This is a genomic window from Halobacteriovorax sp. JY17, from assembly GCF_002753895.1.
Classification (GTDB): Bacteria; Bdellovibrionota; Bacteriovoracia; order Bacteriovoracales; family Bacteriovoracaceae; genus Halobacteriovorax.
Genome location: NZ_NJER01000002.1, coordinates 692,056 through 861,144 on the forward strand (window position 1 = coordinate 692,056; position 169,089 = coordinate 861,144).

The 169,089-nt window shown below is 36.2% G+C and carries 183 protein-coding genes, 1 tRNA gene and 1 other RNA gene (1 of these 185 only partly in view); 103 read left to right on the forward strand and 82 right to left on the reverse strand.

The window, feature by feature from the left end; genetic code table 11:
- On the reverse strand, window positions 1-249 hold the 5' portion of the coding sequence (locus CES88_RS11480) for a hypothetical protein (RefSeq protein WP_290734466.1). Its footprint begins 51 nt before the window's first position; the window shows 249 of its 300 coding nt (coding positions 1-249); it begins with the start codon at window positions 247-249; its stop codon lies off the left edge, out of view.
- Between the two features lie 75 nt (window positions 250-324).
- Here CES88_RS11480 and CES88_RS11485 point away from each other — a divergent pair, with 75 nt between their 5' ends.
- The 6 genes from CES88_RS11485 to udk all read left to right on the forward strand — a co-directional run bounded on the left by CES88_RS11485 (window position 325) and on the right by udk (window position 6,134).
- On the forward strand, window positions 325-666 hold the full coding sequence (locus CES88_RS11485; RefSeq protein ID WP_290734468.1) for a hypothetical protein: 342 nt from the start codon (window positions 325-327) through the stop codon (window positions 664-666).
- 233 nt (window positions 667-899) lie between these two features.
- Window positions 900-2,378, forward strand: a complete 1,479-nt coding sequence (locus CES88_RS11490) for an aldehyde dehydrogenase family protein (RefSeq protein WP_290734470.1) — start codon at window positions 900-902, stop codon at window positions 2,376-2,378.
- A gap of 22 nt (window positions 2,379-2,400) precedes the next feature.
- Window positions 2,401-3,663 (forward strand): GTP cyclohydrolase II, encoded by a 1,263-nt coding sequence (locus CES88_RS11495; protein WP_290734472.1) that lies wholly within the window; start codon window positions 2,401-2,403, stop codon window positions 3,661-3,663.
- 13 nt (window positions 3,664-3,676) lie between these two features.
- Window positions 3,677-4,876, forward strand: coding sequence for a URC4/urg3 family protein (locus CES88_RS11500; protein ID WP_290734474.1), 1,200 nt, complete (start codon window positions 3,677-3,679; stop codon window positions 4,874-4,876).
- A gap of 11 nt (window positions 4,877-4,887) precedes the next feature.
- Entirely contained in the window at window positions 4,888-5,517 is a 630-nt protein-coding gene (gene upp, locus CES88_RS11505; RefSeq protein WP_290734476.1) for a uracil phosphoribosyltransferase, read from the forward strand.
- Window positions 5,518-5,525: 8 nt separating this feature from the next.
- Entirely contained in the window at window positions 5,526-6,134 is a 609-nt protein-coding gene (udk, locus tag CES88_RS11510) for a uridine kinase (RefSeq protein WP_290734478.1), read from the forward strand.
- A 6-nt stretch (window positions 6,135-6,140) separates the two neighbouring features.
- Here udk and CES88_RS11515 read toward each other — a convergent pair whose 3' ends face one another.
- From CES88_RS11515 to coaBC, 5 genes are all read right to left on the reverse strand, one after another.
- Window positions 6,141-6,500, reverse strand: a complete 360-nt coding sequence (locus CES88_RS11515) for a hypothetical protein (RefSeq protein WP_290734479.1) — start codon at window positions 6,498-6,500, stop codon at window positions 6,141-6,143.
- A gap of 87 nt (window positions 6,501-6,587) precedes the next feature.
- Window positions 6,588-7,076: a hypothetical protein gene (locus tag CES88_RS11520; RefSeq protein ID WP_290734481.1), complete on the reverse strand. Its 489-nt coding sequence runs from the start codon at window positions 7,074-7,076 to the stop codon at window positions 6,588-6,590.
- 5 nt (window positions 7,077-7,081) lie between these two features.
- Window positions 7,082-8,410 (reverse strand): GTPase HflX, encoded by a 1,329-nt coding sequence (gene hflX, locus CES88_RS11525; protein ID WP_290734482.1) that lies wholly within the window; start codon window positions 8,408-8,410, stop codon window positions 7,082-7,084.
- Window positions 8,400-9,263 carry a pantoate--beta-alanine ligase gene (gene panC, locus CES88_RS11530; RefSeq protein ID WP_290734483.1) on the reverse strand — a complete coding sequence of 288 codons (864 nt, stop codon included), beginning with the start codon at window positions 9,261-9,263 and terminating at the stop codon, window positions 8,400-8,402. The genes hflX and panC overlap by 11 nt, the downstream gene beginning before the upstream one ends.
- The gene (gene coaBC, locus CES88_RS11535; RefSeq protein WP_290734485.1) at window positions 9,260-10,492 is read right to left on the reverse strand and encodes a bifunctional phosphopantothenoylcysteine decarboxylase/phosphopantothenate--cysteine ligase CoaBC; all 1,233 of its coding nucleotides are present in this window, start codon (window positions 10,490-10,492) and stop codon (window positions 9,260-9,262) included. The genes panC and coaBC overlap by 4 nt, the downstream gene beginning before the upstream one ends.
- 149 nt (window positions 10,493-10,641) lie before the next feature.
- Here coaBC and CES88_RS11540 point away from each other — a divergent pair, with 149 nt between their 5' ends.
- Complete coding sequence (locus CES88_RS11540; protein WP_290734487.1) at window positions 10,642-10,866, forward strand: hypothetical protein; 225 nt, start codon at window positions 10,642-10,644, stop codon at window positions 10,864-10,866.
- An 8-nt stretch (window positions 10,867-10,874) separates the two neighbouring features.
- Here the strand turns inward: CES88_RS11540 and CES88_RS11545 are convergent, their stop codons facing one another.
- Genes CES88_RS11545 through CES88_RS11560 form a run of 4 tightly spaced genes read right to left on the reverse strand, consistent with a single transcriptional unit; the run spans window position 10,875 to window position 14,143 of the window.
- The gene (locus tag CES88_RS11545) at window positions 10,875-11,699 is read right to left on the reverse strand and encodes a class I SAM-dependent methyltransferase (RefSeq protein WP_290734489.1); all 825 of its coding nucleotides are present in this window, start codon (window positions 11,697-11,699) and stop codon (window positions 10,875-10,877) included.
- Window positions 11,696-12,409, reverse strand: a complete 714-nt coding sequence (locus CES88_RS11550; protein WP_290734491.1) for a type III pantothenate kinase — start codon at window positions 12,407-12,409, stop codon at window positions 11,696-11,698. The genes CES88_RS11545 and CES88_RS11550 overlap by 4 nt, the downstream gene beginning before the upstream one ends.
- Window positions 12,387-13,193: a 3-methyl-2-oxobutanoate hydroxymethyltransferase gene (gene panB / locus CES88_RS11555; protein ID WP_290734493.1), complete on the reverse strand. Its 807-nt coding sequence runs from the start codon at window positions 13,191-13,193 to the stop codon at window positions 12,387-12,389. The genes CES88_RS11550 and panB overlap by 23 nt, the downstream gene beginning before the upstream one ends.
- Before the next feature lie 8 nt (window positions 13,194-13,201).
- A complete protein-coding gene (locus tag CES88_RS11560) occupies window positions 13,202-14,143 on the reverse strand; it encodes a hypothetical protein (RefSeq protein WP_290734495.1) in 942 nt (313 codons plus the stop codon).
- Between the two features lie 40 nt (window positions 14,144-14,183).
- Here CES88_RS11560 and CES88_RS11565 point away from each other — a divergent pair, with 40 nt between their 5' ends.
- The 5 genes from CES88_RS11565 to CES88_RS11585 all read left to right on the forward strand — a co-directional run bounded on the left by CES88_RS11565 (window position 14,184) and on the right by CES88_RS11585 (window position 17,942).
- Window positions 14,184-15,026: an aminotransferase class IV gene (locus CES88_RS11565; protein WP_290734496.1), complete on the forward strand. Its 843-nt coding sequence runs from the start codon at window positions 14,184-14,186 to the stop codon at window positions 15,024-15,026.
- Complete coding sequence (gene yacG / locus CES88_RS11570; RefSeq protein WP_290734498.1) at window positions 15,001-15,243, forward strand: DNA gyrase inhibitor YacG; 243 nt, start codon at window positions 15,001-15,003, stop codon at window positions 15,241-15,243. The genes CES88_RS11565 and yacG overlap by 26 nt, the downstream gene beginning before the upstream one ends.
- Entirely contained in the window at window positions 15,227-16,084 is an 858-nt protein-coding gene (locus CES88_RS11575) for an inositol monophosphatase family protein (RefSeq protein WP_290734500.1), read from the forward strand. The genes yacG and CES88_RS11575 overlap by 17 nt, the downstream gene beginning before the upstream one ends.
- 98 nt (window positions 16,085-16,182) lie before the next feature.
- Window positions 16,183-17,148: a hypothetical protein gene (locus CES88_RS11580; RefSeq protein ID WP_290734502.1), complete on the forward strand. Its 966-nt coding sequence runs from the start codon at window positions 16,183-16,185 to the stop codon at window positions 17,146-17,148.
- 17 nt (window positions 17,149-17,165) lie between these two features.
- The gene (locus CES88_RS11585; RefSeq protein ID WP_290734504.1) at window positions 17,166-17,942 is read left to right on the forward strand and encodes a HEAT repeat domain-containing protein; all 777 of its coding nucleotides are present in this window, start codon (window positions 17,166-17,168) and stop codon (window positions 17,940-17,942) included.
- Here CES88_RS11585 and CES88_RS11590 read toward each other — a convergent pair.
- A complete protein-coding gene (locus tag CES88_RS11590; RefSeq protein ID WP_290734506.1) occupies window positions 17,939-18,505 on the reverse strand; it encodes a hypothetical protein in 567 nt (188 codons plus the stop codon). The genes CES88_RS11585 and CES88_RS11590 overlap by 4 nt on opposite strands.
- Window positions 18,506-18,559: 54 nt before the next feature.
- Here CES88_RS11590 and CES88_RS11595 point away from each other — a divergent pair, with 54 nt between their 5' ends.
- Window positions 18,560-19,543 carry a KpsF/GutQ family sugar-phosphate isomerase gene (locus tag CES88_RS11595; RefSeq protein ID WP_290734508.1) on the forward strand — a complete coding sequence of 328 codons (984 nt, stop codon included), beginning with the start codon at window positions 18,560-18,562 and terminating at the stop codon, window positions 19,541-19,543.
- Here the strand turns inward: CES88_RS11595 and lnt are convergent.
- Window positions 19,527-21,152: an apolipoprotein N-acyltransferase gene (gene lnt / locus CES88_RS11600; protein ID WP_290734510.1), complete on the reverse strand. Its 1,626-nt coding sequence runs from the start codon at window positions 21,150-21,152 to the stop codon at window positions 19,527-19,529. The genes CES88_RS11595 and lnt overlap by 17 nt on opposite strands.
- Before the next feature lie 90 nt (window positions 21,153-21,242).
- Here lnt and CES88_RS11605 point away from each other — a divergent pair, with 90 nt between their 5' ends.
- The gene (locus CES88_RS11605) at window positions 21,243-21,899 is read left to right on the forward strand and encodes a hypothetical protein (protein WP_290734512.1); all 657 of its coding nucleotides are present in this window, start codon (window positions 21,243-21,245) and stop codon (window positions 21,897-21,899) included.
- On the opposite strand, the gene CES88_RS11610 is transcribed toward CES88_RS11605, so the two are convergent.
- Window positions 21,896-23,128: a S8 family peptidase gene (locus CES88_RS11610; protein ID WP_290734514.1), complete on the reverse strand. Its 1,233-nt coding sequence runs from the start codon at window positions 23,126-23,128 to the stop codon at window positions 21,896-21,898. The two genes, CES88_RS11605 and CES88_RS11610, sit on opposite strands and share 4 nt — an antisense overlap.
- 374 nt (window positions 23,129-23,502) lie before the next feature.
- Here CES88_RS11610 and CES88_RS11615 point away from each other — a divergent pair, with 374 nt between their 5' ends.
- On the forward strand, window positions 23,503-23,721 hold the full coding sequence (locus CES88_RS11615; RefSeq protein WP_290734516.1) for a hypothetical protein: 219 nt from the start codon (window positions 23,503-23,505) through the stop codon (window positions 23,719-23,721).
- On the opposite strand, the gene CES88_RS11620 is transcribed toward CES88_RS11615, so the two are convergent.
- The gene (locus CES88_RS11620; RefSeq protein WP_290734518.1) at window positions 23,718-24,356 is read right to left on the reverse strand and encodes a hemolysin III family protein; all 639 of its coding nucleotides are present in this window, start codon (window positions 24,354-24,356) and stop codon (window positions 23,718-23,720) included. The genes CES88_RS11615 and CES88_RS11620 overlap by 4 nt on opposite strands.
- 122 nt (window positions 24,357-24,478) lie before the next feature.
- Window positions 24,479-24,850, reverse strand: a complete 372-nt coding sequence (locus CES88_RS11625) for a TraR/DksA family transcriptional regulator (protein ID WP_290734520.1) — start codon at window positions 24,848-24,850, stop codon at window positions 24,479-24,481.
- A 169-nt stretch (window positions 24,851-25,019) separates the two neighbouring features.
- Here CES88_RS11625 and CES88_RS11630 point away from each other — a divergent pair, with 169 nt between their 5' ends.
- The gene (locus CES88_RS11630; RefSeq protein WP_290734522.1) at window positions 25,020-25,496 is read left to right on the forward strand and encodes a flavin reductase family protein; all 477 of its coding nucleotides are present in this window, start codon (window positions 25,020-25,022) and stop codon (window positions 25,494-25,496) included.
- 14 nt (window positions 25,497-25,510) lie between these two features.
- On the opposite strand, the gene mltG is transcribed toward CES88_RS11630, so the two are convergent.
- Window positions 25,511-26,545 (reverse strand): endolytic transglycosylase MltG, encoded by a 1,035-nt coding sequence (gene mltG / locus CES88_RS11635; RefSeq protein ID WP_290734523.1) that lies wholly within the window; start codon window positions 26,543-26,545, stop codon window positions 25,511-25,513.
- Between the two features lie 49 nt (window positions 26,546-26,594).
- Window positions 26,595-27,056: a Holliday junction resolvase RuvX gene (ruvX, locus tag CES88_RS11640; RefSeq protein WP_290734524.1), complete on the reverse strand. Its 462-nt coding sequence runs from the start codon at window positions 27,054-27,056 to the stop codon at window positions 26,595-26,597.
- 192 nt (window positions 27,057-27,248) lie between these two features.
- Here ruvX and rho point away from each other — a divergent pair, with 192 nt between their 5' ends.
- From rho to CES88_RS11670, 6 genes are all read left to right on the forward strand, one after another.
- Window positions 27,249-28,496 carry a transcription termination factor Rho gene (gene rho, locus CES88_RS11645; protein ID WP_290734526.1) on the forward strand — a complete coding sequence of 416 codons (1,248 nt, stop codon included), beginning with the start codon at window positions 27,249-27,251 and terminating at the stop codon, window positions 28,494-28,496.
- A gap of 88 nt (window positions 28,497-28,584) precedes the next feature.
- Complete coding sequence (prfA, locus tag CES88_RS11650; protein WP_365993071.1) at window positions 28,585-29,652, forward strand: peptide chain release factor 1; 1,068 nt, start codon at window positions 28,585-28,587, stop codon at window positions 29,650-29,652.
- The gene (locus CES88_RS11655) at window positions 29,652-30,551 is read left to right on the forward strand and encodes a HemK/PrmC family methyltransferase (RefSeq protein ID WP_290734529.1); all 900 of its coding nucleotides are present in this window, start codon (window positions 29,652-29,654) and stop codon (window positions 30,549-30,551) included. Before prfA ends, CES88_RS11655 begins: the two co-directional genes overlap by 1 nt.
- Before the next feature lie 20 nt (window positions 30,552-30,571).
- Window positions 30,572-31,828 (forward strand): UDP-N-acetylglucosamine 1-carboxyvinyltransferase, encoded by a 1,257-nt coding sequence (murA, locus tag CES88_RS11660; RefSeq protein WP_290734531.1) that lies wholly within the window; start codon window positions 30,572-30,574, stop codon window positions 31,826-31,828.
- Window positions 31,828-32,172 carry a histidine triad nucleotide-binding protein gene (locus tag CES88_RS11665; RefSeq protein WP_290734533.1) on the forward strand — a complete coding sequence of 115 codons (345 nt, stop codon included), beginning with the start codon at window positions 31,828-31,830 and terminating at the stop codon, window positions 32,170-32,172. The genes murA and CES88_RS11665 overlap by 1 nt, the downstream gene beginning before the upstream one ends.
- 82 nt (window positions 32,173-32,254) lie before the next feature.
- A complete protein-coding gene (locus CES88_RS11670) occupies window positions 32,255-33,790 on the forward strand; it encodes a hypothetical protein (protein WP_290734535.1) in 1,536 nt (511 codons plus the stop codon).
- Window positions 33,791-33,822: 32 nt separating this feature from the next.
- Here CES88_RS11670 and CES88_RS11675 read toward each other — a convergent pair whose 3' ends face one another.
- Window positions 33,823-34,584, reverse strand: coding sequence for a hypothetical protein (locus tag CES88_RS11675; protein ID WP_290734537.1), 762 nt, complete (start codon window positions 34,582-34,584; stop codon window positions 33,823-33,825).
- Between the two features lie 147 nt (window positions 34,585-34,731).
- On the opposite strand from CES88_RS11675, the gene CES88_RS11680 reads away from it, so the two are divergent.
- On the forward strand, window positions 34,732-35,364 hold the full coding sequence (locus CES88_RS11680; RefSeq protein ID WP_290734539.1) for a hypothetical protein: 633 nt from the start codon (window positions 34,732-34,734) through the stop codon (window positions 35,362-35,364).
- Between the two features lie 87 nt (window positions 35,365-35,451).
- Window positions 35,452-37,347, forward strand: a complete 1,896-nt coding sequence (locus tag CES88_RS11685; protein ID WP_290734541.1) for a hypothetical protein — start codon at window positions 35,452-35,454, stop codon at window positions 37,345-37,347.
- 1 nt (window position 37,348) lies between these two features.
- On the opposite strand, the gene CES88_RS11690 is transcribed toward CES88_RS11685, so the two are convergent.
- Entirely contained in the window at window positions 37,349-37,774 is a 426-nt protein-coding gene (locus CES88_RS11690; protein WP_290734543.1) for a hypothetical protein, read from the reverse strand.
- A gap of 138 nt (window positions 37,775-37,912) precedes the next feature.
- Between CES88_RS11690 and CES88_RS11695 the strand changes: the two genes are divergently transcribed.
- The 5 genes from CES88_RS11695 to CES88_RS11715 all read left to right on the forward strand — a co-directional run bounded on the left by CES88_RS11695 (window position 37,913) and on the right by CES88_RS11715 (window position 45,291).
- Complete coding sequence (locus CES88_RS11695) at window positions 37,913-39,073, forward strand: GNAT family N-acetyltransferase (protein ID WP_290734544.1); 1,161 nt, start codon at window positions 37,913-37,915, stop codon at window positions 39,071-39,073.
- Window positions 39,073-40,227 carry an acyl-protein synthase gene (locus tag CES88_RS11700; protein ID WP_290734545.1) on the forward strand — a complete coding sequence of 385 codons (1,155 nt, stop codon included), beginning with the start codon at window positions 39,073-39,075 and terminating at the stop codon, window positions 40,225-40,227. Before CES88_RS11695 ends, CES88_RS11700 begins: the two co-directional genes overlap by 1 nt.
- A gap of 2 nt (window positions 40,228-40,229) precedes the next feature.
- Window positions 40,230-42,626, forward strand: a complete 2,397-nt coding sequence (locus CES88_RS11705) for an acyl-CoA reductase (protein WP_290734547.1) — start codon at window positions 40,230-40,232, stop codon at window positions 42,624-42,626.
- On the forward strand, window positions 42,623-43,867 hold the full coding sequence (locus tag CES88_RS11710) for an AMP-binding protein (RefSeq protein WP_290734549.1): 1,245 nt from the start codon (window positions 42,623-42,625) through the stop codon (window positions 43,865-43,867). The genes CES88_RS11705 and CES88_RS11710 overlap by 4 nt, the downstream gene beginning before the upstream one ends.
- A gap of 62 nt (window positions 43,868-43,929) precedes the next feature.
- Entirely contained in the window at window positions 43,930-45,291 is a 1,362-nt protein-coding gene (locus CES88_RS11715) for an HD domain-containing phosphohydrolase (RefSeq protein WP_290734551.1), read from the forward strand.
- A 2-nt stretch (window positions 45,292-45,293) separates the two neighbouring features.
- Here the strand turns inward: CES88_RS11715 and CES88_RS11720 are convergent, their stop codons facing one another.
- From CES88_RS11720 to CES88_RS11740, 5 genes are all read right to left on the reverse strand, one after another.
- Window positions 45,294-46,133, reverse strand: a complete 840-nt coding sequence (locus CES88_RS11720) for a class II glutamine amidotransferase (protein ID WP_290734553.1) — start codon at window positions 46,131-46,133, stop codon at window positions 45,294-45,296.
- Between the two features lie 70 nt (window positions 46,134-46,203).
- Window positions 46,204-46,854, reverse strand: a complete 651-nt coding sequence (locus CES88_RS11725; RefSeq protein WP_290734555.1) for a TetR family transcriptional regulator — start codon at window positions 46,852-46,854, stop codon at window positions 46,204-46,206.
- Window positions 46,855-46,861: 7 nt separating this feature from the next.
- Window positions 46,862-50,029 carry an efflux RND transporter permease subunit gene (locus tag CES88_RS11730; RefSeq protein WP_290734557.1) on the reverse strand — a complete coding sequence of 1,056 codons (3,168 nt, stop codon included), beginning with the start codon at window positions 50,027-50,029 and terminating at the stop codon, window positions 46,862-46,864.
- A gap of 15 nt (window positions 50,030-50,044) precedes the next feature.
- Window positions 50,045-51,487, reverse strand: a complete 1,443-nt coding sequence (locus CES88_RS11735) for a TolC family protein (protein WP_290734559.1) — start codon at window positions 51,485-51,487, stop codon at window positions 50,045-50,047.
- A gap of 111 nt (window positions 51,488-51,598) precedes the next feature.
- Window positions 51,599-53,563 (reverse strand): ABC-F family ATP-binding cassette domain-containing protein, encoded by a 1,965-nt coding sequence (locus tag CES88_RS11740; protein ID WP_290734561.1) that lies wholly within the window; start codon window positions 53,561-53,563, stop codon window positions 51,599-51,601.
- Between the two features lie 168 nt (window positions 53,564-53,731).
- On the opposite strand from CES88_RS11740, the gene CES88_RS11745 reads away from it, so the two are divergent.
- The 5 genes from CES88_RS11745 to CES88_RS11765 all read left to right on the forward strand — a co-directional run bounded on the left by CES88_RS11745 (window position 53,732) and on the right by CES88_RS11765 (window position 58,633).
- Window positions 53,732-54,439, forward strand: a complete 708-nt coding sequence (locus tag CES88_RS11745; protein ID WP_290734563.1) for a YkgJ family cysteine cluster protein — start codon at window positions 53,732-53,734, stop codon at window positions 54,437-54,439.
- A gap of 18 nt (window positions 54,440-54,457) precedes the next feature.
- Entirely contained in the window at window positions 54,458-55,096 is a 639-nt protein-coding gene (locus CES88_RS11750; protein WP_290734565.1) for a class I SAM-dependent methyltransferase, read from the forward strand.
- 2 nt (window positions 55,097-55,098) lie between these two features.
- Window positions 55,099-55,437: a Spx/MgsR family RNA polymerase-binding regulatory protein gene (locus CES88_RS11755; RefSeq protein WP_290734567.1), complete on the forward strand. Its 339-nt coding sequence runs from the start codon at window positions 55,099-55,101 to the stop codon at window positions 55,435-55,437.
- Window positions 55,434-56,192 (forward strand): tRNA-uridine aminocarboxypropyltransferase, encoded by a 759-nt coding sequence (locus CES88_RS11760; protein WP_290734569.1) that lies wholly within the window; start codon window positions 55,434-55,436, stop codon window positions 56,190-56,192. The genes CES88_RS11755 and CES88_RS11760 overlap by 4 nt, the downstream gene beginning before the upstream one ends.
- Window positions 56,193-56,353: 161 nt before the next feature.
- On the forward strand, window positions 56,354-58,633 hold the full coding sequence (locus CES88_RS11765) for a hypothetical protein (RefSeq protein WP_290734571.1): 2,280 nt from the start codon (window positions 56,354-56,356) through the stop codon (window positions 58,631-58,633).
- A gap of 230 nt (window positions 58,634-58,863) precedes the next feature.
- Here the strand turns inward: CES88_RS11765 and CES88_RS11770 are convergent.
- Window positions 58,864-58,940, reverse strand: a tRNA-Arg gene (locus CES88_RS11770).
- A 148-nt stretch (window positions 58,941-59,088) separates the two neighbouring features.
- On the opposite strand from CES88_RS11770, the gene CES88_RS11775 reads away from it, so the two are divergent.
- The 6 genes from CES88_RS11775 to CES88_RS11800 all read left to right on the forward strand — a co-directional run bounded on the left by CES88_RS11775 (window position 59,089) and on the right by CES88_RS11800 (window position 64,655).
- A complete protein-coding gene (locus CES88_RS11775) occupies window positions 59,089-60,429 on the forward strand; it encodes an FAD-binding oxidoreductase (RefSeq protein ID WP_290734573.1) in 1,341 nt (446 codons plus the stop codon).
- Window positions 60,426-61,382: a ribosome small subunit-dependent GTPase A gene (gene rsgA, locus CES88_RS11780; RefSeq protein WP_290734575.1), complete on the forward strand. Its 957-nt coding sequence runs from the start codon at window positions 60,426-60,428 to the stop codon at window positions 61,380-61,382. The genes CES88_RS11775 and rsgA overlap by 4 nt, the downstream gene beginning before the upstream one ends.
- A 105-nt stretch (window positions 61,383-61,487) precedes the next feature.
- On the forward strand, window positions 61,488-61,946 hold the full coding sequence (locus CES88_RS11785) for a PilZ domain-containing protein (protein WP_290734576.1): 459 nt from the start codon (window positions 61,488-61,490) through the stop codon (window positions 61,944-61,946).
- A 72-nt stretch (window positions 61,947-62,018) separates the two neighbouring features.
- Window positions 62,019-63,350, forward strand: a complete 1,332-nt coding sequence (locus CES88_RS11790; RefSeq protein ID WP_290734577.1) for a hypothetical protein — start codon at window positions 62,019-62,021, stop codon at window positions 63,348-63,350.
- Window position 63,351: 1 nt separating this feature from the next.
- Complete coding sequence (locus CES88_RS11795) at window positions 63,352-64,104, forward strand: hypothetical protein (protein ID WP_290734579.1); 753 nt, start codon at window positions 63,352-63,354, stop codon at window positions 64,102-64,104.
- A 14-nt stretch (window positions 64,105-64,118) separates the two neighbouring features.
- Window positions 64,119-64,655 carry a peptidylprolyl isomerase gene (locus tag CES88_RS11800; RefSeq protein WP_290734581.1) on the forward strand — a complete coding sequence of 179 codons (537 nt, stop codon included), beginning with the start codon at window positions 64,119-64,121 and terminating at the stop codon, window positions 64,653-64,655.
- 30 nt (window positions 64,656-64,685) lie between these two features.
- Here the strand turns inward: CES88_RS11800 and recJ are convergent, their stop codons facing one another.
- The 13 genes from recJ to CES88_RS11865 all read right to left on the reverse strand — a co-directional run bounded on the left by recJ (window position 64,686) and on the right by CES88_RS11865 (window position 75,163).
- Entirely contained in the window at window positions 64,686-66,425 is a 1,740-nt protein-coding gene (gene recJ / locus CES88_RS11805; RefSeq protein ID WP_290734583.1) for a single-stranded-DNA-specific exonuclease RecJ, read from the reverse strand.
- Between the two features lie 110 nt (window positions 66,426-66,535).
- A complete protein-coding gene (locus tag CES88_RS11810) occupies window positions 66,536-66,784 on the reverse strand; it encodes a hypothetical protein (protein ID WP_290734585.1) in 249 nt (82 codons plus the stop codon).
- Window positions 66,785-66,986: 202 nt separating this feature from the next.
- Window positions 66,987-68,483, reverse strand: a complete 1,497-nt coding sequence (locus CES88_RS11815) for a hypothetical protein (protein ID WP_290734587.1) — start codon at window positions 68,481-68,483, stop codon at window positions 66,987-66,989.
- Window positions 68,484-68,681: 198 nt separating this feature from the next.
- Complete coding sequence (locus CES88_RS11820; protein ID WP_290734589.1) at window positions 68,682-69,656, reverse strand: hypothetical protein; 975 nt, start codon at window positions 69,654-69,656, stop codon at window positions 68,682-68,684.
- Between the two features lie 183 nt (window positions 69,657-69,839).
- Entirely contained in the window at window positions 69,840-70,142 is a 303-nt protein-coding gene (locus CES88_RS11825; protein WP_290734591.1) for a hypothetical protein, read from the reverse strand.
- A gap of 143 nt (window positions 70,143-70,285) precedes the next feature.
- Window positions 70,286-70,672: a response regulator gene (locus CES88_RS11830; protein ID WP_290734592.1), complete on the reverse strand. Its 387-nt coding sequence runs from the start codon at window positions 70,670-70,672 to the stop codon at window positions 70,286-70,288.
- 63 nt (window positions 70,673-70,735) lie between these two features.
- A complete protein-coding gene (locus tag CES88_RS11835) occupies window positions 70,736-70,915 on the reverse strand; it encodes a hypothetical protein (protein WP_290734594.1) in 180 nt (59 codons plus the stop codon).
- Between the two features lie 19 nt (window positions 70,916-70,934).
- Entirely contained in the window at window positions 70,935-71,165 is a 231-nt protein-coding gene (locus CES88_RS11840) for a hypothetical protein (protein WP_290734597.1), read from the reverse strand.
- A 54-nt stretch (window positions 71,166-71,219) separates the two neighbouring features.
- A complete protein-coding gene (locus CES88_RS11845) occupies window positions 71,220-72,542 on the reverse strand; it encodes a hypothetical protein (RefSeq protein WP_290734599.1) in 1,323 nt (440 codons plus the stop codon).
- Complete coding sequence (locus CES88_RS11850) at window positions 72,539-72,985, reverse strand: hypothetical protein (RefSeq protein ID WP_290734601.1); 447 nt, start codon at window positions 72,983-72,985, stop codon at window positions 72,539-72,541. The genes CES88_RS11845 and CES88_RS11850 overlap by 4 nt, the downstream gene beginning before the upstream one ends.
- Window positions 72,986-73,026: 41 nt before the next feature.
- Window positions 73,027-74,049 carry a KamA family radical SAM protein gene (locus tag CES88_RS11855; protein ID WP_290734603.1) on the reverse strand — a complete coding sequence of 341 codons (1,023 nt, stop codon included), beginning with the start codon at window positions 74,047-74,049 and terminating at the stop codon, window positions 73,027-73,029.
- On the reverse strand, window positions 74,049-74,279 hold the full coding sequence (locus tag CES88_RS11860) for a hypothetical protein (protein WP_290734605.1): 231 nt from the start codon (window positions 74,277-74,279) through the stop codon (window positions 74,049-74,051). Before CES88_RS11860 ends, CES88_RS11855 begins: the two co-directional genes overlap by 1 nt.
- Complete coding sequence (locus tag CES88_RS11865; protein ID WP_290734607.1) at window positions 74,276-75,163, reverse strand: exonuclease domain-containing protein; 888 nt, start codon at window positions 75,161-75,163, stop codon at window positions 74,276-74,278. Before CES88_RS11865 ends, CES88_RS11860 begins: the two co-directional genes overlap by 4 nt.
- A 170-nt stretch (window positions 75,164-75,333) precedes the next feature.
- Here CES88_RS11865 and lpdA point away from each other — a divergent pair, with 170 nt between their 5' ends.
- Window positions 75,334-76,722: a dihydrolipoyl dehydrogenase gene (lpdA, locus tag CES88_RS11870; RefSeq protein WP_290734609.1), complete on the forward strand. Its 1,389-nt coding sequence runs from the start codon at window positions 75,334-75,336 to the stop codon at window positions 76,720-76,722.
- A 36-nt stretch (window positions 76,723-76,758) separates the two neighbouring features.
- A complete protein-coding gene (gene sucB, locus CES88_RS11875; RefSeq protein WP_290734610.1) occupies window positions 76,759-78,363 on the forward strand; it encodes a 2-oxoglutarate dehydrogenase, E2 component, dihydrolipoamide succinyltransferase in 1,605 nt (534 codons plus the stop codon).
- A gap of 58 nt (window positions 78,364-78,421) precedes the next feature.
- On the opposite strand, the gene CES88_RS11880 is transcribed toward sucB, so the two are convergent.
- The gene (locus CES88_RS11880) at window positions 78,422-78,898 is read right to left on the reverse strand and encodes a hypothetical protein (protein ID WP_290734612.1); all 477 of its coding nucleotides are present in this window, start codon (window positions 78,896-78,898) and stop codon (window positions 78,422-78,424) included.
- A 165-nt stretch (window positions 78,899-79,063) separates the two neighbouring features.
- Here CES88_RS11880 and CES88_RS11885 point away from each other — a divergent pair, with 165 nt between their 5' ends.
- Window positions 79,064-79,447, forward strand: a complete 384-nt coding sequence (locus CES88_RS11885; protein WP_290734614.1) for a hypothetical protein — start codon at window positions 79,064-79,066, stop codon at window positions 79,445-79,447.
- A gap of 39 nt (window positions 79,448-79,486) precedes the next feature.
- On the opposite strand, the gene CES88_RS11890 is transcribed toward CES88_RS11885, so the two are convergent.
- On the reverse strand, window positions 79,487-79,927 hold the full coding sequence (locus CES88_RS11890; protein ID WP_290734616.1) for a hypothetical protein: 441 nt from the start codon (window positions 79,925-79,927) through the stop codon (window positions 79,487-79,489).
- Between the two features lie 114 nt (window positions 79,928-80,041).
- Between CES88_RS11890 and CES88_RS11895 the strand changes: the two genes are divergently transcribed.
- Window positions 80,042-80,782: a 3D domain-containing protein gene (locus CES88_RS11895; RefSeq protein WP_290734618.1), complete on the forward strand. Its 741-nt coding sequence runs from the start codon at window positions 80,042-80,044 to the stop codon at window positions 80,780-80,782.
- Window positions 80,783-80,784: 2 nt separating this feature from the next.
- Here the strand turns inward: CES88_RS11895 and CES88_RS11900 are convergent, their stop codons facing one another.
- The 4 genes from CES88_RS11900 to CES88_RS11915 are packed head-to-tail and all read right to left on the reverse strand — an operon-like array spanning window position 80,785 to window position 83,074.
- Window positions 80,785-81,189: a FixH family protein gene (locus CES88_RS11900; RefSeq protein WP_290734620.1), complete on the reverse strand. Its 405-nt coding sequence runs from the start codon at window positions 81,187-81,189 to the stop codon at window positions 80,785-80,787.
- An 8-nt stretch (window positions 81,190-81,197) separates the two neighbouring features.
- Window positions 81,198-82,094, reverse strand: a complete 897-nt coding sequence (locus tag CES88_RS11905; protein WP_290734622.1) for a hypothetical protein — start codon at window positions 82,092-82,094, stop codon at window positions 81,198-81,200.
- The gene (locus CES88_RS11910) at window positions 82,091-82,546 is read right to left on the reverse strand and encodes a hypothetical protein (RefSeq protein WP_290734624.1); all 456 of its coding nucleotides are present in this window, start codon (window positions 82,544-82,546) and stop codon (window positions 82,091-82,093) included. Before CES88_RS11910 ends, CES88_RS11905 begins: the two co-directional genes overlap by 4 nt.
- A 3-nt stretch (window positions 82,547-82,549) precedes the next feature.
- Window positions 82,550-83,074, reverse strand: coding sequence for a redoxin family protein (locus tag CES88_RS11915; protein ID WP_290734626.1), 525 nt, complete (start codon window positions 83,072-83,074; stop codon window positions 82,550-82,552).
- Window positions 83,075-83,179: 105 nt separating this feature from the next.
- Here CES88_RS11915 and CES88_RS11920 point away from each other — a divergent pair, with 105 nt between their 5' ends.
- Together CES88_RS11920 and CES88_RS11925 are read left to right on the forward strand one after the other, a co-directional pair.
- Window positions 83,180-84,418, forward strand: a complete 1,239-nt coding sequence (locus CES88_RS11920; RefSeq protein ID WP_290734628.1) for an ATP-binding protein — start codon at window positions 83,180-83,182, stop codon at window positions 84,416-84,418.
- Window positions 84,415-84,933 (forward strand): response regulator, encoded by a 519-nt coding sequence (locus CES88_RS11925; protein ID WP_290734630.1) that lies wholly within the window; start codon window positions 84,415-84,417, stop codon window positions 84,931-84,933. The genes CES88_RS11920 and CES88_RS11925 overlap by 4 nt, the downstream gene beginning before the upstream one ends.
- Window positions 84,934-84,978: 45 nt before the next feature.
- Here the strand turns inward: CES88_RS11925 and CES88_RS11930 are convergent, their stop codons facing one another.
- Window positions 84,979-85,818, reverse strand: a complete 840-nt coding sequence (locus CES88_RS11930; protein ID WP_290734632.1) for an endonuclease — start codon at window positions 85,816-85,818, stop codon at window positions 84,979-84,981.
- Window positions 85,819-85,979: 161 nt separating this feature from the next.
- Window positions 85,980-86,795, reverse strand: a complete 816-nt coding sequence (locus CES88_RS11935) for an endonuclease (protein ID WP_290734634.1) — start codon at window positions 86,793-86,795, stop codon at window positions 85,980-85,982.
- 240 nt (window positions 86,796-87,035) lie between these two features.
- On the opposite strand from CES88_RS11935, the gene CES88_RS11940 reads away from it, so the two are divergent.
- The 6 genes from CES88_RS11940 (at window position 87,036) to CES88_RS11965 (ending at window position 93,073) form a co-directional block, all read left to right on the forward strand.
- The gene (locus CES88_RS11940) at window positions 87,036-87,443 is read left to right on the forward strand and encodes a hypothetical protein (RefSeq protein ID WP_290734636.1); all 408 of its coding nucleotides are present in this window, start codon (window positions 87,036-87,038) and stop codon (window positions 87,441-87,443) included.
- 110 nt (window positions 87,444-87,553) lie between these two features.
- Window positions 87,554-88,402, forward strand: coding sequence for an endonuclease/exonuclease/phosphatase family protein (locus CES88_RS11945; RefSeq protein ID WP_290734638.1), 849 nt, complete (start codon window positions 87,554-87,556; stop codon window positions 88,400-88,402).
- Window positions 88,403-88,460: 58 nt separating this feature from the next.
- Complete coding sequence (locus CES88_RS11950) at window positions 88,461-89,237, forward strand: transporter substrate-binding domain-containing protein (RefSeq protein ID WP_290734640.1); 777 nt, start codon at window positions 88,461-88,463, stop codon at window positions 89,235-89,237.
- A 52-nt stretch (window positions 89,238-89,289) separates the two neighbouring features.
- Window positions 89,290-90,597, forward strand: a complete 1,308-nt coding sequence (locus CES88_RS11955) for a hypothetical protein (RefSeq protein ID WP_290734641.1) — start codon at window positions 89,290-89,292, stop codon at window positions 90,595-90,597.
- Between the two features lie 10 nt (window positions 90,598-90,607).
- Window positions 90,608-92,410 (forward strand): M3 family oligoendopeptidase, encoded by a 1,803-nt coding sequence (locus CES88_RS11960; protein ID WP_290734642.1) that lies wholly within the window; start codon window positions 90,608-90,610, stop codon window positions 92,408-92,410.
- A complete protein-coding gene (locus CES88_RS11965; protein ID WP_290734643.1) occupies window positions 92,411-93,073 on the forward strand; it encodes a hypothetical protein in 663 nt (220 codons plus the stop codon).
- On the opposite strand, the gene CES88_RS11970 is transcribed toward CES88_RS11965, so the two are convergent.
- Together CES88_RS11970 and CES88_RS11975 are read right to left on the reverse strand one after the other, a co-directional pair.
- Window positions 93,064-93,990: a hypothetical protein gene (locus CES88_RS11970; protein ID WP_290734644.1), complete on the reverse strand. Its 927-nt coding sequence runs from the start codon at window positions 93,988-93,990 to the stop codon at window positions 93,064-93,066. The two genes, CES88_RS11965 and CES88_RS11970, sit on opposite strands and share 10 nt — an antisense overlap.
- Before the next feature lie 111 nt (window positions 93,991-94,101).
- Entirely contained in the window at window positions 94,102-95,400 is a 1,299-nt protein-coding gene (locus tag CES88_RS11975) for a replication-associated recombination protein A (protein ID WP_290734646.1), read from the reverse strand.
- A 139-nt stretch (window positions 95,401-95,539) separates the two neighbouring features.
- On the opposite strand from CES88_RS11975, the gene rpsU reads away from it, so the two are divergent.
- Complete coding sequence (rpsU, locus tag CES88_RS11980; RefSeq protein ID WP_290734648.1) at window positions 95,540-95,770, forward strand: 30S ribosomal protein S21; 231 nt, start codon at window positions 95,540-95,542, stop codon at window positions 95,768-95,770.
- A 48-nt stretch (window positions 95,771-95,818) separates the two neighbouring features.
- Here rpsU and CES88_RS11985 read toward each other — a convergent pair whose 3' ends face one another.
- The 3 genes from CES88_RS11985 to ileS form a co-directional block, all read right to left on the reverse strand.
- The gene (locus CES88_RS11985) at window positions 95,819-96,652 is read right to left on the reverse strand and encodes a hypothetical protein (protein WP_290734649.1); all 834 of its coding nucleotides are present in this window, start codon (window positions 96,650-96,652) and stop codon (window positions 95,819-95,821) included.
- Window positions 96,653-96,706: 54 nt separating this feature from the next.
- Window positions 96,707-97,210, reverse strand: a complete 504-nt coding sequence (locus CES88_RS11990; RefSeq protein WP_290734651.1) for a hypothetical protein — start codon at window positions 97,208-97,210, stop codon at window positions 96,707-96,709.
- Window positions 97,211-97,355: 145 nt separating this feature from the next.
- Entirely contained in the window at window positions 97,356-100,487 is a 3,132-nt protein-coding gene (gene ileS, locus CES88_RS11995; protein ID WP_290734653.1) for an isoleucine--tRNA ligase, read from the reverse strand.
- 178 nt (window positions 100,488-100,665) lie between these two features.
- On the opposite strand from ileS, the gene CES88_RS12000 reads away from it, so the two are divergent.
- The 3 genes from CES88_RS12000 (at window position 100,666) to CES88_RS12010 (ending at window position 103,302) form a co-directional block, all read left to right on the forward strand.
- Window positions 100,666-102,072, forward strand: a complete 1,407-nt coding sequence (locus CES88_RS12000; RefSeq protein ID WP_290734655.1) for a hypothetical protein — start codon at window positions 100,666-100,668, stop codon at window positions 102,070-102,072.
- Window positions 102,059-102,718: a Maf family protein gene (locus CES88_RS12005; protein WP_290734657.1), complete on the forward strand. Its 660-nt coding sequence runs from the start codon at window positions 102,059-102,061 to the stop codon at window positions 102,716-102,718. Before CES88_RS12000 ends, CES88_RS12005 begins: the two co-directional genes overlap by 14 nt.
- A 107-nt stretch (window positions 102,719-102,825) precedes the next feature.
- On the forward strand, window positions 102,826-103,302 hold the full coding sequence (locus tag CES88_RS12010) for a hypothetical protein (RefSeq protein WP_290734659.1): 477 nt from the start codon (window positions 102,826-102,828) through the stop codon (window positions 103,300-103,302).
- Window positions 103,303-103,313: 11 nt separating this feature from the next.
- On the opposite strand, the gene CES88_RS12015 is transcribed toward CES88_RS12010, so the two are convergent.
- Window positions 103,314-103,523: a hypothetical protein gene (locus CES88_RS12015; RefSeq protein ID WP_290734661.1), complete on the reverse strand. Its 210-nt coding sequence runs from the start codon at window positions 103,521-103,523 to the stop codon at window positions 103,314-103,316.
- Window positions 103,524-103,881: 358 nt separating this feature from the next.
- On the opposite strand from CES88_RS12015, the gene CES88_RS12020 reads away from it, so the two are divergent.
- The 5 genes from CES88_RS12020 to CES88_RS12040 are packed head-to-tail and all read left to right on the forward strand — an operon-like array spanning window position 103,882 to window position 109,212.
- Window positions 103,882-104,865 carry a TRAP transporter TatT component family protein gene (locus CES88_RS12020; RefSeq protein WP_290734663.1) on the forward strand — a complete coding sequence of 328 codons (984 nt, stop codon included), beginning with the start codon at window positions 103,882-103,884 and terminating at the stop codon, window positions 104,863-104,865.
- Between the two features lie 15 nt (window positions 104,866-104,880).
- Window positions 104,881-105,855 carry a TRAP transporter substrate-binding protein DctP gene (dctP, locus tag CES88_RS12025; RefSeq protein WP_290734665.1) on the forward strand — a complete coding sequence of 325 codons (975 nt, stop codon included), beginning with the start codon at window positions 104,881-104,883 and terminating at the stop codon, window positions 105,853-105,855.
- Window positions 105,852-106,346 carry a TRAP transporter small permease gene (locus CES88_RS12030; RefSeq protein WP_290734667.1) on the forward strand — a complete coding sequence of 165 codons (495 nt, stop codon included), beginning with the start codon at window positions 105,852-105,854 and terminating at the stop codon, window positions 106,344-106,346. The genes dctP and CES88_RS12030 overlap by 4 nt, the downstream gene beginning before the upstream one ends.
- Window positions 106,340-107,611 carry a TRAP transporter large permease subunit gene (locus CES88_RS12035; RefSeq protein ID WP_290734669.1) on the forward strand — a complete coding sequence of 424 codons (1,272 nt, stop codon included), beginning with the start codon at window positions 106,340-106,342 and terminating at the stop codon, window positions 107,609-107,611. Before CES88_RS12030 ends, CES88_RS12035 begins: the two co-directional genes overlap by 7 nt.
- Before the next feature lie 8 nt (window positions 107,612-107,619).
- Entirely contained in the window at window positions 107,620-109,212 is a 1,593-nt protein-coding gene (locus CES88_RS12040) for a hypothetical protein (protein WP_290734671.1), read from the forward strand.
- Window positions 109,213-109,257: 45 nt separating this feature from the next.
- Here CES88_RS12040 and CES88_RS12045 read toward each other — a convergent pair whose 3' ends face one another.
- Together CES88_RS12045 and CES88_RS12050 are read right to left on the reverse strand one after the other, a co-directional pair.
- Window positions 109,258-109,911, reverse strand: coding sequence for a hypothetical protein (locus CES88_RS12045; protein ID WP_290734673.1), 654 nt, complete (start codon window positions 109,909-109,911; stop codon window positions 109,258-109,260).
- Window positions 109,912-110,015: 104 nt separating this feature from the next.
- Window positions 110,016-110,150 carry a hypothetical protein gene (locus tag CES88_RS12050; protein WP_290734675.1) on the reverse strand — a complete coding sequence of 45 codons (135 nt, stop codon included), beginning with the start codon at window positions 110,148-110,150 and terminating at the stop codon, window positions 110,016-110,018.
- A 142-nt stretch (window positions 110,151-110,292) separates the two neighbouring features.
- On the opposite strand from CES88_RS12050, the gene CES88_RS12055 reads away from it, so the two are divergent.
- The gene (locus tag CES88_RS12055) at window positions 110,293-110,781 is read left to right on the forward strand and encodes a hypothetical protein (protein WP_290734677.1); all 489 of its coding nucleotides are present in this window, start codon (window positions 110,293-110,295) and stop codon (window positions 110,779-110,781) included.
- Here CES88_RS12055 and CES88_RS12060 read toward each other — a convergent pair.
- Window positions 110,778-111,761: a bifunctional oligoribonuclease/PAP phosphatase NrnA gene (locus tag CES88_RS12060; RefSeq protein WP_290734679.1), complete on the reverse strand. Its 984-nt coding sequence runs from the start codon at window positions 111,759-111,761 to the stop codon at window positions 110,778-110,780. The two genes, CES88_RS12055 and CES88_RS12060, sit on opposite strands and share 4 nt — an antisense overlap.
- A gap of 134 nt (window positions 111,762-111,895) precedes the next feature.
- Here CES88_RS12060 and CES88_RS12065 point away from each other — a divergent pair, with 134 nt between their 5' ends.
- From CES88_RS12065 to CES88_RS12105, 9 genes are all read left to right on the forward strand, one after another.
- Window positions 111,896-112,786 (forward strand): ABC transporter ATP-binding protein, encoded by an 891-nt coding sequence (locus CES88_RS12065; RefSeq protein WP_290734681.1) that lies wholly within the window; start codon window positions 111,896-111,898, stop codon window positions 112,784-112,786.
- On the forward strand, window positions 112,779-113,504 hold the full coding sequence (locus CES88_RS12070) for an ABC transporter permease (RefSeq protein ID WP_290734683.1): 726 nt from the start codon (window positions 112,779-112,781) through the stop codon (window positions 113,502-113,504). Before CES88_RS12065 ends, CES88_RS12070 begins: the two co-directional genes overlap by 8 nt.
- Window positions 113,504-115,012 (forward strand): Gldg family protein, encoded by a 1,509-nt coding sequence (locus CES88_RS12075; protein WP_290734685.1) that lies wholly within the window; start codon window positions 113,504-113,506, stop codon window positions 115,010-115,012. Before CES88_RS12070 ends, CES88_RS12075 begins: the two co-directional genes overlap by 1 nt.
- On the forward strand, window positions 115,012-116,295 hold the full coding sequence (locus CES88_RS12080) for a hypothetical protein (protein ID WP_290734687.1): 1,284 nt from the start codon (window positions 115,012-115,014) through the stop codon (window positions 116,293-116,295). Before CES88_RS12075 ends, CES88_RS12080 begins: the two co-directional genes overlap by 1 nt.
- Entirely contained in the window at window positions 116,295-116,969 is a 675-nt protein-coding gene (locus CES88_RS12085; protein WP_290734688.1) for a hypothetical protein, read from the forward strand. Before CES88_RS12080 ends, CES88_RS12085 begins: the two co-directional genes overlap by 1 nt.
- A gap of 188 nt (window positions 116,970-117,157) precedes the next feature.
- Complete coding sequence (locus CES88_RS12090; RefSeq protein ID WP_290734690.1) at window positions 117,158-117,799, forward strand: thymidine kinase; 642 nt, start codon at window positions 117,158-117,160, stop codon at window positions 117,797-117,799.
- A gap of 73 nt (window positions 117,800-117,872) precedes the next feature.
- Window positions 117,873-118,391 (forward strand): hypoxanthine phosphoribosyltransferase, encoded by a 519-nt coding sequence (gene hpt, locus CES88_RS12095; RefSeq protein WP_290734691.1) that lies wholly within the window; start codon window positions 117,873-117,875, stop codon window positions 118,389-118,391.
- Window positions 118,378-119,385, forward strand: coding sequence for a hypothetical protein (locus tag CES88_RS12100; RefSeq protein WP_290734693.1), 1,008 nt, complete (start codon window positions 118,378-118,380; stop codon window positions 119,383-119,385). The genes hpt and CES88_RS12100 overlap by 14 nt, the downstream gene beginning before the upstream one ends.
- A gap of 12 nt (window positions 119,386-119,397) precedes the next feature.
- Complete coding sequence (locus tag CES88_RS12105; RefSeq protein ID WP_290734695.1) at window positions 119,398-120,345, forward strand: hypothetical protein; 948 nt, start codon at window positions 119,398-119,400, stop codon at window positions 120,343-120,345.
- Here CES88_RS12105 and CES88_RS12110 read toward each other — a convergent pair.
- Window positions 120,317-120,796 carry a hypothetical protein gene (locus CES88_RS12110; RefSeq protein ID WP_290734697.1) on the reverse strand — a complete coding sequence of 160 codons (480 nt, stop codon included), beginning with the start codon at window positions 120,794-120,796 and terminating at the stop codon, window positions 120,317-120,319. The genes CES88_RS12105 and CES88_RS12110 overlap by 29 nt on opposite strands.
- 22 nt (window positions 120,797-120,818) lie before the next feature.
- On the opposite strand from CES88_RS12110, the gene CES88_RS12115 reads away from it, so the two are divergent.
- Window positions 120,819-121,754: a calcium/sodium antiporter gene (locus tag CES88_RS12115; protein ID WP_290734699.1), complete on the forward strand. Its 936-nt coding sequence runs from the start codon at window positions 120,819-120,821 to the stop codon at window positions 121,752-121,754.
- A 63-nt stretch (window positions 121,755-121,817) separates the two neighbouring features.
- On the opposite strand, the gene CES88_RS12120 is transcribed toward CES88_RS12115, so the two are convergent.
- Genes CES88_RS12120 through tsaD form a run of 5 tightly spaced genes read right to left on the reverse strand, consistent with a single transcriptional unit; the run spans window position 121,818 to window position 125,984 of the window.
- A complete protein-coding gene (locus CES88_RS12120; RefSeq protein ID WP_290734700.1) occupies window positions 121,818-122,294 on the reverse strand; it encodes a glutathione peroxidase in 477 nt (158 codons plus the stop codon).
- An 11-nt stretch (window positions 122,295-122,305) separates the two neighbouring features.
- Window positions 122,306-122,755 carry an SsrA-binding protein SmpB gene (gene smpB, locus CES88_RS12125; RefSeq protein ID WP_290734701.1) on the reverse strand — a complete coding sequence of 150 codons (450 nt, stop codon included), beginning with the start codon at window positions 122,753-122,755 and terminating at the stop codon, window positions 122,306-122,308.
- 7 nt (window positions 122,756-122,762) lie between these two features.
- A complete protein-coding gene (locus tag CES88_RS12130; protein ID WP_290734702.1) occupies window positions 122,763-124,082 on the reverse strand; it encodes a hypothetical protein in 1,320 nt (439 codons plus the stop codon).
- A gap of 13 nt (window positions 124,083-124,095) precedes the next feature.
- On the reverse strand, window positions 124,096-124,899 hold the full coding sequence (gene rsmA, locus CES88_RS12135) for a 16S rRNA (adenine(1518)-N(6)/adenine(1519)-N(6))-dimethyltransferase RsmA (protein WP_290734704.1): 804 nt from the start codon (window positions 124,897-124,899) through the stop codon (window positions 124,096-124,098).
- Entirely contained in the window at window positions 124,899-125,984 is a 1,086-nt protein-coding gene (tsaD, locus tag CES88_RS12140) for a tRNA (adenosine(37)-N6)-threonylcarbamoyltransferase complex transferase subunit TsaD (RefSeq protein ID WP_290734706.1), read from the reverse strand. The genes rsmA and tsaD overlap by 1 nt, the downstream gene beginning before the upstream one ends.
- Window positions 125,985-126,043: 59 nt before the next feature.
- On the opposite strand from tsaD, the gene CES88_RS12145 reads away from it, so the two are divergent.
- The gene (locus CES88_RS12145) at window positions 126,044-126,886 is read left to right on the forward strand and encodes an alpha/beta hydrolase (RefSeq protein WP_290734708.1); all 843 of its coding nucleotides are present in this window, start codon (window positions 126,044-126,046) and stop codon (window positions 126,884-126,886) included.
- On the opposite strand, the gene CES88_RS12150 is transcribed toward CES88_RS12145, so the two are convergent.
- The 4 genes from CES88_RS12150 to pal are packed head-to-tail and all read right to left on the reverse strand — an operon-like array spanning window position 126,883 to window position 130,098.
- Entirely contained in the window at window positions 126,883-128,484 is a 1,602-nt protein-coding gene (locus tag CES88_RS12150) for a multiheme c-type cytochrome (protein ID WP_290734710.1), read from the reverse strand. The two genes, CES88_RS12145 and CES88_RS12150, sit on opposite strands and share 4 nt — an antisense overlap.
- 8 nt (window positions 128,485-128,492) lie before the next feature.
- Window positions 128,493-129,260: a tetratricopeptide repeat protein gene (locus CES88_RS12155; RefSeq protein WP_290734712.1), complete on the reverse strand. Its 768-nt coding sequence runs from the start codon at window positions 129,258-129,260 to the stop codon at window positions 128,493-128,495.
- A 26-nt stretch (window positions 129,261-129,286) separates the two neighbouring features.
- The gene (locus CES88_RS12160; protein WP_290734714.1) at window positions 129,287-129,589 is read right to left on the reverse strand and encodes a DUF4398 domain-containing protein; all 303 of its coding nucleotides are present in this window, start codon (window positions 129,587-129,589) and stop codon (window positions 129,287-129,289) included.
- Window positions 129,589-130,098, reverse strand: a complete 510-nt coding sequence (pal, locus tag CES88_RS12165; protein WP_290734716.1) for a peptidoglycan-associated lipoprotein Pal — start codon at window positions 130,096-130,098, stop codon at window positions 129,589-129,591. Before pal ends, CES88_RS12160 begins: the two co-directional genes overlap by 1 nt.
- 443 nt (window positions 130,099-130,541) lie before the next feature.
- Here pal and CES88_RS12170 point away from each other — a divergent pair, with 443 nt between their 5' ends.
- Complete coding sequence (locus tag CES88_RS12170) at window positions 130,542-130,934, forward strand: response regulator (RefSeq protein WP_290734719.1); 393 nt, start codon at window positions 130,542-130,544, stop codon at window positions 130,932-130,934.
- On the opposite strand, the gene CES88_RS12175 is transcribed toward CES88_RS12170, so the two are convergent.
- The 4 genes from CES88_RS12175 to CES88_RS12190 all read right to left on the reverse strand — a co-directional run bounded on the left by CES88_RS12175 (window position 130,927) and on the right by CES88_RS12190 (window position 134,431).
- Window positions 130,927-131,943, reverse strand: a complete 1,017-nt coding sequence (locus CES88_RS12175) for a GntG family PLP-dependent aldolase (protein ID WP_290734721.1) — start codon at window positions 131,941-131,943, stop codon at window positions 130,927-130,929. The two genes, CES88_RS12170 and CES88_RS12175, sit on opposite strands and share 8 nt — an antisense overlap.
- A 77-nt stretch (window positions 131,944-132,020) precedes the next feature.
- On the reverse strand, window positions 132,021-132,986 hold the full coding sequence (locus tag CES88_RS12180; protein WP_290734723.1) for a hypothetical protein: 966 nt from the start codon (window positions 132,984-132,986) through the stop codon (window positions 132,021-132,023).
- Window positions 132,987-132,994: 8 nt separating this feature from the next.
- Window positions 132,995-133,852, reverse strand: a complete 858-nt coding sequence (locus CES88_RS12185) for a DUF4423 domain-containing protein (RefSeq protein WP_290734725.1) — start codon at window positions 133,850-133,852, stop codon at window positions 132,995-132,997.
- 63 nt (window positions 133,853-133,915) lie between these two features.
- A complete protein-coding gene (locus CES88_RS12190) occupies window positions 133,916-134,431 on the reverse strand; it encodes a hypothetical protein (protein ID WP_290734728.1) in 516 nt (171 codons plus the stop codon).
- A gap of 278 nt (window positions 134,432-134,709) precedes the next feature.
- Here CES88_RS12190 and CES88_RS12195 point away from each other — a divergent pair, with 278 nt between their 5' ends.
- Together CES88_RS12195 and CES88_RS12200 are read left to right on the forward strand one after the other, a co-directional pair.
- Window positions 134,710-135,204 carry a hypothetical protein gene (locus tag CES88_RS12195; protein WP_290734730.1) on the forward strand — a complete coding sequence of 165 codons (495 nt, stop codon included), beginning with the start codon at window positions 134,710-134,712 and terminating at the stop codon, window positions 135,202-135,204.
- 85 nt (window positions 135,205-135,289) lie between these two features.
- Entirely contained in the window at window positions 135,290-135,868 is a 579-nt protein-coding gene (locus CES88_RS12200) for an Hsp20/alpha crystallin family protein (protein WP_290734732.1), read from the forward strand.
- A gap of 82 nt (window positions 135,869-135,950) precedes the next feature.
- On the opposite strand, the gene CES88_RS12205 is transcribed toward CES88_RS12200, so the two are convergent.
- Window positions 135,951-136,088: a hypothetical protein gene (locus tag CES88_RS12205; RefSeq protein ID WP_290734734.1), complete on the reverse strand. Its 138-nt coding sequence runs from the start codon at window positions 136,086-136,088 to the stop codon at window positions 135,951-135,953.
- A gap of 304 nt (window positions 136,089-136,392) precedes the next feature.
- Here CES88_RS12205 and CES88_RS12210 point away from each other — a divergent pair, with 304 nt between their 5' ends.
- From CES88_RS12210 to CES88_RS12225, 4 genes are all read left to right on the forward strand, one after another.
- A complete protein-coding gene (locus CES88_RS12210) occupies window positions 136,393-137,739 on the forward strand; it encodes an MATE family efflux transporter (protein WP_290734736.1) in 1,347 nt (448 codons plus the stop codon).
- A 108-nt stretch (window positions 137,740-137,847) separates the two neighbouring features.
- Window positions 137,848-139,533: a trypsin-like serine protease gene (locus CES88_RS12215; RefSeq protein WP_290734738.1), complete on the forward strand. Its 1,686-nt coding sequence runs from the start codon at window positions 137,848-137,850 to the stop codon at window positions 139,531-139,533.
- The gene (locus CES88_RS12220) at window positions 139,508-140,263 is read left to right on the forward strand and encodes a siderophore-interacting protein (RefSeq protein WP_290734740.1); all 756 of its coding nucleotides are present in this window, start codon (window positions 139,508-139,510) and stop codon (window positions 140,261-140,263) included. The genes CES88_RS12215 and CES88_RS12220 overlap by 26 nt, the downstream gene beginning before the upstream one ends.
- A 111-nt stretch (window positions 140,264-140,374) precedes the next feature.
- Complete coding sequence (locus tag CES88_RS12225) at window positions 140,375-141,436, forward strand: hypothetical protein (RefSeq protein WP_290734742.1); 1,062 nt, start codon at window positions 140,375-140,377, stop codon at window positions 141,434-141,436.
- A gap of 13 nt (window positions 141,437-141,449) precedes the next feature.
- Here the strand turns inward: CES88_RS12225 and CES88_RS12230 are convergent, their stop codons facing one another.
- From CES88_RS12230 to CES88_RS12245, 4 genes are all read right to left on the reverse strand, one after another.
- Window positions 141,450-141,947 (reverse strand): GrpB family protein, encoded by a 498-nt coding sequence (locus CES88_RS12230; RefSeq protein WP_290734743.1) that lies wholly within the window; start codon window positions 141,945-141,947, stop codon window positions 141,450-141,452.
- The gene (locus tag CES88_RS12235) at window positions 141,948-143,240 is read right to left on the reverse strand and encodes a hypothetical protein (protein WP_290734745.1); all 1,293 of its coding nucleotides are present in this window, start codon (window positions 143,238-143,240) and stop codon (window positions 141,948-141,950) included. It lies immediately after the preceding gene.
- 37 nt (window positions 143,241-143,277) lie between these two features.
- Entirely contained in the window at window positions 143,278-143,703 is a 426-nt protein-coding gene (locus CES88_RS12240; protein ID WP_290734747.1) for a hypothetical protein, read from the reverse strand.
- 70 nt (window positions 143,704-143,773) lie between these two features.
- Window positions 143,774-144,172 (reverse strand): DUF1304 domain-containing protein, encoded by a 399-nt coding sequence (locus CES88_RS12245; RefSeq protein WP_290734749.1) that lies wholly within the window; start codon window positions 144,170-144,172, stop codon window positions 143,774-143,776.
- Window positions 144,173-144,350: 178 nt separating this feature from the next.
- Here CES88_RS12245 and CES88_RS12250 point away from each other — a divergent pair, with 178 nt between their 5' ends.
- The 3 genes from CES88_RS12250 (at window position 144,351) to ssrA (ending at window position 146,237) form a co-directional block, all read left to right on the forward strand.
- Window positions 144,351-145,493: a hypothetical protein gene (locus CES88_RS12250; protein ID WP_290734751.1), complete on the forward strand. Its 1,143-nt coding sequence runs from the start codon at window positions 144,351-144,353 to the stop codon at window positions 145,491-145,493.
- Window position 145,494: 1 nt separating this feature from the next.
- The gene (locus CES88_RS12255) at window positions 145,495-145,788 is read left to right on the forward strand and encodes a hypothetical protein (RefSeq protein WP_290734753.1); all 294 of its coding nucleotides are present in this window, start codon (window positions 145,495-145,497) and stop codon (window positions 145,786-145,788) included.
- A gap of 68 nt (window positions 145,789-145,856) precedes the next feature.
- Window positions 145,857-146,237: a transfer-messenger RNA gene (gene ssrA / locus CES88_RS12260) on the forward strand.
- On the opposite strand, the gene CES88_RS12265 is transcribed toward ssrA, so the two are convergent.
- From CES88_RS12265 to CES88_RS12280, 4 genes are all read right to left on the reverse strand, one after another.
- Window positions 146,190-147,890, reverse strand: coding sequence for a recombinase family protein (locus CES88_RS12265; RefSeq protein WP_290734755.1), 1,701 nt, complete (start codon window positions 147,888-147,890; stop codon window positions 146,190-146,192). The two genes, ssrA and CES88_RS12265, sit on opposite strands and share 48 nt — an antisense overlap.
- 221 nt (window positions 147,891-148,111) lie before the next feature.
- On the reverse strand, window positions 148,112-149,485 hold the full coding sequence (locus CES88_RS12270; RefSeq protein ID WP_290734757.1) for a DNA primase family protein: 1,374 nt from the start codon (window positions 149,483-149,485) through the stop codon (window positions 148,112-148,114).
- Between the two features lie 45 nt (window positions 149,486-149,530).
- Window positions 149,531-149,830 carry a hypothetical protein gene (locus tag CES88_RS12275; protein WP_290734760.1) on the reverse strand — a complete coding sequence of 100 codons (300 nt, stop codon included), beginning with the start codon at window positions 149,828-149,830 and terminating at the stop codon, window positions 149,531-149,533.
- Between the two features lie 107 nt (window positions 149,831-149,937).
- Window positions 149,938-151,137 (reverse strand): hypothetical protein, encoded by a 1,200-nt coding sequence (locus CES88_RS12280; protein WP_290734762.1) that lies wholly within the window; start codon window positions 151,135-151,137, stop codon window positions 149,938-149,940.
- A gap of 231 nt (window positions 151,138-151,368) precedes the next feature.
- Here CES88_RS12280 and CES88_RS12285 point away from each other — a divergent pair, with 231 nt between their 5' ends.
- The 13 genes from CES88_RS12285 to CES88_RS12345 all read left to right on the forward strand — a co-directional run bounded on the left by CES88_RS12285 (window position 151,369) and on the right by CES88_RS12345 (window position 157,860).
- Window positions 151,369-152,613 carry a hypothetical protein gene (locus tag CES88_RS12285; RefSeq protein ID WP_290734764.1) on the forward strand — a complete coding sequence of 415 codons (1,245 nt, stop codon included), beginning with the start codon at window positions 151,369-151,371 and terminating at the stop codon, window positions 152,611-152,613.
- A 279-nt stretch (window positions 152,614-152,892) separates the two neighbouring features.
- Window positions 152,893-153,108, forward strand: coding sequence for a hypothetical protein (locus CES88_RS12290; RefSeq protein ID WP_290734766.1), 216 nt, complete (start codon window positions 152,893-152,895; stop codon window positions 153,106-153,108).
- 75 nt (window positions 153,109-153,183) lie between these two features.
- Window positions 153,184-153,474 (forward strand): hypothetical protein, encoded by a 291-nt coding sequence (locus CES88_RS12295; protein ID WP_290734768.1) that lies wholly within the window; start codon window positions 153,184-153,186, stop codon window positions 153,472-153,474.
- A 45-nt stretch (window positions 153,475-153,519) separates the two neighbouring features.
- Window positions 153,520-153,933 carry a hypothetical protein gene (locus CES88_RS12300; protein ID WP_290734770.1) on the forward strand — a complete coding sequence of 138 codons (414 nt, stop codon included), beginning with the start codon at window positions 153,520-153,522 and terminating at the stop codon, window positions 153,931-153,933.
- An 8-nt stretch (window positions 153,934-153,941) separates the two neighbouring features.
- Complete coding sequence (locus CES88_RS12305) at window positions 153,942-154,241, forward strand: DUF2958 domain-containing protein (protein ID WP_290734772.1); 300 nt, start codon at window positions 153,942-153,944, stop codon at window positions 154,239-154,241.
- Between the two features lie 49 nt (window positions 154,242-154,290).
- Window positions 154,291-154,893, forward strand: coding sequence for a recombinase family protein (locus CES88_RS12310; protein WP_290734774.1), 603 nt, complete (start codon window positions 154,291-154,293; stop codon window positions 154,891-154,893).
- A 72-nt stretch (window positions 154,894-154,965) separates the two neighbouring features.
- Window positions 154,966-155,328, forward strand: coding sequence for a hypothetical protein (locus tag CES88_RS12315; RefSeq protein WP_290734776.1), 363 nt, complete (start codon window positions 154,966-154,968; stop codon window positions 155,326-155,328).
- Window positions 155,329-155,375: 47 nt separating this feature from the next.
- Window positions 155,376-155,657 carry a helix-turn-helix transcriptional regulator gene (locus tag CES88_RS12320; protein WP_290734778.1) on the forward strand — a complete coding sequence of 94 codons (282 nt, stop codon included), beginning with the start codon at window positions 155,376-155,378 and terminating at the stop codon, window positions 155,655-155,657.
- A gap of 8 nt (window positions 155,658-155,665) precedes the next feature.
- Window positions 155,666-156,148: a hypothetical protein gene (locus CES88_RS12325; protein WP_290734780.1), complete on the forward strand. Its 483-nt coding sequence runs from the start codon at window positions 155,666-155,668 to the stop codon at window positions 156,146-156,148.
- 202 nt (window positions 156,149-156,350) lie between these two features.
- Window positions 156,351-156,956, forward strand: a complete 606-nt coding sequence (locus CES88_RS12330) for a hypothetical protein (RefSeq protein ID WP_290734782.1) — start codon at window positions 156,351-156,353, stop codon at window positions 156,954-156,956.
- An 11-nt stretch (window positions 156,957-156,967) separates the two neighbouring features.
- Entirely contained in the window at window positions 156,968-157,108 is a 141-nt protein-coding gene (locus CES88_RS12335) for a hypothetical protein (protein WP_290734783.1), read from the forward strand.
- 16 nt (window positions 157,109-157,124) lie between these two features.
- Window positions 157,125-157,514, forward strand: a complete 390-nt coding sequence (locus tag CES88_RS12340; protein WP_290734786.1) for a hypothetical protein — start codon at window positions 157,125-157,127, stop codon at window positions 157,512-157,514.
- Window positions 157,515-157,557: 43 nt separating this feature from the next.
- Complete coding sequence (locus CES88_RS12345; protein ID WP_290734788.1) at window positions 157,558-157,860, forward strand: hypothetical protein; 303 nt, start codon at window positions 157,558-157,560, stop codon at window positions 157,858-157,860.
- Between the two features lie 238 nt (window positions 157,861-158,098).
- On the opposite strand, the gene CES88_RS12350 is transcribed toward CES88_RS12345, so the two are convergent.
- On the reverse strand, window positions 158,099-159,421 hold the full coding sequence (locus tag CES88_RS12350; RefSeq protein ID WP_290734790.1) for an MvaI/BcnI family restriction endonuclease: 1,323 nt from the start codon (window positions 159,419-159,421) through the stop codon (window positions 158,099-158,101).
- A 120-nt stretch (window positions 159,422-159,541) separates the two neighbouring features.
- Between CES88_RS12350 and dcm the strand changes: the two genes are divergently transcribed.
- The gene (dcm, locus tag CES88_RS12355) at window positions 159,542-160,723 is read left to right on the forward strand and encodes a DNA (cytosine-5-)-methyltransferase (protein WP_290734792.1); all 1,182 of its coding nucleotides are present in this window, start codon (window positions 159,542-159,544) and stop codon (window positions 160,721-160,723) included.
- Here dcm and CES88_RS12360 read toward each other — a convergent pair.
- Both CES88_RS12360 and CES88_RS12365 read right to left on the reverse strand, forming a co-directional pair.
- Window positions 160,707-161,333: an MAE_28990/MAE_18760 family HEPN-like nuclease gene (locus tag CES88_RS12360; RefSeq protein ID WP_290734794.1), complete on the reverse strand. Its 627-nt coding sequence runs from the start codon at window positions 161,331-161,333 to the stop codon at window positions 160,707-160,709. The genes dcm and CES88_RS12360 overlap by 17 nt on opposite strands.
- The gene (locus tag CES88_RS12365) at window positions 161,326-162,387 is read right to left on the reverse strand and encodes a DUF262 domain-containing protein (protein ID WP_290734796.1); all 1,062 of its coding nucleotides are present in this window, start codon (window positions 162,385-162,387) and stop codon (window positions 161,326-161,328) included. Before CES88_RS12365 ends, CES88_RS12360 begins: the two co-directional genes overlap by 8 nt.
- A 667-nt stretch (window positions 162,388-163,054) precedes the next feature.
- Here CES88_RS12365 and CES88_RS12370 point away from each other — a divergent pair.
- The 4 genes from CES88_RS12370 (at window position 163,055) to CES88_RS12385 (ending at window position 166,589) form a co-directional block, all read left to right on the forward strand.
- Entirely contained in the window at window positions 163,055-164,113 is a 1,059-nt protein-coding gene (locus CES88_RS12370; protein ID WP_290734798.1) for a PIN domain-containing protein, read from the forward strand.
- 401 nt (window positions 164,114-164,514) lie between these two features.
- On the forward strand, window positions 164,515-164,664 hold the full coding sequence (locus CES88_RS12375) for a hypothetical protein (RefSeq protein ID WP_290734800.1): 150 nt from the start codon (window positions 164,515-164,517) through the stop codon (window positions 164,662-164,664).
- Between the two features lie 4 nt (window positions 164,665-164,668).
- Entirely contained in the window at window positions 164,669-165,685 is a 1,017-nt protein-coding gene (locus CES88_RS12380) for a hypothetical protein (protein WP_290734802.1), read from the forward strand.
- 313 nt (window positions 165,686-165,998) lie between these two features.
- Window positions 165,999-166,589 carry a hypothetical protein gene (locus CES88_RS12385; RefSeq protein ID WP_290734804.1) on the forward strand — a complete coding sequence of 197 codons (591 nt, stop codon included), beginning with the start codon at window positions 165,999-166,001 and terminating at the stop codon, window positions 166,587-166,589.
- Here the strand turns inward: CES88_RS12385 and CES88_RS12390 are convergent, their stop codons facing one another.
- Window positions 166,590-166,832, reverse strand: coding sequence for a hypothetical protein (locus CES88_RS12390; RefSeq protein ID WP_290734806.1), 243 nt, complete (start codon window positions 166,830-166,832; stop codon window positions 166,590-166,592).
- A gap of 847 nt (window positions 166,833-167,679) precedes the next feature.
- Between CES88_RS12390 and CES88_RS12395 the strand changes: the two genes are divergently transcribed.
- Complete coding sequence (locus CES88_RS12395; RefSeq protein WP_290734808.1) at window positions 167,680-168,030, forward strand: winged helix-turn-helix domain-containing protein; 351 nt, start codon at window positions 167,680-167,682, stop codon at window positions 168,028-168,030.
- Window positions 168,023-168,565, forward strand: a complete 543-nt coding sequence (locus CES88_RS12400; protein ID WP_290734810.1) for a hypothetical protein — start codon at window positions 168,023-168,025, stop codon at window positions 168,563-168,565. Before CES88_RS12395 ends, CES88_RS12400 begins: the two co-directional genes overlap by 8 nt.
- Window positions 168,566-169,089: the final 524 nt, after the last annotated feature.

Sequence of the window (169,089 nt, forward strand, 5' to 3'; positions counted from 1 at the left end):
TTCATCATTTTGGATGTGACTTGCAATTTCTTCATCAACTTCATTTCTAAGAGTAGAGAGGTCAGCTTCGTCGGCTCCAAGACTGACGGCGAGGGTTTCAGAGAGTGAAGGCGCGTGAACCTTTATTTCAATACCCATTTCTTCCATTCTTCTGGCATAGTCAAAAGCTTTCTCATGATCTTCAAAGTCACACTCAAATAGAACTTCTAGTGAATTGGCCTCAATGACTTTGATTTTACTTTTTGACATATTTTTCTTTCCCTCTAGAATTTGGTTTGTTAAAAACCATCTAGATTACTCTAACATGTCGGGGATTTCATAGAAATGAAAAAGCTATATTATATCGAAGAAGAGGCCTTTCTTAGGGATTTGCTTGAAGCTCTGTGTCGGGCCGAAGAAAATTTTGAGGCCAATACGACTGCCGATGGAAGGGATAACCTATACTTCTTTAACGATCTAAACCCAGACTTTATTCTAGTTGATTGGGCGACTATTGAAAGCTACCAAGAGAAACTCTTAGAGGACTTAGTTCAAGTGTCGCAGATTCCTGTGGGTGTTACCAAGCTAAAAGAGCAACAATTGCCAGAAGCGTGGCTAAATAGAGCAAGTCTTGTTTTGGATAAACCACTTGAGGCGAAATCTCTACTTAGAAATATCTTTTCCTAAATCTATTCTTCGTTAATAATAGATTTATGGATAAAGAATTAATTACTATCATTGGCTCACTTATTATTATCGTGCTCATCGTTGTTTTAACCATCTACTACCGCAGCGGTCTCTTTTAGGTCTACCTAATACACTACTTTAATTTCAACACTTTGATGCGTCTCGTATTCAAGGCTCGTTTATTTGTCCTATAATGGACGGCTATTTAATTTATTTATAATTATGGAGTCATAATGAGTGTTATTGAAATACCAAAAGAGGTAATGGACGCCCCAAATTTTATCGGTGGTGAGTGGGTTGTTGGAGATGGTGAAGTCATCGATATTTATTCTCCTTACTCAGGTTCAATTGTCGGAAGAACTAATATAGCAACAAGCAAGCAAATTGATGTTGCAATTGCAAAAGCTAAAGAAGCTCAGGTTGTGTGGGGGCAAACTCCGATTAAAGATAGAACCAAAGTTATGTTTAACTTTAGAGAAATTCTTTTAAGAGATATAGATAAGATCGCTCAAGTTGTTTCTCTAGAGAATGGAAAAATTCTTTCTGAATCTAAAGCAGGAATCATGAAAGGAATAGAAGTTCTAGAGTACGCTATCAGTCTTCAAAATTTAGATGCTGGTGCAAAGATGGAAGTTTCTAGAGGCGTGTTCTGCGAGTATAGAAGAGAGGCCCTAGGAGTTGTCGCTTCAATCACTCCATTTAATTTTCCAGCAATGGTTCCAATGTGGACAATTCCAATTGCTATTACTCTTGGAAATTCTTATGTATGGAAGCCATCGGAGAAAACACCTCTTACTGCAACTCTTCTGGGGAAAGCATTGGCAGAAGCAGGTCTTCCAGCTGGTGTTCTAACAATTCTAAACGGAACAGCAGACTGCGTGAATTCAATCATTGATAATGCAGATATTAAAGCAGTAGGTTTTGTAGGATCATCAAAGATTGCAAAACTTGTCTACGCAAGAGCAACTGCCCTTGGTAAGAGAGCTCTATGTCTAGGTGGAGCAAAGAATCACATCATTTTATTACCAGATGCTGACCCTGAAATGGCAGGAGTGGGAATTGCTGATTCTTTCACTGGTTGTGCTGGACAGAGATGTATGGCCGCTTCGGTTCTTCTTGCTGTTGGAGAAGTAGACAAGCAAATTGAAAGTATTATCGAAAGAGCAAAGAGCACAAGTCTTGGCGACAAGATGGGAGCAATCATTACAAAGGAGCAAGTTGAGTTCCTAAATGGTGCAATTAAAAAAGCTGAAAAAGATGGAGCGAAAATTCTTCTTGATGGAAGAAAAGCAACGAAACCAGAAGGACTTGGAGAAGGTTTCTGGCTTGGACCAACAATATTAGATGGTGTTAAGGAAGATTCGGAAGCATCTAAGTTAGAATTATTTGGACCAATTATGAGTATCATTAGGTGTTCAAATATTTCGGAAGCTCTAAAAATTGAAAATGCAAATGACTATGGAAATGCGGCAAGTGTGTTTACAAGCAGTGGAGCACTAGCTGAAGTTGTTGCCAAGAATGCAAGTGCAGGTATGGTCGGTATTAATATCGGTGTACCAGTACCAAGAGAGCCGTTTAGCTTTGGTGGAATCAACGATTCAAAATTTGGACACGGAGATATCACTGGAGAAAATAGTTTAAATTTCTGGTCACATAATAAGAAAGTCACAACTAAGTGGCAGATGCAAAATGATCATAACTGGATGAGCTAAGGCCCATTCACAGGAGAAATATATGAGTAAGGATAAATTTGAGAGACCAAGTCATGTGGTATTAACTTCTCACAGTAATCAAATTTTTAAGAAGTCCCTTCCTGTAAATTGGGGAGCAGATAATCCTAAAGAGAGAGGGCCAATCATTGCGACTATCTCTGAAAAAGAAAATAGAAATGCTATTGGAACTCATAGTGGTTCATATACGGTTTATAGAGCGCTATCTATTGCAAATGGGGACTATCCTCGTGAGCATAGACCGGAGCTAGAGAATACTTTCTCTCCTGTTACTATTAAGCCTCAGGATTCTTGGTTTGATCCTGAAAAGATTGTTTCAATCGATCCTTGGGGTGGACACATTCAAGAACTTTACGGTGATTATATTAGAGAAGGTTATAATATCAAACCTACTATTGCCGTGACTCAAGCAAGACTTCATATTCCTGAAATATTCGAAGCAATTGATAAAGGCAGACTTGAAATTGATGGTGATATCATCGCAAAAGATAAGTCTGTTAAAGTAACAAAAATTGCATTTGAACCAGTTTGGTACTTACCTGGAATTGCTAAGCGTCTTGGAATTGATGAAGGTGAACTTAGAAAAATTCTCTTCAATGAGACAGGGGGAATGTTCCCAGAACTAGTAACAAGACCTGATTTAAAAGTTTTACTTCCTCCAATTGGTTCAACAACGGCCTATGTATTTGGAGATGTTGATAAGCTTTCAAACCCAGAAGTAGAACTAAGTTGTAGAGTTCATGATGAGTGTAATGGATCAGATGTCTTTGGCTCAGATATTTGTACTTGTAGACCTTACCTTACTTACGGAATCGAGCACGCAACCAAAACTGCTCAAAGAGGTGGTGTAGGCTTAATTGTTTACTATAGAAAAGAAGGACGTGCTCTCGGTGAAGTTACGAAGTTCTTAGTTTATAACGCGAGAAAGAGACAAGAAGGCGGAGATTCAGCAAAGAATTATTTCAAGAGAACTGAGTGTGTTGCAGGTGTTGAAGATGCGAGATTTCAAGAATTCATGCCCGATGTTCTTCAGTACTTCGGAGTAAAGAGAATTCATAATCTTCACTCAATGAGTAATATGAAATACGACGCCATTGCAAAAAGTGGAATTGAAGTGATTAATAGAATTTCTATTCCTGATGACTTAATTCCAGCAGACGCGCAAGTTGAAATGGAAGCGAAAAAAGCGGCAGGTTACTTCACTGAAGGTGAAATCAAAGGTGAAGATGACCTTGGTAAAGTTGTCGGTAGAAATTTAGAAGAATAATAAAGGTAGAAAAATGAACAAAGAAATAGATTATATATTAAGTGCTGAAGCAGTTAGAGAGAGAACATCGAAGTTATTTGATCTAACTGTCGCCGGTAAAACTAACTTTGAATACCACGAAGAGAAGTTACAAGAGGTTTCTAATTTCGTTCTTGAAGTGATTAAAGATAATTATCCAGACCTTAAAATTCCTTTCCATTCTAGGTGGGGACATTTTCAGGTTGGAGGAATCGATAGAAATTCAAAGTTTGATTCAGAGCTTGCATCACTTGATCCTAAGGAAAAGGGAAGAACAAAACTAGACCTAGTGATTACCTCAGTTCTTCTTGATGCTGGAGCAGGGCCAACTTGGAGCTTTGATGAAGATGGGAAATCGTTTAATAGAAGTGAAGGTCTTGGTGTCGCTAGCTGGCATATGTTCATGGATGGAGCATTCTCAAAGAATGGTTCAAAAATAGCTGATGCTTCAAAACTAGTTGAAATCAGTGGAGCTGATATTGAGAAGGCCTTTCAAGTTTCAGAAAGCAATCCTCTAGTGGGAGTTTCTGGGAGAGCGGGACTTTTAGCAAGTCTAGGAAAGTGTATTCAGTCAAAGCCTGAGGTCTTTGTAGATGGACGACCTGGAAATATTTTAGATTATATGGAAAGTAAGCACGGTAGTGAATTTGCTGCAACAGATCTACTTAAAGCTGTTCTTACTCATTTTGGAGATATCTGGCCATCTCGAATTGTTGTCGATGGTATTTCTCTAGGCGATGTATGGAATCATCCATCTCTTGGAGAGAAGAGTGATTTAAATTCTCTAGTGGCCTTTCATAAACTTTCTCAGTGGTTAACTTATTCATTGATAGAGCCTTTTATGGAAGCTGGTTTCAACGTTCACTCGGTGAATAAAATGACTGGTCTCGCTGAATATAGAAATGGTGGACTACTTATAGATTCGGGACTTATTACTCTTAGAGACCCTAAGATGATGGAAGTCTCTCATAAGCCAGATAGTGAAATTATTATTGAATGGAGAGCTCTTACGGTAAACCTACTTGATAAAATTGCTGACATTGTAAGAAAAGAGTTAGGTTTTTCTGACGAAGAATTTCCACTAGCAAAAGTTTTAGAAGGTGGAACTTGGTGGGCAGGAAGAAGAATTGCCAAAGAGAAGAGAGAGGACTCGTCACCGCCTCTTAAATTAGATAGTGATGGAACAGTTTTTTAATTGGAGTAGAAATGACAAATAATTTACATGAAATAAATCATCCGGTACTAGATCATAAGCTTTCTCTCTTAAGAGATAAGAACACGAACTCTAGGGCCTTTAGAGATATTATGAATGAAATCGGAAGATTTCTAGCTTATGAAGCAACAAGAAACTTAAAGGCAGCCAAAGTCGAAATTGAAACTCCAATTATGGGAGCAACAGTTCCAGTTGTTGAAAATTACCCAATGGTCGTATCTGTTCTAAGGGCTGGAAATGGTCTACTAGATGGAGTTCTAGACACGCTACCATTTTCTGCCGTTGGTTTTGTGGGAATGTACCGAGATAAATTTATCAATAATACAGTTGAGTACTATTTCAAACTTCCTGATAAGTGTGAGGGGAGAGATGTTCTTCTTTTAGATCCAATGCTCGCAACAGGCGATACTGCGATCTCAGCTCTTGATAGATTGAAGCAATATAAAGTTGGAAAAATTACAATGCTTACTGTTTTAATTAGTCCTGAAGGATTAGAAAGAGTTAATCACTTCCATCCTGATGTTGAAATCTATACTGTAAGTAAAGAGGAAGGATTAAACGAAAAAGGGTATCTACTTCCAGGTCTTGGTGACGCTGGAGACAGACTTTACAATACAAAATAGGAAGTATCATGGAAGTAATTATTGTCGGAGTGGCCGGAGGAAGTGGTTCTGGTAAGACAACATTCGCGAGAAGACTAAGAGAAAAGCTTGGCGAGAGTGAGTGTTGTGTTCTTGGACAAGATAGTTACTACTTTGATCAATCTAATAAGTTTGATCATGACGGGGGATCAGTTAATTTTGATCACCCGGAATCTCTCGATTTTGATCTTCTGGCTAAACATCTCTCTGAACTTAAAAAAGGGCACTCAATTGATGTGCCAGTGTATGATTTTGCGACTCACTCTAGAAGTTCAGAACCTGAACGAATGGAGCCGAGAAAGTATATCTTTGTTGATGGAATCCTTATTTTTTCTCAGCCTCAAGTTGTTAAAGAGTTAGACTATAAAATCTTTATTGATTGCCCCGAGGACTTAAGGTTCGAAAGACGTCTTCATCGAGATATTCATGAAAGAGGAAGAACAAAAGAAGGGGTGAGAAATCAGTTTTACAAACAAGTTAAGCCAATGCATGACTTATTTGTAGAGCCTTCTAAGACTGAAGCCTGTGATATTATAAATGTCGAAAATTTTGTAGAGAAGGTCGATAAATGGGGTGAGAAGCTAGTCTCTACCCCTTAGATATTTCTAGTAAGTGCAAATTATTTTAAACTCTTGGTCATCAATTGTTACGATACCTTTTTGAGTATCACGTAAGAAAGTTCTCTTGGCCTCAAGTTTTACTCTTGGAAGATTAAAGTTATCATCAAGAATAAGCATCTTTAGAGAATCTGCATCACTCCAATAATTAACTAATTGTTCTTTATTTAAGATTATTGATTCACCTTTTAAAGTAATATAAATATCACCGATTACTGGGTTACCATACATTCTTGCTACTGATGCTTCGATGGTGAACTCGGCATTTTTTGATTCACAATAAACTGAACCTGTTGCAAATGTTTGAAAAGAAACAAGTGATACAATTAGAACTGCTAAAGCTTTCATAAATTCTCCGTAGAAATGATTTCTTCGCTTATAGCAATTTCTAGAGAGGAACTTGAGAGAATTGTAAAATTTATCTAGGTGAGATTCTTATTTCTTAATATATTTCCACATCGATTCTTCCTTCTTTGGAAGGAGTTTGGTGGCATATGCTCTTTCTTCTTCTGTTACTTTTAGATAACCACGATCATAATTCCATCCGAATCCCCAGCGGTAGTCAGTCTTATAATCAGGAATGCCTCCAACGGCGACACCTAGGTACATGAGAATTCCCATTGAAGCTGAAAAGTGTTCTTTAACACACATTCGAAGCTTATCATCGGCCTCGAATTTCTCTTCTTTGGTACCGCCAAGCCAGTAGGCCTTATCATGATTAAAACAGCAGATAAGCCAAATATTTGGTTTATCTTTTGTGCCATCTGGCCACTTGGAGCATCCATCAGAAAAGAAGGGATTGAGTTGCTTAGTGATAGGCTTTTTTAGCTGCTCTTGAATATCCTCTCTAGAGGTTGGAAGAATTGCGCATGCGGAAAGTAGAAAAAGAAGAGTCGAAATTTTAATTCTTGTAAGGATCTTCATTCTATCTACTCTACAAGGAACTCTTCATTAAGAGGATCTTCTGGAGCAAGAATAAACTTACTCAAGTCTAGTGGATTAAATATGAACTTAGGAGCTCTCACTCTATAGAAAATTCCGCGCTCATGAGTGTGAGTCGCCAAGACATTAGTCTTAGAGACAACTTTTGAATGAGCTTCCCCTGCTTCATAAGGAACAAAGAGGTCATAGTGGTCTTGCTTATCTAAGAAGTAGTTGATGATACTTGATTTTAGATTAACCATGTCTTCTTTATTGTAAGTCGAAACTAAATGACTATTAGGAGTCGCTCTGACAATCAACTTTTGCCCCATTGGGTCAGGGTGAAGATCTTTCTTGTTAAAGACAATCATTTGTTCTTTATTATGAACTCCCAGTTCTCCAAGAACTTGTTGAGTCACTTCAAGATGCTTCTTGTAGTGAGGGTCAGAAATATCACAAACAATTATCAAAAGGTCTGCTTCGATTGCCGATTCTAGTGTCGTTTTAAACCCATCAATAAGTGTGTTCGGTAAATTTGAAATAAACCCAACAGTATCAATAAGAATCATATTTGGTTTTGTATCAGGGTTTAACATTCTATAAGTTGAATCAAGAGTCGCGAAGAGCTTATTTTCTTCAAGAACTTCAACTCCGCAGAGTCTATTCATAACTGAAGACTTCCCTGCATTTGTATAGCCAACGAGGGCAGCAGTTACTGCTTTATTTTGTCTTTTCTTCTTTTGTTGTTCTCTAGACTTTCTAACTTCTTCTAATTCTTTTTTAAAGAACTCAATTCTCTCTCTAACGATTCTTCTATCTAGTTCGATCTGTTGTTCACCTTCACCACCTCGGACACCAATACCACCTTTTTGTCTTGAAAGGTGAGTCCAAAAACCTGAGAGTCTTGGAAGTAAGTATTGAAGTCTGGAGATTTCAATTTGGATCTGAGCTTCTCTTGTTCTTGCGTGTTGAGAGAAGATTTCCAAAATAACGTGACATCTATCTACAACAGAGAGCCCTGTTAGAGTTTTGATATTTCTAATTTGAGATGAAGTGAGTTCACAGTCAAAAACAAGAAGAGAAGAACCTTCTTCCTTCGCTGCTTCAGCAATCTCTTTAATCTTTCCTGAACCTAGGATTGTTGCAGGATCTACGGACTTTCTATTTTGAACATAAGATTCACCATTTTCAATACCAAGTGTATTTAAAAGCTCACGAAGTTCGTTAAGGGATCTCTCTGTATCTTTCTCGGTACTGTGTTCTTGAAATTTAGGGCACACAAGTGAGACAAGAGAAGCTCTGGCATCTTTTGAAATATGGAATTCATTATCTAGCATATTGTATCTTTATTACTTGGTTATCAATTAGTCTTGTTTCACCTATTTTAAGTGCACCTAAGATAACTGCTGAGTCTGTTGTAGGAGTTATTTCCTGTAAACTATCACTATCTAAAATTTCTAAATATTCCCATCTCTGATCTCTTATTTTATTTTCAAGAACTTCATTGAGACTAATACTTGCATCTAGATAGCTTTGGTTTGTTAATATATCAGAAATTTTAGTTAATGTTGTATTTAATTCTAGGGCCTGCTCTCTTTCTTCGTTACTCAAGTATTGATTACGGCTAGATTTTGCAAGACCAGACTCTTCTCTAATAATAGGCATTGTTTTTATTTGGACAGTTAAGCCTAGATCACGAGTCATCTTCTTAATAACAAGTTGCTGTTGAAAATCTTTCTGCCCAAAGTAAGCAATAGTAGGAGAGGAAATTTTGAATAATCTATAGACAACTGTAGTTACCCCATCGAAGTGGCCTGGCCTTGAAGCGCCACATAGGTTTTCAGTTAGGCCAGTTATTGAAATTGTTGTACTAAAGTTCTCGGGATAAATTTCTGCTGAGCTACTAGGCGCGAGAATCAAAATGTCTTTCTCAATCGAAAGAGTTTCAATTCGCTGAATATCTTGCTCTAAAGTTCTTGGGTACTTTTCAAAATCTTCATTTGGTCCAAATTGAAGTGGGTTTACAAAGATAGTGACAACTGTAAGATCATTCTCTTTAGATGATTCACTAATTAAGCTTAAGTGACCTTCATGTAGATTTCCCATTGTAGGTACTAAACCAATACTTTTATTTTGCAGGCCTTCTCTAAATGATATGAATTCATCTACTTTAGTGAATAACTTAATCATATTAATTCCTGAAGAACTCTTTGTGAGAGTTCTCTCTTTGTGAGTTCGCCGTTAAAGAAGATCTGTCCGTCTCTAAGCAGGCTATAATTTGCTTGATCGGCCTCAAAACCTTTCACTTCTTTATCGCTATTTGTTAATCCACTTGAAACATGAGTTCCAATAAGAAGGTCTACTTTCTTTCTATTCCACTTCTCTAGGAGAACTTCTTCTGTGAGGTTTGTCTCAGCAGCAAAGCCTATGACTTTTAAGTTTGGGTTTCTATTCTCTAGAATACTCTTTAAAACATCGGGTGCAGTAGATATTTTTAAGGAGTCACTTAATTGATTCTTTTTAAGCTTTGAATCGCCTTGAATGAATTCAATATCAGAAATAGCTGCTGCAGATATATAGGTACAAGCATCTTTCACTGACTCAAGCGCTACTGCAAGTAAGTCTCTTGTTGAGACAACTCTTATGAGTTTAAAGTTTGGATGTGCTATGAGTAAGTCTAATTTTGGCGTTGCATTCTTTCCTGCAATTACTTCAACAGAGAAACCGCTCTTAAGTAGCTCCTTGGCCATCTCATAACCAGTCTTACCACTTGAAGCATTTGTTAAATATCTCACAGGATCGATACTCGAAATAGTTGCTCCTGTTGTAATAACAACCTTCTGATTACGTGAGTTAAAATTAATCGTTTCAATTAACTCGCTAATGACTTCAATAGGAGCGAGTTTCCCCGCACCGATATCACCACATGCAAGTTCCCCGCTAAGTGTTGGAGCAATAAAAACCTGAGGTAGAGTTTTAATTTTTTCTACTAGTTCAAAGTTCTCTTTAACAAATGGATGTGTGAGCATATTTGTATTCATGGCAGGAAAGAGAAGTATCTGCTTACTCTGATCGATGGCCAAGAAAATTGATGAGAGCAGATCGTTAGCTGCGCCATGAGCAAGTTTTGAAAGAGTATTGGCCGAGAGTGGAGCAATGACAAATTTATCTGCCCACTTTGCTAATTCAATGTGAAGAACCGTTGAGGCTCTCTGTTTTTCATGAGGATACTTGAAATCATCCATTGAACTGAAGACTTCTTGAACGCCAAGATATTTATAGACTTGTGGGCGCACAAATTCCTCAGCTCCTTTAGTTAGAACTACCTTAACTTCATGACCGTTATTAACTAAAAGCCTTGCTAAATCAAATGTCTTATAAGCAGCAATAGAGCCGCAAACACCCAATAATACTTTCATATTTCTCCAGTAGGGGGGTTATAGGCCTAGTGAGTTAAATTGAATAGACGCCTGATGTTAAAGTTATGTAATTTTGATAGGTTAGATTGAATGAATCTGACAAAATTCTGGTGAAATGTTATAATGGCTCCAAGTACTAGGAGTATTATATGAACTTTGGAAAATTTACAGTTGTAAGTGATAGAAACGTACAAGCTCTTGAGGAAACTCATGAAGAGATGATCTTTAATTTAGATCATATTGTATCGGTTAAACCTATTAAAATTCCTATGGCAGAGAAAGTTATTGATGGCTTTTGGATTAGAACAACTAACGGGAAGAAGTACCGAGCAATCTCGGCACCAGATGTAATTAAAGACTTACTTCATAATTAGCAAAAGTCTTAATAGACTTTTGCTTTTGCTTGAATGAATGAGTAGTAGAAAACAGCATTTGGATCACTGGCAACTTGTCTCATTTCTTTCTTCATTTCTTCTACTACTTCTTTTGTTACTCGCTCCGCTTTGATTAATTGCTCAGAAGCTGAAAGTAGAAGTTCATGCCAGAAGTCGATATATTCTTTTCTCTGTTTTGGTCTTCTATTATCTAAGTGCCACGTCACAGTTTCTACATGAATATCTTTAAAGCCTTGTTGAAGAAGTAAATTTCCTAGTTTCGCTCCAACGAATGGATCGCCATTCATATCATATTGATAATCGTTAAAGGCCATCCAATACTTCCATACGTTTGGTGAATATGGATCTAGTAGAAATGAAGAGTTTAGAACTTCTGTAATATAGACTGGAGAGCCAGGTCTTAAAACTCTTCTTACTTCACTTAATACTTTCGCTGGGTTTGGAATATGCTCAAGAACCCAACAGAGAAATCCACCATCAAATTTTTCGCCTTCGAAGTCCATGTCGGTAGCATCCATTTCTTGGTACTCATAACGTCCTTCAAACCCTCCAAGAGACTTAAGATAATTAGACGCGGTTTCTAACTGTTTGTCAGATCTATCAATTCCTGTAACTTTAAGCTCAGGGAATCTTCTAAGAAGAATTTCTGTTTGAGCACCAACACCGCTTCCAACTTCTAATATATTCTTCTGCTCAGAGAAGTTAATGTCTTTATAAACAGTGTACTCAGAAAACTTCGCTTGCTTTGCTAGTCTTAGTTGTTCAGTATTGCTAAAACCGTGAAGGTATGGAAAGTCAGTTTTTTCATTCATAGGGATTCCTTTAAGTTGTTCTCTATTAGATATAAGTATATTTCATATAGAGCGTAGTGAATGAGATTTTTTTCAAAAATAATATTCCCTTCAAATGAACTCTCTAAGACCTCATTAAATAAGGAACTATTTCCACCACTTAAGTATATTTGATTTACCTTATGCTCTTTTAAAAGTTTTTCGAGCCAGGCAATCTGAGAATATTTCATGGCATTTTCAATGGCAGATTTCGTAGAGCCTGGTATCGCAAGATCAGGAATAATGGAGTTCGTATCTTGAATCAGAGGAAGCTTATCTCCACTTGAATAAGACTTTAAGAAAGTTTGAATTCCAGGAAAAATATAACCACCTTTCATCCCGTCATCTTCAATGAAATCGACTGTCGTAAATGTTCCAGCATCGATTAAGAGAGTGAGACCTTGAGATTTCTTTTTGTAGACATAGAAGCCTTGGTGTAGGCGATCTTCTCCCAGAGTCATTTCATAATTTACGGGCATATCAAGAAAAGAATTTTCTTTTCTAAATTTACTGAGAGAAATATATCTTAATCCACTTAAGTTCTTTGAGGGACCCACGCTTGATGCGATAGATTCAATTTCATTATTGAATTGGAAGTCTCTTAGTGGGCTAACAAAGGCTAGCTCTCCGTTTTTGAAGACTCCAACATGAGGGTGGCTATTGCCATTATCAATGGACTGAAGGTTGTACATTATTCTTTGCTGTCTCTTGATTTTTTAAGAGATAAGTTGAAATTAATTCTTTCTTTGTTTCAAAGAGATTTGCAATTGGAGTACAAAACTTAGGAGGTTTATTCGGCCCCATTTGTAACAGGTCATTTAGTACGAGTACTTGTCCATCGGTTTTATGACCAGCTCCAATTCCAATTGTTGGAATGGATAATTTATTTGTAATAAGAGTTGCGATATCTTCTTTTACACACTCAAGAACAACGGCAAAAACACCTGCGTTTTGAAGGTCTAGGGCCGCCTTTAATAATTTATTGGCAGACTCTTCGTCTTTTCCATGAACATAGTATCCACCAAGCTCATGAACTGATTGAGGAGTGAGACCAATATGTCCCATTACAGGAATTCCAATTTGAGTAAGTCTTTCAATCAATTCTAGTTGGTAAGGAAAAGCACCTTCTAATTTGATTGATTCAACATTTGAATATTGGAAGAGTTCTGTTGCGCTTTGAATTCCTTGCTCAATTGTTGAGTAAGAACCAAATGGAAGATCTGCAACGATAAATTTATTTGGAGCACCTCTTTTTACAGCGGCAGAGAAAACTTTCATTTCATCAAGCTTAACAGGAACTGTTGTCTCGTATCCAAGCATCACATTTCCAAGGCTGTCACCAACAAGAAGGAAGTCTACTTCTGTTTCATTTAACATTTGCGCAGATTGAAAATCATAGCAAGTTAACATTTGCAGAGACTTCTTACTTCTTTGAAGTTTATGATTTTTAATTGTTAAAGTCGTTAGCTTCTTCAAAATAAGACCTACTTGTTTATAAGTTCAGGTGCAAGTTCTCTGTGAGTTTGAGTGAGCTCTTCATTTGCCCACCTCTCTAATACACTAGAACGTAATTTATTGAAATCAAGACCTTTACACTCTGTAAAAAAATCTTGATTCCAAATATCACTCAGTAGAGAATCTAATTTCTTATGGTAGCCTTCGTCAAATAGAAGCTTCTGGGCCTTTTCACCGCCTAGTAGAGCGTTTGGGCTTATAAGCTTGAAGAACTCCTCAGGACCCATCTTCACCATTGCGTCAGCGATGAGCTTTACTTCTAACCAGCACTCTAAGTACGCGATTTCACGTTTAACACCTTTTTGTCTCAATTTATTGTAGGAATGTAGGGCTCCGTAGGGCAGGAGAGAGCAAAGTAGTGATTGTTCGCTAAAGAGGTCTGCATTTGTTTCTTCTAGAAAAGTCGTTTCATAAGGGCCGGCAGTAATTCCGATATCTCTTGCCACCGCCATGAGAAGTTCTTTGGCCTCTGCTGATTCTTCTGCCGAAATATCTTCAAGAGAATAAGCGGCTCCAAGTTTTCCTTTATTTTCATATTGAAAGCGAAGCTCACTTGCAATGGCCTTAGGAGCGAGAAGTAGATGATTTAATTTTGGGAAGTTCTCTTTAAAATTAAAAGCAGTATAGCTATATCCGTGAGCATAAATAATATTTGTGCCGACTTCGAGTTTAGAGGCTATCTCTGTAAGGGTTTCAAGATGTGTGTGGTCTGGAGTGAGAAGGATTAAAATAGGTTTACTAAGTTTACCAATATTTAAAAGAGAGATTAATTCAAATCCTTTCTCATTAACGATGGGAATAGACTCTGAGTTATCTCTTAGAGCGATGGTAACTCTTCGACCGGAGTCTCTAAAATTATGTGCCCAGGCCTTAGCCTGAGAACCGTATCCGATGATTACAATGTCATTCATTTGCAACTTCCCTTTGTGTAGCCAAATAGTTATCATTGGTATGTCGTTTTATCAATTAAGGTCTGTACTTGTGAAAGCTATTATCTACAATAATCACCAATTATTTGCAGCTGGAGAGTGGGAGAAGATGAGTCTCAATAGAGGACTATTCTTTGGTGAGTCTCCCTTTACGACTTTAAAGTTAAGTGACGGTGTTTTCGAAGCTCTAGAATTTCATCTTAGGCGATTATCGCGCTCAATTTACTTTCTATGGAATGTCGACTTTAAAGATTTTGAAGAGAGTTTGTTAAAAGGATTAAAAGAGCTCTACGAAGAAAGTGGCGATTTTTATTTCAGAATAACTTTTGTAAAAACACTAAATGAAGAAGTTGATTTCTTTATTTATAAACTTCCTTTTGAAAATAAAGAAGGAGATCTTAATTTAGAGATCTCTAAAGTTATTCGTGGAAGAACGAATATTCCAAATTATTTAAAAGTTGGAAATTACCTTGAATACTCCTTGGAACTTCGAGAGAAGAAGTGCTCTGAGCTCGTTTACTTTAATTTTGAAAACGAACTACTCGAATGTGGTACAAGTAATATATTTCTAGTAAAAGATGAAAAAGTTTTAACACCTGCTCTCATTCCTGGAATACTTGACGGAGTAACACGCCATCTTCTTTTAGATTTTCTAAGGGCTGAGAATCTTTCAGTTAGAGAGTGTAGCCTTAGTCTTGAAGATTTAAAAAATAGTGATGAGATTTGGCTAACAAATGGGCTTAGAGGTATAAGGGCTGCAAGCTCTTTATCTGGTGAAGATTTGTCGAATAAATTATTATTAAAAATTAATGAGAAGTTTAAAAAATTTGTGAGAAATTATGGTGAAGCAACAGCTAGAGGTTAAGTGCCCAAATTGTAAAAAGAAGTTTAACTACTACGATAGTGAGCATCGTCCATTTTGTACAGAACGTTGCAAAATGATCGATATGGGGCATTGGTGGAATGAGAGTTATACTGTTCCTGTAAAAGGTAATCCAGATTCAGAAATGGTTATTGATGAATTTGAAATAGATGAGAGCGATCAAGGATTTGGTAATTTCTACGATGATGAAGAACAATAAGAAAAATATTTTAGATGCCCTAAATTTTGCATTAGACCTGTCTTATAGCGCAGGGAAGATACTTTTGAAGTATCAGACAAAGTTGAGCTCTCTTGAGATCACAAGTAAACAGGCCCAAGGGGTTGCTTCAACTGCAGACCTTGCTTCTGAAAAATTTATCATGAAGCAAATCTCTAAGAAGTATCCTAATCACGATATTCTTGCTGAAGAAAGTGCCTATGCTCAATTTGGCGATGCTAAAGAAGCTTATCAAGTATTTAAAGAACGTGAATGGACTTGGGTTATTGATCCACTTGATGGAACAAATAATTTCTTAAATGGATTAGATTACTATGCTATTTGTATTTCTCTTCTTCATTTTGGTAAACCAGTTCTCGGTGTTGTTTATAGACCTTCCAACGGAGACTGCTATTACGCTAGCTCTTTTGGAGAAAGTCGTTTCTCTAATTTAACAAAGTCTCCAAAATCTAAAAAACTCTTTTCAAAATCAAATAAGAAGAAATTAAGTGAGGCCATGCTCAGCACTGGCTTTGTTACCGAAAAAGGAAAGTGCTTCGACACAGAATTTGACCAATTTGTTCAGATAATGAAGAAATCTCGTGGAATTAGAAGAATGGGAAGTGCTGCCCTTGATCTCTGTCTTGTTGCTAGTGGAGTGTTTGACGGTTTCTGGGAAAGTGGACTTGCGCCGTGGGATATGGCCGCTGCAGGAATTATTTGTGAGCAAAGTGGAGTGAAAGTAACAGACTTTGAAGGTCGGCCATTTCAGCCTTTTACCGCCTCAATTTTAGCGGCGAGACCCCCTTTTTATAAAGAGCTTAAGTCTCAGTTTAAACGCTAAGAATTAATGTTCACCTGTTGACAAAAATTCGCAGCACTCTATAATTTTAAGTAGATATAACCTATAAGTATTCCAAGGATGGAAGCGTGACAGAGACGATGAAAAGGTTCGTAAGAGAAGTAGCTCAATTTAGTGATGAGACTCTTATTATTACCTTGTCTATTTTAGTTTTAGTATTAGTGATTCTTGTGGCCTATTGGCACTATAACAAGAAGAAGTTTCACCAATTATCTCACCAGATACCAGCAAGTGTTTTAAAGACTTATTTGGATTCAATTATTCAAAATTCTACTTCTCTTAAGTCATCTCTTTTTAGAGGTGGGGGATTAGATATCGGTGAAGGAATTCCTTCGGTTGTTCCTGTTAGAGATTTACCTCCAGGAAATGTATCTGTTAGTGGTGATAGCTCAGAAGAGCTAAATCAAAAAGTTGCAGAGATAGCCTCTCTTACTCAAAGGCTTTCTGATAAAGACAGACAAATTACTGAACTCGACAATAAGTTGAGAGACGCTCAAGCAGCATCTTTAAATGCTGGGGGAGATTCATCAGAAGAAATTAAAATTCTTCAAGATGAGATTGAATCTCTAAGAGCTCAGTTGGCAGCTGCAGGAACAAATTCAGGAGCAGGGGATAATGATGGTCTTGCTGCAGAACTTTCTGCTGTTACGAAAGAGAGAGATGAATTAAAAGAAAGACTCATGGAATATGAAATCATTGAAGAAGATCTTGCAAATTTAAAAAGACTTCAACAAGAGAATGATCAATTGAAGAAAACAATTGCGGATCTTCAAGCAGACGGTCCTGCTGCTCCGGTTGAAGAGCCGGTTGAAGAGGCAGAGCCTACTCCTGAGCCTGTTGCGGAAGAGATTCCTGAAAGTGCCCCAGAGGAAGAAGACGATGAGGATTTAGAGGCACAAATGGCTGCCGCTATTACTGAATCAATGCCTGAGGAGGCTCCTGCACCAGCTGCTGCGGAAGCCGCCGTTGACGATGTTCCTGTTAATGATGGTGAGCAAAAATCTGCTGAAGAATTACTTTCTGAATTTGAAAAGATGTTAGGTTAATAAATTTAAGGATGAATATGAAAAAAATAATTTTACTAGTTCTATTATCTTCTTCACTTTCATCCTTTGCGAGCGTTGATGCAAAAGCAACTGATAAAGTAATTACAGAGTCTTTATTAAATAAATTTTCAAAGAAATCTAATAAGAAAGATCTCATCGCATTAAAAAAAGAAGTCATGTCCCATAGTGGAAAATCTGTACCAGCCTTAGTTCAAGTTATGAAAAATGGAAAGTATCCTGAAAAGAATAGATGGGTAGCAACATTTATGCTTGGAAAAATTATGGGAAAGAAATCAGCCCCATTTATTTCAAAATTTCTAACACATCCAAGCTGGGTCATGAGAATGGCCTCTCTTAAAACTCTCTTGGCCTTAAAAGGAGTAGAGTATAAGAGAAGCTTTAGTAATGCTTTAAAAGATAATTCATTCATCGTTAGATCTCAGGCTCTGGATAATATCTCTAAACTTGGCCTACGTAGCGAAGCCCCTTTTGTTTGGCAAATGCTCTATGACAAGAGAAACTACTATGCACCTAAGAAGGGAAGTTCTAAGAAAGAAGGAAACCTTAAGAGGACGAATCTTATTAAGAAAGCAATCCTTACAGTTGGTGATTTAAAATTTGAAAAAGCAAAAGTACCACTTCTGTCTATGATTCAAAAAGATAAGTATAAAGATATTTTTTCTGAAGTTAATACTTCTTTAGAGAAGATAACTGGTAAGAAATCTCCAGAAGGAAATAAGCAAGTAAAGCTTCGTTTTTGGAAGAAAATCGAAGTAGCAAGTAAGACAATTTAGAAGGCTTCTTCAAGTTCTTTAGATTTCTTTTCTTCAATCTTTTTAAGTTTATTATCAATTGAAATGACTCTATCTATTCTATAGAGAAGAGAGTTCTCTAGGATTCCATCTGTCCTAACAACTTTCCAACCTTGAAGAAAATCTTGTTCAACCATCTGTCTCTTAAAAACTGTAACCTTTGCGACTTCTCTCGTTCCGCTAAAACCTTTAACAACGTTTACAATTAGTTTAAACTTTGCAGCCTTTACAGCATCTCTACTTCCAAACGAGTCAGCGAAATTCAATTGTAGTGTGTTATCAATCCACCTTGTCTTAATAACTCCAGCTTCTTGATTTTGAAGGGCCAAGTCATATTTTTGCATGATCTGTAGTACAGCTTGCCAAGTTTGATTATAAGTAGATTTAAATAACTTTGAAGGAATTTCAAACTCTTCAGCAATCTCTTGAAATTGTTGGTAGCTGGAACATCCGCTAAAATTAAGAGGTAATACTAATAAAAGAAGAAAACTTCCTCTTTTTAATAGATTTTTGATAAGAATAAGATAATAAAATTGTTTTAACATTGTTATAATTTTAACTCAGATAATTTATAGACCCAAGAGAATATTGAGAAAGTTATGAGTAAAATAGAAATATTAAGAGATGTCCTCAATTTAGAAGCAAAATCTATCGAATTAGCTGCAAAACGCTTGAATGAAGAGATGATTTTAAAAATGGAGAGCATTTTTGAAGAATTAATTCAAACTGGTGGCGATATTGTCTTCTGCGGAGTGGGGAAGTCAGGACTTATTGGAGCAAAACTTGCTTCCACATTCACTTCTCTTGGACTTAGATCCTTTCTCTTACATCCTACAGAAGCTCTTCATGGAGATTTAGGAAGAGTTAGAGAGAATGATGTCATCGTCTTCTTATCAAAATCTGGAACAACAGAAGAGATTTTAAAAATTCTTCCTTTTCTAAAGTCTAAGAAGTCAAACTCGGTTGGCTTTCTTGGAGCTGTAAATTCACCAATTGGAAATGAATGCGCTGTCGTATTTGATTGTAGTGTTGAAAAAGAGGCCTGTATTAATAATCAAGCTCCAACCACAAGCTCAACTGTTGCACTAGCAATGGGAGATGCTCTTGCTGTCTTCTTTGAACATATGGTTAATCTTTCAAAAGAAGGCTTTGCCCAGAATCACCCTGGGGGATTTCTAGGAAAGAGTCTTCGTATGAAAGTAGATGATTTAATGTGGAAAAGTAGTGAGTGTGCAATTGTAGAATCTAGTGCGACTCTAAAAGATGTTATTCTTGAAATGACAAATAAACCTCTCGGCGCTTGTGCGGTCATAGATAAGGACAAATTTATCGGTCTTATTGTTGAGGGTGATATTAGACGTTGTCTTTCAACAGGCACAGGAGAGCTCTCTATTTCAGTGAGAGACTTCCTAAATAAAAGTCCAACAACTGTAACAAGAAGTACCCTAGCTTTTGATGCTCTAAAAGTAATGGAAGAAAGAACAAGTCCTATTGCTGTGGTTCCAGTATTAGAAGAGAAAGAGTTCTTTGGATTTATAAGACTACATGACCTACTAAAAGCAGGCCTTAGTCCAAATTCCTAGTTCTTCTATTTAGAATTAGAGAAATAATAATCAGAGTCATTACGATGAAGAGAGTCGGAAATAATCCATATTCTTGATAGAGAGTCTTTCCTCTCTCTTTAGTTTTTAATTTTACGTCTTGAATAACTTCTTTAAAGAGAGGACTTCTCTCTGTTTCACTTCCGTCTTGATAGATAATCGAAGTTATTCCTGTATTAGTCATTCTCACTATTGGTATATCAAATTCGAGGGCCCTCCACTTTGAAAGGAAGAGGTGTTGTTCTGGTTCAGCAGTTTCTCCGTACCAGCTATCGTTGGTGAGATTGATTAGAAAGTCGGGCTGAGTGTCGAGAGAGTTTAAGTTATCTTTTATAAATGATGAAAAAAGTATTTCGTAGCAAATTGCTGCACTAAATGGTGTTCCCTTATTTGTTTTAAAAAGAGTGTAATGATCTCCACTGGCAAAGAAAGAAATATTTTGTAGATACTGTGAGAGGTACTGGTTGAAAGGTCCAAACGGTAAGCCCTCTCCAAAAGGTATTAATTTCATTTTATGAAAGCGCTTCTTTAGAGTTCCATCAATTCCAAAGTGAAATGCAGTGTTGTACTCTGTTTGAAAATAGTCACTATTTTCACTAGAAGATTTATCGTAGCCACCTGTGAAAACTTCAGCATTGGTTATCCTTGCGACCTCTTTAATTAATTTAGGAGTATATCTCGCATCATTTTCCATTTTCATGGAATTCAAGAGCCTTGGATATGCAGTCTCTGGCCAAATGATTAGGTCAATTGGTTCAGTGCTTGTTACTGTACTTAGTCTTAGGTATCTCTCGTAAACTTCATCAAAGGCAAAAGGTTTCCCACTTTCAGAATTCACTTTTACAAAGTTACCTATATTGGCCTGAACGAGTCTTAGATTGTGGGAGACAGAATCTGTCTCATCTGTTTTCTTTAATGGGAGAGCGAAGTTTGCAATGAGGAAAATGAGAGAGGAGAAAATCGCTAATTTATCGAGCCTTGCATATTTAAGTCTATGAGCAATAGTAAGGGCTAACCAGAAATTTATGAAAGAAAAGAGTGGAGCACCAAAGAGAGGAGCTAGCCCTAGATAAGGAGCAAAGCTTAGCCAACTATGTCCCATGTGAGCAGGAAATTGCTGAGGAGTAAACCTCTCTACCAGTGTAAGCGCGATAGCGTAAATTATATGTCTACTTGATATGGAAGAAACAAGTGAGGACGACTTCACAGAGAACTTCTTGTAAAGTCTGTGTCCTAGAGTGAATAGGATTAAATGCGGACAAATTATTAAAGAAAAGAAAACTCCAAGCATCCAATTAATAGGAAAAGGTATTTCCCCAAAAACTTTTAGGGTTTCAGGAATCCAGTAGTAGCCAAGCGTATTGTATCCAATTGAGAATGAAAGAACACTTAGAATATCTAACCATATAGAGCGCTCCATCATTTCTTTCTTTGTAAAAGCAAGTGAATAAAGAAGAAGAGACATTCCTATAATTGTTCCAAGTGGGAATGAAGGAGCAAAAGTCATAGGGAATGCTGTTGCATAAATTATTCCTCCAATGAGGGGAATAAAAATTGTGACGGTCCATTTACTAGAAAACGGAGAACTCATATTTATCTCTTTTTTAAGTTTAGTTTTTTAAAATGATACTGTTCAAACAAGAAATTGCCAATTTTGAATATTTAATAGTACAATTTTATTATGGAAGTACAAATCGACCCAAGGAAGGGTAATTCAAATTTCTTACATACACCAATAAAAGAGATACAGCGCTGTCACCAATGTGATTCTGTATTTATAGATAACGGTGAATGCGAAACTTGTGGTTATCAATTAAATTTTGATTTTCTAGGCGACCCTCTCGGAGAGAAGAGTTTCTATTCCATTAGGGAGAGCTATTGGGAGAACCTAGGACCCCTAACAAGACTTCATGGTGACTTAGAACATTTCGATCCCCTTAACTTTAGTAGATATAAGAGAAAAATGTTTATGAGGTATAATATCCTCTTAGATTATTTCTATAATAGAAGTGAATATAGGGTTGAGGATAGAAATTTATATCTTCAAGAATTCACAGACTTGATCATAGAACTTATAAAGTATGGAGTCAGTGAAGATGAGCTATGGAAGAATGTTGATGAATCCTCTAAGCTTCATTCAATCTATGCAAAGATTCATGAGTCAATTGAATGTGCCAAACTAGAAAAAGAGAACTCACCGTCTCTTGTCTTAAGTCTTCTCGATTATAGGGTGTTTGGTCTGATGAGGGTTGGTGTGATAGCTATTACGTTCTTTGGGGGACTAGGTCTCGTTGCAGCTGCGCTATCATTCTACCGGTATATGTTATTTAATTATTAATTTGCTCTTCTTAAAAAGATTTTTCCTTCTTCAGTCTTCTCATTAAACTTTTGAGCGACTTCTCTTTTTACTTTTGAATCAGCAGCAATATTTGTTGGCTGATTTGATTCTCTTGTAAATTCTGCTGCCATCTGGTGAGCTTTTGAAGCATCTAGTCTTCCACCTGAAGCGCATTTTGTTGTAAGAGTAATTTCTTGTTTTGCTGATTTCTTGATAATCATTTTTAAATCTTCTGCAGACAGTTGTGGGTAGTGAGACTTTATTAGTGCCGCTACTCCTGAAACAAATGCTGTTGCCTGACTTGTTCCTGTTAAATATCCAGATCGGCTATGTGGAAGAGCTGATTTAATTCTATACCCTGGTGCCGAGATATCAACAGTTCTCTTTCCGTAGTTCGAAGAAGAGAGTATTTGCTTGCTTTGGTTGTGTGCAGTTACAGTAATAATATTCTTTAGACCATAACTTGCTGGATAGTAAGCATTGTCTTTATTATCAATATTTGATTCTTCATTTCCTGCTGCCGCAACAACTAGGATTCCTTTTTCTTCGGCTTTCTTTAAGATTTCTAGTTCTCTTCTATCTGGCTCTGGTCCACCACCTGAGTAGTTTATAACATCAACACCCATATTTACGGCGTAATCAAGGGCCTCAATTGTAGAGTTTAAGTTGTCTTGTCCATTAGCGTTTCTATTGTAATATTTTAAAGTAAGGATTTGTACTTTTGGGAATACACTTTTTACTATACCCGCTACGTGAGTTCCGTGACCGTGGTCATCGTTAGGCTTATTTACTGCAGTTCTTCCTTTGGAGAAATCGATTCCATAATTAAGAAGGCTCTCGTGTCCTTGAAGGACATGAATATTCTTCTTTAAGAATGGATGTTCAGGATCAATTCCTGTATCTATTACAGCAACAACAATATCTTTCTTCTTCTTGAAATTTCTCCAAGCTTCTATCAAGTTAATAGATGATGTTTTATTGTCAGGATCAATTCCCCAGCTGGCATAAGTAGATTTAAGTAAATTGAGGTCTAGTGATTCGGCATCTCTAACAACAGCTTCGCTCGCCTTGAAATACTTCTTCTTTGTAACCTTCTTTAACATTTCTTGGCTTAGACTAGATTTTCTAGACTTTCCAGCATCTGCCAAAGCAGAATGAGAAATGAGGCTTAGTGATAGGCCTAGGCTTAGAAGAACTGTAACGAGTTTTGGTCTAAGTTGTTGTGACATTAGATGAATCTCCATCGCAATAATAATCAATTTTTTTAGAAATGTCTCGGTTGAGAACACTTCAATAGTCTCTTTTAATATAAGCAAGGATTGGGCCAAGCTTTAGCCTATATAAACAGAGGGTTAGGGTAGGGAAAAAGGGAGTCTATTGTCTAAGCTTATGAGAGGTGTATAAAAACTAGTCACTTTAGGGGGAAGGGTGTTTAAAAGTTAACAGGTCATTTTGATGACAATATGGATGTGCGAATTGACCCTAGTTTCACTATGAGTCATCTAAAGTGCTAGAATTATATAACTAAAATTGGCATCTCACTTGCTTCATTAATAGGTGTGATCACGGATGGATCACGCTAAATAAGAACAAGGATGTAGAAATGAAATCAGTATTACTATCACTATCATTTATTTGTTCAATGCTCTTTTCAATGGTCTCATGTCAGAGCCAGGGAACTCGCTCACTTCCAACACATGAAGAAATTAGTAATAAGATTATTTTTAGAAATGATGCTCGAATTGAACAAGAACTTTCTCGGATGTTGCAAACAGCAGCAAAAACTCAAGGAGCTAAGTTTGTTCAGGCCCAGTTTAATTAAGCCACTTTAATTGAGAAGTAGTGAGCAAAGCTACCCGCTAGAACAAAGAGATGCCAAATGGCATGGGTGTAAGGGATTTTCTTTAAGGAATAAAAGATTACTCCTATGGAATAAAAAGCTCCGCCTATTCCCAACCATTTTATACTTTCACTTGAGAGTGAAGTACTAACCTTTGGCCAAAAGAGAATAACAATCCAACCCATTAAGAGGTAAGTTGAGGTAGAAATGAGTTTATTACTCTTTTTTACCTTCAGCTTATATATTGTTCCAAGAAGGGCAATTGACCAAACGATAGCTGTTACAAGCGTTCCCGTTTGTCCCCCCACTTTAATTAACATAAGTGGAGTATAGGAACCTGCAATTAAATAATAAATACAAATATGATCAAATTTCTTAAAAAGCTTTTTCTTATCTTCGCTCTTTGCCAAATGATAGAGTGAAGAAGAAGTGTAGAGAGCAATAAGAGAAAGTCCGTAGATGAGGTAGCTTATAATCATCGTAGGGTTGTCTGAATTCAAGCCTTGAACTAGTAGTGATACTAGTACGTAAATTGAAAGAACTACTCCGAGAATGTGTGTTAGGGAATTAGCAATTTCTTCGTTAGCTGTATAGCCACTTATATTTCTAGTATTCATAGAGTTACTATAAACTATTTCTTAAAGATAGGCAGGGGAGAGAGCTGGTATTACATTTATTTTACTTAAAAAAAAGGAGCAATTAAATTGCTCCTTTTATGCTTATTCTTTAATTTTAGAAATTACCCAATTCGTCCAAATCTACTTTGCTCACGCTCTTGTTCTTCAGCGTGAGTAATACAAAGAGTTGTCCATGGTTGATTTTCAAGTCTTTTACTTCCGATAGGATCATCACAATCTTCACAGAAACCATATGTTCCATCTTCTACACGTTCTAAAGCGGCTTCAATGGCCCTAAGTTTTCCGAGCTCTCTTTGGCGCATATTGAAAGTAACTTGTTGATTTATTACACTTTGAGCTAGATCAGCCTCATCAGCTAGATCATCGCTAGAAATTTGTAGGTCTTCAGTAGACTTTAATAGCCCACCATTAAGAATATCCTGACGTTTCTTTAGTAGAATTTGTTTAAAGTGTTCGAGATTGACCTTTCCCATACTATTCCTCCTTGAATACTTGGCAACAACAAATGGTTAATGTTGAGCATGGTTGGCCCACACAATATTTTAAACATTGCTTGTATACAATACAAGCTAAAAATTATGCAGGGTGAAATAGGAGTTGTATTTAGAATAGGTGATCAAAATACTCGGTAAGGAGGTTTCTATGAATAAGAAAGAAGCGGCAAAGGCCATAGGTCATATTCCCTCTGGTCTCTTTATTGTGGCCACAAATGATGGAGGACGAAAGGATGGGTATCTAGCAAGTTGGGTACAGCAGGTAAGCTTTGAGCCTCTTTTAATTTCTATCGCTATTAATAAGGGAAGACCTGGTTACGAAGCGATTATGTCTGGAAAAACTTTTACAGTAAATGTTGTAGGTGAGCATGAGATGGGTTACTTGAAATATTTCTGGAGCGGCTATGATCCAAGTGATTCACCATTTGATAAAATAGATTGTAGTTTGAGTGAGTCAGGTGGAGTAATACTAAAAGACGCTAAGTCAGTGCTTGAGTGTCGTTTGAAAAGCACAGTGAATCCAGGCGATCATGAAATTATTATTGCAGAGGTGACGGCGAGTTATACATTGAGTGAGGGCGCGCCTATAAAAGTGCACACCCGAACAACTGGGTTAGATTATTAAGGTCGTGGAGGGATCTACTTTTGTTTTAGATCTCTCCAAGACTTTCCTTGTCTATTCTTTGAATTCTTTTGAAATTCATAGACTGCATTTCTATGCTGCTTATAAGTTTCAGAGAAAATATGAGTTCCATCATTCTTGCTGACGAAGTAGAGATAGTTGTGTTTCTCTGGATTTAAAACTGCCTTGATAGACTCTATTCCTGGATTTGAAATAGGACCAATAGGGAGGGCAGGTATTTTATAAGTATTATATTCAGTTCTTTCTAAGAGATGTTTCTTTCTGAGGTTACCGTTGTAGTTTTCCCAGATTCCGTAAATTGTTGTTGGGTCTGACTGAAGCCTCATTTTCTTCTTGAGTCTATTGGTAAAAACTCCTGCAATTTGTGGTCTCTCAAAGCTTGCACCAGTTTCTTTTTCTACAACTGAAGCGAGAATAATTACTGAGTGCTTAGAGAGTTTTGACTTAGAGAAGTCAACTGCTGAGGTCTTATCATTAAATGTATTAACCATTGTTCTAATGACTGTGGACGCTGGAGTATTCTTAGCAAAGTGATAAGTCTCTGGGTAGAGGTAACCTTCAACTCGTGAAGCAGGAATACCTAAAGTTGAAACAAAGTCAGGATTCTTAGAAAGTTTAATAAAGTCTTCTTTATTTGTGATCTTATCGCTTTCTAAAATGTCTGCAATTTGAAAAAGGTTCTTTCCTTCTGGAATTGTCACAGAAATCGTTTGTCCCTTCCCCGTTGTGAGTAGGTCAATTACTCCAAGCATATTAATACCGGGCTTAATAATATAATTTCCGGCCTTGAAGCTATTTAAGCGATTGTAGATCTTATTGTATCTATAAAATAGTTTAGAACTACTTATGATATCTTCAGTTGCTAGGTGATGATTAATCTTTGAAAAGCCTTCTCCTGGCTTTATTACAAAGGTTTTCTCTGGCCCATCATACTTCCATACGGCGATAGAATAATAAATCTGCACTGCTACAGCACTACAGGCAAGAAGAGGAACTAAAACTAAAAATATAAATAGGTGTTTTTTTGTCATAATATTCACAGGATAAAGGGCAATTGCATTCTCGACAAGTGCAAAGAATTTAATTCCTCATAAAGTCTTCAAGAATTATCGTGGCCGCTACTTCGTCAATTCTCTTTGGGTCTATCTTAAAGTTAAATTGAGGAGAGTTCATCATTCTCTCTTCAGCTGCAGTTGAGCTTAGTGTTTCATCTTGTTCAAAAACTTGGATTTCTTTAAAGCGCTCCATTAGCTTCTCTTTAAAAAGCTTTATTCTAGTAGTCATCTCTGACTCATTACCGTCTAAATAGTAGGGAATTCCTAGAACGATTACTTCTACAAAGTCTTCCTCTATAATGATGGTTAGCTCATTTAAAAGTTGTTCATCACTTTGATAAATCACTCTTCCCCTTGCTTGCGGAAAGGGCTCTCTACCAGGACAATAGCAGGCAAGGCCAGTGACTTTGGTTCCGTAATCTATAGAAAGTATATTCAAGCCTTTGAATTTGCTGAAATTTTGATAGTTTTCGAATTCATTCTTCATAGGACTATTTTCTAACGAAGATTCTGCTCTGTGGCAAGTAATATCACCTTGACATATTTACAGGCCATCAAGGATAATGAAGTTACTAAATCAGATATAACTTCCCTCGAAATTTAATACCTAATAAAGCCTCGGGGCGTGTAAACCACAAAATTATAATCCAAAATTAAAAATTATCAGGAGACAGGATTAATGCACCTTAATGACCTAAGAGAAAAGGAAATTAAAGAACTCATTACGATGGGTGAAACTTTAAAAGTAGAAAATGCTTCGGGAATGAAAACTCACGAACTCATCTTCGCTCTTTTAAAAACATCAGCTAAGAACAAAGAAGATATCTTTGGTTCTGGTGTTCTTGAAATCTTACCAGATGGTTTTGGATTTCTAAGATCTCCTGGATATAACTACCTACCAGGTGCCGATGATATTTACGTATCACCAAGTCAGATTAGAAGATTTGGTCTTAGAAAAGGTGATTCTTTAGAAGGTCAAATTAGGCCGCCAAAAGATAATGAGAGATACTTTGCTCTTCTGAAAGTTCAGACAATTAACGGTCAAACTCCAGAAGGTCATAAGAAAACAGTACTCTTTGATAACTTAACTCCTCTTTATCCTGAAAAACAAATCAACCTCGAATCAAAGCCAACTAATTACTCTACAAGAATGATTAATTTATTCGTACCTCAAGGTTTTGGGCAGAGATGTCTAATCGTAGCACCTCCTAAAGCTGGTAAGACGATGCTTCTTCAAGAGATTGCAAACTCAATTACTGATAATCATCCAAAAGCCAAATTAATAGTTCTTCTGATTGATGAAAGACCGGAAGAAGTAACAGATATGAAGAGAAATGTTCAGGCAGAAGTTGTATCATCTACGTTTGATGAGCCAGCTAACCGTCACGTTCAAGTTGCAGAAATGGTTCTTGAAAAAGCAAAGAGACTTACTGAAGCAGGGGACGATGTTGTTATCCTTCTAGACTCAATTACTCGTCTTGCTCGTGCTTATAACACTGTTGTTCCACCATCTGGGAAAATCTTATCTGGTGGTGTTGATTCAAATGCACTACATAGACCGAAGAGATTCTTTGGTGCCGCTAGAAATATTGAAAATGGTGGATCTCTAACAATTATTGCAACAGCTCTAGTTGATACAGGTTCAAGAATGGATGAGGTTATCTTTGAGGAATTCAAAGGAACTGGTAACTCTGAAATTCAACTTGATAGAAAGTTACTAGAGAAGAGAATTTTCCCTGCTCTAGATATTAATAAGTCATCAACTCGTAAAGAAGACCTTCTTATGGATCCTCTCGATCTTCAAAGAACGTATGTTCTAAGAAAAGTTCTTCACCCAATGTCTACGATTGATGCAATGGAGTTTATGCTCCAAAGAGTTACAAAGACTAAGACAAATGCTGAGTTCTTAGAATCAATGAACTCTTAAAGAAAAACTTTTTATGAAATGAGCGCCCTTCCAATGTGAAGGGCGTATTTATTTGTAGGCCGCAAAATATTAGGAAGTATGTATGTCCATGTTTGATAAGCTTGATGCCGTAGTTGAAAGATTCGAGTCTCTAACTGAAAAATTAGCTGACCCTACAATTTACGATAGGCAAGATGAGTTTAAGAAAATTTCAAGTGAAAGGTCAAATCTTGAAGAAGTCGTTATCGCCTATAGAGAATATCGTCAAATTAAAGAAGATATTGATGAAGCGAAAGACATTTTAAAAAATGAAAAAGATGAAGACATGAAAGAGATGGCCAAGGAAGTTCTTGCAGAGAATGAGCCTTTAGTTACTCCAATGGAAGAAAAATTAACAGTTCTTCTTCTTCCTAAAGATCCTCTTGATGATAGAAATGTGATGATGGAAATTAGAGCAGGAGCTGGTGGTGATGAGGCTTCAATTTTTGTTGGTGACGTGTATAGAATGTACTCAAATTACTTTAGAGATCTTGGTTTTAAGTTAGAGCAAGTTTCTGTATCAGAAGGTGATGAGGGGATTAAGGAAATAATTTTCTCTGTTTCTGGTGAGAAAGTGTACTCAAAACTTAAATATGAATCAGGTGTGCACAGAGTTCAACGTGTTCCTAAGACAGAGTCTCAAGGAAGGGTTCACACATCTACAATTACAGTTGCTGTTATGCCTGAAACTGATGATGTTGAATTTGAGCTAGACTTAAATGACGTGCGTATCGATGTTTACCGCTCGGGTGGAGCTGGTGGACAGTCTGTAAACACGACTGACTCTGCGGTTAGAGTAACTCACATTCCTACAGGAACTGTTGTTGCTAACCAGGATCAAAAGTCGCAGTTAAAGAATAAGGAAAAAGCTCTAAGAATTTTAAAAAATAGAATCTTCGATAAAATGCTTCAGGAACAAAATGCAATTGAAGCTGCGGAGAGAAAAGGGCTTGTCGGAACAGGGGATAGATCTGAGAGGATTAGAACTTATAATTTTCCACAAGGAAGACTGACTGATCATAGAATCGGATTAACTCTCTATTCTTTAGATAAAATTATCGAAGGGGATATGGCCCCCGTGACTGATGCTCTAATTGCTCACAATCAAGCAGAGCTGCTAAAAGGTCAAGAAGAGTAATGACTCCAATTAACCTGGGTACATATTTAGAGAAGTTCTTCTCTGAGAGAGAGATCAGACTTTCTGAACTCTACCCAGGACTGTCAATCAATCGCTTAAAAGATGAGCTCAAGCAATATGCTAGACAAAGGAAAGTGAATGTTGATGACCTTTTTTCTCTTAGATATATTCCAAGTAACACTAATCCGATAACTTACTTCTTTGATAGTTTAATTAAGGGATATCCTCTTGAGTACATTAGAGGTAGGGCCCACTTCTATAAGTCTGAATTTGATGTTTCTGAAACAGTACTCATTCCTAGAAGTGAAACTGAAATCCTTGTTGAAACTGCAGCTTCATTTCTAAGAGATTGGATGAAGATGTCAGATGAAAGACTTAAGGTTCTAGATATTGGAACTGGAAGTGGAGCGATTATAATTTCACTTCTTCAAGAGATGCCTCGTCCTCTTGAAGCTTACGCAACAGATATTTCAAAAGATGCGCTTGAAGTTACGAGACGAAATTATTTCAATTTGCGCTATACTATTCCTAGAGAGTCTTCACTTAGACTTGTTCATACGGATAGAATGAGTGATTTAAGTGAAGAAAACTTTCATCTCATAGTAAGTAATCCTCCCTATATAAAAAAGAGGGAGGACAGAGACTTCGTTCACAATCAGGTGGATACTTACGAGCCTCATTTGGCATTGTATCTAGAAGATGATGAATACGATGAATGGTTTAGAACCCTCTTTAAGCAAGTATTACACTCTCTCTATGAAGAGGGGATTTTTATAATGGAAGGTCACGAAGACCACTTAGAAGAATTGGCAAATGTATGTAGTATGATTGGATTTTCATCTGTGAAAGTTCTTAAAGATTATACAAATAGAAACCGTTTTATCTTTGCAAAGAAATAATACTTAAATAGGAAATAGAGATGGACAAAATTATTGTAGATGGACCATGTAAATTAGAGGGAAGTGTTAAAATTTCTAAAGCTAAGAATGCTTATCTTCCAATCCTCTCGGGAGTTCTTTTAAGTGATAAGAAAATTACTTTAAATGAAATTCCAAATCTTCGAGATATTAATACTATGTTAACCCTCTTAGGTAACTTAGGTGTTGGTATCGAAAGAAATGGGGATTCTGTTGTTTTAGATCCTTCAACTCTAAATTCTCATGAGGCAACTTATGATCTTGTAAAGACAATGAGGGCTTCAATTTTTACTTTAGGACCAATACTTACAAGATTACATAAAGCAAAAGTTTCACTTCCTGGTGGGTGTGCGATTGGAACAAGACCTATTGATCTTCACTTATCAAACCTTGAGAAGATGGGAGCGAAGATCACTCTAGAAGGTGGATACGTTTACGCTGAAACTGATGGACCATTGAAAGGGGCTCACCTTGTTCTGGCTTTTCCATCTGTTGGAGCAACTGAGAACTTGATGATGGCCGCTGTATTTGCAGAAGGAATTACAACTATTGAAAATGCTGCTCTTGAACCTGAGATTGATGACCTTGCTAACTTCCTGAATGCGATGGGAGCAAAGGTTACTGGAATTGGAACAAAGAAAATTCAAATTGAAGGCGTAAAAGAACTTCATGAAGTAAATTACACTGCAATTGGAGACCGTATTGAAGCGGCAACTTATATAATGGCGGCGCTTGCAACAAAGTCTAATGTTAAAGTGACAGATTTTAATCCAAGTCACCTTGAATTTGTTCTTGATGAGCTTAAGACAATGGGAGCAAAACTAAATATTGGAGATAACTTTGTTGAGGTTCTTCCAAGTGATCTAAAAGCTTGTAAGGTCGATACAGCTCCATTTCCTGGTTTTCCAACTGACGTACAGGCTCAAATGATGGCACTTGTGACTCAGGTAAAGGGAAGCTCGATTATCACTGAGCATATTTTTGAAAATAGATTTATGCATGTTCCTGAGTTAAATAGACTTGGTGCTCATATAGAGCTTAAAGGGAACACTGCCTTTGTTGAAGGTGAAAGTAAATTAAAGGGCGCACCTGTTATGTGTACTGACCTAAGAGCTTCTGCGGCACTGATTATTGCAGCACTTGCCTCTGAAGGAAAGACTGAGATTTCTAGGGTCTATCACTTAGATAGAGGGTACGACAATCTTGCAAGTAAATTACAAGATCTTGGAGCTAAGATCACTAGGTCCGCGGAGTCGTAATGAGTGATTGTATCTTTTGTAAAATAGTAAAAGAAGAAATTCCTTCGACCAGAGTTTATGAAGATGAATTTGTTATAGGATTTAGAGATCTAAATCCTCTTGCAAAAGAACACTTGCTATTTATTCATAGAGATCACTCTAAAGATATAAACGATCTTTCTGATGCTAATCCTGCTCAATTAAGTGATGTCTTTAAAGCGATCTCCTCTTATTCTAAAAGCTCTGGACTTGCTTCAAGTGGGTTTAGAGTTGTGACAAATTTAGGAAGTGATGGTTGTCAGACTGTATTTCATACACATTTTCACGTTCTTGGTGGAGAGAAATTAGGTGGCTTTGGTTCATAAGTGAATTAATTTCTCTGACCATCTTTTAAATCAAGTCATTTTGCAGCCCTTCTCTCATATTGCTCCTAACCAAGGAGCTATTATGAAATTTACGCTACCATTACTTATTACCCTATCTCTTATCTCTTGTAGTAGAAAGAGTGATTTAAAGCCTGTTATTCCATTTGATGATTCTTCTAAGGTTGCGTCTACAGAGAAAATAGAAGCCGCATCTATTTCCAAACATAGTTCTTTCTATGGTTTTCCAATTCTAAAATTGCACGGAGTTGAATCGGAGTTTTCTATTTTAGGATCTAATGGAGAAGTTGTTAGGAAGGTTCCAGTAAAAATAGAAGAAAGATCATTTATTAGAAAGAAGTTATTAGATATTCTAGAAAATCCTTACTCTCAAAAATTAAGCATTGAAGACCTTGTTACGCATGAGTACTTCGTGTCTCCCAGCGAAGTTTTAAAGGTGATAAATCACCACAGTTTTGGAGAACTTAGTAATTTAAGACTTCAGACAAATTCAAAGCTTCTACTTGAGTCTTCTAAAGAGGGAATGATTGAATCCTTGGATTATGAAGCTGAAATCTCTGAGGTCGAAAGCAATCGGGTTCCATTTACTCTTAGAAACTCAAGTGAGCAGACAGATGGTTTTGAATTTGGAGTAAAGCCTAAAGAAAGTTATAGCTTCTTAACAGGTGAAGCATCGGTGGAAGAGACTTTAAAGAAAGTTCTTTCAGGAAGTGGAATACGTTATCATCTTTCAAATTTTGAACTAGAGGAGCGTAGCCTTGAAGATTGGAAGAGTAGTGTTCTCTCGGAGGGAAGCGTTCTTATAATCTCTAGAGAGGAAGGGGAAGAGTACAGCTTTATTCAAAGAGGTGAAAGCGTTGAAGAGGCGCTCGTGAGAGAGGGAAAGACCTTTGATTTAAATAGTGACTTTAGGATGATCAACTTTCTTAAAATGAATGAAGAAGTAAGTGAAGGTCAAATCCTCGCTCTCTTTGTAATGGGAGGTGATAAGAATAAGGTAAAAGGTCAAATTTCAGAGTCTAAAAATATTAAAGAATTTAGTTTTACTAAAAAGAAAAATAAAGATGTTCACTTCTTTATTCAGCTAAGTGGAAGAAGTCATACCATTAAGCATTGGTATGAATCACAAGTCGTAATATTCACGGAAACTGGGGCGTATGGAACTTTTAGAAGTTCTAGAAGTTGTAATGTGAGCAGAAGAAAAGTTGTAAGCTCTGCTACGACTTTAGATATAGCTAAAGAAAAGTGGTCATACACTCTCTTCTATGGAGGAAGGAGTATTTCTCTAGAATCTTTAGTTAAAGAAAAGAAAGCAAAAGTGGAGGGGCTAGGACGAACTCAGAAGATCACTCTCTTTGATCTTCCTGGAAGTGGTGATTTTGCAGATGTTCGTTTTGTTTTAAATTCAGAAATGAAGGAAGTTGATATTGTTCAGGATAAAGGCCAATGTGTTCTGCTCTATAGTCGTAGTCAAATGCACGGAGGGGAAGATCCTGATTGGATTCGTATTAGGGAGGAAAAGTTTCAAAACTTTCAAGAATCTAGTTATAAGGACTTTATTGGTACTGAAAAAATGATGGATTTAATAATTGTAAACTAAGAAAAATGAAAAAGGGCCTAAAGGCCCTTTTCTTATTGAATATTTTCAGAGAGTCCAGTGAATAGAGTTCCAAGAATTGCTTTTTGCATTCTGCTCATTTCATAAACTTCGGCCATAATGACCACAGGACTCTTTTTTATTGTAGCAGTAATAACAAGTTGCCCTTTTTCTTTAGAGTACTCCGCTATATCAAAACCACTATTAAAGTCTTTATCGTAATTTGACATTATTTTTGCTTCAAGTTCTCCACCCTCTGTTGGATTTGGAACTCTTTCCCCTTCAATCTTAACTTGAATCAATTTATTCTTCTCGTTTTCTTTTTTGGCAATTTGAATATCATTGAAAATAATACGAATTGATTTTGCTCCAAGGTTTGCTTTTAGGATGAACCAAAGTTCTTCAAAGAAAGTGGTTCTATCATTAGGCCATAGACCATTTAGATGGTTGATTACTTTAAAAAGTTCTTCAAGAAGAGTGACGTTATTTTGAAGAAGCCAATTATCATGTACTTTTGAAAAAATACTTCTAACTTCTTCAAGAGGCATACTTTGAAACGAGTCATAATCAGAGTTAATTTCTTTCAGAGACCTAATTGGAAAATACTTGCTGTCTTCTAGAAGAGCTGCTTTAAGATCTTCATTTTCCAATTGCTCTTCATCATAGAAAAGAGCTTGAAGGTTTGAGTTTTTTAATTCACTTAGATCTAGTATCTTCCCATTATCATCACTTTCATTATTAAATGATTTTAATAAAAATTGATTTTCAGATTTAATTAAACCTAGATTGAATTCCATTTTCTCTTCCTGTCTTTGACTTTATAAAGTTGATCAAAATTCTATCCTATAGTCCTGAAATTGTGAATTAATGATTCAAAAATAGCTGTAATAGAGGAGGATTTTGCACGGGGCGTTGACTCTCTAGAGCTATGTTAGAATATATTAATGAGATTTTTACTACTTACGCTTTCAATTCTCACTATTTTTAGTGCTTACTCCCAGGATGAGAGGAGCTTTCGCGAGCTCTTTAGTGCGGAACTTGATAAAGAAGTGAGGGATGAAGTTGCTGAGGATGCTAAATATGTAGTGACAACACCACTTTACAAAATAGATTTAGATGGAGACTTTCGAAAGGAGTCGATTTTCTATGAATTCAAAGACGGAAAGTCATGGATACATTTCCTAAATTACGACGAGACAAGGCTCAAATCTTTCAAGTTAGAAGTTAATGGCTATGGAGCCAAGGTCTATAAAGTAAGGGTCAGAAACCTGTCTAAAGATACCCTTGGACTTGTCTTCTTCTTCTATGAGGGCTTAACAAAGTATACGGAGATAAATTCAACGGTCAGGCTCTACTTTGTGACAATTGATAATAAAGACCTTTCTAAAATATATATGGAAAAAGGCCCAATTTTTTGGGAAGAAAAGAGAACTCACCAAGGCCATTACTTTCAAAGACCTAATGAATTGAGTTTTGTGGATTTTAATAAAAATGGGACTAAAGAAATTTTGGTAAAGCAGGGCAATACTGCGAATGTATTTATGTATCTCAAAAGAGGTAAGTGGCTGAAATTCTAGATAAATTATCCTCTGGTTCTCCTCAAGAATTTTATGTAATTCACCGATAAGATTAATAGTTTATTATTCTTAAGAAGTGGAAAATTCATGGATTTAAAAAAGCTGCTATTCTTTCTATTTTTAATCACAGTTGTTTCGTGTTCATCGACATCTAAAATTAATAGAGGCGTAGCCTCGTTAGATGAAGTAAAGCCTTCTACCAAGGGAAGCTGTGCTCAAATAATGAAGAGCTTTATTAGCGGTAGGAAAATTGTTAAAAAGAATGGCCTTGGAAGCCTCTTTCCTAGCCCTAAGAAGTACACGCCTGCTGAAATGGCACAAGTTCAAAAGGTAAGCGACCGTATTGGTAATCGCTCAATTGCAAGAATTCCTCAGGATAGAATTGAGAGAGACTTTCAAACATTCGCTTATTCGAAAATGGTTCAGGATAATTTAAAAGAAATAGATCCAGTTGAATACAACACGTGGTTTAGACTCAATGTTGATTCTGTGGTTTCAAACTTTGATCGCTCAAAAAGCGTTAGTGATAATTTTGATTCAACACTAGATACTTTCAAAGAGTGGAAAAGAGATAACGGTTTTTCTTTTAAAAATTTAGTAAAATTAAAAAAATCATCTACTCAAAGTAAACAAGTGATGAAGAACTTACAAGAATCTGCTATGGCCGATTACAATGGTATTATTTCAAAGAAAATAACAAGCTATAGTAATTATCAAGAATTTTTAGATGACAGTGTTGCGGCTATTTCTAATTTCCACACTTTTGAAGAAAACTTTCAGGGCCCAGAGTATTTAAGGTGGTTGTCTGACAATGAACTTCTTTCCGAGAGCGTTTTCTTAAAATTAAAAAATAGTGCTGATGATGGGCAGTCCTTAGGGGACCTTTTATCAAATAACTATGTAGAATTTATTCCGTTTTCTAAAAAACCTAAGATGCCAAAGAAGTCGATTAAAGAAAAAATAAGTAATTATATTATCGATATGTTTACCAAAAAGAAAAAAGATATTGATGATTGTGGTGGAGATACTGACTGTGCTCTTGAAGAAACAAAATCTATTTTTCAAAGAATGATAGGGGCGGATAAGTTTAAAAAGAATTTCAGCTGTCTTAGACAATTTCCTCAAGCGCGTAATGCGATGTATGCCGACTTTGTTGTAACTTGGTCAATGCTTGGTTACCTTTACAAGAATAATAGTGAAGACTTTCAAAGATTCCCTTGGGAAGTTGTCGCAAATGGATTGATTTTTACTCCAATAATGTCTGAAATTAATTGCCAGTCTTCTTTTCAAACAAGAAACGCTTTTGGTGGGGCAGTTAATATTGCAAAACAACCATCTAAGACGAAGGCCTTCCTTAGAAACTGGAGGCGCGTTGCAGGAGTAGGTGTAGCATCAGGAGTTGGATTAGTTGGACTGGGCATTGGATTTAATGAACTCTATGCAGCTCTAGGGAGTCCTGTTGAAAATTCGGAGTCGTTAAAAGAGCAAATGAGAATGCTACCATTTATGTTTATGTGGTCTGGAGTCCTAGGAGGATTAAAGAATGTCGCTATTTTAAATCCTTTAAAGCATAAAGTTATTCCAAAGCTTGCAGGCTTAATACAGTCAAAAACTGGAGTTGCGGCAGGTTCAATTATTTCTCTGAGTGCTCTCAATGTAACTCTATCTAGTGCTAACGAGTACTATAGTAGTTATAGTTTTAATGAGATCTGGAGATATCATGTATTGCCAAAGTATTTAGAAATTATCGGTTACGATTCTCCTGGTGACCAAGACCTAAACGGTGAAACAACCGTTGAGGCCTTTGATGAAAATACTGATGTCTACGTTACTGAGTATGAAGAAGGAATCAAGACCTCTGTCACGGTAGAGAAGTCTTACGACGAAGATGGAAAGGAATATATTAAAGTTGAAGATATAGAGATTGAAATTCCAGATTATATAATAGAAGAATCTGTAAATGAGATACCTAAGGCCGAGTAGCTTAAGAGGCCTTAGGGAAATTCATATCATCATCGTTATCACTTTCTCTCTTAGAATCAAGATCAACTACATTAGAAGGCACTTCTTCTTCAAGATCTTTCACCCCTTTCATTAGGCCAAGCCATACCGCTATTGGTAGTAAACAAATCATAAGAATAACAATTGTCTTATTTGTTGTAGATTTACTATCATCCATCATTTCTACATTCGTTTCTTTGACGGGACTTTTTCTAACAGGGGCTAAAGACTTTGATTTCTCATTTTGAGTAAAGTCAAAAGGTGTCGCTTTAGATGGAGCAACGTCGTCGTATTGATCAATCGAAATTCCCGAAACTGGTTCTACCGCTGGCTTTCTCGCAAAAGTCATCGAGCTCGTTATGAGGGCCAGAAAGAGAAATAAAATGAGCTGTCTATTAAATTGTTTCATATGTAACCACTTGAAAATAGGTTCGGTGCCTCTTTGGAAACCCTAAATATTTTTCACGAATACTTAGGAGGGCTCTTCTATATGATACATGGCAATGTGATGTAATTTTAGTGAGAAAATTTCACCCTAGGGAAAGCTATGAATACTGTGATTGAGAAAGCTAAATTAAGTGATGTCAGTGAATTATTATCACTTTATCTTTCAGTGTATGGGGAAGATTATCCATTAGATATCGGAACGAAACGCTCGGTTATGGAAGAAGGATTAAATAATCCAGATAAGAATCATTGGTATGTCATGAGATGTACGAATACTAATCAAATTATTGTTTCTGGAATTATTCAGATTGAAGAAGAAAATAAAATTGGAAAACTCTCAGGCGTTGCTGTTCATGATGAGTTTAGAAAGCATGGTCTAGCAACAGGATTTATTGGCCATGCAGTGAATGAAGTTCTAAGAGAGAAGAAGCTTGTTAACTCAATCTATGCAACTGCAAGAACGATATCTCACTCTTCACAGACGATGCTTATGAAGAATGGTTTCATTCCTCTTGGTTTCTTTCCAAATTGTAGACGTATTAAAACGTATGAGACTTTAGCTCTACTTGCCATTTTTGCAGATGGTGTTTTAGAAAAGAGAAAAGTTCCAAAAGTTGTTCCAGAGTCTGTAGAGCCCTTTTATTCCTTAGTTGAAAAAGAAGTCACTGGACTTGAAAGTAATTTTGATAGAACTCCTTGTTTAATTAAGAAAGATCATCAATTTCATGATCTCACTTCGAAAGAAGGAGAATTTGAATTTATCTTTGCAAAAAACTTCGTAGAGAAGAGATTCTTTGAAACTTTTAAAGATGATGAAGAATCTGTATTTTATCCATTTCATAAACCAAATCTCCTAATATCAAATATGGAAGAGGGAATTGAAATCTTTGCTTCTTTTAGCAAGAAAGATCATTACTGTGTGATTATTACAGCTAATAAAAGTATTATAAGCCTTGGGCAAAAAATTAATAAAATGCTCTTTGCAATGAAAGAAATTGGAATTTACTACGTTGAGACAATGGTTCGCTCTGATAGAAGAGAGCCAATTTGTTTTTTAACGGAGAATAACTTCCTTCCTTCTGCAGTTTATCCAGCGATGAGAGTTGAAGAAGGATTTGCACAAGATTATATACTACTGGCCAGAACAATGGTTCCTCTCGACTTTAGTGAATTAGCTATACATAAATCCTTTAAGCCTTACCTTGATCAATATGCAAAACAGTGGATTGATATGCACTTAAATATTTTGAGGATAGAGTAATGTCTAATCCTCAAGTTCCAGATGAAAAAGAACTAAGAGCAATAAGTGAACTTTGCTTAAAGGAAAATCCTTATCAAAACTTTCATGAAACGGATGAATTATTTCTAACTGCCATGAAAGAGAATATTTCGTGGCATTATAAAAGAAATGAGTTTTATAAGAGGTTAATTGATTCTGAGAGATTCGAGGGTGAGGCTTTGAAGTCAGCAGAAGACTTAGAAAGAGTTCCTCATATTCTTTCTAACTTCTTTAAGTATCATGAAGTAAAATCAATTACAGATGAAAATGTTTACTTGCATTTAACATCATCTGGAACAACTGGACAAAAATCACAAATATTCTTTGACGAATGGACTATCAAATCTGCACAGAAGATGGTCGATAGTATCTTTCATTCTTATAATTGGAATAGTGAAGAAAGAACAAATTATCTCTTGTTTACTTACGAGCCTGAAGAAGGAAGCAAACTAGGAACTGCTTATACAGATAATTTCCTTTGTAAGTACGCTCCAGTAAATGAAGTGCACTATGGGATTCGCTATCTTGGTAAAGAGGAAGGGCATAAATTTGATGTCTTTGGTTGCATAGAGGCATTGAAGAAATTTGAACGTGATGGAATTCCTGTGAGAGTTTTTGGGTTTCCCTCTTTCTTCTTCTTTACACTTTCTAAAATGAAAGAACTAGGAATAGAGCCACTAAAGCTTTCTAAGAACTCTCTTGTATTTCTTGGGGGAGGATGGAAGGGCCATCAAGATAAGGCCATCTCTAAGAGTGAATTCTATTCTCTTTGTGAAGAGATGTTAGGAATACCTAATGAGAGACTGAGAGATGGGTTCGGGTCAGTGGAGCACTGTATTCCTTATATAGAATGTGAGAAGCATAATTTTCATATTCCAGTGTGGTCTAGGGTCTTAATTCGAGATGTAGAATCTCTAAAGGTTTTACCTGATGGAGAGATTGGCTATTTAAACCTTATCTCTCCCTATATTACTTCAGCTCCAGCAAATAGTATCTTAATGGGAGATCTTGCAGTCAAGAGAAGCGATTGTGATTGTAGCTTAAATACCCCTTGGTTTGAAATTTTAGGTAGAGCAGGAATTTCAAAGAATAAGAGTTGTGCAGTTGCGGCCAGCGAATTGATTGGAAAGGTGTAGATATGAAAGTATTTGCAAAAGGAAAAAATTTAGAAACCCTAAATTATGATGAATTAAAGTTGATCGTTAGAGATTCAGCCTGTCGCTCTTTAGAAATTGAAAACGTTGTAAGGGCACTCGACCTATTTTCTAAAAAAGTTCTCACTCTTGATTTAGATCAGGGGCTTGCTCGTGAAATTTCAACTTTTTGTTCTCAAAAAGGAATAGAAGGAAAACTAAAAAGTGAGTTAGGTTCAATTAACCCGTTTGATATTAAGCGAAGAGATTTCAAGACTACCGAAATGGAGTCTTACTATCCTCTTGGAACTTTACTTCATATCACCTCTTCTAACTCAGAAGGTTTAGCCTTTCTTGCCTTAGTCGAAGGTTTAATAAGCGGTAATATTAATATTGTAAAGTTGAGTAGAAGAGATAGTGATATTTGCTTCAAGCTCGTTGAGATACTTCTCTCTTTCGATAAATCAAACTTCTTGAAAGACAGAATTGTCTTACTGCAAGATGCAAGTATTGGTTTAGAAGAGTTAATTGACTTGAGTGATGGGGTTTCTTGCTGGGGAGGAGATAGTGCTCTAAATTCTATAAGAGCATTAGTTCCAAGTTCTAAGAGGTTTATTACTTGGGGGCATAAAATATCATTTGCTCTAATTGATATGGACGGCGACCTTAAAACTAAGGCCGATAAATTGGTCTTAGAGATACTTAAGTATAATCAACAGGCGTGTTCTGCTCCACAGGTATGTTATGTATTAGATGCAAGTTTTTCTGAAATAAGAGACTTTTCTAAATTACTAGATGAGGCTTTTTCTGAGTCTTTAGATATAACTTCCCTAGAACTTGATATTCAAGAAAAAGCAGAGCTTACAAATTATAATCAACTCTTAAAGTTAGAGTCTCTTGTCGAGGATAAGGGCGTTATCGTTGGAAGGGATCATCAATGGAGAATTTACACCGAAAATAATTCTGATTTTAAACCATCTCCGCTCAATCGTACAATTTGGATAAAACCTCTCAAGAGAGAAGATATTATTAAGACGTTTGTGAGTCATAGAGATTACCTTCAGACGGTGGGAGTATCTCTTTCTGAAAAGAAAATTGAATTTGTAAGAGATTTACTGAGTGCCGGAGTGACGAGAGTTCGTGAGCTTGGAAGAATGCAAGAGTCTTATAGTGGAGAGCCTCATGACGGAGAATATGCCTTAAGACGATTTGTGAAGAAAGTAAGTATTGACCTAGACATGCTTTCTCAAAATTTCCGATTAGATGAGAGAATCTTTAAAAAGCAAAGTATTAATAAAAATCTAAAGGTTATGAGTAAGGAAGACTTCCAGAATATGGATGTAAATGAATCTTTAAATCATTTATTCTTTAGAAGTGGAGGAAGTTCTGGAAAAACTGCAATTTCTCCTTTTTCATATAATTCTTATCATGTTCAGATGAAGGCCGCAGCGGAAGGATTACTTGCTTCTGGACTTAATCCTAGTACTGATCGCTGTGGTAACCTCTTCTTTGGAGGGGGGCTTTACGGTGGGTTTATAAGCTTCTTCACGATCTTAGAAATGATGGAGGCCATTCAATTTCCTATTGCTGCTTACGAAGACAAAGAGTTTGTTGCAAAGGTGATTTTAGACAATAGAGTTGATACTCTTCTAGGAATGCCATCATATATTATTGATCTTTTTAAAGAGCAAGCTGCAGTCTTAAGAAAATCTTCTGTGAAGAAAATTTTCTTTGGAGGGGAGCACTTTCCTGATGGACAAAAACACTGGTTAAAAGAAGAGTTTGGAGTTGAGATTATAAGGTCTGCCAGCTATGGCTCTGTTGACGCTGGACCTCTTGGGTTTCAATGCGAGTGCTGTGAGGGTTCTGAGCATCACTTAAATGAAACTATTCAGCAATTAGAAATATTGAAAATAGAGAGTGATGAAGAAGTCTTGGAAGGAGAAGTCGGAAGGCTCGTATTTACATCAAAAGCAAGAGATTCAGTGAGCATCAATAGATATGATCTTGGAGATCTTGGCCGAATGATTTCGAAGGAATGTGATTGTGGAAGAAAGAATTTAAAGTTTGAGCTTCTTGGAAGGCATGGAGATATTTTTAGGGCCGGAGGGACTTTCTTTAACTTTACAAAGATTCAAAGAGTCTTAGAAGAATATTTTTCGTATGGAGGTAGTCTACAAGTCATTATAGATAATTCAACGGGAAAAGATTCGATAGAGGTTGTTTTAGATAATAAAGAATTTTCAGAGGAGGAATTTATGGAGAAATATAAAGATCTTTATGAAGCTGTTCAAATGGAGCAGACGGTTTTATTTTCAATGAAAAATACTTCTCCAAAAGACTTTCTTCACTCTAAGAATAGTGGGAAGCTCTTAAGAGTAATTGATAAGAGGATATTTTGAATAATAGACTAAGAGAACATATTTTATTTGTTAGAGAGAAATCAGAATTTTATAGAAACCTCTATCAAGATGTTAATCAGACGACTTTTTCTCTATCTGATTTACCAATTCTTAATCAGGAAAGTTTTTGGGGGAGTAATGGTTTCGATAATAATACTGTCTTAACGTCTACTCAGCCAAATGGTGTTGTTTTTAAAAGTGGAGGAACGACAGGCACTCCGAAGTCGAGTTATTTTACTCAGGAGGAATGGGAAGTCTTCACAAGTGATTTTGCTTTTGGCATGGATCAACTTAATTTGAAAGAGGGAGATCGTTGTGCAAACCTCTTCTATTCAGGTGATTTATATGCTTCTTTCTTATTTATTAATAAGAGTGTTGAAAAACTAAAGAGCAAAGTTGTTCAGTATCCAATTACTGGACAAACGAGTCTAGAAGAAACAAGGAAGATTATTGAAAACTTTAAAATCAATACTCTATTTGGAGTTCCTACTTCTTTGTTAAATCTAGCAAATCAATTTAAAGAGAAAAATTCTCAAATTGAACATATATACTATGGCGGAGAACCACTCTTTGAAGACCAGAAAGAGAAGCTCTTGGAGAAGTTTCCATGTGCCCATATATCATCAATTGGATATGCTAGTGTAGATGGTGGACAACTTGGTTATGTGAATTCTACTTGTCTTGCTGGTGAACATATTGTTTTCGAAAATACGATTATGGAAATCGTAGATATTGAAACAAATAAAGTAATTTCGGAAACTAATAAAGTCGGAAAATTAGTTTATACAAATCTCTCTAGAAGATTAATGCCAATCATTCGCTATCCTGTTGGAGATATGGCCACTTGGGTAGAAGTGGGGACTAAGTTTAAGCTGTTGGGTCGTTCTGATGAAGGAGCTCGAGTTGGTCCAGTTACTATTTCACGAGATGATATTCTCTCGGCACTAAAGAGAAGTAGCTTAGGTGAATATGTTCAGAATATTCAATTGGTAATAAAGAGAGATAATGGCAGAGATTATTTGCATGTCTACTTAGGAGTTGAAAGTAAAGTTAGTCTTAATATTTCAGAGTCCTTAAGGAACTTTAAAGAGCACTTTGCCTTAGAAAGACCTATGTACCAGAAGGAGAAGAACGCTGATAATATTGGAGAATTAGAAGCTTCAATAGTATTAGTTGATGACCTCCAGAAGAACCCAAGAACAGGTAAATTAAGGTTAGTTATAGACGAAAGATTCTCCTGAGAGATAAGAAATCTTTATTTTCGTGATATTATTTAAGTAATTAAATACACGAGGATAAAAGCTTGAAAATCCTATTAGCACAAAGTAATCATAAAATTAAAGATCGTCTAAATCTCTATTTAGATAATCTTCCAACAGTCGTTGAAGTATTCGAAGTCTCTTCTTTCTCAGAGCTTAAAGACAAACTAATAGATGATCCTTCAATTGATATAACCATTTCCTGTCACATGAGTTCTAAGTTTGAAGGAATGAAAATTTCTGGACTCTTATTAAATGAACATCAGAGTGATCTCATTGTGAATACAACTGAAAACTTACAAGATTCATTGGAGTTTAAGGCCTTCTCCAAGTTAGATAATAGAGCGCAAATTATTCAAAACGATATTAACTGCGAGTCCTTTCATCATCTTATTTTAGATATTTTAAAGAAGAGAAGAAACTTAAATTTCAAGTATACAGAAGAAGTTTACAGAAAAGTTAGGCTTTCATATTTCTTACGTTTTAATAAAGTTCTATGTGATGTTTTTATAAAGTTGAGTGATGATAAATATATCAAAGTATTAAAACAGGATGATATTTATACAAGAGATGATCTGCAGAAGTACCGAGAGAAAGATATTAAGTATCTTTATATTCAAGCAGAGGATTACGATGAATTTGGAGCAAGCCTAGCTACAACACCATTTCTTATTGAAGACAAGAATTTAGAATCAAAGTATCTAGATGATGCTGTAATAAACACTTTAGATATTGTTCATGAGATGGTTCTTGAATCGGGATTAACAGATGAAGTTATTAATCTCGTTGACTATACGGCCTACCAAATTGAGAGTAACTTAGAGAATGATAGAATTTTAAATCGTCTGCTCTCAATATTAAAAGACAGGAAGGACTATCTCTTAGATCATAGTTATATGATCGCTTATTTCTCAAATTCTATTTGCTCTTTTATGGAATGGGACTCTGAAGAAATTAGAAAGAAGTTAAGCTATGCTGCCATTTTGCAAGATGTGTGTTTGAGTGATGCAAAAATGGCCTTGATAATGAATCTTCAAAAACCTGAGATGACAAATTATACGCCAGAGCAAATATCTAATTACAAATCTCATCCAGAGCAAATTGCAAATATTGTAAGAGCAAATGATAGTATTCCTCTAAATGTTGATGAAATTCTTCTTTCTCATCATGAAAGACCAGAAGGGAATGGATATCCAAGAGGATTGAGTCATCACCGAGTATCTCAACTTTCTGCTGTCTTTATTGTTGCTCATTCATTCGTAGATGAGCTTTATAGAGAAGAGTTTGACCTAAGTCATATTCCTGAAATTCTCAAGAGAATGGAGAAGCGATTCTCTGTGGGAAATTATAGAAAGCCTCTAGAGGGGCTTATTAGTGTTTTCAAAAAATCTATTCAAGTTGCATAGGTTTAGTAGATGGATAGGTTCATTTCTTGATCGACACCAATCATTTGGCCAACTTCCATTGGAATCCAAGTATTGTCGCCGTGAATTGGTTCACTACTAAAAATGAGATGATTTATTTTTCCATTCTGCGTTGGAGCCTCACATTCTGGGGAAAAATAAGGACAAGTATCTCTCTCGGAACACTTTACTTTATAAGTAGAGTAGAAGAGTTTCTTTCCACCCTGGTGGGCCATCATGGTTTTTCCATTTGTAATAATAAAAGTTAGAAAAGTTTCAGTATTGCTACCATCATCACTTTGATAGTAATCACCAATGATATCAGTGAGGCCTTTTATTGCTCTTTTTATAGCATCTTGAAGGCTTTCAATGTCACAGTGTCTATCCGATAATTCAACCTTTTCACTTAATTTTGTTAGAATGAAGTAAAAAATGATTTCAGAGTCTGTTGTACCTAAAATAAATCTTCGAAGGTGAGGGGAAATTTTACTAATGATTTCATCTCTATATTTAGCAAAGTCTTTAATATTTCCATTATGAGCAAATATCCAATTCCCATATTGAAACGGGTGAGTATTTAAAATATTAACAGTCCCAAGAGTCGCGTTTCGAAGATGAGCAATAACTGTTTCAGAACTTACAATTCCTGATACCTTCTTGAATATATTGTCATTTACTGCTGTTTTTTCAGACCTGATAACATGGGGAGCACCCGCTGTGTAGTAGCTCACACCCCAACCATCAGGGTGCTTATTACTTTGCACTTCGAGAGCATTTTCAGCACTTATAAGGCTGTGGTGAACCTGACTTTGAATAATTGAACGAAAACCAAATAGTCTACACATACCTAACCTATGTTTCTTACCAATAGAGGTATTATAACATAGGTTAGGGTGTGAACTATAGAGGTGTAAATTATACGTCTATTTTAAAGTCTAAATCCCACTCTGAATGAGGGTGAGCTTTTAAAAAATTGATCAAAGAGGCGCAGTGGAGTCGAATATTTCTGACTTGAGTTTTTTTATTTAGATGTTTTATCTTATTGCATCTTTCTTTGATCACACTTGAGCTCATTATAATCGCCATATGAGTAATATGCGATATGAGCATAGAAACTACCCAAAATCTTCCATCAAGAGGAGTCTCTTCTCCAACTTCATCTGTGACTAATTTTAGAAGTATTTCTCCTGCGGGAGGGCCTAGGCTGTCAGAGCAAACACCTTCCGCGTCTGAAAAGTCGATACTTTCATTTAGTATCAATCTAAAAGTATTTAGAAGAGTGTGGCTATGGTCCATAAAGAAGTTAAACATCTCAACAGAGAAATCTCCAAGGTCCATTCCTTCCTTGTAGATTTCTTTAAGCTGCTTTTCAACTTCTATACAATTGTTATTAAAGACTTCAAAATAGAGATTTTGCTTATTGGAGAAGTGGTAATTAACAGAGGCAAGATTTACATCTGCCTCTTTAGCAATATCTCTAACAGAAGTTCCATCATAACCCTTACAACCGAAGAGTTTGAGAGCAACACCAAGAATTTTACACTTTGTATCGTTTACTTTTGTCATACTATTCCTATGCTAGCTCTTCTGTTACTTCTAAGTCGCCTTCGACATGCTTACTTCTCTTCGTTATTCTATTCATGAAGTTCACAAAGTCTTCAAGAATAGCGTATGCAGGAGGAATAAAGGAGAGTGTCAGAATTGTTCCCGACACAAGTCCCCAGGCCATCGCAAGAGTCATTGGAACTAGAGTTGGGTCAGATCCTCCAACCCCATAGGCCGTAGGAAATAGTCCACTGACAGTCGTTAGAGAGGTTACAAGAACTGCTCTAAGTCTCATCCCGGAAGCTTTAACTAGAATTTCGTGAAGAGAGAGTTTACCCTCTGCTCTCATTTCATCAATAAAGCTTATTAGAACAATTCCTGAGTTTACGATAATCCCGGCGAGTCCAATAATACCAATTAAAGCAAGAAAGGAAATTGGACGTGTTCTATCCATATATCCACTAAGAACTGGTGTTGCAAAAGCAATAGAGAAACCTAGTAGCCCTAGAGGGATCGTCATCATAATAATGAGTGGTCTCAGATACGACTTAAAGAGAAAAACAAGTATTGCGAAGATTCCGATAGCAGCTAGAATACTTGCTTGAGCTAAACTTTCCATGGACTCTTTTGTAGACTCTGCAACTCCACCAAATACTAGTGATACACTTGGGTAATCTGATCTAAGCTCTTCGTAAGTTTTTAGAAGAATTTGATTAGCTTCCATTGCTGTAATCTTCTTTTCATTAATTGAACCTGCAAGAGTTTTTGATCTCTTAAAATCAAATCTCTTAATTTGAGGAGTTCCATCTTTTGTTTCAAACTTAGCAAATGTACCTAGTGGAACAAGATTTCCTCTGGTATCCATAATATTAACGTTTTTCAATTTCGAGATGTCTGTTCTATCTTCTTCTTTGAAACTTACTCTGAGGTCTACATCTTTGTTGTTAAGTGTTACCTCTGAAATGATTCTTCCTGAAATAGCACTTCTAACAGTATCTCCAGCATTGAAAATATTTAATCCAAGTTGATCTGCTTTTTCATAATCGATATTTATAAAAACTTCATCATCACCAATAATGTCATTCACTTTTAGGTCGATTACTCCTGGAACTTTGCCAAGTCTTTCTTTCACTTTTCCAATGAGTGTATCTAGCTCTTCTCCGTCATTTGATCTAAAAGTCGCTTCAATATCACTTCCTACCGGAGGACCATTTACTTGAGCTTCAAAAGTGAGAGATTTATAACCATCTTTTGATATTCCTGCTCTCAGCTTTTCTAGAACTGTTGTGTAGAAGAGGTTTAGTTTTGCATCTTCTGTGACATAGATGAAAACAATTCCAACATTATTTCCTTCAGAAGCCTTTGGGTCTGTTAGTTGAACTTTTGATTCTCCTGATCTTCCTACAAGGTGCTCAACATCTTCTCCAAGGACTTCTTTAATCTTACCTGTTAGTGTTTTTAGCTTATCGTTTGTTTCATCAAGCTTTGTTCCATTTGGTAGCTCAAATCTTGCTATATAAATTTCTGTCTGATCAGCAGGAAAGAGAATGAATTTATTTCCTGCTGTCATCATAAATAATGCAAAGATAATTAGACCAGAAAAACCTGCAGCTGCGATATATCTTCTCTTAATAAGAACTTCCATAAATTTTTCAAACTTACTTTCAAATTTATGAAACCAGTCTTTCTTTGAGTTTCCATCTTTGTCTTTTTTTACAGATGATCCTGCACTTACTAATCTCATCGGTAGGAAGAAGAAACTTTCGACAAGAGAAAGTAGGAGGGAAATGGTTACGACAATAGGAATCCATTTAATGAATTGTCCCATAATCCCTTTTGTAACTAACATTGGGAGAAAAGCTGCAATTGTTGTGAAAGCAGTTGCTGTGATTGGTAGCCAAAGACTTCTGATCGATTCGAGGGCCGCTTCTTGTGATGTTTTGCCATCTTGTCTGAGTCTTGTGAAGTTCTCAGAAATAACAACTGAGTTATCAACGAGCATCCCTAGGGCAATAACTAGAGCAAGCACTGTTATTGTATTTAGATTCATTCCAAAAGCGGGCATGATTCCAAGGGTTCCCATAATTGCGAGAGGAAGAGACATTGATGCCATTAGACCAATTCTTCCTGGAAGAAAAATGAAGAGGAAAACAATAACTAGGATTAATCCTGATACTGCGTTATTGGCCAGAACATCTAATTTATCCTTAACCTTAATTGACTCATTTAAGAATACTTTGAATTCAGCTTTACCTTTATAAAGTTTCTCATATTCTAATAGCTTCTTATTTACATTCTCTACAAGTGCAATTGTATCGGCACCTGCTTTCTTGGCAATTGTTAAGAGAGTTGCATCTTCACCGTTATATCTTGTTTTTACTTTGATATCTTCTTCACCATCTACGACTTTTGCAACATCTTTTAGATAAATAGATTGGCCTGAGAAATTAGATCGAATAAGAATATTTTCGAGCTCGCTTGTATTTTTAATTTTCCCTTCAAGCCTTAAAAGCTGTTGAGTCTTATCTTGCTTAAGGTTACCTCCCGGAATGTTTACATTCCTCGCTTGAATCTTAGAGATTAACTCTTGCATGCCAATGTGATGTTTATTTAAGAGATTATTATCGACTTCAATTTGGAAAGTTCTCTTTGTGTATCCTGCTAGAGTGACACCCTTAACGAGTTTATTATCTTCAATTTCTTCTTTTAGATGATCTGAGATTATATCTCTTAGCCTACCTTCGTTACTTCCAAGAACTGCAATTTGAAAAACAGGCATTTCTTCAGATTTTATTTCATTGAACTTCGGTCTATCTATTAAATCTGATGGGAGTTTATTTGTTCTATCAACTGCTTTTTGTATATCACTCATGACATCTTCAACGACAACGCCTGAACCGTCCATATCAATTCGGATGACAATTGTACTAAGGCCAGATTGACTAGTTGAGTTTACATCTTTAAGTCCACTAACAGTACGAATCTCATCTTCAATAGGTTTAGTGATTTTTGTTTCTATATCTTGGGCTGTCGCACCGTCATATCTCGTCGTTACAATTGCAGTCGCAAAACTTACGTTAGGGTAGGACTCAGAGTTCATTTTCGCTAGACCCATAATTCCATAAATCATCATACCTAGCATGAGGACAATGGAGAGCTTCGAATTTTCAATAAAGAATTTTGAAATTGTTTTCATAGTTATCTCTCGTTTCTAATTATTAATATCACATGGCATTTCAGTATAAACAGTGAAGTAATCTAGTAGAGTCGTAATGATTGATAATTGACTCTGGACTTCTAGAAGATTACTGCTTAAAAGAGCATCTTGATCTAAGATTAAGTCCCTAAATGAAACTCTCGCCTGGTTATACTTCTTCTTTGTGTGCTTAAGTGTTATTGCTAGTTTTTCACTATTAATATTTTGTTGTTCAATGACTTTTTGTAGTAGATGAATATTTTTAACGACCTGAGAATGATAGGCATTAACTTTTCCAACAATTTCTTCTTTTTGAGAAATGAATCTCTTCTTATCTAATAAGTCTTGAAGCTCTTTTGATTTAGTTGAACTTCCTCCTAGAGGAATTCGTAACTCCACGCCTGCACTAAATGCTGTTCTTCCGTCATCAGAAAATCTATCCCAAGCTTCACTATATCCTTCTGTTTTTCCAAGTCTTTTAACTTCTGAGACAAATTGAACATTCGCTCTATTGTATGAGTCAGTTATTTTCCTTTGATGTGTGTATTCAGTTTGAAGTGATTTTAAAATCTCATCATAGCTTGAGTACTGCAAAGGAGCTTCGTTGAAGTTCGATATCTGAGCAATACAGCTAAAGAGTTGTTTAGATGTTTTAGGTATCGAGTACGTTCCAAGAACAAGCTCTTTGTCAGAAAGTGTAGGAAGTAGTTCCTTTAATTGTTGAACAAGAACTTCTCTTTGGTATTGAAGGTTTATGATTCTAGAATTTCTATCGGCAATTTGAGATTCTGATCTCGAAACTTCGCTAATTTCAGCAATTTTATTTTTAAACTTTCTCTTTGAGTCTTTTAATTGCTGTTGGGAAAGGGTTAAGAGCTTTTGAGATATCTTCAATTGCTCATTATTTGCTACTAGTGACCAATAAATCTTTCTTAAACTTTGGTAGAAGGCCTTCTTTTGAATATTCTTTTGTAGATCTGCTCTAAGTACACTTTCTTTAAGTAGCTCTCTTTGTGAGCTTGTTAGTCTACCGAGAAAGTTCTTGTAAAGATCCATGGAAAACTCTAGTCCAAAACCGTTACTAGTTCCTTTGTTAACTACGGAGCTTGTCATTTGTTCTGAAAAAGTATTAACACCGATCTTCATTCCTGTTCCAAGCCCTTTTTCAACACCAACTTTGTAGGCCTTTATAGGTGAACTGACAGGGATTTGTGGGGAAAATGAATTTTCACTTGTCTTGTAATAACTTGCAGAGCCCACAAGATTGAAGTCGAAATTTTCCTCGAATGCTTCTCTTTGAAAATCTACTGATAGAAATGAAGCTTCAATTGCCAAAGTATTTGGAGCTGCATTATTGACTTCTTTTTTAATTAATTCTTCTGTAATTGTGACTCTTTCCTTTGCGAAAGAGGACGTACTCAATAAGGTTATTATTGATACGAAAATTAACATTTTCATCTGGTATCTTCCTTTAGTATTCAAACGTTTGTTTGATTTTATACGAACGTTTGAATTTAAACAAGGGTAGTATGTAAAGAACTTAACTAAAATACTATTTTTCTAATTATTTCAAATAGATAAAGAATCAAACTCTTCATAAAGGGCAAGTAGGCTCGCTTCGAGTCCTTCTTTCTTGCCGCCTAGATTAGCATAGAGTTTACTGGTTTCAGGGTCCATATTGTCGAAATTAAACTTGAGCATAAGCTCTTCTATAGATGATATTTGAGCTTCAAGATCTTCAATTAATGAAGGAATATCCTCGAGTCTCTTCTTTTGTGAATTTGAAAGCTTCGTAGCTACTGGCTCAGGAGTTTCAACCACTTCTTTTGGAAGTTCTACTTCAGAATTTTCTTCACTTTCTTGTTCAAGAAGAATATTTTCTAAGGCCAAAGCTTCTAGATAACTTTCTGCTTGAGCATAGCCGCCAACAAATTGCTCAATGGACTTATTATTTAAAACCCAAGTCTTGTTCGTCACGTTTGAAAGAAAACTTCTATCGTGAGAAATAAGGATAAGTGAGCCTTTAAATTGAACAAGAGCATCTTCTAATATTTGAAGAGTTTCAAGATCAAGGTCGTTGGTAGGTTCATCAAAAATCCAAATATCTGCTTGCTTTGTTAAATTCTTTGCAAGTTGTAAACGGCCTTTTTCTCCCCCAGAGAGAGTTTTAATTGGTCTCTTTAAATCATCTTTGGAGAAGAGGAAGCTTTCAAAGTAAGCAGCGACATGTCTTGTTCTACCATCTGCTAATGTCACTTGATCTGAGCCGTCTGTTAAAAAATTATGAGGAGTTTCCTCTTCGTCCATCTCTTCTCTTTTTTGCGAGAAGTATTGAATGTTTAAATCATCGGCAATCTTTAGCTTTCCACTCGTATTTACTAATTCTCCGAGTATCATCTTCACAAGAGTCGTCTTACCAACACCGTTCTTTCCAATGAGTCCAATTCTGTCTCCCTTGTAGATATCAACATCTATTTGAGAGAAAATATCTTTTCCGGGATATGAGAAAGAAACGTCTTTCATTTCGACGAGGCTTCTAGTCTTACGTTGAGTGGAAGTAATATTTAAATCGAGAGCTCTACGAGCTTCGCCTTTCACTGAAGTTATTTTGTCTTTTAAGTCATGAAAGTTTTCAACTCTCTTCTTACTTCTCGTTCCTCTGGCCTTGATTCCTTGACGCATCCATGCTTGCTCTCGACTAAGAGAATTCTTTAGGCGGCCAAGTAGTTTTCTTCTTGCAGATTCTTGCTCAGATAAGAAATCAAGATAATCAATATAAGAACCTTTAAAGCTTTCAATAAGACCATTTTTGATATGGAGAATTTTACTACAAACTTTTCCAAGTAAGTATCTATCGTGAGAAATCACGACAAATGTCTTTCCTGAACTCATTAATTCATCTTCAAACAATTTGATTGTTTCAATATCTAAATGGTTTGTCGGTTCATCCCATAGGATGAGATTTTCTTTTGCAGTGAAACCAAGGCTTAGTAGAATCTTTTTCTGCTCACCACCACTAAGGTCGATCACTCTTGTTTCTAAATCATTTTGACCAAAGTACTTCATATACGATTCAAAGGATCGAATTAAATCCCAACTTCCTAAATGATCTAATTCATCAAGAAGTTTATTCTGCTGTTCAATAAGTTCTTCACTATAGTCTGTTTCAAACTTTTCATTAATAAGATCAAGGGCCTTATGAATCTTTAAATGCTCAGGATAGAATCTGAAGAAATAGTCTTTTATAGTGACTTCATCACCATCTTCAAGTTGCATTTCCTGAGGAACTAGGAATGTTGAAAACCCTTGATTATTCTCTCCACCACTATTTGCCTTATCGAAAGTGAAAGGAGGTGTTGAGCGATCTGGAGTAACCTTTGAGGCTAGTATTTTAAATAGAGAAGATTTTCCTTTTCCGTTGAGGCCAAGAAGTCCGATTTGATCGCCATAGGAAATAGTAAACCCCGCACCTGTGAATAAGGTTTTAGTCCCAAGGTGAAGGTGAATATTGCTCAAAGTACATAGTAAAGACATCGCGAGACTATATAGTTTAAGTGCTGCTTATACAAGACTTCTAAGGACTCACGTGAAATATTCCAGCTGTAAGTGACTGATTTACTTCGGTGAAAATGATTGGGGGCGGCACAATATTCCTTGTTGAAGAAAACAGGTTAGTCAAAAGGTATACTTTTCTTAAGGACTTTGGAGAAAGGTGAACCTGTCAAGGAGGTTGTCATCAAATTTCCAGCAATTGCCAGTAAGACATATCAAGCTTTCAAGTCTCAATCAGAGATGATTAAGATCATGAATGATGTCATTAAGAAAATTAAAAAACTTTCCTCTCCCTCTAGAAGGGCCAGATTTGTGCATAAAGAAGTTAATAGAAAGATTACGGAATTATTTAAAGATTCTGCAGTTGAGAGAAATGTATCTTGTCGTGAAGGATGTTCAGCTTGCTGTCATACACAAGTAAGTATTTCTGACGATGAAGCTCAATTACTTCATAAAATTGTACAAGATGGACATAAGATAGATTTAGAGAGATTAAAAAATCAATCAAAGGCTAGTAAGAGTAGCGCCACTTGGTATCGCCTTTCTTATCAAGAAAGAGCTTGTATTTTCTTAGATGAAAATAAGAGCTGCTCCATATACGACAGTAGACCTATGGTGTGTCGTACAAACCATGTCGTAGGCGACCCAAAAGACTGTTCTACTGAGGATGGTTTAGAGCATTCTGTTAAATTACTCAATACATTTGAAGCAGATATGGTTGTCATGGCGGGATTTAGTCAGTGTGAGGAGAATGGTGCACTTCCTGATCTTCTATTTAGTTTAATAGAAGGAAAAAAAGAAGTTTTAGATATGATGAGCCCTTTTAAAAATCTGAGTCAGGTTTTCAAAGAACTTTAATCAAGCTATGCTCATGTCATGAGTCATTGCCCACTTTGTCTTTGTGACAATTCCATTTTACATTATGAAAATAAGAAGAAAGTATTTTTTCGTTGTAATACTTGTAAGCTAATATTTGCTCCCAAAGAGAGATTGCTAAACACCGCAGAAGAAGTTGAGATATATGATCTTCATGAAAATGATCCTAATGATATAAATTATGTAAATTTTATGGAAAGAATTTTGACTCCTCTTAGAGATCACTTACCATATGGTTCTCATGGCATAGACTTTGGGTGTGGTCCGGGTCCTGTTGTGAAAACGATTCTCTCAAAAGAAAATTTTAAGATATCAGAGTACGATCCATTCTATGTAAATGATAAGTCCTTACTTGATGAGCAATATGATTTCTTGATTGCCACTGAAGTTATTGAACATATTTATGAGACAAAGAAAGATTTCGAACTCATGCTTTCATTGGTAAAGAAAAAAGGCGTGATCGCACTGATGACATCATTTTATTCTGATGATATAGATAAGTTTAGTCGCTGGGGATATCACAATGATCCAACTCATGTCCGCTTCTTTAATGAAGAGACGTTTGATTGGATGGCAAAGGAATATGGATTAAGGCTCATCATTCCCACTAAAAATATTGCATTCTTTATAAAGGAATAACTATGATTAAAATGTATGGAATACCAAATTGTGACACTGTTAAGAAGGCCCGCAAGTTTCTTGATGAAAATCAAGTCGAATTTGAATTTGTCGATTTTAAAAAGGTGGCTCCTACTGAAAAAGAAATCAAGACTTGGAAAAAAACTTTTGGTGATTGGCCAGTAAATAAGCGCGGAACAACTTTTAGAAAATTAAAAGAAGAGTTTGAAAGTGCAAACGATAAGGAAATTGTAAAATTAATTTCTGAAAATTCATCTGTAATTAAGAGACCAATTCTTGAAGAAAATGGTAAAGCTATTTGTTTTGGTTTTGATAAAGAGGTTTTTGAAAATCTTCTATGAACAAAGAACAGTACCTAGCAAAGAAGAAATTAGCACAAGTTGAATTTGATAATATTCAAAGAAGGAAGACTTGTTTGAAGTGTAGGCGAACTATTGATGCCTGCCTCTGTGAAAGTATTGTTGAAATTGAAACTAATACGATGTTCGTTCTGCTTATGCACCCTATGGAAGCTAAGAAAGAAAAAGTTGGAACGGGCAGACTAACTAATGCTAGCCTAGAAAATTCAAAAGTAATAATGGGGATTGATTTTACGGATGACCCAGAAGTTAATGCTCTAATTAATGACTCTAATAATCTCTGCTTTGCTATGTACCCAGGAAAGAGTGCTATAAATATAAGTGAAGAGAAATTCTCTTACGATAAGAAAAAGAAATTAGTTATTTTTATTATTGATGCCACATGGCCTTGTGCTAAGAAAATGATGAAGCTCTCTGAAAACCTCTTAGAGCTTCCAAGGATTTGCTTTACTCCAACTGAGAGGTCTAGGTTTGATATTAAACATCAGCCAATGGACTTTTGCCTCTCAACTATTGAATCTGTTCACTACTTTCTCTCGGCCTTAGAAGAGCAGGGGATTGAGAAATTAAGTGGAAAGCATGATTCTCTTCTAAAAACTCTTGAGGCCTTAGTTCATTATCAGCTAGAGTGCGAAAACGATCCCAATAGGCAAACCTATAGAAGAAACTCATTCACTCCCTTTGAAAAGAGACGAAAGTCCGCGAAGTGGAATACGCGCTCACTATTTGTAGATTAGGCTGAAATGCCAACGATTCTTGCTACTAAAATCCTCAGCCTATAAAAAATAACCTATTGAAAATACAGACATTTGGCTTTATCTACCCAATTCTTTTAGAACTCACTTGAAGGTAGAATAAAATAAATACTATATAGATTAGATAAAGGATGGTTAGTCGCATGAAGACTATATTTTCTTACCTAGCAAAATGCTTTGTTACTTACACTCTCTCATTTGCACTCTTACAAGTTCAGGTTTTCCTGCCAATTGAAAACTTGAGGCACGCTAGTGGAAATGTCATGGCCGCCAATGACGGGGTAACTCTTGGAGAAGATGGTGTTGCTACGAAATCGGGTAGTGTTGACTTAAAAAATGAGAAAGGAAATGCTCTTCTTGATCATCTTTCAATGCTTGCATTTGGCTTTTTTACGTCAAGGGCTTTAATGATTTGTAAGCCATTACCAATGGATGTAATGATTGCCGCTGCAGGTGGAGTTATTTACATAGGTGGTGAACTTTATACTTTTAATGCTTTTAAAGATTTAAAATCAAAAGATAAAGTTACTTATAACTCTAGGGAAGATGGCGAAAATGAAAAACAAATAGAAATTCTCGAGGCCCAAAAGAAGGGCTATGACGATATCGCTAAAACAGCTAAGACTAAGGCCATGATTCAAATGGCTGCAGGAGCAGCTTATGGTATCTCAGCAGGATATGCACTCCTTAAAAGTGCTGAATTCGGGATGGAGACAGCACATTGTGGTACCTGCTCCGTTACTACTGCTATAGCAGCTAAGCTTGAACTTGAAAAATTTGATCCTTCAAAGCCTTCAGCTGTTACCGCTCCTGTTATTTACGGGTTGTGCACAGCTATGGAAGCTGGTGCTCTTTCGGCTAGTTTAGAGCCGAGCTGTACCCAAGCAGAGGCAAGTTGTGTACTTAATGCAGCAACTTGTTCTCAAGAAGTTATGATTTGTAATCCTAGTGGCGCTACTATAATGGGAAGTAATACTCCTGATGCATTTCAAAAGTTTGCAAGTAAAGGACTGAAGTTTCCAGAGATAGAGTCTGTTATGGACGATAATTTTATTGCAGAAACAATTAAAGAGACTTATTTAGAGGGCTTTCAACGTGAGTTTCAGCTTTCAAGTTTTATAGATAAGTCTAATCCATTTTATGATTTAAATAAGAAAATGGAGTTTGATGAAACAAATTTTGAAACGCAAGTTAACTCCTATGCTAGAAATAGGGATATGAGTAGATACTATCAAGGTGAAATCTCTTCAATGTCAGTTGAAGAATTTTCTAGTTTTAAAAAATCAATGTTTGAACTAGAGGTAGGTTCGAGTTCAGATAACCTTGGTGAGAGTCTGAAGCTAGTTCTTCATTCGGGAATTGATTTAATCATTCCAAATACTCATGCAGGAAGTATGATGACAATGCTGGGTGGTGTTGCCGGAATTGCTCTCGCATTATTTAAGACGACAAGTTATTTGGTTGATAACTTTATGGCGACGCCTGGTAATAGAGGGCTTATTTGGATAGTGGGAGCAGGATTAGCTTTAGTCGCTTCAAATTCTAGTAAGAAAATTCAAGAAAGTGCTGAAAAGAACTCAGGAAAAATTCAAGAAATTATTAATAAACTTAACAGTCAAGGTCAAAAGAACGTCGACTCTCTAGGGGGGAATAGACTTGCAATTCCGTCTCAGATTCCATTTAAGTTAAAAGGGAATGCTCCTTTATCAATTGGCCCTGATAAAGCACCATGTGCTGATAAGCCAGGAACTTCGGGGTGTGGTTCTTTAAGAAGTGGTATTGAGAAGAATGCTGGCTTTGCTAGTCTTGGTGGGAGTTTTGGTGCTCTCGCTGGAACTGCAGGTGCAGCTGCTGATGGAGTTACGGGAAGTGATAATATTCCATCAGCTTCAGTTGATGGACTTGTTCAACTTTCAAAAGAGAATAATGCTGTTCAGAAGAAATTAAGAGCAGTTCAAAGAAAGTTTAATCAAGCACTAAAAGAAAGTGGTAAATCTCCTCTTGATTTTGAGAAATTAAATGAGAATATCTTAGCGAAGCTTAGAAAAAACACACAAGCAGCCCTTGCTAAATCTGGTAAATCTGCAGCAGATGTTTTAGCAGCTCTTGGGCCTGTTGCTAACAGTAAAGAAGAAGAAAAGCCAAAAGTGGCAGCTACTCCGAAAAATGAGAAATTAAAAATGACTTCGGGAACAGCTAAGAAAAATAATGGTGGCTTTAAGTTAGATCTAGAAAATGAAGGCTCAAATGATGCCCTTCAGAGTGATGAAGTTCTGGCGAATCAGGCCGCGGCAAATGCTTTAAACGGCGAGGCTCAGGATGATATCGTTGCAAATAAAGATGTATCAATATTCAAGGTTATATCTGTTCGTTATTTAAAATCTGGTTTTAATAAATTATTAGATGAAGAAGTTAAGAAGTAAGTTGAAAATTGTGTCCCATCTTTCTGATGGGGCATTTCATATTTGGGCGGAAATCCTGCCGATATATTAAAAATGTCATGGAGTTTAAAATGGCGGTCCCGGCATGCGACGCAATCAAAATGCGTTAGCATTTTGGTGGTCGCTTTACCGTTGTGCAATTGCGAAACGTCAGTTTCGAAATGCATGGGCGGAAATCCTGCCGATATATAAAAATGTCATGGAGTTTAAAATGGCGGTCCCGGCAGGATTCGAACCTGCGACCATTCGCTTAGAAGGCGAATGCTCTATCCAGCTGAGCTACGGAACCGTTGATTTTCATTGGATTGGAGACCTAAATTAAGGTAAAAAGAGGTAGTTGTCAAGATTCTTTGATATGTTAAATAATTAAAAATACAAAGGTTACCCAATTCCTTGTAAAATATACTAGAAGATAAGTGAACATTTATTGAGAATATATGAAACTAAATAAATTATCCCCTAAAAGCAGAGAAGAGCTCGAGACTCATTTGAAGTCGAAAACTCCTTCGTTCTATCACAGCTCTAAAACTTCAACAGTGATTCCCTACGATCATATCGAAAGCTATTTAGAAGATTTAGGGGTCTTAGAATTCACAATGGTTAATCTCACTGAGTTACCTACACATATGGAATTAGATGGTGAGGGAAATCTCACTATTGAAGGTCCCGTCACTTGGCAAGAGGCGAAGGCGTATTGTCATTCAAAGGGCAGAGATATCATGACCTCGCCCACAGAGGAGCTTGCTTGTATTCTTGCAGGCTTTGCAACCTCGGCAACTGGTGAGCGCTGCTTTGGTTTTGGAACGCTGAGGGATCAGGTTATTTCGCTTGAATATTTAAATTCTAAGGCCGAAGTGCACACGTTAAGTTCTAAGAATAAGTTACCTATTAATAAAGAATTGGAAGAGTATCAAAGAAGTTATAATTCCTTTAAGGATTTTAAGAATGCGCCTTTTCCACGAATGGAAGTTGAGACGGACCTCCTGACTGGAACGGAAGGGCAGCTTGGAGTTATTACGAAAGCTATTTTAAAGACAACAGTCCTAGAAGATAGAACTTTTATTTTCATTAAACTTCCAAAGTGGGAGGAAAATTTCTCTAAGCACTTAGAAATTTTTTCTAAGGTGCAGTCTTTTAGGGATCGAATTTTCTCTTGTGAATTGCTAGATTCTAATTCGATGGCAGTTCTTCCTGAGGAAGAGAGAATTATTGAGTCTGGTGATCTTATATTTTTAGAGGTTCGCTCTAGTGCCTTTGAAAGCGTATATGAAGACCTAATTTCAAAATTTGAATTAATCACAGATGAAGATATGTTTGAAGTTCCTGCGGCGAAGAGTCATAGGCTTAGAATGAATGTTCCAAGATTTACATTTGAGCGTAATTCTAGAATGGGCGTAGTTAAGAAGGGGACAGATGTTCAAGTTTCCCCTGAAAAGTTTCCGGAACTCTTAGAGATCTATAAAGAACTTTCTACACTTGGTATTGATTATAACCTCTTTGGTCATTTTGGAGATGCACACTTACACTTTAACTTCTTACCTGATCAAACGAAGGTCGAAACTTGCCAAGAGAAATTGGAAGAGTTGTATAGAAAGGTTAAGAGTATTGGTGGGTCTCCATTTGCAGAGCATGGAATTGGCTTAATTAAGCAGAAGTTTATTGCTGATTTCTTAGATCCTTTACACTATGTTGTCTTTGACCAAATAAAGAATGAGCATGATCCAGAAAATATATTATTTCCAATGGGATTTTTAAATTTAAATAGGAGTATTGGTTGAGAGCTAGGATTTATAAATCTGATAAGCGTCAATTTGAATGTAAAGTTGAATCGACTGGCGAGATGGTTAAGGCCAATGCTATTGGAAATCTCTTAAAGAAAGGCGAGACTCTCGTTGTAGGAGATTGGGTTGGACTTGAAGAAATTCCAGAGACAAATGAAATTATTATTACTTCTCTTGAAGAGAGAGGAAGTGAAATATTTAGAATAATCGTTCGCGAGCAAAGAAAGAAGGTTACTGCATCTAATTGTGATCTCTTAATTATCTTAACATCAGTTTCAAAACCAAAATTTAAGCGTGGTTTTATCGATAGATTCTTAGCAAGAGCAAGTCAGTGGGGGATTCGTCCCATTGTTGTTTTTAATAAAATGGATGAGTTTGATGACGACTTTGATATTTTATTTGAAGAAAGAAGGCTTGAAAATCTTGGCGCAAAATGTTTTGAGATATCGGCCCTTAATCCTGATTACAAGCAGAGGTTTCTTTCCAAAGGTTATGAAGATTTGAAGAATGAAATTCATGACAGAACTTCTATTTTTCTTGGTCAATCAGGAGTGGGAAAGAGTGAGACAATTAACACTCTCTCTGAAGGAAAGTATAAATTAAAAACTAATGTAATTGCGAGAGTTGGAAAAGGGTCCCACACAACAACTTGGTCTGAAATTATTGACCTTGATGGTTTTTGTACCATTGATTCTCCAGGAATTAGATCTTTCTCATTAGAAGACGTTGATCCAGAAGAGCTCTTAAGTTTATTTCCTGATTTAGAAGAGATCGCCGGGGAGTGCAAGTTCTCAAATTGTGAGCATCTTGAAGATTCTAAAGGCTGTGTTTTTTGGAGTAAGTATTCTCCTGAATCTGAAGAGGGGGAGCTTATTCATAGTAGATTGGATTCCTATCTTCGTATTTATGAAGAAGTTTCGGCACAGCCATTTTGGCAGAGAAAATATTAGTCTACTGAAAACAGTAGGTTATGGATATTTCTTTGCTTTATTCTCTTAAGTTTTCAACGATTACTCCGATAAGTCTCTTGATGTAAAAATCTTTAGGAGACCTAGATGACTGATAAAGTGTTGGATTTTGTTGAAAAGAGAAAAGAGAATGTAGAATTAAAGCGTAGAAATTTTGAAAGAATTCTATTTCAAAACTTTCTTGGGGCCTATTCTGTTATTGATCAGTCCGGAGTTATTTATCCAATAGATCTCGTTGATATCTCCAATGAAGGGTGCCTCTTTCAAATTCCTTGGAATGCGAGTAGAGACTCTAAGTTTGAGCAAGACACAGAGATTTCTATGAGAATGTACTTTACAAATGAAAGCTATGTTCCTGTAATTGTTAATGTTAAATACGGACGTGAATATATTGGTAGGGATGGAAACACGTATATGCAATATGGGTGTGAATTTGACCAATCACTACCTTCGTTCACGGCCATGAAGAGTTTCATTGAATTCATGTACTCTTTCGCTGAGCATTCCGCCATAGATAAGGGCGACCGAAAAGTTTATTTCAGATAATAATACTATATAAGGCCCCTTTCGAAGGGGCTTTTCTTTTAAGAATGTTCCATTCGTGATAGAAAATCTTCTATGAAATTAGCAATATTAGGCAGTGGTCCTCTCGCTTTAGAGGCAGCGCTACACTTTGACAAATTAGGTGCTCACGTCACTCTCTTCTCTAGGGGAGAGCTTGGGGGAATGGCAAAGAGAGTAAATTCATTTGCTAGCGAAACTTCAATGGAAGAGACTTGGGGAGAACTCACATCGTCCGTTGGAAGAGAAGCTCTTAGTTTGAGTGTTGATCTCTCTGAGATACCTAGTAATGAGGAGTATTTTAAAAGCTATTTCGCTCCTCTCGTCTCCCTTGGAAGTAATTCGATTATAATCAAGCCTGGTAATGTTGAGAGAGTTCATAAGCGCTTTCTATCACTCTCTGAGGAAGTTCCAGGTAAATCTAGATTACACGATCTTTTTAGAGTTGTTTTTTCTGCAGACCCAAAGAAGAATATTTTAAATCAAGTTGAGAGCAATCCAGAGCTTTTTGAAAAACTAGGAGAAGATGTTCTAGCTTCTTTAAGTGAGTCGGTTGAATCTTTTGAAGATTTTGATCTAGTTATCGACTCTACTGGAACGTTTGAATTTACTTACCCTATGGGACCTTCTAATTCTTACGCTTTGAATGAGTCTAGACTGTCGAGTACTTCAAAAACTTTCTATGGGCGAGAGTGCTTGAGTAGCTACTCTGAAGTTACAAAGAGTTCGAAGCATATTGCTATCGTTGGCTCGGGACATTTGTCAGCTTTACTTCTATGTGAATTAGATCTTTGGTTGGATGAAGACTCAAGTCGAGTTGTTTCACTGGTTACAACGGAAGATAGACCATTTGAAAATTACTTAGCGGGAAATAGAGAGAGCACTCTTGGTATTATGACCACAGAAGTAGTTAGTAAGTACTTTAGTAAATTACAAACGGCGAGAAGAGATTATGAGAAAGATCTTTTTGAGTGGCGAGGACTAGAACCTCATATAAAAGCAAAAAAGGCCGCCCCTAAAGAGCCTTCGTGCCAATTAAATATTATTACTGCAAGTAATGTAACTTCACTAGATAAATTACTAGATAGAGAAGGCCTATTTGTAACTTGTGAGACCTCAACCTTTAGGAAATCAACTGACGGACTAGGGGAGCAGATTTCAACATTTTCATGTGATGCTATTTTTGTGTGCACAGGTCATAGGGCCAATCATTCTATTGCTAATGGGTTGAGGGTTGAAAATATTGGAAAGGGTGAAAGTATTTCATATTCTGAACCTGGTTATTTTACTTTGACTGGTGTTGAAGCCGGTAAGACTTCTCTTTCAAATGGGTTGAAGAAAATTCCTCGTATTGAAAATGAAATTATGAACTTTTTTAGCAGAGCTTAATTTGAAATATATTTTACTATGTACATTCTTACTTCTATCAAGTTGTTCTTCTTATACTCTCAAAAATTATGAGAGAAGAAATGAGAGAGAGTACGAAGATGGTAATGGTGTTATTCAGTACTTCTTGGCAGATCTTCCAAATTGGGCGAACTTCTCATCTGCGGGAAGCTGTCATCGAAACTTTCCCGTTAGATATTTAAATATTAAAAACTTAAGAGATAGTTTTTCTCTGAGTTATGAAGAGGCCATTCAGTTTCAATTGATGTTCAATGAGTTTTCTGAAGAGAGAAAGAAACAAGCTTCAGCAAGCTATATTCCATTTAAAGATGAAGAGAAAATTTTCTATACAGTGCTAGATAAAATAAAGGCCGGAATTAGAAATTTTTCTAGGCCAAAATATAAAGTTGTAAACCTTATTTGGGTTGATATTGCTTTGGAAGATAAGAAATCGCTAGCAAGAGTTAAGAAGGCCCTAGCAAGTGAATCTTTCCAGGAAGGACATCCTGTCTTTGTTTCTCTGTGCATGAATAGAAGAGAGTTAAGAGGATATATTGAGAAAATGGGCTTAAAGATTGCTGGAGCGAAATATATGAGCTACGAGCTTTTAAATCCATTCGATCATAATAATAATCTCGTTGCAGTACCAATTATAGATTTAAATAAAATATTTAATAAGAACCAGAAAATACAACTCTTTCTCCCTAAAGATAAGCCTTTTGAGTTTAAGGGGCAGGTAAGAGTTAGAAAGTTTTAATCAAGGAGAACGATATGTTTGGTATGGGTGGAGTAAAGAAATCAGATCATAAAGAAGATCTAGATAGAGTAACAGTAAATTTTCAAACAACTCTTGGAGAGTTTGAAGCAGAGCTTTACGCAAAAGAGTGTCCAGAAACAGTATGGAACTTTGTTAACCTAATCGAAGGAAGACAAGAGACAAAGAAAGAAGGACCTTATTATGATGGTCTTATTTTTCACAGAGTTATTTCTGGATTTATGATTCAAGGTGGATGTCCAGACGGAAACGGAATGGGTGGTCCAGGTTATAAATTTGGTGATGAGTGTACTCCTGAACTTAAGCACGACAGCGAAGGTATTTTCTCTATGGCCAATGCTGGACCTGGAACAAATGGTTCTCAATTCTTTATTACTCTTGGAGCAACTCCACACTTAAATGGAAGACACACGGTCTTTGGAAAAATTACAAGTGGTATGGATGTTATTCATAAAATTGGAACAACTCCAACAGGTGGAATGGATAGACCTATTGATGAAGTTGTAATGGAAAAAGTTACTGTAAAAAGATAAGAAATTAAAAGGCCCGTCTAGGGCCTTTTTCTATGACTCAATTCTCTCGATCATGAGTTGAATATATTGATTTCCATTAAAGTGATTTACCCCAAGAGTGAAGTAAGCAGTAAGTTCATCATCATCTCTTTCTTGAGCATTATAAAGATCTTCAGGGTGAGCGATTCCCCATTTTCCAATATAATTAAAGCTGATACCTTTTAGCTTACAAGTAGGGTCTTTCTTAGAGCTTAGATTCCATCTCACATGGACATCTTTTAAGAGGTCAAAGCTATCAAGTCTAAAATTCTTCATTTTAAATAGTGGCTTCTGATTTCCCATTCCAAATGGCTCTAGCATCTCAAGTTCTTTTAAAAGCTTTGGGTTTATTTCATGAGGTTCGATTTCAACATCAAAGTAATTTTGAACAGTTCTTTGAATAGCTGGAACCTTAGAAATTGTTTCAAGCATATTCTTCTTGAAGACACTTAAGTTCTCTTTTGGCATGGAAAGCCCTGCTGCCGCTTTATGGCCACCAAACTTTAAAAAGAGTTCAGAATTTTCAGCTAAACAGTCAAAGAGGTTTAAGTCTCCTGCGCTTCGAGCAGATGCTTTGATGATTCCATCCTGCTCTGAGTTTGTGAAAACTATGGCAGGAACTTTAAATGTTTCAACAAGTTTAGAAGCAACTATTCCAATGACGCCTTCGTGCCAATCGGCAGAGTAGACAATTGAGGCCACATGCTCTTTTCCATCTAAGCTCTTAAGTACTTGCTCCTTCGCAGAATTAAAAACTTCTGCTTGTATGAATTTTCTTTCTTTATTACAAATTTCTAGATGAGAGTAGAATTCAAAAGCTTTCTTATCATCTTCAATCGTTAAGAGTTGAAGTGCTTTTTCTGGGTGATCTAGTCTTCCCTTAGAATTAATAAGAGGGCCAATATTAAATGATAACTTCTCAGAAGGAACGAAGCCTCTCTTTCTCTCTTCAGGGGAGAAGAAGGCCTTAATTCCGTGGTACTGAGTTGTAGGGATTTGTTTTAATCCGTGCCTTACAATTTTTAAGTTTGTTGGGTTTAATTTTGCTAAGTCACAAATGGTTCCAATGGCCGCAAATTGTAGAAGAGGGTAGAGACTAGGGATATCTTGTCCTCTAGCTATTAGATCTTCTCTAATTTGAACAGCAAGAGCGAATCCAACAGTAACTCCTGCTAAGGCCCTTAGTTCAGAGTTTTCTGGCTCATCTCTTCTATTTGGATTTATGATGGCAAAGGCGTCAGGCATGACATCTCTTGCATCTTTATGATGATCGGTAATAATTAAATCAATACCAATTTCTTTAGCCCTATCTGCAGCTTCATTATTTGTGATTCCGCAGTCGACTGTGATCATTACTTTATAACCATCTTCGTGGGCCTTATCAACTGAAGGAGGATGTATTCCGTAGCCTTCAATAAATCGGCTTGGCTGAATAAGACCTACTTCGACATCAATCATTTTAAAGAAGTGATAAAGAAGCGCACAAGATGTTGTTCCATCAACATCGTAGTCTCCGTAGATGGCAATTTTCTCGCCGTTATCCATGGCCTCTATAACTCTCTTAGATGAAATATCTAAGTCTTTCATAGAAGTAAGAGAAGGCATGGCCTTTAAATCCCATGATAGAAATTCTGTTATCTCTTTTGGACCCATATCTCTTTTGTCAAAGATACGTTGAATAACAGGATGGAAGCTAGGCTGCATCTGTGGTTTTTGTGAATTAGTAACATGTGTAGTGTGTGTAGTTTGCATTTAGAAATACTAGCATAGCGTGAATGGAATGACTTGTGATTAGGGGTGCGTTAAGAGATTGAGTATAGGTGAAAACTAAAAGAAAAAGGGCCAAATGAGGCCCATATTTTCTACCAAATTACTTGAATTCCCTTAATGAGATCATCTTCATGGAGTTCATCAGAACCTAGAAAAAGGTTTTTAAACTCTTCTGAATTCTTCGCATGAACTTTACCGAAGTAGTTCGTAGGAAGAAATGATTTCTTACAAGAAGGACACTTGCTAGCTTCTCTAGCCGTCTCAAGTAAATGTCCGCAACAGTGGCACTTTTTAATAATTACTTTCTCTGTTACTTTTCTTGATCTGATTTCCGCTTTCATTGTTACTCCTCATAAGTACACACGTAGTAACATCTATCCTTGATATTCTTTTACGCCCTCATCCATTGAGTTGCTAATAAACTAATCGTGAATATTAAGGAAATATTTAGATAAAAGTGGAAAAAAGTGCCGGCTAAAAAGAGTCAACTTTAGAAATAAAAAAGGGACCAATTTGGTCCCCTTTTTTATCTTTTTGTTTTTATTAGAAACTGTAGTATCCACTTGGGTTTCTAGATGATTCAGGCTGGAACATATCTCTAATAGAGTAGTCGTTACTGAATCCACCATATGGTCTTTCTTGTTGGTAATAGTTATTTGTTACATATTGTGGCGCTGCGTATGGGTCTTGCATTCTCATTCCTGTTCCACCGAAACCAAAGTTTTGTTGTGGAAATTGTTGTCCATATCCAGTTAGTGGATTAGTTAGCATATTTGGTGCGTAACTCATCTGGTTTTGATTCATCATTCCTGCAAACATTTGAGGAAGTCTCATAAAGTTTGCCATCATCATTTGGATAACAGAATCAAATTCTTTCTTTTCTTTTACGAAGGCCTTATTTTCTTTCTCTAGTTTTGCAATCTTTTCAATTCTCTCTTCTTTTTCTTCTTTAAGAGTTTTTATTGCGTCTTTAGATTCTTTGATTACTTTTGTACTATCATTGATCAAAGCTTGTAATTCAGAGATTTTATCTGTGTTCACTTTGATTTCTTCTTGCTGGCAAGAAATAGTATTATCCTTTTCTGCAATAAAACCATCTTTTAACTCAATATCTTCTATTTTTTTAGAAATTTCTTCATCCTTTGCAAGAAGCTCAACTTCTTTTCTTGCAAGTTCGTCTTCTTGTAATTGAGAGATCATTGCAAGTTCTTCCATTTGTTTGTCGAGCTCTTCCTTAGCAAGAGTTAGGTCACTATGATCTTGTTGGAGTGAAATTAGAGAAGTGTCTAATTCAACTATCTTTTGATCTTTCTCACTTATAGATTCGTTTAACTTCTCGATTGAAAGATTTAGTCCTTCAATACTTTTGTTAAGATCGTCATTAGCACTAACGGCTTGTGCTAGAGCAATATTCTTAGCATCAACTTGAGCAGAGAGGTCGTTAAGAGCTAAGTTTAAACTCTTAGACTTTTGATTTTTCTCTTCTAAGTTTGATCTAAGTTTTGCAATTTCTTCTGAGTTGGCTTTCCCTGATGATTCAAGAGCTGCAATTTTCTTCGATAGCGCTTTCTTAGCATCATCTGCTTTGAAAATTTCTTCAGCAAGTTTCTTATTTATTTTTGTTAAACCACCGATAGCTTCTTTGTGCTTAACTTTTAATGATTCCATTTTTCTTTCAGCAGCAATTTTTTCACTTTTAGCATTTGCTAACGCATTTTTTAATTCATTTATTTTTCCAATATTAGCGTATGCAACACCTTTCTTCATTTGAGATGAAAGCTTTGTTTCAATTTCAACGAGTTTCTTTGTTACTTTTATCATATCGCCATTTGCATTCTTCATTTCAATGGTAACTTCTTCCATTCTGATTTTTTGTTCTTTGATATATTGTGCAGAAACGTATTCTGCAATGATAGGATTTTCTACAGAGGCTACAGACCTTGTATTAGAGTAGTTAATTGTTTGATAGATTTTTACTGCTCCAAAAGTTGCACTAAACATACTTAAGGCAATAAGTGATTTCATCATTGGCTTTTTCATATTATCTCTCCCAGATAAATATTCTTAAACTAAAGTGTAGATATAGTTATATATCCAAGAAATATGCCAAAATGTGTATCTGTAAGAGGTTAAATTTATTGAAGAATGTCTGTCTAAAGTTTAGACAGTGTGTAAAAAATATTCAAAAGGACCTAGGTTTTAATGCCTAGGTCCTTTAGAAATAGGGGGGGAGAGATATTAGTTAATACTGAAAGCCTCAGCTTCAATACTTGTTCTATTAAAGTTAGGTATAAAAGGTTGTGGTGTATGACCAGCAACATTGTTAAATGATCTTGTTTCTCCGAGCCTTTTTGATGAGTGGTTCATCATTTGTCTTGCTCCTGAGAAGTCTTGTTGCATAAAGTTTAGCCATGACGAATTATTACTATTGAAACTCATCAATGGATTGTAGTTCATAAATGGGTTCGAAAAGTATCCAATCCCAGGCATCTGAAAAGACGTTTGAAAGCCTTGTCCAAAAATCATACCCATGGAAAGTATTTGTTGGAATCGATTCGGCACATTTTCTTCTTTTGAAGCTAGCTTATCTTCATCTTCTCTTTCTTCTTTTAGATCGTCTTTATTATCTTTTTCTTTCTTATCGACCTTTGCTACGGCCTCTTCCTTATCCTTTAATAGGTCTTTTATTTGCGCAGAAAGTTCATCAATTTCGTTTCTAAATTCACAGGCCGTCACATCGCGTACGACAGCCTTTATTTCAGTGATTCTCTTGCTTAGATTGGTAATGATTTCCTCGTTACTCGCCATGTCGGACTTAAGCTTTATAATGGACTCATTTTCTTTATCTTCAATTTTCTCTTCCACTGAAGTTATTTGTTTCTTAATAGACTTCAGTCCATCTTGAATATTCTTCATGTCAGACAGAAGTTTTTCTTTCTCTTCTTCAAAGATTTCGGGCTTATCTGAATCTAGTGCTTTTATAGCACTTTCTCTCTTTGCTATTAATTTATTAAGATCTTCTCTTGTCCCATCAATAAAGGACTCTAGGTGTTCTTTATCAAAGTTTTCAGTTCTATCTTTTATAATAATTTCTTCACTAGAAGCAATTGTTCTGTAAACACTCTTTGGTGTTTCGTAACTAAATTGATCAACGAGATTTGGTGTACTGAGTACGCAAAGTGTTGCGAACCCAAATAGTATTGGCTTTTTCATTATAATCTCCCTATTTCTAAAAAATAAAATATCTCTCTGAGATACATTACAAAAAGCGGGCCAGAATAAAATTAATCTAAGTGTATGAAAGAATAAAAAATGTAATTGTGAATGTGTATAAAATAGAAAGAGTGTGTAAAGAAAGTGAACAAAAAAAGGGCCGAATAATTACGGCCCGAAAGATTATTGAATATTATTCATATTCTGCATTGATTGATTAAAAGCATTTTGGATCTTCTTCATCATCTCTAATTCTTGCTTATATCTTAGAGTTTCAATTTTCTTCTTAACCATTAGCTCATTTCTTTTTTCAAGTTGCTCTCTAAAAAGTTTTAATCTTTGAGCAGAAGTTAATTGCTTTCCTTTTGTTGGAGCAGAGTAGCTTCCATCTATATCAATTGGCATATCAAAATCAATATTAGATGACTCGTATTGAGCGTAAGATGTACTTGTAAGTAAAAGTGCAACTAGAACTAATTTTTTCACTGCTAATCTCCATGTCTTTAATTTTTTCCATTTCTAACTTTTTTGTCGCAGAATGTAAAATCACATGAAGAAAGTATAAACGCGTAGCGTCTAGTGTTGATTTATGAGAGGGAATGAGAGTTGAATAGTTATAAAGATTTCAGTTATTTAGGCTTTTTTATGGTTATATACTTCTTTAATTTTTCAATCAAAGAGGCAAAGCATTTTTCTGAATAGACGATAATATCATTCGCCCCATACTCAAATGCGTTAAGAACTTCTTCTTGATCAGTACCATTAGAAATGAAAATAATTGGAAGCTCAGTCTTTGTATTTGAGATTCGGGCCAAGCTTAAAATCTCTAGGCCAGGCATATCGGCTAAATTTCCGAAGATGATCAGGGCTGCGTATGAGTTCTTTTCAAGAAGATGAATAGTTTGAAAACCTTCAAGAGAGAGTTCGACTTGGTGTCCTTGAGCTCTGAGTCTCAATGCAAAGTTATTTCTTCTGTCAGGATCACCATCGACCATTAATATTTCAGTCTTTTTCATATCTCACCAATATAACGTCAAATATTAACCTAAGGCAAGGGGTGGGAGATCATTCCTTTTCTATCAAATGGACTGAAACGTTAAGGTATAGAAAACTCTTTCTACATTATCTCCGTTCTTACTTACGACATTCTCTCTTTGTTCATGAGAATTAATTAGTTTAAATGAGTGTGAAAAGAGTGAGTGCACCTGAGATACGTCATAGAGATTAAAGTTTTCTTGAGTGAAGGGAAGTTTCTCCATGAAACTTTTTTCTGCAAAACTAATTGTAACAAGACTTTTCGGTTTTAAGGTTCGATGGATTTCTGAGATAAGAGGCGTTTCCATGGCCTAGTTCAAGAATTCTTTCCTTATTTAATATTTGAAGTTCCTTAAACGAAGAGAGGATCATGGAGAGATTACTCTCACTCATCTGCTTGGCAATTTCAATGCCTTTCTCACCTTGTGGGTGAGAGAGTTGTTCAGATAATTCGTTAATGCTTAGATTTTTCATAGAGTAATTCTATGAATCAATTATCGAATTGTAAATTAAGATAGATTAAACTCTTTATTCCTTAAACATTGATTGGAAATGTTTAGATGAGTCTGGAAATTTTGCGACAGCTTTATCAATTAGGTGAATAATTGAATTTGTCTTTCTTTGCGCTTTTATTGAGCTTAGAATGACTGCCTCATAAACTTTGATATTGGCAACACCAGATTCCGCGAGGGGAATACCTTTCTTAAGTACACTATTAATATCTTTATTACAGTAATCAATTTCAATTTCTAAACTCTTGTAGAGAGGGTTTTCCCCGTGGAGAGATTCAAATTGTCTTAGAACTTCAAAGCCTAGTTTTACTTCCTTATGTTCAATGAAAGTAGAGATAATATTCTCTAAAATAGAAAGTTTCCCGGAGGAACATTTAACTGCCTCAAGTAAAGTTTTAATTCCTTTTTGTCTTTCTCCATTTCGTAAGAAGAATTTACTACAAATAACAAGGCTAGCCGCTATATTTGTTTTAATTGAAGGGGATTGAACTTCTAAGCTTCTAAAAAATTCTGCATACTTAATTAAGTCTTCATATTGGTGGTTCGCAATTGATAAGCGTATCAGACTTGGTAGATTATCCGGGTTTATTGGATAGTGCTTAAGTAACTTTATTGTATGTGTGTAAGCTTTCTTCCACATCTTTATGTTTGAATATTCTTCAGCTAATGCTTTTAAAGAGTGGTAGTGGGCATGATTTACTTCAAGGGATTGTTCATATAGCTTTAGAGCTTCTTCTAGATTACCTTCTTCTTGATGAATTCTTGCATCTAGATAGAAAATCTCATCTAAATTATCGAACCCTTCAGCTAAGGGAGCTAATTCTTTTTTGGCCCTTTCTAAATCATTTAAAAAGATAGCTTCTTTTATTGAATGATAAGACTTTATAAATGGAGTCGCATTCATTTTTCTTTCAATTGTTTTTAGTAAACTTTCGGCAATTGATTTTGCTGTAAAGGGCTCTGCGATATAATCATCCGCTTCTGTATCTAGTATCAAGCATGAAGAAGCGATACTATTTGGTCCAGATATGAGAGAGAAAATAGCATCTTGTCTATTTGGGAAAATATTTAAATGGGTCTTTAGAATATCAATTCCTTTTTGGTCTTGAACTTCAAAGCCTGCAAATACGATATCAATTTTTAGATCGTTGATAATTTCACAGGCATCGGAATTATTATCAGCAATAAAAATATGCTGAACTTTAATACCAAAGGTAGAGAGGATTTTCTTAAGTGTTGTACGAGTCGTTTTCTTTGTTTCTGCAATTAGAACCTTCTTATTTTCTAAGTAGGACTGAATTGCTTCGACTCTCTTTGGGTTCATATCATCAAAGATCATTTCTTCACCTCTTCAACTAAAGAGGTTATTTTATCCTGCTGCTCTATATATTTTGTGATTATTGATTTCCATTCATTGGTCTTATATTGAGAGAATTTAACCTCAATTAAAACTTGATCTTCATCCACTTGACTTAGGTCTATAACTTTTCCAATTAAGGTAATGGACTCAATAGATTCTGGAGGTGGGAATTTTTGCAGCTTCTTTTTTAGACGACCTAGAAAAATTGCGAGAGTCAGGTTGTGGCCTGATTGGCAGATATTTTTAGGCAAAGTAATACATACAGAATCTTCACGGAGTTCTGTGATATTGATTAATTGACTCTCTAAGTAGGATACGCCTGACGTATCATTTCTAAGAACTAAGTCATGACTTAGTTCTTGGTATTGTTCGAAATTTAGAGAATCGCTTATAAGGTTTTTTTTAGCAGCGCGATCATTCATGCCTTCTATTTTAGATGGAAAACCAATTTGAGACAAATTGCCTATAAATATGGAACTTTAGTACCGTTTTTACTTAATAAGTGACCACTAAAGTGGTATGTTTCGGGATTATAAGCATTTACCTTACCCTCTCCTCCAGGAATATCGATGATGTAATTTGGCATGGCCCATCCGGGGAGCTCGTCTCGTAAAGTGGAGTAAATCTTTCTCCCTTCTTCAAGAGAAAGCATGAAGTGAAGTCCGCCTCTTACTTGATCAGGGTGGTGAAGATAGTAGGGACGAATGTCTAATTTAATAAATTCGTTAATGAGTGCGAGTAGGTCTTCTTTTGAATTGTTAATATCTTTTAGGAGAACACTTTGCGAGAGGAGATTAATACCATGGTTTCTAAGTTTCTTAATTGCTTCTCTGTTTTCCTCTGTAAATTCATCTCTGTGATTTGCATGAACCACTAAATGAATTTGTTGAAATTTCGTTTTAAATTCTTTGATCATATCGCAGAAGGTTTCAGTAATCCTACTTGGAAGAATAATCGGAGTTCTGGTGTGAAAGCGAATATACTTTATATGTGAAATCTTGCTGAACTTTGTAAGATAGCTTTGAATTTTTTCATCGCTAAGAATTAGAGGATCACCTCCGCTGAAGATAATTTCTTCAATTTCTTCATGCTCTCTTATATAAGAGAGAACCTTCTCAAAATTTGATTTAAAGAGTTCGTCATTGGTACTGAGTTCATTCTTTCTAAAGCAATAGCGACAAATAACTGGGCACACTTGAGTGGGGAAGAAGAGAATTCTATTTTTATATCTATGAACAATTTGAGAGATTGGCGACTGATGATGGTCTCCTATAGGATCAATAAGCCCTTCGGTGCTGGTTTCTTCATGTGTGGGGAGAAATTGTCTTCCAAGAGGTGAGTCTAATCCCTTTTCTCTTATTCTTTGGGCGAGAGATCTTGGTATGAGAATTGGATAGCCTGTCTTTGGAAAAGACTTATTAAAGAAAGACTCAAGGGCTTCATGAGATTTAATAGATTGCTTGAATTCCTCCTGCCAGCTCTCCATTAGTCATCAAGTCCTTTTACATATCTTCTTCGGGCCCATTTGGCACAACCAAAGATTAAGAGAGCACCCATGGTGGCAATACCTGTAAAATGAATAAGAACAGTTTGCGTATCCATTGCGCCAGAATTGTTTAGTGTATACCAAATCCAGCGAAGTAGTACTAAGTGTAAGATGAGGATGATTAATTGTTGAATTCTTAAATTTAAATTCTTCTTTGTTATATAGCTCATTTCTTTTCCATTTTTTCTTTTAAGACTTTCTTTTCATCAGCACTAAGTTCTCTTAGTTCTATAATTTTCTTTAAAGAAAATGATTTATACATATTGCTAACAAGGCAGTGGGCGTAGAGCATATTTCCTTGTGGCATAGGAAGAAAGCTTATAGGGCGCACTGGCCTAAATTGATTCTTTAAGCTTCCGCCTCGGTATTTGATCTCGATCATTTCTTGATCTTTTACTTTGTCTTGTAAAGGTTTTAATTTTTTAGGAATTTCAAAATCTTCTTGTTTAGAGAAGTCTTTCACTTTAAAAAGATAAGCTTCGTTTAAAATTTTTCTATCTGGTTTTTTAAAAACTCTCAGTCCTCTTTCAAAAACTTTTAAACAGGCGATGGCATCATCTAAAGCACGGTGGTGGTTTTCAAGAGGAATTTCTAATTCCTTAGTTAAAGTTGCTAACTTAAAGTTGGAGCATCCTCTGAGAGAAAACCTCGAAAATTTACAAGAGCAATAGATATGAGATTCGCCAAGCGGGAGTTTATTTTGGTGCATTCCAAAAACTAGGAAGCCTAAGTCAAATTTTGCATTGTGAGCAACGAGAGGAAGACTTCCAATAAAATTTATGAACTCTGGTAGAACTTTGTCTAAAGTTCTCTTTCCTTGCACCATGTCGTTTGTGATGCCATGAATATCAATTGTAAATTGAGGGATATCTATTTGTGGGTCAATAAGCTCGTCAAAAACTTCTTCGCCGTAAGGCGTCACCTTAATGGCGGAAAGCTCTATCACCTTATCAATAAGGGGTGAGAGCCCAGTGGTCTCTAGGTCGAGAGCGACAATTCCATTGGGGAATGATCTTAGTAGAATTTCTCTCTCTTCCTGCGTAAAGTATGCCATTTTCACCCTTAGTCACGCGTTATTTCTTAAGTCATGGAGATCACTTTGAGTGACACTTTTCATGGCCAAATTCACAAAGTATTGATATTAAACATGAACTTTTATTTGCTGATATTTTCAACTCTTAGTCGAGTAGTCATATATCTTAAAACACTGAAGGATACAAATATATGAAGAGTTTTGATGTTGTTGTTATTGGAGCTGGGCCAGGTGGATATGTTGCCGCAATTCGTGCTTCACAACTTGGAAAGAATGTTGCGATTGTTGAAATGGATAAGTTTGGTGGAGTTTGTCTAAACCGTGGATGTATTCCAACTAAAGCAGTTCTTAAGTCTGCTCACTCTGTTCACGAAATAGCTGACATGAAAGACCTTGGTATCAACGTTGAGTTAAAATCTTTAGACGGTGGACAAGCTGTTAAAAGAGCAAAAGGTATAAGTGATAAAATCTCAAAAGGTGTTGAGTTCTTAATGAAGAAGAACAAGATTACTTCTATTGAAGGTAAAGCTATTCTTAAAGACAAGACAACGATTGAAGTTAAGTCTAAGAAAGGTCACACCGAAACAATTAAAGCGACAAATATTATTCTAGCAACTGGTGCTCATTATAGAAGCTTTCCAGGGCTTGAGCACGATGGGAAGAGACTTATTGGAGCTTGGGAAGCTATTAAGATGGAGAAATTACCAAAGTCTATCGGTATCATTGGTGCTGGTGCAATTGGTGTTGAATTTGCCTACTTTTGGAATGCTTTTGGAGTAGATGTTCATATTTTTGAACTTCAAAAGAATCTTCTTCCAATTGAAGATACTGATTCTTCTAAAGAAGTTGAAAAAGCGTATAAGAAATATGGAATCAAACTCTCTCTTGGAGTTGAAAAAGTTTCTGCTAAGAATAATGGAAATGATGTAACAATCACTGCTGTAGAGAATGGTAAGACTGTTGATTATAAGTTTGAGATGGGTCTTATCGCTGTTGGTATGACAGGAAATATTGATGGTATCGGTCTAGAGGCCGCTGGAATTAAAACAGATAGAGGTTTTGTTTCTGTAAACAATATGTATCAAACAAGCGCTCCAAATGTTTACGCAATTGGTGATCTTGCTGGACCACCTCTTCTTGCACACGCAGCTTCTCACGAAGGTGTTGTCGCGGCAGAACACATTTCAGGACTTCACCCTCACGCAATCGATGCGATGAATATTGCTGGTTGTACTTACTGTCAGCCTCAGGTGGCTTCAGTTGGTTACACTGAGAGAGCTCTTAAAGAAAAAGGGATTAAATTTTCGGTTGGTAAAATTCCTTTCCAAGCAAACGGAAAAGCTATGGCCTCAAATGAGACCGCAGGATTTGTTAAAACTCTTATGGGTGAAGACGGAGAAATGCTTGGTGCTCATATTGTTGGAACTCAGGCGACTGAACTTATTCATGAGTATGTTCTATTTAGACAAATGGAAGGGATTGATGAAGAGATGTTCGCTACAGTTCATCCACACCCAACTCTTGGAGAATTCTTAGCTGAGTCTGTACTAAATGCTAAGGGTAGAAGTTTAAACTTCTAAGGTTTTAATTAAGTTAATAAAGAATAGGAGACATATATGAGACACGAAATCGTAATGCCACAAATGGGTGAGTCGATCACAAACGGAACGATCACTAAGTGGCATAAACAACCAGGAGATATGGTTGAAATTGACGAGATTCTTTTAGAGATCTCTACAGATAAAGTTGAATCAGAAATCCCTTCTCCAATCGCTGGAAAAGTTGTCGAAGTTATCTACCCAGAGGGAGATACGATTGACGTAGGAATTCTAATCGCTGTTATTGATGATGATGCTAATGCAACTGTTGGTGGATCAGCTCCGGCTGCTTCTGCACCAGCGGGAGCTCCTGCATCTTCTGTGTCAGCAACGCCTGTTGCAGGTAGTGAAAGAATGGACGTTGTAATGCCACAAATGGGTGAGTCTATTACAAACGGAACGATTACTAAGTGGCATAAGCAACCAGGTGATATGGTTGAAATTGACGAAATTCTCTTAGAGATTTCTACTGACAAAGTAGAGTCTGAAATTCCTTCTCCTGTAGCAGGAAGAGTGGAAGAAGTTCTCTTCGCTGAAGGTGAGACTATTGATGTTGGGATTAAGATTGCTTCTATTGAGCAAAACTTAGATGTTCCATTTGGACAGAGTGGAGCAGCAGCGACATCAACTCCTGCACAAGCAACTTCAACACCTGCGGCGACAACTCAAGCTCCAGCAGCGAGTACAAACTCAGGAGAGAGAAGATTCTATACTCCTCTCGTTAAGGCACTTGCTACTAAGCATGGTGTTGCGCTTTCAGAATTAGCAAATATCTCTGGAAGTGGAGCAGCTGGAAGAGTTAATAAAGCTGACTTCATGAATTTCTTAAATAATAGAGGATCTGCACCAGCAGCAAGACCTGCAGCAGCGAGTGCTCCTGCGGCTCCTGTAAAATCTTCTGTTCCAGCATTCTCTTCAACTGATAGAGTTGAAATTGTTCCAATGGACAATATGAGAAAAGCAATCGCTAAGAATATGATCGCTTCGAAGATGACTTCACCACACGTGAATTCAATTGATGAAACAGATATGACAAATATCTTTAAGTTTAGAGAAGGCTTTAAAAATGAATTCAAAAAACAAGAGGGCTTCTCCCTTACTTATACTCACTTTATTCTCTACGCACTTGTACAAGCGCTTAAAGAATTCCCTGTTGTTAATGCATCTATAGATGGTGACAATATTGTTTACAAGAAAGACGTTAATCTAGGTTGTGCAGTAGCAGTTCCGGGGAACGGTCTAGTTGTTCCAGTAATTAAAGGTGCTGATAATCTTAATATTAGAGGAATTGCTAGAAAGTTAGATGAACTTGTTCAAAAGGCAAGAGCAAAGAAGCTTACAATGGATGATATGAGTGGAGGTACTTATACTTTTACTAATAACGGTTCATTTGGAATTCTTGCTGCAACACCAGTAATTCTTCAGCCTCAATTAGCAATCTTTTGTGTAGGTACAATGAAAAAGCGTCCAATTGTTACTGAAGATGATGCGATTGCAATTCGCCAGATGATGTACGCAACTCACACTTATGATCATAGACTGATTGATGGAGAAGTTGGTTCTAAGTTCTTAAGACACGTAATCAATACGCTTGAGACTACTGATTGGGCACAATTATTCTAATTAAGATTTAAAGTTTACTATAAAAAAGCCCTCGTTCTGAGGGCTTTTTTTATTATAATTATTCTACTTCTCTGTATGCACAGTAATTTTCTTTTTCCCAGCTAGTACCAAACTTTTCACTATAAGATCTGTAAGTATCAATGACTAGACGACTTCCTGTAAATTCTAAGTGTAGCTGACTTTTAGATTTAGCCGCTCCAAGTCTTCCGAATTTGATTTCTTTAGAGACAAAAATTCTATTATTATTTCTTTCTGCATTATACTTTGTCTTTGTTCTTGTTCCATGTGAAGTATTCATATCTCTATGTACTTGAGCTCCTTCATTAATATTTTCAATTACAACTTCACCTTCAGCAGAGTCCTTATTGAAATAAGCTCCCATAACATCTGATAATGTTAAACTTATTTGATTCTCTTTCTCTGTGAGTAGCATCTCTTGAGGGCAATCCGTAGTATCAGAACTAATAAGTTTATATTGATAATCTTGAGCAAAAGTAGAACTCATTAGAGTTACGAAGATAGTAAGTACTTTCATTTTTATTTCTCCATTATTGTTTTCTTAATTATGCATTTAGTATCATGCTTAATAAGCACGAATCAGTAGCAGTGTAATAAAGATAAGAAGAATGAAAAAATTATAATAGATATTCTGCATCTATTCCTTCAATGCTAGAAAAGAGAAAAAAACTAAGGATATCTCATGTACAAATCTCTATTATTTCTTGTATTTATATTTTCTCTAAACTCTGGAGCCAGAATAATCTCTCCAGAGCAAGTTATTGGCTTCTCTGACTCAAGTTTTAACTATAATTCTCAGGAAGAAGCTACTCAGGCTACTTTTTGTTTTCTTGGAGACTTTGAAACAACTTGTGAAGAAATCAAGAACGCTGCTTATAGAATGAATGGAGCTTACTATCAAGGCGCTCATGATAAAATTGAACTTCTTAAGTGTGAGTTAAGTTTTGGTGATTCTCACTATCAAGAAGACGAAGTTAAAGTGAGTTACGAGTTAACAGATGATTATGGTGGATATTTTTCAGTAACAAGAGCGATTAAGAGCTGTAAGCGTAGTCGGTTACTATAATTCTAGAAATGACAGGCCCACAAAAGTGGGCCTTTTTATTTAATAGTATTCGCCTGAGCTGTAAGTCGCATCATACATTCTTGCAACACCGTGAACGCGAACATTGCCCTTGAGTCCTGCAAACCCATAGATCATACTGTCGCCGTATACTCTGGCATTATCCCAAACACCTGCTTCTTCAAAAACTTGGGCATTTTCAAATACGATAGCATTTCCCCAGACTCTTGCATTGTCATATACCTTGGCGTGATCTTTAATGATGGCATTTCCTGTTATTTGAGCACTATTTAAGATCTGAGCATAGTCGCAAATTTGAACACCTTTACCGATATAGGCCATTTTTGAGACTCTAGCTGTTTCAGCTACGAATCCACCAATTTCTTCTCCGTGATTGATGTGAAAATCGCCACTCGCTCCACCACAAGGTTGAGTCGTCGCAAGAATAGGTAATGAGAATAAGAATAGAACTAAAGCTTTCATAAACATCCTTTTTTATAAATTTAAGAAAATTATAAGCAAGGATTAGTTAAATGTAAATTTGATGAATTGAGTTTTAGAGACTACCATACTTATATATCAATTCTTTGGAGAGTTATGAAGGTCTTGCTTTTTATTTCATTAGTTCTTTTATCATCTTGTGCAACCAGAAAGAGGACTGCGCTAGATTTTGATTTTACTCTCTCTGATGATTCTAAAGAGTCTCTCACTCTTTGGGCAACGAATTACTATACTCCTATTTTTCAAGCAAGAATGAATGGGATTCCCTTAAAGGATCTCGGCGAAAATTCACTAGTAAATGGAGTTTACCCCGTTCTTCTGACTAAGAAGGAGTGGTGTTTTTCAGCAATGGAAGGCTCTGTTGCTATAAAATTTCCTGGTGGAGATCAAAAGACTTTTAACTATGCAGGAAAGACTTCTAGACAAGTGGATTGCTCACCGTTCTTTGGAGAAGACTTTCCTGAGACAGATAAAGTTCGCTTTAGGGCGGCCAATAGCCGTTGGGGAGATGGAGTTCAAAACTATTCTCTTATTCCTTATCGCACGATTGCCGTTGATCCAAAATTTATTCCCTTCGGAAGCGTCATCTATATTCCAGAGGCTAAAGGCGTAAAATTCATGTGGGTTGGAAAGCAATTTACACACGATGGATTCTTTTTCGCTGGAGATAGGGGAGGAGCAATTAAAGGTCCCCATATTGATGTCTTTACTGGAAACTCAAAAAACCACGAATTTTCCTTTATAGGAAATCGTAAGAGTAAAACTTTTGAAGCTTTTAAGATTGAAGATGATGAGGTGATAGAAGATCTTACGAGATTACATAAGATCTTCTATTAGTATTATTCTTGAACTTTAAAAGACCCAAGAACAGACTCATCACTTGAGTTTACAAAACGAATTTCCCACCATCCCATCATCTTTCTTAAGAAGATTTCTGTGACTAAGTAATTTCCATTCGCTAGCTCTGTTGTAATGACAGGCCTTGTTCCGTGTTGCATATTTGGCATAATCATCCAAGGAAGAATCTCAACCTCTTCTTTGGGGATTGCTGTTTCAGTAGCATCGTCAGCATCAAAGAATCTTACTTCTAATTCTGAGAAATTTCTCTCCGCTCCAGAGTTTAGAAATGGTCCCTTTGTCCATTGGTATGCAACACAAGTGTTGCTCTCTTCTAAGAAGACATCGCAATTTGCAAATGAAAGTGTTGAAAGTGAAAAAATCATAAGGGCTAAAATAGCGTTCATATATTCTCCTATAATGGCCATCGCTCAAGCCAGCTGATGGCAATTGTTCTTGATAAGGTTGTGTTCTCTGTTGATCCTAAAATTGTCTGGTCTGTATAGCTAAGATTAAATGTAGAATCATTTATCATGTAGGCAAGTCCTAGCTCAAAATCCCAGTACTCTTCTCGGTTAGAGTTTTGTCGTAAATTATTTATGGTAATCTCTTTGTCGTTATAGTGATTTCTAGTGACTCCGATAGATGTTCTAATTGCTCCATTATTTGGAGAGTAGCCAATACTGAACCCTTGAGAGTCCGCACTAGATTCTGCTATGGAAGTTTTACCGATTTCTTCTTTATAAAGGTATCTATACTCGCTAAAAAATTGCCAATCAATACTTTTAAAAATTTTTGAGAAGACTAGGCCAAGAGCACTACTGTATTGCCCTTTTCCTGAGACATCTGTTAGAAGCGTCGTCGTTGTTTCAAAGTTGGACTTTCCTGTGGGAAAAGTCTGTTTGAAATAGATAAAGCCCCTTGGCTTCCAGACGGAATAAAATTTCTCAGGAAGATATTCGTAAGTAATACTTAGATCAGCATCTCCTAAGAGAGTCTTTGATTCTTTGACAGACTTATCTGAATTATCTTTATGAATAAGACTTATTCCTCCGCCTATTTGGAAAAGTGGTGAGAGGAGATAAGCTCCTTTAAAAGAAGTTGTAAGAGTTTGGTACTTTTTGCTATTGGCGTAGAAAACACTTTGATCTTTAGCATAAGTTCTACCGACGACTTTTCCTAGTGATTGCGCTACTGAGAATTGCGCTCCATTATCACCAGTAATGAGAGAAGGAAGCGCTGAGCTTCCTCCACAGCAAGCTGCACCGAAGGCATTTACTTGAAATAATATAAGGAGTAGAAAAATCTTCATAGAGAAAGTTCGACCTTTGTTGAATCAGATAAGTTACTTCCCTCGTAAAGTTGAATATTTAAATCCCAATCTCCACCCATATTGAAATAGAGCTCTCTTTGAATGTAGACGCCTTTAGAGAGTCTCTCTGTGTATCCATCATCTGCAGTGCCGTGACCCATCGAAGGCATCCATCCCCAGTTATAGAAAGCATATTGAGACGGAAGATCTGTAAGCTCTCCGTTTGAATCTTGAACGATAATCATAAAACTATTTTCTAAGCTAGGGTCTCCGTAAGGACCTTTTAGCCAATTGATTTTTAAATAGAGGTTAAGACTTTTAAACGAGAGGCTAGAAGCTACAGCATTTGTTCCTTGGGTTATTTGATCTTTTTCATTTTCATGATTAAAGAGAGGAGACTTTCCACAAGAAGTAAGAGCTAGAAGTATAAATGCAATTAAAAGAATTTTCATTTCTTACCTTACTATATAGCAGCCAAGTGCCTTGGCAAATTTGAGTTGAACATCTCTTCGCTTAGAAATATCTTCAAGTGCGTTCTTTAGATAGAATCTCTTGGCCCTTGCTGGATCAACACTATTAGTAACTCCTCCGTGAAAGAGGATTTCATTTTTCGCGTCTAGTACAAAGACGTGAGGAGTTTTAGTAGCTTTAAATTGATCTGCTATTTTCATGTCGGCATCATAAGCGATAGGGAAATTTAAATTTCCAAATTCCTTCTTCGCATCTTCAAAACTCTCGTTACTATTTGAGTGGACTCCCAGAAATTGAAACTCTGGGTACTGCTTACTTAAAGTTTGGAGATAGGGAACACTCTTCTTAGTACATGGACAAGAAGCACTTAAAAAGAAAATTACAGACTTCCTATTTTTTAAATTTAATGAACTAACTTTCTTTCCATCTAGTAAGGTTGAGCTTAATAGTGGAGCTTCAAGAGCAAGGGAGTTGATCGATAAGAGAAGTAGTAAGAGTGTAAATTTCATGGATTCTATATATAACGCAGAGGCTAGATCGTCCATGCAACATATTGTTGCATAACTATTTACAGGGCAAGCCCCTTTACTTATATTGGTTTGAAATAGGAAAGTATGAAGATAAATTTATTTAATTACGGACATTTACAGCATAGAAACGAGCTGAAATTTCAGCTGCTTATTCATTTGCGCTGGATTCTCTTAAGTCTTTTAACTATTCTTCTTTGCGTACTAATGCTTCTCTATAAAATTGATCGTTTAGTCTTCTTTTATCTCTGCTTTATTTTCTTAGGAATGGGTATTTTTAATTCCTATTCTCTGGGGCGCTTAAATTCCTCTAAGGAGATAAGTAATTGGGATATCTTCTTTAATATTCTCTTTGATCTCTTTGTCATAAGTATTTGCTTACACCTCTGCGGTGGAATTCATAATCCTTTTAGCGCATTTATTTTGATCTACCTAATTCTTGGAGGCTTTCTTCTTGATGCAAGAGAGTCATTCTTAATTCTTATTGCGAGCTTGCTTAGTATCTTCTTTCTTTGGTTAAGTCCTCTTCCAAGCTTAATAGGGCAAGAGTTTAATTATAATACTTCAAGTTATCTTATTGGTAGCTCTGTTGTGATTTCATTTCTATGGGCCTTGATTTCATGGGTTCAAAGTTCTTTTAAAGTTATGGATCGTAATATGATTCGAGTGACGAGACAGCTCCAACAAGCAGATAGACTAAAGGCCCTTGGTCTACTTTCCGCAGGTCTTAGCCATGAATTGGCCACTCCTCTTAATACGATACTTTTAAAGGCAGATAGAATTAAGAGAAAGAGCGGAGATGAGTTTAGAGATGATATTTTGGCCCTTTCTGAAGCGACGAATTCATGTATTAATTCTCTTAGAAGGATTCAGCAAACATCCGTATCTAATGAGGAGCTAGATTTTGAAGAAATTGATCTCATAAGTTCAGTGGAAAATATTATTCATTTTAAGAATTGGAATATTTCAATTCTTAAGGAAGTCGAAAGCTTTAAATATAGCCTACCTCTAATTGGATTTTCTCAAATCATGGTGGATTTAATTGAAAATGCAATTGAGGCCTCTGGAGAAGAGAATGTCTCAGTTCTATTTACTCATTCAAAAGAAGCTCTACAGATAAAAATTATAAATAGATTTTCAAAAATCGATGAGGTTATTCTAAAACACTTCGGAGAACCCTTTGTTACAACTAAGAAACAGGGAACAGGACTGGGGCTTTATAATGCTAAACTATTTCTGGAAAGTGTTGGTGCTAAAATCTCTTTAAAGAATATAGAAGAAGATGTTTGCGTAGAACTTGAGATAGAGAGAGGAGTAGTTCTTTGAAGAAAGTTTTAATTGTTGATGATGATAAGAATTTTTGTGAGAGCTTGAGTCTTGAATTTAAAGATCTGGGCCACCAAGTATCACTTGCATACTCTATTGCAGACTTGGAAGAGATAGAAGAACTTGAACTCTATGATTGGGCAGTAGTTGATTTGAGAATAGGAACAGATAATGGTCTTGAAGTTGTAGATTTATTAAAGAAGATAAATTCTGGAATTGAAGTTATTATTTTAACTGGGTTTGGATCAATTTCAACTGCAGTCGAAGCAGTGAAAAGAGGTGCAAAGCAATATCTTTCTAAACCAGTTCAATTTGAAGAAATTTTAGAAAATTTTGAAGGAGATTCTCTCTCTAAAGAAAATGAAGCCTATCCTAGTCTTGCCAGAAAGGAGAGAGAGTATATTGAATTTGTATTAAATGAATGTGAAGGAAATATTTCATTAGCAGCAAAGAAGCTAGGGATTCACAGACAGTCGCTTCAGAGAAAACTTAAAAAATATACGCCACTAAAGTAGATCCTCCCGTATATGATTTGATCTTACACGGGAGATAAATTTAAATTAAATATCGTTGATTAGATTGATTAATTCTGGGTAATCAATAAATGGATTTCTATTTTTTTGGACACCATAAACACCGTCGTTTCTATCTCTTTCGGCTTGATCGATAGGGTCTTCAATATTCCACTTTCTTAGTGATCTTTCCATGTCAGAATTGATTCTTCCATTGTATCTAACGGCGAAGTAGAACATTGCTCTAGCAACATTTCCTCTGTGGTTGATTGATGGTTGAAATACTCTGTTTCCGCTAGAGCTTACTTGTGATTCATCGCAATTTGGAGCTGGATCTTTTCCATTCATAACATCTCCAAAGTCATAGTTTCCACGAGAACTATTGGCCTTTGAGTCTGTAGGGAATAAATGATGGAGGTCAGCTTTTTGATGACCAGATTGATATCCCGTAAACTTACTTTGTGGCCATGTATGCTCACAATTAAGTACATTACTATTTGGAATACTCATTGGACCAATTGTTCCAGTTGTCTTTGATGTTGTGAATTTATTTTCGCAATATACACCGTAGAGGTAGTAACCATTATCTTTCTTAAGATGACCAAGGGCCATATTTCCAAAGAGATTCTTTCTTGCTGTTTTATAGCCTAGATTGATATGAGAATAACAATCTCCACTTCTAGAAGAGCAACCAAGTGTATCAGCGGCTCCAGAGTTCTTTGAGTGACTTGAAGTGAGGATTTTCTTGAGTTCATCTTTTAGTTGATCATCTTCTAATTCGTTTCTTTCAAGAGCATCTTGAAAAGACTGTGGGTAGTAAGGGTGTCCGGCAAATGAGTTAAATGTGAATGATGTAAAAAGGGCAGTCAAAATAAGAAGCAATTTCACGCTATAGTCCTTTGAATGAGGTGTGAAAATATTACACACTCGACTTAAGGTCTGGCCAATCTTTTTTATTAGATTCAGCTTATAAAATTGTCAGGATTACATTTTTAAATAAAAAAACCTCACATTCGTGAGGCTTTTTAGTTAATCATTTAAACTATATTTTAGAAGTCGTTAATTCTTTCAGATAACTCAGGGTAGTCGATGAAAGGATTTCTATTTCCTTGCACTTCGTAAATCCCATCATTTCTTTCTCTTTCCGCAGCGTCAACTGGGTCTTGAATGTTCCATTCTTTAATTGTTCTTTCTTGCTCTGGGCTGATTTTCATTTTGTATCTAACTGCAAAGTAGAAAAGAGCTCTGGCAACATTCCCTTTATGTTCTGTTGGTGGCTCAAAGTGTCCTGGAGCCTCTGAGTGTGAAGCTTCACAATTTCTTATTTCTCCGTAATCATCAACATTCCCAAACTCGTAATTTCCTCTGATGCTATTTGCCTTTGAGTCAGTAGGGTAAAGGTGGTGAAGATCACTTTTTTGCATTTCTTTTTCAAAATTTCTTGAGAATTTACTCTGTGGCCAAGTGTGCTCACAGTTAAGCATATTGCTATTTGGAATTCTATTTGGTCCGATATTCGTTTGACTTGAGGTAAAAACCTTACGGCAATAAACGTCTTTTAAGAAATATCCGTTTTGACCCTCTTCAAGGTGAAGTTTACCAAAGAGAACTTTTCTCGCACCTTTGTATCCGAGAACTTTTTGAGAGTAGCAAAGTCCTTCTGTTCCATCACAACCTAGAGTGTCAGCCTTTCCTCTTCTCTTAGTATGAGCTGTTGAGAGAAGTTCAAATAAAGCATCTTTTAATTTTTCGTTTGCAAGTCCACCCTTTTGAAGTTTTGAATTGAAGTCTGTAGGGTAGTAGCTATTGGCAGCAAGAGTGCTTAGTGAGAGCGTAAGTATTAGAAGCGTAAAGAGTTTTTTCATTTTCTGAACCTCTGGTAGTTTTTTTGTGTGTGAAAGGTTTATAGGACCACTCATATAAAAAGCCAAGTATTTTTTTAAGTATTTCTTATATTAGTTATTAGGTCCTGTGTTAATAAAGGTTTTGGCCTGCGTTATAAGGAGAGAATAAATTTTGATTAAAAGACTTTGATTCTTGCTATCTGTCTTGCTATACATTTACCCCACCAAACACACACGTAGATGAGCTTCAAGGAGCCTAAAATGAGATTCGCTAGATTTGTAGTTGTAACAAGTTTTCTTTTGTTTGCTATTTCTGAATTTTCAAGTGCAGATGAGACAAGATGTATCAATAGACTGACAGATGATTTCAATACTGATTCTGTTTCTCACACTCTTAGTCTTGATGAATATGACGTTAGAGATTACGGAAATGATCACTTGGCCCTTTCAATTAAAATGATTAGAATTTTAATTGACCAAAAAGGTTGTTCTCCAAAAGATATTAACTTTGGTAGAAGTGCTAGAGGGCGCTCACACAATAGATGTGATCAAATCCTAAGAGGCGTTCCTTCTTCAAGAGTTTGTTATGTAGAAACTAACCTTGGTTACTTCTTTGTTACGACTAATATGCTTACAGATATGCATATTACTTTTAATCGTTGGGATTAATTCCCCAATTTCTGATGGGCCACGAAATCACAGTGGCCCGCATTCTTTCTTGTTGCATAGAACATAATTTTTACTATCCAATCAACTCAGCTTGTAGTTAGACTTATTACATGAACAAAACTACAAGAACTTTATTGGCCGCTCTAGTTTCTACTTTGAGCATGAATTTATCTTTTTCAGCAACGACTTCAATTGCTGGGTACTCGACTCCTCCACTTAGTGAAATTCATTTAATTTCAGGGCAGTCTTCGATGGATAAACTCAATCCCGAGCGTATGTCTATATTGGTTTGGAATATCTATAAAGGGGGGAAACCTACTTTTAAGACAGACTTCCCCGAAATCATTAAAGATAAAGACCTTCTTCTTATCCAAGAAACTGATTCACATCCAAATGTTCAAGAAGTTTACAAGGATATTGAAGGCTTTCGTTTTGATACAGGAGTTAGTTTTACTTACGATAAATATCCTAACTCATTTTCAGGATCTGCCATTGCCTCTAAAGTTGACCCAAGTGAAGTCAGACTATTTAGAACAAAGTATCGTGAGCCAATCGTATCAACTCATAAAGTTGTGACTTCTGCTACATATCCAATGGCCGGAAAGAGTGAAGAACTTTTAGCAATTAGTATTCACGCTATTAACTTCTCTCCAATGGTAGGCTTCTTTCATCAATTAGAGCAAACCTCAGAAATGATAAAGAATCATAGGGGACCAATTATCTTCGGTGGAGATTTTAACTGTCGCTCACTAACAAAAACGAATTATATGAGAAATTTCTTTAAGAAGCTGGGCTTTAAGGAAGTTACTTTTACTAACGATACTAGGTATCGCTCAGGAATGACTGGTCGAGTTATTGATTATATCTTTGTTAGAGACCTTAAAATTCTAGAATCACAGGTTTATGGAGAGCTAACATCTTCCGACCATATGGCGATGAGGGTAGAGCTTTCTTATTAGGAAGCTACTTGCTCTAATTTTTCTTCTTTGATTCACATTTATAGTTTAGAATATGTAAATGAAATTAGTTTTTATTCTCGCTCATTTTCTTCTTGGTTTTTCTTCCTATAGTGCAGATATAACTATAACAGCCCATCCTGATTATCCTCCAATCTCATGGGAGAGTGGAGGAACATTGAAAGGGGCTTCTATTAAGTTAGTAAAGACTGCTCTTCATAATCTTGGACATAAGGCCGTATTTGTTCCTGTTGGAACGTGGGGTAGAGCGCAACTTGAAGTAAAAATCGGAAGAATTGATATCCTTCTTCCCCCTTATAGGACTCCCGAGAGAGAGAAGTATTATTCCTTCCCTGAGAAACCTTTCTTTATGGATCAGACTGTTTTAATTACGAAGAAAGGGAAAGTTATAAAGTATAAAGATTTTAAGGATCTAAAAAAATATAAAGGGATTGCTATTTTTAGTGATAGTTTTGGTGACTCTTTTGATAAAGCCGATAAGAAATATACTCTTTTAAAGAGATTTTCTAGGACATCTCAGTGCCTTAAATTCCTCTTAAGAGGACGCGCAGACTATCTTATTGCAGGAAAGAACGCAGCACTAGCTGTTATAAGTAAGCTAGGTCTTGAAGAGCAACTTGATATACAGGAGAAAGTCGTTGTTGAGACGGGGATGTATACAGCAATTTCGAATAAATCTGTTCACAATACTAAGGCCTTCAGAGAAAGCTTCTTTAATGAAATGAGTAAGTTAGTAAGTCAAAAAAGTCGCGATGAGGTACTAAAGGAAGCTCTGAGAGAATACGCGATTGAGAAGAATCAAAGACTTAAAGATTAGTCTGGGGCAGGTCATTGCCACTTTGTAGAGTTATTTGGTAGCTTTGCGAGATATGAAAGTTCTAATTACTCTATTAATACTAAGTTGTATCAGTCCAGTGCTCGCATCTAAGCACCATGTCTTTTTAATTCACGGAATTGGCGATAGTGAAAAAGCCTTTGGCGCTGCTAATATTGTTCTAAATAATCTGTTAAATGAATCTTCTGAGGAGACACAATTCTTTCTTGAGAGTTTTGAATATCAGACAGGAAATGATGATTTAAATACTGTGGATTTTGCTAAGAGTTTTACTAAGTTCTTTAAAGAGTACTTTAAAGAAAAGACAATGCTTGCAGATGATAAATTCTCCATCTTGGCCCACTCTCAAGGTGGCTTAGTCACAATGAATTGGCTTTATCATAGCTTTAAAGGTGACGCCGAGTTTACGGATTTTAATTTTATAAGAAAACATATGAAGACATTTATCTCGGCAGCCACTCCTTACGGTGGAACAGAGATCATAACTCTGGCTCTTCTCTTTCGAAGACTTAGACAGTACTTACAGTTTGGAAAGAAAGAACTTGATGATATGTACTTTCCAAGTGCCATGATTAGTAAAATGAAGGGCATGCTTCTAGGTAATGATCCTGAATTTCTGAAGTTCTTACATTCTTTAAATATTTTAAATATTGTGGGAGTCGCTCATAGACTTCCGCCACTTTCGAGTTCAGCTGCAAACTTACAAGACGATACGACTGTTCCTGTTTCTTCAGCAAATATGAATTTCTACTATTTGAAAAATCATAAGAGATACTTCCCTGGTCTTGGGGAAAAAATTCCTGTAAGCGAAACCAAGTTTTATAAGAATGCCACTGTTGTTCCAGTGAACGCAGCTCATATTTCGGTTCTCTTTGTTCCGGGGATTGTGAAAATTCCTCTGGAATGTAAAATTTTATCTGAATGTGATCATCCAGCAATTAACTTCTATTTAAATCATCTTCTTTCAAAACCACTTCCAAAAGTTGAAGAGGTGACAAGAAGCTTCGTTGTAAAGTTAAAACTAGAAGTTTCAAAGAAGTCATTAAGTTATAGCAACAGGGACCCGGCCCTTAACGTTACATTTGATTCAAAAACTTTTAATGCTTCTAAAGTTTTTGGAAAGAAATTCTTCTTAGATGATATTAAGGAAAAAGAAAGTTCTAGAGTTTATGAATACTACTACGCAGGAAAACTCTCAGAGGATAATTTAAAAGAGCATATCGTAAATATAGTAATTAAAGGACCGACTCCTTTTCATATAAGAAGAGAAGCCGATTTTAAAATATCTCCAGGATACCAGACGACATTAGATTTAAAATTAATGTCAATCGGAGACTACTAAAGGAAGAATTATGGAAATAGTTAATGACACAACAGTTTGGGATAATTCAGGTATTTATCAGTCTATTGATGATCCGAAAATTGTCGAGGACCTATCGACTGCACAAGACTTGATTACTTCTCAGATGAAGAACGCAGACTTAATTTCAAAGGCCCTTGATGAGCAAGAGTTAGGAAGTGAGCTTATTGAAGTCGCAAGAGAGATGTCAAAAGTTAGTACTGATCTTTCTATCCGTCTTAGAACAATAGGAACTTATATTAGTTCAATTCTGAGTGTTGATTCATCTAATAATACAGCAAAGACTTTGAGATCAAACTTCTCTAAAGTGACAGCATCGAAGTCGAAAGTTTATTCTTCTCTGTCAGTCTATTTAACTCTAATTGACGATGAGACACTAGAAGCTTTCTTCACTGAAGAGCTAGAACCAAAGAGATTTCAAATAGGTTTAATGAGAGATTTTAAAGATCATACATTGGACGCAAAGAGAGAATCTTTAATTAATGGTCTCTCTACAGATGGATTAAGTGCTTGGGGAAAACTTTATAATGATATTTCTGGAAGCCTTGTCTGTGATGTAGATGGTAAGAAAGTTAATTATGCTTCTGCTGCTTCTATGACTAGAGGTGGAGATGCCAAACTTAGAGAGTCTGCCTGGAGAGGAGTTCAAAACGCTTGGGAAACACACGAAGAGAGTATTGCCGCAATCTTAAATGCAATTAATGGTTGGAGACTAGAAGAAGCAACAGTGAGATCTGAAAAGAAAGAACTTCACTATCTAGATATCTCTTGTTCTCAATCGAGAATTAAAAGAGAAACACTTGATGCTCTTATTTCTTCTACCTATGAAAATAGAAGTGTTGGTCAGCGCGCTGTTAAATCTATGGCCAAAGTTTTTGGTAAAGAAAAGCTTGGGCCATGGGACTTACTTGCTCCAGCTCCAAGTAAAGAAGGAAAAGTCATCTCTTTTTCAGAAGCAATAGATACAATTGAGAAAGCATTTAATAGACTAAGTCCTGAAATGGGAGCCTTTGCTCGCATGATGTATGAGAAGAATTGGATTGATGCAAGACCTACTGAATTTAGAAAGCCCGGAGCGTATTGCACTGGTTTTGCAAACGTAAGAGAGCCAAGAGTCTTTATCACTTACTCAGGTTCGATGGGAGATCTCATTACGCTGGCCCACGAAATTGGACACGCTTATCATAGTTGGGTGATGAGAGACTTACCAATTGATGAAACAAATTACTCGATGACTCTTGCTGAGACAGCGTCAATTTTTGCAGAAACTCTTGTGAGAGAATACTTATTTGATACTTTAGAATCGAAAGAAGAGAAGTTAGAGATTTCTTGGCAAAATGCTGAAAGTGCAGCTGCGATGCTTTGTAATATCCCTGCTAGATTTGAATTTGAAAAAGACTTAGTGGAAAAGAGAAAAACTCAAACTCTTACTCCTAGTGAAATGAAGTCTCTTATGAGTGGAGCATGGAAGAATTGGTATGAAGATTCACTAAGTGAATATGATGAAATGTTCTGGGCCACTAAGCTTCACTTTTCAATTGCAGAACTTGGTTTCTATAATTACCCATACCTCTTTGGATATCTATTTAGTCTTGGAGTTCTTGCTCAAAGAGATAAGCTAGGTGAAGGATTCAATGAAGCTTATGTAAATCTTCTAAGAGATACTGGACGTATGAAAGCTGAGGATCTTGTCATGAAGCACCTAGGAAAAGATATTTCTAAGAGTGAGTTCTGGTTCGATAGTTTAAAAATTGTTGAAGACCAAATTAAAGTATTTGAGGAGCTTGTGAAATAGATGAAGTCTATTCTCTTCTTTTTATTTATTTTTTCTCTCTCTTCTTTTGGGAGTAATATTCTAAAAGAGGGAGAGTGTGTTGCCTTACCGGGAACTAAGAAATATGTAGACTTTGATTCGTCTACAAATTACCCAAAGACTTATCAATTTACTTGTGAGTTTGAATGCCTCTCTGGAAGTGAAGTTTCAAAAGTAGAGGCCTTACATAGAGTCGTCGTAAAAAGTTTATTAGACGAAGCCCGCAATGTTGTTTGTTATGGTGTAAGAGTTAAGAAAGTTTCTTGGGGTTATGACTTTGACCGAGTTGAAAAGTTCTTTCTCTATGAGGCAGGACTTCTTGAAATTACTTCCTGGGGAAGAGATGAAGGTATTGACCTCAATCACTCTAGCTCAAATTATTTAATGGATAAACTAGTTAAAACTCTTAATGAAATTCTTCCTAGTTTTAAAATTGCTTCTCAGTCCAATGTGGAAAGTGCTAGGGTGTTTGGTGAAGCGGTAGAAATAATGGAAGATCTCTTAAATGAGCTTCCAAATAAAACTGAGAGGCTTGATCAATTGCTTTTAAAAGTAAAATCAACTGATCTTAGCTCTCATACAGGATTAAACTTAGTTCTTAGAATTCTTTCTTCAAGTGCTAAGTGGCGCTTGAATTACTTGTGATTTAAATTAGACTTCCACTTTGGATGATTAAAGTGAAGTCTATGATCACAAGAGTCCGAAACAGTACTATCAGTAAATTCAATAAAACCTAGCTTCTTCCACTGCTTCTTCTTTTGAACTTCTTTGCTTGTTACGTAGATATCAAAGAATAAATTCTTCGCTCTATGATCTATATTCAACTCATCTCTAAAGTCGTTCTCATTAATGTTTTGTCCGGCTCTAGCCTTGATCATCATCCACTTAGGAGTGATCGCATTCTTTGATTCATTAAGCTCTGATATTTGATAGAGCTGTCTCATTCCGGGGTTAGAGTCGGCCTTTCCAAATGTCACAGCTAATTTCAATGTGTAAGCGATATTCTTGATAACATCTAATGTCTTTGAAACAGCAGGCTCATTGGTCATCTCAACGCCAGTGTAGTGTGGAGCTTTTGTTCCTCCAAGGTCATCTACTAAGAAGAAGTTGGCCGTCTTTACACTTTCTGATTCATCAAGTGTTGGAAAGAGTTTTCCTGCAAAACCAAAACCTCTATTACTTCCAACTGTTGTTTTAGATAACGCCACTGAAGCTCTCGTTATAATAATCGCCTCTGAACCCTTCTTAAAGTAACCCGTATATGGGTTGTCCTCAGTTATATTCCAAGTACCTTTTAAGCACGCACCATTTGGATGAGCCAGCTTGTCAAAGTGTGGAAGTAAGTCAGACTTGTCATTGAGTGTTCTATTGGCAGATTGTTTAATTTTACTTTTTAATCCATTAAATAAACTAGTATAAGAAATTTTATTCTTAGGTAGTTCTAGGTAAGGAGTAGATTTAACTTCTCCCCATACATCTTCAACTGACGAGCCTTGGTAAGCTCCAGCGATTGCACTGGTTGAAACTGTAGAAATAGTAAGAGCTAGGATTACTTTCTTCATTGGAACCTCTTAAATTTTAAATTAACTTGATCTAAATTTAACAGGATTTTGAATTCAATAAGTTTAATTTCCTCTTTCTCAGTAATAATTATATGTATGAATTTTAGACAATTAACTCTTCCAGAGCTTGGATAAGCGGTCCTTAATATTCTTTTCAACACCAATTTCAGTAGGTTGATAGAATTTAGGAGTTCCCGCTGGTGCATACTGCTGCTCGACAAAGTGATGAGGAAAGCTATGCGGGTATTGATAGGGTTTAGTATCTTTAGGCGGGTAATTTTTTAAATGATCAGGAACAAGGATCGTTTGATTATTTTCGACAAAACTTAGAGCTTCATTAATCGCATTATAGGCAGCATTACTCTTTACTGTTGAGGCCAGATAGGTTGTTGCTTGTGCAAGGTTAATTCTTGCTTCTGGCATTCCTATTTGTGCGACTGCTTGTAAACAGGAAGTCGCTACGTTTAGAGCTGTAGGGTCAGCATTTCCGACATCCTCTGATGCGAAGATAACTAGTCGTCTAGCTATAAAGACTGGATCTTCGCCTCCATCTAACATAACAGCAAGCCAGAGTATTGCTGCACTTGGATCACTTCCTCTCATACTCTTTATAAAGGCTGAGATAACATCGTAGTGGCGATCTTTATTTCGATCGTACTCTCTGGCATTCTCTAGAACGAGTGGCTTGATTTCTTTGAGTGTGAGTTCTGCTCCAGAGTTGATTTCGCTCTTTTCTATAACATCTAAAATATTTAAGGCATTTCGTGCATCGCCATTAGAGTAGTCTCCAATGAAATGAACAGCTTCTTCATTAATTTTAATATGAAACTTCGTTGCAACATTTTTAATAATTGAAGTGAGGTTCTCTTCGCTTAACTTCTTTAGTTCAATAATTTGTACTCTAGAGAGAAGTGCCTTATTAACTGAACTTCTAGGGTTCTCTGTTGTTGCTCCAATAAACTTAAAACTGCCTTGCTCGACATAAGGGAGGAGAGCATCTTGCTGAGCTTTATTGAAGCGGTGGATTTCATCCACAAAAATAATCGACTCTTTTCCAAAGTCTTCTCTTAGTTGGATGGCCGTCGCGATGAGCTTTTTTAGTTCATTGACTCCGCCTAAGACAGCATTGAAGTTGTAGAGCTCTAATCCGCTATTAGCAGCTAAGATATTAGCGAGAGTGGTCTTTCCTGTTCCTGGAGGTCCCCAGAGAACAAGACTTGGAAAGTCTTTTTCTTTTAGAAATTTATATCTAGAGAAAATATGCTCTTGCCCGAAGTAGCCTTCAAAGTTAGTAGGTCTGGCCCTAAATGGAAGGGGGGAATTGATGCTTTGCGTGTTATTACTTGCATTATTCTTAGAAGTACTTGAAAATAGGTCTGACTGTAAGTTACTGCTATTATTATTATCCATTTCTACACTCAACTATGGAAAACTATTGACTTTAGATTGGTTGCATCCTAACTTATGCTACTTATAAAAGCTAGACCCTGATTTGGGTCCAAGGCCTTCAGTGGAAGGTAAAATCAAGCCGAAGGGGAGGTGATTTCAAATGGCAAAAGACAAGAATTATTCAATTTACATTTCAATTGATGACAAACTTGGAGCAGAACGTTCTCTAAGAAAGTTTAAGAGACTTTGCGAAGCTTTTGGTGTTGTACGTGAGTACAGAAAAAGAAAAGAATTCAAGAAGCCTTCTATCTGTAGAGTTGAGAAGCTCGAGGCTGCAGAGAAACGTAGAAACAAATCTGCAAGTAAGATGAGAAGAACATCTAAGATCTAGTTGAAATATAGGGCCCTCTTTTTGAGGGCTTTTTTTTGCCTAAAAAAACTATCTTCTAAGAATTAATTTTAAAATTGAGTTCCATCTATTGTGCATGATGTTTGTGACTTTGACTTTAGATAAGGGGATTTCATAATTTCCTTTGGTCATGTTCTTATGAAAACTATTCCAGTCAATATTCAAACGCTCTAGATGAGTAAGGAGATACTCTTTATCATTGGGAGTTAAAATTCTTTGTTCTAAAATTTTTATAAAAGATGACCATACATTGTCGTACTCAACTCGGTAATCATGATCGACGAAAATATTTAATTTTAAATCAACTGTTTCTAAGGAATTGTAAATAATTTTTTCAATATCTGCTGGAGTTGTAGAGAATCTTTGAAAATCTGTTTCTCGTAACATTTTGAATTCATCAAATCTATGATTCACTTTAGAGTTAGTCAAAATAAGTTCATTGAGAAGTTTATTAAAGGCGAGTGAGTCATCAATCATAGAGGGAATAAATTTAAAATTTGAAACCTCTGAATATAGTTTCGCTTCGTAGAGTTTTAACTTTCTTCCAAAGTCTGCTATTTGTGTATGGCAGCGGACGTTTCTTTCAATATCTCTTTGATCGCAAACTTTCGTAAGCTCCACTGATTCAATATAGAGCTGGCGAAGATTTCTTCTAATATTTATAACAGGTTCTGACTCGGGAGAGACTTTCTTTAGGACGTGAAAGAATTCATTAATAATACTTTTAATTTGTGGAGTAGCATACCTTCTAAAGCTTTCTTTACTCATTAGAACGTCAGATTTTTTTATGTTGTAATAGGAGTACTGAGCAAACGTTGAGTTTACTACTAGAAGTAATAATAGAGTAGAAATGATTGTCTTCACTAATCTATTGTTGATTTAATAAGGAGTTTTGTCAAAGATTGGAGGCCGCTTGATTTAAGCAGCGGCCTTATAAAGAGCTTTAAATGGAGCAACCCAGGAATCTTCACTGTAATGGAAGTTTACCGATATATTCTTTTGCCCTAGTTTCTTACTTAGCTTTAGTGGAACCAGCCCTGTAGGAGCATCTGTAAGATCAAATGAAATATTTATAGTCTTTGGAATCTTACCCATCGAAATTGCCGAGAGACAGATATAGCTTCCGAAGTCTTGTGAAGAAACTTTTACATCTTTACTGGTTTCTGGAAGAGCGCTTACAAACTCTTCTACGTATTCTAATAATGTTTTGGGATCAAGGGATTGGTATTGTTGAATGATTTTTCTATGGTCTAAACTTAATTCTCTCTTCTCTTCTTTTGTTAACTTTAGCTTTGAGTGAGAGCACATGAGAAAGTCGCTAAAGGAGGCCTCTTTTACAGGGAGGTCAAAGTTTAATACGGTTTTTCTTTGAGATCCTGAGACAAGTTTAATTTGTCCCTTAAAAGGGTGTGAGCAGGCCATAAGTTTTCTCCAGGAAGATTTTTTCCTTACATAGACATAGTTTAATGCTATTCGGCAGTTTCTCACTCAATTTTAGATTAAATTTTGAAAAAAATAGTCAAGTATCGAAAATCAGGAGGAAGAAATATTCCTCCTGAGATATTATTTAGGCTCTAATTATAGACAATTTAAGGCTTTGCTCCTCAATTTGGAATTCTTCTCCAGTTATGGAGTCATTTTGAGCAATTGAATTACTAAGCGTTTCCTTGGCAATATAAGCACTATGCTTGGAAATTGCAGAAACCACTTTCTCATCGCCACTAAATTCGATCACGATTCTATCGTCGATATTAAATCCACTCTCTTTTCTATGCCTTTGAATTCTATTTACAACTTCTCTCGCCAGGCCTTCTTCAAGAAGTTCTTCTGTTAGAACTACATCCATGTCGATAGAGATATATCTATTTGATAGGGCCTGAGTACCTTCTTTGGCTTCTCTGAAGATATCGATATCTTCAGTAATAAAGTTCTCTCCATCTAAAGTGATTTCACCTTTCTCTTCAAAAACAGCTAAGTCATCAGCGCTTAGGCCTTGAATCAATTTTCCAAATGGCCCCATTCTCTTCCCAAGCTTCTTACCGAGAACTTTAAAGTTCGGTTTAGCAAATAGATTGATGAATTCATCTTCATGAGTAGAGTATTTAATTTCTTTAATATTAAGTTCTGATTGAATATAGAATTCAAGCTTAGAGATTTCATCTAGTAGAGATTGATCTTTGTGAATAATAGTCAGGCTCGCAAGCGGAGTCTTAACTTTTATTTGTACTTGATTTCTCTTCTGCCTTCCAAGAAGAATAAGCTGCTGCATTCTATCAACTGCGTCTTCAAGTCTTGGTTTAATTTTATCTTCTTGCGCTACCGGGTAATCACATAAGTGAACCGAAGCCTCTGTTTCATTAGCGTTGAACTTTTTAAGTTCTGCATACGTGTACTCTGCAAGAAATGGAGTGAATGGTGCCATACACTTTGAAATTTCTGTAAGTACGTAGTGAAGAGTCGAGTAGGCGGCGCACTTGTCATCGCTTAAACCTTCTCCCCAGAAACGAGTTCTATTTAATCTAATATACCAATTTGTTAGATCTTCGATAAAATTAAAGAGTGCAGGAACAACATTGTAGAGTTTGTATTCCTCCATTTCTTTTGCAATATTTTTCTTCATTGTTTGAAGTTTAGAGACAACCCATTGGTCAACAATATTATCGCCTTCTTTGAAGTTGGAAGTAACATTCCATCCATCAACTTCAGCGTATGTTTGAAAGAATTTAAATGCATTAAACCAAGGAAGAAGCGCACGTCTTACCATGTCTTTAACGCCAGCATCAGAGAATCTCTGTTCTTCTCCGCGTACGAGTCCTGAGTTGATGAGATAGAGTCTCAGAGCATCAGCTCCATACTCTTCCATTAGATTGTCAGGAGGAGTGAAGTTTCTAAGACTTTTAGACATCTTCTTACCATCTTCCGCCATAACAAGACCGTTAACGATTACATTTTTAAATGCAGGCTTATTGAATAGGGAAGTCGAAAGAACTGTTAGCGTATAGAACCAACCTCTTGTTTGATCGAGACCTTCAGCGATAAATTCAGCAGGATATCCTTGCTCAAACACTTCCTTGTTTTCAAAAGGGTAGTGAAGTTGAGCGTATGGCATTGAACCTGATTCGAACCAGCAATCAAAAACTTCAGTAATTCTCTTATAGGTACCTTCTTCTCCAGAAACTGTGAAAGTCACAACGTCGGCGTGTTCTCTGTGTAAGTCTTCAAGTTCAACACCCGAGAGTTTCTTAAGCTCTTCAATAGAACCAACACAAATACAATTTTCAGTTGTATCATTTCTCCAAATTGGAAGAGGTGTACCCCAGACTCTATTTCTAGATACCGCCCAGTCTCTTGCTCCTTCTAACCACTTTCCAAAACGTCCGGCCTTAATGTGTCCAGGTACCCAATTGATTTGAGAGTTAGATTCAAGAAGCTTTTCAATATTCTCTTCAACTTTAATATACCAAGAAGGAATTGATTTATAGATAAGTGGAGTATCTGATCTAGGACAGAATGGGTAACTATGTACAAGAACTGATTGCTCATAGAGGTTACCATTATCTTTTAGATCCTTGATGATCTGCTTATCAGCTTCTTTTACATGAACTCCTTGGTAAGGAGCAACTGTGGCCTTAAACTTTCCAGCATCATCAACAGGACAAACGATAGCATCGATGCCAGCTTCTTTCATTATTCTATTATCGTCTTCACCAAAGGCAGGGGCAGTGTGAACAATTCCCGTTCCATCATCTACCGTAACGTAATCATCATTTAAGATTTGGAAGGCACCTTCTGATTTAAACTCGGAAAAGAAGTCAAAGAGAGGTTCGTAAGTCTTTCCTTTAAGGTCGCTCCCTTTTAGCTCTTCAACAACTGTTAAGTTTCTCTTCTTCGAATAGTGCTCAAGCCTAGCTTTTCCAAGATAGAAGTAAAGGTCTTTGTCTTCATCCTTTACTTTTACGTAGTCAATATCTGCACCAACACAAAGACACAGGTTAGACGGAAGTGTCCAAGGAGTAGTTGTCCAAGCTGCAAAGTAAGTATTCTCTTCACCATCAACTTTAAATAGAACTGTGATTGCTGGGTCTTGAACATCTTGATAGTTTGATGATGCTTCAAAGTTAGAAAGAACTGTTCCGAGTGCAGTTGAAAAAGGAACAACTTTCGTACCTTGATAAACAAGGTTCTTTTCCCAAAGCTGCTTAAAAACCCACCAGCATGATTCCATAAATGTTGGATCCATTGTTTTGTAATCATTTTCAAAATCAACCCAACGGCCAATTCTTGAAACAGTCTTCTCCCATTCAGAAGTATATCTTTGAACGATGCCACGACACTCGTCGTTGTAGGCCTTTACTCCAAGTTTCTCAACTGCATCTTGAGCTGACATTCCTAATTTCTTATCAATCTCATGTTCAACAGGTAGCCCATGACAATCCCAACCAAAACGTCTTTCAACGAAGCGGCCTTTCATTGTCCAATATCTTGGAACAATATCTTTTAAAGTTGAGGCGAGTAGGTGACCGTGGTGAGGAAGTCCTGTTGCAAATGGAGGACCGTCGTAGAAAATATAAGGCTTCTTATCGCGAGTTTTATCAAGTGACTTCTTGAAGATATTATTCTCTTTCCAAAAAGCTAAAATATTATGTTCGTTTCCAACAAATGAAAAACTCTCTTGATTTGAATTCTCTGATTCTGACACGAAATGGCTCCAAATTAATTTTAGAAATTAGTGGTTTTTAAGGGCAAAAGACTACCAAATTCTTTATGAAATTAATAGCTTATTCTCGCTCTGCGTTCTAAACAGTCAATAATTGCCGGAAAGTGTTAAATAGGGCGATGAACTTAGAGTGAAATACTTAAATTCCGATACTTTATATATGAAAAATTCAATTATCCTCACTATTTCCCTCCTGCTCTCTTTGCAAATCTTTGCTGAGGGAAAAAAGTATGAGGAGAATTACTATTATCAGGGCATGAATAAGAGCATGATTGAGTGGGATAAGTTAGATCCTGTAGATTTTATTGACTATGATCTCTGGCTTCGGGATGTGAAGTTAAAAGATAAATGGCCGAACTGGGAGAAGACTGCTCGGGAAAAAAATCAACACGAGAAAGTGGGAAAAGTTCTTCATTGCGTTGGGCAGTGTCGCTTTTACCGCGGAGTCGGATTCTACAATGGACAGTTTCGCTCTACAGTTTTAGAGGGGGACGAAGTTCACACCGCAGACGATAGTTATGCTTGGATTTTTCTCTTTGATGGAACAATGGTGAGGCTTTCTCCAAATTCTTCGATAACTTTTAAAGAACTAAATATTGGTGAGAAAACAAACTTCATCCACGCGAGAATTAATTCAGGTAATATCCTTTGGCTTTCAAGAGAGAGAGCAAAGTTTAGCGAAACGAATGAGAGAGAAACTGATGCTTTATTTCTTCCTATGAGTTTCTATGAAGCTCTCCCCGTAACGGAAAATCTTGATTATGATGAAGAAGATCTCATCGCGACAATTGCCGAGAGTAAGAGTACCCTTAACCAGTATAAGAGGCTAAATCAATTGATCGAAGAAAATAATAAGTATTTTCCTGAGAGAAAAACGTTCGCTTTTCTTGTTTCTCCGAATGGATCTATTTCTGGTGAATCTTTAAATATAGAATTTATATCTCTAATTGGTAATGAGAGTTTTCTTAAGCGAAGAAGCCTGGAGCAACTTGGACTTGTTGGCGAGGCTAGAGAGTCGACCGTAAATTTCTACTATAGGGGATTTGACAATAAAGATGTTAAAGAAATTGAAGAGAGTACTTGGTATAAATTAGGTGCGAAGGGAAGAGAAATAGAATCTTATGAAGAGAGTAGCCTTTTTCATATGGGTGAGCTTATGACGAAGAGAATCCCTACGATACTTGTAGCAAGGGAACTCCTGCTTAAGGAGTATAGTGAATTTCTTACAAAAACTAATGACGAGAGAGTTCTCGCCCGAGAATTTGGTTATAGAAAGTGGGGTTCGTTCGATAATCCAAAAAGTGATTTAAGTCTTAGATTTAATTTTCTTAAGGAGTATACACGAAGGATGGAGACATCAAATCTTCTCGCGTCTCAAAGACTAAGGGAGAAACTAGAGGGCATGGGAGAAAAGAGTAATGATATGAGTTATTCAGCAACATTCTTTAATCGTGCATTAGTTGAATATCAAAGAGGAAAGAACTTAAATATTAATATAGATAGTGGTAAAGAAGTTTTAAATAGTACTAAGAAAAAATTCTGGAAAATTATAAATGAAATTAAATAAGAAAATGAAATTGATTTTAGCAAGTGGTAGTCCTAGAAGAAAAGAATTACTTGGATGGCTCAATATTCCTTTTGAAGTGAAGAGTTCCGACGTTGAGGAAATTACTGAAAAGTTAATTCCTGCAGAGATTGCAGAAGATCTTGCGGCGCTAAAGGGGCGAGATGTTTTTAATATTCTTTCAAAAGAGGCTCAGTTTGGAAAAGAATTCTTTCCGTTTATTATTTCCTCAGACACTATTGTAACTCTTGGAAAGAAAGTTTATGGAAAACCTAAAGACATCGAAGATGCAAAGAGGATGCTACTTGAATTAGAAGGAAAGGAGCACCGAGTTTTGACGGGAGTTTTCTTTACTCTTGTCGATAGTGAAGGGCAGGTTCACGAGAAAGTATTCTCTTGTGAGAGTGAAGTTACATTTGAGAGAATAGACAAGGATTTGTTGGATAATTATTTGGAGAGTGGAGAATCTCTAGATAAAGCAGGTGCGTACGGAATCCAAGGGCGTAGTTTGAGTTTTATTTCAAATATCAAAGGGTCTTATTCCAATGTGGTTGGCTTTCCCATTTCTGATTTTCTGCGTGAGTTTAAAAAATTCTTAGGACATGAGAAATCAATAAATGGAGAGTGGAGAGAGCTCTTTGAGTCTTAAATAAGATAGTAAAATCTAAGGTTAAGGACTTTTCTCCTTATTTCACTTTTACATACCGTAAGAATATCGATTACTATTTAAGAGAACTTAAAAAACTTAGCTGGTAAATGAAGAAAGTAATAATCCCTATATTTATAATTCTCTATACTCAAATTTCTTTTGCGCAAGCGAAGAAATCTTCTTTTGAATATACAAATGAAATACATGGAAAAATTTCTAAGATTAAAGAAGTTGCCCCTGATAATTTTATTGGGGAACTAGAAGATTTAAAAGAAGATCTTGAAAACTTCTTTGATCATAAGAGAAAGGTTTGTAACGGAGAGTTCTCTTCTTTGATTTTAGTGGCAAGTGCCTCTAAAGATGGCGGTGGAAATAAACTTAGCGATCAAGAGAGAAGTCTTTGTTATAGAGAGCTGAAGGCCTTGCAAACGACTTATGTTAATAATTTATTTCTCGCAAGAAAGAGATATCTTACTTGGGTATTTGAAAAGAATATTAAAGATTTAGATTCGGAGAGGACAAAGGCAATTAAGAGCTTACAAGAAAGCTTTGATAAGAAAGGACTAGGAAAAGAGAGTAGGTAAAAACCTCAACTCTACTTATCCTGAAATTCCTCAATTGAAATCGTCGTTTTTTTAATCCCAACTGCAGTTCTTGGTCTTAAACTCTTAACTCTATTAAATGATCTTGAAGGCTTTACACTTAGGCTTGGCGCCGCAGATCTTTTAATAATGCGTGTAAGGTTCTTAGAGTCAATCTTGATCTCTGAGTCTGTAGTGTGATTAATTTCATTAGAAGTGCTCATGCAACTTTCTCCTTAGTTAGTGTGTCTGAATTTTGTTCACCCTCAGATCACACTTATAAGAAGTCAAGCTACTTAATTGGTGAACCTAGGTCGGCACGTAGGCCTTTTCTCAAGTTTTTTAACAACGGCAATTCCTTTAGCCTATAATTGCTATATCTTGAACCATATCGGTCAAAAACTGTTTAAACTTAACTCGATTGCTCGAGTTTCTTTTAAGACATTTTAACACATTTTGCCAAAAAATACACCTATTGCAAGAGGAAGATCTGACCGCCTACGCGGTGAGTTGTAAATAGCTGAAATCTAGGGCAATCTAGAGTGGTAAATCAAAAAATATTGTCAAAAAGGAAGACGTTTTATGACTAAGGGCCATTTATTTCTCCAGGTGTTGTCACTTTTTACACTTTTACTCTTAAATAGCTGTGGAACAGTACAAAATATCGCTGTTGGGACAACAGGAAGCTTGATGTATGAGGCAACGAAAGGGCTAGAGACTCAGGGGAATTGGGAGAATTTTAAAGATGGAACTTTAGCAAACCTCACTCTCATTGATGGTCTCCTTCATTTAAAGCCAAGTGACAGCGAACTTTTGGTTACAGCAATTAAAGGTTACACAGGTTATGCCTTCGCTGTGAATGAAACTTTATTTTTAAAAGATTATTATCAAGACAAGATCAAGAGTGAAAATAAGAATCAGGCCATTTATAATTATGCGAAGGCCTTCGGTTATGGATTAAGGTTCCTAGAAAGTGAAGGTATTTCTTGGGATACTCTGGTTAGATCACAAAATCAAGATGGTGGAGTAGTTGAAGTTTTAGATAACCACCTTTCGAAGAATATGCTTAATTATGAAGGAGTTCTCTTCGCTGCTCAGGCCCTGGGGGGAATGATTAATTTAGAGAAGACGGATATGACTCTCGTTGCAAATCTTCCCATAGTAAAAGGCATGTTTGATTGGGTTTGTGCAAATGAGCCAACAATTAATTTTGGAACATGTAAAATATTCTACGGAACTTATGAAGCAGCTCGTCCAAAAATGCTTGGTGGTAATCCAGAAAAGGGAAAGGAAATTTTTCTTGAATTAATTGCTGAACAGCCTAATAACTGGTTAGCAAGAGTAGCATTTATACAATATTATATTATTCCAATGTTGGAAGAAGATGATTATAAGTCGCAAAAGTACTTTATGGAGACAGCTCTTCGCAAGCACTATAAAGAGTTATTGGGAAAGCCAAATCGTCCAATAGAAAAGGACTTTAGTGAGCCAAGACTTAGACTTTATCAATCCTTGGCCATAAAGAGATATGAAATTATTAAGAAATTTGAAGAAGATTTATTTTAAACATAGGTGATAGAAATGAAAAAAATTATTACGACAATTGCATTCAGTTTTCTCTTGTGTGTCAATACACTTGCTGTGACTTTAAAAGTAGGAGTTCTCGCTCCTGAAGGAACTAATTGGTCCAATAGCTTAAAGAAGATGGCGAAGGAAATTAGAGAGAAAACAAATAAGAAAGTAAAAATTAAATTCTATTTTGGAGGGTCTCAGGGAGACGAGCCAGATGTTCTTAGAAAGATAAGAGTAGGGCAGCTTCACGGAGGGATTTTTACTGGAAAAACTCTTGGAGATATTAATGGAGACGTTAGAGTTATTGAACTTCCATTTACTTTCTATCACGATAGAAAGAAGGCGCTTGGGATTGTTGAAAAGATGGAGCCATTCTTTAATAAGAAGTTTGAAAAGAATGAGTTTAAAAATCTTGGATTCTTTGAAATTGGAAATGTTTACTTCGTTTCTCAGACAAAAACAGATTCATTAAAAAATATGATGGGTGTGAAAATTTGGTCATGGGAAGGAGATAAACTCGTTTCGACAATGATCGAAACAATGAAGTTTGTATCGGTTCCACTTCCTCTTCCAGATGTTCTCTCTTCACTTTCAACAGGTATTATTCAAGCAGCTTATGCTCCACCACTAGGGATAATCTCTCTTCAATGGAATACAAAAATTAAATATGTTATCGATCTTCCAATATCATTCTCGGTTGGAGCTTTCTTATTGTCTGACAAAGCTTGGGCAAAAGTTGGTCCTGAATATAGAAAGACAGTTGAAGATATTGCTCGCAAATATGTTCAAGAGGTTAATGCTGGAAATGAAAAAGATAATAACGATGCTCTGTCTGCAATGAAGGCTCAAGGGATTGAATTTTTAAAATTCTCTAAAGAAGATGTGGAAAGAGGAAAAATCCTTAGGAAAGAAGTTATCAGTAAGTTGAAAGGTAATCTCTTTTCAGCAGAGGCTCTTAATCAATTGGAGAATAATTTAAAATGAAATTATTTAAGTTTCTCGATCAAATTATTGAAAAAGTTTCAACTTGGACACTACTTGTAAGTGTCCTTTTGATGTTGAGTTTAAGTGTTCTAGCAATTGTTCTTCGATGGTTTAACCTTACTCTGCACTGGATTGAACCTTTTGTTAGACATTTAGTTTTCCTAAGTACTTTCCTAGGGGGAGTCCTCGCTACTGGTCGTGGAACTCATATAGGGATAGATATTTTAGGTAAGTACTTGGAGTCTATTCACAATGATCTTCTTTATAATTGGATAAAGAGAGTGGGCTCTCTTGCATCCTTTCTTACTTTATCTTGGTTGATCTACGCTTCTTATAACTTTCTTATTGTTGAGCTTAAGTATGGAAAGCCTGTTTTTTGGGGAATTGAAAGTGGATACCTTGTTGCTATCATTCCAATCGGTTTTGGTCTAATTGCTTATAGATTTTTCTATATTTTTATAAATTCATTTAATGGGAAAAGAGCATGTTAGAAATTTTTGCTTTTTTAGGAATTATCTTACTGGCAATTTTAGGGGTTCCGCTGTTTGTGATTATGTCCCTAGCTGCCTTAACAGCATTTAGTTTCACTGATGTTCAAACCTCTGCAGTTGCTGTTGAGATCTATAGGTTATCTTCGGCTCCAACACTTTTAACTATTCCGCTTTTTACTTTTGCTGGTTACATTATGGCCGAGTCAAAGTCTCCGCAAAGGCTTCTGCGTTTTGCTGAGGCTGCTCTAGGATGGTTACCTGGCGGAGTCGCAATCGTCAGTTTAGTTATCTGTGCTTTCTTCACCGCTTTCACTGGAGCGAGTGGGGTGACAATTATTGCTCTTGGAGGTCTTCTCTTTCCAATTTTAAAGAATGAAGGTTATACAGAGAAGTTTAGTCTTGGTTTAATTACAACTTCAGGATCTCTTGGTCTTCTTTTTCCACCATCACTTCCAATTATTCTCTATGGACTAGTTGCAAAGGTTGATATTGATCAACTCTTTCTCGCAGGAATAATTCCTGGAATATTACTGATAGTGATTCTTTCAGCATGGTCTATTAAGAATGGAAAAATGTCGGCAAATCATAAGAAGTTTGAACTTAATGAGCTTATAGCCGCTTTCAAAGGTTGCTTCTTTGAGGCAATTCTTCCTGTGGGTGTACTTGTTGGGATCTATGGAGGTTTCACTACAGCAACAGAGGCCGCAGCAATCACAGCTTTCTATATTTTAATCATTGAATGCTTTGTTTACAAAGATCTTCATATTATAAGAGATATTCCAAAAGTAACTGCTGATAGTATGAGTCTTGTTGGTGGAATTCTACTTATTCTTTGTTGTGCTCTCGGGCTTACAAATTATCTAGTTGATGAAGAAATTCCAATGCATATTTTAGATTTCATGAGAGAGTTTTTAACTAATAAGTATTCATTCTTATTATTCTTAAATATCTTCTTATTAATTGTTGGCTCTTTAATGGATATTTTTAGCGCAATTATTGTCGTTGTTCCGCTGATCGTTCCAATTGCTCAAGAGTTTGGAGTTCATCCTGTACACTTGGCCATTATCTTCTTAACAAATTTAGAAATTGGATATATTACACCTCCTGTGGGGATAAATTTATTTATTTCATCATTTAGGTTCAAGAAGCCTGTGACGGAACTTTATAAAGCGTCTTTCCCATTTCTACTTCTGTTACTAGTAGCACTCGCAATTATTACTTATGTTCCAGACTTAAGTTTAATGCTAATTGGTGAAGGGAATTAGAATTCAATATGATGATTAGAAATACAGTTTTTATTATCTTTTGTGCCCTTGGTATTAACACTTGGGCCTTAGATTATTCTTCAAATAAATACTATGACAGCTCATTTGTAGGTGAGCAGCCAACACCTTTGTACTTTGGTCCAATTTCACCAAAGTATTCTTTTAGTTCTATAGATGGAGAGATCTCATTCTCGGATGACGAGTATTACAACGAATACTTACCATCTCTAATTGAGAAAGAAATTTTTAATCTAAATGAATTATGGAGTAAAGAATTTCCTGCGAAGTCGAATTGTCCTGATTTCTACTTGAATGAAAATATAGAATATATTCGCTATCTTTATCGATTGATCACAATTAGTTATCTCTTTGAAAGCATGAAGGAAAATCACTCTCTGATGTATGAGATCGATGGGAACGAAAAACTTTGTTCGCTAGATTGGAAGAAGACTTTGGGAATGTGCAGTCCTAAGAGTGTTGAAATGATAAAATTTGTAAAAAGAGCGAAGACTAGATATCTAAAAGATTGGAATCCAGGTGCGCTTTCAAAGCTTAATAGTTCAGAGAGAGAGGGTTGGCTTGAAAACTTTAAATCTTTAACTCCTAGAGGGGTCGCTAAAACTAGAGTCTACGAGTGGTTAAAAGAAAAAGGAATTAAAAATAAGAACTTTACTATAGATAAGTCTCATCAGGCCCTAGCATCAATATGCCACAATGATAAAGAACTTCTCGTTCAACTATGTTCTGAAAGAGATGATCTCTATGGTCTAAGCTCAGTACCTAAGGCCATTGAATTATTATATGAATCTAATGCGGCTAATGTCATTAATACTGGTGGGCATGGTTTAAGTTGTTTGAAGAGATATTCAGCTCTCTTTTCAACTAAAGAGAGATCTTATCCAGACTTAGAAATTATTTTCTCTCTTGTTTCAAAGCAACTTGAAGCGAGTAAGTCTCGTTATGCTCAGGGAGATTTATTTCTACCAGGAGCTTTAAAAGAATTTGATGATAAAGGTCTAGGAGATTTTCTATTCGTCGAGAAGAAAGTTGAACCTAAGCCGGAGCCAAAGCCTACTCCTATAATTGTGATAAAACCAAAACCTAAACCACTTCCAAAACCTGTTGTAGCAACGGTTAAACCAGTCGTTAAAGCAGAGCCTGTGAAGTTACCTGAAAAAATTATTATCAAAGTCTCAGCTTTTGAGCAGGCAGTGAGAAATCTACTTGAGCTTAAACTTACGGTATCAACAGTAAATATGGGGAAAATGAAAAGCGACTTTGTGTTCTCTGATACAATGGTTGAGGCGCTAAAGACTCCTTTGAAAGATTACCAAACGAGAGAAGCTCTCTCTGATATGAAAAAGTATGATGGGTTGGGGCAGCGTACTGAACCAATGAGATTAATCTTCTTAAAATATCTAATTGAAAATCATCTACACCAAGGTCTTTATAATATTGTTTCAATTGTTGGGGAGAGATTTTGGCTTTTAAATGATATTGATGGAAAAACAGAACCCGTCTATGCTGAAATTTTAAATAACGAAAGTACAAATTATAAGTGGCAAATTAATATTTTGGATTTTCATAAAGTGAAGAAATAAAAAAGGGGAGCGAATGCTCCCCTTGGAATAATTAATTTTTATTTTTTAGTATTTCTTTGCTTGTTTTTTAAGTCTCTTCTTAACAGATCCTTTCATATCAAGCATTAGTAAGAAACCACCGTTCTCTCCGTCTTGGTCTTCACCGATTAGAGAGAGGTTACCAACTCTATCGCCACCAGCATAGAATCTAGCAGTAATAATTGAGTTTTGAAGGTTAAGACCTTTTACTGGAATGAAGATACCAAAGATATCTGGTCCAAGGTAAACACCCATGTTGTGGAACTTCTCAATACTAAATGCCACTGCAGGTAAACGTCCGCTCGCAACACCTGGAAGAGCTCTTCCCCCTGGAAGTGATTGTGGATCAAGCTTAGAAAGGTTTCCGTTGAATACATCATCAAGTGAAATTGATACGGCCATCAATGTTCCATTTGATTGAAGATCTGGTGAAATTTCAATGTAAGAGTTTGGATACTTTGGAATTGCATATCTTAACCCGCCTTGGAGTTGAAGATTATCAAATACCATTGTAACTAAGACATCGTCTTGTTGTAGTGAAACTACTGGTCCAGTAACACCAGGAATTTCTAGATTGGCACCATCTTTTCCACTTCCACATGAAGTTGTAAAAACAGCAACAGATAATAGTAGTGACATGAATACGAGTTTAGATCTCTTTGCCAGTTCCATTGATTTCATAAATTCTCTCTCATTTTTTTTAGAAACGTCGTTTCTATTGATCTCTAAATAAAGTCTGACAAACTACGGACAAATGGAACTGACGTACAACTTAAAGTCTTTATTTAGAATTTTCTCTCATCCCTTTTATGAAGACCAAGATTATCAGGTTGATCACTTTGGTCAATTACTTTTTCGGCGAGAATTCTATAAGCTTGAGTGAAATCGTCGGGAACTTGCCAAATCTCTTTTAAATCCATGCTTTAAGATAGTCTTAAGTAAAAAAACACCTTTTTAGATCTGCCATAAATTTTAGACAGGGTCTACTGTAGTAGTGCCAACAATTGAATGAGAAAGAGTTTCCACGGCGAAACTTGTTTTCTATTTCGCTATAATAAGTCTATGAGAGTCTTTACAACATTTAATGAGACATTACCTGCAGCAACTGAGAAACCTTCAAAACAAAGAGGGAAGAAGAGCGGTCCTACAAAAGTAGATAAGTCCTATAGACCTCCTAGAGAAAATCTATCTCCTGAGGAAATTAAGGCCAGAGTAGCTAAGAAGACCGGACATAGTGCAGAGAAGAAAGTAGAGAATTTAGCAGGTAAGCAAGTAAGTACATTTATGGCCGACACTCCTGCAGTGAAGACTGATATTAGAACTAAAGCCGCAACTACAAGCGCAGTGAAAGGTTTAGGCAATCCTGAAGAAGTTGAAAAGAAAGCAAATACCCCAGAAGCAAAGAAGGTCTTACTTCATTCAGATGTCGATAAGAATGATCCAAAAGATACAAATGTTCAGGAAAAACTTAAGGGACTATTAGGTTCTGGTGGTTTTGGCTGGAATGAAAAAGAAAGAGCAGCTCTCTCTGAAATCTTAGGAAAGAGTTAGTCCTTTGATCTATCTATCATTCTTTGAATTTTATCTATAGAAGACTTCACTATCTCATCCATTGACCCTTCAAGAACTGTAGCCGCAGAATGATTATGACCACCACCTCCAAGGGCTTGTGCCATAATTCCTACATCAATAGTTGTGCAAGCGGATCTCATACTTAGTTTAATACTCGTACCATTTTGTCTAAACATACAAGCGACTTTTATATTATCTAAAATAAGCAGATGATTGATAAAGCCATGAGTATCTTCAGGATCTGATTGATGTTTTGCAATCATTTCTTCATTCAAGCAAATCCAAGCGACTTCTTCGGTGTCATTTGTTTGCGCTGAGCTTAGAACTTCTCCAATTAATCTCATGTATCCAATTTTCTTTGTTCCATTAATTTGGTTGAAGGCTTCAGGAGGTCTGACTCCAGCATCCATAAGACTAGCAATGAGTCTATGAGTATTACCAGAAACAGTTGGATACCTAAAGCTTGAAGTATCAATGAGAATCGCGGTGTAGAGCGCGAGAGACATATCTTTTGTAAATTCCACTCCAAGGCCTGAAATTAAATTTCCGACAAGTTCCCCAGTCGCCGCCATCGTTGTATCAATACAATGAATGGCCGCAAGTTCTCTTGCACATGGATGATGATCAATGAATAGAAGATCTTTTGCATTTAAAACTAGCTCTTGTGTATTTCTTCCAATTCTTGGAAGGCTATTAGTATCTGCAACGATGAGAAGATCTATTTCCTTAAAAGGATTCTTCATGTATTCGTCGTAGGAAATGATGACGTCTTTTGGATCTAAGTACTTATATCTATCGAACAACTTCTTTTCATTTACACAAATGGCCTTCTTTCCAAGACTTTGCAGGGCCATACATAGGGCAATCTGACTTCCTATACCATCCGCATCTGGAAAAACGTGAGTTGTTATTACAATTGTTTCAGCATTTTTAATGTGTTCTTGGAATAGTTTGTTCATATCTCATTATATCGGTAAGTAAGTGAAAATTCTTGAAGAAAATAGATAATAACTGATCATTTGGAGTCAGTTAGGCTTTAACTTTCCTAAATTCTTTTGCTAGGATTAGATATATAAATTTCGAGAGGTATTTTATGGAAGAAAAGGCCATCCGAGTTGAAAATGTTCACAAGAGCTACTCTTCGACCATTGCATTAAATGGTATTTCCTTTGAAGTATCAAAGGGAAGTATTCATGGGTTCTTAGGGCCTAATGGTGCTGGAAAATCTACAACAATGAAAATAATTACTAATGAGCTTACTTCTTGTTCGGGAGAGGTCATTGTTAATTCTAATAGACCAATAGGATTCCTTCCTGAACTTCCACCTCTCTATAAGCATATGGTGGTTGAAGAGTTCTTAAGTTTCGTGAAAACTATTTTTGAATCCCGAGTAGAATTGTCTTCTATTGTTCAGAAGTGTGGGCTTGAAAATGTTAAGAAGAGACTTATAGGAAATCTTTCTAAAGGTTATCAACAGAGAGTAGGAATTGCACAGGCCCTAGTCGTTGATCCTGAGATAATTATTCTCGATGAACCAACTGTTGGACTAGACCCTCATGCTATCAAGGAAATAAGAGAGCTTATTCTATCTCTAAAGAAAAATCATACTATTCTCTTTTCTACTCATCAGCTTTATGAAGCAAGTAACCTCTGTGATGAAGTGACGATCATAAATCATGGAAGAATATTGAAGACTGGAAAAATTGAAGACGTTAAGAGAGATCTAGTCGCAGGGGAAATTTTTCTTATCGAACTGGATTCTAAATTGAGTGATTCAGATTGTATGGATTGTTCTAAAGAATTTGATGTGGAAATTTTAGTTAATGAAAATAAACTTCGAATTACTTCAAAAGGAAGTGAGGATTTAAGAGGGAAGATTAACCGCTTTCTCTTGGATCGGAATTATATTGTAAGTTCTTTAAGAACCGAAGAAATGGATTTGGAACAAATCTTTGATCATGTTACGAGTGAGCGAAATGTTTAGTATCTATAAAAGAGAACTCAAGGAGTCTCTCTCATCACCACTGTTTTATATCTTATGCGCTATTTTTAGTGCAATCACTGGCTGGATTTTCTACTACAGCGTGCTAGCTTCAAAAGAAGTTGTAGGATCTAGTCTAACCACTAATGTTCTAATTCCTTTATTTGGAACAATTAGCTCTCTCTTTATGTTCTTAACTCCACTATTAACAATGAACTCTTTTGTTGAAGAGAAGAGAACAGGAACCTTAGAACTTCTAATGAGATCTAAAGTTGGACTTTGGAATATTATCATTGGTAAATTTCTCTCTCACATAACTCAAATTAGCTTTATGCTCATACTCTCTTTAATGTTTCCTATGATTCTTATGTTTTCAGGCTACAGTGACTGGGGGATTGTTTTAAGCGGGTATTTGGGACTTGTTCTAAATATTAGTACCTATGTTTTAATTGGTATGTTTGCCTCTTCGATTTCGGGCAATCAAATTATCTCAGGTTTTATTTCGTTCTCAATGATTTTTGGAGTTCTACTCTTAAACTTAACAGCGAACTCAACTAATAATTTCATTGTTGGTCAATTGCTAAGCTATTTAAATAATACTTCTCATTTTAGTCACTTTGCTCAAGGCGATATTAGAAGTTTTAGTTTTATCTACTTCGCTTCTTTTATTGGTTTATTTATGTTCTTTATAAATAAGTCTCTTAGTTCGAGGAGATGGTAGTGAAGAGTGTTTTATCAACCATTTTAATTATTACTAATATTATTCTCTATTTAACGAGTATCGTCCTTTGGCTTTCGATTTCTGATGAAATATATTTAAATATTGGAGTCTCTCTCGCTGCAGTTGTTGTTACGCTAGTTCTTCTCATTATTTATAGAAAGTCTTTTAAAGCTTATTATATGAGCTCTCAATTTAAAATGCTTAGTGACGCCATTATTTCGTGCTTTCTTATTTCTTGTATTGTTGGTCTCGTAAACTATCTTGCTTTTAAAAATCCGATCCAAATTGATCTCACTGAAAAGAGGCTACATTCTTTAAAGTCTCAGACGGTGAATGTTTTAAAGAACTCAAAGGGGTTGGTTGAAATTGATGTCTATGCTAGAAAAGAAAATTTTCAAAGAGTAAATATTCTTCTTGAATTGTACCGCTTAAGAAAAGCAGACTTAAAATTTAATTTCATTGACGCTGAAACTAGTCCGAGTTTAGTTCAAAAAAATGATATTACTCAATTGCCAACTCTCATTGTTAGAAAAGGGGATAAGGTAGCAAAATCTCTCAAAACAAGAGAGTTAGAACTTACAAATGCTATTTTAAAAGTAAGTAGAGAAAAAGAAACTTCAGTTTGCGTAGATAGTTCTCATTCCAAATTTAGCTGGTACGCGGAAGGACGAAATCAATATAGTGCACTTAGAAGACTTCTTGAGATTGAATTATTTAAAGTTGAAGATATAAAACTTGTATCTGGTGAGCCTATTCTAGCATGTGATGTTCTTATTCTATGGGGACCTGAAATAGATCTTGATGAAAAAGAATTGTTAACTTTAGAGAAATTTCAAGAGAGTGGGAAGGCCCTGCTCATTGGTGTGAATCCTCAATTTAATGGAGATTCAATTCCAAACTTAAGAAAGTATCTGTCTGAGCAAGGAATTAAAGTTCATAATATTCTTTCCATCTCCCCAGACTCGACAATTGATGGGTCTAATGGAGCAGCTCCAATTGCTAGAACTTTTGCTAAAAGTCATCCAATATTCAAAGACTTTAATGAATATGTTTTCTTTCCTCTTGCTACAGCAATTACTTTTAATGGTTATCTTGGTCTAAAGGCCGTTGAACTTGTTAAGTCTTCAAGCGAGAGCTGGGGAGAGTCGAACTTCTTAAAGTTAGAGGATAAGAGATTTGATAAAGGAAAAGACCTTCCTGGACCGCTAAATTTTGCTGTGAGCCGCGAATTTGAAAATGGTGGTAGAGTCGTAGTCTTTTCAAATACAAGTTTTGTTTCAAATGCCTATACGAAATTTTCAAATAACTTTAAGGTGCTGATCAATACGGTTTCATGGATCACTAAGAACGATCAGCTCATAACCTTTGATCGTATCGCCCTTAAAGATGAACCTTTATTTATTAGTCGGCCACAGCTAGGAGTTATATTCTTTTTTAGTGTATTGATTATTCCTGTGTGCTTAATTATTTTTTCAATTGTTCTCTATAGAAGAAGAGGGAAGTTGTAATGAAGAGAAATCTTGGACTACTCGCCTTATTGGTGGGCCTTTTATGCATAACTTACTTCACGCAAGAGAAGAGAAGTCTCACTGATCAAAAAGAACAAGATAATTATTCTAAAATCTTAGACTCGTCAATGTATGGCGATTTAGTTGAACTACAAACGCCTTTTAGTCATATTAAGAAGTATAAAGAATCATTTTCAAATTTTTCTGATGGGCATAAGGTTGATCAAAAGAGAGTTAATGAGTTCTTAAGTCGTCTCTCCCATATTAGAGCGAGTAAGTACTTAAAGGATATTTCTCCAACTCAAATGAAGGAGTTCTTCCCCGAAGATCATTTGAAAATGATTTTCACTTTTGAAAATGAAACCCTTGAATATCAACTGGGAAAGAAAGTAGGCTTCTCTCAAGATTTCTATGTGGGTTATAAGACAAAGAGCAAGGGAGTCGTTATTGCAATCGCTAACGATAAGCTTCCTTTTGAAGGAATGGTTAATAAAGAGGAAGAGCATCGATCCTCTCATAAGTATGAAAGAGTTAAGTCATTATTCTCCCTTCCTGCAAACTTCTTCTTAGATCTTTCAGTTTTTGATAATGAAGAGCTTGATAGAGGAATCGTTTTTTCAAATATAAGAAATGAATCCTTTTCAATTGATTTTAAATCTAACACTACAAATCCTCCTCCTATTCATCCTATTGAAACGTCTGCGGCGAAGATGGGGCATCTCAGAGATAAACTTCTTTCTCTTAGGGCCGTTAATTACTTAAAGAATGTAGATACGGCGAAATTTTCAAGAAAGGTTGGAAGTATAAAAACTGAAAAAGGTATTTATACAATTTATGAAAGATATAATAAGGATCAATCTTACTATATCTTCAATCCTAAGAATAATATCTACTATCAATTTAAAGCAGGCGAGCAGAAGTTACTCCTCTTTAATATTCAAAGTGTCTGGGATTTGAGAGTTATTGATGAGCTTGGTGCTAAAGTTGAAATAAGTTTTGATAATGGAGAAACTTTAGAACTTGAAGTTCATAAAATTGGTGAAGAGGCGAGTAAGATATTTAAACTGATTCTAAGTCCAGCCCAATATATTAACGAGAAAGAGGATCTTTCAAAAGCTAAGAAATGGAAGCTTAAGCTTAAGATAAAATCCAGAGAGTTAGAAGTCTCTTTTACAGATTCAGAAGTGATTATTTTAGATAGAATATTAAAGATATCTTATCACTATATAAGATATAGCAAAGAGCCCGTGAGTATTGACCCTGATAAGTATAGAGTTAAGTAATGAACCAGATTATAAGAGAATATTTAATTACATTTCTACATCCATTTAAAACTCATGAAGTCTTAAGGGAGAGTAGGGCCCTGACAAAACCTCTCGTTCTTGCTAGTGAATTAAAAGAACAAGAGATTCAGTATAAGACGGGTCTTAGTTTTATCGAAGTCATGAGTATTTCCTGGGTAATGGCAATCATTAATGGAATTTACTCCATTGGAATGATTTACTTTGGCTATGTGACAGGAATGTTCATGTCTGAGTCAGACACTCTTTCTAGTCTTATCAGCAATAATATTTCTCTTGAGTATCAGAAAATTTTAATTTCGTGGTCAATTCTTCAAGTGATTATCTTTCCAATTACTCTTTGGTTCTATGCAAAGGTCTGGACTGTCATTATCAGATTCTTTGGAAGTTTATTTGAGTTTGAAGGAAATTTAGAAGAAGTTACCGCCCAAGTTGTTAACCACTCTATTGTGACAAATCTCTTCTTGGTCATTCCTATATTTGGAGAAATGATTAGGCATTTTTGTTCAATTATTTATCTCTTCGCAGGACTTAGAAGTAATATGTCTTTTTCTATTTTACAGAGCTTAATAACTGTCTGTTCTCCATTAATCATTTTTGTTCTCTTTATAGTCCTTGGAATAATCTACTTCACTTCTCTTTTCGCAATGCTTTAAAACACTTCCTATTTTGACGATATGCCAAAGTCAGGAGGTGTTAGAAAATTTATTCTCACTATCTACTGGAATTCATTACAATAGATAGTGAGGACATGGAATGGCCTCATTTACAGAGTGTAATCACTTTGTCAGAATCATTTCACACACACACAAGCATATACACTCACACATCAAAGGAGAGAGACGTGTCCCCTTATCTAGCAAGCTTCATGACAGGAAGTGTTGAAGTCGTTTGTGGACCTATGTTTTCTGGTAAGACTGAAGAGTTAATCAGAAGAGTCAGAAGGGCCCAGATCGCAAAACAGAAAATTCAAATTTTTAAACCAGCTCTCGATGATAGGTATCACGAAACTAAAGTTGTGAGTCATTCATCTCAGTCAGTTGCGGCGACACCTGTGAATTCTGCAGTTGATATTCTTAGAAGAATTTATGACTCAACGAGAATTGTGGCCATTGATGAAGTGCAATTCTTTGATGAGAATATTATTAAAGTTGTAAATAAACTCTCTAGAAGAGGGGTTAGAGTTATCTTGGCCGGTTTGGATCAAGATTATAAGGGCGAACCGTTTGGTCCAATGCCTCACCTTATGGCCGTAGCGGATGACGTGACGAAAGTTAAGGCCGTTTGTACGTCTTGTGGTGCTCCAGCATCAAAGACTCATCGAAAGTCTACAGAGAATGCTGATCAAGTACTTGTGGGAGAGGCTGACCTCTACGAAGCAAGATGCACGGCGCACTGGGATTACCAGCCGGATGATGAAGATCTTCTTGCTTTCTCAGCAAATATTGAAGCGAGTGAGAGTTCAGCTTCAGAAGTTCAGATTTAATTTCAAAGGAGACTGTTGTCTCCTTTTTTTTTTGCTATACTCTCTATGTATTAATTAAGACAAGAGGGTTTTTATGTCATTTCCAGAGTTAATATCAAAACAATCAATTCAAGTTCGGGTTAAAGAGTTGGCCGAGAAAATCACAAATGATTTTTCCGGTGAAGAAGTCGTTGTTGTTGGAGTTCTTAAAGGCTCATTTATTTTCTGCGCTGATTTGATTCGAGAAATGAATCTGCCAGTTATTTTAGACTTTATTTCTGTTTCATCTTACGAGGGAACTGAGTCTACTGGTGAATTAAAAATCAATCTGGACATCAAAACTAATATTGAAGGAAAGAATGTTATTCTTGTTGAAGATATTATTGATACAGGCTTAACGATTTCATCACTCATTGAAAGGTTTGAAGGCCTTAATCCAAAATCCCTCAAGGTTGCTACTCTTCTTTATAAACCAGCTAGGATTAAGCATAAGGTTGATATAGATTACCTTGCTTTTGAAATTGAAGATCACTTTGTGATTGGTTATGGGCTAGACTTCAATGGTCTTTATAGAGAGATACCTTACGTAGGAATTTATAATGGCGAAGTATAGTGGCTCTGTAAGAGTTGACTTATTAGGGGGAACTCTTGATCTGGAACCAATTAATTTAATTATTCCAGAAACAATTACATTGAACTTGGCGACAAGTTTAAAAGCAGAAGTTCATATTGAAGAATTTGAAAAAGGAAAAGTTCAGATTCACTCTCTCGATTATGATACGACTGAAGTTTATGAAACTGCTGACTTTACTTCTGAGAAGTTGCTAGGGGATCACTTTGGTCACTTTAGTTTTGTTTGCCAGATATTAAATCACTTTGAATTAAATAGTGGAATCAAGCTTAATTTAAAATCAGGATCTCCTCCTGGCGCTGGGCTTGGTGGTTCATCATCAATGGGAATCACTCTCTATAGTGCTATTTGTAAATACCTAAACCTTGATTTAGACAGACAGCTCGGCGTAAATATTGTTCGAGGAATAGAGGGAAGAATGCTGGATTCAGGTCCCGCAGGCTATCAAGATTATTATCCCGCTATTTATGGTGGAGTACTTGCACTTGTTCCAAGTCCTGGGAAAGTTACTGTAGATCAACTCTATAGTGATAACTTAAAGAGTTTCTTAGAAAAGAATATTACTCTTGTGTACTCAAGACAGACGAGACTTTCAGGAATCAATAACTGGGAAGTTTATAAAGGCTTCTTTGATAAGAATGAACTCATAAGAAAAGGTCTAGGAGAGATTGCTTCTTTAAGTCAGCGAGCTTATCAAGCAATTAAATCGGAAGATTTCAGCGAATTACCAGAGCTTATTTCCAAAGAGGGAGCTATTAGAAAAGAGCTTTTTCCTGGAATTGTTTCTGAAAAAATGAATATGGTGTATACTAAAGTGGTAGAAAAAGTTCCAACTGCCGGTATTAAGGTTTGTGGAGCGGGTGGAGGAGGATGTTTCCTAATTATTCACCCTGAAGAAGCTAAGAGTTTAGTAAATCAAATTATCACAGAGAATGAAATGGATGTCTTACCATTTTCAATTGAGAAACCTCTATAACAGAGAGCCTATGTGAGTGAATCTAAAAATATTGCTGGAATGAGTATGAAAGGCGGAAGAAAGGATAATTTCTTCTTCTGCTTAATTGAGTACTACGAAGATAGCCAGCGGTGGTTTCTTAGGTCTATGCTTCAAGTGAAAGATGAAGAAGGACTTGAAGGCGATGATGCTATTCGCTCTTGGATTGAAGATTATAAAGTTAATCAACTCGTTGTCGATTTTCCTCTTACATGGCCCGCTTGCCACTCTTGCGAATTAGAATGCCCAGGTTCAAAGAATTGTCCTGTTGATGAAGTCGTTAGTGTTAGAGATAGAGTCACTTCAATCTTAGAAGAAGATACTAGCATTAGAGACCGTCATCATAAAGAGTATGAGAGATCGAGAAACTTAGATGATGAATTTGATATGGGAAGAGACCTTTGGGATAAAGAGTCTCACGAACACCTTCTTTCAAGATCATTTAAAAGAAGATTGAAGAAAGGTTTTCTTCCTTACTGGAATCGCTCTGTCGATTTCTGGATTTGGAAGTATTACTACGATCAATACTTAGAGTTATTCACTTCTTCTTATGATTCATTTGGAAATACATCTTTAATGATTCTTTCTCGCTTCTCTTATCTTCGAAGACATTTCCCTAACAATATTGATCTCTATGAAGGTAATGTGAACCTAACTCTTATTGAACTTCTTCGTGGAAAAATACTTTTGAATAGAGATATTCAAAATATGAGTGATATTGAACAAGGTGTAGAAGCGAGACTTGATATCATAAAGAAAATAGAGGCCAAGTTAAATATCTTCATCTATGAACATGATCTAGAATTGATTGTAAAAAATCCTAGGGCCTTTGATTCTTTTATTTTGGCGGTTACAGGTCAGAGAAATCTCTTAGATAAAGTTCGAAATCTTCCTCTTTGGACAAGACCATCTCTTACGAGACTTTTGGTGCCGAAGTTTTAGGTTTAAACTGACTAAGCCCAATGAAGACGTAAATCATTAAAGCGCCAGAGGCCACATAGGCTAGATTCATCCCCCCATTTAGTAAGTTTGAAAAACCTAGTAGAAATAACCCAAGTCCTCCTAGAAATGACTGAATCCTTAGGTATTTATAAGCAAATACTTTGTCTTTGTTATAGTAGAAGTAATTTATAGCGTGAATAATCAGCACACCTATAAACATCGCAAGCATTGCTTGTTTAGATAATTGATAGAGCTCGGTAAAGAAGTTTTTAGGAATCATATTCTGTGTGAGAGCTGGATTCTTCTTCACTTCAGTCGTGATGAGAGAGTATATTCTTGGAAATGCATCTATCCAAATATAATAAAAAATGAGAATATCACCAAGTAAACAAAAAAGTATGGCCAGTTTTTTAAATGTCTTTTCTGTGAGATTTTTATATAGATTTTCCATATTTCAATTATAGGACAGGTTTATGACACTACAAGTGATTTTATTAATATTCTCTATTGTAATGCTATATTATGGAGCAGAATTCGCTCTTGAGTCTGCAGAAAAGATTGGTCTCTATCTGGGAATGTCTCCGTTAGTTATTGGATTATTAATTGTAGGCTTTGGAACTTCTCTACCAGAGTTCTTTGTTTCTCAATTGGCATGCTATAGAGGGGAGAGTCCTATTGCTCTGGGGAATATCATTGGCTCCAATATTGCCAACCTCTTCTTAATTATGGGAGCAGCTGGAATTTTTGTGCCACTTCACTTAGCGCGTACAGAGATTAAAGTTCAACTCTACTTTCATATTGGAATTACTGCTATTCTTGCAATTATACTTTTCCAATCGAATCTCTATTGGTGGGGAACAGGTCTTCTTCTGTCTTTTTTTGGTGTTTATCTTTGGAATACATTTAGAGAAATGAGAAAACAGAGACACTTGAGAACTGTGAGTAAAGAAGACCTTGAACATGAAATGGGTCCGATGCTTTATATTAAACTTATCGTAGGATTTGTTCTTCTCTACTTTGGAGGAGATCTCTTAGTTAGTTCTGGTTCAAAAGTTGGAGTGATGATGGGAATATCAACCTACGTTATTTCTGCTGTTTTTGTGGCCTTTGGAACATCATTTCCAGAGCTTGTTACTGCAATTTTAGCCTGTGTAAAAAAGAAGGATACTGATCTCATTACTGGTAATATCATCGGCTCTAATATTTTCAATGTGGCCTTTGTTCTTGGATCTCTAGGTCTTTACGATGTCCCTATTGAACAGAATTATACACTTGAGTTATCTGTACTAGGTTTTGCATCAGTTTTCTTAATTGGAATTGCGCTTGCGAAGAAAAACTTTTATAAACTATCGGGAGTTATCTTTCTCTCAACCTACGGCGCTGTTGTTTACCAATGGGTGACAGCTTAGCCTATAAAGATGAGGAACTTCTTTAGTAATAAGTGACAGAGAAGACGAATTGTAGTCAAAGACTTAAAGTAATTTTTTGATATCACTTTCAAGAGATTCTGGCTTACTCGTTGGGGCAAACCTTGTAATCATCTCACCATCTTTAGAAATAAGAAATTTAGTGAAGTTCCACTTGATTTTCTTTGAACCGAGAAGGCCTGGCGCTTGATTTTTTAAGTATTCGTAGAGTGGATGAGTGTCACTTCCATTCACATCAATTTTATCAAAGAGTGGAAAAGAAATATTAAATTGCAGATCGCAGAAAGAGGCGATCTCTTCGTTAGAGCCAGGCTCCTGTGATCCAAATTGATTACAAGGGAAGGCCAAAACTTCAAAACCTTGATCCTTATATTTCTTATAGAGCTCTTCTAGACCAGCGTATTGAGGAGTAAATCCACATTTTGAGGCGGTATTTACGACTAGGAGAACTTTATCTTTATAATTAGATAATTCAACTTCTTCTTTCTTATTATTCTTAACTTTATAATCGTAAACACTCATAGAGTCCTCTCTTATTCGTAGATACCTTTTTGTAATTTTCTTTGAACTGTTTTTTCTTGCTCATCAGCTCTCTTGTCATGAAGCTTCTTACCACGCCCCAGTGCAATTTCTAGCTTAACGATTGAGCCCTTGAAGTAAATCATTGTTGGAATCAATGTTAAATTCTGTGCTTTCATTTTATGAAAGAGTTTTACAATTTCTTTTTCATGTAGGAGAAGTTTTCTCTTTCTATCTTCGACATGGTTATTGATATTTCCAAATTCATATTGTGGAATTTTTATATTAAATGCCCACACTTCACCGTTACTATCAATCGTAATATGTGACTCAGCAATAGAAACTTTTCCAGCTCTCAAGCTCTTAACTTCTGTTCCAACAAGAACCATTCCAACTTCCATCTTATCTTCTAAGCTGTAGTCAAAATGTGCTCTCTTATTTTTTGCAATTATTTTAATGCCCATTTTCTTCCTAGTAATTCAGAGTCAGTCCAAGACTTCCTACGAGAACACTTCCACCAATTTTATATCCAGGAGCTCCAATCTTATTACCTGGATCACCATTTTCTAGTCCCGCAGTCTTAGAGACTGTCTTATCCTCTAACATATGATACTGCAGAGAGCCTCCAAGCTGTAGAGGAATTTCAAAGAATTTAGTTTTGTATAAGGCAGCACCTGTAAGTATTGTAGAATCCGTATCTAATGAATTACCGGCGCCTGAAAAATCTCCATCAATTGGAGTAGGTTTATAGGCAATACCTAGGTCAAGCTCTATACTTTCTGTTAGAACTAATCCCATACCAAGCTTTGGAATAAAAATATCTTTCGTTTTTAAAACTTCATAATCACTACTTGGTTGAATTCCACCGCCACGCTTAGCTACTTTCATTAGAGGAGTCTTATAATTACCCCACATTTGGTATTCAACTGAACCGTATAGTTTTACCATTCCTAATTGAGTGCCTGTACCAAGTCTGAAGATATGTGGATCGTAGAAGATCATCGATGTGATATTTAAATCGAGAATATAGTCTGTCGTTGTAGAAATTGAAACTTTACCAAAGGCATTTGCTTCAAGATTATTTTTCATTTCTTGCTGATAAGAAAAGTAGAGTTGAAAATCATCTGCTGGCTTATAAATTGTAGAAAAGATAAGTCCAAGGGATGGCTTTACTTTTGACTTCATCGAACCATAAGATCCATAATCACTTTGAATAGATACGTTTGTATCTGCCGTAGCTGCCGCTTGAAATCCAATCTGTGTTCCAATAGAAAAGGCCCACGCTTCACCAAAATTTTTGGCATAATTTAAAAGAGCAATAGTTCTTCTATATCTTGATCTATACATGACGTACTCAGGAAGAAATGCGTTTCCTGAGTTTGTTTCGATCAGCGACCCAATTGGTGCACTGATACTAAGACCAATCGTTCCAAGCTTTTTTGCAAGAGGGAGGGCGAGGTGCAAAGAACCACTGTAGTATTTTTGATAAGATGTTGAAACAGAACCCACTTCCTCGTTTAATGCTGGGTCTTGAAAGGAGTCATTTTTAATGACAACGCCATTGATTGGCTCGAAGTCTGTTACAGCAGAGGAAATTGAAGTGGATAGATTAAATGTTTCTGTGAATGCCATCTGTGCAGGAATGTAGTAATTATTAGCAGGATCATTATGATTTAAATTTGCTTGATTACCAATACCTGAAGTTGTTACGTGAGTTCCAAAGAACTCAAAGTAATTAGCACTAACACTTAGGGAAAGAAAAAATAAGAGAGTAGTGATGATTGTTTTCATATAACACCTATGTTTACTTTAATTCTTTGTATAGTTTTTGAATCGTCTCTAGTGAAAATGATTCTGCTCTATCAGTTCTTTGTATTTCACAGTCTAGGAATGCTTTTTCTAGAATTTCTGGTTCGTAGAAGTTTTTTAACACTCCACCAAGTTGCTTTCTCTTAAATTGAAAAACTTTTCTTAGGAATTTTTCAAACTCATGAAATTCTGAAAGAGGTATAACTGGAGTAGCGATTCTCTTGAAACTTACTACTGTTGAATCAACTTTTGGTGGTGGTTGAAAAGCAACGGGAGGTGCTTGGCAGAGAACTTCAACTTCAAAGTAAGTCTGAGAGAGAGCGAGAAGAGAGCCCATTGCTTTATTCTTCTTCTTTGAAATAAAAGTAATAACTTTATCTGCAACTTCTTTTTGAAACATTAGAGTCATATACTTGATCTGTGAAGCTTTTATAAAGTTCACAAGCAAAGGGACGCTGACGTTATAAGGAAGATTTGAAACTAACCAAATATCCAAATCACTTATCTTCTTCTCTTCAAAGAACTCGCTTAAATTAACTTCTAGAGCGTCACAAAGAGTGATTGCTTCACTTGGGATAAACTTCTCTAAATATTCAGGAAAGCGTTTATCTTTTTCAATGACGTAGAAAGGAAGATCGTGCTTGGCCAAGAACTCAGTAAGTATTCCTGGTCCCGGACCAACTTCAATGATGGCCCCCGCTTCATCTTTAAAATCATCTGTTATATCATCAATTACTTTCTGATCTCTTAGAAAGTGTTGGCCTAAATTCTTATCAGCCCATGGGAGAGACTTTGTCACTAGAGGTGTCCTTTCGTCAGTAGATCTTTTTTAGAAATATAGCGGCCCTTGGCATCGAGAGTTAAACACTCTGGAAACTTGATCGCGCTCTGTTCAATTCGGTGAGCGTAGTTTGCAACCATTGCTCCGTTATCTGTACAAAAAGCAGGTTGCACAAAGAAGACGTCTTTATAAGTTTCAATGAGAACTTTTCTAAGATAGCTATTGCAAGCAACACCACCTCCAACGACAACTTCTAGCTTCTTTGGGAAGCGCTCGTTAACGGCCTTCATTGCATACTTAAGTTTTAACTTAAGGGCGCCAACAATTGCGTGTTGGTAAGAAGCGCAAACATCTTTTAGGTCTTGCGAGTAATTATCTCCACCTGGATGAAGAACGTGAGGATTCTTTTCGACAAATAATCTAAGGGCCGTTTTCACTCCTGAATAGCTTAGTCTACAATCAGCAGAACTCTTGAGTCCTATTGGGAAACTATATTTTAGAGGATCGCCACCTCTTGCTAGATCATCAATTAATTTTCCTGCAGGATAGCCAAGGCCTAGGATTTTTCCACCCTTGTCAAAAGCTTCCCCCGCGGCATCATCAATAGTAGAGCCGAGGATTTCAAAATCTCTCTGTGATGTCACAAGGAGAAATAGTGAATGTCCGCCAGATACCAGCAGACCGATATAAGGATATCTTGTCGTTCGTGATAAGTGGATTGCTTCAAGGTGAGCAAAGAGATGATTCACTGGAATAATTGGTTTTTCAAAAATAAGAGAAAGAGTCTTTGCCGTATTGAGACCAGTAAGTAGAGGACCTAGAAGTCCTGGCTGAGTGGTCACACCAATGGCCGCGATATCTTTCATATCAATATTTACAGACTCTAGTGTTTGTTTAAGTAGAGGAACTAGTTTTGCGAGGTGATTACGCGCCGCAATCTCAGGCACCACACCGCCCCACTTACTTAAGAGCTCTTCTTGGGAGAATGATTTCTGAGTTATGACACTCGGAGGAGTGTCTAAGTCTTTAGAATCAGTCTCGATTATAGCAATGGAGGTATCGTCGCAACTTGTTTCGATGCCCAATATAAACTTTGTAGTCATAGAATCAGAATCCTAGCATAATAGTCTGTATTTATTAAATCTTTTAAGGTTTTTAGTCTATGAAAAAGCTCCTACCGCTAATATTGTTAACCTTTTTATATGGGTGCTCTTCTTTCTTCTACTTTCCGACGAAGTACTTCTACGCGGACCCGAAACAACATAATGTGGCCTACGATGATATTGACTTCAAATCAACCGATGGAACGGATCTTCACGGTTGGTTCATGTATGACAAGTCTTACGAAAAAGATAAGAAGAAAAAGAAGAAGGGGCTCATTCTCTTCTTTCACGGAAACGCACAAAATATCACTTCCCATTGGCTAAATCTTGGTTGGATGGTGAAAGATGGTTATGATATCTTCATTTTTGATTATAGAGGTTATGGACTCTCAAAAGGGCAGGCCAATCAGCAGGGACTTAATAAGGACTCTATAGCAGCTCTTAATTGGGCCCACGCTAAGTCGAAAGAATATCCTAAGTTCATTGTCTACGCTCAGTCTCTGGGTGGGACGGTGAGTATGCGTGCCATGAAAGATATTGATTTTAAATCTGATATTGATCTCTATGTTCTAGATTCAACTTTTAGCTCTTACCAAGATATTGCCTTTGATAAATTAAAGAACGCTGGAGTCTTTGTGGCACTAAGTCCTCTTGCTTATATTCTTGTGTCAGACGAATACGGACCATATAAGAATTTAGATCAATTCAAGATGCCCATACTTATGATTCATGGAAATAAAGATGTGGTTGTTCCCTATAAATTTGGTGAGGAAATTTATAAGAAGCTTAAGACAGAGAAGAAGTGGTGGTGGACCGTTGAAGACGGCTCACACACCGATGTTTTTCATCCTAAGCACTTGCAGTATAGAGCGAAGTTCTTAGATTTCTTAGAGAAAATTTAACTCTTAGGACAACCAACTTTCTTCATCATATCAATGAACTTCGTTTCGTTGACCTCTTTGCCTTGGTACCACTCTGGACTTTGATCTGGATCGTGGCAATTGAGACACTTCGTTTTCATATTCTGATACTTTGCTTTAGAAGAGAGTTCTACTTCGTTTGTAGAGAAGGGATGTTCTAGATGCTTATCGTGACAATTTAAACACTGAACATTGGCAAAGTTATGTTTAACACCCTTTCTCTTATCAAGCTCTTGCCATCTCTTTGAAAGATTCTCAATACTATTTGGAGGAAGCTTTCTAACAGAAGAGAAGTCTAAGAAACTCTCTTTGAGCTCTTTCATATAATCATTCTTTAATTTCTTTAGCTTTGCCTCATCAGTTTCTTCAAAGTGAACGATATCTTTTGCCTTGGCAAAACCGTGAGGAGAGTTGAGACCGAGACTATGACACTTAATACAGGCTAAATTATTTTCTTCCTGTGCTTTTATTAATGTTAAGTAGGCAATGGAGTGGGGCGTTTTCTGCCAGTGGTCCGATTGGGCCTGATGGCACTCTAGGCAGGAATTAGAAGTATTAAACTTTTGTACACCCATTGATGAAACAGTCATGGCATTTTGCTCTTCAACTTGGATTTTTGAAAGCTGCTCTTTGTGCTTTGTTAGAAATTCTCTAAATGGGTTAGGGTTTAGGAATTTCGCTGTCTCATCTCTCGTTTCATGGATTTCAAAACTGTCCTTTGACTTATCAGACTTTAAAGAAATTTTTATTTCCCCGAGGTAGTGATTCCTTGAGAGAACTTGCACCATTTTGGTTTTCCCTTCTTCTACTGGGAACTTAGTGAAGCTCTGAGAGTGAGATCCAATAATCCAATCTAGTTCAGTAAATCTCTTGGCAAGTTCTGTATCTATATCAATACCAGCATTTGTGAGTGCAATCAGTCTATGAAAAGGACTTCCTTTCTTGTAACCAGCCTCCTTAAGCTCTTTTCTTATTGTATCAATAACAGAGAAAGGGGAGAGGAAAGCATTCCTATAATTTCCTTCAAATATATTTGGATCAGATAGAGCAATGAGAAAAATTCTATGAGGTCCCTTTTCTAAGATAGCAAATTTCTTATGCTCTAAAGGGAAGCTCGCTGAAGGGTTTGAAATAAGGTAAGTGAAATTATTTTCTTTTTGAACTTCTTTTAAAAAATCCCATCCCATTGCTAAATCTTGCTCTCCAAGAAGCATATAGGAGAGATTTAGCATTCCTAGACCTTTTGCTAAATTCTTTCCAGTAAAAGTCAGTGATTTTTCAAGTGTTGCTGGTAATGAAGAAGAGGCGAAGAAAGTATCTCCACTGTCTACATAAAGTATATCGCTATTTTTCTTTATTTGATGAAAGACTCCAGCAACTTGCGGAAGTCCTCCTAGAGGATGGTGTCTACAGCCACATGGGTGTGTTTCCCCGTTTATATTGTGGCTAAAAATGATAGAGAAGTTATCCTTATCAATTCCTGTTACATTGTATTCGCCTTCATCAATTGTATTTATAAAGTAAGTACACGATGAAATCATTAAACACATAAGTAGTGTCAACAAGTAACTTCTCTTCATATTTTATCCTATAGCTTAGCTAGTAATGACTTAGCCTCTTTTACTTTCTTTGAATTTGGAAATCTCTTAATAAGCTCTTCTAGAGTTTGCTTTGCTTGTTCACTTTGATTAAGTCTCTTTAAAGTCTTTGAAAGGTAGAGTAGTCCATTTGCATTGTAATTTGATTTTGGAAATTCAGTAAAAAGCTTACTAAAGAAAACAGTCGCATCGTTATTATTCTTATTTATATAAGCAGACATTCCAAGGTTATGGAGCACTCTTGCTCTTTGTTTTCCTTTTATACTACTCTTTGATTCGAGTGCTTGTAGTAGGGCCTGAGCTTTCTTATAGTTTCCCGATGAATAGGCGCTCATGGCCTCTTGATAAGGACTTTCTTTTTTTGAACTTTTTGAAGAAGTTTTAGAAGAGAGCGTACTAAGAAGTTTCTGAAGATATTTATCTTGCTGTTCTAGTTGAGAATCGATCTTTGTTAACTTCTCATCATTGGCCTTATCTTTTTCTTCAAGCAATGTGATTTTAGCTTTTAATTCTTCAACTTGTTTTGTGAGCTGCTCTTTAGTGTTGTGGTTTGAGTCCTCAACTTGTCCGGTAAGCATACCAAGTCTTTCTTCAATATTTTGTAGTCTAACATTTGCACCGGCGGTGAGTTTTTGATTTTCGACCATTTGAATTGAAATATTGTCTACGACTTGTTCTCTTTGAATTTCTTCTTGTGTTTTACATGCAGTTACGGAAAGCAGTGATGCTAGCACCAGCCATTTCATTTGATGTTTCATAAAGATTCCCTTCTATAAAAAACTAATTATAAATTTTCGAGTGTCTGTTTTCTAATGGCGATAAACTCTGCTCTTTCAGAAAACTTCTTAGATAGGATAGCGTATTGTTTGGCTTTATTGAAATACTTTCTCTTATATGCTGACTTTGCTTTTAGATAGTAAAATTCAGCTTTTCTGAAGATTCCTGGGGAGAGTGTTTGCGCTTTAGATTCTTTGGCAGCGAGGAAGGCCACCTGCGCCAGACTCATTTCAAGCTTTGGGCGTGTGGTCGCTAAACCACATCCCCAAAGTTGAATAAATATTAGGCTTATGAGTACTTTTTTGATCATTATTTAGCAGTAATAATAAAATTACCTCTTCTATTTGATCCCCATGCACTTTCGTCATGTCCAAAAGCAACTGGTCTTTCTTTACCAAAAGAAATTGTCGAAATTCTTGAAGAGTTAACTCCCATTGCTACAAGGTGCTCTTTTACAGCTACAGCTCTTCTTTCTCCAAGAGCAAGGTTGTATTGAACTCCGCCTCTTTCATCACAGTGACCTTCTACTTGGATTTCTACTGAAGGGTTAGCTTTTAGAAAATCTGCGTTTGAGTTAAGTGTGTCACGAGCACTTGTTGAAAGTACTGATGAGTTAAAACCAAAGAATACAGTCTTGATTGGTCCAGCTTTTCCTGAATCAGAGTCAGCATTTAGCTCAATTGCAGAAGCATCTGTTCCCACAGATTCCATAGTTTGATTGTCATTAACTTCTTTCTTCTTAGTAGAGCTACAGCTCGCTAGTGAAAGAGAAAGAGTTAATACAGCAAGTAAAGTCATTGGCTTGAAAGTAAATTTCATTTGTGCTCCTTAAATATGTTAAAAAAGATTCTTAATCTTATAAGTTATTGAGATATTATAACGAAAAAAACTCTTATTAGGTACAGTAAATGTGAAAAAACTCTTTACCTGATTGTTCTTGTCAGTCTTGTTCGTTTGTTATCGTGATTAATAAAATTAAAGTGAGTAAGTAGGGCGGTGAAACCTCTGTGCTAAAGGTGCCTCTAGGATTTGCCTCGTTATTAGTAGAAGTCATCTCTTCATAGAGAGAAAATCTTCTAGGCATAAATAGTGGAAAGTAAAAGGAGGTGGCACTGCGAATCTTGCCGGTCTAAAGACTTAGAAAAAGTAGTCATTTAAAGATGTTTAGGCTTTTTGTTAAAGAAATTCTTTAGTCTAACATTAAAGAGTTTGGTGAGAAAAAAAATAGAGTTATAATAGGAAGAAATTCAGAGGATAAATCTATGATTAATATTTTAGCTGTTGATGATGAAGACGATATTGCAGCTCTTTATAAAGTCTTTTTTAAAAAAGAGCAGAAGAAAGATCTAGTGAGCTTACACTGTGTGCGTTCAGGACAGGAGTGTATTGATTTTTTAAATAGTAAAGAAGGTGAAAATACTCATATTGTATTATGCGATATAAACATGCCAGAAATGGATGGTTTTGAAGTTCTCACACGAATTAAGCAGACGATGGAAAGTGTTAAAGTCTTCATGATTTCAGCTTATGATAACGATGAATACCTGGAAAAAGCAGTTAGTTTAGGAAGCGAAAAGTACTTCACAAAACCAGTAAATTTCCCGCTTTTAAAAGAGACTATTCAAGAAATTTATCCAAATTACCACGCTAGCTAAATTGGTTTAAAACCTCTTCTATCCTAGCTAAACAATCCTCTTGTAAATCTAGGTGAGTCACAAATCTTATGGCCTGCTCACCAAAGTGGACAGCAAGAATTCCATGTGATTTTAGAAATTCTAAAAATTCTTTAGGACTTATAGTTTCTTTTAAATGAAAGATCACAATATTCGTTCTTACTGGAACAACTCTCTCTATAAAATCGAACTTTGAAAGTGTTAATTCAAAATTCTTCGCAAGAGTATGATCGAGTGAAAGTCTTTCTATATGGTGGTCTAGAGCGTAGGTTCCGGCTTGAGCAAGAAATCCTGCCTGCCTCATACCACCTCCGAAAACTTTTCTTATTCTCTTGGCCTTATTTATAAAATCTTTACTACCAAGGAGAAGAGAGCCTACTGGACACCCAAGTCCTTTGGATAGACAAATCGAAATGGAGTCAAAAATATTTCCGAGATCACTCGCAGTGTAATCCTCTTCAATTATCGCATTGAAAACTCTAGCCCCATCTAGGTGAAGTAATAGATTATTCTCTTTAACTACTTGTTTAATATCTTTAAGTTCTTGGTGAGTATAAGTATTTCCACCACCTCTATTTGTCGTATTTTCTAATGAAACTAGACGAGTGATAGGCTTATGAATATCGTCAGGATTAATGGAGGATAGAACTTGCTTAGCAGTCATCTTTCCATTGATTCCATCTACTAATTTTACGCTGGCCCTTGAATTATGAAAAATACCACCACCTTCATATTGATAAATATGGGATTCTTTTTCAACAATGATCTCTTCAAGTGCACCAACATGAGTTGATATTGCAATTTGGTTAGTCATCGTTCCTGACGGACAAAAGAGGGCAGCTTCCATTCCAAATAAGGTCGCAGCTTTTTCTTGCAGACCATTTATACTTGGGTCCTCGTTGAAGACATCATCTCCAACGGAAGCGCTCATCATGGCCGCAAGCATTTCGGGGGTAGGTTTTGTAACGGTATCACTTCTAAGATCTATCATAGAAGAATATTACTTTATAAGTATTTATTTAACAAATACTTGTTAGACAGGCCTAAGAGATAGGCCTGTGGAGTTATTTACTTAATGTCTATCTTAATAGATCTTAAGAAAGGATTTCTTCTTCTAAATGAGTTGAATTTAAAAGTGATATCTAAATCTCTTTGCTCTGTTCTGATATTCCCTTCTGTGTCTTGGCAGTAAATATCGATCCAGTAATCAATTCCAATTTTTGAATTCCAATCGTTTTGGATAGGTCTTCTCCAATGTCCATTAGAGAGATTAAAACCGTAGACGATTTCATTTTCTAAGCACTTAATCTCTTCGTAGATATCATTATTCAAACTCTTAGCTTTTCCTCTGAAAGAGTAGCTAATTTTTGAATTGATATAGTTAAACTCACTAGAAAATAGGCGAACATCAAGGTTGTGCTTATTCATGATAAATCTAAGAACCTTCCAATTTGAAGACCATTGATTTCTAACTTTTGCTCCAAGCTGATCGAGTAGGCTATGGTTTGCAATACCTGCTTGATGTCCCAGCTCATGTACAATTATTCCTAGCATGGCCGGAATATCGTCAACGATAGCCTCTGCTATATCTAGATTAACAAAAATAGTACTATCTTTAGTGAAACCAGTCTTTGCTACTCTTGATGTTTGGTCGTCTTCGGTTAGGAAGAATCCCTCAGCATTCTTTTCTGATAGAAAAACAATAGGTCTATTTTGAGAAACCTTTTCTATATAAAGTGAGTTAATTTCTTTTAAAAGAAGTATTTCTTCAGATGAAAGTCCACACTCATAATTATCTAAGCAGTTTTGGATCGCAGTTTGAAGACTATAGTATGCAGACATAAAGTTTTGTTCAAGAAGTCCGCCGCCATTTCCAACGATGTCTCCTGAGCCGAGTCTTGCCATTATTTGAGCTGCTTCTCTTTCAAATTTAACATTAAGTAATTCTCTCTCAGGTAGAGAAAGTCTCACAAGTTCAGCAGAGAGTGATATATTTGAAATAAGTAATAAAATTAAAATCGCAGTGTTCTTCATTTAATTTCCTAGTGTTTTATAACTTCACGTGTGTGTCTGAAAAATTGCATATTCAACTGATAGAGGTCATCGGCTTCAGTTGTTGAGAATTTTTCATTGAAATCTTTTATAAATTCAAAAATATATTTCTTAGCAGCATCAACATCTTCTGGTTTAACTTTCATTGTTACAGAAGTTACTTGTCTTTCTTTAACAGATTGTTCTTCAATGGCCTCGAGAGCTCTATTAATCATGCCAAAGTGATGTCTCTTAATTGCAGAACTTGGAACGTCATTAGTTGTTAATAAACCTTCTTTTAAAACAATCAGTTTACCATTTTCATCACGACCAATAGTCTTCATCTCCATCATGATATTTAGAGCGTTTTTAATTTGCGATGGAGTAACTTTCTTTCTTAGCTTCTTAAAAATCCAGTCTTCATCTTCAATGAAGCTTGGAGTTGAAATAAGTTGCTTGATAGCTAGAAAGTACCACTCACTAATTGCTGAGAATTCTTTTAGTCCAAGGGAAATCGCTGTTGAACCTGAGTTGAGTTCAGCAATCTTTTCTAAGATTTCTTTTGTATCTTTCTTCTTCTTATTAGCTTTTTCTAATTGAACGAGAAGCATTAGGTATTGCTTCTCTTTAATGCTCATTTCTAAATCTTCCGTAAGAGCATTAATCATTTCGAAACTAGGAGAGCGTTGCCCCTTAATAACCATTGTTAATGAACTTGGAGATTTATAACCAAGGCGAAGTGCCCATGATTGAAGATTGTTTGAAGTATGCGAGTAGAGACCGTCAGGCATTCCTACCTTAACGAGGTAATCTCGATAATTATCGAAATCAAATAGTGAAATTCTAGGTTGTTCTACCGTTTCTTTCATAATTCTCTTTTGTTTAAATAAGAAAAGGCCCTTCTAGGAAGGACCTTCATCACACACTATATCTTATTGGCAATCTTCGATTGAAAGTGTCTTTGTGAAAAGCTTTCTACCGATTCTGTCATCTCTATCAGATCCACCTGATCTAGTAACTCTATGTACATCAACTTCGTGAGAAAGTGGAAGAGTGTAGCTGTAAGTTTCGTATGCTTCACATACTCTGTTACCGTCTCTTCTAGAACCTTCGTATCCCCATTTTGTACATCTTTCTCTTGTACCTTCGATAGCTGCTACACCGTAGTAATCAACAGTTCTAGTACAAACTCTATCTCTATCTCCACCACCACGTGTCCAAGCAACACACTTGCTGATAGTTTTCTTAGTTTTAAGAACGTCACCATCTTTACATACGAAGAACGCAGAAGTCATAGGACCGTTATCAAGCTTAACACTTGGAGCTTTGAAAGTTACTTTTGTGAAATGATCTTTAATTGTTTCCCATGAGTCAGAAGCTGTTGGCGTGTGAGCTGAAGCAGATGCTGTCATGATGATTGTAGCTGCAAGGATAAAAAGTTTTTTCATTTTGTTCTCCTAATGAGTTAGTTGTTTAGTTCTTATGAACTGTGTTTCAAATCTGAAATCAAACTAACTTTTGGATTCTTCTTCGTAAATTAAAATTCACAAGATGTTTAACAAATGTTTCACAAGTTGTGAAATGGTTATGTAGTAATTATATAAGTTCGAATAAACAGGTAGTTACTTATTCAATATTGAAAAATTAGATAAGTTTCAGATATTTATTGCCATTGACGGCTGGGTGCGGCGTGGATAAGTTTCTTAAAAATAAATAGGAGATCACCGTGAAGATAAAGTTCTTAATACTTCTTTGTGCCATTTTAGCTTGCTTTAATTCGTCAGCTTCAATTGGAAAGGACGACTTAATTGGCGCAGTAAAGGGACGCTATATTCTCCAGACTAATGAAGTGGGAGAGATTCACTTCCTAATTCGCTCAACTGGAAAGCTTCAAGTTATAAAGTCTGATTGGTATAATCTAAATGAGTCTAGTGATGATTACCCTGCAAAGATGACAATAGAGCAAGGTGATAATGGGCTTCTTAGAGGAATGCCTGTGGCCCATCTCATTTTTTCAGAAGGTGCAGACGAGCAGGCCATAGACTGTCATCTCTTACTTACTGCTGAGCAGGGGTGGGACGGAGAAGGGTTAACGATAAGATTACTCTCTTCGTTTGCACTTGAAAATGATGGACCAAATGAAATTGCTTCGGTTCTCTCAACGAAGTTGACGCTTTTGAAGTATAGCGTTTCAGCAAAGAAATTCATTCCTGTTAAATAATTAAAAACCTTCTGCAAAGAAGGTTTTTTTTTGCTCGTAAAAGTTATAAAATACATCAGTAGTAATTCTTCGCCGGAGGTCTTTTATGAAAAATAAAATGGGCTATATATTATCCTTCATTCTTGGAGCAATCTTTGCTTACTCTATAACCTATAGTGTTCTTACTAACTCTATTAAAGAAGAGCGTACGGAGATGGTTAAATTAAGAAAGGAAATTGAGAAGTTAAATCACGGATTTAATATTCCAAATCCATTTGCTGGGTTTGATAAGAAGTTTGACTCTATAAAGAAGCAATTTGATCAAGAGGTAGAGAAAGAGGAAGAAGATAGTTCTTTCTTTGGTGGATTGGCCAAAGGGTTTGGAGCTCTAACTGCAAGTATGGCAGGAGGAGAAATTACGGAAAGAGAAGATGATAAATTCTACTACTTTGATATTGAAGTAGGAAGTTCTGAAAAAAATGAAATTAATGTAAAAGTAGAAGATGGTCACCTTATTGTTGATGGAACTATTGTGAGCGAAGATAATTCTGGAAGTGTAACAAGTTCTTTTAGATCATCATTTAATCAAATGAGACTTTTGCCAACAAATGTAGATCAAGGAAATTTTAAAATGGATCAAGATAAAGAAAAGGGTATTCTTACTATTAAATTTACCAAAATCTGAAAGGAAGGGGAGAGAGACCTTCCTTCCAGATCGGTAATAAATTACTTAGCTATAAAAGCATCAGTATTTCTTATATAATTCATCAATCTTTACTTAACTCTCTGGGCTCTGAAGCCTGAGTGTTCACAGGTACTGGCGAGAGTGAAACCTGAGCTTCCTGAATCATTTTCTTCAAGGCGTCCAAGTTATTCTCTAAATAATTTAATATTGCTTTCATCATTTTCTTTTTCCTTTGCTGTCATCGAAGCGAATTGAGTTGTTGTTAAGGCGGTACAAAACTCAGTTCAAGCACGAAGCTTAGTTTTCCCTTGGAGCGTGTGGAAGGAATTCTCCTCCGATCATCTCATCAAGGGATTCATTGATGACAGCGCTTTTAAATAAAATATCTTCATCAACTTTTAAGCAGGGGGCTCCTTATCAAAAGCTAAATCTAGTATATGAAAGAAGTTTAGAGGGAGTGTTATGTCTAAGTGATTCATTTGTTAAGATTGTGCAAACTTCTAAAGGGGTGCTATAAGTAATTTATGAAAGCACAGTTGACGCAAGGGGATATCCCGAAGCAATTGGTCTCGCTCGCAGGGCCAATGATCTTTGGTGTATTTTCAATCATTATATTTAATCTCGTAGATACTTACTTTATTGGGAAACTTGGGCATAGAGAACTTGCAGCAGCAGCGTTCACATTTCCTATTCCATTAATTGTTGGAGCTGTTGCCTTTGGTGTTGGAATTGCTGCGACTTCATTTGTTTCTATGGCCTTGGGTTCTGGGCGATCAGATGAAGTGTCGAGATATGCTACAGATAGTATCTCTATGGTTGTTATTCTTGGAATCATTTTAATGATTCTAGGTAAGCTCACCATTAAACCTTTGTTTCTCTTTATGGGAGCACCTGAAGATTTAATTCCACTTATCGCTGAGTATATGGATGTGTGGTATCTTTCTATTCCTTTGATTGTTGTTCCTATGACTGGAAATAGCGTTATCCGTGCAATGGGAAATACAAAATTTCCTGCAATGATTATGTGTGTTGCAGGAGTGGCTAACTTTATCTTTGATCCACTTCTTATTTTTGGAATAGGTCCCTTTCCTGAGATGGGATTAAAAGGCGCTGCTGTTGCTACCGCAATTTCTCGCTTCTTCACTTTGATCGCAGCGACATATGTACTAAGAAAGAAGTATAATGTTCTCACCAGTCCTTTTATTCCAATGAGACGCTTACTTGATAATTGGAGAAAGATTACACAGGTAGCCTTTCCCGCTTTTTTAAATAATTTAGTTAATCCAATTGCGATGTTTGTTCTTACAAAATTAGTGGCCTCACACGGAGAAATTGTTGTTGCGGGCTTTGGAGTGGGAACAAGAATAGAATCTCTCTTTGCCATTGTCTTAATTGGAATTGCTGCTTCTCTTTCTCCTTTTGTTGGACAAAACTATGGAGCAAAGAAGTATAGTAGAATAAGAACAGCTCTTTCTATGGCCAATAAATATTCTTCTATTTGGATTTTTATTTGCGGAGTTCTCCTTATGTTCTTTGCTGAAAACCTTGTTTCTATTTTTAATGAAAATCCAAAAGTTATTGAAGTCGCAAGTACTTACTTAAAGATAATGATCTTCTCTATAATCGGCCTTGCTCTTATGCAAAACTCTGTGGCCACTCATAACTCTATTGGAAAGTCGAAGGTCTCTCTTTTGATAAATATTCTCAGAATCCTCGTTATTCATATTCCTTTGGCGATAGTTCTTAGTAATATGTACTCCTACGAAGGAATTTATTGGGCCGGCTTTGTGGCCAATATCCTTGGTGGATTGATTGGTTCTGCCTTTCTTGTGAAGCTCTTTAGAAAGTTTCCACAAGAGGATGGAGTCTAACCCCTTTAAATCACATATTTCCCAATGAAGGATTTGTGCAAAAAATACAGCCTTTAGTGAAGTTTTTTCTGAAACTGTTATAGTGCCTCAAACCCATTTGGAGCCCTTGTGCGCATAATTCTATTTCTCACATTCTCAACTCTCTTGGCCTCTTGTAGTGGCAAGAAAGAGCAGTTGGATGCTGTAAAAGAAAAGAAGATTTCTTCTAAGATTTATGGTGGGCAAAGAGTTGTTGAAAATAAATGGAAGAGTGTCGTCTCAATTTCAAAATTAAATTTCAAAGGTGAAATCGGAAATAGTTTCTGCACAGGAACTCTAATTGATGAGAAAACTGTTCTAAGTGCAGCTCACTGCTTTTCAAGAGTGAAAGAGTACTATATGAGAAGTGCTGCCATAACGAGAGAAGACATTGATTCAAAGAAGAGAACCTACACTAAAATAAAGAATATTCGACTTCACCCTAACTATACAGGAAAGGATTCGGCCTTTGATTTTGCTCTCATTGATTTAGAGAAGAGCGCCGGGGTTGATGCAGCAGACATCACAGCTCTTAGCTCTGCTAAGGATATTCTCGAAGGGGAAGAAGTCGAACTCGTTGGTTTTGGGAAAATTGAAGATGGAAGTAACGGAATTAAATTCGAAGTAAGAACGAAAGTTCGAGAAGACTTAGATGTTGAATTCACTGCCGGTGGTAATGGAAAAGACACTTGCTCCGGAGACTCTGGAGGACCTGTCTTTACAAAGAATAAACGTGGTGAGTACGAGTTCTTTGGAGTTACATCTAGAACTCCTGATGATGCTAATGCCTTCTGTGGTGATAAAACTATTTACGGAAAAGTTTCAGTTGCAATGAATTGGGTTAAGGCGGAGAAACTTATCGATCTTGCTCTAGAGGAAAACTCACTTGAATCAATTGCTCTTTTAAAGAAAGCAAAAATAGTTTTTCCAAAGTACTTCAAGCTCTACACACTCTTAGGAGAGTTTTACTTAAAGTTTGAAATGTTTGATAAGGCCATTGCAAATCTATCAGTGGCAAATAACTTTAAAATTGATGATTTTAAAACAATTGATCTTCTAAGAGAGACTTATTCAAGGATGGGAAATGTTGATGCAGAAGTTCTCACTTTAAAGAGATTGCTAACTCTAGATCCAAATAATGAAAAATATTTTGAGAGACTAGACTTTTTTGGTGAGACAGATCTGGCTGAAGTATACAGAGGAATAGGGCGATTTAAAAAAGGTGATATAGAGCTTGCAAAACTCGACCTAGAACTCCATATGGGGGATCCTATGGCCGCATTTATAATGGCCTTTAGCGAATTTAAAATGAGTAACTTTGAAGAGTCAAAGAAGATTCTATCGGATCTTTCTGATGAGGATATTATCGCTATAAACTTTAGAGATAAGAGGGGAGATACATTCCTACTCGCCGCTGTTTATGAGGGGAGAGAAGAGCTTGTGTCAGAGCTACTGCGTTTTAAACCAGATCTCTCTGTTAGAGATGTTTATGGAAATAATCTCGCAGAAGTTGCTTGGTGGGCAAAGAATTTTCATATGATTAAACTGCTTAGAGGCCTTGGCGTTGCATGGAATCCAAACGATTACTTTCTCCAGTTCACTTATTTCATTAAAGGTGAAAAATTAGACGACGTTAGATTTATGCTAGAAATGGGAATAGATTTAAGTTTAGTCGGGCCAAAGGGAGAAACTGCTATTAATCTTGCTAGAGAAACTAAGAATCAAGAATTAATCGAGCTAGTAGAATCTTATGGAAAAGAAGAAAAGAGTCATTAATAGAAGTACAATATTAGAAACAAGTCTTATCACTCCCAATCTTAGACGAATCCTAGTCGACATTTCAAAATTTGAACACATCGACTTAAAAGACCGTGGTGGCTATATTAAACTTAGCGTTTTAAATGAAGAAGGCGAGGAAGTTCTAAGAAGTATTTCTGTTTCAACTGTAGATACTGAGAAGAAAACCATGTCCTTGGACTTTGTTCATCATGGAGGGCTTGGCCCTGGGGCGAAGTTTGCAAGAGAGGCAAAAGTTGGAGGAGAGATTTCTTTCTACGGTCCAGGACCAAGAAGGGACGTCGAGCAGTCTTTAGAGGAATTCATTTTCATAGGGGATATGACGGCATTTCCGGCGATTAAGGTTCAACTTGAGCTTATGATTGAAAATGATATTAAAAGTCCTGTAGAGGTTATTCTAGAGGCCAAGAGTAGTGAAGACTTTGAGTACTTTGAACATCTCACTCATAGAGAGAATTTTAATTTTAAATTTATCGAAGGAAACTTCACAGCACTTGAACTTTTAAATGGTTTTAAAGAAATGGCTTTAAGCTCTGAAAAGTCTAAGTCTCTCTGGTGTGCAGGAGAGAGGCTGGCCATCAATGAGGTGAGAACTTACTTAAAAGATCACCCTCAAATATCTTTTATAGATAAATACACTAGTAGTTATTGGCAATGCGGACTGACTCAGAATGAGCACTCACAATTAAAGAAAACAGATATTAGTTAATTGCTTTAACTGTTTGAATTTTAAGCCTTTTTCTCCTGTCTAAAGATGTGACAGCTAGAGTAATTAATTCAGTCTACCCCTTGGAAATGAGTTTCTATTCTATTGTTAGGAATGAGAAAATTTCTAGCTTTGACATCTTTATTATCAATTACTCTTGGAGCGCCTAGCTTTGGAGCCGAGATTGATTCTTATCGAAATGCTTCACATATTCAAAGTAGTTCAAAATTCTTAGATAAGAAAGTAAACGGGTGGTTGATCAGTGCTGTGTCAGAGTTGAATGAGCAAGAAGTCGCTTGTCCAGTTGATACTGAATCTGCAGAAGAAGTCTATGACATCGTTAAATCTCAAATGGCGAGTCCTTTTATTGGACATTCAATCGCAGTGGATCTCGATGAATCTCTGCCTGCTGAAATGATTAGAAGAACAGGCTTTGATTACTCTGTTTACGCGGGAATAAATTGGCTTGAAGGAGTCTCTCTCAATTTAAAAGGACTGCTAGGTTTAATGAACCTTAGTGGAAAAAGAGTGGGAGTCGATAAGATCGGTCATTTCTTTGTGGAAGGATTTGGATTCTTTAGACGCGCTTATATTAAGAAAGGCGGAAGTGTTGCCTCTGCTATTAGATGGGGAAAGTTTACGGAGAGGTCTTACTTTGGTCTTACGACGACTGGGGTTTTCTCAAATGCTGACCTAGTGGCAAATTTCAATGGAATGCGCTTTTGGAATATGCTCTTTCTCTTTTCTAAAGACCCTGCTTTTTTAAGAGAAGATAAGAAAGGCTATAGCAGAGAGCCGTTTCTTAAGTGTGAAGACTCTAAGTGGAAATTAAATAAGTCATTTGGAATTAGAATGTTCTTAGATGATAGTTGGGATGAGAGTCTAAACTGTAATTACTATGATTCTGAAAAAATCAAAGAAGAAGTTGTTCATGCGGAGGCTTCAAATATTGGATATAGAGAGCTAAAGGAAAGCGATGGACTTGTGTGCCCAAGGATTTCTAGAAGTTGTTTTCAAGAAAAGTATAAGTATGGAGAGTTCGCTGAGGATCTCTTACACGCATCTTGTTTTGATAAGAGTAAAGAATATAGAGTAAATCCAAACCATTATGATTTTGGACAATTTCCATTTCTTTATAAATATGAAGTCTCAGAGAATCTAGATTCTATTTTTTAGAGAAGGACTCTAATTACAGGCCTTCTAAGATAATTTCAATGAGTGAAGATTTCTTTTCTTGGTAAGATTTAGCATCAGCAGAGAATTCAAGCTTACTCGCCTCAAACCTCTTGGCCGCATCTTCATTCTTCTTAAGGTAGTCTCTAAAGTCCAGACAATCATCAATTCTTGGATCACCTTTCTCGTAGATATAGACTCGACTAAGAATAACATCATCATCTTTAGTTCTTCTCTCAAAGATGAGTCGCTCTAAGCCTGCTTCTTCTTTTAGAGGGCTTAGACCAAGCTTTAGGAATTCATCTTCAAAGTAGCTAATACCATCTAGTGTGTGAGCGATACAGAGAACGTCAAGAGTCGGCACTGCAGAGATCTTCGCAATAGAGGTCGAACCAATATGATGAATATCAATGCAATTACTTCTTAGAACTTTTTCTAGAACCTTACATTCTTTTAGGAAGAAATCCTTATACATTGGAGTATAAGGAAGGAATTGAATTTTACTTTGTGTCACTTAGAGTCCGTCTTTACATGTTTTCATTGTCGCATCAGCATTTTCATCGAAGCATACATGGATATGATTATCATGACCACCCATATGAGTTGCTTTCGTATTTCTTTTTATGACGGGATCATTGAAGTAAATAGGTGAGCCACCTGCTTTTTCTAATAGCTTAATAAATCTCTCTGACTTATCTCTAGAATATCTCTTCCAACCGTGCTTGAGACCATTGGTCGTATCATCGTCATTTGCTCTAAATGGTCTAAGGTCAATACATTCTCCCGAGCCGTGTGTGCTATGACTTCTCCAAGATTTTGGATGATAGAGGTCTCCGAACATGGCCTTACAGCCTGGTTTAGAACATTCTTTTTGCCACTTCTTTAGAACTTGTGTGAAAGCACAGAGAGCGTTAGGTTTTAAGTAAGCATCTGAGTTGGCCTTATCATCACCTCTATAGTGAATACTTCCAAAAGGTCCCGCGCCATTACTGTCGATTGGAACTTTTACAAGTTCTTTCCTTCTCTCTATTGGAGTACTACCACGCCATTCTTGATGAGAGGGAATCATTTCAAGGTCCGCTATTTTAAAGTTTGGGTTATCTTCATTGAAGTTTGTAAGAATACTTCTAAAAGCATTTAATTGATCATCTTTTATAGGAAGGGCACCTTCAAAGAAGTTACACTCTCTAAAGTTTACATAATTTGATGTGAGTTCATTACTATCGTCATCAATTACAGTCATCTCGTACTTAGAGAAACAGCTTTCGCCCCCTCCGCCTGGAAGCTCTTCGTCGGGGATACAGCAGTTATTCACTTTAAACTTATCGCCTTCCATCTTTAATTTAATATAGTAATTTCTCTTTGAATCAATACCTGGAGTATCGTAGAGAGGGGAGTCTTTTTCAACAGCGAATGTATACTTATCAGTAGAGCGCAAGCTGACAATACTCATCCAGCCTTTATCATTTTTTTTAACACGAGTTTGTCTTCCTGTTCCAAGGGCAACACTTTTAATATTATCGTATGAGCGTCCTTTGGTATTATTCTTAAGGGCATTTTCTGATTTATCAGATGGAACGCTTAGAACTTTTACAGGTACTCTTCCGTTTTCTGAGCCTTCAAATTGTTCGTAGACTTCTGGGTCGATGAAGACGATTGATCCTCTTGGAATATACTTATCTTTTATATTGGCATTTTCAAGGTTTCGAAAATTTTCATACATTTTATCACCTTGTCTATACTCATCACTGACGTAGAAAGGTGGATAGTCGACAAGGTCCTCTTGGCATTCGTAGTGTATCGCCATGGACGAGTTTATGAGAATGAAAAATGTAATTAAGAGTTTAGTCGCCACCGGTAATTTCCATGTTGTAGGTACAAATTTTCTTTTTATTCTTATATAAACTGATTTGAATTTTTCCACCGTTGTATGAGTGGGCCTCATCAAACCATTTCATTAATTTTATGTCTGCGATGTGATCGCTGCCGATCTTCGCTTCTAAGGTCTTGGAGTAGTTCGCGCCCTTATGATCTTTTCCAGTATAGGTGAACTTCATAAGATCACCGTCCTTAAATTTTAGGCGACCAAATTCTCCGTCATGAATGGAAAGAGATTTTGGTAACTTGGACCACTTGGTTACGGGAATAGCTTCTTTCCCTACGAAGTTCATACCACTTAGCTCCCCTAAAATTTCAGAGGGATTGCAGGGTTCAGCGGCGTGAACATCCAACAAAAGTAGGCAAAATATCGAAAATAGTAACGCTCTCACGAAGAGCTCATCGGTATATTGTCGGCCATTCTTTAGAGAGTAACCGACTGAAAATGAGTAATTCAGTTTTTTAGTTGAAAATATTGTGAAGGTGGCCCGAAATCGTGTCTTTGTAGTTCCAAGTGAGATAGAGGGCGACGATGGCCGGAGCGGCCTGAACAAAGAAGATCTTCTTAGAAACTGTGAGCGCTCCATAGGAACCAGCAATAATCACACAAAGAAGAAAGAAGACTTGAAACTCAAAGCCTAGGTTGCCACCTTTATAGAGACCGTAGAAGAGACCCGCACTTAGAAAGCCATTATAAAGACCTTGATTGGCCGCCAAAATTTTAGTGGTCTTGGCCTTTTCTAAATTATTACCAAAGACTTTTAGTCCAAGTGGTTTATCCCACTGAAACATTTCGAGGTAGAGAAAGTAGAGGTGAAGTAGAGCCACTGCTCCTGTGAAAATCTTAGCTGTTAAAATCATAAATCCATCCTTATTTATTAAATTATAACCTATTTAAAGAATCATGACATCGCAGTGTATTTCTAGTTTTTAGTGTTCTGATTGCAGAGCAAATAATTCTAAGTCCTTGAAATTTAGAATGAAAGTTTTGGCATCTCTATTGCTTTAGGTAAGTGATCAATTAGAAAAAGGAAATAATATGAAATTAAGAATCTTACTTTTTACTCTCTTATTAACAAGTGGCGTATCGGCTGATTTTAGTACAACTTCTCTCGACGACTTTATTGAATTTAGCTCTTCTAGAACTAATTTGAAAAAAGAAATAGGAGAGCTAAAATCATTTACGTTAGATGCTAAGATTGAAAAAGAATTAATTTCTAAAAGTATAAAACAGATAGCTTTAGTGATTAATCATACTTCTAAAGGAGAGATTTCCTTTAGAGATGCTTACCGAGAAATAAAGTCTAGCGTTAAAAAATTTGGAGTACATGACGGACTACTAACTCCTTCTTTAAATTTGATCGATTCGTATATTGTGAATGGGCGAAGAGATCTTGTGGGAAATATGGGGCCGATTATTTCAACTTTAAATCCAAGAATAAGTAACCTTTTAGAGACTCATTTAAGTATTTCAAAGGAATTTGATGAAGAAGATGAGTTACAAGAAAAATTGAGCTTAGTTGATACTGTGGACTTTAGTGATTTGAATCCAATAGGTGAGTTTTCTCATAGTTTTGGACTTACTAATTCTGTAAATTCAGATTTACTTGAGGATGAAATTAATATTTTTGGAACACAGGAAGTTACTTCTCTAAACGTAAATATTAGGGGGCCAAGAGAATTCGAAGGAGATGATGACTCCGACATTGATATATTTGCTGACCCTTCTGGGCGAGGTCCAATTATGGGAGAGAGAGTTGCCAGTGGAAACTCTTGCATGAGAGGTTGTATTGGAGGATTTGTTGGAGGTGGATTTGCTGGAATACCTGGAGGGCTTCCTGGAATTGTTTTTGGTGGAATTGGTGGGGGAATCGCTGGTTGCGCTTCTTCATGTGGAAATGATTCTCCGGGGGATACTCCTCCTAGGTCAACTCCAGAGGTAAATGACCCGCCTGAAAACGATCCTCCTACAACAGTAGAGCCTCCAAGTGATGATGTTCCTGAGGATGAAAATCCTGGCGACGAAACTCCAAAGGATGATGAGCCAGATAGTGATGACCCTAATGATGATGACGATAATAATGATTCAATTTTTACAAATAGTTTTGATTATAGAGAACATGCTTCTATGATAAATGTTAGAATTAGAAATAATATTAGATTTATAGGAAGGGGATTATAAAGTGAATAAACATATATTAATAACATCATTACTTTTGAGTTTATATGGAGCGGCCATTGGATACTTTCTAGGGAATCCTGTAAATCAGGCCATTGCAAGCTTTGTGGGATTCTTTGTGGCAGGACTAGTTTTTTCAAAAATGACGAAGAGAGTTTTTGAATTCCCTCTCGAGGTTATCGTGATGATAGTCCTATTTCCCGCCGGACTGTTTCTTGGTTACTCAAGCCTAATGATCTTCAATATTCTCCTGATTATTACTATTCAGGTCGTAGTGAAGCATTTTGCAAGAAAGTAAGCACTGTAGATCTTAAAATAGACTTGAATCTCTATTTATGATAAATTGTAGCTTCGCATAATTTCTGTGGGGGTGCCCTGGTTTCGACGGGTTTCTGGAAGTTTTGTGGGCGTGCCCAGGCTGGTGTCCAAAATGGTCCTGGTAAAAAGGAGACCAAACCATAATTGCTGAATCTAACGATTACGCTATGCCAATGGCTGCTTAATAAGCAAAACCATAAAGCATGAGGGTCTTGCACCGATAACAAAAAGCAAGAAACCTTGTTAAGTCGGCAAATAAAAACGGGCTTGATGGAACTGCCATGCAAACCATCTAAAAAAACAATTGGGGTTTGCTGAGGTCGCGTATTTCAGACAGTCTTGTCTACTGACGATAACTGTAGACTACGCACGTAGTCCGCTCTATAGAAAGAAATTCGGACGCGGGTTCGATTCCCGCCACCTCCACCACATGTGACGCCCCTTCGATTCAGCTAGCCAATTGAAGGGTTTTTGGTAATAAAATTCAATACTTCCATCCTTTAGAACTCGGTTCGATGAGACAATTTCAACTAACTTTCGTTTTACCTCAGGAGAGGCATTTTTATAAATGTTTTCAGTATGTTGCGCTAGTTCGATGAGATTGATGCCCTCTTCAATATATTCGTCCTTTTGAGAGTTTATTGATTCAATTTCTGATAGAATTTCATCCTTTTCACCCATCCATAACTCATGCTTCTTTCGCCACATATCCTCTGGGATACTACCATTGAGCTTATCTTCATAAGACTTATCGATATAACTCTCAAGCATCTTTTGACGTCTTTGAAGGACACTCAGTTTGACTGAGTGATCTTCTGAGTTATCTTTATGCTGAGAAAGAAGGATTTCTTGCATCCAGAGTACTTGATCCATTTCAAATGCTAGAGGCTTGAATATCTCCTCAAAAAGCTCTTCTATTTGAGTTTGTGAGTAGTTCACATTACGCCCAGCAACCTCTTTCATATATGCTTTGTTTTTTTGACTACATTTACGAGTAGTATTTGAGCAGTGATAGTAATAGTACTCTTTACGAGTTCCATCTTTGAGTAGCTTTCTCTTGGGTTCTGCTGTGACTTTGCACCCACACACTTCATCTGTTTCTCTACCGGTATTATCTAGAATAAATCCTCCACATGAAATCATTCCTAAGTAATGTAAGCTCTTGGTAGAAGTCTTCAGTCTTTCATGTCCATTAATCTTGTCTTGTACTGACTTCCAAAGATTAAATGAAACAATGGGAGGTTGATGTTCAGGATGAGATTTCAACACTTTCCCCATGTATTCAAATTCACCATAGTAAAATCTCTTTCTTAGAAGACGATAGAGAGACTTATGGCCAGAAGGGGATTCTGTCATTGGAAACATAGTCTTCAGCTCCTTCCAGAGAGAAGGACCTGAATAGTTACCAGTAGAGAAAAGCTGAAATGCTGTTGAAATGAACTCAGCCTCTTCTTCCTGTATTTTAAAAATACTAAGTCCGCCGGCTAATCTCTGATTTCTATATCCATAAGGAGCCTTTCCTGGAAATAATCCCATGGAGAGTCGCCCCCTCGTGCCGTCAAAAACATTCTTTTTGTGGTCTTCAATAAATTTAGCGTTGAGGTTATTAAAGATGTCCCATCTAAGCCAATCATCAAATGGGGAGTTTGCGTGCAAAGTTAGGTTATCTCTTACACAGTGAAGAGTTACATCATGTAGTTTAATTAGCATCTCTATTTCTCTCGCAGATTCTCTATTTCTGTTGGATCTAGATTGATGAGAAAAGATGATATGTTTTATGGGGTGCTTAGACTCTTGAGAGTCTCTCACAGCATTGGTCATTTCGTGAAAGTTCTTTCTTGCATGATGTTTGGAAGCTGTTTCAGCGACATCCCATTCCTTTACTATTGATAGCTTGTGAGATGAAGCATAATTTCTAATCCTTGCCATTTGAGCATCATCAGATTGACCTTGGTCTTTCTGTTCCTTTGTACTAACTCTACCCATTGCTACAGCTTTTTTAGACTTAGTAGAGACGAGATCTTTTTTTTCATTAAAGAGATCACACTCACTCAGATTGTTTATTAATTCTTTTGTATACATAGTTTTTACCTTCTTTAATGGATAGCTCATTACGAAGAACTTCGAAGAATAGGATCGTGTTGATTGAGGCTTCTTGTATATCATCTGAGGATATGTCATCTCCCAAGCAGGTATACTGTGAATGTGGATCCGGTTCTTGTTCTTTCATAAGAAGCTAGCACAGGTGCACGGGCAATTGTGGACAGAAAATATCTGTTCTAATTAACTGTGCACCTGTGCACTTAAATAAATTCATCTTGTTTTTTCAGTCTAATGTTAATCCATTTTCTGGAACGCTTTCCTCCTCCTAAGGAGGCGAACCCTCCTTGTTTTGCCAAAGGGAAGACATTTCGAATAGCCTTTCCCAGCGCGCTTGTGTCCTTCACTATGTACCCGTGGTCGACACAAAATGTTGAATATTTGTCATGTATATGCTTCGCTAGGGAGGAGCTACCTTCATCTTGGACTATGAACTCTTCAAGGAATGCGATAACAGGATTTTGCAACGTTCTAATTTCTCTGAGTACATCTTCGCAACCCTTCGCTTTAAGTAGTCCATTGGTTTCTAGATCGTAAAGCCCTTCAAGTGCCCAGTTAAAAATACCTGGAAGCTCACCAGATTTATTCCAAAACTCATCTGTCATTAACTCTGGACGGACTTCTTCCTCTGGAACTTGGTGCTTGAATGGAAAGAGTCTAATTCGTCTGTAAAATCCATCTGAAGTATCTCTAATTCCAGGGAAGGTGTTCAGTGCAGCGAAGATTCTCGCGGTAGGGTAAACAATAACTGGGTCTTGGAACTTAATATCGGCTTGAAAAGGCTCTCCAGAGATGTACGACTTGATCGATGTTTCGGGAAGTTTACTTGAGTCACTAACTTCACCAATAATATTTGCAAGTTTTCCAATGGTTCTGTAAAGGCTGAATCTTCTTCCAAAGTCTTCTAGAGGGAGTGTGGAAATATTATCTTCACCAAGAAGCAGTCTTATAATAAAGAGAATTAATGACTTTCCGTTCCTACCTTTTCCTAAAAAGAAAACCATTGATTCATGCTTGTTACTATACCTTAAGGCATTGCCGATTAGTTGCTGAAGTGACCTCTGAACATCTTTATCTGGTAGAGATTCATCTAGGATTTTTTGCCATGTTGGAGCAATTGCATCTTTTATGTATGGATATTCAAAACAGGTCGTACAGAAGTAGCTAGGTGTATGTTTGTGGATTTTGACTTCTTTAGTTTTAAGGAAATGATTGATATTAAGCAAGCCATTTTCTAGAGAGATAAATGATTCTTTTCTGTCGTTCTCAAGAAAAAACGGAGGTTTTCTTTCGTCATTCAGAGTTGTCTTGGCTTTTATTGCTGTTGTAATATTCTCAACCTTGGAATTTAGAAGGTAGTGTACGCAACCAATACTATTAAGGAAGACAAGAACACTGAGCTTAAATTTACTTAAATTCTCAAACTTTCTGTATTTGTTACTGTGCCTGTAATACATCGACCCATTGTAGAAAATTAAGTGTCCAGCATGTATTTCAATGTACTCGTCTGCCAGTTTGTGTGCAGGATATTCTTCGTCTTTGACAATTTTTACTTTTACTAGTTCTCTTGTTGTCATTATGGGTAACTCCTGTGAAGAGAGTGGGACTATGCCCACTCTAGGTTAATGTAGAAGAATCAACCTTGAAGGTTTTCCGTTGTAAAAACGAACGTGAAACATTGCTTTAGTATTAAGAACATTTTGGGCAGGACCATTTAATAACTTGAGGTTCTCCTCCGTAGGTTCCTTATCAAAGCCAGCTGTAATTAGTAACTCCTTGCCGTAGTTTGAATAATCAGTAATTTCAGCTTCAAATGTTTGTGTAGATAGGTCTTCACATTTAACCGAAATGTTTACGACACTTTTTATTGCTCCTTTGTAACTATAGGCATAATAGCTACAAGATGAGATTTGACCCTTCATGAAAAACTCCTTGCTGAGGGTTGTTAATAAAAAGGTTCTAGTCGGAAAGGATCCCGTATACAACGAGCAATATTTGATGATCGATTACGGAGCAGTCGCAGTAGCGACTACTTAGGACTGAAGTTTTCTTTTAAGTAGTTGTTAACCTGTACAATGTTAATTTTTGGGAGACTTACAATTTTTTTAAATAACTGGAGTGTTTTTTTGTCGACTACCTTGTTGATGTCTACTTTATTTTGAAGACTGCCTTTTTCATTTATTATAAGTGGTATGTCTGGCAAGAAAACATAAATGATCAATTCATAGGATGAGATTAACTCCTTAAAATTTCTTTTTAGGAGTATATAATCTTCGGATTTAAGAACATCAGTAATGTCTTTGTATTTTGAAATATTATAAATGAGATTAAACAGATGAGTGTCGTAACGCTTTATGGAGCATTTATTCCTAGCAATTGTCCGCTTGTAGAGCGAATTAATTCTGTACTCATAATCATGTTTCTTGATTTTAGAGTGTGAATTTAATGATTGATTAATCATTGCAACAATATTCTTTTTTGATAAAGCGTAACATTTTTGACCGTCCCTTTTTAAGGATTCTATTCTTTTTGAACTTTCTGAGGCTGTCAGTGTTTTGCAGTATGATCTCGTTATTAAATCCTCGATATCAAAATAACGAATTCTCTGAGATTCAAAAGAAAGGATGTTGTCTAAATAGTCTTTCCCGAAGGCATTTTGATTTTTTAAGCGCTCTAGATGTAGCTTAATATAATCACCGGAAAGATTTTGAATTTTGGGAGTTATACTTAAATCTAATGATTCGATTATACATTGAAACAGTCTGAAGCTGTATCTGGGAATTGATGAATCGTTCAATATAGAAGAAAGAACATTCTCGATATCAGTTAAGTTCATTTTCTTGAGGTAAGCCTTGATCGTAGTATATTTGTCATCACTAGAGAGCGTCGAAATGAAAGATAAAAAATGTGGGTTAATGTACCTCGCTTTACTTTTTGGATCTGCAACGAGTAGTTTTAAATCATCAACTTCATCATTACTGGCAAGGCTTCTGTAAGGATTAAGCTTCTTTCCAAAGCTAGAAGCACTATGTTTCGCGTTTGTTGTGTACCATTTTTCAAATAAAATATCGGGCTCATACTCTATTCCATGTTCTGCCTGTTCACTGGAGTGATTTGAATTTTTATAAAAGTAATCCTTGAACTCGTTTATCAGTTCTGAATTTGTTTTCTTTGATAGTTCATAGTCAACTTCAGTGTAGATTCTTTTGCATATGTCTTCTTGATCCATAATATACTTTAATTAGAAACTGAGTTTATATCTAGCATTATTCTTACGTAGGACTAAATTTCTGCTTTTAAAAACAAAAATATAGCAGAACCACTCGTTCTAAAGAATTTTTCTTTGAGAAGAACAGCCCCTAGGGTCTTTATATAGACACCTCCTAGATAGAGAGATCAGGCAATAATGTCTGATTGTAGCTTGTTTCGAGCCCGTGGGGGTCGAATTCTAGGAGAAATTATGAAAGATCTAAAACTTGTAAGTTTAGAAGACGTTTATGAAACATTAATGGATGAAATTCTTTGTGAGATCTTTGAATGTGAAGAGCATTATGATGAGATTAATGAAGATTTTATTTATGAATTAAGTTCAGAGAAGGAGATTCAAAAGAGAATTGAAAGGGAAGCTATTTCTTTAAATGAAGGAAGTGCTGAGATTGATGATCTTATAACTCTTGAGAAGCAGGCAAAGGACTACTTTAAGAACCCTACTGTTGTTTACGTACCTAAGGAAGAGCCTGTTAGAGATTATATTACTATCTATATTCAATTTAGTGCAGGAATGAACTTTGATTCTAATGGTAACGCTGTACCTATATGGAAATCATTTGGTCAAAAGCTAGTTGTTGATACTGAGAAGCTGTACGCGCCTGAGAACCTGTTATCTCATGTCGAATCATTAGGCATTGAAGTCACGGACCTCGTTAGACTTGTATGTTATGGGCCAAGCTTAGAAAAGCTTGTCGGCTCAAAGCTTTACAAAAAGGGAGAGAGGAAAGAATTAGTTGAGTTAGATGAGTCATATCCTAATATCATGTTGTCGATCCCGGATGAGGGAGAGGTGAATTACTCAGATGATTCCATATTCTCAAGAGTAGAGTCTATTGTGAATGAAAGTATCAAGTATGGGATGGATGTATCCGTGGATAAGGCTGCACTTTTGCACTGGCAACTGACGCACACTAGGCTTGATGAGATCAAGCTTGAGCAAGCGGAAGAGAAGGAGAGTCTTAGAATTCAAAGATTACAAAGAAAGTCTGTCGAAAGGAGAAATGATTTCGATGATAACTTTAGGGAAGCAAGGGAGGTTATCAAGGGACTTAACTCAGGAGAACTGTCGATTAAGTCTATTTTGAACTCTGATCTTAAGCTGCTTAATCAAGTGATGTATCTAACGCAGAAGAAGGGGGAGAGAATTAATAGGCCGGCAGTTTACTTCCAGCTAAGGTCATTGATCTCCAATAAAAAGCTCATTAAAATGGAGGGGAGTAGTGATGATCAGAAATCACTAGAGTTGATTAAGTTAATTAATTCTGGAGGTGCAGTAGAAGTTCATCTTCTTTCATATGAAGAGCTTGATTCTGTCTTTAAAGTCCTGTGGGGGAACGTGGGGGTTCGCATCTTAGGAAAGTATAAGGAAACATATTTCTTGTTAAAGGAACGATTTGCATTTTTAAAAAGCATTCAAGGGAAGGATGCTGCCTAATCGCTCCGCATGCTTCGCCCTTTCTGCGAAGTGCAGATTAAAAAGGCTGCGCTAACGCTTGCCTTCAATAATGCTAACGCATTTCAACTCGCTATGCTCGATTTTGAGCATAGCTCAATCTTGCCATAGGCAAATAATTAAAAAGTATTAAGAAATATTATTTCTAGCTGACGCTTGAAAAACAAATTAACTAACAGCAAGAAAAAAAGCTGGAGGGTAACTGTAAATTGCTTATGTTGGCAAAGCTCAAGGAGGGCAGTTTATGGAGATAGAAGTTAAATGTTAGATGATAACGATTTCAGTGGGTACTATGAGGATCTTACATTAGAGAAAGCGCTACACAAAGTAGCACCTCTCTTCGTAGGTAGCCTTATTCGAAAGCATCCGAGCTTAATGTTAGCGATAGTCCTTGCAGATGTCGCAGTTGAATTAAGAAATAATCATAAATCAAAAAGAAAATTTGGTGAATTGATTCTTCTTAAGGATTTCCAGTAGCTAATTAAAATTTCCAGCTTTCCCATGGGAGAAATGTTCTCCCGTGGGTTTTTATTACTTAACAAGGAGAAAAAAATGGTTGAACAAGCAATTGATCAAAGAAGTAAGGGCGAAAGCTCAAATGAATCACTGGTTGAGGGAGGTATTCTTTCTATAGGGGGAACGACATTTTCCACTCTTGGTAAAGTGGCCCTTGCGGTAGGGATGACAGGGTTACTGATGTATTTATTTGTAACAGCTGAGATCTTTATTGGGATAGGAGCACTGTATACAGGAATAAGTGTTGTCGCAGCAGGCTTAGTCAGTATGGCGATGGGAAACCGTTTGTCTAATGGGTTTTGGTTCGAAGGTTTAATGTCAGCATAAAAGATAAAGGGAGACCATTGAGTCTCCCTTCTTATTGGAGGATATATGATCAAGTTATTAAAAGATTCAAAATCTAATAAAGTTAAAGGGGTTTTAGTAAATGGAAAAAAGTTTTCCGTTAGCAAGGACCTAGCACATGCTCTATCTATTGAAGAGGGGCAGGTTATTAAGGAAGGAAAAAGAGTAAGTAATGAAGTTGAAGAGCTAAAAGAAGAGTTAGAAGTTAAAAATTATTATGGTGACTCGCCAACAATGCTCGTTGATATAACATTCGACAAGCTAAATCGGGTGATGAGTAGAAGATCTAGAGTTGAATTTAAGAAAGAAATACCTGAAGAAGCTAAAGAGTCATTTTTATTCTTGCTGGAAGACTTCTTGCTTGCACTAAATAGAGCATCATACAAAAGACATTTAGATTATGAAAAGTCATGCCAGAAAATCCTTAAAGAATCTGCATAGGAGAAGTTATGAAGTTAATACCAAAAAGTATAAATGTTCCAAGTCTCGGAGATACGGAAAGTATTGATGATCCAGATGTTCTCATCAAATTCTTTCATCCATGTTCTTCTTGGACATGGTACGTGACTGAGTATTCAGAAGAAGACAATCTTTGTTTTGGACTTATAGACGGTCATGAAATTGAACTTGGTTACTTTTCAATGGATGAGCTATCAAGCTTAAAGGTAAGAGGATTACCTATAGAGAGAGATCTTTATTGGAAACCAATGAAGCTTTCTGAACTTAAGGAAAGATTAAAGAACAGATAAGTGTCCCCCCGCGAAGCGGGGCGCCTCCTTGAGGAGGTTGGGAGGTGATATGAGAAAGGTAGCAATTTATTGTCGTACATCTACTAATATGCAACAAAACGGGCTCGAAGCTCAAAAGAGAGCACTTGTTAATTATTGTAAATCTAAATCTATTACAAACTTCATAATCTATGAAGACTCTGGGATATCTGGAACTAAGAAAGATAGACCGGCATTAAATGAAATGATGAACGAAGTTGATAAAGGAAATATACAAGTTGTTATTGTATATAGTTTCTCTCGTTTTGCGAGATCAACTAAACATCTATTAGAAGCTCTTGATCTTTTCAGGGGAAAGAAAACGGAGTTTATAAGCTTAAGTGAGAATATCGACACTACGACACATGTCGGAGCTTTGATTTTCAGTATCCTTGCTGCCTTAAGCGAGTTTGAACGCGAGCTTATAGTGGATCGTGTGAAAACTGGAATCTTAAATGCCAGAGCAAATGGAAAACAAATAGGTAGACCAAAAACTCGTAACGACGAGTTGATTATAAGTTTAAGAAGCAAAGGTTATACCTATAAGCAGATTCGGGAATTGTTAGGAGTGGGGCATGGATCAATAACTGCTGCAATAAGAGAAGCAGACAGAATATCTAAGAAGAAGAAATAACAGTCTGTTTATTATCGGTGTCCCGCAGACAGAAAAGATTTGTTTTCTGTCGAAAAAATCGGAGGAATGTATATGGAAAATTTAGATAAGTTAACTTATGTATCAGTCATAATCCTTGGGATAGGTGGAATATTCCTTGGTGGAACAGTGTTGAATGGTGTCTTTGTAGGTGCAATGAGCACACTTGGTATAGGGATGCTTCTATTTAAATTAAGAAAGAATCACTCAAGAACATTCAATTTAATAATTGAGCATAATATAATTTCAGATATAGTTTTGTCTTCTTTACTTGTCTTTATTATGGGCACTTCTACTGTTACATCTATTATCTCAGGTGCAAGCGCAGCTCTTTTTTGTAGTGCAGGACTTAGTTATTTATCAAGATATCTTAAGGGTGTTCATAATATGGAATCATACGTTCCAAATATGGAATAGTCGCTGTTTGTAAATATTTTGATCCGATAATACAGATAGAGGCGACTATGGAATTTAAAGACAGACTCGCTCTTCTTATAGAGGAGCGAGATATAAATTTATCACAATTATCTAAAGCTACAGGTATTGCTAAGACAAGCCTTCATAACTATCTCGTAGGAACCGAGCCTAGTATGTCTAAACTTGAAAAGTTAGGTGAGTTCTTTTGTTGTTCTATTGATTATCTTGTTACTGGGAAAGCTATTACGAACTCGATGGATGAATTTATCAAAAATGAAGTGTTCAAAGGTGTGTTTGAAGTGACAGTTAAAAAGGTTAAAAAAAAATAGGAGTAAATATGAGCAATATTATGAAGAATGGGATTGGACGCAAAGGATTTTTAGTTGGATCTTTGTGTACATGGGGTGGAGGAGTAATTCTATCATTTACTTATTTTTCATTTTTTTGGATGAAGCCAAATTATAGACTTTTACGATCAGTAATTGGACCAAGAAACTTAACGGATAAAATGGCACTTGAATGGGCCTTTGGTGCTGGTTTATACATAAAGAATGAGGAAATATACTCAGTTGCAGTATCTTTACTCTATACACTCTCTGTGATTCTTATAGCTTCTTTTTCTGTCTATCAATTTCTTTGCTATTTAAGATTGAAGAATATGAGCCCTACATCAACTGTAAATAAGAAATCATTCTTTGGGGAGTTAGCTTTTCGTATTTTTACTCTCTACATAAGTCGAAACGTTTTTATAATTTATATGTCTCTATCCTTTTTATTCTTAGTTTTTGTAGACAAGAAGGAAGAAACTAAAGAAAACTGAAATGAAGTTTTTACTTGAAATGTACATGTTTTTCTAGAGAGGGCTAGGTGAGAAAATGCATATTTCTTTATATATAGAGTAAGGAAATTCTTTATTCTCTAATGAATTCATAGAGTTGCAAATAGGTCACTATATTGTAGTGATTATGTAAACAAGCTAATAAAAAAATGAAGATTTATATAAAAAAACAAGGGAGGATAAAATGTTTAAAATACCGTTGATTATATTATTGGTAGGAGTTTTGGTTTCATGCTCGTCTAGACAATCTGTTAACACCGACTTGGACGAGCTTGCAATTGAAAGAGGAGCCCGAGAAGACAAGGTTGTGGGGGAAGACTTTCCTGATTGGATACATGACTCAGGATCTGATGGTGAGTTTATTTATACTGTCGGTACTGCTGAGTACCCACTTACTAAGCCTGGAAGTTATGTCGTAGAGGCTGCTAGTTTAGATGGTAGAGGGAAAGTGTTACAAGATGCTCCCTCCGACTATAAGGCAATCATTCAAAGTGCCATCGGAGAGTCTTTAGGAGCTCATGGCGACTTTAATCAAATGAAGATATTTGTAACCGAAGTTAAAGGAGTTCAAGGAATTAAAGTTGATAGTAAGAAAATTGCTTGCAGAAAGATTAAAAGATACAGCACTGCCGGAACGAAGTTAAATAGACTCTGCTATGTATATACATATGTGCCGATTGCAAAGCTAAATGAAGCTTATGCTCGTGCATTAAAAGATAAGTATGGGGTTGATAAGGCTAATAAATTTAAAGAAATACTACAGAGCCAGTTAAGTAAACTGAGCCAATAAGGAGTTTTTAGATGAATATAGCTCGAGTTTTAATAGTAATATGCAAGGTATTGTATAAACTACCTGGCTGGATTGATGCTTATCAAAATAGAAATTCTTGTAAGACCATCAACGCAATAGAAAAAGAAAAAGAAAAAGATAGAGCTGCTTAAGTTAGGGGGAGTATCAATGAAAAAAATGTTATTTTTTCCCATTGCTATACTACTAAGTTCTTGTGCTGCTCAACTTTTAAATAATCCTGAAAACAAAAACAGTCCTTTGAGACTAACTCATGCTGAATATGTTAAAGATGGAAGAATATATAAGGGTACTAAAGATTCATGCCTTAATGATAAAAGAGCAGTTAACTTTAAAGAGATAGGATCTTCTTTAGCATTAACTTATTACTTTGCTTATTACAATGATGAAATCCTTGAGATAGATTATGTTATTGAAAGGGTTGATTCAGAAGAAGGATATCGAAAAGATTTCGTTAGCGCTAAGAGATATAGAGTAAAGCATCACTTGAAGAGTTGTTTATTAGATAATAACTATATTGTTTCAGTAATTCCAATATAGGAATTACTGTCTTCTTGGAGCAACGTTCTAGATAGGAGAAGTCGTGTCGGTCAGTTTAAGTCAGGATGAAATCACTGCACTCAATGATTGTTTACTATTACCTGCTGATAGAAAGCTCTTGAACGGAATCTCTGAGGATTTAAATATTTCAATTGTAGGCATGTCAGATATTGAAGCACATTTCTTATTGAGAAAGAATGCTCTCTCCTTAAAGAGAGAAGTTGATAGATTTGTTGAGAATAGTGTAGAGCCTCTTTTTTTTACAGAAATAAAGGAGCTTTCAAAGGATGAATTGATCGAGCTAAGGATGAATATAACTTTAATTCTTTTTGAATTAACATACTAACTCTGAATAAAAATAACCTCTTGTCGTAGCGCGCGTCTTATTTGCATGATAAACTATCAAAGCTAAAACACCTAAAGAGGGAAGCCTTAAAGCTTTCCCTCCAAGATCGCTTTTTCAAGTTCACCAAAAAATGCTAATAATCTTGTTTCCGTTAATGGTAATATTTTAATTAAGAATTTCAATAGACTTGTATAAGGATAAAAATCTCTTAATAGATTTTTATCCTACAACAGTTCTATTACTCATAAGCATTATGAGCAGAATATATCTTATAAAGCTTTGGGAGATCTTTCTCTTTTATTCTAAACTGACTTCTTGCTTTTGTTTTCCATGCCCCATCTTCCTTTTTGAGGTTTGAGCCAGGGTCAAGATACGTTACTCCTTCTAGAAGGTTGTTTAAAAAGCCTTTAAACGTTGACTCTATACCTAGATCGATATTTGGTGAGTATTTATAAAAATAAGCACCATCGATCTCTTTTCTTTCACTTTTAACATAGCATGTTCTGGCATGCTTTCTTTGCCAGTGACCTAGAAGTTTAGTGAATGTCCATTTTGCAACGACCTCGTTCTCTCTTGTTGATAGGCCAATGTAGCCATCTTCCGAAGTAAAGTTACCATCATCATATCCATGAACAACAAGCTTTAGGCTTGTTAGGTGATGATGATCCTTATCGGTAATTTTATGTACGCCACCAAAGTTCAGTCGCTCTTTCTGACCATTCTTTGGTGGATATCCAAATCTTCTTATAAATTCAGCAACACCTAATTCATTGTAAAGGCCTGCATCAGGTTCTGGTGTAAACAGAGAGACAGCTCTTCCTGAATGTTGCTTAAGCTCCCATCCCTTGTAGTCTGGAGCAGCGTCACTGTTGGGAATAACACCGAGCTTAGCTTCAAGAGTATACCCTCCTCCATTTCTAGCTTTATACTCAATCTCTTCACCTTTTTTATTGAGCCTACATGACTTTATCCAGCCTTGCTCACAGATAAATTTAATAGCGTCTTTGATTTCTTGTATTGATTGTTTTATCGAGATCTTGATACCGTTGTCACTTAAAAGGCTTGATATACTAGCCTCGTAGAATATTTCCTTCTCGTTGCTTTCAAAGTGCTTATTCAAAAATGAATTAAAGTCTTCATCTATAAAATTAACGTATCCAAATGACTCACCCTTCTGATTAAAGCTTAAGATGAGAAAGCGATTATCGTGTCTATCTGCAATGACCTCCCTAGGAGCTCCTTTACATCCCAATAGAAAGCCTGAGAGACGAGACTCTGGGTATTGAGGGTATAGTATAAATTTTGCGTTAGGGGCGTTGTGAACGCCTGAGTCTGTGATCCAGCTAAAATTAAGGTAGTTCACGAATATATAGTCAGACGCTTTCTTTTTTTTGGAAGTTTGCTCAGATAGCTCTGTCCTGGTGAATGGAAGATACTTCATTCCTTTTTCACCACCAGTATTTATTTGCGCCTGAGAGCTGTCGTTATAACTTAGTTTTTTTATGAGGATATTTTGACAACCTAGGTCAGATAATTCTTTTACAACATCTTTTACTTTCAAAGCTAGTCTCCTTAGGTTGCTTGTCGGTTGTTAGTAATATTTGTTGATAAGCGTTATCTTTTTTGTTGTTGCCAGGTATCTTTTTTGTAGATTATTATTATTTTAATACCTGGAGGGTAAATGAATACAATTGAAGAGATCTTAGAATTTAGAAACTTGTATGGATTAACGCATGAAGATGTTGCTGAGCGATTAGATATAAAGAAGTACCAGATCAAGAAGATTGAAGCTGGAGAAATAGAAATTCCTGAATGGTACTCACTCGCAATGTCTGGAATGGCGAGTGAGATGAGTGCTATGAGGAAGAAGCACGTTGATTCTGCTGAGGGGAAGTTTACATTCATTGATCTCTTTGCAGGTATCGGTGGAATTAGGCACGCTTTTGATAAGGCTGGTGGAACTTGTTTATTTTCTTCTGAGTGGGATAAGTATCCTGCAAAGATGTATGAGGATAACTATGGGGAAAAGCCTGCTGGAGATATAACTAAAATTAAAGCTGAAGATATTCCTGCACACGATGTTCTTGTTGGGGGGTTTCCATGTCAGCCGTTTTCAATTGCTGGTGTTTCCAAGAAAGAATCAATGGGGAAGAAGCATGGATTTGAGGATGAAACGCAGGGGACACTATTTTTTGATGTCGCAAGAATCATTAAATACCATAAGCCAAAAATGTTCCTATTAGAAAATGTAAAAAACCTCAAATCTCATGATAAGGGAAATACGTTCAGAGTTATTATAAAAACGTTAAAAGAGTTAGGTTATGATGTTCAAGAGAAGATCATTGATGGAGGACTTCTTGTTCCACAACACAGAGAGAGAATTTATATTGTAGGAACTCTGGATCATTCAGAACCTTTTGTATTTCCAGAGATAAAATCGAAAAACTTAGTTCTAGACGATATTCTTGAGAAGGAAGGAACTGTAGATGAAAGATATACTCTTTCAGATAAGCTTTGGGCAGGTCTTCAAAGACACGCGAACAAGCATAAAGCTAAAGGTAATGGCTTTGGTTTTGGGCTTAAGAAGAGAGATGAAAGAGCTAGAACTCTTTCGGCCCGCTACTACAAAGATGGTTCAGAAATTCTAATTGATCAAGGTCCTAATAAGAACCCGAGGAGACTCACTCCTTTTGAGTGTGGAAGACTTATGGGGTTTCCGAAGAAGTTCAAGATAACGCTATCGGATACCAGGGCTTATAAATGCTTTGGGAACTCTGTTGTTGTGCCAGTAGTTGAAAGATTGGCTAAACAAATAGCCAAGCATCAAATAATCACTAGAGGGTTCGTTAAGGATTTACAATAGGAAGCTTCATGTATTTCTCGTTTGTAATAAATACTTCTATTTCATTGGTGAGGTAGTCAATAGCGGTTTGAACTGCGGTGATATATTTATTGAGATTTTCTTGGTTTAGTACGAACGAGTTTTCACCATGTGCAATACTATTTCTAATTTTTACAAGCCTTGTGATATCAGGAGCAATAGCTTCAAGTTTACTTTCATCAAAGTCAAAGATAGAGCAAAGCTCTCTAAGGACTTTGATGCTTAAGTTTGATTTTGTGTTTACTTTCGAGGGGACAGATACTGTATTGAATATCTTCTCTTTGAAAGCATCTGTGAACTGGAGCCTTTGCATAAAGGCTTGCTTACCGCTGAGAGGTTTGTATGCATCTCCTAGGCTGTAGACTAATATCTTTGTATTAACTGCTTCTGAACAGAGGTTGAGGCTGTTAAGGTGTTTAAGCATGACTTCTAGTGAATTCTTAGCAAAACCTTCCCAGTGAGCATAAATCATTGGAGTACACATTCTGCACCAGAGTGTTTCATCTACGCCTTTTTGATTTGCCTTAAATTTAGCAAACTCTTTTTCACGCCACTCATTTCCAATTTGTATTTCTTCAATAACCCTATGCATTTTCTTTGAAAATCTCTAGAGCTCTATTCATTCGACTTTTTAGTCTTGTGTTTGAATAAGTGTTTGCTCCAATATCTGCATATTCTTTGTCGGTTAACAAGCGATCTATTGCGTTGTAGATATTGTCTTGATTTTTATTTATATCTTTAAATGATTTAGGTAAGGCGTACGCTATTGAGTCAAAAATATAGAGAGCAAACTTTGAATTTGGTCTAAATGCATTTTTTCCAAACTTGGCGTTTAAAAGTTTCATCAACAGAAGGAAATCTTCCTTTTCTGTCTTTAAGTCAAATGGAACATCTCCCTTTGATACATTTCTCATATATTCTGTTAAGAAGTGGGGGATATTACTCGGGAAATCTTCTCCGCAGCCTTTGAATGCATAGTACCTAAGAGCAAGCTCTTCAAGAAACATTTGTTCCGTCTTACTTTCGGAGGCTCCAATTATTTCTATGAAGTTCTGGTCCTTGGCGATTTCTCTGAGAATTTGATTCAGGTCAACCTTGTATGCTCTAAATATACAGTTTCTAATCTCTTGCTCTGAAAGTGGACTAGCGCCAGTATTTAATCTGTTAAATAGCTCATACCTGACATCCTCTTGACTGTCCCACCTTACTATTTCAATCCTGCATACAGATCTCTTTATTGTTGTCTTGAGTTTTAGGGGGAGGGTTTCAATCGTTGTCCCCTTGAGTTCTTTTACCATCTCTCCTTCAGTGAGAGTTGAATTATTTTTATCTTTATTATGCTTTAAGATACCGAAGAATGAAAAAATGGTGGAAATTCTTTGAAGCCCGTCTACTAATTCCCATTTTCCATTTTCATCTTCTGCTACAAATATTGGAGGGATAGGAATTCCTAGAAGTACTGATTCGATAAATCGCGTTTGTTGAAAATCGGACCATCTGAATACTCGTTGATATTCAGGTGTGATAAATAGGTCAGCATCTTCGTAAACATTCATTAACTCGCCAAAAGACATATCTAAGCGATCTGTCTTTAACGTATTTCTTTTTTTCGATATCTTTTCTTCTATAATTTTATTATTAGACATAGTGTTCCTCGTTTAAGATTTTATTATATTTTTTATTTCTATATATGCAACAAGGAATATTTATCTATCATCAACTTGTCTGAAGTAGTTTTAATAAATTTGTGGCAACTCTCTCTATTTTATAATTAATTAGAAGTGATAGTTCTTGTTATAGTTACTATTGTTAAGGTTTAGGTTTATCTGTGTAATTAGTATGAATTAATTATTAAGTCCGGTTTTTCGACTATTTCTATGAACTGAAGTGATAAAACATGAAAACACATGAAGCAAAGTGAAATAAGACAAAAGCGTATAAGCCCATTAATATAGCCAACTAGAAGTTATTACTTGAATAGATTGTAGAGCTAGATACCCTCGGGTAGTTCTGGGAGGTGAATCAATCAGCGCTTTTACCAAAAAAGAAGTTAGGGCTGACTCTTATATGTCCATTAGGGTGGAGTGATATTATAAGCAAAGCCGGTTAATTCATTCAACATCAAGAAAACTTACTTAAACAATAAAGCAAGAGATCCGACAAAGGGTATTATAGAAAGGATTCATGAATGAAGAGTATAGAAGTATTATATTCACAGAAAATTGAATGCGGAATAGAAAGCCAAGTTAAGGTTGAATCTAGCAAAGATGGAATCTGTTTGGGATTGCTATCTCTTGCCGCTGAATAAAAATAGTGAGTAAGGTGGTTATGGAGCATTCAGATAAAACTTATTACGTATTTATAGACAATCAGGCTTTTAAGACAATTAAGTATGATCTTAGCCATTCGGTAATAGAAACTATTGTTGATGGGGTAGAAGAAGGGAATATAAAGATTCTTGTAAATTCTATCCTAGAGGGCGAGTTTGTAAAACATTGTTCAAATCAGTTAAATAGTGAAAGGCAAGCTCTTGATAGCTTAAGATGTTCAGTGCAGTACATGGGAAGCGAACTAGAGAGTATTGTCGAAAAAATTGGTTTACTTTCTGGTGAAGGTATTTGGAAATGTTTTATTGATTTGGTCAGTGCAACTTCAATAGATAAAAACGTAGAATGGAAAGTCGTATTCGATAAGTACTTTAAAGGGGAAGCACCATTTAGCAGTAAGAAGAAAGATGAGTTTCCTGATGCATTCACTATTGAAATGTTATCAATTTACGTTGAAAAAGGTCTATTTGTCATCTCTGGGGATAATGATTTTTTTAGTTGGTCAGAGAGTAAAGATCAGGTAACAGCCTTTAGGTGCCTAAAAGACTTTACAGATTTTTATGTTAAAGAGCAGAAAAAATATGCAAGCATAATAAATACTTTAGTAGGTAGTATTGGGATTGTTGAGCCAATTATTAACGGTAAAATAGAGGATCAATTTAGTGATGGTTACCATTACGAGTTAACAAGTTATCATTCTGAAATAGATGGAGCGAATGTCGAAAAACTTGGACACTTTGGCTATGATATTTTAAGGGTTTCTCTGGATGAGAGTGAGATTGAGGTTGAATTTACATACAGAGGTGAAGTTGAATTAGAAATAACGTCAGATGTTGTTGTTCGCGATTCGATTGATAAAGATTATATGAGTTTAGGATCTAATAAGAATACTGCTATGATACAAGCTGACTTTAAAGGAAAGGCTGTTATTTCATTAGATGAGGATGATGGAAAGGTAGAGCTTCTTGAGGTTTATGACGAAGAGGTTATTGCTAGAGACTTTGACGTTCCTCATGAATGGGAGTCATTTGTAGTTTATGACTAGAGATATATTATGAGAAACTTTCCTCAAAATCCTATTTGCCAAAAAGGTCCATCGGAGTCTGTTCCAAAAAGGTTGCGCTCTCATTTAAGCTTTATTGTTGAAGAGGTAACATGCTTAAATTGAACTCCTCACTGGATAAGTCTTTAGTGGAAACGAGAATATATTACATTCACTGAATTATTTGGAAAACCTATAAGTAAAGAGTCTGAGGATTTATTAAATTCCGACAGAAAGACTTGAGAGTAATGAAGAATAAAAGAGGTGGATATGTCGAATAAAAATAAAATATGATTGAAAAAAAGTTTTCTAAATTTATTTATACTTTCAAAGTAGATTAAATCTATAATTGTGAAGCAACTTTTGTATTTTCTTTCACTGGAAAACTAATAGCGTCTTTAGAGATGAAGAAAAGAATACAGAAGTTCAAAGGTGTGGAAGATTATAAGCTTGTAAAGGTCTCAAACGATATTGAAAACCTTGTAAACTCAAAATCACATATTTTTAAGAAAGAGAAATTCCGTTACTTCGTGGGCTTAAATAAAACAGGTTAATCAAATGAAAAAGTTTAAAAGTAGTTCGATATTGGCAGATTTACGTCCTGAGGTTGAAGTAAAGTTTGATCATCCGAGGACCAGTATCGGAGCGACTCTTTGTTTTGAATTACACGACATCTTAGGAGAGGTTGAAGACGTTAATAGTTACCATTATGAAGTAAACGTTAATAGCGTTGAATATAAAGTAAAGATAAGTAATGAACTCATTAGATGTTATAGTAATGAGAAAGATAACTTAGAGCTGATTACCAATTCAGATGAGTTTAATACGGTTGATAGCTTTGGTGGTCATAGAATGAAAACATTTATCGAATGGGAAACTAGGCTAGATTATCATTGCAAAACGGATCTTGCCCGTAATATTCTTCCTAATAAAGCGCATATATTCTTAAAAATTGTTAACAAGCTTGTTGATAGCTACAGAAAGACTATATCAGACATGGCATATATTTTATGGCCACATTATACAGAGATGAGTTTTGGCTGTATGTATGTACAATATTCGATCGACGGTGTGGGAGAAAAATTCCTGTTAAATGGAGCTGCTTTGCCACCTGTTAAGGCACCTTACTTTCCTAAAGGTGTTCAAAAAGAAATGTCCCTAAAATTTCGTGATTTATTATCTTCTAATATTTCGATAAAAGTTTCTGAGTACAACTTTCTTAAGGGACAGGGATTTGGTGGTAGGGTCGGTGCATACGAGCAAGCAATAATAATGCAGGTTTTTGCTGTTGAGCAAGAATTGTCTTTGTTAGTCGAAAGGAACATAATCTATCCAAAAAGAAAAGATAAAAAGAGAATATTTGGAGCATATGTAAAACTATTACAAGATAAAAAAGTGAAGGTTCTATCTCAGGCAGACATTAAATTGATTCAGGAGCTTTTCGATCTTCGTGATGGAATAGTCCATAACGATGAAAGAGATTTAGCGAATGTAGATTTTCCACTTTCAAGGGATAGTTATAATAAATACTCTGTTGTGTTAAAAAAGCTATATAAACATTTAGTTACATTATAACTTAATTTTAATCTAGTAATAGCTGAATTTCACGACAAATAACTTTCGTTTCAAAAGATATCTAGTTCTGATATTGGAAAGATATTAAGACAATTCAGTTATATACGCGACTTAATGGAGTGGATATTTCAAGTATAACAAATTGGCTTGATTTCATTAGTTGACCAGAATGGTCGGGCGGGCCAATACTTACTTACGGCCGATGAATAGGGCCTTTCAGAGTCTACGTGTTGTGTTAAATTAGTATCAAACACATATAGTAGGTTATTGTTAACCTTACCATGACGGGCTATTTTTATTTACAGGAGTTTTTATGTCAGCTGTTCTAGCATTTGAAATATCAACAAAATATCAAGATAGAATATCGAATTATTTATATAAAATTGATAGAGATTCAGAATGGATTTCTGATAATAATGGTCATTGTACAAATAGAGAAGGACCGCACATTAATAGGTGGACTATATCTCATAACTATATAAATGAATTTTATGAAGTCGTGTGTGCTTTCTTTACATACTCACCAAGTGGTAAGTATGAGCAATTGTATTATGAGGTTGTCAGAGAGGAATCAGGTGAGATTGGTCTTACAATGAAGTATGGTGAACTAAATGAAGAGACGATAGAGATTATAATTGGCGAAATGAGACAAGTTCAATCAAGGTTTAGAACCCACGCTAGAGACAGACAGAATTATCTAAAAATGACAAAAGAAGAGAAAGCTGAGAAGGGTGGCCCTAATAGAAACAATATGTGCGGTTTATATTTATGGAGAGGTGAAATAAATAGTTCGCATAAACATTGGAAAAACTATCAGCGAGCAATAGACCTTAATTTTTCATCTACACTTATGGTGACAATGATGAAGGAGTGGAAAATTCACCTTCAGGATATAAACTTTTAACTACATTGAGATAGTAAGACTATCCCAAGTGTCTTTTTCTTTTTGGCCAATAGGCTTGAATGATTTCCATGTAAACTCTTCGCCACATCCATGGTCTTCACTCTTAAGTCCTCTATAGCCTTTAAGAGCGAATGGTACATCCGTTACGATCTCCTTTCCACAGCATAGACAAGAACCAGTCTTAACTCTAAGGTTGTACTTTGAAGTCCAATTTAAATAATCTTGTTCTAATGGAAATAGCATATTAGTTCCTCGTAAATCTGTATCGGTATTTTAACGCAAATATTGACGCGGGCCACTATGTAGTGCAGCAAAATTAGTGGTTATTTACTAAAATAATTAAAAAGGGCCATAATATTATATAGTTGAGTCGTTACAAATTTCACCACCTTAACTTTACCCAGGTTCTCCTTGCGTAATTAACTCTTTAAAAAATTATCCTGAAGATAAGTATGTAGATGAATGCCTCTTGAAATGCGGGGAACTCGTCTGGAATTGCAGGACCACTAAATAAGGGTGTATCTCTTTGTCATGGTACATATGGTAATGGCTATTATTTCTACAGTTATACAAACGTACAGGTGATGAGAAATGGCTAGCAAGAGCATTTGCCTTGCTCTCGATTATTCAGAGAAATGGAAGACCTACTTTATTTACTGGAGAGATGAGCCCTGCTCTCTATCTTGTTGATTGCTTAGAAGAGCGAGTTGACTTTCCATTTTTAGATAGTTTAGAGAGATCCAGTTCCGATATAAGTCAACTGAGGTCCACCATTGACCAGACAATGAGAGCTCCTATGAGGGGCTTTTTTTGTGGCTAAATTTCAGATAGATAGCCTTTAGGGTAAGACCTACAAAAGATTTAGACATTGTTCTTATAATGAAACCATCAGACGGATTTTTAAATACTCTTAAGAATTATGTAAAAGAGCGGGCTGGAAGCCTTGTAGGCCAGAGATTAATAAGCTCTGTTTACTTGGTAAGCAGTACTTTATATAAGTTGTTGAATATACATGCAAAGTGAGGCTTTTATTTGCTCAAATGACTTAAATTTTAGGTCAATTGACCGATGCGTGTTAAGCTGGTTTTATATGATTGATAAACTATTCGGCTCGAAAAATGCCGGCCACATTCTTCTTTATTTGTACCACTATGGTGAGGCTCATCCTCGTGGAATAGCTAAGGGGCTCGGAATTTCTCTGTCGTCAGTTCAAAATCAACTTGGGAGATTTGAGGATACAGGAGTTGTTGTTTCAAAGTTGATTGGCAATGTTCGCATCTATTTTTTTAATGGGAAATTCCCTATTACTAAACACCTATTAGAAATACTTAAGATAATTCATTCGTCTATGAGCAATGAAGACAAGGAAGAACTCTTTAGAGAAAGGTTACGGCCAAGAAGACCTGGCAAACCTGTTATTGGAAGAGGTCAAGATGATTGACTTTAAAACTTGTAATGAGGAAGAGCTTTGGAAGTATGTTGCTGTTGAATTGAAGAAAAAAGGTATTGATACGATACTTGTTGGTGGCGCAGTTGTTGCTATTTATACAGATGGGCTATATCAATCAGGCGATCTTGATTTTGTGTTAGGGAGCATGTTCACCAAGGGACTTGAAGAGGCCATGAACTCTTTAGGCTTTGTTAAGAAATCGAGACACTATATTCACCCTGAATGTTCACATCTTTTTGTAGAGTTCCCAGGTTCTATTCCTCTAGGTATTGGTGAAGATACTTCAATAGAGCCAGAAGAAATTGAAGAGGGTGGAGTTATTATAAAAATCTACTCCCCTACGGATTGTGTAAAAGATCGCCTAGCTACATATATTCACTTCAAAGATAGAGATGGTTTAGATCAAGCAATAATGGTGACAGATAAGTGTGATATTAACTTCGAGTCAGTAAAAAATTGGTGTGAGAACGAAGGTCGTCCTGATATTTTTGAAGAGTTAATTGAATTGATTAAAAAGAAAAAATAAATTAATAATAGTTATTGCTTTAAGTAACACTGATTAGTTTAAGAAAAGATCACCGTGGCTATTTTGGCTACACTTTGGCCACTGACCTGAATGAAAACATTAGGTTATAGTTCTAGCGACACCTCCACCAACGACAGTGGCGAACAGCTGGACGAACTTTGTTACTGTAAATGATTAATAAGACATGAAAAACAAAAGTTCGTTTAGAAATTCACCACTATGATCATCAAGGATAAGTCGAACTTTTTAATCATAAATTTTTTAAGAATCCATTTTTCTATAAGTAGGACAACACTTTGATGATTAGTTATTTTTACAATCGTCTACAAGACCCGGTGGGTAAACTTCCTATGAAACTTGCGAGAGAGTATGAAGAGCAAATCAAGGCAAATCAACTGTAAGTTAGGCTTCTGCCACGTATAAATTCTTATAGCCTTTCTACGATTAGTATTCATGGAGGTTATCATGAATATTGAAGTCGTTGAACTAATCGCAAAAGCAAATAAGATTCTCGCAGTTACTGG

Excerpts from the sequence above, each read along its gene's own strand:
- CES88_RS11845 (WP_290734599.1), bottom strand. The coding sequence starts at position 72,542 with ATGATCTTTGATGATATGAACCCAAAGAGAGTCGAAGCAATTCAGTCC.
- CES88_RS12390 (WP_290734806.1), bottom strand. The coding sequence starts at position 166,832 with ATGCTATTTCCATTAGAACAAGATTATTTAAATTGGACTTCAAAGTAC.
- CES88_RS12000 (WP_290734655.1), top strand. The coding sequence starts at position 100,666 with ATGAAAAATTCAATTATCCTCACTATTTCCCTCCTGCTCTCTTTGCAA.
- CES88_RS11760 (WP_290734569.1), top strand. The coding sequence starts at position 55,434 with ATGAACAAAGAACAGTACCTAGCAAAGAAGAAATTAGCACAAGTTGAA.
- CES88_RS12220 (WP_290734740.1), top strand. The coding sequence starts at position 139,508 with ATGGAAAAGAAGAAAAGAGTCATTAATAGAAGTACAATATTAGAAACA.
- CES88_RS12180 (WP_290734723.1), bottom strand. The coding sequence starts at position 132,986 with ATGAAGAACACTGCGATTTTAATTTTATTACTTATTTCAAATATATCA.
- CES88_RS12190 (WP_290734728.1), bottom strand. The coding sequence starts at position 134,431 with ATGAAAAAACTTTTTATCCTTGCAGCTACAATCATCATGACAGCATCT.
- CES88_RS12060 (WP_290734679.1), bottom strand. The coding sequence starts at position 111,761 with ATGAACAAACTATTCCAAGAACACATTAAAAATGCTGAAACAATTGTA.
- CES88_RS12275 (WP_290734760.1), bottom strand. The coding sequence starts at position 149,830 with ATGAAGGGTCAAATCTCATCTTGTAGCTATTATGCCTATAGTTACAAA.
- CES88_RS12270 (WP_290734757.1), bottom strand. The coding sequence starts at position 149,485 with ATGACAACAAGAGAACTAGTAAAAGTAAAAATTGTCAAAGACGAAGAA.
- CES88_RS11865 (WP_290734607.1), bottom strand. The coding sequence starts at position 75,163 with ATGGCATACTTTACGCAGGAAGAGAGAGAAATTCTACTAAGATCATTC.
- CES88_RS12295 (WP_290734768.1), top strand. The coding sequence starts at position 153,184 with ATGGTTGAACAAGCAATTGATCAAAGAAGTAAGGGCGAAAGCTCAAAT.
- rpsU (WP_290734648.1), top strand. The coding sequence starts at position 95,540 with ATGGCAAAAGACAAGAATTATTCAATTTACATTTCAATTGATGACAAA.
- CES88_RS11590 (WP_290734506.1), bottom strand. The coding sequence starts at position 18,505 with ATGTTAAAACAATTTTATTATCTTATTCTTATCAAAAATCTATTAAAA.
- CES88_RS12005 (WP_290734657.1), top strand. The coding sequence starts at position 102,059 with ATGAAATTAAATAAGAAAATGAAATTGATTTTAGCAAGTGGTAGTCCT.
- CES88_RS11830 (WP_290734592.1), bottom strand. The coding sequence starts at position 70,672 with ATGAAAAAGACTGAAATATTAATGGTCGATGGTGATCCTGACAGAAGA.
- CES88_RS11500 (WP_290734474.1), top strand. The coding sequence starts at position 3,677 with ATGAACAAAGAAATAGATTATATATTAAGTGCTGAAGCAGTTAGAGAG.
- ruvX (WP_290734524.1), bottom strand. The coding sequence starts at position 27,056 with ATGAAGAATGAATTCGAAAACTATCAAAATTTCAGCAAATTCAAAGGC.
- CES88_RS12250 (WP_290734751.1), top strand. The coding sequence starts at position 144,351 with ATGAAATTAAGAATCTTACTTTTTACTCTCTTATTAACAAGTGGCGTA.
- CES88_RS12100 (WP_290734693.1), top strand. The coding sequence starts at position 118,378 with ATGGCGAAGTATAGTGGCTCTGTAAGAGTTGACTTATTAGGGGGAACT.
- CES88_RS11755 (WP_290734567.1), top strand. The coding sequence starts at position 55,099 with ATGATTAAAATGTATGGAATACCAAATTGTGACACTGTTAAGAAGGCC.
- CES88_RS12030 (WP_290734667.1), top strand. The coding sequence starts at position 105,852 with ATGAAATTATTTAAGTTTCTCGATCAAATTATTGAAAAAGTTTCAACT.
- CES88_RS11560 (WP_290734495.1), bottom strand. The coding sequence starts at position 14,143 with ATGAATGACATTGTAATCATCGGATACGGTTCTCAGGCTAAGGCCTGG.
- CES88_RS12380 (WP_290734802.1), top strand. The coding sequence starts at position 164,669 with ATGAAAAAGTTTAAAAGTAGTTCGATATTGGCAGATTTACGTCCTGAG.
- recJ (WP_290734583.1), bottom strand. The coding sequence starts at position 66,425 with ATGCAAACTACACACACTACACATGTTACTAATTCACAAAAACCACAG.
- CES88_RS12120 (WP_290734700.1), bottom strand. The coding sequence starts at position 122,294 with ATGAGTGTTTACGATTATAAAGTTAAGAATAATAAGAAAGAAGAAGTT.
- CES88_RS12115 (WP_290734699.1), top strand. The coding sequence starts at position 120,819 with ATGACACTACAAGTGATTTTATTAATATTCTCTATTGTAATGCTATAT.
- CES88_RS12280 (WP_290734762.1), bottom strand. The coding sequence starts at position 151,137 with ATGGATCAAGAAGACATATGCAAAAGAATCTACACTGAAGTTGACTAT.
- CES88_RS12205 (WP_290734734.1), bottom strand. The coding sequence starts at position 136,088 with ATGATGAAAGCAATATTAAATTATTTAGAGAATAACTTGGACGCCTTG.
- smpB (WP_290734701.1), bottom strand. The coding sequence starts at position 122,755 with ATGGGCATTAAAATAATTGCAAAAAATAAGAGAGCACATTTTGACTAC.
- CES88_RS11730 (WP_290734557.1), bottom strand. The coding sequence starts at position 50,029 with ATGAAAACAATTTCAAAATTCTTTATTGAAAATTCGAAGCTCTCCATT.
- CES88_RS11975 (WP_290734646.1), bottom strand. The coding sequence starts at position 95,400 with ATGGATAATAATAATAGCAGTAACTTACAGTCAGACCTATTTTCAAGT.
- CES88_RS11880 (WP_290734612.1), bottom strand. The coding sequence starts at position 78,898 with ATGAAAGTACTTACTATCTTCGTAACTCTAATGAGTTCTACTTTTGCT.
- CES88_RS12045 (WP_290734673.1), bottom strand. The coding sequence starts at position 109,911 with ATGAAATCAATGGAACTGGCAAAGAGATCTAAACTCGTATTCATGTCA.
- CES88_RS12265 (WP_290734755.1), bottom strand. The coding sequence starts at position 147,890 with ATGTATACAAAAGAATTAATAAACAATCTGAGTGAGTGTGATCTCTTT.
- CES88_RS12175 (WP_290734721.1), bottom strand. The coding sequence starts at position 131,943 with ATGATAGATCTTAGAAGTGATACCGTTACAAAACCTACCCCCGAAATG.
- prfA (WP_365993071.1), top strand. The coding sequence starts at position 28,585 with ATGTTTGATAAGCTTGATGCCGTAGTTGAAAGATTCGAGTCTCTAACT.
- CES88_RS11905 (WP_290734622.1), bottom strand. The coding sequence starts at position 82,094 with ATGAAGATTTTTCTACTCCTTATATTATTTCAAGTAAATGCCTTCGGT.
- CES88_RS12245 (WP_290734749.1), bottom strand. The coding sequence starts at position 144,172 with ATGATTTTAACAGCTAAGATTTTCACAGGAGCAGTGGCTCTACTTCAC.
- CES88_RS11675 (WP_290734537.1), bottom strand. The coding sequence starts at position 34,584 with ATGGAATTCAATCTAGGTTTAATTAAATCTGAAAATCAATTTTTATTA.
- CES88_RS12185 (WP_290734725.1), bottom strand. The coding sequence starts at position 133,852 with ATGAAAGAAACGGTAGAACAACCTAGAATTTCACTATTTGATTTCGAT.
- CES88_RS12320 (WP_290734778.1), top strand. The coding sequence starts at position 155,376 with ATGGAATTTAAAGACAGACTCGCTCTTCTTATAGAGGAGCGAGATATA.
- CES88_RS12040 (WP_290734671.1), top strand. The coding sequence starts at position 107,620 with ATGATGATTAGAAATACAGTTTTTATTATCTTTTGTGCCCTTGGTATT.
- CES88_RS12325 (WP_290734780.1), top strand. The coding sequence starts at position 155,666 with ATGAGCAATATTATGAAGAATGGGATTGGACGCAAAGGATTTTTAGTT.
- CES88_RS11970 (WP_290734644.1), bottom strand. The coding sequence starts at position 93,990 with ATGAAGAAAGTAATCCTAGCTCTTACTATTTCTACAGTTTCAACCAGT.
- CES88_RS12395 (WP_290734808.1), top strand. The coding sequence starts at position 167,680 with ATGATTGATAAACTATTCGGCTCGAAAAATGCCGGCCACATTCTTCTT.
- CES88_RS11790 (WP_290734577.1), top strand. The coding sequence starts at position 62,019 with ATGAAATTAGCAATATTAGGCAGTGGTCCTCTCGCTTTAGAGGCAGCG.
- CES88_RS11860 (WP_290734605.1), bottom strand. The coding sequence starts at position 74,279 with ATGAGCTATATAACAAAGAAGAATTTAAATTTAAGAATTCAACAATTA.
- CES88_RS11765 (WP_290734571.1), top strand. The coding sequence starts at position 56,354 with ATGAAGACTATATTTTCTTACCTAGCAAAATGCTTTGTTACTTACACT.
- CES88_RS11990 (WP_290734651.1), bottom strand. The coding sequence starts at position 97,210 with ATGGCCTGCTCACACCCTTTTAAGGGACAAATTAAACTTGTCTCAGGA.
- udk (WP_290734478.1), top strand. The coding sequence starts at position 5,526 with ATGGAAGTAATTATTGTCGGAGTGGCCGGAGGAAGTGGTTCTGGTAAG.
- CES88_RS11565 (WP_290734496.1), top strand. The coding sequence starts at position 14,184 with ATGTCGTTTTATCAATTAAGGTCTGTACTTGTGAAAGCTATTATCTAC.
- CES88_RS12300 (WP_290734770.1), top strand. The coding sequence starts at position 153,520 with ATGATCAAGTTATTAAAAGATTCAAAATCTAATAAAGTTAAAGGGGTT.
- CES88_RS11750 (WP_290734565.1), top strand. The coding sequence starts at position 54,458 with ATGAGTCATTGCCCACTTTGTCTTTGTGACAATTCCATTTTACATTAT.
- CES88_RS12015 (WP_290734661.1), bottom strand. The coding sequence starts at position 103,523 with ATGAGCACTTCTAATGAAATTAATCACACTACAGACTCAGAGATCAAG.
- CES88_RS11800 (WP_290734581.1), top strand. The coding sequence starts at position 64,119 with ATGTTTGGTATGGGTGGAGTAAAGAAATCAGATCATAAAGAAGATCTA.
- CES88_RS12360 (WP_290734794.1), bottom strand. The coding sequence starts at position 161,333 with ATGCATAGGGTTATTGAAGAAATACAAATTGGAAATGAGTGGCGTGAA.
- CES88_RS11735 (WP_290734559.1), bottom strand. The coding sequence starts at position 51,487 with ATGAAAATGTTAATTTTCGTATCAATAATAACCTTATTGAGTACGTCC.
- CES88_RS11810 (WP_290734585.1), bottom strand. The coding sequence starts at position 66,784 with ATGAAAGCGGAAATCAGATCAAGAAAAGTAACAGAGAAAGTAATTATT.
- CES88_RS11835 (WP_290734594.1), bottom strand. The coding sequence starts at position 70,915 with ATGGAGAAACTTCCCTTCACTCAAGAAAACTTTAATCTCTATGACGTA.
- CES88_RS11685 (WP_290734541.1), top strand. The coding sequence starts at position 35,452 with ATGGATTTAAAAAAGCTGCTATTCTTTCTATTTTTAATCACAGTTGTT.
- CES88_RS11945 (WP_290734638.1), top strand. The coding sequence starts at position 87,554 with ATGAACAAAACTACAAGAACTTTATTGGCCGCTCTAGTTTCTACTTTG.
- CES88_RS12385 (WP_290734804.1), top strand. The coding sequence starts at position 165,999 with ATGTCAGCTGTTCTAGCATTTGAAATATCAACAAAATATCAAGATAGA.
- CES88_RS12170 (WP_290734719.1), top strand. The coding sequence starts at position 130,542 with ATGATTAATATTTTAGCTGTTGATGATGAAGACGATATTGCAGCTCTT.
- CES88_RS11820 (WP_290734589.1), bottom strand. The coding sequence starts at position 69,656 with ATGAAAAAGCCAATACTATTTGGGTTCGCAACACTTTGCGTACTCAGT.
- CES88_RS11625 (WP_290734520.1), bottom strand. The coding sequence starts at position 24,850 with ATGGGAAAGGTCAATCTCGAACACTTTAAACAAATTCTACTAAAGAAA.
- CES88_RS12225 (WP_290734742.1), top strand. The coding sequence starts at position 140,375 with ATGAGAAAATTTCTAGCTTTGACATCTTTATTATCAATTACTCTTGGA.
- CES88_RS11785 (WP_290734576.1), top strand. The coding sequence starts at position 61,488 with ATGACTGATAAAGTGTTGGATTTTGTTGAAAAGAGAAAAGAGAATGTA.
- CES88_RS11775 (WP_290734573.1), top strand. The coding sequence starts at position 59,089 with ATGAAACTAAATAAATTATCCCCTAAAAGCAGAGAAGAGCTCGAGACT.
- CES88_RS11575 (WP_290734500.1), top strand. The coding sequence starts at position 15,227 with ATGATGAAGAACAATAAGAAAAATATTTTAGATGCCCTAAATTTTGCA.
- hflX (WP_290734482.1), bottom strand. The coding sequence starts at position 8,410 with ATGCTAGATAATGAATTCCATATTTCAAAAGATGCCAGAGCTTCTCTT.
- CES88_RS11840 (WP_290734597.1), bottom strand. The coding sequence starts at position 71,165 with ATGAAAAATCTAAGCATTAACGAATTATCTGAACAACTCTCTCACCCA.
- CES88_RS11620 (WP_290734518.1), bottom strand. The coding sequence starts at position 24,356 with ATGAATACTAGAAATATAAGTGGCTATACAGCTAACGAAGAAATTGCT.
- CES88_RS11545 (WP_290734489.1), bottom strand. The coding sequence starts at position 11,699 with ATGAATGAAAAAACTGACTTTCCATACCTTCACGGTTTTAGCAATACT.
- CES88_RS12085 (WP_290734688.1), top strand. The coding sequence starts at position 116,295 with ATGAACCAGATTATAAGAGAATATTTAATTACATTTCTACATCCATTT.
- CES88_RS12160 (WP_290734714.1), bottom strand. The coding sequence starts at position 129,589 with ATGATCAAAAAAGTACTCATAAGCCTAATATTTATTCAACTTTGGGGA.
- CES88_RS12080 (WP_290734687.1), top strand. The coding sequence starts at position 115,012 with ATGAAGAGAAATCTTGGACTACTCGCCTTATTGGTGGGCCTTTTATGC.
- murA (WP_290734531.1), top strand. The coding sequence starts at position 30,572 with ATGGACAAAATTATTGTAGATGGACCATGTAAATTAGAGGGAAGTGTT.
- CES88_RS11695 (WP_290734544.1), top strand. The coding sequence starts at position 37,913 with ATGAATACTGTGATTGAGAAAGCTAAATTAAGTGATGTCAGTGAATTA.
- CES88_RS11940 (WP_290734636.1), top strand. The coding sequence starts at position 87,036 with ATGAGATTCGCTAGATTTGTAGTTGTAACAAGTTTTCTTTTGTTTGCT.
- CES88_RS11950 (WP_290734640.1), top strand. The coding sequence starts at position 88,461 with ATGAAATTAGTTTTTATTCTCGCTCATTTTCTTCTTGGTTTTTCTTCC.
- CES88_RS11610 (WP_290734514.1), bottom strand. The coding sequence starts at position 23,128 with ATGTCACAACAACTTAGACCAAAACTCGTTACAGTTCTTCTAAGCCTA.
- hpt (WP_290734691.1), top strand. The coding sequence starts at position 117,873 with ATGTCATTTCCAGAGTTAATATCAAAACAATCAATTCAAGTTCGGGTT.
- CES88_RS12310 (WP_290734774.1), top strand. The coding sequence starts at position 154,291 with ATGAGAAAGGTAGCAATTTATTGTCGTACATCTACTAATATGCAACAA.
- CES88_RS12035 (WP_290734669.1), top strand. The coding sequence starts at position 106,340 with ATGTTAGAAATTTTTGCTTTTTTAGGAATTATCTTACTGGCAATTTTA.
- CES88_RS11690 (WP_290734543.1), bottom strand. The coding sequence starts at position 37,774 with ATGAAACAATTTAATAGACAGCTCATTTTATTTCTCTTTCTGGCCCTC.
- CES88_RS11655 (WP_290734529.1), top strand. The coding sequence starts at position 29,652 with ATGACTCCAATTAACCTGGGTACATATTTAGAGAAGTTCTTCTCTGAG.
- CES88_RS12055 (WP_290734677.1), top strand. The coding sequence starts at position 110,293 with ATGAGAGTCTTTACAACATTTAATGAGACATTACCTGCAGCAACTGAG.
- CES88_RS12285 (WP_290734764.1), top strand. The coding sequence starts at position 151,369 with ATGAAAGATCTAAAACTTGTAAGTTTAGAAGACGTTTATGAAACATTA.
- CES88_RS11550 (WP_290734491.1), bottom strand. The coding sequence starts at position 12,409 with ATGTACAACCTTCAGTCCATTGATAATGGCAATAGCCACCCTCATGTT.
- CES88_RS12130 (WP_290734702.1), bottom strand. The coding sequence starts at position 124,082 with ATGAAAACAATCATCACTACTCTCTTATTTTTTCTTTCCCTAAGTGTT.
- CES88_RS12020 (WP_290734663.1), top strand. The coding sequence starts at position 103,882 with ATGACTAAGGGCCATTTATTTCTCCAGGTGTTGTCACTTTTTACACTT.
- dcm (WP_290734792.1), top strand. The coding sequence starts at position 159,542 with ATGAATACAATTGAAGAGATCTTAGAATTTAGAAACTTGTATGGATTA.
- CES88_RS11855 (WP_290734603.1), bottom strand. The coding sequence starts at position 74,049 with ATGGAGAGCTGGCAGGAGGAATTCAAGCAATCTATTAAATCTCATGAA.
- CES88_RS12065 (WP_290734681.1), top strand. The coding sequence starts at position 111,896 with ATGGAAGAAAAGGCCATCCGAGTTGAAAATGTTCACAAGAGCTACTCT.
- CES88_RS11725 (WP_290734555.1), bottom strand. The coding sequence starts at position 46,854 with ATGACAAAAGTAAACGATACAAAGTGTAAAATTCTTGGTGTTGCTCTC.
- CES88_RS11900 (WP_290734620.1), bottom strand. The coding sequence starts at position 81,189 with ATGAACGCTATTTTAGCCCTTATGATTTTTTCACTTTCAACACTTTCA.
- CES88_RS11815 (WP_290734587.1), bottom strand. The coding sequence starts at position 68,483 with ATGAAAAAGCCAATGATGAAATCACTTATTGCCTTAAGTATGTTTAGT.
- CES88_RS12010 (WP_290734659.1), top strand. The coding sequence starts at position 102,826 with ATGAAGAAAGTAATAATCCCTATATTTATAATTCTCTATACTCAAATT.
- CES88_RS11595 (WP_290734508.1), top strand. The coding sequence starts at position 18,560 with ATGAGTAAAATAGAAATATTAAGAGATGTCCTCAATTTAGAAGCAAAA.
- dctP (WP_290734665.1), top strand. The coding sequence starts at position 104,881 with ATGAAAAAAATTATTACGACAATTGCATTCAGTTTTCTCTTGTGTGTC.
- CES88_RS11580 (WP_290734502.1), top strand. The coding sequence starts at position 16,183 with ATGAAAAGGTTCGTAAGAGAAGTAGCTCAATTTAGTGATGAGACTCTT.
- tsaD (WP_290734706.1), bottom strand. The coding sequence starts at position 125,984 with ATGACTACAAAGTTTATATTGGGCATCGAAACAAGTTGCGACGATACC.
- CES88_RS11890 (WP_290734616.1), bottom strand. The coding sequence starts at position 79,927 with ATGAAAGCTTTAGTTCTATTCTTATTCTCATTACCTATTCTTGCGACG.
- CES88_RS12340 (WP_290734786.1), top strand. The coding sequence starts at position 157,125 with ATGAAAAAAATGTTATTTTTTCCCATTGCTATACTACTAAGTTCTTGT.
- CES88_RS12070 (WP_290734683.1), top strand. The coding sequence starts at position 112,779 with ATGTTTAGTATCTATAAAAGAGAACTCAAGGAGTCTCTCTCATCACCA.
- CES88_RS12315 (WP_290734776.1), top strand. The coding sequence starts at position 154,966 with ATGGAAAATTTAGATAAGTTAACTTATGTATCAGTCATAATCCTTGGG.
- CES88_RS11615 (WP_290734516.1), top strand. The coding sequence starts at position 23,503 with ATGAAATCAGTATTACTATCACTATCATTTATTTGTTCAATGCTCTTT.
- CES88_RS12155 (WP_290734712.1), bottom strand. The coding sequence starts at position 129,260 with ATGAAACATCAAATGAAATGGCTGGTGCTAGCATCACTGCTTTCCGTA.
- pal (WP_290734716.1), bottom strand. The coding sequence starts at position 130,098 with ATGAAATTTACTTTCAAGCCAATGACTTTACTTGCTGTATTAACTCTT.
- CES88_RS11955 (WP_290734641.1), top strand. The coding sequence starts at position 89,290 with ATGAAAGTTCTAATTACTCTATTAATACTAAGTTGTATCAGTCCAGTG.
- CES88_RS11935 (WP_290734634.1), bottom strand. The coding sequence starts at position 86,795 with ATGAAAAAACTCTTTACGCTTCTAATACTTACGCTCTCACTAAGCACT.
- CES88_RS11520 (WP_290734481.1), bottom strand. The coding sequence starts at position 7,076 with ATGAAGATCCTTACAAGAATTAAAATTTCGACTCTTCTTTTTCTACTT.
- CES88_RS12235 (WP_290734745.1), bottom strand. The coding sequence starts at position 143,240 with ATGGCGATACACTACGAATGCCAAGAGGACCTTGTCGACTATCCACCT.
- CES88_RS11665 (WP_290734533.1), top strand. The coding sequence starts at position 31,828 with ATGAGTGATTGTATCTTTTGTAAAATAGTAAAAGAAGAAATTCCTTCG.
- CES88_RS11965 (WP_290734643.1), top strand. The coding sequence starts at position 92,411 with ATGAAGTCTATTCTCTTCTTTTTATTTATTTTTTCTCTCTCTTCTTTT.
- CES88_RS11515 (WP_290734479.1), bottom strand. The coding sequence starts at position 6,500 with ATGAAAGCTTTAGCAGTTCTAATTGTATCACTTGTTTCTTTTCAAACA.
- CES88_RS11915 (WP_290734626.1), bottom strand. The coding sequence starts at position 83,074 with ATGAAATTTACACTCTTACTACTTCTCTTATCGATCAACTCCCTTGCT.
- CES88_RS11920 (WP_290734628.1), top strand. The coding sequence starts at position 83,180 with ATGAAGATAAATTTATTTAATTACGGACATTTACAGCATAGAAACGAG.
- CES88_RS12200 (WP_290734732.1), top strand. The coding sequence starts at position 135,290 with ATGAAAAATAAAATGGGCTATATATTATCCTTCATTCTTGGAGCAATC.
- CES88_RS11850 (WP_290734601.1), bottom strand. The coding sequence starts at position 72,985 with ATGAATGATCGCGCTGCTAAAAAAAACCTTATAAGCGATTCTCTAAAT.
- CES88_RS11705 (WP_290734547.1), top strand. The coding sequence starts at position 40,230 with ATGAAAGTATTTGCAAAAGGAAAAAATTTAGAAACCCTAAATTATGAT.
- CES88_RS12400 (WP_290734810.1), top strand. The coding sequence starts at position 168,023 with ATGATTGACTTTAAAACTTGTAATGAGGAAGAGCTTTGGAAGTATGTT.
- CES88_RS11585 (WP_290734504.1), top strand. The coding sequence starts at position 17,166 with ATGAAAAAAATAATTTTACTAGTTCTATTATCTTCTTCACTTTCATCC.
- CES88_RS12145 (WP_290734708.1), top strand. The coding sequence starts at position 126,044 with ATGAAAAAGCTCCTACCGCTAATATTGTTAACCTTTTTATATGGGTGC.
- CES88_RS11490 (WP_290734470.1), top strand. The coding sequence starts at position 900 with ATGAGTGTTATTGAAATACCAAAAGAGGTAATGGACGCCCCAAATTTT.
- CES88_RS11605 (WP_290734512.1), top strand. The coding sequence starts at position 21,243 with ATGGAAGTACAAATCGACCCAAGGAAGGGTAATTCAAATTTCTTACAT.
- CES88_RS11540 (WP_290734487.1), top strand. The coding sequence starts at position 10,642 with ATGAACTTTGGAAAATTTACAGTTGTAAGTGATAGAAACGTACAAGCT.
- CES88_RS12335 (WP_290734783.1), top strand. The coding sequence starts at position 156,968 with ATGAATATAGCTCGAGTTTTAATAGTAATATGCAAGGTATTGTATAAA.
- CES88_RS11630 (WP_290734522.1), top strand. The coding sequence starts at position 25,020 with ATGAATAAGAAAGAAGCGGCAAAGGCCATAGGTCATATTCCCTCTGGT.
- CES88_RS11485 (WP_290734468.1), top strand. The coding sequence starts at position 325 with ATGAAAAAGCTATATTATATCGAAGAAGAGGCCTTTCTTAGGGATTTG.
- CES88_RS12110 (WP_290734697.1), bottom strand. The coding sequence starts at position 120,796 with ATGGAAAATCTATATAAAAATCTCACAGAAAAGACATTTAAAAAACTG.
- CES88_RS12290 (WP_290734766.1), top strand. The coding sequence starts at position 152,893 with ATGTTAGATGATAACGATTTCAGTGGGTACTATGAGGATCTTACATTA.
- CES88_RS11670 (WP_290734535.1), top strand. The coding sequence starts at position 32,255 with ATGAAATTTACGCTACCATTACTTATTACCCTATCTCTTATCTCTTGT.
- CES88_RS12305 (WP_290734772.1), top strand. The coding sequence starts at position 153,942 with ATGAAGTTAATACCAAAAAGTATAAATGTTCCAAGTCTCGGAGATACG.
- CES88_RS11680 (WP_290734539.1), top strand. The coding sequence starts at position 34,732 with ATGAGATTTTTACTACTTACGCTTTCAATTCTCACTATTTTTAGTGCT.
- CES88_RS11895 (WP_290734618.1), top strand. The coding sequence starts at position 80,042 with ATGAAGGTCTTGCTTTTTATTTCATTAGTTCTTTTATCATCTTGTGCA.
- CES88_RS12210 (WP_290734736.1), top strand. The coding sequence starts at position 136,393 with ATGAAAGCACAGTTGACGCAAGGGGATATCCCGAAGCAATTGGTCTCG.
- sucB (WP_290734610.1), top strand. The coding sequence starts at position 76,759 with ATGAGACACGAAATCGTAATGCCACAAATGGGTGAGTCGATCACAAAC.
- CES88_RS11720 (WP_290734553.1), bottom strand. The coding sequence starts at position 46,133 with ATGTGTAGACTATTTGGTTTTCGTTCAATTATTCAAAGTCAGGTTCAC.
- CES88_RS11700 (WP_290734545.1), top strand. The coding sequence starts at position 39,073 with ATGTCTAATCCTCAAGTTCCAGATGAAAAAGAACTAAGAGCAATAAGT.
- CES88_RS12330 (WP_290734782.1), top strand. The coding sequence starts at position 156,351 with ATGTTTAAAATACCGTTGATTATATTATTGGTAGGAGTTTTGGTTTCA.
- CES88_RS11740 (WP_290734561.1), bottom strand. The coding sequence starts at position 53,563 with ATGTCTTTACTATGTACTTTGAGCAATATTCACCTTCACCTTGGGACT.
- lnt (WP_290734510.1), bottom strand. The coding sequence starts at position 21,152 with ATGAGTTCTCCGTTTTCTAGTAAATGGACCGTCACAATTTTTATTCCC.
- mltG (WP_290734523.1), bottom strand. The coding sequence starts at position 26,545 with ATGACAAAAAAACACCTATTTATATTTTTAGTTTTAGTTCCTCTTCTT.
- CES88_RS12050 (WP_290734675.1), bottom strand. The coding sequence starts at position 110,150 with ATGGATTTAAAAGAGATTTGGCAAGTTCCCGACGATTTCACTCAAGCT.
- CES88_RS12375 (WP_290734800.1), top strand. The coding sequence starts at position 164,515 with ATGAAGAAAAGAATACAGAAGTTCAAAGGTGTGGAAGATTATAAGCTT.
- CES88_RS12150 (WP_290734710.1), bottom strand. The coding sequence starts at position 128,484 with ATGAAGAGAAGTTACTTGTTGACACTACTTATGTGTTTAATGATTTCA.
- CES88_RS12365 (WP_290734796.1), bottom strand. The coding sequence starts at position 162,387 with ATGTCTAATAATAAAATTATAGAAGAAAAGATATCGAAAAAAAGAAAT.
- lpdA (WP_290734609.1), top strand. The coding sequence starts at position 75,334 with ATGAAGAGTTTTGATGTTGTTGTTATTGGAGCTGGGCCAGGTGGATAT.
- panC (WP_290734483.1), bottom strand. The coding sequence starts at position 9,263 with ATGATTAAGTTATTCACTAAAGTAGATGAATTCATATCATTTAGAGAA.
- CES88_RS11885 (WP_290734614.1), top strand. The coding sequence starts at position 79,064 with ATGTACAAATCTCTATTATTTCTTGTATTTATATTTTCTCTAAACTCT.
- yacG (WP_290734498.1), top strand. The coding sequence starts at position 15,001 with ATGGTGAAGCAACAGCTAGAGGTTAAGTGCCCAAATTGTAAAAAGAAG.
- rho (WP_290734526.1), top strand. The coding sequence starts at position 27,249 with ATGCACCTTAATGACCTAAGAGAAAAGGAAATTAAAGAACTCATTACG.
- coaBC (WP_290734485.1), bottom strand. The coding sequence starts at position 10,492 with ATGAAAGTATTATTGGGTGTTTGCGGCTCTATTGCTGCTTATAAGACA.
- CES88_RS11495 (WP_290734472.1), top strand. The coding sequence starts at position 2,401 with ATGAGTAAGGATAAATTTGAGAGACCAAGTCATGTGGTATTAACTTCT.
- CES88_RS11910 (WP_290734624.1), bottom strand. The coding sequence starts at position 82,546 with ATGAAAATTCTTTTAATTGCATTTATACTTCTAGCTCTTACTTCTTGT.
- CES88_RS11960 (WP_290734642.1), top strand. The coding sequence starts at position 90,608 with ATGGAAATAGTTAATGACACAACAGTTTGGGATAATTCAGGTATTTAT.
- upp (WP_290734476.1), top strand. The coding sequence starts at position 4,888 with ATGACAAATAATTTACATGAAATAAATCATCCGGTACTAGATCATAAG.